Below are 230,686 nucleotides of genomic sequence, written 5' to 3'. Positions count from 1 at the left end.
CTACAAGATGAGGAATAGGCATAATTGTTTCGTAACCACTTTGAAAGGCATGTGCTTCTTTTTCAGTAAGTACATATTCTAGTCCGATAAAATCAAACTCTCGCGGGGCAACCGCGTAAGCTTCAGTATCTACTAAACCCGTAATAGTTGTACCGTCATATAAAAATTGGGTAGGGTCCATATCAAGTAAGACGAGTGTAGCTTCTTTTGGTACGGACAGGGAAGAAAGCTGTGATTCAAAGGTAGGAAATGCATCTTGTATGCTTTCATCATCGGAATAAAACATATTCACAAGCTCTTTACTCACGTTTAAAATATGTGATTGGAATTCATTTAGTGGAATTTTGAACGTGCCTGACGGATTTCCTATAAAATCGGCTTTAAACTTATGTATTTCTGCAAGTCCTTTTCCTAGGCTAAATAAAATAGAATCTGGTTGCTCGATAAAAGATTGAACTGTGTTACCTACTAACTTTTCGACCACCACAAATTCACGGCCATTTAAAACATGTTTTTCTAATATTGTTGGGATAGGAAGATTCGTATGTTCTTGCAGCAATGTATGTACAGTTTCTAAATGATGGACGTTCCTTGGATCAATTCCAAATAGATTTTTACATCCCCACCAAAAATCATTATTTGGTTCTTCATTCATTTTAGAGGTACGAACGATAACTTCTGTATCTTCTGTTTGAACGAGAAAAACATCACTTGCATGATCTTCATAACCTGGGTGCAAGGCCTGAACGGATAGAATAGGTGAATTGAATAGTTGTTGTAGCATGAAAAGACTCCTTTTTTCTGTAAATTCTATAAATTCATTATATAACAGATGATGTGTTATGAGGATAAAGATAAAAAGATTGAAAGCATACTTACATTTATAGTGAAAGCTCATTAAAAATATTATATTTCTCTATTTTTGTATGAATTGTCTAAAAATAATAGTGGTAATACTTGAATGTAAGACTCGTATCTTTAAATCTATGAAGAGTAAAAGTAAGCATTTATTTATAAGATTGTGAATCACAATAATGTAGACTATAGAAAATATTTCTCAATAATAAAATGAAGAGAAAAGCATGAAGAAGTAGAATGCATTCATTTATAATAGACTTAAATTAATTAATATAATTAATTGTTAATTTTGTTATATTAATTGGATAGGAGAGAATGTTATGGCAAATGTACTCGTAATAAATTTCCCTGGGGAAGGTCATATTAATCCGACTTTAGCTATTGTAAGTGAGTTAATTCAGCGAGGGGAAACAGTTGTTTCTTATTGTATTGAAGATTATAGAAAGAAGGTTGAAGCAACAGGTGCGGAATTCCGAGTGTTTGAGAATTTTCTCTCTCAAATTAATATTATGGAACGAGTAAATGAAGGTGGGAGCCCTTTGATGATGCTATCTCATATGATTGAAGCATCAGAGCGTATTGTTACTCAAATTGTAGAAGAAACAAAAGAGGAAAAATATGATTATTTAATATATGATAATCATTTTCCAGTAGGACGTATTATAGCGAATATTTTACAATTACCAAGCGTTTCATCTTGTACAACGTTTGCTGTTAATCAGTACATTAATTTTCATGATGGGCAAGAATCGAGACAAGTAGACGAAATAAATCCATTATATCAATCTTGTTTAGCGGGAATGGAAAGATGGAATAAGCACTATGGAATGAAATGTAATAGTATGTATGATATTATGAACCATCCTGGTGATATTACGATTGTATATACTTCAAAAGAATATCAGCCGCGTTCAGATTTATTTGATGAATCGTATAAATTTGTAGGTCCATCAATTGCTACTCGAAAAGAAGTGGGGAGTTTTCCTACCGAAGATTTAAAAAATGAAAAAGTGATTTTCATTTCTATGGGAACAGTTTTTAATGAACAACCTGCTTTGTATGAAAAATGTTTTGAAGCGTTTAAAGATGTAGATGCGACAGTCGTATTAGTCGTTGGTAAGAAGATAAATACAAGTCAATTTGAAAATATCCCGAAAAACTTTAAGTTGTATAATTATGTCCCGCAATTAGAAGTTTTACAGCATGCTGATGTATTCGTGACACATGGTGGTATGAATAGTTCGAGTGAAGCGTTATATTACGGTGTTCCATTAGTTGTAATTCCGGTAACAGGAGATCAGCCATTCGTTGCAAAACGATTGACTGAAGTAGGGGCAGGCATAACACTTAATCGTAACGAGTTAACTTCTGAATTGTTACGTGAGACTGTAAAGAAAGTAATGGATGATGTGACGTTTAAGGAAAATAGTCGTAAAGTGGGAGAGTCGCTTAGAAATGCTGGTGGATATCAAAGGGCAGTTGAGGAAATATTTGAATTAAAAATGAAGCCGTACGTAAAGATTAAATAGATGTTAGAAACACACTTACTTTTAATTTGTAAGTGTGTTTCTAGTATTACGTGTTACATAAAAATAGCGATAAAGGTGAAACTTTTTTGTATATAAATCGATACCTTTGAATTAGTAGTAAAATTACGTTAAAATAATACTAAGAAAATATATAAGTTTTGGGGGTAATGAATGAAGAAAGTATTTGAATACGTATTATTAACAATGGGCTCAATTATAGTAGCAGGTTCATTAGAGCTTATTTTAGCACCTAATGGATTAGTAGATGGCGGGGTAACGGCTATTGCTATTATGGCAAATAAAGTCGCAGGATTGCCGCTTTATGGTGTGTTCTTAGGAATTAATATCCCAATTTTATTATTTACTGCAAAAGTAATGGGAAAGAAATTTTTTATCCGTACATCTTATGCGAATGTAGTTACAACACTCGGATTAATTTATTTAAAACCATTTCCAGCAATTACGACTTCTGAGTTATTAATTGTACTTTATGGTGGAGTGCTGTTCGGAATTGGTGTTGGGATTGTTGTTAAAATGGGTGGAGCAATTGACGGTTCGGAAATGTTAGCAGTTTGGATGAATAAACACTTTAATGTACCGATTAGTACATTTTTACTTGCAGTAAATGCAGTTATTTTCATCTTTGTTGCCATTTTATTTTCAATCGAACAAGCGATGTTCTCATTAGCCATTTTCTATATTGTTACGAAAATGATTGATTTTATATTAGATGGTATAAATCAAGGTAAGAGCGTTATGATTATTTCTGGTAAGAATAAAGAAATAGGCGATTTACTTATGAAAGAATTGCAACTATCTGTTACGTATCTACATGGAGAAGGTGGTTTTTTAGGGGAGCATAAGAGAATCATTTATTGCATTACAAACCGATTCATTTATCCGAAAATGAAAGATCTCGTTCTCTCTGTAGATCCAACCGCTATAATTGAAGCTTCTTATTCAACAGAAACGACTGGTGTGAAACGTCCGGGAAGGAAAGCTAGGTCAGGTGAATAACTAGCAGAAGGCTGTCCAAAAAGTTATTTTGGAACAGCCTTCTTTTTTATTTTGTTGAATTGTTAGTATGTTACAAGTTAAACCCACTGTTAACAAGTTTCCTTGCAACTAGGGAACCAAGCGTTTTTCAATAATATAGCCAACGTTTCAATTTTATTTTCTGGAATGCTACCAAAACCGAGTAATACGTATGATTCCTTACGTAAATCATTCACGAAATCATATGGAGAAAGCGGGTATAATTTAACGCTTTGTTTTTTAGCGGATTCAATCAGTTCGTTTTCATTCATACTGTTATTTACACATAAAACAATATGAAGTCCAGACTGTTCGCCAAGAATTTGAACATTAGCCCCCATTTCTTTCATAATGGATTTTACTAACGTATGATGTTTTCTTTTATATAGTGTACGACTCCGGTTAAGATGACGTTCCCAATTCCCGCTTTGTATAAAGTTAGCAAAAGCAAGTTGTTGTATTGTAGCGACTGTTTGTTTAAAAATTCCATGCAGTTCTTGATATATTTTTAAAAGATGTGGTGGTAAAACAACATATCCCATTCGTAAAGAAGGTAAAAAAGATTTTGAGAAAGTCCCCATATAAATAACGCGTTCATTTGAATCAAGACTTTGCAAAGAAGGAATCGGCTTACCAGCGTAGCGAAACTCACCGTCATAGTCATCTTCAATAATGTATCCGCTGCAATCATTAGCCCACTTTAACAATTCTGTTCTTCTAGATAAAGGCATAATAATCCCGAGTGGAAATTGGTGTGATGGTGTAACGTATGCGACATTGGCATTTGTATTATATAAGCTAGAAATATCAATACCTTTTTCATCCAATGGTATGGGATGAATTTGTCTATCACAGCTTTTAATGATTGCGTGTATACGGTGAAATCCAGGGTTTTCAATGCCGTATTCTTTTGTAGGGCCAAGCAGTTGAAGTAGTAGCCAGAGAAGTGGCTGCGTTCCGGCACCGATCACAATTTGATCAGGTGAAGAATGTACACCGCGAGAATGATATAAATATGTTGATATATGCTCTCGAAGAGCGAATTCACCTTGAGGGTCTTCTTTGGCAAATAGTGCATTTTCGTATGTAAGAATGGATTCTTGTAATGCTCGTTTCCAATTTGTAATCGGAAATGTATTTTGATCAATAAGCCCTTGGCTACAATCATATTCGAATTTTTCGTCTATTAAATTGCTCGTCTTCATTGCTGCATTTCGTTTTTTGTTTGGGATAACGTCAATATCGAAATTTGCTACAAAAATACCACGTTTCGGTTTACTTTCTACATAACCTTCAGCTAATAATTGTTGATAAGCTGATTCAACAGTGATGCGGCTAATATTAAGTTGTGATGCTAAATTTCTGTGTGAGGGTAGACGTGTGCCAACAGAAATACTCCCTTGTATAATTTCAGCTTTTATATAGTCGTAAATTTGCAAGTAAATAGGTGTGTTACTTTGTAATTGCAATGGGATAGTAAAATCCATATAAAACTCTCCTTTAAAACTGGCCTTATAAAAAATACTTAAACTGTCACTTAAGTAAAGGGCAGTTACTTTCTATAATAATGATACAACATTTAGAAAATTAAATAAATAGTTAGAGGAGAGTTAAAAATGAATGTTAAAGAAGTAGTAACAGAAGAGCAATTATATGAAGTATTACCTGTTTTACAGCAATTAAGAACGAAACTTTCAAAAGAGGAAACAAGCTCTTTATTTCGAAATATGAAAGAAGAAAATTATAAACTATTTTCGCTGCGTAATGAGGAGGATGAAGTTGTTAGCCTTGCAGGTGTAGCGATTTGTACGAACTTTTATAATAAGAAGCACGTTTTCGTATATGACCTTGTAACGGCAGACGCACATCGTTCAAAAGGACATGGAAATGTATTACTTTCGTATATAGAGAACTGGGGAAAGGAAAACGGATGTGAATCTATCGTCCTCACATCAGCATTTGCAAGAATTGATGCGCATCGTTTTTATGAAAGAGAAGGGTATGATAAAGTGAGTTATTCTTTTCATAAAGAATTATAAAAAATAAGAAGAAGTTGTCCCGCAAAAGTTGGGAACAGCTTCTTCTTATTTTTTAAGTTATTATTAAACCGTAAATAGGTTGTAAGTTATGGTATATGTATTTGAAAAGGTTATATAGTGTATTTTGTCGAATTATTTTAATTTAATAAAGAGAATGATTGGAGCGCTTATACTTGAAGAAAATAAAGAAACTATCAATCCCTAATGATGCTAGAGTTATCGTCATATCTGATATTCATGGAGAATTAAATCTTTTAAAAGAAGCACTACATAAAGTTAACTTTAAAGATGAAGATTATTTAATTATTAATGGAGATCTTTGCGAGAAAGGACGAGATAGCGTAGGCGTAGTAAACTATGTTATGAATCTTGTAAAGAACAATTCAAAGGTTCACGTTGTTGAAGGAAATTGTGAAGTTTTAGTTGATGCTCTTCTAAATGAAAATCCTCGTCTTATTAATTATTTATGTACGAGAAAGCATTCGATTTTTAATGAATGGCTAGAGCAATTGGATTTTTCAGTTCATGAAGGCACTTCAATTCGTGAAGTGAGAGAAGCATTGCAAAGTGAATTTTCACAAGAAATACATTGGCTAACGGAGTTACCGACAGCGATTGAAACAGAAGATTATATTTTTGTGCATGCCGGGCTAGAAGATAGAGTAGATTGGAAAGAAACAGAGCGCAAAAATGCGATAGCAATGCCAGAGTTTTTTTATAAATCACATAAAGCAAATAAGTATGTAATAGTTGGTCATTGGCCTGTCGTGAACTATTCTGAAGAAGCACCGTCTAACAATCCAGTTATTGATGAGGAGAAAAAAATTATTGCAATAGATGGAGGAAATGCAATTAAAGAAGCAGGACAATTAAATGCATTTATCATTCAGAGGAAACAAACGGGCGATACGTTTTCTTATACATATGTAGACTATTTTCCAGGGTACGAAGTAATAGCGGATTTTAATGCGAATTCAGAAATGCAGGGCGGAGTGACATATCCGTATTATTACATAGAGCCTATCGAGAAGATGCAAGATTACACAATATGTAAGCAAAAGGAAACAAATAAATTACTCACTGTAAAAAATGAATACATGAAACAACTTGAGTCAGGTGAATATACAGTGAAAACTGATATTTCTTGTGCGCAAATAAGCGTTAGAAAAGGAGATATCGTTTCTCTCATTGATGGTAGTTGTTCAGGATATGATTTAATTAAAAAAGATGGTGTAGAGGGGTGGATAGAGAAAGGCATTTTGCTTGAGCTGAAATAGGAGGGATGTAACCTCCTATTTTTTATTGCCTATTTTGCGCCTTCGTACTTCAATTAACCTTTTAAATTAGTGGACTGTCTGCTGTCTTTAATAAGTAAATAAATCGTACTCGGTAGAATGATAAGCGTCATTCCTAAAAGAATTGCTAGTATGCCATAACCTCTATAGGGAGCAGAAACGCTAAAAGGAAGTATCGCTAAAAAAATCCCTGCTATCATCATTGAAATACTACTGATATTTGAAGCTCTTTTTTCGAGGTGCTTATCATTCCATTCTAATGAAACGGTTGATTTAGTCGTATCAATTTTGGAACTGAAATAACCTATTAATATAAATAAAAGCCCTAATGCTAAAAATATGAAATGATCAAGAGGAAGTGAAAAGCCAAGAGCGATGAGGGCAATGACAATATCGACAAAAAATAAGAATAGTAACATTGTGTTGCCGATCCAATGGAGAAATTTCTGGTTACTCGCTGCTTTAGATAAAGCTAAAAATACAAAGAATAAGAAGGAACATATAATTATATTTACGATTACAAAAGTGCTTTTATCCATTGTTGATGTAGGCGTTCCATTGAAGTCCCATTTCGTAACAATATTTGATGGTAAGAAGAAATATAGAATAATATTTGTCGTAATAATAGTGAGAAATAAAGCAATACTAAATTGATTATTCATTGAATCACCAGCTTTCTAAATCAATAATTGGTATCTTATAACAAAATTATACAATATAATATATGATATTAGTTTTGATTTTTCTGAAAAAATATTATAATTATATATGAAATAAAGGTGAATGCAGGAGGGAATTATGCAAAACGTTGTATTAAAGGGGAAGAAAGTTACAATTCGTACAATAGAAGAATCGGATATAGAAACATTATGGAATATCATATTTAAAGAAGAAAGCCCAGAATGGAAGAAATGGGATGCGCCATATTTCCCGTTCTCAATGCAAGAATACTCTTCCTATAAAGAGAAGATGCAAACTCGTTTGAAAGAAGAACCACTGTCAAATTTAATTATAGAAAATAACGGTCAAATCATTGGGACAGTCGGGTTTTATTGGGAATATAAACCGACGCGTTGGTTAGAGATGGGGCTTGTGATTTATGACCCAACATACTGGAATGGTGGATACGGTACAGAAACATTGACATTATATAGAGATTTGCTATTTGAAAAAATGGAGATTGGTAGAGTAGGAATCACGACTTGGTCTGGCAATGAACGAATGATGAAAGTAGCGGAGAAAATAGGAATGAGCTTAGAAGGTAGAATGCGAAAGTGTCGTTATTATAAAGGAACATACTATGATTCTATTCGAATGGGAATGATTCGTGAAGAATGGGAAGCACTATGTGTAACGAAGGGGTGAGAAAGACTGTACGCTATTATTGCTACATTTGATCGTGTATTTACTAATAAAATTACAGAACTGCAAAATGAATTAACGAATATAATGGGAACAAATCAATTAGCTGGAGTAGAACCTCATATCACGATTGCGGATTATAATGAGTTAGATGTTCATTTGTATACGGAGAAACTAGGGGAGTTTGTAGCTATTCAAGAAAATATGGACGCAGTAACTTTTCCTTCTGTTGGAATTTTTCCTACTAATGGAACGGTCTTTCTAGCACCGATTGTTACCGATGAATTGTTAAAACTTCATCATTCTTATCATGATTATTTTTAAAATTTTCATGACAATCCAAATTCATATTACGTACCGGGAAAATGGGTTCCGCATTGTACGATTGCAAATAGATTACATACAAAGCAGTTTTTAAGTGTAATGGAATATATTTATGAAAAATTTGATTTTGCAACAGCTTCAATTGAGAAATTAAAATTAATTAAGGTGAATTATAAAAATGGTTCTGCCATTTCTTCTAGTATATTAGCAGAATATAATTTAAAGAGAATGGAGACATCGAGATGACATATGTAATTAGAGAAATGAAGCAAGAAGACATTCACGCTGTACAATCAGTAGCAAAAATAGCTTGGCATGATACATATGAAGGCATTATTCCAAGAGAAATTCAAGACAGTTTTTTAGACGAGGCATATTCTGATGAAAAAATGAAATATCGTCTTAAAAATACACATTTATTCGTTGCGGAAGAAGAGGGAGAAGTAATAGGATTTGCTAACTTTTCACCTGTTAGACTACAAAATGAAGCGGAATTAGGTGCGATTTATTTGTTACCAGATCAGCAAGGAAAAGGGATCGGAAGTGCTTTATTACAAAGAGGGATTAAGGAATTAAATGGGATACGTAAATTGTACATACATGTAGAAGCAGCAAATAAAAAAGGAAAACGCTTTTATGAAGCGAAAGGTTTTGCTGAATTAGAGCAATTTGAAGAAGACTTTGAAGGACATATGATGCAGACAGTAAGGATGGTTTTATACGTATAAGGAGGACTAGCAATGAAAATTTTTGATTTTAGTGAAAAGTAGGAAAGCACATATCAGTATTTCAATCTAATTTCATAATGTCGAAAATAGTAAACCATCAAGGAAATGTACATATCGGTGCTATGCATTTACACGAGAATGGAATCATCGGTAATCATGAAGCAGTTGTATCTCAACTGCTTCTTATTGTGGACGGAGCAGGATATGTATGTGGGGCAAATAAAGAAAAGATAAAGGTAGAGGCGGGACAAGCTGTGTTTTGGGAGAAGGGAGAGCTCCATGAAACAAGTACAGAACAAGGATTAACGGCAATTGTTATGGAAGCGGAGAATCTTGAACAAGGGATAGTAATGCCTATTATTCAAGGGGAGTTGTAAAAAATGATAATTAAGGCGAATCAAGAAGATACCAATGAAATATTAAAATATGCGGCTCAATCGCTTTTTGAAGGGACGAGAGGGAATTGTCAATTAAGTACCGAGAAAGCGATTGAAATTACAAAGCCGATTGTAGAAAAAGGAGCATATTATTTAATCATTAAAGAAGAAAATAAAGTAATGGGATGGATATTAATAGGGGAAAATACAGACTATTTTTCTCGTGAAAAACTTGGATTTATATATGAATTGTACGTTTTCCCAGAATATCGCGGGAGAGGATTATCGCGAGAACTGATGGAAGCTGGTATTAAGGAATTAAAGGAGAAATATTCAGAAATTAGGTTGAATGTATTTGCTGGGAATTTTGCAAAAGAGATGTACGAAGAGTTTGGGTTTGTTGAAAGACAGGTAATTATGACTTTGAAGTGAGTATAATAGTCTGAATGAGGGAAGCGAAAGCATGAGAAAAGAAAATGAGTATGTATAAAAGCCGATTTTAAATCGGCTTTTAATTATCGATACATCGTCTATTCTTATATTTTCTATGTTATTGCCATATAGCCTACCTAAAAAGATTGCTCTTATTACTTTTGTTTTAATTATAGGAGCTATTTCATTGGGGGCGAATAAAGTGGTAGGACGAATACATAACAAATTTAAACAATAATAAAGTTTGAAAAAGGATAGGGATAATCCACTATTAATTAGGAAAAGAAACGGGATTATACGTTAGAGATGGTTATAGGATAGGTGATACTAATAAATTGAAGGATTAAGAGAGGGGCATATTAATATGCAATCATTTAAGGCCGGAAAATATATTACATATGTTGCAGTTGCGATACTTCTTATATTTGCTATGTTATTGCCATATAGCCTACTTAAAAAGATGGCTCTTATTATTTTTGTTTTAATTTTAGGAGCTATTTCCTTAGGGGCGAATAAAGTGGTAGGACGAATACATAACAAATTTAAACAATAATAAAGTTTGAAAAAGGATAGGGATAATCCACTATTAATTAGGAAAAGAAACGGGATTATACGTTAGAGATGGTTATAGGATAGGTGATACTAATAAATTGAAGGATTAAGAGAGGGGCATATTAATATGCAATCATTTAAGGCCGGAAAATATATTACATATGTTGCAATTGCTATATTACTTGTAGTCGCTATTATGTCTCCTTATGAATTACCTAAAAAGATTGGCTTTATTATAGGTGTTCTTATTTTAGGGGTATGTGCACTTGGTACTAATAAACTTTACGAACGGATATTCCTTATATGGAAGATATAACTGTAACTCAAAAAATGCACGATTTTAGTAGTATTGTAGGTTATGATGAGTATACAGCCAAGGTAGGTGCGGAATATAGTTCGCGCAAGTATGAATTGCTTTTAGAGAAAATTGATGTTCCGGATATTATTCCGTATTTCAGTGATCACGATATAACAATCCGCTTAGAATTGGGAGTAGGGACTTATGGGTATAAGCTTCACATGGGTCAAGAGAAAGGTTTTTATGCATCATACGAAGGTTTTGGAGGAGGTTTTTTCTTGAAACCTGAAAAAAAGGAGTAATCACACATGTTTAAACAAGGACGTATTTTGATGTATATTTTTACCGCGGTTTTATTTTTTTCTTCATTCTTTTTTCCGCAGCCAATGGAAAAAAGGTTTTTAACAGCTATTGCAGCATTGATTATTGGTGGAATAGGTATTGGAATTTCCTATCTATTAGAAATTTTGAGTAACAAGTCGAATATATCTAAAAAGAACGGAGAATGACGATGGAGCTTTTCCCGATTGGTTCAGTTGTGAAGCTAAAAGATCTAAACCAACCTGTTATGATTATTGGAAGAATGGTCATTTCAGCAGATAAACTTGATTTTGATTACGTAGGGGTTCTTTATCCGGTTGGTTATTTAGGCGATGAAAAAGTGTTATGCTTTAATCATGATAAGATTGTAGAGGAAATACATAGAGGGTATTTGAATGAGAGTGAATTAATTTTACGTGAGAGATTAGTGGAATTGTAAAAATATTGAAAAATACATATTGATTTTAAAAATACGATAGGGGAAACAAAATGGGAAAGATAATGAGAACTATAGTAATCATTGGCATACTTGTTCCTCCAGTGCTGCTGTGGAGTGCACCTGGTATTCCTTTAAATGATAAACTGCTGTTTACAGGTTTACAACTAACTGTAGGATTCACCACAGTAGTAGCGTTAGAGATTATATTTAAAAATCGAAAAAAGAAGAGGGCAAAATAGAGATAGATTGTATGGAATAACAGCTGAAAATATGTAACATGTATTATTAATCGTTTTACTTGGGAGGTGACCTACTGGTTGCCTCTTTTAACGTTATGCTTATAGTTTTATCTGAAAAAGAAAAAAGGAGCAATCAAGCAGGTTTAAACAAGGGCATATTTTAATGTGTACTTTTACCGCAGTGCTATTTTTTCTTCCTTCTTCTTTCCACAGCCAATGGGAAAAAAGGTTTTAACAGCTATTGTTGCTCTAATTATTGGTGGAGTAGGTATTGGAATTTCCTATTTATTAGAAAATTTCAGTAGCAAGTCGAAAAATATATCTAAATAAGAAAAGAGAATAACGATAAAGCGTTCCTAATTGGTTTAGTTGAAAAGATAAAAGATTTAAATTGTTTTTTTATGTTATAGAAATTAACAAGCGTTAACAAGTAAATACGTAGTATATCATATAGTAACGGCAAGCGGAGTACATGTGAATAGATATTAGTTAAGAAGAGGCTACTTATAATAGGCAGCCTCTCCTGCGTGTATTATGCATTATTATCGATACATCGTCCACATCCCAATGTCTTTAAACCCTAGTCGTTTATAAATACGTCCAGCAGCTGGATTGTTATAAAACAAACAAAGCGTTCGGCCTTCATTCGTAAAGTCTTGAATCATTTTTGGTAATATGAGCGAAGCGTATCCGCTTCCGCGATAATTCGGATGTGTACATACGCCAACTACCATAGCGGATAATGAATTTTCAGCGGAAGTAGAGGCGGATGCAATAATAGCACCGTCTTTTTCAATATAATATGTGCGTCCTGTATTTGTTTTGAGAGCTTGTCTTAATATTTTCTCTGATTCATTAGCAACTGGAAATTCAGCAATGTTACCTCGCAATTGCATAATTCGCTCTACATCATCTAGTGTGGCAAGTTTAATTGTTTCTTGGATAGGCGTGCTAGGTAAGTTGTTGTCATTTAGACATTCGCAAAAATACATTTCATTTTTGGCGCCTAATTGTAGACTTGGAGAAGTTTCAAACCTTTCTACAATAGTTGACTTGCCAGAGAGTTTAAGCGGTTTATATGCGGAAAGAAGTGCCTCATAATCAAGGGTAACAAAGTCTTCTTTACTATATGGTATAAATGAATCGTGGAATCGGAGTAGAATTGATTTTAATGTCCCATTCTCTTTAAATACTCCCCATAATTCTTGGAAATCTGTGTCATAACCGAAAGCTTCAATATCTCCAATAATAAACAAGTTAATGGCTGCTTCTTCTTTTAGGTAAGCGAATACTTGTTCATGATCTTTCTTTGTTAATTTTCGCATCATAAAGAATCGACCTCTTTTTTTATTTTTCTAAATATTACAACTTAAGTTTTTTGAAATCAATATAAAATTTTATGTTTAGTTCACAAACTTTCGGAAAAACTAGGAAAGATATGACAAAGGAGGTTATGAACGGTGGATCATCCAATTCAAGGGTTAATGAAAGCAGCAATGGAAAATTTAAAAGAAATGGTTGATGTAAATACGATTGTTGGAGAGCCTGTTCAAACGGCTGACGGTGGTGTGGTGTTAACGGTTTCTAAAGTAGCGTTCGGTTTTGGAGCAGGAGGTTCTGATTTCCAAACGAATGATGGACAAAGAGCGAACGGTAACCCTGCATTTGGTGGCGGTAGCGCGGGTGGTGTTTCGATTACACCAGTAGCATTTCTTGTGGTGAATAAAGATGGAGTAAATATTCTTCATTTACAAAATGCGACACATTTAGCAGAAAAAATGATTGAATTAGCTCCACAAACAATTGATAAAATTCAATCGATGTTCCAAAAAGAAGAAAAGAAAGAGGGAAATCATCATCCTCAAAACCCTGATGAAATCCTTTAAAAACGCCTGCTTATGAGCAGGCGTTTTTTCTTGTAATCACTATGTAATAAAACACATGAAATTGTAAATAGTTTTTGAAGTTTTTTCTATGTTTCTAAAATTTTTCATGTTAAAATATGCTATAGAATTGAAACATATAAAACGAAGGTGGCTAGGTGCTTTGTCTGGAGGATCTGACCAAGTAAAGAATATGATATATATTAATGGTAATCGTCGAGGTCATTGTTTTATTACATCAGGAATTACGTTTAAAGAGTTTGCGAGTAACATCCCTTCACCGCTTCATCAAGTGTTGCTTTTGAAGCACAACTTTGAATGGACGGATTTTCATTATCATACTTTATTTGAATATGTTGAGGAAGAAAATATACATAAGTTAATTCAAGCAGAGATTGATGAATTTGATGAATTTTGTTGGGTAGATTTTGATGATGCAAGCGATTTAGATGAATTAGAGCCGAAAGAAATTGCAGAATTATTATATTTGGCTCACAAAAAAGAACCACTTGCAAGAACATTCTTTCCGTTACTGAAAAATAGATTTGTTTATTTTTCACATGATGACGGATGGTACAACAAAGTGTATTATCGTAGAATTGCCGATTTTGTAGGAATGTTAAGTAAAGTCATTCCGTATAAACTCGGTGCTTTCGGTAAGAAACGTTTTTCTTTCTTCCAAAAATCAAAAATTTTCCCAGCAATTTCAAAAGAATTGATTATGGGACTTATTCCACTAATGGAAGATGGTCTTTACATAGATCTAGCAGGGAAGATTGAGTCAAGAAGAGGTCTTGAAATTCCGGTATATGTAGTTGGTTCGTATGAAAGTACGGATGAGGTGCTAGATAATATCGATGAATTGAAAGAGGAAGCAACAGAAACAGGTTGGCTCATTTTTGATAAGAAAGAACAAGAGTGGCAATGGGTTGTTGACTAAGAAAACTTGGCGCATGAAGTCAAGTTTTCTTGTCATTTGAAAGGAGTACAAATGAAGAAATATTATACAATTGTGGGTATTGTAAGTATTATTCTCGTGGCAATATTACTTATAACTTGTCCGAAAGAATCAGATTTTAAAGTGTATGTAGAGGATAAGTATGCGTTGAATTGTAATGAGAGTAGTTTTGAATGCACGCAAAATGTAGATGGTAAAAAAGAAAAACTACAATTTGAAAGTACAGATGCACGAAATGGTGTATTCTTTATGACTGTAAAGCAAACATTTAAAACAGAAGCTGGTGTTTCAAAAGAATATAGCGGAGTAGGAATGTTTGGTACATTTCTTTTTGTTTCAGAGAAGACTTTCTAGTAATAGAAGGTCTTTTTTTTATGCTTATGTTCATATAGATGAAGTAAGACAAGCATAGGAGGGATAGCGATGAAGAACACATGTATCGTTTGCGGTGGTGAGGAGTTTTTTTCCTCAACATTATATGCACGTACGAAACAAGATTGGGCATATGCACCAAACATGTATCGGTTTGAAAAAGTATTTATTGAGCATAGGGATGAAGAAAATTATCCAGTGTTTCAAGAAATTACAGCGAAACATTGTTGTGGATGCGGTCATATTATGTTGTATCATGAATGAACACACCAAGTATAACTTGGTGTGTTTTTTTAAAACGCTGACAAAGCAAGCGGATAAAGTAAAGTAAATAAAACAGAAAAACTACCAAAACCAATTGCTGTATATCCAAGTGTTCTTGCTCCGAAATTGACAGCTAATAGGCCAACTAAAATTGCTAGGGAGCCGAGCGTAACTGGATAAAAAGCAATGGAGAATAACGAAAGAAATAAAGCGACATAGCCTACCATTGCGCCGGTATTTGTACCTTCTATCTCATTTGCAATTTCTTTACGCTTATGTCTAATTGGAATGCCAGCTGGTGATATTTCAGCAGCATACTCTTCGTTTTTTTCACCACTTTTAAAATGATGATTTCTCTTTCTTCGCATGTACATCCCTCTCTTTCAATTGGGTGTACCTATAGTATCTTTCATAAAGAGAAGAACATGAGTATGAGTTAAACCCAAGTAAAGCAAAAATTGGAGAATACGTATTCCATCGTTAACATATCCATTTCCTATTGAAGATAAAGTGCGGGATTTTTTCCATCACGACTGATTATCAGCCAGCAACAATTGGATTTTTATAAGCAGTTCTCTTCCATTAACTGGTCCGCATCCATTGAATTCTGAGGTAGGTGTCTTACTGCAAGCGGGATAAAACAGGAATTTTGGAAAATGATGTAGAATGAAATGAATGATAATACGTGAAGGTAGGGGAATGTATGACAACATTTAATTGGCATGAATCAGCAGAGAAGAAATGGGATAGTAGTGCGGAGTTTTGGAATAAAAATAGTCAGGAAATGTGGGATAGCGGGAGTAGGAGCACAATTATTCCGTTTTTTGAACAATACGTAAAGAAAGAAGCACAAGTGCTCGATGTTGGTTGTGGTGATGGGTACGGTACATATAAATTAAGTAGCGCAGGCTATAAAGCAGTGGGAGTAGATTTATCGGAAGTGATGATTCAAAAAGGTAAGGAGCGCGGAGAAGGACCAAATTTATCTTTTATAAAAGGAGATTTTTCTGCATTACCATTTGAAAATGAGCAATTTGAATCAATTATGGCAATTAATTCTTTAGAATGGACGGAAGAGCCATTACGAGCGTTAAATGAAATAAAGCGTGTGTTAAAGAAAGATGGATATGCATGTATTGCAATTTTAGGACCGACAGCAAAGCCACGAGAGAATAGTTATCCTCGCTTGTATGGAAAAGACGTTGTTTGTAATACGATGATGCCTTGGGAATTTGAACAGTTAGCGAAAGAACAAGGTTTTAAAGTTATAGATGGCATCGGCGTATATAAGCGCGGAGTAAATGAGAAGATGTTAGGTCAACTACCTACAGAGTTACAACAATCGTTAGCATTCTTATGGGTATTTATGTTAAAAAACGTATAAAGAAATGAAAGAATTTTTAGGAGGTAAATAAGTGCAGAAAATACAAAAAACTGATACAATATCATCAGAACCAATTAAAGGGGGACTAGGGTATATGACAACTACTACAACAGTGAAATCCGATATTGAAATCGCACAAGAAGCGAGTATGAAGAAGATTCAAGAAATTGCAGCTGATTTAAATATTTTAGAAGATGAATTAGAGCCATACGGGCATTATAAAGGTAAGTTATCTCTTGATATTTTTAAGCGCTTACAAGATGAGAAAGACGGTAAAGTTGTTTTAGTAACAGCAATTAACCCAACTCCAGCTGGAGAAGGTAAATCAACAGTAACAGTTGGTTTAGGTCAAGCTTTTAACAAAATTGGTAAGAAAACAGTAATTGCACTTCGTGAACCATCTCTTGGACCGACGATGGGATTAAAGGGTGGAGCAGCAGGTGGCGGTTTTTCACAAGTCGTACCAATGGAAGACATTAACCTTCACTTTACTGGAGATATCCATGCGATCACAACTGCCAATAACGCATTAGCAGCGTTTATTGATAATCATATCCAACAAGGAAACACACTTGGAATTGATACGCGTAAAATTGTTTGGAAACGCTGTGTTGACTTAAATGATCGTGCCCTTCGTAACGTAGTAATTGGTCTTGGTGGACCTGTACAAGGTGTACCACGTGAAGACGGTTTTGACATTACAGTCGCATCTGAAATTATGGCCGTATTCTGCCTTGCAACAGATATTCAAGACTTAAAAGCGCGTCTATCTCGCATCGTAGTTGCTTATAACTTTGCAAATCAACCTGTAACGGTTAAAGATTTAGGTGTAGAAGGTGCGTTAACGCTATTATTAAAAGACGCATTAAAACCAAACTTAGTACAAACATTAGAAAATACACCAGCTATTATTCATGGCGGACCATTTGCGAATATTGCTCACGGTTGTAACAGTGTTATCGCTACGACAATGGCAGCAAAATTAGGTGATTATGTTATTACAGAAGCTGGATTTGGTGCTGATTTAGGCGCTGAGAAGTTTTTAGATATTAAAGCTCGTGCAGCTGGCATTAAACCAGAAGCAGTTGTTATTGTTGCGACGATTCGTGCGCTTAAAATGCATGGTGGCGTAGCAAAAGATCAATTAAAAGAAGAAAATGTAGATGCATTAGCAAAAGGTATGGAAAACTTACAGAAGCATGTTGAAACAATTCAAAGCTTTGGTGTGCCTTTCGTAATTGCAATTAATAAATTCATTACAGATACAGATGCAGAAGTTACATACTTACAAGAGTGGTGTAATGAGCGTGGCTATGCAGTATCCTTAACAGAAGTTTGGGAGAAGGGTGGCCAAGGCGGAGTTGACCTTGCTGAAAAAGTACTAAAAGAAATCGAAAAAGGTGAAAACAACTACGCACCACTTTATGAATTAGAATTACCATTAGAAGAAAAAATTCGTACAATTGCTCAAAAAGTGTATGGCGCAAAAGATATTGAATTTGCTCCGAAAGCACGTAAGCAATTAGCTCAATATGAAGGAGAAGGTTGGAGTAACCTACCAGTTTGTATGGCGAAAACACAATACTCTCTTTCTGACGATGCAACAAAATTAGGTCGTCCATCTGACTTTATCGTTACAATTCGTGAGTTAAAACCATCTATCGGTGCAGGCTTTATCGTTGCGTTAACAGGTACAATGTTAACAATGCCAGGTCTTCCAAAACAACCAGCAGCACTTCAAATGGATGTAAATGAAGATGGAAAAGCAGTAGGTTTATTCTAAAAGGTTGTAATTCATCTCGTTTATCTGTAAACTATATATACATCAAGTGGCGCCTTTCCATCGAAAGGCGCCTGTTTTTTGGAGGAAATTATGTTTGATCCAACTGCTTTTGACAATTTAAAAGTAATCGTAGAAGGTGCTGTGTATGATTTTGATCTACATGGAGATATTCTTGTAACAGATCGAAAAGATATGATGGACCTTGCCTCATTAAGTCGTATATATCATATCTCATTTCAATTAACAGAACCGTTCGAACCATTAGTAGAAGCAACATTTTCATTATCTGTGGATGCAAAGAACTTGTCTGGTGAAATACTAGAAGTGCCTCAGTTTACACCAGGTTGTGAAATGAAGCTAGCATTTTCATTCCCGTTAGAACAACCAGAAGTAGGATGCGAAGAAATTGAAACTTTAATGCGTTCTATATGGGGAAAAGAAAGAATGATTATGCAGAAAGTTTCATACGAATATAATAAGCAAGCGATTTCATATCATAATAAGGTAGAGGTTCTATTTCAAAAAGCGATTACAGAAGACCATGTTGATGATTTAATAGCTGTTATTTCACACATGATAGAAACGGTGCGAACAATACAGCATTTTCTTCAAAAATAGAGATAAAGGAGAAAAACAAATGATAAAAGATATGCAACCATTTTTACAAGAAGCTTGGGAGAAGGCTGGTTTTAAAGAATTAACTGAAATTCAAAAACAAGCGATTCCAACTATTTTAGAAGGACAAGACGTTATAGCTGAATCTCCAACTGGAACAGGAAAAACATTAGCGTACTTATTACCCCTTTTACATAAAATTAATCCTGAAGTAAAACAGCCACAAGTTGTTATTTTAGCTCCAACGCGTGAACTTGTAATGCAAATTCATGAAGAGGTTCAAAAATTTACAGCAGGAACTGAAATTTCAGGTGCATCTTTAATTGGTGGTGCAGATATTAAGCGCCAAGTTGAAAAATTAAAGAAACACCCAAGAGTAATTGTCGGTTCACCAGGCCGTATTTTAGAATTAATTCGTATGAAAAAGCTAAAAATGCATGAAGTAAAAACAATTGTATTTGATGAGTTTGATCAAATTGTAAAGCAAAAAATGATGGGTGCAGTGCAAGATGTAATTAAATCAACGATGCGCGATCGTCAATTAGTATTCTTCTCGGCGACAATGACAAAAGCGGCAGAAGATGCAGCACGTGATTTAGCAGTTGAACCACAATTAGTACGTGTAACACGTGCAGAATCAAAAAGCTTAGTTGAGCATACGTATATCATTTGTGAGCGACGCGAAAAAAATGATTACGTAAGAAGAATTATGCATATGGGCGATGTAAAAGCAGTTGCTTTCTTAAACGATCCATTCCGTTTAGATGAAATTACTCAGAAATTGAAATTCCGTAAAATGAAAGCAGCGGCTCTTCATGCAGAAGCAAGTAAACAAGAGCGTGAAGCAACGATGCGTGCTTTCCGCGGTGGAAAATTAGAAATCCTACTTGCTACTGATATTGCAGCACGCGGTATTGATATTGATGATTTAACACATGTAATTCACTTAGAATTACCAGACACAGTAGACCAATACATTCACCGCTCAGGACGTACTGGACGTATGGGTAAAGAAGGAACTGTCGTATCTCTTGTAACTCCACAAGAAGAGCGCAAATTACTACAATTTGCAAAAAAACTAGGCATCGTATTTACGAAGCAAGAAATGTTCAAAGGAACATTTGTAGAATCGAAGCCACCAGCACCTAAGAAAAAGAAACCAGCATTTACTGGGAAGAAAAAGCCTAGATAAATAATGGGGAAGGCGTAACTATTTGTAGTTACGTCTTTTTTATTTGCAATTGAATAATACAAGGAGTTTTATTAATGATTATTGAAATGTATCTATTATCACTTTTTTAATCAACATATGTACAAGGAAGTAATATAAAAAAAGTCGAATATTAAACTGATGCGAAATGATAAAAAGAAGGTTCATATATGGATAGGAAATTAGGAATGTTTTTGAATACGAAACATATTGAAGTAAACGAAGGAATACAAAAAGCAAGGGAATGGGATTTAGAATATATTCAATTATATGCTATGAATAAAAACTTCAACTTAGCTAATATTCCAGTGGTAGAATGGACTGCTTTAAAGAAAAGCTTATCTTTTAATGGAATAAAGATTCCATCATTAGCAATTAGTTTTGGAGAAAATGGAATTACAGGAACAGAAGTTGACAGTACAATAAATCAGATTAAATATATTACTGACAGAGGTTTGGAGCTGGGAGCAAAGATCATAACAGCTCATATTGGGAAAGTTCCAGATGATGAAAAAAGTGAGTGCTATGATAAAATGATACGGGTTTGTTATGAGATAGGGGAATTAGCATTCAAATTTGGGGGAGTCTTTGCTATTGAGACAGGATCTGAAAAAGCAATAGTATTAAAACGATTTTTAGAAAATGCAAACTCGAAAGGACTAGCTGTTAACTTTGACCCAGCAAATTTAATAAGTGATGTAAATGAAAATCCGTTAGAAGGTTTATTACTATTAAAAGATTATATAATACAAACTCATATTAAAGATTGTAAAGAAGTGAAAAGTAATAGTTCAAGTAAGTATATAGAAGTAGCAGTAGGAAATGGTGAAGTGGATTTCGATATATTCTTCAAAGTATTAGATGAAATTGGATTCGACGGATATAACATGATTGAAAGAAACAATTATTTTGACGAACTGGATGGGATGAGTCAGTCGATAAATTTTGCAAAGAAGTACATACCAACTCAAAAGGAATAACGATACCAGCTGTAGAAAGCTACATAGAATGTAAAAAAACAATAGGAGGAATACAAATGATTCATAAAGTAGGACAAATTATGTTATATGTAAATAATCAAGATGAGGCAGTAAATTTTTGGACGGAAAAGGTAGGGTTTCATGTAGTTGCAGAGGAAGATAACAAGCAAGGAATGAGATGGATTGAAATTGCTCCAACTAACGGTGCTGAAACGAGCATTATATTACATAATAAAGAAGTTATTTCGAAAATGAGCCCAGAATTAAATCTTGGTACACCGTCCTTAATGTTCTTCTCAGAAAATCTGGATCAATTATATGCAGGTTTAAAAAATAAAAATGTTACTGTTGGAGAAATGGTAACTATACCTTCTGGTAAAGTGTTTAACTTTGCTGATAGTGAAGGGAATTATTTTGCGGTTATGGAGAAGAACCAATAATAATATTGCTATGTGAAAATCCCCCTCAAATATATTGAGGGGGATTAAATCTTTGAAGTGGATTTTTCATGAGAGAGTTGTGTAATAAAAAATACACCTTTTTCAATAGCGGTTTCAATGTAACCGACAATTTGATTAAACGTAAACACCTGTAAGTCTTCATGCAAATGTTGCTCAGGATACAACATATCTTCAAAAAGATACTTTCGAAAAGCTAAAACGTTTTCTTTAGAAACCTCTTCAATATCCACAATGTGAGCCTCTTGATTGAGAAGAGAGAAGAGCTGTTGTTCTTGATCGTAATGATGAAGCAACTTTGCATTTAACAGTTTAAAATCGTTATAGTACAGGGGTGCGATGGTTTCGTCATTCTCTATTCTATTTTTTAGCCATGGTAGAAAAAAGCCACTTAGCCAATTATCATCGGCAATGAGGTGGGTATAATAGCCTAAAATAAAGGGGGAATCTATATGTGCTTCGTATTTATGAAAGAATGAATCATAATCTATTCTTCTCGTATAGTTCTTCGTTGTACCAGCGTAAAAGTGTGAAGTTCCTTTTTCTTCTGCTGAATGAACCGCATCAGGGGCTACCCCTCCAAGTAAGAAAGAAGTTTTATCTTGAATACATAGTTTCTCAGCAATACCGTTAGCGATAATAACATGCATAATTCGTGATCCCATGAATGCCACCTCTGTTTCAAGTATTCATTTCAGGAAGAAGACTGAACAGTTAGTATTACTTTCCCTGTACTTTTTCTACTTTCGACCCATTCATGTGCTTTCCCTGCATCTTGAAGGGGAAAAGATTTTGTAGCTTTCATTTGCAAACTTCCGTCACGCAAATAACGGAAAACTTCATTTGCCGTTTCTTGGAGTAGTTCAGGACGTTTTTTCCGTGTAGTGCCAAAGCTAAAGCCTAGTATAGAGCGGCAACTTGCGTGTAAATCTTTCGTTTTGAAATTGCCAATTTTACCGCTTGCATTACCGAAATGAACGAGGTGACCGTAATAAGCTAGGCAGTTTAAACTTCTTTCAGAGACAGTTCCAGAAATAGAGTCCAAAATTATATTCACTCCTTCTCCGTTTGTCAGCTCATTGACTTTCTCTACAAAATCTTCATCTTGATGACAAATAACATAATCAGCTCCAGCATCTAAAGCGATTTCTTTTTTCGTTTCACTTCCGACAGTACCGATAACTGTTCCAGCCCCTAATCGTTTTGCAAGTTGAATCGCGGTAGTACCAATTCCGCCAGCAGCTGCATGAATCAGCACGGATTCATTTTGTTGAAGCCTTGCAACATTCACGAGTAAATTATAGCTTGTGAAAGATACGATCGGACAAGCAGCTGCGGTTTGAAAGTCGACTTCATGGGGTAAAACGAAAGTGAGATTTTCATTTGAAACAACGTACTCTGCGTAAGATCCATTTTGAGGAAAAGCAATGACACGCTGTCCAGGTTGAATATTTTTCACATGAGAACCGACGCGTTCTACAATACCAGTGGCATCTATACCTGGAATAAAAGGTAGTGCTTTATTTCCTTTTTTGCCATAACGTGATTTAATATCAGCGAAATTTACACTAGTAGCAACAACGCGAATTAAAACTTGATCTTCTGAAATAGCCGGTATATCCAAATCTGTATATTTCATCACTTCAGGACCACCGAACGACGTTACAACGATAGCTTTCATCATATATCCTCCTAAATTTGACTATATAAATCATTTTAAATCTTTATCAGAAATTGGAAAATTATATAATAGTTATGTGTGGTTATAAGTGAAGCTTATGAACTCATTGGATCATAATATTAATTTATATAAAAAATTTTTTCGGAAAAATCGAACGAAATATGAATTACTTGCCAATATATAGTGTAAGACAAAGGAGGGCTGGAATATGAAGGCTGAAATAGATTACGCACATTTAATTCGATTAACTTTATCAGGAAATAAAGAAGCGTATAGCGAATTGTATGATGTAACGATTCAAGAAGTATATAAAACAGCACATTTTTTAATTGAAGATAAAACGGATGTAGATGATGTCGTTCAAGAAGTATACATACAGCTATATGAATCGCTTCGTAAATATGATAGCAAGAAGCCATTTCGCCCTTGGCTAATTGGGCTTGCGATTAAACAAATTCATTCTTATAGAAGAAAGAGGTGGATGCGACTACGAATTATGAAAAAAGCAGAAGAGCAAAGAAAGCCAGTGCAAATTGATTTTTCTAACGATGTTGTAAGTAAAATATCAAACCAAAAACTAATCGAACTCATTCATAAATTACCGTATAAATTGAAACAAGTTATTATCTTAAGATACTTATACGAATATTCACAAGAAGAAGTAGCACAAATATTACATATTCCAATTGGTACAGTGAAGTCTAGAATTCATGCGGCATTAAAGAAACTACGTCAAAAAGAGCAAGTAGAAGAAATCTTTTTAGGAGAGGTAGGGAATGTGAAATGAGTTTAGATTGTAGAGTTAGAGAATCTATACGAGAAGAAGCGAAGGGGATTGTTGCCCCGCCGGAGTTAAAAGAAAAAGTAATTGTTCAAATCAAAATGAATCGCGGGGGAAGTAAGGTGAAGAAACGTCTTATCGCCGGAGTGCTTGCAGCAGCATTTTTAATCCCTACGACCGGTTTTGCATATCAATCTATTATGGCGGATGGTATATACGGATCTTTTGAGAATTTAAAAAAACACGCCGGAGCGATGACATTAGAAACGTATATGCGTTTTAATGCAAAATTATCAGAAGCGAAAGATGAAATGAGTTCGAAGGAATATGAAGAGTTTACAAAAGAACTGAAAAAATTAACTAATGCAAAGCTTGCGTACGGGGATTCGAATGGTAATATAGATTATGATCAATTATCACCAGCTAAAAAAGAGGAATTGAAAAAGGTAGTAATGGAGCTTCATCCGTATTTTGATAAATTAAATGGCCATAAATCTAGTAAAGAAGTACTAACTCCTGAAGAGTATGAACAATATATGGAGGCATTAATGTCACATCAAACTGTGTTAGTAAAAACGAAATCGAGTGGCGGGATAACAGTAGAAGAAGTGCCTGAGGCGTACAAAGAAAGATTTATTAAAGCGGAGCAGTTTATGGAGTATGTAGATGAAAAGGTGAGATAAGTAAAAAAGCTCAAAGCTTTAGCTTTGAGCTTTCTTTATTAAAAGAAAATAGAGCATTCAATTATATTTTTTCATCGTTGCATTGTCCTTTTGTATAAAACAATCTAATAGTGAATAACCAGCTATTAAACTAATAATCGTAACAAAAGTTGTATTTATTAGAATAATATTAACTAAATAAGGTAGGTATTCGGCAAGTGGTGAAAAGAGTAGTGCTGGGGAAAAGGAAATGAATAGTGTAGGCACTGTAATAGCAATAAATTTATCCGGTTGAAAGCTCCAGTTTTGTTTACTCGTTTCGCGATTAATAGATTGAAGGAAGCGTAATAAAATGCCAACTATAAGAGGGAAGAGTGTAAAGTAGAATAATCTTGGATAAACGTTAAAGTTCACTTGTGCATCTGTATCTAAATAAAATTGAATTTTTACTCCTACAAATAATAATAAGACGATAAATAATGTGAAGCAGAGGTATAGCATCACTTTTTGCATTATATTCCACCATCCTTTACTCAAAATATATTCAAAAAAAGAAGAGATATACAATAACTACTGTTGTATATCTCTTCTTTTACTGTTAGTTAATAGTGGAGTTTGATTTTTCTTGCTTCGTGAAATAATCAATAATGCCCATTGCGCTAATTTCTATATCTAAATGTAAAATATTATAAACGGAATGATCTGATGGAACGTTTAACTTTGTAAGATGAGAAGAGATTTTATCCATTAACAAAGTTTGTAAAGCTTTAGTTGCTTCATCGAAATCATTATACTTTTCAAAGACTTCCTTACCAGTATGAACGAAAATAGGTAGCCAATATTCCAGTTGATTATATACTTCTGTAACATGAGAGGATGCGCCGTAATGACCGAAATAAATAGTATCTACATTCATACTTTGAATGTGATTTTTAGAAGTAATCATCGCATCTGGTTGGAATTGTGAAGGGGACGTTGATGGTAGATATAACTCTACATCAACGTCTGCGAGTTCTTTATAATAAATTCCAATTGTATCGCCAGTAAAAATCCCGTTTGTTAATGAATCGTGAATGCTAATATGGTGCTTCGCATGTCCTGGTGTATCATAAAATGTAAGGGTGCGATCTTTTGCAATTTTTAACGTATCACCATGTTGTACAATATGAACACGTTCTTCTTCAATTGGAAGAATTGGATCAAAGAGTTTATCGAAATCTTCTTTGTAGACAGCTTTTGCACCTAAAATAAGTTTTGTTGGATCAATCATATGACGAGCACCACGAGAATGCACATATAACGTAGCATTTGGGCACTTTTCCATCATTAAACCAGCTGCTCCAGCGTGATCTAAATGCACATGTGTAACGATAATGTTTTTAACATCGTTTAAATCAATATGTAATTGTTGTAAGCCGTCTAAAATATACGGAAGAGAAGGGGCTGCACAAGTTTCAATTAAAGTAATATCGTCACCTAATAAAACGTACGTACCTGTTCGTTCATTATGCTGTAAATCGAAATCATCAATAAGATATAGGTGAGAAGATAATTGCTCTACTTTTTTCATAGTTACCACTCCTTATATACTGCATGTTTTTATTATACGCTAAAATAGAAAAAAGGCAGAAAACGAAGCTCGTCTTCTGCCTTTTTGTAATATTATTATTTCGTTTGTTGTTTATTAATAGACATAATGAATAGTCCAACAATCCCGCCTACTAATGGAAGCATAATCTCTCCTGCTAAATTAAAGTAGGAGCTTAAGAATAAACCATTAACATCGATTACCCAGCCAGTAACATACAATAACATCATATATAGTACGAAATAAAACTCGCGATTTGAAATCGTTTCATGTTGTGCAGTTTTCATAATGAACACCATCCTTTTCTTTTATAATGGAATATAAACTGTCACATTTTGTTCACATTTCAATTGTAAAACTTTCCATCATAAAAGTCTAGTAGTTTGTGTCGAATTTTCGAACAGAAATAAAGCGCTATCATTACAACTTATAAGTACGTAATAAGAGCTGTATATTCACGAATGTAGTATAGTATAAACATAGAATGATAGTGAAGAGAGGGGCAAAGACAATGACAGTTTATGATTTTTCAGCTAAAACAATTACAGGTGAAGAAAAATCGTTAAAAGATTACAAAGGAAAAGCACTTCTTATTGTCAATGTAGCTAGCAAATGTGGTTTCACACCACAATATAAAGGATTACAAGAGGTATATGATAAATATAAAGACCAAGGACTCGAAATACTCGGATTTCCTTGTAACCAATTCGGGGGACAAGAACCAGGTACAGAAGCGGACATTACTAGTTTTTGTGAATTAAACTACGGTGTAAACTTCCCGATGTTTGCAAAGGTTGATGTGAAAGGTGATAAGGCTCACCCTCTATATACATACATGACAGAACAAGCACTAGGTTTACTTGGTATGAAAGCAGTGAAATGGAATTTTACGAAGTTTTTAATCGGAAAAGACGGGAAAGTAGTAGGGCGTTTTGCTCCGCAGACGAAGCCGGTAGATTTAGAGGTTGAGATTGAGAAGGTGCTTGGGGAATAAGTAGGAGTTTCACTTTATTAAAAAACGTCTCAAAGAACAATGTAGTTCTTTGAGACGTTTTCTTTAAACTCAAATTTTCAAGATTAAATAACTGTATCAAAGCCATCTGATTTAGGTGGAGAAGCTGCTTTTTTCATAAGCACTTCCCATAAGTGTACGGATTTCTTCCATTCTACCGTAGCCTGCCCCTGTTGATACATAGCGTTCTCATAACTGGCAGTAAGTTGTTGCATACCGGCCGAGTTGTAAAGTGTATCGATATGGAGAGCGTATTCTCGGAATGTTTGACTTTCACCCCGTGGTATGCCAATTCTCGCAAATTGTTTTAAAAGTGCACCGTAAGCTTTTTGATAAACAGCATCCTCTTTTCGGTATTTATAGAAATGAATAATAAGAAATGTCATCCATTTCATTCTAGTGGTGAAGAGAATGTATCCTATAATACTAATTAGTATCGTAGAGAGGAATACGTACCACCAAGAAAAACTAGTTTTAGAATTTGTGACCTTTTTAGTAGAAGCTTCTTCTGTATTTTCAATTAAACTTTTAAGTTTTGCTTCATTATTTCGTTGTTGTATTTGCTCGTTATTAGAATTATTTGCTTTGCTATTTTGTGAAATAGGAGCAGGCGTATTATTTATAAAATTATAGGGATTAGTAAATCCTTTTGTCGGTTCGAATGGAATCCATCCGTATTCTGGGAAATATACTTCGACCCAAGAGTGTGCGTTATCGTTCGTGATTGTATAAACATCCTCACCTTCTGCAGAGGCAAGTGTATTGTCAAGAGTTCCTTCTGTATAGCCTTTCACCCAGCGAGCTGGAATCCCGGCAGAACGAAGTAGTACAATCATAGACGTCGAAAAATTATTACAGTAGCCGCTTTTTGTATCGAAAAGGAATTGATCTACATAATCTTGGCTTTTGGCAGGGAATGAGACATTCGTTGATTCGTATGTAAAAGAGTTGTCTGTGAAGTAATTTTCAATAGCTAATACTTTATCATATCGGTTGTCTTTATCATTTGTAAGATTGATAGCCAAGTCTTTTACGCGCTGTGGTAATGACTCGGGAAGTTGTGTGTACTTTGTCATAAAATAAGGATTTGTTTCTTGACCTTCATTTGTTTTTACAGCTTTCAAGTTTTTTATGGAAAACTCAGGGATCTCATATGTTACTTTATACGAATGTAAAGTAGTAGAAGAGTCTCCATTCATTGTATAAATTTTTTCTGAAAACGGGTCAACACTGTATGATACATCAGAAGAAGCCTCAACTGATACTAATCCTGCTGGATAGGTAAGGTGAGGGGAACTTTTTTGCATGGTAATTGTTGCCTCAGTAGTTTCCGTTTTTGTATTTTGTTCGTACCAGCTTACGACGTCGTTTTTATTTTTAAAAGAAACCTTTTTCGGATTTTCAGAAACCTCCCAGCCTTTTCCGGTATAAAAATCTTTCGTTTCGACTCTCCAATATTGTTTGTTTTGCGTTCGTGCTGTGAAAACAATTGTAGGATCCGCCTTAAAAGGACCACCTAATCGTGAGTCATCTAAACCATACCCAATTGTAGAAACTTTTTTTTCTTTACTTGCTTCAGATGTGTTGAATTTTAAAAAATCCATTGGGTTTGGCCATTGAGGGCCAAATTTTGGAGCAAAGTATGCGATGGTTGCTAATAATACAATAAATATTGTAAGTGGTCTAAGTAATTTTGAGATTTCCCTAGCATAATTTTGTAAGTGTTCACGTTCTTTTATTCGTTCTACTTGAAGAAGACTAAGCATAAAAAAGCCGATGACAACAGTACGAATAATAGCGTAGTTTGCATTGTATAAATGTAAGTTATGAAAAGTTGCGATATAAATAATAGTCAATACAAGAAATAGAAACCCACGTTTTTTATGAATAATCCAAAATGAAGTAAAAGAACTCAAAAACCAAAATGAGAGAAAAAATAAAACCGTCGGAAAAACTGGAGAAATATCTAGTAAATTCCCTTGGAAAAACAGGGAGGAATTTCGAAACATATCAGAAAAGAATGCTGTTAGCCAAGATGGATTTATAAAAGCATTTTTATAATATAGGGAATGAATGATAAATAGGACTGTGAAAATTTTTATTGGAATCTGCCACCTCGTTTGAAAAAAAGAGAGAGCGAAGCAAATTCCTATAAATGTTACGAAAATATCTAATCTACCTACATTTGTAATACCTATAAGAGGTCTTAGCCATTCTAGTAAAAGAAGAAATACACATGCATGCATAAAGAATCTGTTCGTATCCCACTTGTATTTTGTTTGTAATGTTATCATTTGCTCACCTCAAAAAACACGTTTGTATACCGGTTTTCATAAACCGTGTTTACAAATATTTGTCGTTTTTTTAGAGTTTCTATTATACTGATTTCTCGGTGTGAAAGTTGATTCGCTTTTTCTTTCACGACAAAAACCATACATTTTCTATTTCTTATAGCAGCACAATCAGCCGCCTTTTGAATATCGGGAGAAAGATTACTGGTCACGAGTATAACCGTGACGGGCTCATAAATTTTTCTTAGTTCCATGTCTACACTCTGGGAGAGCGGGAATACACTGTCTGCTTGCACTTTTGCTAAATGACAAAGGATTTGTTGTAACTGCGTATCTCCATTGTCTAAAGGGAAAATAGTTTGTTCTTTTCCGATAGACACGAATGATGCTGGTGAATTTTGTTTCAAGACAGTCCTTACGATAGAGGCAGTAAATGTGACGACTGATTCGAATAGAGGAGACTCGGTTCTGTCTATGAATATCATGACATTATGGCTGCGCTGTTGTTCAAACTCTTTTGTCATAATAGTGTTTGTTCGTGCAGTTGCTTTCCAATCAATCCATGAAAAGCGATCACCAGGTTTATAGTCTCTGACACCGACAGAGATTGTAGAGTCTTTTGCTGAATTTATATTTGCTGAAAGCGCTCCTTGTTCGAAATGATTTTCCAATTGTCGATATGCTATATCTACATACTGGGGATAGACTAAAAATGTATCTGGAACTGAAAAAGTTACTTCTTTCTCTATCATGCCGAATAAATCGCCAGTTTTTACACGAACGCTTGAAAAAGTGTGCTCGCCTCTAGAGATTGTGTCAATAACATATTGAAACGAAATATTTCGTTTCAATCCTGGGAAGAGTACTACCTTATTCATCTTTGTTTGTTTACAACTTATAAATTGTGGTGGCAGTTCATCTTCTATAACTAAATAAAGTAAGGGAAAAGGAAATTTTCTTTTTATTGTAATCGTGCTTATAAATTGTTCTCCTACTACATATCCATTTTGGTTTGTTATTCGTCTTACTTCAGCGTCCCGTAAAGCGTAAAAGGGGAGTAGTAGTGAATAAAGAGCAATGGGAATTGTGCTGTAAAACAAAAACCAACTTACAAACCCTCCTTGAAACATAGCGTACACAAATGTTAAGACTAGACATAAAGGGAGTAGCAATAACTTCGTAACGTGATATAGCGCTCGCAGTATTCGTTTCATCAAGGGTTCATCGTCCTTTGAGTCGGCACAGTAGTTCGTGCAACGATTTTTGCGATAACTTGTTCTCCAGTTATTCCTTCAAATTTTGCTTCCATTTTTAAAATGAGTCTATGTGCTAAAACGTAAGGAGCTAAAAATTTAACATCGTCTGGAATAATATAATTTCTGCCATGGATAAATGCATAAGCTTGTGAAGCTTTCATTAAAGCAATTGAGCCACGTGGACTTGCACCTAGCTGTATAGAACTGTACGTACGAGTCTGATTAACAAGTTTTACAATGTAATGCTTAATTGCTTTGTCCATACTTACTACCCGTACGCTTTGTTGTAAATAAATTAATTCTTCTATTGTAGTAATGGTCTGTAATTGAGAGAGTGGATTTGTTTTTTCCATCCGGTTTAAAATTTCAAATTCTTCTTCTGGTGTAGGATATCCCATTTTTAGTTTCAATAAGAAACGATCGAGCTGAGCTTCTGGTAGAGAATATGTTCCTTCATATTCGACCGGATTTTGTGTAGCCATGACAAAGAACGGCTTTGGTAAAGGCCTTGTAATGCCATCGATTGTAATATTGCCTTCTTCCATACATTCAAGTAAAGCAGATTGTGTCTTTGGAGATGTACGATTAATTTCATCAGCAAGTACAAAATTCCCCATAATTGGTCCAGGCTTGAACTCAAATTGGAGCTCTTTCGGATTATAAATAGAAACTCCTGTTACATCTGACGGCAATAAATCAGGTGTAAATTGAATTCGCTTATAATCAGCATCAATGGATTTAGAAAGAGCACGTACTAGCATTGTTTTCCCGACACCAGGAACATCTTCTAATAGCACATGACCGTCAGCTAAGAGAGCTGTCAAAGCTAAGATCGTTTCTTTTCGTTTTCCGACCATTATTTTTTCAATATTATTGATTATTTTTTCTACAGTGGGATGTAATGAATCAAGCTGGGGCATCGTAATCCTCCTAATGTTATTATCGTTTTCTAATCTATTTAGTGGACATATTTCTAATTCTATTTGTAGATAGTAAAACTTTTACCTTAAATTCTGAGAATATTCAGATTATTTATTTCGATTATATCTAGTATAATTGTTTCCGTAACTAAGGGCAATACAGTAAATAATGATTTGTAGTTTTATGTAAAATCAGACTCGATATAAAATAATAACATTGGGAAAAAATTTTTTACATACAATTTATACTCTTTTCCTTATGGCAGTTTTGAAATAATATCAAAACTCTTTTTCTTTTGCGAAATAGTCGATACCTCAAAATACCATTCTCCTAATAATTAAGATTAACCATAATCTTCACAACGGAACACAAGATTTTCTCACAAACTTATTTTCTACTGAATTTTTGACAATCTCTTGAACTGTGCGAAATGTCACATCTGTATTTTACAACCTCTCTTATAGTAAGGGTATGTAAGAGAGACGTATTAAAGGAGTGAACAGTATGAAGAAAAAAACTTCAGCACTAATGAGACGTTTAAAATATTTTTCACCAATAGATCGTTATAACGATAATCATACACAAGAAACATATGAAGATCGCGAATGGGAAAATGTGTACAGAAAGCGTTGGCAGCATGATAAAGTAATTCGTTCTACACACGGCGTGAACTGTACTGGTTCATGTAGCTGGAATATATATGTGAAAGATGGAATTGTGACGTGGGAAGGGCAGGAGCTTAACTATCCAACGACAGGTCCTGATATGCCAGATTTTGAACCGCGAGGATGCCCACGTGGAGCAAGTTTTTCTTGGTACATTTATAGTCCACTTCGTGTGAAATATCCGTATGTACGTGGTGTTCTTTGGAGTATGTGGCAAGAGGAACTACAAAATAACGAGTCACCACTAGATGCTTGGAAAAGTATTGTGGAAAACCCTGAAAAAGCACGTAAGTATAAGCAGGCGCGTGGTAAAGGTGGATTTATTCGTGCGAATTGGGATGAAGTATTACAACTCGTTTCAGCTTCTCTACTTTATACAGTAATTAAATACGGGCCAGATCGAAATGTTGGCTTTTCACCAATTCCAGCTATGTCGATGTTAAGTCATGCTGCTGGTAGTCGTTTTATGCAACTTATGGGTGGGCCGATGCTTAGTTTCTATGATTGGTACGCAGATTTACCACCAGCTTCTCCGCAAATTTGGGGCGATCAAACAGATGTACCAGAAAGTAGTGACTGGTATAACTCTGGTTACATTATGACATGGGGTTCAAATGTACCGATGACGAGAACACCCGATGCTCACTTTTTAGCAGAGGTTCGATATAAAGGAACGAAAGTCGTTTCTGTCAGTCCTGACTTCGCTGAATCTACAAAGTTTGCGGATGATTGGATTAGTGTGAAACAAGGTACAGATGGTGCACTTGCGATGGCAATGGGGCATGTGATCTTACAAGAATTTTACGTAGATAATCAAGTGGAATATTTCACAAAGTATGCGAAGCAATATACTGATTTTCCTTTCTTTGTCACATTGAAACAAAAAGGAGATCAATTCGTTGCTGATCGTTTCTTAAACGCTGCTGATATTGGACGCGAAACGAAGTTAGGAGAATGGAAACCTGTTCTTTGGAACGAGAACACGAATGATTTTGCAACACCTCAAGGCACAATGGGCTCACGTTGGGATAACGAAAAGAAATGGAACTTGCGTTTAGAAGATGAAGAAACAGGTGAAAAGATTGATCCACGTCTTTCTTTACTTGGAATGGAAGAAACGATTGGAACGGTACAAATTCCGTACTTCTCTGATGATGGAAACAAAGTATTAGAACGTACAATTCCAGTGAAAAAGGTTATGACAGAAGAAGGCGAAGTGTTCGTTACAACTGTATACGACTTAACGTTAGCAAATTACGGGGTGAACCGAGGGTTTGGCGGACAAGAGCCGAAAGACTTCAATGATGATGTACCGTTTACACCTGCATGGCAAGAGAAAATGACAGGAGTGAAACGAGAACTAATTATTCAAATCGCTCGTGAGTTCGCACAAAATGCCGCTGATACAAATGGTCGCTCGATGATTATTGTTGGAGCTGGTATTAACCATTGGTTTAATTCTGATACGATTTATCGCGCAGTTTTAAATCTTGTTCTTCTAGTTGGGGCACAAGGAGTAAACGGCGGGGGATGGGCGCATTATGTTGGTCAAGAAAAGTTACGACCTGCAGAAGGATGGCAAACAATCGCGATGGCAAAAGATTGGCAAGGGCCACCAAAATTACAAAATGGTACGTCTTTCTTCTATTTCGTAACAGATCAATGGCGCTATGAAGATACACCTGTTGGACATTTAGCATCACCAATTGAAGGTAACTCACGTTATCAACATCACGGTGATTACAATGTATTAGCAGCACGACTCGGCTGGTTACCTTCTTATCCAACATTCGAGAAAAATGGAATTGAATTATATAAAGAAGCTGTTGCTGCTGGTGCAACAACGCAAGAAGAAATCGGAAAATATGTTGCACAAAAATTAAAAGAAAAAGAACTGAAATTTGCGATTGAAGATCCTGATAATAAAAACAACTTCCCGCGCAACTTATTCGTTTGGCGTGCGAATTTAATTTCAAGTTCTGGTAAAGGGCATGAATATTTCTTAAAACATTTATTAGGTACAACAAACGGATTAATGAATGACGATAGTGATTCATTACGACCAGAAGAAATTAAGTGGCATGAAGAAGCACCAGAAGGGAAGCTTGATTTACTCATTAATTTAGATTTCCGTATGGCTGGAACAGCGCTGTATTCTGATATCGTCTTACCTGCTTCAACTTGGTACGAAAAACATGATTTAAGTAGTACAGATATGCATCCATTTGTGCATCCATTTAATCCAGCAATCGGTTCACCGTGGGAAGCACGCTCTGACTGGGATATTTTCACTTCACTTTCTAAAGCTGTGTCAGATTTAGCGAAGAAAATAGATCTTGAACCAATGAAAGAAGTTGTTGCAACACCACTTCTTCATGATACACCGCAAGAATTAGCGCAACCACTTGGCAAGATTAAAGATTGGAGTAAAGGTGAATGTGAAACAATCCCGGGTAAAACGATGCCACAAATTCATGTTGTTGAAAGGGATTATAAAACGATTTATGACAAAATGACAGCACTTGGACCAAATGCCGGAAAACAACCGATTGGTACGAAAGGGATCTCTTGGTCAGCAGAAAAAGAGTATGAGCAATTAAAGAGCAAATTAGGAGTTGTTCGAACGGATACTATTGCGAAAGGTTGCCCAGACATAAAAGAAGCAATCAATGCTGCTGAAGCGGTATTAACGCTTTCTTCTACAACAAACGGTCATATGGCAGTAAAAGCATGGGAAGCACTTGAAAAACAAACAGATCTAAAATTACGTGATTTAGCAGAAGAACGTGAAGAAGAATGCTTTACATTCGAACAAATTACAGCACAACCGAAAACAGTAATTACTTCTCCGGCCTTTACAGGTTCAGAAAAAGGTGGACGACGTTACTCACCGTTTACAACAAATGTGGAACGTCTTATTCCTTGGAGAACGATAACTGGTCGACAATCTTTCTACTTAGACCATGACATGATGAAAGAATTTGGTGAAACGATGGCAACATTTAAACCAATTCTGCAACATAAACCGTTCCGTAAGTCACGCCCTGAAGTAGAAGGGAAAGAGATTACACTAAACTATTTAACACCGCATAATAAGTGGTCGATTCATAGTATGTATTTCGATTCATTACCGATGTTAACGCTGTTTAGAGGTGGTCCAACTGTTTGGATGAATAAAGAGGACGCTGCAGAAGCTGGCGTTGCTGATAATGATTGGATCGAGTGCTTTAACCGTAACGGTGTTGTCGTAGCGCGTGCTGTTGTAACGCACCGTATACCGAGGGGAATGGCATTTATGCACCATGCGCAAGATCGCCACATTAACGTGCCTGGTACGAAATTAACAAGCACCCGTGGGGGAACGCATAATAGTCCAACCCGTATTCATGTTAAACCAACACATATGATTGGTGGATATGGCCAATTAAGCTATGGATTTAACTATTATGGTCCGACTGGGAACCAGCGTGATTTAAATGTTGTAATCCGTAAACTGAAGGAGGTAGATTGGCTTGAAGATTAAAGCGCAAGTCGGAATGGTAATGAACCTAGATAAATGCATCGGCTGTCATACTTGTAGCGTAACGTGCAAAAACACCTGGACAAATCGTCCAGGTGCGGAATATATGTACTTCAATAACGTAGAAACGAAGCCTGGAATTGGTTATCCGAAACAATGGGAAGATCAGGAGAAATATAAAGGCGGATGGGAATTGAAAAATGGTGAAATTCAGCTGAAATCTGGTTCGAAAATGAAACGTCTTATGAACATTTTCCACAATCCAGATCAACCAACAATTGATGATTACTTTGAACCTTGGAATTATGATTATGAAACATTAACAAATAGCCCGCAGCGTAAGCATCAACCAGTTGCTCGTCCGAAATCAGCAATTACAGGCGAATTTATCGACAAAATTGAATGGGGTCCGAACTGGGAAGATGATTTAGCTGGTGGACATATAACAGGATTACAAGATCCGAACGTAAAGAAAATGGAAGAAGAAATTAAAACAGATTTTGAAAACGTCTTTATGATGTATTTACCACGCATATGTGAACATTGTATGAATCCGTCTTGCGTATCATCTTGTCCATCTGGTGCGATGTATAAACGTGAAGAAGACGGCATTGTTCTTGTAGATCAAAATGCATGTCGTGCTTGGAGGTTCTGCGTATCATCTTGTCCATATAAAAAAGTGTATTTTAACTGGCAAACGAATAAAGCTGAAAAATGTACAATGTGTTTCCCACGTATTGAGGCTGGTATGCCAACAATTTGTTCAGAAACATGTGTGGGACGTATCAGGTATATTGGGGTAATGCTATATGACGCTGACAAAGTAAAAGAAGCAGCTTCTGTTGAAGACGAAAAAGATTTATATGAATCTCAGCTTACTGTTTTCCTAGATCCAAATGATCCAGAAGTAGCAGCTGAAGCGAAAAAACAAGGCATTCCTGAAGAATGGATTAAAGCAGCACAAGAGTCACCAATCTATAAAATGATTATCGATTGGAAAATTGCTCTGCCTCTTCATCCAGAGTACCGTACAATGCCGATGGTTTGGTATATTCCGCCGCTTAGCCCAATTATGAATATGGTGGAAGGGAAAGGCAGTAACTGGCAAGCAGAAGAGATTTTCCCTGCTATCGATAATATGCGTATTCCAATTCAATATTTAGCGAATTTACTCACTGCAGGAGATGAATCACACATTCGTCTTACATTGAAGAAAATGGCTGTTATGCGAACGCATATGAGAGCGCTGCAAATTAATAAAGAGCCAAATGAAGCTGTATTAAAAGAACTTAGTTTAACAAAACAGGATGTAGAAGATATGTATCGTCTTCTTGCTATTGCGAAATATAAAGATCGCTTCGTCATTCCGGGCACTCACCGTGAACAAGTGGCAGATTTATATAGCGAACAAGGAAGCTGTGGTTTAGCATTCGCAGGTGGTCCAGGCTCTTGTATGACAATTTCTTAAATAAAGGGGGCAGAAAATGATGAAACAAAGTTTACAAACTGCTTTTTCTTGTTCTTCTTTTCTTCTCTCCTATCCTGAACTAGGGTGGAGAGAAGCTGTAACTGAATTGCAAGAAGAGATTGAAACGATAGAAAAGGAAGAAGTTAAAACATCACTTACAGCCTTTATAAAGCAAGCGCTAGATAAAACGAATGATCAACTTATTGATGGTTACGTATATACATTTGATTTTGGTAAAAAGACGAATATGTATTTAACGTATATGAACACTGGTGAACAAAGAGAAAGAGGGATTGAATTACTAGAGTTAAAGCAGCATTATAAAAAATCGGGTTTTGAAGTAACAGATAAAGAACTACCTGATTATTTACCGCTATTACTCGAGTTTTTTGCAAATGCAAATGAGCAAGACAGTGAACCAATTATGAGTAAATACAAGGAGAATATACAAGCATTACACGTTCAGTTAAAAGAAGCAGGTAGTATGTATGAACCAATTCTTGCGGCTGTTCTACTCGCTATCGAAGCATGGGATGTACAGACAAATTAGAAAGGAGAGTTGTTAAAATGATGAATCAATTTCTATGGGTATTGTTTCCCTATATCATTTTTGCAATCTTTATCGGTGGACATATTTTTAGATACAACTATGATCAATTTGGATGGACATCAAAATCTAGTGAACTATTAGAAAAGAAAATGCTCCGAATCGGAAGTCTATTATTCCACTTTGGGATTATGTTCGTAATTGGCGGTCATGTTATGGGGATATTAATTCCAGAAGCTGTATACCGTTCGATAGGTATTTCTGAGCATACGTATCACATAATGGCAATTAGTTTCGGGCTTCCGGCAGGTGTTGCTTCTATCATCGGTTTAATTATATTAACGTACCGCCGCGTAACTGTAAAACGTATCATTGCAACGAGCACAAAGGGAGATTATATTGCGCTTATTTTATTACTTATCGTAATGTTAGCAGGACTTTCTTCAACATTTTTAAATATCGATTCAAAAGGATTTGATTATCGTACAACAATTGGCCCTTGGTTCCGAAGTCTCTTTATTTTCCAACCGAAAGTTGAATATATGACGGAAGTACCAGTATGGTTTAAAATTCATATTCTTGCAGGGATGGGTTTATTCGCAGTGTGGCCATTTACAAGACTAGTACATGTATTTAGTGCCCCAATTAAATATGTAAGCCGTAGTTATGTAATTTACAGAAGACGTATTCCTAATGAGTTGAAAAAATAATACTGCTGTAAACGGATAGGAGTTAGCAGCTAAAACGAAACGAGGTCTCATATGGCAGGCCTCGTTTTTGTTTACATAGGAAATAATCGTTAATAAGTAGTTTAAATTGAAAAAAGATTAGCATCTAAATAAGATGCTAATCAATGCTACAAACAGAAGCAGAGCAATCTTCACAAGCAATTTCACATTTTAAAAATTGTAAATCGTGGATTGTAATCTTTCCTTTATGAATCGAAATTGTACCTTGCTTTTTTAATTCATTTAACATTCGATTTACACTTTCACGTGAAGTTGCACAGAAATTAGCAAGTTCTTGATTTGTTAATGGTAAATCGATGAGAATCCCATTTTCTTTTAATACACCGTAACTATTTGTCATTCGTATAAGAGTAGAGTACAGGGCACCTTTTTTGCCGTGTAATACTAAATCTCGGAACTTCGTTTGCATTCTTCTTAAATGTTCACTAATCCATTTCATAAATTCAAATACAAGTGCTGGTTTTTGGAGTAATGCTTTTTCTAACGCTTCACGCTTTATAACTCCTACTTCAACATCTTCAAGGCATTTTGAATTTAATAAGTATTTCGCATTGTCCGTGAATAATGTTAGTTCTCCAATAATGTCATATTCCGAACAAATTCGAAGTGTCAATTCTTGTCCGTCAGCACTTAATTTACTAATTTGTACTTTTCCTGAGTGGATGATATAGAGCTCTGTTGCCTCCATACCTTCTTGAAAAATAAAACTACCTTTTTTAATTTGCATTTTATATTCAACAGATGCAAGTAATTCTTTTAAATCTTGAGATAATGTCATACTGTTTGCCACAGTGATCACCTTTCTTCTTATAAGCAATACATTTCCTATTTTGAGTGTAAGTATGATGAAAATGCAAGAGCTATTTTAAAAATAAATTGAAATTTCAATGACCGTAAGGGGAAGAAATCTTCAGTTTTTAGTTTGAAAAATTCAATAGACAAAGTGGATGAGATTAAAGATGTGAACAAAATTCGAACGGATTTGTGAAGAATTTTTGAATGGGGAAAGTAATGTGAGAAAAGTCACATTGAATATGTAGCTTCTTTTTTATAATGAAGGCAAATAAAAAAATTGAAAGCTTACTAAGGATTGCAGCAGAAAAGAAGGGATATAGATGCATGAGAACATGAAAGATTCTTTAGAACGGCCACTTCAAGATTTACGTATTTCAGTTATTGATCGTTGTAATTTTAGGTGTACATACTGTATGCCTGCTGAAGTGTTCGGACCTGATTACGCTTTTTTAAAGGAAGAGCTTTTATTAACGTTCGATGAAATAGAAAGATTAGCGAGATTATTTATAAGTATGGGAGTCAATAAAATTAGGCTTACTGGCGGTGAACCTTTATTGCGTAAAGACTTACCGACGTTAATTGCAAGACTTGCAAAGCTAGAAGGCTTAAAAGATATTGGACTCACAACAAACGGTATTCATTTAGCAAAACAAGCAAAGGCGTTAAAAGAAGCGGGATTAAAACGTGTAAATATTAGTTTAGATGCGATAGAGGATTATGTCTTCAAAAAAATTAATGGACGAAATGTAAGCACAAAACCTGTATTAAAAGCAATTGAAGAAGCGAAGAACGCAGGGTTAGAAGTAAAGGTAAATATGGTCGTAAAAAAAGGAATGAATGATAGTCAAATTCTTCATATGGCTCGTTACTTTAAAGAACAAGAAATTCAGCTCCGTTTTATAGAGTTTATGGATGTGGGCAGTACAAACGGCTGGAACTTTGAACAAGTTATTACGAAGGAACAATTAATAGAGAAGATTAATCGTGTATATCCGATTGAGCCTGTTAAACCTCGTTACTTTGGAGAGGTTGCGAAAATGTATCGATATGTAGGGAGCGATGCAGAAGTTGGATTTATTACTTCTGTTTCTGAGTCATTTTGTTCTTCTTGTACGAGAGCCCGTATTTCGGCAGACGGTAAGTTTTTTACATGTTTATTTGGAACAAAAGGAACGGATTTGCGAACGCTTCTTCGAGAAAATATTTCTGACGCCTCATTATTAAAAATTTTACAACATACATGGCGATATAGAACAGATCGATATTCAGATGAAAGAACAGTTGAAAGTACAAGTAAACGTCCAAAAGTTGAAATGTCTTACATTGGTGGATAGTGAAAGGCGGAGTTCTTATGCAAGAGCGTTATGCAAGACAAGTATTGTTTTCTAGAATTGGTGAAATGGGACTAAGAAAAATAAGAGAAAAGCATGTGCTCCTAATCGGTGCGGGTGCACTAGGAGCTGCAAATGCAGAAGCTCTTGTTAGAATGGGAATTGGGAAATTGACAATTGCTGACCGTGACTACGTCGAATGGAGTAATTTACAACGGCAACAGTTATATACAGAAGAAGATGCACAGCAGTGCAAACCGAAAGCAATTGCAGCGGCAGAGCATTTAAGAAAGATTAATTCTGAAGTGGAAATTGTACCAGTAGTATCGGATGTCACACTGCAAGAAATAAAAGAGTTAACAAAAGAAGTGGATCTCATATTAGATGCGACTGACAATTTTGATACGCGCCTACTTATAAATGACATTTCACAAAAAGAAAATATACCTTGGATATACGGTGGATGTATTGGAAGTTACGGTGTAACGTATACAATTCTTCCAGGGAAAACACCATGTTTTCGCTGCTTAATGGATCATCCTATGGGCGGTGCAACATGCGATACAGCAGGAATCATTCAACCAGCTGTACAAATGGTCGTTGCTCATCAAGTAACAGAGGCGATGAAAATATTGGTGGATGATTTTGAGGCGCTAAGAGGAACAATGTTATCATTTGATATTTGGAACAATCAATATCTCTCATTAAAAGTAAATAGACAGAAGAAAAATACATGTCCCTCTTGTGGAAATACACGCACGTACCCAAGTTTAACATTTGAAGCACAGATGAAAACGGAAGTGCTATGCGGACGGAATACGGTTCAAATCCGTTCAGGGGTAAAACGTGTTCTTCATTTAGAGGAAGTTCAAAAACGATTACAAAAAAGTGTACTTGTCCAAAAAACGCCTTACTTACTATCATTTCTAATTGATGAATATCGTTTCGTTTTATTTACAGACGGTAGGGCATTTATTCATGGAACAAATGATGTGAAAATAGCAAAACGATTATACGCAAAATATATAGGATGAACAGAAAGAGAGTTGTCCCTTATTAAAACGAGGTGAAAAAGAATGTTAGAAAAACGTATACCAATTCCAGTGGCAGAAGCAGTTGCACGTGTAATGGAATATGCTTACCAAGGTGAAATAGAAAAGGTTTCTCTTATAGAAAGCTACGGTAGAACACTTGGAGAAGATGTTATTGCAGATCATGATGTCCCGCATTTCAATCGTTCTCCATATGACGGATTTGCGATTCGAGCAGAAGACACAAAAGAAGCAAGTAGCAGTAATCCCATTCTGTTTGAAGTGATTGGTGAAATTGGAGCAGGTTTTGTTTTTACAGAAGATGTGAAAGCATTTCAAGCTGTCCGTATTATGACAGGTGCGGCAATTCCTGCGGGGTGTAATACAGTAGTTATGTTAGAGCTAACGGAAGGATTTGAAGAAAACGAAAAGACTTATATGAAATTGAAACGCTCCTTTGTTGCTGGGGATAACATTTCTTTTAAAGGAGAAGATGTAAAACAAAATAGCATTCTGGTGAAAAAAGGGACTGTTATTAATCCTGGAGTTGCAGCACTTCTTGCTACGTTTGGTTATAGTACGGTATATGTTGTAAAACAGCCAGTCATTGGAATTGTAACGACAGGAAGTGAACTGCTCGAAGTACATGAACAATTAAAGCCAGGGAAGATTCGAAATAGTAACTCCTATATGATAGCTGCTCAAATTGAACGAGCAGGGGGGATTGTACAGTATTATGGGCAATTCGCTGACGATTTTGAGACGTGTTATAACACTGTAAAAAAAGCGATAAAAGAAGTTGATATATTAATTACAACTGGTGGCGTTTCAGTAGGAGACTATGATTATTTACCGGATATTTATGAGAGATTACAAGCTAATGTACTTTTTAACAAAATAGCGATGCGACCAGGAAGTGTGACAACTGTAGCTGAGTTAGAGGGAAAACTATTATTTGGTCTATCTGGTAATCCTTCTGCTTGTTATGTCGGATGTGAATTGTATGTTCGACCTGTCATTGGAACATACTTGCATAGGAAAGATCCGCACATATATCGTGCAGAGGCAATTTTACAGAAAGACATTTCGAAAGCAAATCCGTTTACTCGTTTTGTAAGAGGGAGAGTAGAAATTGTAGATGGGCAATTGCAAGTTACACCAGTCGGTTTAGATAAATCTAGCGCAATTTCTTCACTTGCAGAAGCGAATGCATTTATCGTTCTGCCGGGAGGAACGAGAGGATTTGAAACAGGAATAACCGTTTCGGTACTGTTATTAGAATCGAACGTCGGAAGTGAGTGGCCGTGGGAAGAGCCGCTTCGATCATACAAGTAATAGAGAAAGAGATTGCTAACTTATATAAGGGTCAGAGGTGCAAGATGACACATACGTATTATGAAGTAATTGATACACCTATTTCAATTGAAGAAGTTACAAACAAAGTAATTCGTCGTGAGTGTGGTGCGGTTACTACTTTTATTGGTACTGTTAGAGAATTTACGAAAGGTCGACGTACACTTTGTTTAGAGTATGTAGCTTATAAGACAATGGCGGAGAACCAGCTTGAGAGAATTGGCACTGAAGTAGGAGAGAAGTGGCCAGGGACATATGTCGCTATTACACATCGCATTGGTACATTACAAATTTCTGATCTTGCTGTTGTTGTCGCTGTTTCTACACCACACCGGAAAGCTGCATATGAGGCGAACGAATATATTATGGAGCGTATTAAACAAATTGTTCCAATTTGGAAGAAAGAGTTTTGGGAAGATGGTGAGTCATGGATAGGTGATCAGTTAGAGAAGGTAACATATGCAAATGGTGAGCCTGGAAAGGGGATGAGTATATGATTGAAGTACTATTATTTGCACATTTACAAGAAGAAGTAAGTAAGCCAGCATTACACATAGATTGTGAAAATATTACAGTTGCGAAGCTGAAGGAAGTTCTGATTAAGGAATATAATGTAGAAATTTTAAACGAGATTATGGTCGCGATAAATGAAGAATACGCAAATGAGGATGACATCATTCAAACTGGCGATATCGTAGCAATGATTCCGCCAGTAAGTGGTGGTTGATTCTTTTCAGCCTAATCATGTAAGAACGTGATTAGGCTGGAGGGAATGAATATAACTACGTATACATAGGAGGGAACAGGATGAAAAGTCCTAATTTTCAATTAAGTTTACAAACTTCTAATCTAATTATCGGTTTTATGGTGTGGGTTATTTTATCATCATTAATGCCCTATATTAAAGTGGATATCCCATTAACTGCGGGACAAATTTCTATAGTAACAGCAGTACCGGTTATTTTAGGTTCTGTTCTTCGCATTCCAATTGGTTATTGGACAAATCGTTTCGGAGCAAGAAAATTATTCTTTATTAGTTTTATTTTATTATTATTTCCTGTCTTTTATATTAGTGTTGCCAATTCTATGATGGATTTAATTATTGGTGGATTATTTGTCGGAATCGGTGGTGCTGTATTCTCTGTAGGGGTAACTTCTTTACCAAAATACTTTCCGAAAGAGAGTCACGGTTTTGTAAATGGTATTTACGGTGTAGGTAATGCCGGAACAGCCATTACTTCATTTTTAGCGCCTGTTATCGCAACTTCAGTTGGCTGGAGAGCGACAGTACAATGTTATTTGGTTTTACTTGCAGCATTTGCACTTATGAATTTTTTATTAGGCGATCGTAAAGAGAAAAAGGTGAATACACCATTAATGGAACAAATAAAAGGTGTATATAAAAATGAAAAACTTTGGTTTTTATGTATCTTTTACTTTTTAACATTCGGATCATTTGTCGCATTTACCGTATACTTACCAAACTTTTTAGTATCTCACTTCGGATTAGAGAAAGTAGATGCAGGTATGCGGACAGCTGGATTCATCGTACTCGCAACAATTATGCGCCCAATTGGTGGTTGGCTCGGTGATAAGTTTAATCCATTTAAAATATTAATCTTTGTATTTATCGGTTTAACACTTTCAGGTATTATTTTATCATTTATGCCTAGCATGAACGTGTATACATTTGGTTGCCTACTAGTCGCATTTTGTGCAGGTATAGGTAATGGTACAATCTTTAAACTCGTTCCAATGTATTTCTCAGAACAAGCTGGTATTGTAAATGGTCTCGTATCAGCTTTAGGTGGACTAGGAGGATTCTTCCCACCGCTAATTTTAACATTACTATTCCAATTAACAGGTCATTATGCTATTGGATTTATGGCGTTATCAGAAGTCGCACTTGCTTGTTTAATCATTACAGTATGGATGTATAGCCAAGAGAAATTGTTAGTGATGTTAAAGAATCATTAATAAGGAAAAAGAACTGTCCCAAAGTATTTTGGGATGGTTCTTTTTGTAATAGGCTTCAACATGTTTTTATTGCTATCTCAACAAACGCTCGTTTTCTAAAAGAGTGTGTTTTTAAAATGAAAAACAGAAGGTTTATGGAATTTTATTTTAAAATATAGAAGTCAAAAGTTATTCAATTAAAGGGTAGATTAGTGAAGGAAATCTTAAATCTATTCTAAAGATCGAACTCATTTTTAGAATGCAAATATTTAATTGAATCGGGATGTTTAGATGAAAAAAATATAAGTCCACTCAAGATAAACAAGTATCAAGTATGTTAGGTGTTTTAAGCGACAAGTATGGAATTGATGTAAGTATTCTTCGCATAGTAACTGCAGTATCAGATTTTTCTAGGGCCAGATTTTTTGGTAAGGCTAATGGATATTGTGAAAAAGAATACTTAAAATAAAAAATACCGTTTAGGTTGATAAGATAAAATTATGAATTTGTATAAACAATCCATAATTTTCTTTATGAGTTATATTTGATATGTTAAAGAAAAGAGAGGGGAGGGAAATGAAATAAGAATTTTTGATGAGCATTTTCGTATTATTGATTTCAGTTTTCTGATTATTAAGAACTGAGGGTGTTTTCCGATGAATAAAACGTGGTCCATATTTAGTAAAGAGTTTAATCCAACTATAATATATTTGGAATGAGGTTTTACATGTTTGTTTTTATTATATTAGACGTGATATTACCAATATTAATATTGATGCTAATTGGTGCAATCTTACAAAGAAAGTTTCAATTTAACTTAAAGCAGCTATCTACACTTATTACTTATTGCTTGATGCCAGCGGCTGTATTTGTGAATATATATGATATTCGTATAGAAACAGGTTTGTTGCTCCAGATAATATACTATTTAATGCTTTATAGTCTGAGTCTGATCATAGTAAGTCATTTCATTTCAAAAATATTAAAGTTAGAAAAAGGAGAAAGTGCAGCTCTAAAAAATAGCATTTCGTTAATGAATTCCGGTAATTATGGGTTACCAGTAAGTCAATTGATTTTCAGTCACAATCCAGTGGGGGTTTCCATTCAAATTTTTATTGTTATTTTCCAGAATCTTTTAACTTATTCATATGGGATATATAACTTACTATCAGCAACAAAAACAATCGGAGGTATTATTCAATCATTTCTAAGACTGCCTGTATTTCATGCACTCGTATTAGGGGTTTTCTTTCAATCTTTTACAATTCAAATACCTAATTCTATCTTTATTCCTCTTAATCAGCTTGCGAATGGTTTTGTTGCAATAGCACTCATATTGCTAGGGGCACAATTATCCAACATTAAGCTTAATTTTTTCCATCGAGTCATAACATGGGCTTTAATTGGAAGGTTACTGATGGGACCATTATTAGCACTTGCTATGATATATCTACTAAACATGGATGGTATTGTTGCACAATCATTATTTATTGCAAGTTCTTTTCCTACTTCAAGAAATACATCAACCATTGCTATGGAGTATCAAATAGAACCTGAATTACATGCACAAATCGTTTTATTTTCAACACTTTTCAGCATTATTACAGTAACTGTCGTTATTTATTTGTCATATATTTTGTTTTGAATGTACGTGCAAAAATGAATAGATTTGAGGCGGTAAATGATGGACGGAAATCCCATCGATATGAGAAGAAAACAGTCTTAAATATATTGAGTGTCGTTTACAATTGTACTATGTCTGATAATCAAGTGGCTTAATTCAAAAAAAGGAAACTCGTTACGGGTTATTTCGTATGTAAATCTTTAAAGCATCTACATATAGATTTGCGAAAAAAGACACAATCTCGCTTATAATTGACGTTACATGAGCTTAGGTTGATAGTGATGGGGGAGCGTCAAGTAAGAATTTTATCTTTATTGATTCCATGTAGTTTTTCCGTATTATTGTAAATAAGGGGGATGATTCCAAGTTGAGTAAACAAATTATTAGCACAACAGTTTCAGGAGATATAATTGTTACCCATCTAGTTGGTAATATAAAAACAGATGATGTGTATGAATGGTTTAATGGTTTCGAGCAGGTTTGTCAGCAATTCATTTCCGAAGGGCGGAAATACAAATTGTTGGTGGATAGAAAAGGATACACGCCAAATCATTTTTCTGTTCAAAAAGTATGGAAAGAGAAGTTTTTCAATGAAACCATTTTGAATCACAGTAAGGCAATTGCATTTCTCCTTGAAGAGGGGGAGATAATGGATTATTTACAACAATCTAATACGAAAGAATCTGTGAGATTTTTTGATGAGTATGAATATGCGCTAATTTGGTTGAATGAATATCCAATATAAAACCTGTATTGAAGCAGTTGCTCTCAAGCAACTGTTTTTTATGTCCGTAATTGTTGTCGTTATTTTTCTTCACAGATTCTTGTCCAATTGCTTGTCTGAGCCTAAAAAACGAAACTAAAGCAAAAAGAACAAACGCCTCTAAAAACGTTTGTTCAAAGTTAATTACTATTTTAGCTGAGTGATAGATTACAATTTGCGAGTATGAGAAAGTTTTTTTATAAGTTTAGGAAGTATAGATGTTAATTCTTGCTTCATGCGCTTCGTAAACGATGGGTCCTTACCTGAAGTTGAAATAGTGACAACATATTCATCATTTCGAATGACACCAGGTGTGTGAAAAGATGATGCTGTACTACCACTTACAACGTTAACCCACTGGAAATCATGAGCGGCCTGTTTGACTATCATATTTACAGCATGTTGATTTGTAGCTGCATAAATAAGATGAGCATCTTTAATATCATCATTACTAAAAGTTTTTTGCTTCCAAGTAATATAAGAAAGTTCCTTCATTTCCTCGCAAATTTCTGGGCTGACAACAGTGACGAAAGCACCTGTATTTTTTAATCCAGACGCTTTTCGATATGCAATTTTACCTCCACCAATGATAACGACCACTTTATTTTGTAGATTAAACATAAGAGGGTACATGTTATACATATATGCATTCCTCCATTCGTTCTAATAATGTTAACTTCATGTATGTATCAAACTGAAGACAGTTACAAGTCGTAACGTGATCATATTTTTTTGTATGCAATTTAATTTTTTGAAGTAATAATCCGGTAAAGAGAAGGTACGGCATGACATATACATGGGACGCAGTCGATGTTATAGCCTTGAGCTCAGCAGCAAAAGAGGGAGTTCCTTTCGTTAAAAAGGAACAGGATACTGGCATACCAAGTTTTCGTTCGACAGCTGCTCTGATTTGTTGTAATTCATGTATCGGTTGTGGATCACTACTGCCTCGTCCTACGAGTAAAATACTACTATTTTGCATTGACATAGCTTCACGTATTCTTTTCACTACAAGTTCCACCATATGTGGATGTGTACTAAAAGGAGGTACAACTGAAAATGTTATTTGTGGATATTTCTTTTGTAGTTGCTCTATTTCAAAAGGAATATCACGTTTATAGTGAGCTGCTGCAAATAATAAAACAGGTACAATCATTATTTCAGTTACTCCCTCTATTATCGTTTCTGTAACTGCATCCGAAATAGTAGGTGTCGTTAGTTCTAGAAAAGCTATTTTTTGAATTCTTTCGTTTCGCTCTTTCATAACAGATTGAATAAATTGAATGAATTGTTCATTACCTTCTTGTAGCCGGCTCCCATGTCCAACATATACAATTCCTTTCATTGTCTCACCATGTCTTTCTTCATAAGAGTTTCTTGTAATTGATGATCTACGTTATGAAACCCAACTTTATTTGCATAGTGTAAAGTTGGAACGTCGGTATACGAGAATGGGAGAGTAAGAATATTGATAAAGCCAAGGCGTTTTATTTCTGCTAGAAACGTATCAATAGAAGCACGACCTTCAAATACAATGCTATCCCATGAGAATTCAGAAAGCATACGTGAATGAATTTCATCGAAGCGATGATCAATTGTGTATTCATGAGTCATCATATAGGAACCAGCACCAATTTTTTCTTGAATAACAGCAATTCGGTTAATGTTTCGTCCTAAATAAATCGTTGAATTCGAAGAAAATTGCGCAGGTTTACTGAACAATCCATATTGCATGAGCTTTTCTTGAATAGAAAGGTTCATATACTGAAGTTCTGCCTGTAAGGAACGAATATCTTTATGATATTTACTGCATGATTGCATTAAGATGTCTACACTGTCAGCGGAACAAAATACAAGACGATCAACGTTAAAAATCTTATTGATTTGTTCAGAGGTTAATGTGTATTCTTTCTTTTTGAAAGTTGGAATTTGATATATTTCTGCACCGGACTCTTGTAACATTTGCTTTATTGCGCTTTTTTTATTTGTTGCAGATGCAAATAAAACTTTCTTGCTGTGCAATGGCTTGCGTTCTTTCCAAGAGATTTGATTACATAAGGAAACGACATCACCAACAATTGTCATAGAAGGATTAGAAATATTTTCGTTTTTGACAATAGAAACAATGGTAGACAGTGTCCCTGTGACAACGCGCTGTTTACCAGTTGTACCCCATTCAATGACTGCTAATGGCGTATCTTCTTTTTTTCCTGCTTGTAGTAAGTTTTCACAAATTGTAGGTAAGTTTTTTATACCCATGTAGTAGGCAATCGTGTCGCTATTGTAAGATGAATTATATTTTCCATGATCGCTTAAAGGACCTTTTGCATGTCCAGTTAATAAAGTGACACTATTACTGTAGTCACGGTGGGTGAGGGGAATACCTGCATAGATACTAGCGGCGATGCTAGATGTAATACCTGGTACAATTTCATATGGAATATTTGCTGATGCTAAAGTTTCTGCTTCTTCACCAACACGGCCAAAAATAGATGGATCTCCGCCTTTTAAGCGGACTACGATTTTTCCTTCTTTCGCAAATTGAAGGAGGTGTGAGTTAATCATTTCTTGACGCATAGTATGATTCTTTGGCATTTTTCCGCAATAAATAAGTTCACATGTTTCTTTTGTATAATTAAGAAAGGAAGGGTTTAATAAGCGGTCATATAAGACGATATCTGCACGATTTAAGCACTCTATCGCTTTTTTTGTAATAAGCCCTTCATCACCTGGTCCTGCACCAACTAAATATACATATCCGTTCATATTCGCACCTCGTCTATTTTTATTTAAAAGGAAGCCAGGGGAGGCTTCCTTTTGTAAATTACATGTATATATAAATATCTCCGTCAATAACTTCTACTTCATACGTTTGAATACAACCGTCATCAGGTTTTTGAACTTCACCTGTTAGTAGTGAAATTTTCCAATCATGTAGTGGACAAAAGACGAATTCTCCAGATACAATACCTTCCGCTAATGGCCCGTTTTTATGAGGACAACGATTTTCTACAGCTCGAATATCGCCATTTGAAAGGCGGAATAGGGCGAAAGACATACCTTTCATTTGCACCTCTTTACCGATTTGAATAGGAAGGTCTTCTGCACGCATAACTTTTATTTTTTCTTTCGTTTGTATCATATAGGTCACAGCTCCTTATTTCACAGTTTCTACTTCATACATCGCTTTTAATGATTTCGTTTCTAGTGCTTGTCCCCATGCTTCTTTATATGTGCCACGAGCTTTTTGGAAACGTTCATTTAACGTAGTAACCATATTTGCATCTTGCAGTATTTCTTTTATGTGATCGAAGCCTAAACGTTCTGTCCAGTAGGCAGTACGCTCTCCGTAAATACCAGTTTCACGATAATATTGCATGTAAGCTGTAGCGATGCGAAGGACATCATCTTCAGTAGGGACAATCATTACAAAATCAGCTTCACGTACTTCTGTACCACCATTTCCGCCAATATAAAGTTGATATCCATTTTCGACACAAACAACGCCAAAATCTTTCGTCAGTACTTCCGCACAGTTACGCGGACAACCAGTTACACCCATTTTCATTTTATGAGGTGTATCTACCATTTCTAATGATTGTTCAAGCAACATACCAAGTCCTAATGAATCTTTCGTACCGAAACGGCAAAAACGAGAGCCAACACATGATTTTACATTACGAAGAGATTTTGAATACGCATATCCAGAAGTCATATTTAAGTCAGCCCATACGTTAGGTAAATCTTGTTTCTTGACACCGTATAAGCCAATTCGGCTTGCACCGGTAATTTTCACAAGTGGAACATCATACTTCTTCGCAACTTCAGCAATTTTCATTAAATCATCTGCTGTTGTAACGCCTCCGTACATACGTGGAATAACAGAGAATGTACCATCGTGCTGGATGTTACCATTCATTCTTTCATTAACGAAACGGGACGATTTATCATCTTCATATTCTTCTGGAATCGCCATACGTAAATAGTAGTTTAAAGCAGGGCGGCATTTCGAACAGCCGTCTTCATGTGCAAAACCAAGAACATTTCGTACTTCTTTTGGAGATTTTAAGCCTTTCTCGTGAATGGCCGCTACGACTTCATCACGGGATAAAGGTGTACATCCACACATACCGGCAGATTGCGCTGAGGCATCAAAAGCATCTCCAAGTGTATGAGATAAAACTTGTTCCACAAGCGGACGACATTTACCACAAGACCCTGCGGCTTTCGTACAGCCTTTAACTTCTTCAAAAGTCGTTAACTCTTGTTCTAAAATGGCGTGAACGATTGTACCTTTCGTAACACCATTACATCCGCAAATCGTGTCATCAGCACTCATAGTAGCAACGTCAAGTTCACTCTCTTCACCAGCTTTGTGAAGAATGGAAGCTGGTGTATATTCTTGTATATCTTCTTCTTTCTTTAACATGCTAAAGAGGCGTGTACCGTCAGCTGTGTCACCATATAAAACGATACCGACGACTTTATTATCACGAATTAATACTTTTTTATAGGAACGTTTACATTCATCAAAGATGGATATTGCTTTCGTTTGATCATCTTCATAAATTTGACCAGCAGAGAATAAATCACAACCAGCAACTTTTAATTGCGTACCGACGATACTGCCCGAATATCCATCAGTTTGTAAATTTGTTATATGTTTTGCTAATATCGCACCTTGTTCATAAAGAGGAGCAACAAGTCCATATGCGATACCGTCATGCTCTGCACATTCTCCAACTGCATAAATGGACTCATCATTTGTTAGCATATAGTCATTGACTACAATACCGCGATTTACAATTAAACCAGCATCTTTTGCTATTTGCGTATTTGGGCGTATTCCGACAGCCATTACGACTAAATCACAATCTACAACTTCACCATCTTCAAATTGAATGCCCTCAACATGGTCTGTACCAAGAATTTTTACAGTTTTCTTTTCCATTAGAAATTTCATGCCTTGCGCTTCCAAATCTTCGCGTAATAGAGAAGCTGCTTTCGTATCTAGTTGCTGCTCCATTAAGTTTGGCATTAAATGAACAACATGTACGTCCATCCCTAAGTCAATAAGACCTCTTGCGGCTTCTAAACCAAGTAACCCACCACCAATAACAACGGCCTTTTTCTTTTCTTTAGCGGTGTCTATCATAAATTGTGTATCTTCAATTGTTCGAAATCCTGTTACACCAGGAAGAGTAGAACCTTCAACAGGTAAAATAAAAGCACTAGAACCTGTTGCGATAATGAGTTTGTCATATGTAAGAGTACGATTTTTTTCTGTGATAATGATTTTTGCTTCTCGGTTAATACTTTGAACTCTTTCGTTTGTATATAAAGTTATCTCATTCTCTTCGTACCAACTATATTCATTCATAATGATATCTTGCATATTTGTTTTGCCTTGTAAAACGTGAGAGAGCATAATACGGTTGTAGTTTGGATGCGGTTCATCTCCCAAAATAGTAATCTCATATGAATCACTATTATGTTTTAATATTTCTTCCATACAGCGTATGCCAGCCATACCATTTCCGATCATAACTAAACGTTTTTTCATTTTCGTTTCCCCTTTTTCTGTGAAATGTTGAACAAAGGATTATATTTCTATTATAGAAAATCCAAAAAAGGGGAGATGTGATATTTGTCACATTTTTATAATGATTCACAAATTGTTAAAATTCGGATTTATTCGAGAGGGATGTGTATATTTTTTACCAAATGAAAAAACAGGACATAAGTATGTATACTCATGTCCCGCAATTTATTTATGCTCTCGTAATGGCACGTGGAAATAAAATATTATTTTCTAAATGAATGTGTTCAACTAAGTCAGACTCTAATGCTTCAAGACGTTGGTAAACAAGTCGATAAGTACCGCAAGCTCTTTCTGGAGGAGTAAAGTCATTTGTAACTTTACGAAGCTCTTTAATAATGTTGCCTGCGTGGTTATGTTCATTTTCCAACTCATCTACTACTTTACGTAATTTCACATAGTTTTCTTCAATTGGATTTTGTTCAAATTCTAAAATTAATGGAAAATCTTCTGTTTCTTCTTTAATTAAATGTTGTTCTAATTCCATCTTTAATTCGTGAAATAGCTTATGAATTTGAGCTAAGTGAGGCTGACTTGCTCCGTGGACGCGTAATACTTTCGTCACATACGGACTTAATTGTGGTAATTCTTCATTTAAATAGCGATGATGCTTATTTATAACATAATCAATCAATTCACGATAAGAAGCATTTTTCCAATCAATTTCAGATTCATTTAATCGTTTCGTATTATTATAAAGTGTATTTAATTCTGTAAGTACTTCTGTTGCTGATAAATTTCTTTCATGAATTGCATCAATAAGTGGTTTATTACCACCACAACAAAAGTCTATTCTATATGATTTAAAAAGATCGCTAGCTTTCGGAAATTGTGTAACGATCTCACCGACAATAGAAGTTTCAGTAAATGCATGTTTCATATGAACGCCTCCATAAAGTTTGAATGTAATAACTAAATTAAGAATAGCGATAAATTAACATCTATGTAGTGATTGAAATCACTTATTCTGTGTCGTTTTTGAGAATAATAAGAAGAATGTTATTAAAATAAGGGGGAAAGTAATAAGTGGTAATATTTTTTATTGCTATTTTTCACATGCAATTCCATCGCCATCACGATCAAGATGAGAGCTATAACCTGGTTGCCCTTTATGTAAAGGAGCTTTCCCAGCTGCTCTAACTGCAGCACAATTTTTGTAGTATGCACTACTAGTATTTTCTGAAGCGGGTTGTGTTTGAGTTTGCTGTGCTTTTTGCTCTTCTTGTTGTTTACGAGCCTGTTCGTCAGCCTTACGTTTTTGTTCTTCTTGTTGTTTACGAGCTTGTTCCTCGGCTTGACGCTTCTCATCTTCTTGCTTTTGAGTTTTTTCGTCCGCCTCTTTCTTTTCTAGCTCTTTTTTCTGTTCACTATCTTTTTGTTCTTCATTGTTATATGCCACTTTTGTACTAGTTGCTGTCGTTTTTTCAGAAGAAGGAGCTGAAATACCTAATAGCGCAACAAAAATGACAAATAATACGGCTGTAATAATAAATTGTTTTTTCGCTACACCTGTTTTCTTAATTACAGATAAGATTGCTATAACAAGGAAGAATATAAATAGAATGAAACTTAAAGTAGAAAAAAACTCGACGACGGGGTGTTCCGATTTTGTTGTATCGGTCGTTATTAATATAATAGAAATCATAAAAAGAATAACGGTAGGACGTCCATATTGTTTTGCTTTTCCATTTTTCTTAAAGAATGAAATGATACATAAGATTAAAAGAATAAAAGCAATAGAAAATAAAGCTGCACCAATATTACTCAAAATCGCCATTTTCATACCTGCATTTGTAAGATTTTTCTTATTGATTATATAGGAACTTATTGGATATTACACGTTTTATATAAATTTAGAAAATTAATATTTTTACTAGACTTATAAACGATTATTTTATATATAGAGAAAAATAGATATATTTCCTATTACTTTTTGAAAGATATTTCATAAATTATAGTATATCGATTGAAAGGAGGAGATTTGAATGGAATTTCAATTGTTAGTAACTTGTATATTACAAGAAGGTAATGCTTACTTTTTAGTAACGAAGGTAGACGATGTTATTACGTTAAAAGTACCGATTACTGCGGGAGTAGCAGGTTTATTTTTAGCTTTAGGTGTACCAAGATGTTCTTAATTTAAATCTCTATAGTAGAAGGGGGAGGGACATGCCTTCCTTTTCTGCTATTACATAATATAATTATGTAAACTTAAATATCATATTTGTGATAGCACGTTTGAAATGGACATGCATATACTATAATGTTTCATTGGATGTTAGCGGTGAAAGGTAGTTTTAATAAGTGCATCCAGTGATGTTTTTAAGCTATGAAAATAAAAGAGGTGCTATTATATATGAAAAGAAAAACATTGGATATTCCAGTTACATTGCGAAGAGAGTGGTTTTTAATAGAGTTAGCTCATTTAACGAAAAAATATGGAATTGAAATTGCAACTAGCAAAATGGATGCTGCACCGTTTTTAAGAGATCAAGTTACAGAATCAAAGATAGGGAAAGGGTTACAATACGATAAATATGATGATGAATATATAATTGAAAATTAAAGGGTAACAACAAAATTAAATTAATTTATAACAAAATATAAAATAAAGCAGATTCTAAATATAGAATCTGCTTTATTATGAAATACTTGTAGTCAACTAACCTCTTTCTAGTGTTTTTCCTACATATTTCTCTTGCGTTATTCCAAAAGATTCACGAAGAATGCGAGCGTAATCTTTAGATTCTATTGGTCGTTTATTTTTAGTGCCTTTAAAGGTTTCTGTATAATTTTTATTTGTTAATGATATGTGACCATAAGTAGTTAATTTACAAGTGATAGCCCCTTTATTAAAAGGAGATTCTTTATGCTCTACAATCACTTTTTGAATGTTATTCACTTTTTTCTCATCTATTGGATCTACAGTGAAAGCATAGCCTATTTTCCATTCATTTGAAGGTTCAGATTGTAAGAAACTTGTAGATTCTCCGTTAGCTCCTTTTCTCATTTCTAAAATATGCGTACCTTTTCGAGTATTTCGCTTACGAATTCGATATTCTCCTGTTTGAGAGGAGATGACATCTCCGTTAAAAGGGACTGGATGTAAAGGGAGATGAGATGCAAAACCTGCATCCACAACATAATCTTTATCCTCAAGACTTAATATGATAATGACATGACCATCATCGGGTTTCCATTTATTATCGTACAGATCATAAACAGTACCGGCTACTTTGTATACTTGAAACCCACAATCAATTAAAAAATAATACAATAAGGAGTTTAATTCATAACAAAGTCCACCTCGTTTTTGAATAAGTAACTTTTCTATTAAGTTATCTTTTGAGATATTTTTAATAGTGCCAGCCATAATATCAAGATTTTCATAGGGGAGAATCATTCCCATTTTTAAGAGAATTTCATCTAAATCATCAAATGTTATTTCTTTTGCAGGAATTTTTAAGCGTTTAAAAAACTCCTTTTGTAAATTGGTCATCATAAAGTATTCTCCTTTCTTTTTACAGAATTTTCTTCTGCTCACCGATAGGTTAGTACTTCTAAAAAGTTAATTCAAGTGCGCGGAAATTATCATAATATATGTTTCTGGAAATGTGATTTTCTATTCTGAAATTTCAGTTTAATTTTTAATCGTAGGAAAGTCTTATAATATAAGCTCCTTTAAAATTAGTTTGTATTTAATGAAAAGAAAGTACATATCTTTATTATATTTTTAAATAACTAACTAGTAATAAAATGTTTTTTCACTAAAATTTTTTCAAGATTTGTATGCTTTATATAAACAATAATAATTTAAAAAATATCTGGATGTAGCGAAGTTAACAATTATTGAGAAACTTTTTTGTCGTATTCTATCAAAAGGAAGAGGTAGAAACAAAGAGAATAACGAGAGTTAAGGAAGAGGGTACACAACTAGTAACCTTCTAAAAATAGGGCTAACATCTTTTTAAAATAAAAGATTAGCTATTATTAAGGAAGGGAAAATATAAAATATTATAAAGAACACCTTCTTTCAAAAAAATAGGGGGAGTAATATGCGACTGATGAGAAGATTTGTGGTCTTACTAATTGTATTTTTTATCATGGCTCCAACGATTAGCACAAATGTACAGGCAGAAGTTGTAAAAGAGCTTGGAAAGGGGTTTCCTGATACAGAAGTATTCACACCTGGAGAATGGTTTTTAGGCCAAAAACCTGCTAATTATGATGAGAATAAACCACCAATTCTCTTTGTACAAGGAAGAAATGGTAATGCAGATAGTTGGTATGGAAAGACAGTATATCATGATATAAATGATATGTATGATTATGCTTTGAAAGCAGGCTATCAAACAGTGTTTATACAATTATATGATGCTGCTGGGAAAGGTTCGGCTAGTCAGTGGGATAACGGAAAATTGTTAGCACAAAAACTTGAAGAAATATATAATCATTTCGGTAAAAAAGTTAATATTGTAGCACATAGTAAAGGTGGTATTGATACACAAGCTGCATTAGTTGAATATGGTGCGAATCGATTTGTTGGAAATGTTATTACACTTGCTACACCGCATCACGGCTCAAATTTAGCAGATTTATCATATAGTTGGTGGGCAGGGTGGCTTGCTTCTATATTAGGTCAAAAAGATGATGGTACGTATTCGTTACAAATAGGTGAAATGGCAAAGTTTCGTTCAACAATAGATAACAACCCAGCAGCTAAATTAAACCGTTACTATACGGCTACTGGGACTAGCTGGGGGCCAACATTTTCTGCATTATCTATGGGCGGGTTATATTTATCGTCGTACGGTTCAAATGATGGACTAGTAAATGAATGGAGTGCGAAGCTATCGTACGGTACACATTTATTTACAGATTCAAGATTTGATCATGACAATATAAGAAAAGGATCAGCTGTTTTTGCACGAATTGAACCATATTTACGTACGACAAATGTGGGGTTACCAGCTTTAGTAGCATCCAGCACTAGTTCAAATGAAAATCTAGAACAATTAAATACAACTTCAAATCAAAATATTTTAGGAGGCGAATTACCACAAAATCAGTGGATAGAGCAAAGTATTTCTGTTGATAAAAAGGCTGAAGGAATAGTTTCTGTACTAACTGCTTCTTCTGATGTAGAAGTACAAATGGTATCTCCAAAAGGAAAAATCTATGCAAACAAAGATAGCGCTATAACTACTGGTGAAGGCGAATCTTTCTTTAATGGGGCGACAATTAGAACATTCAAGTTTGATAAATTGGAAGTAGGCGAATGGAAAATCAAAATGATGGCGAAGCAGTCGAAAGATGCATATTTAGTTGTAAGCGATTACAAGAATGACGCGCCATTTGTTCTTCAAATGCCTACAAAGGTTAAAGTAAATAAACCTGAGTATAAACTGAAAAAATCACCAGTGGCACCTGAAATGAAAGGGGATCTTTCCATAACAGTAAGAGTCGTTAATAAAGAAGGTAAGTTAGTCTCTGAATTTAATGAATTACAAAATGTTAATACGAATACATTTACAGGTGCTTTGAAAGATATAAAACAACCGGGAGTATATAACGTTACGATGGATATAAAAGGGATGAATAAAGAAGGAAAACCATATAATCGTACGATTGTTAAGTCGGTTTATGTAGAGAAATAAGGAAGAATAAATAAGCATAATATAAAAGTGCAGAAATCTTGAGTTAGAAAGAATTCTGCACTTTTTTTGCGTGATGAGAGATAATAAAAGTCGAAGAAAACTGTTATTCAATAAAAAAAGATGCTGAAATAGTATCTGAATGTGAAGAAATAATATTAACTTAGTTTTGTAACTGTTAATTCAACTGAATTTATACCATTGTCACAAGTTACAATACTTTGACGATTAAAGCCACTATTATTTCTAAGTTGAAGAGTTGAATTAGCTGGCACTGTAACAATCGTTTCGCCAACGAGTTGAAGACATTCGTTATTTGATGAAGTATTCATTTGAATAGCGAAGTCACCTTGACTATTAGCAAGTGGATTGTTATTTAAAAATATAGTTATGACTGGGATATGTGGAAATACAGGATTTAAAGTAGTATTAATACTGGAAATGAACGAAACTCTATAATCACCAGCTTGTCTAAATTGTATAGTAGTAGGGTTTAGTAAGGAAACGCCTCCTGCTAAAGGTCCAACGTGATTAAATGGAAAAGGGTTGCCAAAAGGAACAGTTATAAATTCAGTTTGCCAAAAAGTTCCGTATGCAGGACAGCTTCGTTTATGTGAATGGTCACATGAACATTTTTTATTTGAACTGGAAGAAGATTTGCATGAGCATTTTTTATACGAGTTTGAAGAATGATAGTATGAACCCAATATATTACCTCCTATTCTTAATAAATGTAAAACACATAATAGTTTATGAAAATGAATCACAATTGGCGTGTATGCTTGTACTATAAAAGGAGATAGATTTGGAATATAAAGTGCTCAAATGATGAAATATAGTATTGGGGTATTACCTGTAACACTTTTTGAAGATGATAAGGTTCATAATTTGATAGAAAAATGAATGGGATTTCTAAATGGATTAAAGTAACGAGGAAACGTTTATCCCGCTATTTTCCGAGCAGTAAGACCCCACCTCAAAATTCAGTGAAAGCAAAGAAGTTAGTTGGGGGATGAACAAAACCCCCACTCATTAAAGTTTCACTTTACTATATTAATTTCGTCTGACAAACAGTAATATTATCTTTTGCTGTATGGATGTTATCGTTTGGTGAAGTTAGGATATTTAATCGTATGTATATTAGATTATTTAGTTTATTTTTTTATTTTATTTGTGTAGCTGGGCAGGAAGAAGTCAGAAAATATAGAATAAATGTACATATGAAGCATCGTTTGTTTTTGGTGTGAATAGTAATTAAAGATACGCTAAAATATTTAAAATTGTAACGAAAGAGAGATTAAATAATAGAGGGAGCAACTTACATGGAAAATATATTAAAGGTATCTTCAAAATCAAGCCCAAATTCAGTCGCGGGTGCAATAGCGGGTGTACTAAGAACAAGTGGTAATGTGGAAATTCAAGCGATTGGGGCTGGAGCTATAAATCAAGCGATTAAAGCAATTGCGATTGCAAGAGGGTTCGTCGCTCCAAGTGGTATTGACTTAGCTTTTGTTCCAGCGTTTCAAGAGATTTCTATCAATAATGAAGAAAGAACAGCGATTAAATTAATTGTAGGCCCTAGAAAGAAAAGGTCTTAAAAGTAATTGTGAATGGTTCGTATCAATACAAAGTTCACAACAGTAAAAGCAAAGCATACTATGTAACTGCTAATCCTGCTTATGTGTATGCAAAATGAAAATTATAAAAGCAGAACTCTCATAAGGTTCTGCTTTTATTTGTTGTAATTAATTATCGCTATCTAGTGTAAATCCCTATATAGTTTTTTTTTTCTTCAATTAACTTAACATTTTTTTAAGTTTACAGACATTTCATATTTTGATTTGTTAACATTTTCATACATTGTATTTTTTATCCTTTTTTTAATAAATCAACGGTGTGTTCTAACCATTCTAAAGGTGTTACTTTTAATCCCTCAAAATATATTCCATCTGCAGCTTCTTTTATATATCTATTTTTTTCTTCCTTACTGTAATCACTTTGAATAAATTTAGTTAAGAAAATAATAGCATCTTGTATATATTCTTTATTTTCCTCTTCTATTAGTTCTTGAATTACCTCTTCATAGAAAGAATCTTGATGAAAGTTTCCTGCTAGGAATTGATAAATTTCATCTTCTGGATTGTGTTTTAATAACATATTTATCCTCCTATTTATTAATTTGGATAGCCAGTTAAAATAAATTTTCCGTTTGCATCTTTCTTTAAAATAATTTTAGCATTGGTCATTTCCTCAATTGTCGTAGAACCTCTTTGAATTCCTCTACCAATTATTTCATTACCACTATAGGGTAAGGCTAAGGGCCGATTATTACGTGAATTATTTAACCAGTTTTGAATAAGTTCTTGGTTTCTAGGGTTATTTAAAACGTTGTTAGCTATATTTTCAGCTGTCGCTCTATCTGTAAAGGTGGATGCACCTGTTATTCTAGTATCACTTTCTAATCTTTGCAATAGTTCTTCATCCGTTTTTCCTACATGCCTTTCTAGTAAATGTCCACCTCTAGCCTCGTGTGCAGCTAGGCCTCCTCCGGGGACAAGTGAACTGCTATCACCAGGTTTCACAGTAGTAGTATTTTCACCTTTAGCAAACTGATAGGTTGATAGTTCCTCCTTAGCTTGTTTAAATAAAGCATTGTCAAATGTGGAGTTTATACCATTACTACCACCTGAGAAAGCCAAATTATCGCCTTTGCTCAATATTTGTCCAGCTTTTGAGATACCTTGAGAGAATTTAGCACCTTGCGCTAGCTTTGCAGCTTTACTGACTCCTTTATCCCCAATAAGACCTAATCCAATTTGTGTTAAAGCATACGATCCCTATCTTGCGCGGGTTTCTGCATCTCCATTTATCACATCTTTCTTAAAAGAATCTGATAACGCATCCCACATAGCAGGTAAAGCTTCATCTAAATGGGTAACAGTGTAGCCCATACCTTTCCAAGTTTCCCAGTCACCTAATGCCTTTATACCGTCGATTGTATCTCCTACAGCATCTCCCGCACCATCTACTATACCAGCCCAAACTTTTCCTAAGAAAGATTTTTCAGGTACTTTACTAGGTGTAGTTTCTTTTGAAAACACATGTAATCAATTTGATTGCACAAATTATTATGTATGGATTCTAATGCATGCTTAGTATCATTAGCCCGTTTTGCAACTTGTTCTAGTTCTTCAGGTGTAATTTTTATTTGAACCATTTTCTTCCTCACTCTCCCGATTAAAATTATGAGACAAGAAGAAAAAAATGTAAATATAGAAAATTCGTATTACTGTATTAAGGGACTTTAAGAGGATAATTTTAATCATATGAATAAATTCAAAGCCCACTCTACTGAGTCATCTTTTTTGCTACGATATTTTAAATTATCTTTTAGATAATGCCTTTGATATAGGAAAGAACAGATGGAAAAATAAAACAGGCCTAATTCATTTAGTTTTATATTTTGTGGGGGCACCCACAACCCCACCCGCAATTTACCCACAAAATATAAAAAGTGATGAATCACTATGAAATATCATTTTTATAAAAGCTTGATAAATCAACGTTTTTAGCGCACTTTAAAACTTGATGAATTAAGAGGATATATTTAGAACAAAAGTTCAACAAATGGAAGGGGAATGTTTATTTATCAAGGGGATCTAATACAGTTTAATTAAAAGGTTATTATTTGCTCATAAATAATATAAAAACATGTGAAAAAATATGAAATACCCTTTTGAAGTAGAATATAATATAACAAATAAAAAGCGTCGCAAATGCTTGTATAACAGGCATTTGCGACGCTTTTATAGTTTTTCTGAACATAAAATAAACAACCCTAAAACTGTTCATTCTTCTCCCAAGATTCTACGATATAATGAGCAATCGTCGGATTGAAGCCTTTACCAACTAAAAACATAATCGCAGCAACTTCTGTTAATGCGTGTTCGTGTGATGTATGTTTTGCTTCATTTAAACCGTAATCTACCCATGGTTTTACGAAATCTAGTACGGGTTTCTTGAAAGGTAAAAACTGTGTACCGACAACTTGTTGAATTTGTTGTTGTGTTGGTTCAGTAATTGGTCCAGGTGGTAAGATTTGTGGTTGTGTAATGTCTAATGTTGGTCCTGGCGGTAAAATTTGTGGCTGCGTTGGATCTATTGTTGGTGGTTTAGGTGGTGAGACACGTGCGTCGTAGTTTGGTTGATACATTTGTTGTTGGTATTGCGGTTGTTGTGGTTGAGTTGTGTATGGGTTTTGTGGTGCTGCATATGGATTTTGTTGATATGGTTGTTCTTGGTTTTGTGGTGCTACATATGGATTTTGTTGATATGGTTGTTCTTGGTTTTGTGGTGCTGCATATGGATTTTGTTGATATGGTTGTTCTTGGTTTTGTGGTGCTGCATATGGATTTTGCTGATATGGTTGTTCTTGGTTTTGTGGTACCGCATATGGATTTTGAGGATATTCATAATTTGGACGTGTTTCATATGGATTTTGTTGAAATTCAGTTTCTTGATTTTGCGTTGTTGCATATGGGTTTTCGTCATATTGTTGTTCTTGCTGTTGTAACTCTTGTTCTTCGTATTGTTCTGTGTATCTTTGTTCTTGTTGTTGAGGGTAAAATGGTTGCCTTGGATAAGGCGGTTGATTATTATAGAACATATTTATTCCTCCTTCATGATGATGCTTACCACTCAGTGTATGGGCGGACAAGAAAATATGTGATGAAAAAATGCGGGCGTGTTACAATAAGTAACTGGGTGAAGATAAAATGACAAAACAAGAAAAGATTCAAAAAACAATTACTTTTGTAAAACATATTTTAGAAAAAGATGCGAGTGGGCATGATTGGTATCATATTGAACGCGTACATAAACTGGCGATTTCTTTATCCGAGCAAGAAGGGGGAAATCGTTTTATAATTGAAATGGCAGCATTACTTCACGATGTGGCAGATGAGAAGTTAAATGAAAGTGAAGAAGAAGGAATGAAAAAAGTTTCTGATTGGTTAGAAGAGTTACATGTGGAAGAAGAGGAAAGTAAACATGTTCTTCATATTATCGCCAATATGTCTTATAAAGGTGGTCATGGCGGTAAAGTGGATTCACTTGAAGGGAAGCTTGTTCAAGATGCGGATCGCTTAGACGCCCTTGGAGCAATTGGAATAGCTCGCACATTTGCGTATGGTGGAGCGAAAGGGAGATTAATGTATGATCCAACTATTCCTCCGCGTGAAGTGATGACGAAAGATGAATATAGAAAAAATAACGATCCATCTTTAAATCATTTTTATGAAAAACTTTTGAAATTAAAAGACTTAATGAACACGAACGCAGCAAAACAAGAGGCGGAAGTTCGTCATCGTTATATGGAACAGTTTATTGAACAATTTATGAAAGAGTGGAATGCACAAATATGAAAATGTTAACTGTGGAAAACTTATCAAAATCATATGGAGAAAAACCGTTATTTGATGGATTATCATTTAGTATTGCAGAAGGACACCGTGCCGGAATTATCGGTGTAAACGGAACTGGTAAATCGACGTTATTAAAAATTATTGCAGGGGCAGAAATTCCTGATACAGGTGATATGACTCATTCTCGTGGGTATACAATTAGTTATTTATCACAGCAACCAGAGTTTGATGAACAACTAACAGTGCTAGAGCAAGTCTTCCATGGTGATACTCCTTTAATTCGTCTTCTTCGTGAGTATGAAAAGGCGCTATTACATATCGAAAAAGATCCAAGTAATGAAAAAGTACAGGAACAATTATTTGCAGTGCAGCAACGTATGGATGCAATGAGTGCATGGGAAGCAAATGCAAATGCGAAATCTCTTTTAACGAAATTAGGAATTACGGACTTCACTGCAACTGTTGGAAATTTATCTGGTGGACAGAAAAAACGTATTGCGATGGCGCAATGTTTTATTGAAACACCGGATCTATTAATTTTAGATGAGCCTACGAACCATCTTGATCATGAGACAGTGGAATGGTTAGAGGAATATTTAGCTCGATATAATGGCGCAGTATTACTTGTAACCCATGATCGTTATTTCTTAGATCGTGTGACGAATCGTATTTTCGAATTAGATAATGGAAAACTGTATAGTTATGAAGGGAATTACAGTACGTTTTTAGAAGCGAAAGCACTTCGTGAAGAACAAGAAATTGCGCAAGAATCAAAACGTCAAAACTTATATCGCCGCGAACTAGCATGGATCCGCCGCGGTGCAAAAGCCCGTTCAACAAAGCAAAAGGCACGTATTCAACGATTTGATGAGCTAAAGGGCCAAGAAGGGCCAGCTGCAAAACAGTCAGTTGATATTGCACTTAGCGGTAGCCGTCTTGGGAAAAAAGTACTTGAGTTAAAAGATGTGACGAAAAAATTTGGTGATAAAACGGTATTAAACAACTTTAATCATATCGTGAAACCAGGCGATCGCATCGGAATTATTGGAGCGAATGGAAGCGGGAAATCTTCGCTATTAAATATGCTTGCAGGTAAGTTATCTCCTGATAGTGGTGAAATTGAAGTTGGGCAAACTGTAAAAGTTGCTTATTATACGCAAGAAAATGAAGAGATGAATTTAAATCAGCGTATGATTGAATACATTAAAGAGATTGCAGAAGTTATTCATACAACAGATGGAAAAGTAATTGGTGCATCTCAAATGTTAGAACGTTTCTTATTCCCGACTCATTCACATGGTACACCGCTTGGTAAACTATCTGGTGGTGAAAGAAGACGTTTATATTTATTACGTATTTTAATGGGAGAACCAAACGTACTTTTACTTGATGAACCTACGAATGATCTAGATACACAAACATTAACAGTACTAGAAGATTATTTAGAAGATTTCCCAGGTGTCGTTTTAACTGTATCGCATGACCGTTACTTCTTAGATAAAGTAGTAGATGAACTGTTCATCTTTACTGGCGGAGGCGAAGTGCGTGAGTTCCTAGGTAGTTATACAGATTATTTAGAAATGGAAAAAACGAGAGAACTTATGGAGAAAGCGGAAGTTCAAAAAGAGAAAAAAGTAGTAGAAGAAGCTCCAAAACAACAACGTAAACGTAAACTTTCATACAATGAGCAGCGTGAATGGGAAACGATTGAAGATACAATTGCCGAACTTGAAGAAAAAATTGAGTCAATTGGAGAAGAACTTGCGAAAGTTGGATCTGACTTCACAAAGGCACAAGAATTATCTGAAGCACAGCAGAAAACAGAAGAAGAGCTAGAAAAAAAGATGGAAAGATGGAGTGAACTATCAGACATCGTTGAAGGATTAAAATAAAAACAAGCTGCATATATTGAAAAGTAAAGAGAAAAACTTTACACTATTGGTAGAACCTATTTTAGGAGGGAAAAAATGAGAACATCTAATCCAATGTTGAAAAAAGAGGCATTCCGTAAAGAGGGAGCAAGTGCTTCTGCGATGACGATTGGCGGAACAGTAGGCAAAACGTTCATTATGCTTATCTTGCTACTTGCAACGTCTGTCTATTCATACATACAGATGATGCAGGGGACGATGAAGATGCCAGTATTAATTGGTGCTTTAATCGTTGCGGCAATCATCGCATTTGCGTCTATGTTCTTCCCGCGTATTTCACCTTTTGGTGCACCAATCTATGCAGCGGTAGAAGGGGTTGTGTTAGGAAGTATTTCAGCAGTTTATACAATGAAATTTGGCGATTCTATCGTTTTAAATGCTGTATTACTAACAATCTCAATTCTATTTGCAATGTTAGTGTTATATGCAACACGCGTAGTAAAAGTAACGGATAAATTCCGTACAGGCGTTATGGCAGCAACACTCGGAATTCTGGTTATGTATTTAGTCGTATTCCTACTAAATATGTTTGGTGTAACTGTTCCATACATTCACCAAGGTGGTACAATCGGTATTATTATTAGTGCAGTTGTTATTGTAGTTGCTGCATTAAACTTATTACTAGATTTCGATTTAATCGAAAATGGTGTACGTAGTCAAGCTCCGAAATATATGGAGTGGTACACTGCAATGGGACTAATGCTTACATTAGTTTGGTTATACTTAGAAATTCTTCGTTTCGTTTCTTACTTTACGAAAAATGACTAATAAAAAAATCCTGCATGAAAAATGCAGGTTTTTTTTATTTTCAAAGATATATTGAACGTATGGTATAATATGGATGTTATCAACTTGAATTGAAGGAGATGGAATATGATGAAAGGGAAGAAGGGGATTATGAAAAAACTATTTTCTAAAAGTTTTTTCATAGAACTAGATGAAGCTTTAACGTATCCATCATCTGAAGTTATTACTTCAGCGATTGAAGGATATGCAACTGAATGCAATGAAAGACTAAAATTTGAGAGTAAAGTTAAACCGATTACTTTTTACTTAGAAAATGTAATGTACCGTGCTGAAATAAAGATGGCTCGCGGAGGATATTACATATCTTGTACTGAAGTGTAATGAATTTTGAAACCATACATGTTTGAACTATGTATGGTTTCTTTTTTTGTTTTGTAAGGTCTAAATTAATACTTTTTACTTACGGATACATCATTTTGTGCTTTTTACCATTCATCCATTTCTCCTTACAATGGAGAAAAATATGTGAGGTGGTATAACTTATGATGAATAGAGTTGTATTAATCGGTAGATTGACAAAGGAGCCAGAATTATACTACACAAAACAAGGCGTTGCTTATGCAAGAATATGTATTGCGGTGAATAGAGGATTTCGAAATAGTTTAGGTGAACAACAAGTCGATTTTATTAATTGTGTGATATGGCGAAAATCGGCTGAGAATGTAACTGAATATTGTAAGAAGGGATCACTTGTTGGGATTACAGGGCGTATTCAGACGAGTAATTACGATGATGAACAAGGCAAGAGAATATATAGAACTGAAGTTGTGATTGAGAGTATTACCTTTTTGGAGAGAAGGCGGGAAGGGGCATCGTAATAAAAGGTGATTTTAAGTAATAGCTACGGAAAAAATTGTGGAAAGTATTTTAATAAACTTAAAGAAGGAGTACCGCCAGCTTTTTTTGGAAAACAAGTAAAGAGTATACAAAATTTTATTACGTTTTTCGGCTAATCCAGTAACAATCGAGAACCGTAAAACCCATGCGAGGATAGGAATGTATAAAAAGAAGAATCGAGTGATAGAAAATAAAAAAGGGGATCCTTTCTGAGAGTAAGGAATCCCCCTTTTTATTGTTTCTTGCAAGTGAATTATTTAAATTCTTGTCTATATAATTTAAACGAATAAATAGCTCCAACGAAGAATACAAAGGCTTCAAATAATATAAAGATTTGACGGGAATTCTCAATATCTTTACCAACTAAAGAAATAAATATGCAATTCATTAGAATTTGAGTAGTAAACATACAAGAAATAATTTTAAAATGAATAGGAGTTGTTCTTTCATCTGGTTTACCAATTTTTTTGTAAATAATAATAAGTGTAATTACTGAACCCAAAAATAGAAGTGCTGTAAGTCCTACAACGATATTGAAATTTCCTGTACTTTCTAACATCCATTTATTTAATAAATCAATCATTATTATCTTCCTTTCCTACATAAGAGAATATTTCGTTCTTCTTTTTCACTATAATAAAAAAAGAAAAAGGAAAACATCGAACTTTCTTACAAATACTCGTGTATTCTTACAGTTTTGTCATTTTGCAAATGTATTCATCGCCTTGTCTTTCACTATTTTCTTTGGAAAACATAGTGAATTACGAGAAAGAGCGCTACAAGATCAACTTCCGAGAACGAAAAATATGTAAATAAGCTGTCTATATGGACAGCTTATTATATTTTTTTGCTTAGCGTGTGTTTTTTTTTAATACTGGCGGTACCTCAAGAAATGGATAAAAAATAAAAAGCATCGGAAACGAAAGCTTTTAAAACCTCATTCCTAATTTGAAATGTAAAAAGAATGAAATAGTATGGTAGCGGGAAGAAAGTAGTAAAATTAAGCATCCGAGTAGGAGTATAGAGTGATAACATGTTACAATACAGCTAAGAACACGCAATAAAGGAGAGTTTTTTACGTGAAGATTAAAGCAATTGAACCGACGCCAAGTCCAAATACAATGAAAGTTATTTTGAATGAAGTATTACCATCAGGAGCGCGTAATAATTATACAAATGAAAATAAAGAACAAGCACCAATGCAAGTGCAAGAAATTTTGAAAATTGAAGGCATTAAAGGTGTGTATCATGTAGCTGACTTTTTAGCAGTCGAGCGAAATGCAAAGTATGACTGGAAAGTATTATTACAACAAGTTCGTGCTGTTTTTGGCGAAGAAGTAGTGGAAGAAAGTGAAGAACAACAACTGTCTCATTTTGGAGAAGTGAAAGTGTTTGTTCAAATGTTCTTTACAATTCCAATGCAAGTAAAGTTAACAGATGGAACATCGGAAGAACGCGTTGGCTTACCAGATCGTTTCAAAGAATCAATTATGAAAGTACAAATGTCTGCACCAAACGTTGTAAAAGAGCGTAAATGGGTAGAACAAAGTACACGTTACGGTAATTTTGAAGAAATCGGGAAAGAAGTAGTAGAAGAGATTGTTGCTGCTTATTCAGAAGAACGTGTAAATGAAACGGTTAAAGAATTATTAAATCAAGCAGGTGCTGTTGAAGTAACGATTCAAAAGCGTGAGCCATATAAAGTAACAGAAGAGATGATGAAAGATTCTGACTGGAAAAACCGTTTTGCAGCATTAGAACAAATGGATCCTACTGAAGAAGATATTCCAGTGTTGAAGATGGCGTTAGATGATGAAAAAGTTTCAATACGCCGTTTAGCAACAGCGTATTTAGGTATGGTAAAAGGTGATGAAGTATTACCGTTATTATATAAAGCGTTGTTAGATCGCTCTGTAAGTGTTCGTCGTACTGCAGGAGATTGTTTATCAGATGTAGGTGATCCGGCAGCGATGTTCGTTATGATTAAATCTCTGAAAGATCCAAGTAAATTAGTACGCTGGCGTGCAGCGATGTTCTTATTTGAACTTGGAGATGAAAGTGCGATTCCAGCATTAAAAGTAGCGCAAGATGATTCAGAGTTTGAAGTAGCGATGCAAGCACGTCTAGCATTAGAGCGTATTGAAGGCGGAGAAGAAGCAAAAGGTTCTGTATGGAAACAAATGACGGAGTCTCGTAAAGGGGAATAATGTATGATTGTTTTCTATGATAGTTGGTGTCCGATGTGTACGGCCGTTGCAGAACGTACGAAAAAATTAGATAAAAAGGGTAAGATGAAATTTGTTTCATTTCGAAATGAAGATGTAGTTGAGAAATATAAGCTTTCTCAAGAACTACAAAGTAAAATGGAACAAAGACTGTATATTTTTAAAAATAATAAGTGGTATGACGGCATTCAGAGCATAGATGTATTAGCAAAGGCCGTTCCATCTTATTGGTTTGCAGTTCCTTTTATAAAGCTATCTATCGTACTTGGTTTTGGAAGTAAAGTATACGATTATATCGCTAATAATAGAAAACTTGTTCCAGTGGGACATTGCCGCGGTGGGGTTTGTGAAATCCCTACAAAAAAATGAAATCATCGTTATCTTTCTTTTGCACCTATTAATAGAGCGTGATATGATGAATTTGGAATGAAAGTTGAAGGAGAGATTACAAGATGTCAAATGCTTATGAAGAATACATGCGCCAAATGGTAATCCCAATGCGCCAAGAGTTAGTGCGTTCTGGGTTTGAAGAGTTAACTACAGAAGAAGCTGTAACAGAATTTATGGAAAATACATCAGGTACAACTTTAGTAGTTGTAAACTCTGTTTGTGGTTGTGCAGCTGGTTTAGCACGTCCATCAGCAGGTCAAGCGGTTGTTCGTGCTGAAAAACAACCTGATCATCTTGTAACTGTATTCGCAGGTCAAGATAAAGATGCTACTGCAAAAATGCGTGAATATTTCGGAGAAATTCCTCCATCTTCACCATCTATGGCATTATTAAAAGGAAAAGAAGTTGTTCACTTCATTCACCGTCATGAAATTGAAGGTGCAACTATGGACGAAATTATTACGAACTTAGAGCAAGCTTTCGAAAAGAATTGCTAAAGAAGGGGGAGAGTAAATCTCCCTCTTTTCTTTATATAGAGGTGAAACAATGATAGTAACAACAGCAGGAAGAACAAACAAAGAAATGACAGCATATGCAAAAAAGGTAGCAGAAGAATTAAATCGTTCTTTCATTTTACGTAATGATATACCAGTGCATAAATTACATGAGCAGTATGAACAAGATATACTTGTCGTAGGAAAGAACCGATTAGCTATTTATCCGAAAGGTACGGAAGAATCATTTTTCTTTCATCCGAACTCAGCGATGTTTCGTGTGAAAAGGTTAATGCGTGGAGAACACGATCCGTTTGTACAAGCTGCTAAATTAGAGAGCGGAATGACAGTGTTAGATTGTACGCTCGGGATGGCATCAGATAGTATTGTAGCTAGTTATGTTGTTGGTGAAAGTGGAAAAGTAACAGGACTTGAAGGCAATGAATATATGGCTTATATCATGAGAAATGGTTTGAAAACATGGTCTTCATCTGTTTCTGAAATTGATGAAGCAATGCAAAGAATCCAAGTAAAGCAAACGGAGCATTTTTCATTTTTAGCGCAATGTGAAGACAATAGTTATGATGTCGTTTACCTTGATCCGATGTTTGAAGAAACTGTCATAGAATCTGACGGAATTAAAGGATTAAAACACTTCGCTTTGTATCATGATATTACTGACGAAACAATTGCGGAGGCAAAACGAGTGGCGAGAAAACGTGTCGTTTTAAAAGATCATTTTCGTAGTTCTAGATTTGAAAAACACAATTTTCATGTATACAAAAGAAAAAGTGCTAAGTTTCACTTTGGTGTAATTGACCCTTGCTAATTGTTTGAAAAGATGTATAATAAGCAATAATTAATTAAATATACTGTCTGTGATGAAGAGAGTAGTCTTTTTTAGAAGGAAAGCGAGCTAGGGATGGTGTGAGCCTAGTACGGAAGAAAAAGATGAAGCGCACTTCGGAGATGCTTCTTGAACGAATAGTAGAGAAAGCCGAGGCCCCCTGTCCTCGTTATAAACGGGAAAGTGGTTCGTAACGAACAACAAGGGTGGTACCACGGGTTCAAACTCGTCTCTTTTTTAGAGACGAGTTTTTTGTGTTTTAAAAAATAAGGAGGTTGTATCATGGATTATAAAATGCAGTTTGCGGAAAGTTTATCTAATATTTTCACGAATGAATTAACGCAAAAACAAATTTTAGATTTAATTGAAACACCGAAACAAGATGAATTTGGAGATGCAGCGTTCCCATGTTTTTCATTAGCGAAGCAATATAAAAAAGCACCAGCTCTTATCGCAAAGGAAGTTGCTGAGAAATTAAATGATCCGTTTTTTACGAAAGTAGAAGCCGTTGGTCCTTATGTAAATGTATTTTTCAATCGTGAAACTGTAAGTGATGCAGTATTAAAAACAGTTTTAGCGGAGAAAGAAGAGTTCGGTCAAAACCACTTTGGCTGTGAAAAAACAGTAGTAATTGATTATTCCTCTCCTAATATCGCGAAACCTTTTTCGATGGGGCATTTACGTTCTACAATGATAGGAAATTCGCTGAAACATATCGCTGAAAAATGTGGCTATGAAGTTGTAGGGATTAATTATATAGGAGATTGGGGAACACAGTTTGGAAAGTTAATTACGGCTTATAAAAAATGGGGAAATGAAGCAGTGGTGAAAGAGGATCCAATACGTGAGCTATTTAAGTTATATGTTCAGTTTCATGTAGAAGTAAAAGAGAATGATGAATTAGAAGAAGAAGGACGTGCTTGGTTTAAAAAGCTAGAAGAAGGCGATGAAGAAGCAGTTGAACTTTGGAATTGGTTCCGTCACGAATCATTAAAAGAATTTTCTCGTATTTATGAACTTCTCGGTGTGGAATTTACTAATTTTCAAGGCGAAGCTTTCTATAATGATAAAATGGAAGACTTTATTGGGATTTTAGAAGAGCACGACTTACTGGAAGAATCAGAAGGCGCATTAGTCGTTAATTTAGAAGAAGAAGGAATGCCGCCTTGCTTAATTAGAAAATCAGATGGTGCGACGATTTATGCAACGCGTGACTTAACGGCAGCTTTATATCGTCAAAACACTTATGGGTTTGATAAAGCGCTATATGTTGTTGGTCCAGAACAAAGCTTACATTTCAATCAATTTTTCACCGTATTAAAAAAACTTGGCTATACTTGGGTTGATGGTATGGAACACGTACCGTTTGGCTTCATTTTAAAAGATGGTAAGAAAATGTCAACACGTAAAGGAAGAGTTATTTTACTTGAAGAAGTACTCGAAGAAGCAATCGAACTTGCAAAACAAAATATTGAAGAGAAAAATCCAAACTTAAAACAAAAAGAAGTAGTAGCAAAGCAAGTCGGTGTTGGTGCAATCATCTTCCACGATTTAAAAAATGAGCGTATGCACAATATTGAATTCTCATTAGAAAACATGCTGAAATTTGAAGGAGAAACAGGCCCGTACGTACAGTACACACATGCACGTGCTTGCTCTATTTTAAGAAAAGAAAGTGTAGAATTTGAAACATGTACGTTTGCTTTAAAAGACGATCATAGCTGGAGTGTCGTAAAATTACTAAACAAATTCCCACAAGTAATTGAAGCAGCTTTCAATAAAAATGAGCCATCGATTATTTCGAAATATGTATTAGATGTAGCACAATCGTTCAATAAATATTACGGTAATGTTCGTATATTAGAAGAGAGTGAAGAAAAAGACAGCAGACTCGCATTGGTTTATGCTGTGACGGTTGTATTAAAAGAAGGATTACGTTTACTTGGGGTGGAGACTCCTGAGGAGATGTAGCATAAAAGGTGTATGTATCATTACAGATATGTATGCCTTTTTATTTGGTATAGGAGTCATGTAAGCAGTAATCTCACCTTATTAAAACCAATTTCTTGGGTAATTGTTAAAAATGTAGGAATGTTTTGTTAAATGGAGAATTGTAAGGGGTGTATATAAAAGGAGGCGTTAGAGGTTGGAAACATACGATTGGAACAGTAAACTAGCGTATTTAAAAAATACGAGAGATTTATATTACAATAGCGATTATGTAAGTTTTCTAGTGAATTCAGTTTGGAAGATTTCTGAGCCAGTCCATGTTGTTGATTATGGTTGTGGATATGGTTATTTAGGCTTATTATTAATGCCTTTACTTCCAGAAGGATCAAAGTATACAGGCATTGATAGTGGAGAAACATTATTAGCTGAAGCGAGAGAGTTGTTTCGTTCACTTCCGTACGAGTCAGAATTTCTGGAGGGAGATGCTATAGAAATTGAATTGAACGATACATACGATATAGCAATTTGTCATGCCTTCTTATTACATATGAGTTCACCAAAAACGATGCTACAAAAAATGATTCATTCAGTTAAAAGTGGCGGGAAAATAATCTGTTTTGAACCACATTGGATATCAAATATGTCTTCATACACTTTGGATGGAGAGAACCAATCGGAAATTATCCAGCTAGGCATTTTGCAGAATTTATTTGAAAGTGACACGCAGAGGAGTGGAAAAGATGGAAATATTGGTATGAAAATACCGATGTATTTAAGTGAATTAGGTGTGAAAAATATTGAGTGTAGAGTAAGTGATAAAGTGAACTTTTTAGATTCTAATATCCACCATAATGATAAACAAAGTTTGTATCATTCATTAAAAGAAGAGGGGATTGCAGGTAATCCGGGTGATAAGCAGCAATTTATAAAACGTTTAATAGACAGAGGATTAACATATGATAATGCGCTAGCTCAATATGAAGCTGAACTACGATTTTTTAAAATATTTCATGTGCATTCTTCTTTAGTGTACGCTCCGAATATGAAAATTACATTTGGTGATATAGTATGTTAAAAGATATGATATATAAGGATTGTCGTTTAATGTCGATAAGTCGATATTCGACATATAATCGCTGATAAATGTTAAGAATCGGTCGATATAATTTGAAAATCGCCGATAAAATGAAAGAATCGCTGATATATTTGAATTATCGCCGATATAATTTTATGTACTAATTTCAGCTTCTACAAGATTAAAACTGCATGTTACGTTATTCTATATAATTAAACAACATATGGAGAAAAACAATCATTTTTACTATATTTTGTTATGAATTTGAATAATATTAATTAATATCATCCATTATAAGAGATTTTAGTTGAATACATACTATATGGTGTGTAAAATCTAAGCAAGTAGCAGTTTAAATATAAATTCGAGGTGAATGCATGCTAGATTTTAAGCAGTTAGAAGCGTGTTTGAAAGATAAGAGATTTGTAGACGGATTACAGGAAATAAATAATGAAATTGCATATATAAAAGAAACGAATACTTTATCCTATGTGAAGAATTGGCTTGCTAATATTCCTTCGCATAAGGAGTTTGACATATTAATTCGCCTTACTGATGAAGGGCTTATGCACCAATACAGTTCATTCCTCATTCGCTACGCTTATAAAAAATTCCCAAATATGAGAACGCTCTCTTTATATTGTGATGAGCTAATTGATGAGCGAAAAATTCTTGAAGCAGAGCAGCTGTTAAAAGAAACTTTAGAAGAGAGTAATAAAGAAGAAATAGATGCAGATTTTTTAGCGAAAACATATTTTACGTTAGTACGATGTCTTTTAGAAATGAAAAGAAATGAAGAAGCGCTAATGTATATGCAAAAAGCAGAGGAGTACAGTACGCGCGTAGTGTTTGATAAATGGGGCTACGTTTATATGCACACAGGCGAATGGGAGAAAGCGGAAGAACAATTTATTGCTGGCATGCAGCATGAAGATTGTGAAGAGTTATCTACCTATTTATTATCACAATTGTATGCGAATAAAGGAGAACAAAAACGTGCGATACAGTTAATTGATGATGCGATTGTAAAGTTCCCACAAGTACCATATTTTCATTTTGAGAAGGTAAAGTATTTATTAGATTTAGAGCAATATGAAGAGATGTTAGCGGTAATAGATAACATAAATACTCAGCTGCCATATCATGCTTATAACACTTACTTTGTACATTTACGTGCAGAAGCGCTGTACAAAATGAATAAATTTGCAGATTTACAAAAGCTATTAAAAAAAGAAAAGAGTTTAAAAGAATCTTTATATCATAATTTAGAAAAAAATCCGGATGGAAAAAAGGTTCACTTGCCGATAGTTCCTATTGTACAAAAGGATAATTATTGTGTTCCGACAAGTTTAGAGATGATGTTGCGTATATGGGGAGAGACACGTACACAAGATGAAATAGCAGAGTTTATTTTTGATATGACAGGATCGAAGTTTTCAGATACTGTTTCTTATTTAGAAGAATTAGGTTATGAATATCGTTATTTTAAAGGGAATGAAGAGAATTATAAGAGACTGATTGACGAAGGAATTCCTGTTTTATTAAGTATAGATATTGAGCATGCTTCACACGTACAAGTCCTATCTGGATATGATGATACATTGCAAGCTTTCTATGTTCAAGATCCAAACTTTATAGAACCAGTTCTTGTAGAATATAGTAAATTACAAGAAAAATATCGTTATACAGGCTGTTTAGCAATCACGTTTGTTCCGAAAGAAAAGAAGGCGCAACTAGCGTTTCTAAGTGAGGAAGAAAATCGTTATTTTAAATCTATTTTTTCTCTTACGGATCATTTAGATGAACATGACAAAGAGGGAATTAGTGACTTAGTACAATTTTTAAAAGAAACGAGTGATAATCCAAATACGTGGTTATATACGATAAAGCACTTAGATGTTGAAGTAGATAAAGAATTTATTTTATATTGTATCGATAAGTTAATGGAAGAGTTTCCGAACTCGGACTTTGTTAAATTGCATGGTGCACAGTGTTTTATTCGTCTTCAAGAAGTAGAGAAAGCGGAGCAAATGCTGACAAGCGTTGAGAGGAAAAATAATCGTGCTTTATATCATTTAATAAACGGAAGATATGCTTTTGAGCAGGAAAGTTATATAGAAGCGATTTCAAGCTTTCGTTCATCGTTACAATTAGACGCAGATCAGCCTATTGCTTGGAGTTTTCTCGCTTTATCCTATATGTATATTGATCAATCTGAAAAAGCATTGCAATACTCTCAAGTTGCGTTAGAGCGCAGTCCTGAAAGGTTCACTTTAACGAATCACGGTTTAATATTAATAGATTTAGAAAGATATGAAGAAGCATATGAAATCTTTAATGACTTGTTAAAAGAGTATAAATATGAAGCACATGTATGGTATGAACGAGCGAGATGTGCACATCAACTAGGAAAATTATATTTAGCAATAAAAGGGCTTAAAGTAGCGATTCATTTGGATAGTAATGCACCTTACATTTATACGAAACTTTCGGAAATATACGAATCTGATTTGAAGGATGAGGAAAGTACGAAAGAAATTTTATTAAACGGTATTGAGAATTGTGATGATAAAGCACCTCTTTACGTAAAATTAGGTGACTATCATTTTCAAAATGATAGCTTGGAAGAAGCAGAAGTATTGTATAAGCGTGCTTTAGAAGAAAACGATGAGGATGTTTATTCTCACTTCGGACTTACACAAGTGTATATGGCAAGAGAACAATACAAGGAAGCAAAAGAATACATTCTTGGTCTTGAGAAGCAAATTGAAAAGAGCCAAGATTTCCTCATGAATGCAGGAATGGTTTTATGGGATGCTGAACTTGAACTTGGTGGAAATGAAGAAGGGTTTAAAGTAGCGCTATCTAAGTTAGAAAATGGTATAAAGAAAAGCGATTATAATGTAGCAAGTGCGTTAGATGAATATGTGAATCGAATTAAAGGAACGGAATTTGTACAACGAGGTATAGCGTTTTTAAGAACGTTACACAAAGAAAGTAATGAAGTAAGTGAGTACGGTTGTTATGCAGGTATTTTATATGAATCTATTGGACAGTACGGCCAAGCGATGAAAAGATATAATAAGGCGATAGAACAAAAGGAAACGGCATTACCGTATTACCGAATTGGTGAAACACTTATGGCATTAGGGCAATTGACGGAAGCAAAACAAGCGTATGAAACATGTTTAGAGCTTGATGGGAATTTCGTAGGTGTACATTTACAGCTTGCGGAAATATACGAAAAAGAAGAAAACCGTTCTAAAGAACAAAGTCATATGGTTCAGGCGATGAAGGAAGAGCCGTTGCATATTAATATGGAATATTTGGCACAGCTTTCAGTAGATATGAATCTTCAGGAAGAATTGCTGACGGAACTAGAACAATTAGAGGAAGAAGTACCTGAAATATGGCGTTTAGATGCGATTGCATATGTGTACGGAGCGATGAATGAAATAGATAAAGAACAAGAACAGATTGAATACGCGCTACAATTAGATGGTGAGCATATAGAAGTTCTATATCATTATGCAAAAGTATTAGTGAAAAAAAGAAATGTAAAAGCAATTGAAGTTGCAATGAAAGTAATACAAAAAGATTTTGATAATGAACGTATATTTGATGTTTATGTAAAAGCAGTAGAGCAGCATAAAAAATTGTCTAATATACGAGATTTTCTTCATACGTTAAAGGTGAAAAAAGCAGAAAGAAGTGCAGCATTCATGTATGCTGCAGCTGCGGTTACGGAAATATGGATTGAACGCCAGCTGCATGAACAACCAAAACGATCTATCATTACGAGAGCTTTTTATCGTATGAAAAATCGTGCCAAAGAAATTTCAATGGTTACTATGATAATTGATTTATATGAAATCTCTTTAAAGTTAAATCCGAAAAATAGTATGGCAGCACAGCGATTTGCGCTATTTTATGAGAATGTAGAGATGAATAAAGAAGCAATAGAGATTCTGCACACGTCACTAGAAAATAGATGGGATTATGAAGTAGCGAAGCAACTTGTAAATCTTTTCGTTGAGTGCGAGGAAGAAGATATGTTAAGAGATGCTTTGGAATTAACGAAGCAAATGGTTCGAGAACTACCAGATGATTATGATACTCTTCTTCTGCAAGCACAAGTATTCTTTAAAGCAGGGGAAGAAAGAAAAGCAGAAAAGATTACCTTACAATTAACGGAGCAAACACCGTTCGTAAGTAGAGCATTTCTTGCTTTAGGAGAAATGTATCAAAGTCAAGAAAGGTTTGAAGAGGCAATTCATGTATTAGAAAATGCTTCTATACATCATCCAAATGAAACAGCAATTCTCCTTTCTTTAGCGTCTTCATATCATGGTGCCGGCCAAACACTAAAGGCAGAAAAAATAGCAAATGAAGTATTAACAATGGATGCAAGTGATTTGTTAGCAAGATATGATCGTGCTTGTTATTTAGCACAGTTAAATAGAAATGAAGAGGCGAAGGAAGAGCTTGAAATTGTCCTTCGTGAGGATGAATCGGGATTCTTTGCTGAACTTATTGAGGATGATGAAAATTTAGCAGCATTGCGAGAATTTGAAAAGTAATTGTATAAGAATAGGGGATAAGGATAAGCATATATTTTGAATTAGTTGACAATTAGTTGTCAAATGGCATAAAATAACTTTTAATAAAGTATACAAATCTGAAGACGAGAAAGAGTAAAATAGTGAACTGTTCTCCAGAGAGCCGGTATATTGCTGAAAGCCGGTGGGCAGACGTTATTTGAAAATCATCTCCGAGGAGCCGAGGCTGAAAGTAAGTAAGCCCGGACGGATGTCTACCGTTACAAAGAACACGTATGATAGTACGTTGCTAAGCGCTATTAGTGAAAAAGCTAATAGAATTAGGGTGGTAACGCGGGTAAACCCGTCCCTACTTCATAGGGACGGGTTTTTTGTGTGCTTTTAAAACATTCAAAGGAGTGATTGTAGATGAAGAAAGTAGATGTAAAAGAGTCAGCTGTAGGGAGAGAAACACGTATTCGTAAGCAGTGGAACGAACAAAGCATTTTTGAACAATCAATTCAGAATCGAGAAGGCGCGCAATCGTTTGTGTTTTATGAAGGACCACCAACGGCGAACGGTTTACCACACGTCGGCCATGCACTTGGTCGGGCAATTAAAGATTTAGTAGCAAGATATAAAACGATGGCTGGTTATAAAGTAGTAAGAAAAGCAGGATGGGATACACACGGTTTACCTGTAGAACTAGGTGTTGAGAAGCAACTTGGTATTTCTGGTAAACATGAGATCGAAGAATATGGTATTGAACCATTTATTCAAAAGTGTAAAGAGAGTGTTTTCACATATGAAAAGCAGTGGCGTGAATTCACTGAAAGTATTGGTTATTGGGTAGATATGGATGATCCATATGTAACTTTAGAGAATCCATATATCGAAAGTGTATGGCATATTTTGGGGACGATCCATGAAAAAGGATTGTTATATAAAGGACATAGAGTTTCACCATACTGCCCAAGCTGCCAAACCTCATTGAGCTCACATGAGGTTGCACAAGGGTATAAAACAGTAAAAGATTTAAGTGTAACTGTGAAGTTTAAAGTGAAAGATAGTGAAAATGAGTATTTCTTAGGTTGGACAACAACGCCTTGGACACTTCCAGCAAACGTAGCGCTTGCTGTCCATCCAAATATGGAATACGTTAAAGCAAAACAAGAAAGTCATGTATACATTGTTGCGAAAGAACGTGTACAAGAAGTATTAAAAGAAAACTATGAAGTATTATCTGTTCATAAAGGCGAAGAATTATTAAACACATCTTATACAGCGCCATTTCCGATGAAAGAAGTTACAAATGGTTACCGTGTTATCGCAGCAGATTTTGTAACAGCGGATAGTGGTACAGGACTTGTTCATATTGCTCCAGCATATGGAGAAGACGATTATAGAGTCGTTCAAAGTGAAGGATTGTCATTCTTGCACGTTGTAGATGAAAAAGGTGAGTATACAGAAGCAGTACCATTTTTGAAAGGGAAATTTGTAAAAGATTGTGACGTGGATATCGTTCGTTATTTAGCTAAGGAAGGTTTACTGTATCATAAAGAAAAATATGAACATAGCTATCCGCATTGCTGGCGTTGTGATTCACCACTACTTTATTATGCAGGAGAAAGTTGGTTAATTCGAACAACTGCAATTAAAGATACCTTTTTACAAAATAATGATTCTGTTACTTGGTATCCGGATCATATGAAACATGGACGTTTTGGTAAGTTTTTAGAAAATATGGTGGACTGGAATATTAGCCGAAATAGATATTGGGGAACGCCATTAAACGTATGGGAATGTGAAAGTTGTAATCATCAGTTCGCACCGAAGAGCATTGCTGAATTAAGAAAGCATAGTACGAACGAAACACCAGAAGATTTGGAATTGCATAAGCCGTATGTAGATGAAGTGCAAGTCTGCTGCGAAAAATGCGGAGGCACAATGAATCGTACACCAGAAGTAATTGATGTTTGGTTTGATAGTGGTTCCATGCCATTTGCACAATATCATTACCCATTTGAAAATAAAGAGTTATTTGAAGAGCAGTTTCCAGCTGATGTTATTGCAGAAGGAATTGATCAAACACGCGGCTGGTTTTATAGTTTATTAGCAGTATCAGCACTATATACAGGAAAAGTACCGTATAAACGAGTGTTATCACTAGGGCATGTTTTAGATGAAGAAGGGCAGAAAATGTCTAAAAGCAAAGGAAATGCACTAGATCCAGTTGATTTAGTAGATAAGTTTGGTGCAGATGCGCTAAGATGGGCTTTACTTGTTGATAGTGCTCCGTGGAATGCGAAGCGTTTTTCTGAAAGAACCGTACTGGAAGCGAAATCTAAATTTGTAGATACATTAGTCAATGTGTATAGCTTCTACGTTTTATATGCAAATTTAGATGAGTATAACCCGAAAGAAACGTATGATGTAAAGCGTACGAAATTAGACGAATGGGTATTATCAAGATTGCATAGTACAACGAAAAAAGTGAGAACAGCACTTGATGATTATCAATTTACGAATGCAGCTCGTGAAATTGCAGTACTTGTAGATGAAGTGAGTAACTGGTATGTAAGACGCTCACGTAATCGTTTCTGGGAATCTGGTATGAACGCTGAAAAAGCTGCTGCGTATGAGACACTTCATGAAGTACTTGTAACAATTAGTAAATTAATTGCACCATTCACACCGTTTGTCGCGGAAGACATTCATCTTAATTTAGAAGGAAGTAGCGTTCATTTAGCTGATTATCCAGTTGTAAATGAATCACTACTTCAGCCGAAATTAGAAGCGGAAATGGATGCTGTTTTACAAGTTGTTGAACTTGGAAGAAGTAACCGTAATCAGCATTCTTTAAAAGTAAAACAGCCGCTAGCAGAACTTGTATTACTTGAGCATAACGAGAATGATATGGATTGGGAATCTTATCGTGATATCGTTATGGATGAGTTAAATGTAAAAGCGTTCCATGTTGAACTCGATGAAACAAAATACACATCATATCAATTGAAGCTCAATTTTAAAACAGCGGGGCCGAAATTCGGTAAAAATGTGAATGCAGTGAATGGTTGGCTAAAACAATTATCACAAGAAGAAGTACAAAACTTTGTATCAACAGAAAGAGCAGTTTACGAAGCAACACCAGGAGAAGAAGTAGTTGTAACTGCTGAAGATGTGTTAGTTGAGAAAGTTGCAAAATCAGGATTCTCTAACACGACTAACGGACAATATACGGTTATGTTAGATACGAATGTAACGGAAGAATTGTTACAAGAAGGAGTAGCGCGTGAATTCATTCGTGCGGTTCAAGAATATCGTAAACAGTTGAATTTACCAGTTAATTTACGAGTCGATGTTATTCTCGATACAGAAGAAGAACTACAACGAACGTTAACGAACCATAAAGATTTATTGGAAGAAAACTTACTCGTTAAACAATTTACATTTGGTCACTTAACGAACGAAGACGATGAACTTTCTTTAGGTGAAACAAAACTTAGAATTAAATTAAGTGCAGCTAATTAAAGAAAAAAGGAAGTTGGAATGATTCCAACTTCCTTTTTCGTATGGAGGTAAATTAACTAGCTAATTTCCTCATAATCCATTCAATAGGCCCTCTAGAAAATTTCTTTCTCCATAATACGCTAAACAAAATACTGAAAATGAAAAATATAGTAGCAAATAATAAAACGAAAAGTAGTGTTTGATGTTCCATTCTATCGAATAGAATTAATGCTCCAATACCGATAAATACATGACTTACATAATGAGTTAATGTTAATTGACCTGTTTGTATAATGGAAGTAACAAACCAATTATTTTCATATTTTTCAGCGGAATAGAGACAAAGTATTAATATAGCAATAGCGGATCCTGTAGCAGATAAAATATATAATATATTTGGTAAAATGGGTCCTGTATTAAACAAAAATGTAGCAGCTTCTTTGCCAATGTGTGGAATGAAGTAGTATGTGAGCCCTTTTGATAAAAGTTCTATCAGTATGGTGAATGTAATACCGAGCAAGAGCAACCTATCTCTAATCTTTTTATTATGAAGATCTAATCTTCCAATTATCATACCGATTAAGAAGAACGAAAACCATGGGAAAAAAGGGTGATAACCATTAAAGAATAAATTGCGAAGAAAACCGTTTATTGTCCAGAAGTCTACATAGTTTATAAATGGAGTAGGGCCTCCCCAACCTTCGAAAGTATTGAAAGTAAGCTGAAGAGATTGTGCCAAGAGTAGGATAATAATAGATAACAAGAGTAATGCTTTTTTTCGGACTGTAATGAGTAATGCAGCAACGAAAAGGTAAACACCGTAGTAGTGTAATATATCCCCAGTCCACTCCATTACGTATAAAAATAATCCTAAAATAAATAAGAATAGTGCCCGTTTCCAGATGATTTTTCGGCTATTAGAAATTTTTATTTTTTCATTTCTAGCAACAGATGATCTAGTCATTAAAGATATGCCAATTCCAGCAAGTATAACAAACAAGGCAGAAGCTCTACCTTCAAAAAGTGACATGAAAGTTATTAAAAATGGGGGACCATTTCCTTCTGCACCTGTTATCACCATAAAATTAACAAGCAGCATACCAAACATCGCCAAAGCTCTAGCAAAGTCTAAGCCGATAATTCGTTTTTTAGTATTCAATTCAATCCCTTCTTTCAAAAATACTGTTTACAGCTTCCATCCATATTTGTCTATAATCTATATCCACATGTAACATCATAAAATTCCCGACATTATCAAGCACTAATGCTAACATATGAGCTTTTGAAACTAGATTTTTATTTTCAATCAATTGAAGCTCATTTGCTTTTGTAAGGAGGGATTCAAATCCTTGTAAATATTCTGTTTGCACAGTTAGTAATCGATCTTTGTACATATCATTTCTTGAAGATAGTAATACATATTCTTGCAACACACGATTAAAATAAGGATCGTTCTGCTGTTCATCAATTATTTTGAATCCAATTTCAATGCATTTGTCAATAAAATTTTCTTTCGTAAACTCTTCTGTATGGAAGAAGGAAGAAAACTGCATCGCAGCACATAATTCTGTGAAAATACATTCGATTAATGCATCTTTAGATTTAAAGTAATAATAAATGGACGGTTTAGCAATTCCGACTTCTTCAGCAATCATTGAATAAGTCGTTTTGGTAATACCATGTCCGGCAAACAGTCGATAGCTTGCTTCCATAATTGAAGAGAGTGTTTCTTCACTTTTGCTCATAATAAAGCCTCCTAAAAAAAGGTTATATAAATCGTATCATTCATTAATATTTTTTTCAACCTACCGTTAGGTAAAAAGTAGCCTATTTTTTACAAAGTCATTTAAAAAGCTTAAGAGTTAAGGAATTGCTTTAGAAATATATTTCTAAAGTATTGTGTTCACTTTACACATAAATATTGAGAAAATTTCACTTACCCTAAATGAAAAGGTAATAGAAGTGTTTATAGAGAATTACTCGTAGATTCAATTTTTATCCCTCCATTTTGTGGGGAATGATTGCCTAGTGGTAATGGGATAAGGTTGAGCTACTTTATTAGGGGGAGTGGTTCTATGTTTAATAAAAAAATGGTGGCAATGGCAATGACTGTACCGTTAGTAATGGGGACGATTTCTACGGTTTCGGCATTGGAAAAACAACAGCAAGTAAAGTTAGAAGCTTATTCGCCACAGAAAAAAGCAACTGAATATTTAAAAGAAAATGCTGCGCAGTATGGATTGAAAACAGACCTTTCAGACTTGCAATATATTTCTACAACAGAAACGTCAGTAGCTTCATATGTTAGGTTCCAACAAGTTGTTAACGGTGCGCCTGTATTTTCAAAACAAATTACAGTTACTCTTAATGGAGAGGGAAAGGGAGTACTCGCTGTTTCTGATTATCAGCCTGTTACAGGTGTGAAGGAAGTAACGACAAAAATTAGTGAAAAAGATGCAATACAAAAATCAATGGCGTATGTTGGAGAAGCAAGTGAGCAAAATTTATGGGCTCCTACAGATAAAGAGTTCGGATATATTGTTGAAGAAGGAATTGCTCGTCCAGTATATAAAGTTGTAGTCCATTCTAATAATCCATTTGGTGCATGGGAAACATTTATTGATGCAGAAAATGGAAAGTTAATTAAAAAGGTTGATATAAACCGAAAAGCTGAAGGGTCAGGAAAAGTATTTTTACCTAACCCAGTCGTATCTAGCGGTAGTAAAGTAGGCTTAAAAGATAATAACGATGCAGATTCAACAGCTCTAACGAACCAACTGAAAACTGTTACGTTAAAAGGTTTAGATGGAACAGGATTTTTAATTGGAGAATATGTAACGATTTCTTCAAAAGCGAAAACAAAATCTACGAATTTACAATTTAACTATACACGCGCAAATGATAGCTTTGAAGATGTTATGTCGTACTATCATATCGATACATTGCAACGTTACATTCAAAGTCTAGGTTTTAAAAATATTAATAACCGTTCGATAAAAGTGAATGTTAATGGTACAACTGATGATAACTCATTCTATTCTCCATCAACAAAAGCTTTAACTTTCGGTACTGGCGGTGTTGATGATGCAGAAGATGCTGGTATTATCGCACATGAATATGGGCATTCGATTCAAGATAACCAAGTTCCTGGCTTTGGTAGTTCAGCAGAAGGTGGAGCGATGGGAGAAGGATTTGGCGACTTCTTAGGTGCTACATATGAAGATGCAGTATCGACTACTGGATATGGTAAAGCATGTGTTGGAGAATGGGATGCGACAGCTTATTCTAGTTCAGATCCAACATGCTTACGCCGATTAGATACGAATAAAGTATATCCGAAAGATATAACGAATGAAGTGCATGATGATGGTGAAATTTGGGCTCAAGGTCAATACGAAATGGCACAAGCTTTTGGCCGTGATGTAGCAACGAAAATCATTTTACAATCACACTGGTCATTAACACCAAACTCTAAATTCAGTGATGGAGCGAAAGCGATTAAGCAAGCGGATGCTCTTTTATATGGCGGACAACATGCTGCTGATATCGATCGCATTTGGGCAGCGAGAGGCATTAGTACGAATTAATATAAAAAGTCGTGGCATTAAGCCACGACTTTTTAATTTGCTTACGAACTGGTACTAGTAAATAAAGCTATATCAATGTTAGTGTGAATATATCCGGATCCCATTTACTTTTTAGCTTCTTTAAAAACAAAATGCTCTTTAAATTTTCTAGATTCAACTTTTTGACCATTTCGCATCGATCGGAATGGGTGTTCTTGCCATGTAATAATAACATCAACCTCATCCGCTTTTGTAGCAACAGGTAAATTAGCGTGTTCAAATCCAGTTTTTCCACTTGCTAAACGACTTTCCTTTAGGGAAAAGAGTTCATATTTCGTTTTCTTATTTGGTTCGTTGCGGAATACTTCGACGTTTACGTTATATACCTCACTATTCCCAACATTCTTTACTGAAAAATGATATGTTTGAAATTCATCTTTTTTAGCTTGAAGCATATTCTTGTTTGTTTTTTTCGGTTTATCAATATTCACTTGCCATTGATCAGAGTTTTGAGAGATTGGTAAAGATTTTGGTGAATAGGCGTATGTTTCGTTTACTACAATTAGGCAAAACAATAGGAGAAAGAAACTAATTGCTTTTTGCATATACACACCTCGCTATAAAATTTTTTATTAATATGCGTAAATAAATTGGGTTTTATGTAAAAATTGGAAAAAGGTGACGATTTGATTCAACTACAATTGAATAAATTGGAAGAGATAGTAAATGGTGAAGGATTACAAGAATCATTTCATTATATAGAGATGCAAGGCGTCTGTATTGACTCTAAAAAAATTACGAAAGGGAATTTGTTTGTTCCGATTATTAGGGTGAAAGATGGACATGATTATGTAAAAGAAGCGATGGAAAAAGGTGCGGCTGCTTCTTTATGGAAAAAGTCTTACGGTGATCCTCCAAAAGGAATACCGATTATTTTTGTAGATGACACATTACTTGCACTGCAAAAAATAGCGCGATATTACCGAAAGACAAGTAATGTGAAAGTTATCGGAATTACTGGTAGTAATGGAAAGACAATGGTAAAAGATATAATAAGCACGATATTAAGTACAACTTATCGTGTGCATAAAACGAAGGGGAATTTAAATAGTCAAATTGGTTTACCACTAACGATTTTAGAAATGAAACAGGATACAGAGTTTTTAATACTTGAAATGGGAATGAGCGAAACGGGACAAATTCGAAACTTAGCACAAATAGCACAGCCAGATGTAGCGATCATTACAATGATTGGACAGTCACACTTAGAAACGCTTGGATCAAGAGAAGAGATTGCGAAGGCTAAATTTGAAATTGTAGACGGATTAAATGACGGTGGACTGTTCTTATATAATGGTGATGAGCCATTACTTTCTCAAAATATTAATATGCTAGGTATAGAAAGTAAGTCGTTTGGTGGAAAGTATACAAATGATTTGTTTCCAACGAACGTACAATTAGATGAATATGGTGTTCATTTTAAATTAAATCATTCAAAAATACAGTACGATGTTCCCTTACATGGAAAACATAATATTTTTAATACGATTGTCGGAATCGCTGTAGGTCAATTTTACAAAGTCCCTATAGAAAAAATACAAGAAGCATTGCAGCAAATAAACATTACACAAATGCGCTTTCAGTTTGTAACCGCTAAAACAGGTTTTACAATTATTAACGATGCATGGAATGCCAGTCCTTCCTCCATGAAGGCTGCAATTGAAACGTTGCAGAAATTAAATGCCTATAAGAAAAAAATTATAGTGATTGGGGATATGTTGGAGTTAGGCAAGAAAGCTGAAACATATCATAGAGAAATTGGTGAAATGTTAAATGAGGAGAGCATTCAATATGTATTTACGTATGGAGAGTTAGCCAAAATTGTAGCGGAAGAAGCAAGAAAGAACTATCATACAGGAAAAATAAAGTCATTTGATAATAAAGCCAAAATAGCAGAGGAAGTATTGAAAGTTATAACGAAAAAAGATGTTGTTTTACTGAAAGGTTCACGTGGAATGGCTTTAGAGGAGATTGTACAAAACTGGATGTGAAAAATCAAAATATATTTAAAAGTGCTTGCATTTTATAGGGTGAAGAGTTAGAATACTCTGTAAATATAAAAAGTGATGATCAGGAAAAGTACATGGTGCAAAGGTCTACAGAGAGCAGCCGGTTGCTGGGAAGGTTGCGATACCGCATGATGGAAAGACACCTGTGAGTGTTGCTTTGAACGTGATTATTAGTAAAAGCAAACGGTACCTACCGTTATCAGGGCTAAGATGGTCAGTATGACAATTTGGGTGGTACCGCGGAAAAAAATCCGTCCCTATTTATAGGGGCGGATTTTTGTATTCTTTGAAAGGGGGTGAGTGACCGTGGATGATGACGATGACAACAATAACGTAAATAAATATAAAATTACTGGAGGGAAAAATAATGGATTCAATAATGAAGCGTTCACTCACAAAAGAATGTACAAAGCAAAGTGGAAAGGTTGTATTACTTCAAGGATGGGTAAAAAAAATTCGGCACCTTGGAAATGTTAGTTTTTTATTATTACGGGACAGAACAGGAGTAATTCAATGTGTATTAGAAAATGAATTGGCCGGATATAAAGTTGATGTAGAAAGTGTTGTCCATGTAATCGGTGAGATAGTCGAGACGTCGAAAACGGAATTGGGTATTGAAGTACTTGCTCATGAAGTGAAAGTAATAAACGGTGCAGAGCCACTTCCATTTGAAATAAATAAAAAGAAGTTACAAGTTGGCTTAGATCAAATACTTAATGAGCGGGTAATATCATTAAGGCATGAGCGAACTGCAGCGATTTTTATAGTGAAATCTACACTCGTTCAGAGCTTTAGTGAATTTCTAATAGAGAACGATTTCACACGTATATTTACTCCGAAAATTGTTTCACAAGGGGCAGAAGGAGGAGCAAATGTTTTTAAGCTTCCATACTTCCAAAAAGAAGCTTATTTAGCACAATCACCACAGTTCTATAAGCAAATGATGGTAGCGGGTGGCTTAGAACGAGTTTTTGAAATTGCACCTGTATATAGAGCGGAACATCATAATTCTTCCCGTCATTTGAATGAATATATATCGTTAGACGTAGAGCTTGGTTTTATTCATGATTTTTATGAAGTGATGCAACTAGAAACGGATGTTTTACGATATATGTTTCAACAAGTAGCGAAAAAATGTGAAATAGAACTACAACTATTACAAATAGAAGTACCTGTTATTACTGAAATACCTAAAATTACATTGTTAGAAGCACAAGAAATTTTGAAAAGTAAGTATCGTAAAGAATCTCCTGTAGGGGATTTAGATACAGAAGGTGAAAAGTTACTAGGGAAATATGTAAAGGAAACATATAATAGTGAATTTGTTTTCATTACACATTATCCGAAAGAAGCGAGACCGATGTATACGATGCAAAATAAAGAGAATCCAGCTATTACTGATTCATTCGACTTATTATATAAAGGGCTAGAAATAACGTCAGGGGCACAGCGAATTCATAATTATGAAATGTTACTCGCTTCGTTTAAAGAAAAAGGATTACACCCAGAGAAATTTCAATCTTATTTAAATACATTCCGATACGGTTGTCCCCCGCATGGAGGTTTCGGGATTGGGTTAGAAAGGATTGTATATAAAATATTAGAATTAACAAATGTACGAGAGGCTAGTGCTTTTCCGAGAGATTGTACTCGTCTTATACCATAATATTAAAACCCTTCTATGAATATAGAAGGGTTTTGTATATTTAAACATAAGTTAAAGAGAAGAAAAATATCTTTTTGTGTGAAAATATGTAAATTATATCGAGAACATTTTATAATAAATTGAGAAAAAGAAAATTCATAAGTTATAATGAAATGTGAATATAAAAAAAGTTCATATAATAATGTATGGAAGGGTATGAAACATGTTATATCAAACTCAAGCAACACAACAAACACCAGCTTATATAATCTATCTTCTTGATGTAAGCGCATCAATGAATCAAATGATGGATGTAGAGGGAGAAGAAAAAAGGAGAATTGACATTGTAACGGATGCTCTTTCTTTAGCAATTCGCCAAATGGTATTTCGTTCGACAAAAGGTAGTCGATTGCTTCCAAGATATAAGTTATCTATTTTAGCTTATAGCGATCAAGTTTTTGATCTTTTGGGTGGGGTGAAAACAATAGATGAAGTAGCAAGACTACGTCCACTAGAAAAAATTCAAACGCATCGTTTAACTGATACAGCAAAGGCTTTCTCTGTAGTGGAGAAGTTATTGCAAAAGGAATTACCGAATTTACAAGATGGGCCAGCTCCTGTTGTTTGTCATATGACAGATGGTGCTTCAACTGGCGAAGATCCAGAATTAATTGTGCGAAGAATTATGAATATGTCTGTACCTGATGGAAATGTACTAATTGAAAATATCTTTATTTCGGATGAAATTATGCAAGAACAAATTACTAGTATAAAGAAGTGGGAAGGGATTATGCCACATACAGAAATTACGGATGAATATGGTGCAAAGTTGCAACGACTTTCCTCTCCTATCCCTCAAAGTTATCGTGAGATGATGACTGAGTATGGTTTTCATATTGGGGATGGTGCAGTGATGATGTTTCCAGGTACAAATGCAGATTTAGTATCACTTGGATTTCAAATGTCTGCTGCAACGCCGGTTCGATAGGAGGGAGAAAAATAGTGAAGTATATCCTGTCGCAAGAAAAAGAAACAGTATTACAAGAGAAGAAAGGTGAAAATTTTACATATCGATATAGTTACGTAAGAGCTAAAGAAACGCAAGACTTAAATGAGAGTGGACAAGATTTTCTTATATTTCAAGATAATGGGACTAGTGTTACCTTTGCATTATGTGATGGTGTAGGAATGTCTTTTCATGGTGAAATCGCTGCGAAATTTCTTGGTATGAAGTTAGTAAACTTGTTTGATACATGTCAAGAAAGTGGACTGGATATTGCTACATTATTAAATGAACAGTTAAATAATTGGATAGAAGAAGCTTCAGAGGAAGTGAGTGCATTTCGCTTGCCAGAAGAAACACCGTGGTTACTACTTGATGTTTTGGAAGAAAAGCGAACAAAAGGTAGTGAAACGATGTTTATTGGCGGGAAAATAGAACTCATTCCAAATCAAGATAAAGTACAAATAACGATAGTTACACATGGTGATTCATTTGTACAATTGTTTCAAGATAAGGAGAATTGTTCGAATATAATGAAGTTTAATAGAAATATAGAGAAAAGATGGTCTACACAGCGAGGCATTATTGGTGGGGAATTGGCGGTTTTTTCAAAGGCATTATCTAGGCAAGAAGCTAATCGGATAGTTATTCACTCAGACGGACTTGTGCCGCTTATGCAGTATAATTTTGAGGAAGTGTTAAAAGAAATTGAGAGGGCACAGAACTCTCCGACAAGCGATGATATTTCATTTTTAGATGTTTCTTGGTAACAAACATGATGGAGAAAAAGGTGAATAAATGTGGAAGAGATTATTGTGACATACATAAAACAGTCAAATGAAGAAATTGATATTGCAATTCCAAATGACGTAAAAGTGGTGCAAATTATTGAAGCGATTTTACATCATGAAAAAATAGATGAAGCATTAAGCGAGATCTATGAAATTAGAGTGGCAAAAGATAAAGAAGAGTGGCATTCTATTCGAAATGATGAAACGTTACGCGATAATGATGTGTGGGACGGACAATATGTAATGCTACATAAAAAAGGAGCAATTATCCCTTCTTTTGAAATGATGCCAGCAGAAGAAGTTTATAATGAACCTGTTAAACAAGATATGTCTTCTAGTGAAGAAGATTATGTATGGAAAATCATTGAGTAATAGTTTTTGGATGGGGAAGGAGAAATGTTTTGTGCAAAAATCACCGTATTTTCAACGCTCTCCGCGTGTGAAAGTAGATATACCAACAGGGAATGTTATTATTCATGATCCACCGAATATACCGGAGGAGCCGAAATTTTCAATTGAAACGATGATATTGCCAGCGGCGATGACAATTTTGACGCTAGTATTATACTTTGTGATGATGAAGGTTATGAAAATGAATTCAAGCTATATGCCTCTTATGATGGTTTCTAGTATTCCTATGTTAGGGTCATATATATTTACATCGATGGGGCATTTACGTAGAAAGAAAGAACATCGTCAAATGGTTGAACAATTACAAACAAGATACTTAGAGCAAATTCAAAAGCGTCGAGTGGAATTAGATACGTTAAAGGTTGAACAAGCAAAGTATTTAATTACACAAAATCCAAGTCCATTAAAAAGTGTGCAAAGAATTGAAAATCAAGAAAGTAACTTATGGGAGCGAACACCCGAAAGCCCAGATTTTTTAGATATTCGTATTGGAACGGGGGAAAGGCCATTCCTTGTAGAGTTGAAAGTGCCTGAGCAGAAAGGCTACGAAGAAAATCCATTAGTTACAGAAGCACAAAATGTCAAAAGGGATTTTACTACAATTCCTAATGGACATATTTCAATATCTTTGAAAAAAAATGATGTAATTGGTGTAGTTGGAAATAAAGAGGATAGGTTGAACTTTATTCGAATTGTAACGACGCAAATTATGACACATCATGCGCCAAATGAAGTGAAAATAGCAGCCTTTTATCATGAGAAGGAGAAAAAACAATGGGATTGGATGAGATGGCTTCCTCATGTATGGGATGAGCAGAGGAGTATGCGTTTTCTATCTGAAAATCAACAAGACGCTCAGAAATTAGCTGAAGCGTTGTTCACACCACTTAATATGCGTAGAATTTATAATTCCTCTGCACAGGCGGATGCGAAAATACCTTTAATCCCAATGTATGTATTTTTCTTATCTGCGAGAGAGTTTTTAGAGGATGATCCTCTAATTCCAATGTTACTTAGAGAAGGAGAAAGTGTCGGAGCATCTACGTTTATATTTGCAGAACAGAGAGAACGATTGCCGATGGAATGTGATCTTGTTATTAGCTTAAACGGAGAAAATGGTGAGTTAGTAGAAACATTTTCAAGCTCAGCTGAAAATAGCGGGACAACGCGTGCTAGTTTTAAAGTAGACCGACTTTCATTCGAACGATGTGAATCAGGTGCGCGAAGTATTGCTCCTATTCGAATGAAAAGTTCTACAGCGGCTAACATACCGAAAGTATTAACTTTTTTAGATTTGTTTCAAGTGAAAAAAATGGAAGAGTTACAAGTGCTAGAGAGATGGGATAAAAATCGATATCCGACTTCATTGCCGGTTCCAATCGGTGTAAGAGAAGGAAGTAAACCTGTGTTTCTAAATATTCACGATAAAATTGAGAAGAAAGGACATGGTCCGCATGGTTTAATGGCTGGTACAACAGGTTCAGGGAAAAGTGAAGTGATTCAGTCTATTATAGCCGCATTAGCGGCTACCTATCACCCTCATGAGATGGCATTTATGCTTATCGATTATAAGGGTGGCGGAATGTCAAACACATTTGCAGGATTACCACATATTATCGCATCTATTACAAACTTAGAAGATCCGAACTTAATTGAGCGTGCAAGAATATCATTAAAGGCGGAATTAGAGAGAAGACAAAAATTGTTTATTCAGGCTGGGAATGTTCAACATTTAGATGAATATTATGAAACAAGCTGGCGTGAAAAAGAACCTTTGCCACATTTATTTATTGTCATTGATGAGTTTGCTCAAATGAAAAAGGAACAACCAGAATTTATGGACGAGCTAATTAGTGTCGCTGCAATAGGAAGGACATTAGGAGTTCACTTATTATTAGCAACCCAAAAACCTTCGGGGGTTGTAAATGACAAGATTTGGAGTAACTCGCGTTTTCGAATTTGTTTACGTGTCCAAGATGATGCGGATAGTCGTGAAATGTTAAAGATTCCAGATGCATCAAAAATCAATGTACCAGGACGAGGGTATCTCCAAGTTGGTAGCAATGAAGTATTGGAATTATTCCAATCAGCATGGAGCGGAGCACCTTATAATCCAGATGAAGAGAAAGTTCTTGATATTGTTGATTTTACAGAAGTTAAGCTCTCGGGTGAAAGAATAAAAGTGAAAAAGCGTCCAAAACCAATGACAAATAGTCCAAAGCAATTACAAGCTTTTATTCAATATGTACAGAACGTATCCGAAAAAGAAAATATTACAGCGTTGCCAGGACCTTGGTTAGCACCTTTACCAGAGAAACTATTATTAAATCAATTCTATGAAATAGAGAATTGGAATGCGGATGTATGGAAGCAAAGAGAAGATAAATTGCAGTTAACGGTAGGACTAATCGACGATGTGGCAAATCAAGCGCAGTATCCTTTGAAATTAGATGTTCAAGAGGGGCATTTAAATATTTACGGTATGCCAGGTACAGGAAAAACGACTCTATTACAAACAATTATTATGTCTCTGGCATTGTCTCATACACCAGAGGAAGTAAACTTCTATGTAGTTGATTTTGGTCGCATGTTTTTAGACTTTAGAGATTTACCACATGTGGGTGGAATTGTACAAGAAGACGAAGTTGAAAAAATGAAACGGTTGTTTAGCTTTTTGAAGAAGGAAGTCACATATCGAAAAGAATGTTTTTCTGATAGGGGAGCAAAATCTTTCGCGATGTATAACCGAATGGTAGAAACAAAGATTCCAGCTATTGTCGTAATGATAGATGGTTATATTAGGTTCCGTAGTGAGTATGAGAAGGAAAATGAAATTTTAGAGCAATTATTACGTGAATCAAGTACGTACGGTATTTCTTTTCATTTATCACTCAACCAAACAACTGATATGTTTGACCGTGTTCGTAACAATATTCCGATGGCAATTTCGTTTGAATTACAAGATAGAACAGAATATTATAGTTTAGTTGGAAGACCAAACTTCCCATTAATTGATGTACCATCTGGACGTGGTTTAGCGAAAGGGCAGCCCCCAGAACTATTCCAAGCAGCATTGCCTTTCATTGGAGAAAATGAATTGGAATATTCTAAGCAATTAAAAACAATTATTCAAAAAATGAATGGAGCATGGACTGGAGAGAAAGCAAAATCAATTCCAATGGTTCCGAAACAGTTGTTTATTGAAGACATGCTAGAGCAATCAGAATCGTCACAAATTTGTGTAGGTATCGAAACAGAAGATATTCGCTTGCAAAACTTTTCATTGGAGGAAATGACAAATATTTTCATTGGAGGAAGAATTGAAGGTGGTAAGACATCTTTATTACAAACACTAATTTTTTCTCTTACCTATCAACATGCACCTGAAGAAATTGAATTATTCATGATTGATTTAAGTGAAAAAACAACGGGTATTTTGGCTCTTGGAGAATTACCACATGTTAAAAAGCGAATTACAGATGGAATGCAATTAAAAGAAATGTTAGATGAGCTGCTAGAAGTAATAAATAACAGAGAAGTGGTCATGCCGTCTTTAAATCCAAATGAAAAAATGAAATTTCCATATTCAAGGATTATTATTGTTATTGATGATATTGATCAAATGCTGGCGTTATTATCTACTGATTTTGATGCGAAAAATAAAATAGAGCAAATTGTTCAAAATGGAAGAAATAAAGGGATCCATTTTGTTGCAGCTGCTACAACTTCAAGTGTAACTAATTATTCACATGAAAAATGGTTTGCGGAAATCAGAAAACGAAGCTGTAGTTATTTATTAGGCACTACGCAAAATAATGATGTGTATTTCTTTAATATAAAGCTCAAGCATACGGAAATGGATCAAGAATTCCAGAGTGGGGAAGGATATTTTGTACGCAGGAAACCTATGAAAGTAAAATGTGCTTTTACACCACTACATTTACTACATGATTTAACAAAAAAGATTGCTAGAAAATGGTTAGAATCGACAGAAAAAATATAAAACTGGGGTAATTTGCAAAAAAATACTATTTTTTTGTAAACTAACCCTTTAAAAATAGTGTGAATATAGTTTATAATCTAATTGTTATGATATTAATAGATTGAAAGGGGAAAAGCAGAATGGCAGAAATTAAAATTACACCTGAACAACTTGATCAAATCGCTGGACGCTTTACAAACGCAGCAGCTGAAGCTCAACAACAAATCAATAACCTAGGAAATGAAATTCAGAGTTTAGAGGGACAATGGTCTGGGGCAACACAAGATAAGTTCAGAGCGAACTTTGAAAGTGCTAGACAAGAAATGCAAAAATACATTCCGATTCTAGAACATATTTCTACTGATTTGAAAAACATTGCTACTAACTTCCGTAACGCGGATAGCTCATATTAATAGCAGAACAATTGCAAAAGACCAGGAGCTATTGTTCCTGGTCTTTTCTTTAAAAATCGTCATATGAGAGCAAGGGGATAAAATGGGATTCAGGCCAGAAGTAGGAGAAAAAATTATTTTAAATAAAGATGCGTATCATTTTTCAAAGCATCCAGCAGTTATGGGAATTGATATGCCATATGGGCAAGAAGGTAGACAAGGAACGGTATATCAGCTACAACATGAAAATAGTGTAGAACGAATAGCATTAAAAGTTTTTAAGGAACGCTATCGTGATGAAAAACATCAATTAGTATTTTTGAAACCACTTTCTTCCTTAGCGGGTCTTAAAGTATGTTCACGCTACATTGTTACAAAAGAAGAACATACATCTGTAATTGAAAAGTCAGAAGATCTTGCGAATAGTATTGTGATGCCTTGGATTGAAGGGCCAACTTGGGCTGATATTTTACAAGAGCAACGAATGCTATCAAAGCAACAATGTTTTTTTATTGCAGAGGCATTTCTAACAACACTTAAGATAATGGAAGAAAATGAGATTGCTCATAATGACTTGTCATCTAGTAACGTACTAATACCTTTTCTAAGTGAAAATCCTATTGAAGGTCAACACCGTATTGAGCTTGTTGATGTTGAGCAAATGTATGGCCCAAAAACGAAAAGACCTTCATTATTGCCAGCAGGTTCAGCGGGTTACGCACCAAAGTATTTGACAAGTGGAGTATGGCAAAAAGAAGCCGATCGATTTGCTGGTGCTATATTATTAGGAGAAATATTAAGTTGGTGTAGTGAAGAAGTTCGAAATAAAAAATGGACTGATGCAAGTTACTTTAAAACGGAAGAAATGCAGACAGAATGTGAAAGATATGCATTACTTCAGCAAGTATTACATAATCAATGGAATGGGGAAATTGCACAGTTATTTAAGCAGGCATGGAATAGTAAAACTTTTGCAGAATGTCCAAGCTTTGCACAATGGCACGATGCATTTAATAGTGCAAGAGAGATAATAAAAATTGATACAGAAAAGCAGTCAGAACAAGAACAGTCTCTTTTTGTATCGAAATGTTTGGAAATTGCAAGATTATTAGAAGAGAGAGGATTTAAGCAAGCGGCATTATATGAATATAAAACAATTTTCAATTCACTTAATCCATCAACTGCTCTAAAACAAGAACTCGCATATATCATTCAAACAATAGAGAGTCAAGAGCCTGGAATAAACTCAAAAAAGGTGCTACAAAGTTATTTGGAACTAGCTACTGAATTGGAGAGAGAAAACAATGCAGAATTTGCTTGTTTCGTCTATTCACGAATCGTACAATTTCCAAACATTGATCATGCGTTAAAAAAGGAAATTGAAAGCATTATTGAGGAGATAAAAGAAGAACAAGAAACATCATTTACGGAAGCAGCAGCTACAATTACAGTTCCAAATAGCATTCTACAGAGCCGAAAACAAACAAAAAAACAAGTTGAATATGATATAGATGATGAAATTTTAAATGCAAAAGCATCGAATCAACCTCTTACATTAACGCATGAACAAAAAGAACCGTCTGCCTTTTCAAAATGGTGGAGCAAAAATAAAAAACGTATTTTGATCATTGGTTCAATTACAATTGTCGTTATAGGTGGTGCTACGGCGTATTACTTCTATACAACGAATGCTAAATATCAACACTTTATGGAACAAGCAAGGCAAGCCTATCATGATAAAAAATATAAACTTGCAGAAGAGGCTGTTGGTCATGCAATTGCAGTGAAAGGAAAAGACGAAGCGCATCTTCAATTAGCAACAATTTACGTTGCTGAAGGAAAGAATAAAATTGCAATCGACTATATTACCAAATTAATAAAGGATAGAGAAATTGATAAAGAAAATAATGAAGCTGCCTATTTATTAGCTTCAGCAAATTTCCGCATTGGAAAATATCAAGAAGCAGTTCCGAATTTCGAACAAGCATTAGCGAATAATGCAAAAGGAATTGAACCGTATAAAAAAGATGCAATGAGAGATTTAGCTGTAAGTCATATGAAGATGAAAGAATTTGAAAAGGCGGAAGACGTTATCGTCAAAATGAGCACGAAAACAAATGAAGATAAGGCGATTGTTTCGTATTTAAAAGGACAACTAGCTACGGCAACTGTGCAGTTAGACAAAGCTGAATCGTTCTTTAAAGAAGCTATTACACAAGATTCAAAGAACGCTATATATACAATTGAACTTTCAAACTTATATGTGCTTTGGAATAAAACAAATTTAATTGATAGTGCGAAAAAAGAGGCGAATTATCAACAAGCATCTCAAGTATTACAAGCTGCAATCCAAAAGGATATGAAAAATATAGAGTTACTAAATCAACTAGGAATTGTATATTATGAAGCTGGTCAATTTTACGAATCGCGAGATGGTGGAAAAAGTAATGCTGCGTATCAACAAGCATTAGAAGCTTATAATCGAGTTGTCAACAGTGGGACCCGAGATACAAATACACTTGTGAATATAGGGATTTTATACGATAAAGTGGGACAAGGAAATGAAGCCGAGAAATTTTTCGCAGAAGCATATTCGCAAAATGATGAAGATCCACATGTGAATTTTGCATTTGGGATGTTCAAAATTAAACAAAAAAAATATGAAGAAGCGAACCGCTTCTTAAGAAAAACAGTACAAGCAAATGAAAATGAAGCTGAAGTAAGAGCAGCACAAGAAAAACTAACAGAAATGAAAACAAACGGCTGGATTCAATAAAGATGGGAAAAGGGGAAAATGCATGGAAGAGAACAATAATAATTTAGGGAAAAAAGTTGCTATATCAGTAATGTCAGCAGCTTTACTTGGAACATCAGGATATCTTGTGTATGACAAAGGATTTAGCACAGCAGGAAGAGAAACCGTAAAACTAGCAAGTAATACAGAAGAGAAAAAAGATGATCGTATTACAGGAAGCAATTTACAATCTATGTTCCCAAATTTAGTTGCTGATCCTGCAAAAAAAGATGACAAACCTGGCGAAAAACCAAACGTTAATTTAGCAGACCTAATCGGAAATAATAAATCACCAATTACACCAGTGACGTATAAGCCAGATGATGTGTCGGTGGAAAAGAAAGATCCACTAATCAAATTATCAGATGCACCAGCGCCACAAAAGCCGGAACTGCCAACTAATATGGGTGGTCCTATGGTGGAGCCGAGTAAAAATTTGCCGGATAGTTTGGTGGATACGGGTAAAACACCGGGTGATGGAAAGACGCCAGGTGGCGATAAAGAACCAGAGAAACCAAAACCAGGTGATGATAAAGAACCAGAGAAGCCAAAACCAGGTGATGATAAAGAACCAGAGAAGCCAAAACCAGGTGATGATAAAGAACCAGAGAAACCAAAACCGGGTGATGATAAAGAACCAGAGAAACCAAAACCGGGTGATGATAAAGAACCAGAGAAACCAAAACCAGGTGATGATAAAGAACCAGAGAAACCAAAACCAGGTGATGATAAAGAACCAGAGAAGCCAAAACCAGGTGATGACAAAGAACCAGAAAAACCAAAACCACCAGTTCCACACGATCAAATTACTGTATCCCCAATAACTGGAGATATTTTGGTGGAGTGGTATGCTGGGAATGGAGAAAGGTACTCGTCGGTATTTTTCAATGATTATTATGATAAAGGACAAAGTTCTGATACATTGAATAATAGGGCTGAATATTCCAAGGAAAATAAAGAGTTAACACTTATATCTCAATTGAATACATCTTCAAATGCAAAGACAATTGCTGATGATAGATTAACATTGGACAATTTGGGAGAAATTTTAGCTAATAAGGAGAATTATTCGAATCAAAGTGAATTATTTTATTTACGTAACCAAATGAATACACTTAAGAAAAAGGATAAAACACAACAAGAGTTACAAGCATATTTAAATGAAAATAAGAAAGAGTATATTCAATCTGTCGCAAAGTTAGTATACGATAAGGCTGTACAAGAGGAGAATGTTTGGTTAAATAACCCAAATGATATAGTTTCTTTAGAACAATCTTTAAGTAAATATTACTTAGTTACTTCGGTGCTTGAAAGTGTGGATCCTAAATTAGTAGAGGCTGTAAATCAACGTGTAGAAAAGATTTTCTACAAACTATTACAAGAAGAATTAAAAAATATTAACATTGAAACACCAGTAGTGACATCTAAAAATGATACAAAAGAAAACGTAAATCCAGAGAAAGCAACTGCAACTAGCAGTAATGGAGGACAAGCGGTTAAAGAAGATAATACGAATAAAACTGGGGCGTCAAAAATAGCTAGTGAGAAAGAGCAAAAAGATCAATTAATTGAAGCTAATAAAAACAACAAAGAAAATATGAAAGAAGTAAATCATAAAGACACAAATAGCAATGATACAGATGGTCAAATGAAACCAGAAAAACCAGAAAAACCAGAAAAACCGGAAAAACCGGAAAAACCAAATCCGATCAATCAAGCGATTGAGCAAATTGAAACATATTTAAATCCTGAAAGTCTAAACTATGAAAATGCTTTACTATTAGCAAATCAATGGATTGATGTCGCAAAAGATCAACCAAAAGAAAAATTAAATCAGCAATTTAGTATAGCTGTAGATGGACTTAGAGGACAGATGAAAGACCCTGAACTTTCAGTGGAAGATGCCTTAAAGAAAGCAAACCTATTAGCAAGTACGGCAAGGGTAGAACAATCTGTTCGAGATGAAGCAAATAAAATGTTAATGCCACTTATGTTTGAAAGAAAAGCAAATGAGGCTGCAAATAAAGGAGAATATTATACAGCTGTATTGAATATTGCCAATGCAATTCGCACAAACCATCCATTGGAGCGCTCCAGAGAAGAAATGGTGAATTATGCAAATAAACTATGGGAAAAAACAGAAGTCGAATGGGAGCAAATCAATGGAACACCAGATTGGCAAGAAAAGGCTGAGAAAACTGTACTTCCATCGTATACATTATTGGCACAGTTGAAAGATATCGATAAAACAATTGAAAAAATCGTTGGTATGAGTGTTATTGACAATGCGTCGAAAAAGATGGAGGGAATCCAACTAATAGAAGTAGCAAATACAAAAGCGAATCAGAACGGAAAGCTTTACGAAGCTTTACACTATTATGGACAAGCTTCCTATCGTGGGGTTAATGATAAAAAAGGATTTTCGGATGTCGCAAATCGCGTATTAAAAGAAGGGGGGAAAATTGAAAAGAGTAATTACCTATCAGCTTTAGAAATCTATCAAATTCTTTATAAAACACCGGGGATTGAAATGACTGGAGTGAAAGATAAAGCAAAAGTTGCCATTGAATATTTAAGTACATTTGATGCTGCTAATAAAAAGGCTACTCGTATAAACACTATTGAAGATTTAGCATCAGTAGTTGAGCTAACTCATCAAGCGATGAACTTAGGATATCAGCAGGCACCTGCAAAAGAATTTATGAAAGTTGTCTCTGAAAAAATGTTACAAACAGGTAAAGGGTATTTAGACAAAAATGACAACAATAATGCATATAAATGTTTTGAGTTTTTAACTCGACCACAATATGCAACAACGATTGATGGAGAATTGCGCCAAAAAGCAATGGAGAATTTAGAAAAAGTAAAAGCTATGGATGCTCAAAAATAAGTAGATAATAAGTTCGCCATCTTATTTCAAGTAAGATGGCGAATTTTATTCCAAATAAGGAGTGAAAGTTAATGAGTTTACTAGAAATTTGTCCATTAGATGAGGCGTTAGTGGAAGCTTTACAGAATGAAGAAAAAAGAGTTCGTTTCTATGAGATATTACAGAAATCAAATTTGTACGTTGTTGCTTCTGTAGAAGGAGATACAACTGTAGATGAAGAAGGGAATTTGATTTCAACTGATAATACACAATTGCAAATTCATTATTTTGAAATGGAAGAAGGATTAATGTTACCACTGTATTCTGATTTGAAACATTTAGAAATGGTTATTCCAGAAGAATGTCCGTATGTCTCTATGAATGCCATTGAATTATTAAAGACGATAGATTTAGAGGCAAATGTAATATTAAACCCAGGAACAAAATTTCAAAAATTATTTGTAAAGGAAGAAATTGAAGCGATTTGTGATAACAGTATTTTTGATGTTTTTTCTAAAGGGAATAAGTAAAAATTGATGCAGTTCTATTTCTTTTTGGTATAAAATAGAGGAAGGTGGGAGAAGGTTTGGAAATTAAGGTCAAACCTGAACAACTCGAACAAATTGCCAAAAACATATCAGAGATGCAAACACACAGCCAGACCATACAATAAAATCTCAATCAATCTATGTTTAGTATTCAAATGCAATGGCAAGGAGCAACGAGTCAGCATTTTTATGGGGAATATATGAGATCAATGAGACTCATGGAATCTTACATACGTAACTTACAAGTTACAGAAAAAGAATTACGGCGTATCGCTCAAAAGTTTCGTCAAGCAGATGAAGAATATCAAAAGAAACAAAATGAAAAATTGAAAGAAACCCATAAAAAAGAAAAGAAACATGAAAAATCATGGTGGGAAAAGGGAATAGAAGGAGCAGCTGAATTCATTGGAGTAAATGATGCAATTCGTGCAGTTACCGGTAAAGACCCTATTACAGGAAAAGAATTATCATCAAAAGAAAGACTCATCGCCGCAGGATGGACGCTCCTAAACTTTGTTCCTGTTGGAAAAGTGGCAAGTCTTGCTGGAAAAGGAATAAAGTATGTCGCTTCTAGCTTTGGGAAGACGATTGTAAAAGCAGGAAAAGGGCTAGGCGAAGGAATATCAATGGTGGCTGGAAAAGCTGGAAAAGCAGCTGTCGATGGCATAAAAACAGCCAGCCACAAAGTAAAAGAGGGTGTAAACTTTGTAGCCTCCACAGCAAAAGGATTTGCCGACAAAATCGGCAATCTATGGAACAAAGGTGCCACAACCGTAAAAACAACTTTCTTGCAGGGGAATGAAAAGATCCAGCACGCAGTAAAAAAATTACTGGAATACAAATGGATCCCAGGCGAGGGAAAAGGCTTCGCCATGGCTGGAGTAGGAAATGTCTCAGGAGGACAGTATTCTCTGAAAGAGGCTTATCAGTATATGGAGAGTAAGGTTGTTAAGGGTACGGGTGAAGGTAGTAAGATAGAGAATATATCTAAATTAACTACAGAAGATATCCCGACTGCAAAAAGTGGCAAATTTAATGATTTCTTTAATTCTCTTTCTAGTGCAGAATTGGATGGATTATGGAAAGATAAAAAGATTAGAAAGAAAATTGAACGTCAGCTTAGAGAACCTGGTGGTTTACATGAATGGCATTTAGTATCGAGGGCTCCACAATTCAAGTTTTGGGATATAAGTGCTGAAAAAATTAAAGATTTAAGAACAGCAATATCTGATGTTAAATTTGTAAATCCTAAAGGCGTTCATGGGGGATTAGGTTCTACAAAAGCACATAATGAATTATTGGCAATTATTGATACATCAAATGACTATAACACATTTATTAGAAGACTTAATAATTGGGCTTACTATAGATTAGAGGGTGGAATTTCATCATTGCCAGAAGGATTAAGATTAAAATAGGGGTGTGTTATTTATGGAAAAGCAAGGAATGGTTTCAATATGGTTAGGTAATATTAAAACACAAAACCAGTTAGAGAAATACGTCAATTTAACATACGATGAAGACGGAGAGTCTGTACCTTCTAAATTTTTTGTAGATTTCAATATTGATATGGATGAAACAGATGAGGATTTTATTGAAAAAGCGGTATTAGAAGAAAAGAGTGATAATATCTCTGCTTTATTAGAGGGGTGTTCATATGAGGAAATTATACTACCTAAAATTAGAGGATATGTTAACGTAAATAAGTTATATAACGCTGTTATTTTAATTTACAATTTTGAGTACGAGAACCTAGTTAACTCTTTTGAGGATTTTGATTATATTACTTCTACTAGTTACTTACAATAGTAATTTTTTGATTGAAATTTGAATAAACTGTTGAATAGTGAAGAGCGTTAATCTTATATTAATTTGAAACCTTGATGGGCTATATGCCTCTCAAGGTTTTTATAATTTTATGTTAAAATCAAAAGCTTATAGTAAAAAGAAAAGTGCATGGGATTGGTTACAATGACTTTATAAGTATTGCAACTACACTTACTACTTGATATATACTTTACATAAGAAAATAAAAAAGCTCGTGGTGTTAAAGTTTAAATATACATTAGCACATATACGAATGGAAAATAAAGTACATGTGAAGTGGATAGAAAAAATAATAGGGTGTTTGAGAATACGTACTCCATGATGGTTGTACCATCATGGAGTACTATGTGCAATGATAGAATAGAAAAGGAAGTATGAGCTTAGGCGAGATGACATTTTACATGGCGATGAATATAGACATATGGAATGTATATTAAACTAATGAACTCGTACAAACTCGTAAGTTTTAACGTAACACTTGTTGCGACATGTAAAAGGTGTCATACTTGTACTACAAAACTTACAAATTTATGCTACTTAAAAACATATGAATTTAAAGCACTTGATTGTCAATTAAAGGCAATAAGTGCTTTTTTGCGTTTTAGCATAGAAATTTAAAAGAGCATTATAATTTTATAAGTGCATTAAGTGTTAAATTTTTATTGTTGTTTTATAGATTGTAATGGCTATGTACAGTGTACGACGATAGTAGAGGAAAAAATAAAGGGTTGTGTTATTTTTTGAAGTCATCGTAAAGTACGTTTTAACGGATGGACGTTATGCATACGTTATCCGCAAAAAACGGGTAAACGTTACAGGGACTTTAATTGCTGTAACGGGAAGGGGCTCAATATGGGAGAGAAAGTAGTTGGTTATGTACGAGTTTCAACGGAAGGACAAGTGCGTGAAGGGTATAGCCTAACGTATCAAGTAGAAGAAATTGAAGGGTACTGCATCGAAAATAAACTACAACTGCTTCACATATACGAAGATTAAGGAATCAGCGGAGCGAAAGTAGATGAAGATGGATTAACAGTTGAACGTGAGGGATTAGAAGAGCTATTGTCGGATATGGCGTAGCAACAAGTGAGTCAAGTTGTTGTACTAAATACATCTCGTTTATGGCGCTCAGACATGGCAAAAGTGTTAATACAACGAGAGCTAAAGAAATATGAGGTAGATGTGAAAGCAATTGAACAACCAAATTATAGTATATACACGCATGACCCAAATGACTTTTTAGTAAATGGTATGTTAGAGCTATTAGATCAATATCAACGTCTTGAGATTGCATTAAAGCTAAGTCGAGGTAGAAAGAAGAAAGCAGAAAGCAGAACAAGGTGGATATGCGGGGGGCGGTGTGATGTTTGGTTATAGAGTAAAGAAAGGACAAAAAGTGTTAGAAGTAGATACGGAGAAAGCAGTGGTTGTACGTAGACTATTTGAGTTAAGACACTTTTTTAAACATTGGTCGCTGACTCAATTGGCAGAACGACTAAATAGGGAAGGGTATTGTACTGAGAAAGGAAAGTTGTTTACGAAAGTGCAAGTGAAACGTATGTTAGACCGAGAGAACTTTTATCGAGGGGTATATACATACGGGCAAATACAAACAATTGGGAAACATCCAGCAATTATTTTATAAATTCACTTAAAAAATTAGCTCATTTTACTATACATACTACTAGAGTTATGAAAAATGGATAGGCTTGCGTACCTATGCGCATCGGAAGATGAACGCTCGAACTAAGGTTGCCGACATTTTTATATATGACTAAATCATTGAATAGAGGGATGAGTTATGCATAATAGACAGAACTATTTGTATGTAGGAGTAGAGTTACATAAGGAGCATCATACGGCTGTTATTATTAATTGTTGGCAAGAGAAACTAGGAGAAATACAATTTGAGAATAAACCATCTGCATTTTCGAAGTTTTTATTAGAAGTAGAGACATATGTGAGTGCTGGGGTATCAGTTGTATTTGGTTTAAAAGATGTTGGTGGTTACGGAAGAGCGTTAGCGAAATATTTAGTAGATCATGAACAAGTAGTGAAAGAAGTAAATCCAGCTTTATCATTTTTAGAGCGAAAAAGCCATGTGACGACACAAAAAAGTGATAGTTGGGATGCGGAATGTGTAGCACGCATATTGGTAAACAAATTTAATCAATTGCCAGATGCAAAGCCAAAAGATTTATTTTGGTCGATACAACAATTGGTTTCAAGAAGGAATGCATTAGTAAAAGCACAAAGTGCATTAAAGAACCAATTACATATTCAATTAAACCACCATTATCCAAGTTATAAAAAGTTTTTCTCAGAGTTAGATGGAAAAACAGCATTAGCGTTTTGGCAGCAATATCCGTCACCCTCTTGTTTAGAGGGGGCAAATATAAAGCAATTAACAGCTTTTTTATTAGATGTTAGCAACAATACATGTTCAGTAAAGAAAGCAAGCGAAATATTAAAACTTGTAAAAGAAGATGGACATACAATGAAGGAATATCAAGAAACACGAGACTTTTTAGTAAGAAGTATTGTACGGGATATTGAGTTTAAAAAGACAGAAATTAAATACATCGAAAGAGAATTAAAACAGCTAGTAAAACTACTAGCTTATCAATTAGAAACGATGCCGGGAATAGAACTTGTGACGGCATCAGCATTAATTGCAGAAATTGGGGATGTAAGGCGATTTCCAAATGCCAACAAATTAGCACGATTTGCGGGGATTGCGCCTGTTTACTTTGGTTCTGGTGGGAAAGGTAAGACACACAAAAGCAAACAAGGAAACAGGGCGCTACACGCTTTATTTTATAATTTAGCAGTACAGCAAGTGCAAGTAGCAAAAGGCAGTAAGAAGCCACGGAATCCAGTGTTTCATGCATACTACCAAAAGAAATTAAAAGAAGGAAAAACAAAAGGACAAGCATTGGTATGTATTATGAGAAGGCTTGTAAACATTGTATATGGCATGATGAAATATAAAATAGCTTATGAGTTGCCGGTAGTGGAAGAAAAAGAAGTAGTTTAATAAGGTTTACATGGTTTGTTTTTTTGTTGTGAGGGTTTAAGATTACAACATAGGGTACGGGTGAAGTCAAGCATTTAGATGATATACCTAGGATAAAAGAAATTGAAGTGAAATTTAACTACAAAACAAAATTCGATTCAGAAGAATTTGCAAGACAGTTAAAGGATCAAGAAAAAGGTATGAATGAATTAACCGTACATGAATACCGGGAAAATCGAAATCGATTTATTGATAAAGGTAGGGCAATAGAAGGAAATGCATACCAGCAGGCAGCAAGAGAAAGAGCATTAAGAGATAAAATTGATGAGTTATTTGAACAAGGATTAACACTTAAAGAAGCAAAGACGCAAGCGAATGAATGGATGAAAACTCAAGCAGCACTTCATAATCCAGATCAGGTTGCGGGTGGAAGACCTGAAATAATAGGAGGGATGGGAGATAAGAGGGTTAATTTCTCTATAGGTAGTCAATGGCGGACTAGAATCAAAATTGTTGATAAACAAATCGAGGAAATAGCAAAAAACATGACATCAGAACAACTAAAAAATACTTATTTGAATGTCAAGTTAACACATTAAAGGAGGAAAAAAATTGCATAAATTAAAAATAATGAAGGAATTTAAACTGGAACAAAAAGTCCCTGAAAGTATAATTGAAAAATATTCTAATACACTTCCTGAATCATTAACTGATATTTGGAAAGAGTATGGATTTGGAACGACCTTGAATGGATTTCTTAGGTTAATTAATCCTGAAGATTATTTTGAAATTGTCAAAGAAACATATATTAGACACCAAAATACAATACCATTATTTACAACAAGTATGGGGGATATCCTTTTGCTTGAGAAATATGGTGATAAATCATATATTATTCAATTAAATTATCGTAAAGGGAAATCAAAAGTCATTGCTTCTAAATTTGAGCTATTTTTAAGGTTTCTTGAGGAAGAAGAATATTTAGAAGAAGACATGGAATGGAATCCTTATTCAGTAGCTATCCAAAATTACGGAATACCAACTTATAATGAGTGTTTTGGTTATGTTCCTCTTCTTGGATTAGGAGGGGCAGAAAAAGTAGAGAATCTGCAAAAAGTTAAATTGATTGAGCATATTTATTTAATTACTCAGTTTATGGGACCGATTGAATAAATAGAAAGAATAAATCATTGTAGACCAAGAGATTACTTAAAGGTAGTCTCTTTTATTTTAGATAATACCTATTGTAACACTATGGAGAAGAATTGGCAGAATCTATGATTCTTTTATTAGATTATATGATTTTGAGTACGATGGAGATATAGATGAAGTGAAATTTAATTTTAATTTATAAAGGATCAGTTGTATATGAGGAGTGGGATGAATAGTTTATAATAAATAATTTAAGAGGTTAAGCATATATGTAGATGAGTAAAAAATAAAGTATATTTGCAGTGAAAAGAAAAAGAATAGGCTGTTAGAAAGTACGTACTTCATGATGGTTGTACCATTATGGAGTACTGTGTGCAATGAGAGAATATAAAACGAAGTACGAGCTTAGGTGAGATGACATTTTACTAGGCGATGAATATAAACACATGGATTGTATATGAAACTAATGAACTCGTATAAATTCGTAAGTTTTAAAGTAGTAGTTTTTATGACATACAAAAGGTATCACATTTTTTACTGCAAAACTTACAAATTCATGCTACTTAAAAACATATGAACTTAAAGCACTTGATTGTCTATGAGAGGCAACAAGTGCTTTTTGCATTTTAAGATAGAAGAGAGGATAGTATAATAAATAATAAGTACATATGTTGTTTCAGCAAATAGTATAAGAAAATAGATTAGAAGGAGCAGCTGAATTCATCGGAATTAATGATGCAATTCGAGCGGTTACTGGTAAAGACCCTATCACAGGCGAAGAATTATCAACAAAAGAAAGACTCATCGCCGCAGGGTGGACCCTTTTAAACTTTATTCCCGTCAGGAAAGTTGCGAGCCTTGCTGGAAAAGGAATAAAGTATGTCGCTTCTAGCTTCGGAAAGACAATTGTAAAAACAGGAAAAGGGCTAGGCGAAGGAATATCAATGGTGGCTGGAAAAGCTGGAAAAGCAGCTGTCGATGGTATAAAAACAGCCAGCCACAAAGTAAAAGAAGGCGTAAACTTTGTAGCCTCCACAGCAAAAGGATTTGCCGACAAAATCGGCAATCTATGGAACAAAGGTGCCACAACCGTAAAAACAACTTTCTTGCAGGGGAATGAAAAGATCCAGCACGCAGTAAAAAAATTACTGGAATACAAATGGATCCCAGGCGAGGGAAAAGGCTTCGCCATAGCTGGAGTAGGAAAGGTCTCAGGAGGAGGACAGTATTCTCTGAAAGAGGCTTATCAGTATATGGAGAGTAAGGTTGTTAAGGGTACGGTTGGAGCTAATAACTTTAAATTTGGAGATAATGCTAAAAATCATTTGAAAAATGTTGAGAATATAAGCACTAAGAAAGGAGTTAGTGGTGGGCATAACATGGATGAATTTTACAATGCTTTGAAAAATCAGGGTGTTGATGTAGAAGACTTAATTATATCTAAAAAATCACATTCTTCAATTGAAGGGATTTATGAGATAGAATACAAAATACCTAGAAAAGATATGGCTGGAAATATTGCAGAACCTGTTTCGTATAAAAATATTAAGGAGCCTAAAACAATATACGATCCAGCAATGATTAGTGATGATAAGATATATCAGTGGGGAAAAGAAGCAATGCAAAAGGGAACAATAAATGGTAGGCTTGTTGAAGGTACTGCTTCAAATGGATTGAAGTTCAGAGGTTATTTAAATGATACTGGAGAGATAACTAACTTTTTCCCAATTCTAGACTGATATTATAAGATACAATGTTTATAGGAGGATAAAATGAATAGTAATTTTGAATTTATTGAAGATAAAGAGAAAAACGATGAATTAATGTCAATATATTTTAACTTTATAAACGGTAAGTACTTGGAAAGAGCTTTGAGTTTTTTTGTGAAAAAAGAGGGGTTTGGACAAGAAATAGTATTTGTTCATTTTCAGTCGGATTTAGATGAATTTGATATGTCACAGCTACCTATACCTTTAGATGATAAGCATGTGTTGGTTGAATTAGATTCTCCAGCTGTTGAGTCTGAACAACAAGTGTATTTGGACTTTGAAACTTTTTATAATTATTTGGAAGAACATGTGAAAAAAGAAGTGGAAAAAAATCCAGAAAGAAATGGATTAATGGATTTATTAGTGCAAGTTAAGCGTAGCTTAAATTTGTAATATCTTATAGCCATTTTACTAGATTCGAAGGGCAGAAAAAGAACTTTTTGAAGAACGCGTTTTTATTAGGATTTTATTATATTTCAATAAGGGAGATTGTCTGATATTGAATAAGTAAAGAGGAAGTTATAGATGAAGAAGACTTAACAAAAGAGACCTCATATTTGAGGTCTCTTTTGTTAAGTGTATTGAAAAAATCCCTAATTAAAAATTAGCGTGAGATCACAACTAAAAGGGTACGGGGAAAGTTGGAAAAGGGAATTCTGATCTACTTGATAATACCGGTAGGTTTAAAAATGCTGAGTTGCCAACGAAGTATGATGTATATTGTGAAAGGAAATACAACAATGGTGAAGCGCCTAAAGAGCCACTGGAGTGGAAAGAAGCAAGTGAAAAGTGGGCATCACTTAAAGAGCAGAGGCAAGAATTTTCTGATGAAAGTTTTAATCTATTTTCACAGCAGTATGAAAATGCTCAACGAGAAATAACCATTGTTACGCATGAAGGGACCAAGGTGAGAGTTGACGCAATTGCATCTGATGAATATGGGAATGTTATTATACAAGAATATAAAAGTTCCGCTACTGCTCCATATACTACTAATCAAGAAAAGGGATTCCCTGAATTGAAGAATTCTGGTGGGGCAGTCGTAGGTGAAGGAAAGGGAGATTTTTCAGGGGGATACGAAGTGCCTAGTGGAACACGACTGCAAATTGTTCGTCCTGAGGGGACAACTTATTTTGATGAATAAATGAGGTGAGAGACAAGTGTCGATATTAAACAAAAATAAGATAGATGGAATTGGCAAGAGTATGGGTGAAAATAAGTTAGCATTAATGATTGCAGATCATTTAGACTGGGAAAATGAACTTCAGCACTTAGCATTGTTACAAGATAAAATTAATGCCTATGTATCTTTTATTGAAAGTGGGCAAATCTATAGTGTATATCCGGATGCTAAGTTAGTAGATGGCTTTATATTTGATTTAAGATTTAAATATAAACCGACTGAAAATTGTAATAAATTATTAGAGGTTTTTAGGAAGAATACTCAAGATTTGAGGATTGAGTTTAAAACATATGAATCTTAGGTAGTTTGAATTGGAGATGTAAAATGAAAGCGAATAAAGTATTTGAGCGCGTATGTAATCTAATATCTGAAAAGTATTTAGATAATGGTTGGAAATATTCTAAGTCGGGTCATTGGATGAGTAAAAAAGATAAAAATTTCATTTATAAGGTATTCTTTTATACAAGTTGGAATAATATATCTGATAAAAATGTAGTATTTTATGGTGAATGCGCAATTCTTCCTTTAAAATCTAAAGATAAAATATTTCATATTAATACACGTCAGTGCAATGTACCAAGCAATCAGTTATATTGGAACATAGCAAATGAGGAAGAGTGGGAGCGGACAGTTAACGAATTCACCAATTGGTTAAATAGTGTATTTATGCCAATTGTAGAAAGGTGCACGAATGATTTGAACAACTTTGTAAAAGAGGTTGTTGAAAGGGGTTTTTATCCTCAAAAGGGTTATATGGTAGATATTAATTTTATATTAAAGCACGGGTCACGTGAATTGGCAGAGGAAGCTATCAAAAGATACTATGACAGTTTGGAAGAGTCAATAAAAAAAGAATTTAAAGATAACTATGAAAGTATGGTGTATGGTAATGAAGCAGTTAGTGCATATGGTAATAACATGATGAGAAATTACACCAATTTTAGAACTATCATAGATAATAAAATACGTGTTACTTTATAGTACATCAAATGGTTTGACTTAGTAAGCGATAATTGGTAATCCAATTATCGCTTTTGGTTTTAAATAAGGGTACGGGTAATAATTCTTCGAGTAAGGATGTTTATGGACCTTATTATGATGAGGCAAAAAAATTACACGAAACTAACCCTGATTGGTATCCTAATCCTGATGAATCTACCCTAGTAAAGGGTAAAGGGTAAAGAACTAAAGGAAACAAGAGCAGACTATCAAGCGTTGGTTAGAAGAGGGGAACTTGAAAAAGGTCACCATGTACAAGGTTTATCTTTTGGGGAAGAGAATGTAAGTTCAAATATAAAGAATACAGGAGAATCGACTATTCGTCGAGAGCAAATTGATGATTTGAATTTGAATTTTTATCATGAAATGGGTTATGGTAAAGAAAATGCTAAGGTACTAAAAATACATGAGAATGAAAAGGGGATTATTGTATTTGGTAATAATCCACAACATACTGAGGTTACTGTTTTTCAAAATAAAGTTCTGAAATGGCAACGAGAAAATGGAAAGAGATAATTTAATGAAAGTAGGTGCATTTATGGGAGAAACGAGAAATCTTATGAATAGTATATGGTTTGGAGAAAAAACAATTTTAGCTAAATCGGAAATAAAAGAAAAAATTTTAAAATCTTTAACAGAAACGGAAGTTTTATTTAACTTAATAGAATTATTTAAAACGGGGGATTTTACTCAAAAACCACTATTAGTTCAATTAATGAATCAGACTAAAGATGAAGCAGTTCTGAATTTATGTATTAGAGTATTTTTATCTGTCGCAACACATGAAGACTTAAGGGATTCAAATAATCTCCGTTTTCTTAGTGAGGTAACTGAAGAAACAGTAGACACTTTTGCATCAGCAGCCACAACCTCACTTTCTCTTGAGGTAATTCCATATTTATTGGCTTTACTTGAAGAGTGGGAGGAATTCAGTGATACACCTACTATTATAAGAGATTCAATTGATTCCTTTATTAATTTTGAAGATCAAATTGGTGAAGATGCAACTATAGATGAAATTGGAAATTTTTATTTTAAGTATTGTCAGGAGAAGGATACAAATAGTTATTATTTTCAACAGAATTTAGCTTTTCCTGAAGACTTAGCTAAAAAATTGATTCAGCGGGTTATGATTGCTGCTGATAATGAGGAGCAATTAAAAATGGAATTAATACCATCTTTATTATCAATTTGGACTGGTGAAAGAGTACCTGCGGATTACAACACTATTATTAGTGCAAGTAATTATAAAGATTTTATTGACTATATAAACGAACTTTCAAGTGAAAACTGGGAAAAGGGACAAAAATATTTTTATGGATATAAGCTTTAACTATAATAACCTATGAAAAACAAAGTATATGTGAAGTGGATAGGAAAAAATAATAGGGTGTTTGAAAATACATACTCTATGATGGTTGTACCATCATAGAGTATTATGTGCAATGATAGAATAGAAAACGAAGTACGAGCTTAGGTGAGATGATATTTTACTGGGCAATGAATATAAACACACGGTATGTATACTAAACTAACAAAATCGTACAAACTCGTAAGTTTTTACATAGTAGTTGTCACGGCATATAAAAGGTGCCATACTGTTTACTGCAAAACTTACAAATACATGTTACTTAAAAACATTTGAACTTAAAGCACTTGATTGTCAACTAAAGGAAACAAGTGCTTTTTTGCGTTTTAGGATAGAAATAGGTAGACACATTATAATTTTATAAGTGCACGAAGTATTAAATTTTTATAGATTGTAGTGGCGTTGTACAGTGTATAACGAGAGTGGAAGAAAAAATAAAGGGTTGTATTATTTTTTGAAGTCATCGTAAAGTACGTTTTAACGGAAGGACAAGTACGTGATGGACTACGAGCGCTATTGTCCGATATGGCGAAAGTATTAATACAACGAGAACTAAAGAAATATGAAGTAGATGTGAAGGCGATTGAACAATCTATAGTATTTACACATGATCCAAATGACTTTTTGGTGAATGGCATGTTAGAGCTATTAGACCAATATTAACGTCTTGAGAAATCTTTTTCGACAAAAAAATAATATATCCCTTGACAGTTACAAATATAACCGATATACTTCATATTAATTTCAAAAGAAAATATATTCTAAATATTAAAATGTGTTGAATAGGAGTAGTAAGGTCATGTATTTGTACAGAGAGCTATGGGTTGGTGCGACATAGTCAAATGACATCCTGAACTCGCCTAGGAGCAGTAAGGTGGAACGGAATCACATTCTTAGTAAATCTTAACGGTTAACCTTCGATATTAGGTTTGTAATCAAACGATTACTACTAAGGTGGATTCATAATGGAATCAATAAGGGTGGTACCGCGTTAAGTAAATGGCTTAGCGTCTCTTTAAATAGAGATGCTAGGCCATTTTTTTATTATATGGAAGAAGAAATGGAGGGTTTATTTGGATAGGTCTATAAAATTTATTTATTTATATAAAAAGATTTAATTAGGAGGAAAATGAGATGAAACAGACGGAGCAATGGACTTCGAAATTAGGTTTTATAATGGCAGCAGCCGGATCAGCAATTGGACTTGGTGCGATATGGAAGTTTCCTTATATCGCTGGGAAGAGTGGGGGAGGAGCGTTCTTTTTAATCTTTATATTATTTACTGTTTTAATTGGACTACCGCTACTTATAGCTGAATTTATGATTGGACGCAGTACGCAGAAACAAGCAGTTGGAGCATTTAAAAGCATCGCACCAAATACAGGATGGCACTGGATCGGACGCCTTGGCGTTGGAACGTGTTTTATACTACTTTCGTTTTATAGTGTTGTAGGTGGATGGGTATTAATTTATTTATTCAGAGGAATAACTGGACAACTGATTACTCCAGGACAAAATTACGGTGCGTTATTTACTGAAACAATTGGGAATCCCACTTGGGCTATTATGGGACATTTCGCTTTTATGTTCATTACGATATGGGTTGTATCAAAGGGTGTACAAAACGGAATTGAAAAAGCAAGTAAATATATGTTGCCAGCATTGTTCGTTTTATTTGTCGCTCTTATTATTCGTTCGTTAACACTTGATGATGCAATGAAAGGTGTGAAGTTTTTCTTACAACCAGATTTCTCAAAGATTACTTCGGAAAGTATTTTGTTCGCAATGGGGCAATCATTCTTTGCAATTAGTATCGGGATTTCAATTATGGTTACGTATAGTTCCTATTTAAATAAAAAAGAAAGTTTACCAAAATCAGCAATAACAATTGTTGGATTGAATTTATTTGTTTCTTTATTTGCGGGTCTTGCCATTTTTCCGGCCGTATTTTCATTAGGAATGGAGCCGACAGAAGGACCTGGATTACTATTTATCGTATTACCATCTGTATTTAGTCAAATCCCATTCGGTGGATTTTTCTTAACAGTATTCCTTGCACTATTTACATTTGCGACATTAACATCGGCATTTTCTCTACTAGAAACTGTTGTTTCAGCATTAGCAAATGGTGAACAAGAAAGAAGAACGAAACTATCATGGATCATTGGTTTCTGTATTTTCTTAGTAGGTATACCATCTGCGTTATCATTTGGAGTATGGAGTGATATTACGATTTTTGGAAAGAATATTTTTGATGCAGTAGATTTCTTATCTAGTAATATATTAATGCCACTTGGAGCACTATTTATTAGTATTTTCGTATCATTCAAGATGGAAAAGAAAGTACTAGAAGCAGAGTTTTTTGTAGGTGGAAATTATGGAAAAAAAGTATTTACTTGTTGGGCATTTTTACTTCGATTTGTAGCACCACTTGCAATAATTATCGTCTTCTTAAATGTAATAGGGATTATTTAACATTGAATGTTATAATATTCAGTAAAAAAAGAAGATGGTGATGTTTATGGCGAATTTGATAGAAACAGGAGAGTATATGAATATTAGAGGGAAAAAGCTATACGTTGAAACACATGGAAATCCTAAAAATAAGCCAGTCTTATACTTGCATGGTGGTCCAGGAGAGAGTTGTTATGATTTTTCATTTCACCAAGCGGAACGTTTAAAAGATTCTTTATATGTAATTATGATAGATCAAAGAGGTGTTTGTCGTTCAGAAAAAATTACTGAAGGCGAAGCTTTTGGATTAAATGATTTGATTGAAGACTGTGAGGAATTAAAAAAAGTATTACAAATTGAGAAGTGGTCTATAATTGGACATTCTTTCGGTGGATATGTAGCATTGCTTTATGCGTCGATATATCCAAGTTCAATAGAGAAAATAATATTTGAAGGACCAACTTTTGATTTTGCATTAACAAGTAGAGCTTTGTTGCAAAAGACAGGGCATTTATTAAAAAAGTATGGAAAAGAAGAAGTAGCAGAAGAGTCTCTTGCTTATTCATCTAGCTATGCTAGTTCAGAAGAGTTGTTAGAAGCTTATATAAGATTAAGCGCTGAATTAGAAGAAAAAAGAATGGAGATTTACAATTATAAGGAAGATGAAACAGACTATAGTTTATATAGCGATGAAGAGTGGGAAGTATTTTCAAATCGCTCTCAAATTCATTTTGATAGATTAAAATTAGAGGGTGCATGTCATAAATCATTATTATATAAAATAAAAGAAGTACAGAATCAAATGTTATTAATTGTAGGAAAACATGATGTAGTAACGTGTGAAGAACAAATTAAAACATTTAATAAAGATGCCCGAAACGGCAAGTATATCGTATTTGAAGAGAGCGGTCATTCACCTCATTATGAGGAAGCAGATAGGTTTGCAGAAACAGTCATACATTTTTTGAAATGAAGAAAAGGGTGCTTCTATAAATGAGAGGCACCCTTTCTATATTTCTGGATATGTGATTGTGATGTTAGGCCACTTACTTTGCCAATTCTTTTTTATAACTCTGTTTTTGTACATATGTAATCGTTCTTTCGATTCAAGAAAATGAGCTGTTGGTCTCACTTGTAAGGAAAGGACATCTTCAATACCACATGGGGCTGTTAATATGACGTTGTTTAGTTTATCAAGTGTAACTCCTAAAGCCGTTGCTGTTTCAGGAAATTTAGAAATAGCATCAACAGAAGAAGAATATGGTGGCATATTATTCACTACATGCATACGAGCTTGATTTTTTACAGACCAAGGGATAGTAGCATCAATATTCATTAATTTCGTTTCTAATGATTGTTCGTATATCTCATCTTGATGTAGACTATCATAATAAATTACATCAACATCAGGCATAGCCGTTTTAGCTTCATAGTCATGTAAAGTATCCCACATTTTAGAACGAACAAAGCCGGCACAAACCCACCAATCAGGTAACTCTAGTGATTTTGCCATTTGTAATACATTCATCATCCATTCGTCGTTTTCTATTAAGCGGATGATATCTTGTTCTGTTTGTATAGTCATTTGTTATCTCACCTGCTTTTTTTTAGAGAGTAAATTTAATTCATAAGCTTTATAATCCATGTAATCCAGTAAGCACCTGGTATGAATAACAGTTGAGCTAGTAATGTACCAAAAAGTCTAGAAATCATTAGCCAAGCATACATTTTACTCATTGCTTCAGCACCTTCTTCTGATTGAAGAGCTCGCTCTGTTAAAAGAGCAATACGTGGATCTAGTAGCACTGTTAATAAAATAGTAGCAAAACCATTAATAAGACCAGAAGCTGTAGTGGCTTTTGTTGCGAAAGCTGGAATTAAAAAAGAAGCATATAGTGCGGAAAGAACCCCCGCTGTATAAATTGCAGTAGCGAACATGTTAATAAGCATTATACGCTTTGGAATACCGCCGATACGCAATCTATGAATCATTTCTAACTTTGGAAAGCGGACATATTTTTTTGTGTACTTTAATTTTTGAATGTTATTCGTTTTCATCATTCGAATGAAAGAACCGTCTGTTTCAAAGTTTTGAATGACATATCCAAATAGTTTTGTCAAAGTTGGATACAGTATAATCGCAAGCAATGTACCGATAGAAGCAGATAATAGTACAAGACGTATAATATGCTCTAAATCAATAGAAGGATCTAGTTTTGCTTCGTCAACAATCCCGCCAAGTAAAAAGGCTTGTAGTAAGTTTGATGTTCTTGAAATGAGTAATACGATTCCTACGACGGATAATGCGACAGCAATCTTCTTTAAACGAACCCCGGCTAATCGAATACTATAAGAGCTTGTTTCAACTGCGTGGATCACAATTGTGAAAGCCATTATAAAAATTAACGTAATTGACATTTGTTTCACCAGTTTCTATTAAAATAATTGTAACTTTTTTACTGTATCATATCTATCGTATTTTGTAACTGAAAGTATGTGACATATGGAAATTGATTTTTCGAAAAAATAGATAATGATAGTATAATAGGGAGAAGTGGAAGAGATGTTAGCAGTTATTTATACAGCAAATTAAGTGGAGGAATGAAACATGTATAAAACATTTCTATTTGATTTAGATGGAACTTTAACGGATCCGAAAGAAGGGATTGTAAACTCGGTTTTATATGCATTAAAAAAAGTAGGAATTGAAGAAGTACATGTAAGTGAGTTAGATTCATTTATAGGTCCTCCTATTCAGCAATCATTCATAGAGAGATATAATATGAGTGAAGGAGAGCTTGAACGTGCTGTTTTTTACTTCCGTGAGTATTTAAAGCAGCGTGGATTGTTTGAAAATAATGTATATGAGGGGATTCTGAAGCTCTTGCAACAATTAAAAAGTTCAGGGAATCGCATATTTGTAGCAACTTCAAAGCCCACTGTATTTGCGAAACAAGTTATAGAGCATTTTCAATTGACGAATTATTTCGAAGATATCATTGGAAGTAATTTAGATGGTACAAGAATAAAAAAAGATGAAATAATTGCTCATATTTTACAAACAAATGAAGAACTAAATAAAGAAGAAATGATAATGATCGGTGATAGAAAGCACGATATAATAGGTGCGAATCAAAATGGAATTGCTTCAATTGGTGTTTTATATGGCTATGGCTGTGAGAAAGAACTGACTGAAGTTAGTGCGACTTACATAGTGAAAGATGTTGAAGAACTGTATCATTTTTGTGTAGAAAAAAGTTTAATAAATTAGTAAATATAGATACTAGCAATCCCTTTATAACGTATGATGAGGAATTCGTTTCTGTTTAAAGGGATTTTTCATATGTAATCGAATATTTATAATTAGACATTTTTAGCATGAAAAAATTGTATGAATAAGAGGAGGGATGTCAGAATTAAAAGATTAGTAGAAGTTTATCAATAAATTTTAGAATATTCTGTTTAATGGAGGGGTAAAATTGGAGTTAGTTATTATATTATTAGCACTAAGTTTACTTATGTTCGTAGCATACAGAGGCTTTTCTGTTATTTTATTCGCACCGATATTTGCATTATTTGCAGTATTTTTGACAGAACCTAGTTATGTATTACCTTTCTTTTCTAATATCTTTATGGAGAAAATGGTTGGTTTTATAAAGCTATATTTTCCTGTGTTTTTATTAGGAGCAATATTTGGAAAAGTAGTGGAAATGTCAGGAATTGCGGATTCTATTGCAAAAACGATTATTGAGTTAGTCGGTGAAAAACGTACTATATTAGCGATTGTATTAATGGGGGCTATTTTAACGTATAGTGGTGTTAGTGTGTATGTAGTAGTGTTTGCTGTTTATCCGTTCGCAGCTAAGTTGTTTCGACAAGCTAATATTCCAAAACGTTTAATCCCTGGAACGATTGTTCTTGGAGCAGTAACGTTTACAATGGATGCACTACCTGGATCACCACAAATTCAAAATGTAATACCTACAACATTTTTTAAAACGGATATTTATGCTGCACCGATACTTGGGATTGTAGGAGCAATTTTTGTTCTTACATTAGGTTTACTATATTTAGAGAGTAGACGTAAGAAGGCAAAAGCGGCAGGTGAAGGATATTTTGGTTTTAATGACGGAAATACTGAAATGGCAGCATCTTTGCAATTAGAACAAAAAAATATGCCATTAATTAATAACATTGAAATCACAAGAGCACAACAACTTATTGCATTTATACCACTTATTTTAGTAGGTGTAATGAATAAAGTGTTTACTATTATGATACCGAAGTGGTATCCAAGCGGTTTTGATTTTTCTGCAATTGGTATGAAAGCATTTGGAAAAGTAGAATTAAGTGCAGTAGTAGGAATTTGGTCTGTAGAATTGGCACTTATTATAGGGATCTTAACAACGTTATTATTATATTGGAAGCGAGTAGTAACAGGTTTCCAAGCTGGATTGAATACAAGTATTGGTGGAGCACTACTTGCAACGATGAATACAGGAGCTGAGTTTGGATTCGGTGGTGTCATTGCAGCACTTCCAGGCTTCGCAATTATGAGAGATGGTATCTCTGCTACTTTCACAAATCCGTTAGTGAATGGTGCAGTAACGACGAATATTTTAGCTGGAATTACAGGCTCTGCATCAGGAGGTATGGGAATAGTATTAAGCGCAATGGGAGATAAATTTATTGCAGCGGCCAATCAATTTGATATTCCATTAGAAGTTATGCACCGTATCGTATCAATGGCATCAGGAGGAATGGATACACTACCGCATAACGGGGCTATTATTACTATTCTTACAGTAACAGGATTAACACATAAACAGTCCTATAAAGATATATTTGCTATCACAATTTTGAAAACGGTTGCTGTATTTTTAGTTATCGCGTTCTATACTTTAACAGGACTCTATTAAAAATTCGAATCGTAAAGATTCATCAAATCGATAATTTATATCATAAAATATTAATTAGGATAAGAAGGGGTGGAGTACTTGCAAGAAGTTTCTGAGTTTCGTATGCCAAAGTCGGTATTATATGGAAGGAATTCGCTTGAAAAACTGGGGGAACAATCAAAAAAGTTAGGGAAAAGAGCTTTTATAGTTACTGATACAATTATGGAGAAATTAGGATATGTTGAAAAGTGTATACAACAACTAAATAAGAAAAGTATTACTGTTAGTACATATAATAAAGTAGATGCTGAGCCTACAAATATACACGTGTTAGAAGCGTTATCTCTTTGTAAAGAGGAAAAGTGTGATTTTATTATCGGTATTGGTGGTGGAAGTTGTATTGATGCTGCGAAAGCAGTAGCGGTTTTATATACAAATGGTGGAGAAGTTGAGGATTATGTCCAAAAGGATATTGAAATAGAAAACAATCCACTACCACTTATTGCAATTCCAACAACTTCTGGTACTGGATCGGAAGTTACAAGTGTAGCAGTAATAACGAATAAAAAAACAGATGTAAAAATGATGATGAAGCATCCTAGTTTTATACCGAAAGTAGCAATTATAGATCCAGTTTTGACAAGTTCATTACCAACACAAATTACGGCAGCAACAGGAATAGATGCATTATGTCATGCGATTGAAGCGTATATTTCTAAAGTTTCACAACCACTTACAGATGTACTTGCTCTTTCAGCTATTGAAAGTATTATGAAATATTTACGTATAGCATATGAAGATGGACGTAATATGGAGGCAAGAGAAGCGATGATGATTGCTTCCTTACAAGCTGGAATTGCATTTTCTAATGCATCAGTTACATTAGTTCATGGAATGTCAAGGCCAGTGGGAGCATTATTTCATGTACCGCATGGAATATCAAATGCCATACTATTACCTACAGTGTTAGAGTTTACAAAAACAAGTGCAATGAAAAGGTTAGCAAAAATTGGACGTAGTTTAAATAAGGATTTGTATTCGAATTCTGATGAGGAAGTAGCAGACTACACGCTTGGTGAAATAAAAAAACTTTGCTTTGATCTTCGTATTCCAAATTTAAAAGAATACGGAATCGATGAAATTGAATTTGAAAATGCTATTTCTAAAATGGCATCAGATGCAATTGAAAGTGGTAGCCCAGCTAATAACCCACGTGTTCCATCATATGATGAAATCAAAGAGCTGTATCGAGAGTGTTTTAATTATAAGTATAAAGAATTCATAAAAAAATCAGATTATTAATTTCAGAATATTCTATAAAAATTTCCTTGGAAATGAAAGTAGAATTATTCTTTATTATTTCCGTATTTTCCGTTAAAACAAGACTTTATATTCCAAACTTAAAGTCTTGTTTTATTATGTATAATATACATAATAAAACATTGTTATTAGTTTTATAAAAATAGTTTAGGTAGGTGTTTGTATGAAAACGATAGGTCTTATAGGTGGTATGAGTTGGGAATCAACTTCTGAATATTATCGAATTATTAATGAAGAAATAAAAGAGAGATTAGGAGGGCTACATTCAGCAAAATGTTTGATTAATAGTGTGGACTTTGAAGAGATTGAAAGATTCCAGTCTAGAGGAGATTGGAATGGAGCAGGTGAAGTTTTAGCGAATGCGGCGTATTCATTACAGAAGGGAGGAGCAGACTTTATAATCATTTGTACAAATACAATGCATAAGGTAGTTGGAAAAATAAAGGAGAAAATTGATATTCCAGTCTTACATATTGCCGATGCAACTGCAAAAGAAATTAAAAGAAAAGACATTCAAAAGGTTGGTCTGCTTGGAACTAAATATACAATGGAGCAAGATTTCTATAAGTCACGTATTGAAGAGCATGATATAAAAGTAATAGTACCATCAGAAAAAAATAGAAAAGAAATAAATAAAGTAATATATACAGAATTATGTTTAGGAAAAATAGTATCTCAATCTAGAGAATATTATAAAAGAGTCATCGAAGAGTTAGTGCAAAAAGGAGCACAGGGAATCATATTAGGTTGTACAGAAATAGGGTTATTAATAAAGCAAGAAAACGTATCTGTCCCGATATTTGATACGACTCATATACATGCAATTGAAGCAGTCAAGATAGCTCTAGATAAATAGATTATAATTATATTATGTAAACTTAATTCATATATCTGGAAAACATTCAGAAAATATTTTATAATGTAAGTGGTTACATTTAAGGGGGAATGCGTATGTTTTCAGTTCAACCAATCGCATTTGTACATAATGAAAGAAAGGAAATAAAAGATGATGAGTGGGGAGAAGTAAGATCCCGTATAACTTTAACTGAAATGTATGCAGAAGAAAGTATACAAGGGATTGAAGATTTTTCCCATATTGAAGTTGTTTTTTATTTTCATAAAGTAACTGACGAGCAAATTCAGTATTTTGCTAGACATCCTAGAAATAATAAAGATTATCCTGAAGTAGGTATTTTTGCACAGCGCGGAAAAAATCGCCCGAATCGCATAGGTGTAACAATTGTAAAGGTGATCAAAAGAGAAGGTAAATCAATTATTGTTGAGGGATTAGATGCTATTAATGGTACTCCTATATTGGATATAAAACCAATAATGAAAGAGTTTATGCCGAAAGAAGAAATACACCAGCCTAAATGGGCAACGGATATAATGAGACAGTATTGGAAGGGGAATGGAGTAAAATGAGAATATATGAGGCAACAATTGCAGATTTAGATGGACTAGCATCAGTTTTTAATAACTATCGCATGTTTTATAGGCAGGATTCTGATTTAGAAGGTGCAAAAGTATTTTTACGAAATCGAATTGAGAGAAAAGAGTCCGTTATTTTCGTAGCAGTTGAAGACGGCGAATATATTGGGTTCACACAACTATATCCATCATTTTCTTCCATTTCAATGAAAGAATTATGGATTTTAAATGATTTATTTGTACAAGCGGCGAAGCGTGGAGCCGGAACAGGTAAAAAATTATTAGAAGCTGCTAAAGAATACGCATTAGAGAATGGAGCAAAAGGTGTAAAATTGCAAACAGAGATTGATAATTTATCAGCACAACGATTATATGCTGAAAATGGTTATTTGAGAGATAATCGTTATTTCCATTACGAATTAACGTTTTAAAAAATTAAGTTGAAAGAGACATTTTCAAGAAAAAGAATTTCTTTGTAATGAGAAATTCTTTTTTATTTTTGCCTAAATTAAACATGACGAAAACGATATTTATTTATTGTTAAACGATAAACAATATGATAAAATTATGTTATCATTAAAAAAATGAGGTATTGTAAATGAATCTTAAACGAAGTTCAACAACGTTCTTAAAAGTAATTATTTTTCTTGTTGGAATTGCAGTACTTGCTTTATGCATATTTTTAGTGCCGGAAATGGCGAATTTCGCAGCAAATTTGTATCCTAATATTGCTCCGATGAAATATCTTGTTTTCATTGTGATGTATGGAGCAGCTGTGCCTTTTTACGTTGCTCTTTATCAGGCTTTCAATCTTTTACAGTACATTGATGAGAACACAGCGTTCTCGGAATTATCTGTAAAGGCGTTAAAGAATATAAAGCGCTGTGCAATTACAATCAGTGGTTTGTATGTATTAAGTTTGCCACTTTTTCATTTTATAGCGAAAAAAATGGACCCTCCTATTGGGTTAGTGGGACTTATTATCGTTTTTGCTTCGCTCGTTATCGCTGTTTTTGCTGCTATTCTTCAACGCCTTCTACAAGAAGCAATTAACATAAAATCAGAAAATGATTTGACGGTCTGAGGTGGCGGATATGACAATTATTATTAATATTGACGTCATGTTAGCAAAACGAAAGATGAGTGTAACGGAACTTTCGGAGAAGGTTGGAATTACGATGGCGAATCTTTCTATTTTGAAAAATGGGAAAGCAAAAGCGGTTCGTTTTTCAACATTAGAAGCGATATGTAAAGCTTTGGAGTGTCAGCCAGGGGATATTTTGGAGTATAAAAACGATGAGAATACTCAATAAAAAAAGATAACAAATGTAAATAATAGAAGTCAATAAAGAAGGGATAGCCACTAAGCTATTCCTTCTTTACGTTAATTGCTGTTACTAATAAAAAATAAAATTTGAATTGCAATGTTTGCTTATCAAAAGGGAACTTGCTACCTTTTGAGGTAATCCGTTTTGTGGAAGACAATTATTTGCCAAAAAGGCTATTTTAACTATGTTTTAAATTATTTTGAGTGCATCAAAATCTTCATTTGTATTATAGTTGATTTAAAACCCAGTTTGTTGCATCTTCAAAGTTATCTGCAATGTAGTTTGGTTCAATATGTGCCCATTTGTCTCGGTACGTATGCAAAGCATCATACCCAGCGCCTGTTCGGACTAGAATCGTAGTTGCATTTACTTTTGCTCCTGCAACAATATCAGTCCAGCGATCACCAACTACAGCACATTGTGTTAAATCAAGCCCATGTTTTTTTGCTGCTTTAAGCAGCATGCCTGTACTTGGTTTACGGCATTCACAACCATCACCGTGTTTATGAGGACATACATAAATATCATCAAAACCGAAGCCTTCTAATTCTTGTACAAAATCGGCTACAGTTGCTATTCCATCTGCGATACCAGGTTGATTTGTGAAAGAGAAAATTTTTATATTTTTAGCTTTTAGTTTTTGCAAGAATGTTTTTGTGAATGGAAATAATGTAAAAGATCCTGGATAATGTATTGTAGTGTCACCACCAATTGTACCGTCACGATCAATGAAAATTGCTTTAATGTTTGTCATAGTTATAGTCCCTTCAATTATAAGTAGTTTAAAAATGTTTTACAAATCGGTAGCCATTTACTGCATATCCTAATTTTTTGTAAAAAGGATGAGCTTCTACTCTTTTTGTTCCACTAACTAGCCATGTGCCAATGCAATTATGTTTCTTTGCTAATTGCTCTGCATAATCCATCAATACTTGTCCAATGCCTTTCCGTCGTATGTTAGAATCGACGCTAATAATTGAAATCTCTCCATAACGTGTTACATCTTCTAAATTTTCACGTATACGAAATCCAAGTAATCCAAATATAGCTTCTTCTTCCTCGTAAACATATAAAAAATCAAACGGACTCATTTGTACGAATTGTAATCGATTGTTCATATCTTCATAGGAAATAGAGGAACCTTTTAATTCTTTCGTTAAAGAACAAAGTGCGTCTATATCATCTATCGTTGCTTCACGAATTTGAAAAGACATATTATCCACCCCAATAAAATGTAATCAAACATTTAATATTCTGTTAAAAAATGTTTTTTCCTGCTATGAAAATAAATATTTTATAATGATATATAGATAGTTATATGTTATTCTTTTCCTTGATTGTATTGGAAATGGAAAGAGGGGAAATGCATGTTAGAAGTAAATATCCGCTCAGCCGGATATGAAATAGGCGAAAAAACAATTCATGATATAGCTTTTTCTATCGAAAAAGGTGAACTAGTTGCTCTTATTGGAGCAAATGGTGCTGGGAAGAGTACGACGATAAAAACGATGCTCGGATTACTTGTAAATATGGACGGTGAAATATCATTCGGTGAAAAGAAAAATCCGTATGCATACGTGCCAGAACATCCAACATACTATGATTACTTGACGCTCTGGGAACATATTGAATTATTAATGGCTGCTCGTGGAAGTGAAATGGGAAGCTGGGAAGAACGAGCGGAACAATTATTACATACTTTTCGAATGGATAAGCATAAACATGAGTATTTATCAAAGTTTTCAAAAGGTATGAAACAAAAATCGATGCTAATATTGGCGTTTTTAACTGAGCCAGATTTTTATATCATTGATGAACCCTTTATCGGTTTAGATCCAGTAGCTACGAAAGAGTTTTTAAGTTATTTATATAAAGAAAAAGAGCGCGGAGCAGGAATTTTACTTTGTACGCACGTATTGGATACTGCTGAAAAAATTTGTGAAAGATTTTTACTCATTTCACAAGGTACATTAGTCGCAGATGGACATTTAGAATCTATTCAAATGTTAGCGGAAATGCCGGGTAGCTCATTACTAGACTGCTTTGATGTAATCGTAAGGCGTGAACAACATGATTAAACAACAATTTTATAAAAGATTACGCCATGAGCTTCAGCGGAAGTGGAAGTCTATACGTTCGGTAACAGATTGGACAGTCGCATTATATATTATTATACCAGCACTTATATTTATGGGAATCTATTATAGGTCACTATGGATAAATGAATTATCAACGGAAGAGACGATTTATTTCGGATTAGGATTACTCGCATTTTATCTAGTAACATATCCGAGAGGAGTTCGTTCATTTTTTGAGCAAGCGGATAGTTTATTTTTAATTTCGTATGCAACACATATGCAAAAATTAGTCCAGTATGGCATGATGTACACATTTGTTCGAATAGCGATAACGAATATAATATTAGTCGTTATTATGTTACCGGTGTTGATGAAAAGTATCGGAGTAACAGAGATACAAGTCCTATTATTTTGGGTATTCTTTACTATATTTCGATTTATGATGTCGTTGTTAACGAGATTTATTCATGTACATGCGGAGAAACGATGGGTTTTATGGATTGTAAAAAATGTAGTATTTTCTATGAGTGTGTCCTTTTTTGGAATTAGTTTATTTTTTATTTATAAAAATCCATTTTATTCAATTCTATTTATCGGTTTAGTAATTTTCTTAAGTAGTGTATTAGTAAAAGCGAAAATGAATTATAAAAAGTTCTTTTTTAAAGAAATTGAGAAAGAAAAGGAGGAAAGCATGCGCTGGACGAGCGGAATTATGCAAGTTGGTGGTCATGCGGCTAAACCGAGTAGTTCGAATAAAAAACCGTGGATGTTTCCGTACTCTAAAAGACTTTTAGGAAAAAAAGCTGATTCTCGTATTGTCGAATCTTTTTTGAAAGAATTTTTCCGTACAAGTACTGCACGAATATTTTATATTCAAATTGTATGTATCAGTACTGCAAGTATAATTATGACTCCTAGGTGGATTGCAGCTATTGTTCTCGTATTTGCTGTAGTTGCAATTTCTCGCTATGCACGTGATTATTGGAATGAATTTACGAATAAGATGTTTCTTCATTTATATTGTGATGAAGGGAACTTACTTTTGTTAAGATGGAAGGCAAATCGTTATTTACTACTACCAGCAATACTTTTGTATGGAATAGTTATACTTGCCCAGTTTTATTTATTGCCAGCTGTGATTGGTGGCATTATTTTTATTTTATTAATTGTATGGATTGTATTTTTACCATTAAAAAAGAGCCATTGACGGCTCTTTTTCTAGTCTGTAACACATTGATAAATAAAATATACTAAAACGAGTATGCTTACGGCGGAATACATGACATCTAAAGTCATCTGATCGCCTCCTTATTATTGTTGTATTTTTATTGTATGAAACCTTACAATTTCATATTCAAGTGAAAAATATGTGAACGTTAACAAAATTGTAAAGTGCAAAAATTACAATCATTTTGTATAATAGAAGAAACCACCGTTATATAAAAAAATAATGAGTGAAAGGGGAGGGAACATAAATGCCAAATTGGTTTAGAAAAACCTTAGTCGCATTAATTACCGTATTTACATTTGGTTTAGTGACGCCTCCTTCCATATTACTTGATAATGCCAAAGCTGCGGACAAGCCTACGAGCACAGCTGGGCAACAAAGTTTGGAGAGCACGTCCTATACATATGAAGAAACGAATGACAGGTTAACCACCGATACTTTTATTACTTATGCAATGCAAGAAGCAGAAAAGCAGTCGATGCAAAAGTTTGGTACTAAAATTGGTCCAGTAATTGAAGATGAGTTTAAAGATGTAATATTACCGAAAATTGAAGAGGCAATTGCTGAGCTTGCTAGTGATGTACCAGAAGATTCACTACAATCATTAGCGATTTCTCAAAAACCAGCTGGTGGAAATAATGAAAAGATTTTTCACGTCTACGATACGAAATCAGGAAATGATTTATTGCGTTTCCATGTAAGAAGAGATCATCCGCCGCAAGATGGTTATTATTTTAATTTCCATTATCACCGTTTTGATGATGGATACTCTGGACATCATGAGTTAGGAAATATTTATTGGAATACGAATGTACCGCCGAAATGGTTGTCTTAAAAAGAACAAGAGAAAATCTTGTTCTTTTTTATTTTTATAGAAGGGACAGACAACTATGTTGTTGAATAACATAGGTTTAGAAAAAAGAAGCAAAAGGAGTATGGAGATGCAAAAATATATTGTTTTTGACTTTGATGGCACATTAGTAGATTCACAAAATATATTTGTACCGATTTATAATCAACTTGCTGAAAAACATGGGTATAAAGCAGTAAAGGAAGACGAAATTGAACATTTACGTAAATTAACGATGACAGAGAGATGTAAACAACTCGATGTACCACTGTATAAATTACCGATATTAGCTTTGGAATTTTATAAATTGTATCAGCCTGCTATAAAAAATCTTGTTTTATTTCATGGGATGAAGGATGTATTAGATGAACTACATAAAACAGGATACGGTATTGCGGTCATATCATCTAACTCAGAAGAGCATATTCGGGCGTTTTTGCACAATAATGGTATCGAAAATATTCAAGAAGTGTATTGTTCTAAAAATTTGTTTGGTAAAGATAAAATGATAAAAAGATTTTTAAAATCGAAAAAGATAACAGAGCAAGATATGTTATACATTGGTGATGAACAGCGAGATGTAGCAGCTTGTAAAAAGGCTGGGGTGAATGTAATTTGGGTATCTTGGGGATATGATGTTATTGAAACAGTGAAAAAAGACGCACCCGATTATATGGTTCATAAGCCGATGGAAATTGTGCAAGTAGTACAAGGAGTGTATTCATCATATTGAATTTTGAGTAGCAAATTTAGAGGAATCCATTTCTTTTTATAGTAAGCTGTTTTCAATAATTGGATGGAGAAGATTAAATGAAGTAGCATATAGCACGGGAGAAAGTGAAATATAATTTAAAGAAGTAGATGAGGAAATCGTAAGGACGTTAGGTCCTAGACATATTTGTTATCAAGCTATTCATAGAGAAGTAGTTGATGAAGTAGTAGATTTTCTTTCTAGTACGAAAGTGAAGGTAATACGTAGTCTAATTGAAATGAATCATTATTCAGAAGGGTACTATACGATTGATTTTTACGATCCGAATGGATTTATTGTAGAAGTAGCCTATACACCAAATGCAGAAATATAAGGGGAATAGATATGAAGATAATTACAGCACGGCAAAACAATATACAAATTGTAAAAGATGCAGCGAATATTGAAGAAATTTCTAAAGGTTTCTCTCCAGATAAGAAATATGTAATTACGAATGCAAATAATGAAAAATATTTATTTCGGACAGGAGATATAAAAGAGTATGAAAGAAAGAAAATAGAGTTTCAAATTTTAAATGAAATGGTAAAACGTAACGTACAGGTACAAAGGCCAATTGAAATAGGTATATTGGAAGAAGGTGTATGCTATAGTATTTTTTCATATTTAGAAGGGGAAGATGCGAAGAAGCTATTGCCTACGTATTCACCAAAAGAACAATATGATATTGGCATAGAGGCAGGAAAAGATTTAGCAAAAATGCATACATATGAAGCTCCTAATGATATACTTCCATGGCATGAAAGAGCAATGAAAAAACATAGTAAATATGTAGAAGCATACAAAACATGCGGAATAAAAATAAAAAATGATGATAAGATTATTAAGTTTATAGATGAAAATGAAATGTATGTAAAGGATCGCCCAAATCGATTTCAACACGATGATTTTCATTTAGAAAATATAATTGTACGGGATGGGAAATATGTAGGTGTAGTTGATTTTAATGGTTATGACTGGGGCGATCCACTGCATGATTTCGTGAAAATTGCACTATTTGCAAGGGACATTAGTATTCCGTATTCAATCGGACAAATAGAAGGATACTTTAATAGGAGAATACCAGAGGAGTTCTGGAAATTATATGCGGTGTACGTTGGCATGACAGTTTTCTCATCAGTTGTCTGGACATTAAGAGCAGCACCACATATGTTGGATGATATGTTAGAGCGTCTTCATATTGTATTGGAAGATCATAAAAACTTTGAGTTATCAAAACCAAGTTGGTTTCAACCAGATAAGATTGATATGAAATAGAAAAGGTAGGTGTGATTCGCACCTACCTTTATTTTTTACCATCAAAATACTTATTTAATTTTCTTAAATGTAAGTGGCTGAGTACTTAATGTGGCTGGTACATGTAACTGAAGGGATGGGAATTCACCTCTTATATTCATTTCATAAGCGAATAATAAACTCATTTTCATTTGGAATAAGTCAACTTTTGCAGAGAAGATGTCGTAATGATGATGCCCTAATTGAATATCCATTTCCATAAATTGTACATATAACGAATCATCGCGTTTGTATACTTGTAATGTTCCATATGCAGGATGTTCAAAAGTACCAGTATAGTCCTCTAACTTGTGCGAAGGTGTAGTCCCTTTAATTTGTTCAGGGAGGGATTCAGTTGCTTCTTTCATCATTTCCTTCATTTTTTCAGTATCTTCTACAGCACGTTTATGCCAATCAATGGATTCAAATTCAAGTAATTCATCATAAATTTGATTAGCCAGATAAGTAGGAAGTAATGTTCCTCCAGCATTCGTTAAAATGACAAGGCCTATGTTTTCTGTTGGTATGAATGAAACAAGCGCTGAAAATCCATCGATATTACCGCCATGATGAATCACTTTTTTATCACGATAAGCGCTAATAAACCAACCAAGGCCGTAACTATTTAATGGAGATTCAGGGAGTGATAAAACCGGTTGGTCTGGAATTGAATTGTGTGGTGTATACATTTGTTGTAATAATTCAGAGGAGATTAATTCATGATCTCCAAATTTTCCTTCATTTAAGTGGAGAAGTACCCAATTTGCCATATCTTCAATTGTAGAATTAATACACCCAGCAGCGCCGACTGTATCGATGTTGCGGAATGGAACTGCTTTTATTTCACCGTCATTTTCAATGTAAGGTAAAGCATAATCATCTGTAGTTTGTGAATCGTTAACAGAGAAGTTTGTATGTCTCATATTTAAAGGTTCTAAAATATGTTCTGTAGTGTATTGCTCCCACGTTTGATTTGTAATGTTTTCAACAATGTAGCTAATTGTTGCATACATTAAGTTGTTATATAGAAATGCAGTCCGGAACGGTGCATCAAGTGGTAAATGTTTTATTTTTTCAACGAGATCTTTTCGAGATAACGAAGAACTGTACCAAAGAGCCTCATGACGACTCACTCCAGTTCGATGAGAAGCTAAATCTCGTCCTGTAACTTGTGAGCTAGCAAGTAGTTCAGATAAAGTAAAGTTAGGTATATAAGACTGGATAGGGGTATCCCAATTAAACTTTTTTTGCTGTGCTAACAAGCTTAATGAAAGTGTGCCAAACGCTTTCGTTGAGGAACCGATTGCGAATCGAGTATTCGGTGTAACAGCCTCTTTTGTTTCTATATTACGATAGCCGAAACCTTCTGAAATAATAACTTCACCGTCTTTTATAACAGCTACAGCAGCACCAGGAACATTTAAATCCTTCATCATTTTTTCAACCGCTGTTTGTAAAGAAGTCATAACAGGCGTTTCAATTTTAGACATACTTCTAACCTCCAAATATAAATTTTGTTCTACCGCACTATACTTTCGGTAATAGAAAATGAAAACCTTTTTAAATTTGGAAAGTTAATAATTTTGTAAGAATTAGCGGAAGAAATTTTATTAATTAGGATTATTAAATTTACCATTTTTCATGTTATGATAAATTGCATATACGATTGAAAGAAGGTTTTCCTACATATGAAACATGCTGAAAATGAATACTTAAATTTATGCCGCCATGTAATGGAACATGGTACGAAGAAAGAAGATCGTACAGGGACAGGAACTGTATCTGTATTTGGATATCAAATGCGTTTTGATTTGAGTAAAGGATTTCCTTTATTAACGACAAAAAGAGTACCATTTCGCCTTGTAGCAAGTGAACTACTTTGGTTTATGAAAGGTGATACAAATATTCGCTATTTATTGCAGCATAATAATAATATTTGGAATGAATGGGCGTTTAAGAGCTGGGTAGAAAGTGATGAGTATACTGGTCCTGACATGACGGATTTTGGTCTTCGCTCACAACAAGATGAAGAATTTAAAGTACAGTACGATGAGCAGATGGAATTGTTTAAAAAGAACGTTTTAGAAGATGATGATTTCTCAAATAAATATGGTTATTTAGGAGACGTTTACGGTAAACAGTGGCGAGCTTGGAAAACGACAGCTGGTGAGACACTTGATCAATTAAAAGATGTAATTGAAATGATTAAAAAAACACCAGACTCACGTCGTTTAATCGTTTCTGCTTGGAATCCTGAAGACGTACCAAGTATGGCATTACCCCCTTGTCATACATTATTCCAGTTTTATGTAGCGGACGGAAAGCTTTCTTGTCAGCTATATCAAAGAAGTGGTGACATATTCCTTGGAATACCATTTAACATCGCAAGTTATTCACTACTAACACATTTAATTGCACACGAATGTGGTCTTGAAGTAGGGGAATTTGTTCATACAATTGGTGATGCACACATTTATACAAATCATTTTGAACAAGTAGAAAAGCAATTGGCACGTGAACCACGTCCGTTCCCGAAACTTACATTAAATCCAGATGTGAAATCTGTTTTCGATTTTGAAATGGAAGATTTAACGATTGAAGGATACGATCCGCATCCAGCAATTAAAGCACCGGTTGCAGTATAATTGTAGAGGAGATGAAAAAATGATTGTTTCATTTATGGTCGCAATGGACGAAAATAGAGTAATTGGTAAAGATAATAATTTACCTTGGCGTTTACCGAGTGAATTACAATACGTGAAGAAAACAACGATGGGTCACCCGCTTATTATGGGAAGAAAGAACTATGAAGCGATTGGTAGACCGCTGCCTGGAAGACGTAATATTATTGTAACACGTAATGAAGGATATCACGTTGAAGGATGTGAAGTTGTTCATTCTGTAGAAGAAGTATTCGAACTATGTAAAAATGAAGAAGAGATTTTTATTTTTGGCGGAGCGCAAATTTACGATCTCTTTTTACCATACGTAGACAAGTTGTATATAACAAAAATTCATTATGCATTTGAAGGAGATACATTCTTCCCAGAAATGGATATGACAAATTGGAAAGAGATTTTTGTAGAAAAAGGTTTAACAGATGAAAAAAACCCGTATACGTATTATTACCACGTATATGAGAAACAACAATAATAAAGAAGATTGATGTGAGAATTCGCATCAATCTTTTTATTTATATTCACCAATATAAGTTTATAGATGAGATTCGATAGTGCTATAATGATAGGTAGCATGTAAAAATGCTAAAATTTTCAAAAGTACTAATATAGAAAGAGGAGGAGAATCGATTGAGAAAGATATGGGGGATTCTTTTTCTTTGCTTAACATTCATGTTAGTTGGATGTGGTAAAGAAGAAAAACCACAAGAAGCGTTTGATACATATGTAAAAGCGTGGAATAAACAAAAATTTGCAGATATGTATGATCAACTATCAAAAAATGCAAAAAAAGATATTTCAAAGAAAGAATTTACTGAGAAATATGAAAAAATTTATTCTGGTATCGAAGTGAAAGACTTAAAGGTAGAAACAGGGGAAGTAAAAGAAGATAAAAAAGATGAAGGCCCTGTTCCTTTTAAAGTAAGCATGGATACAGTTGGTGGTAAAATTACTTTTGGCCATGAAGCAAAAATGGTGAAAGAAAAAGATGGAGATAAAGAATCTTGGAAAATAGATTGGACTCCTGATTTTATTTTCCCTGGCATGACGAAAGATAGTAAAGTGCGTATGCAGACAACACAGCCAAAACGTGGTGAAATATACGATCGTAATGGAAAAGGTCTTGCAACAAATGGGAAAGCTTCTGAAATCGGATTGATTCCTGAAAAGTTAGGCGATACTGCTCCGCAAACGAAAGAAACAGTAGCGAAGTTATTAAATATGTCTGTAGAAGAAATTGATCAAAAATTAGCTGCTAAATGGGTAAAACCAGGGTATCTCGTACCAATTGGAATTTTGCCTGAAGGGGCAACGCAAAATACGTACATTGATTTACCAGGTGTTTCAACAAAACCTGTAAATGTTCGTACATATCCGTTAGGGGAAGCGGCAGCTCATCTGACTGGTTATATTGGAAAGGTAAATGCTGAAGATTTAAAAACGCTACAAAAGAAAGGCTATCAAGCTGATGACCCAGTTGGTAAAGCTGGTTTAGAGCAAGTATTAGAGGAAAAGCTACGCGGTAAAAAAGGTGGCCGTGTCTTTGTAGAAGATGCGCAAGGAAAAGAAATTAAAAACTTGGCAAAAACAGATGCTGTTGATGGAGAAAATGTAACTTTAACTATTGATAGTGCTGTTCAAGAAAAAACGTATAATGAAATGAAGGGCGAAGCTGGTTCAAGTGCAGCAATCAATCCGAAAAGTGGAGAAACAATTGCACTAGTAAGTAGTCCAGCATATGATCCTAATTTAATTGCACGAGGAACATCGAAAGCGCAACGCGAAGCTTGGAATAATGATCCGAAAAAACCGATGACGAATCGCTTTACACAATTATCGGTACCAGGTTCTGTATTTAAACCAATTACAGCTGCAATTGGTCTTGAAACGAAAACAATCGATCCAAAAGAAGAGTTGAAAATTGAAGGATTAAAATGGACAAAAGATTCTTCTTGGGGTAATTATTATGTAACGCGTGTGAAAGATGCAAATCCGATTGATTTTGATAAGGCGATGAAATACTCGGATAATATTTACTTCGCACAAGAAGCTTTGAAAATCGGAAAAGACAAGTTTATGAGTGAAGCGAAAAAATTCGGATTCGATGAGAAACTACCAATTGAATATGGATTCCCTGCTTCTAAAATTGCAAATGACGGTATTAAAAATGATATTCAAATGGCAGATACAGGATATGGACAAGGACAAGTATTAATGACTCCTCTTCATTTAGCTTTAACGTATGCGCCAATTGTAAATGATGGAACGATTCCATCACCGTATATTATTAAAACAGATAAACAACCAAAAGCTTGGAAAGAAAATGTAATTTCTAAAGGAAATCAGGATATATTAAAAACTGCTATGACGAAAGTAATTAATGATCCGGATGGTACAGGGAAAATTGCTAAGATTGATGGAATGACTCTTGCTGGAAAAACAGGTACAGCGGAATTAAAAGTATCTAAAGAAGCCGAAGGAAAAGAACTAGGCTGGTTCGCTGTATTTGATTTGAATTCGCCAGATATGGTCATTACAATGATGATTGAAGATGTAAAAGGTAGAGGTGGAAGTAACATTCCAGCTGAAAAAGTAAAACATGTTTTTCAAAAATAATATGTAATAAAAGGCTATCTCTATAATTTATAGAGGTAGCCTTTTTGTATGAGAAGTCTTAATATCTGTATACTAAATTTTAGAGAAACAAAATAAATCATTAACTTACGAAAAAAAAGTAGCTATTTTTTATTGACATTGAATAAAACTTTTTGTATTATACTTACATAAGGTAAGTTATTAACTTTTAAAAAACAAATCTTGAATTGAAGATAAAAAGAAAAAAGGGAGAGAATACAATGACAAAAGTACTATTTATCACAGCAAATCCAAATTCAGCAGAAGGTTCTTTCGGAATGGCAGTAGGGGAAGCTTTCATCGAGGCTTATAAAAACGAGCATCCACAAGACGAAGTTGTAACAATTGATCTATTCAATACTACTGTACCAGCAATCGATGCAGATGTATTTGCTGCTTGGGGTAAATTTGCAGCAGGTGAAGGCTTTGAAACTTTAACGGAAGCTCAACAACAAAAAGTAGCAGCAATGAACACAAACTTAGAAACATTTATGCATGCAGATCGTTATGTATTCGTAACTCCAATGTGGAACTTTAGCTATCCACCAGTAGTAAAAGCATACTTAGATAACGTAGCAATCGCAGGTAAAACATTCAAATATACTGAAAATGGTCCAGTCGGCTTATTAGAAGGTAAAAAAGCACTTCACATTCAAGCAACAGGTGGCGTATATTCTGAAGGAGCATACGCAGCTGTAGACTTCGGACGCAATCATTTAAAAACTGTATTAGGATTTGTCGGTGTAAATGATACTGATTATATTGCAGTTGAGGGTATGAATGCAAACCCTGAAAAAGCACAAGAAATTAAAGAAGCGGCAATTGCTAATGCTCGTGAATTAGCAAAACGTTTCTAATATAGAATGCTTAAAAAGTCCAAACACTTGCTGTTTGGACTTTTTTTCTTCTTTTTCCTTCGTTTGTCTAGTATAATGAAGGTCGGAATGATAATAGGTGGGGGTTCTGTATGATTCAAACGTTTTTTAAAATCTTTTATTTAATTTTAATTGTAATTGCGATTACACCGAGAATGTGGCGTCTTAAAAGACAAGTAAATACGATGGCGCCAAAAGAAAAAGATAATGCTGTGTATAAAACGACAAATTGGTTTGGTAAGAAAATGGTACGTGTAGCTGGAGGGACAGTAGAAGTGAAAGGGCTTGAAAATGTTCCGAAAGACAAGCCGGTACTAGTTGTAAGTAATCACCAAAGTAATATGGATATCCCTGTTTTACTAGGTTACTTAAATAAACCAATTGGATTCGTGTCAAAGGCAGAGATTAAAAAGTTCCCAGTTGTACCAACTTGGATGGAACTTATGAATTGTGTATTTATGGATCGTAGCGATCGTCGTCAATCTCTTAAAGCAATTAAAGATGGAATCGAACTATTAAAGAATGGACATTCTATCGTAATTTTCCCAGAAGGAACGAGAAGTAAAGGTGGCGAAGTTGGAGAGTTTAAGGCTGGTAGTTTCCATCTTGCAGTAAAATCAGGTGTAGCAATTTTACCTGTAACGTTAGATGGTACATATAAGATGTTTGAAGCGAATGGAAATCGTATGAAGTCAGCTCATGCAACAGTAACAATTTCTAAGCCGATTACACCTGAAGAGTATGCGAATATGGATATTAAAGAATTAACGAAGCATACACAGGAAGTTATCGCATCACAATTACATAAGTAATAAAAAAGGTTTCAGCTTATAGTAAGCTGAAACCTTTTTTATTATGCTGTAGGTAAGACATAAAAGAGTACACAGAAGAACATCATCGTACTACCACCTAAAACGAACAGGTGCCATATGGCATGGTTGAAAGGTAGCTTTTCCCAAAGGAAGAATATAGCTCCGACAGAATATAAAATTCCACCTGCTAAAAGTAGTGAAAAACCATGTCCAGTTAGATTTTCATAAAGTGGTTTAATAGCAACGATTATGAGCCAGCCCATAATGATGTAACATAAAGTTGATGCCTTTATAAAGCGACGTACAAAGAAGATTTTGAAGACGATACCTCCGATTGCAAGTGTCCAAATTATAGCAAGCAACGTCCATCCTAATGGGCCACGAAGTGTAATAAGTAGAAAAGGAGTATACGTGCCAGCAATCAATAAGTAAATGGCTGAATGATCTAAAATAGTAAATATTTTTTCTACTTTAGGATGATGAATGCTATGTAGCAATGTTGAAAACAAGTACAGTAAGAACATGCTTACACCATAAACAGTAAATGCGACTACAGCTGATGCGGTACCGTGCTTAGAAGCATGAATAATCAATATGATTAAGGCAGGGATGCTTAAAATGGCACCGATACCATGTGTAATTGCATTTGCAATTTCTTCTTTTACAAATTGGGTCATTCGTGTCATTTTTTCAGTCATAATGCAAATCCTTTCTACTATCATAAAATAATATGTCATTTCCCTTACCATATCATACACAAGAGCAATAGAAAATGAAATTTGTATAATTGATTATATTTTTGAATTTTTTTGACAAAAGGCAATGGATTTGTTGACGTTTTCAAACTTTTTTGACAAAATAAAATTATGTAATAGTAGGACAAGGAAACTACTAATAAAGGGGATGGGGAAATGTTTTCAAATATTGGCTTTCCAGGGTTAATTTTAATTTTAGTAGCAGTACTCATTTTATTTGGACCTAAAAAATTGCCGGAAATCGGGAAGGCTTTAGGGGAAACGTTAAAAGAGTTTAAAAAATCAACGAAAGAATTGACAGATGACGCATTTCAAGAAAAGGAAAAGAAAGAAAAACTGTAATGTATTTTCCTTGTAATGGATAAATAAAGTGTGGTGAACGAGATGGAAGATCGGGAAATGAGCGTAGTAGAACATATTGTTGAGCTTCGAAAAAGAGTAATATATACGGTGTTATCCTTTGTACTATTTTTAATTATTGGATTTACTTTTACAAAGGATATTTATTTTTGGCTTGTAAAAGATTTACCAATGAAATTAACTGTTCTCGGTCCAAGTGATGTATTGTGGATTTTTTTCTCGATTGCTACAGTATTTGCTATCGTTTGTACAATTCCTTTTGCTGCTATACAAATTTGGTTATTTGTAAAACCGGGTTTACATCCAAATGAACAAAAGATGACAATAATGTATATACCGGTATTGTCTATATTATTTATCGCAGGTTTATGTTTTGGATACTTTATTGTAATGCCGTTTCTATTTCACTTTTTAACTACTATAGGTAATGAAATGTTTAATACGATGTTTACGACAGAAAAGTATTTTCATTTTGTACTTAATTTAACAGTTCCATTTGCTGTGATTTTTGAATTGCCAGTCGTTGTAATGTTTTTAACTAGTATTGGAATACTTACGGCGGAATTTTTAATAACAATAAGAAGGTATGCTTACGTAGCGTTGATTATCATTGCATCTTGCATATCACCGCCTGACTTTTTATCTCATAGTTTAGTTGCGGTGCCGCTTATTTGTATTTATGAAGTAAGTATTGCTTTATCAAAGGTTGTTAGTAAGAGAAAAAAGAAAAGAGAAGAAATGCAGTCGAAAAGTGCCTCGTTATAAAGGCACTTTTTTATTTATTTGTTATACTATAGCTATAAACGTATACAATATATAGAAGAAAAAAATTATAGAATCTCCAAAATTTAGACAAACTTTGCGCTTTTATAAGCTTATACTAAATGTATTAAACAATTGATGGGTAATGAGGTTCCCGTCTCAGGGATATTTAGGACGGGAAGATGGATTAGGTGGAGATGAATAGAGTATAAATCTTCTAGCCATAAGGACTACAGAAATCATATAAGTCTGATTTTACTCCACTTTAAACAACGTCTTACAGCGCAAAGTAGAGGAAGTTCAAAAATCCAATGAAAAAGAGGATTGATATTGTGATTACGAAAAGTTTTTATTTCACTCATTCAACAGGGGATTGTATTAAAATATTTGAAATCCCTGTCCTACAGGCACAGCATCCATTATCGTTTCTAATTCAGTCTCGTCTTCAATTATTTATTGCAAAAATTCAAAAACAAAAACATCCAAGATTTTCATATTCTTTCCGTGAATATTTACAAAATTGTTTGAAGTGGAATGATTATTTAAATGTATATAAAACAAATACTCTTGAAAAAAATGCATGATATAGAGTAGAGACAGGGTTAGGAGCTCTGTCTTTTTCATTTTAGATATAAAAATATAATTAATTTGATGAAATTTCGTTCCAAATTGTTGAAAGCAATGGGAATACTAGTATAATAACAAGGAGAGCGTATTGGAAAGGGAAGAATATAATATGCAAAAAATTAAAATTGTAACAGATTCAACAGCAGATTTATCACAAGAGGTAATCGAGAAGTATGACATTCATGTTCTACCATTATCAATCTCTGTAAATGGACAAACATATTTAGATCGCGTTGATCTACAACCAGATGAATTTATTGAAGAAATGCTTAAATCAGAGGAACTACCAAAAACATCACAACCAGCAATGGGTACATTTGTAGAAATGTATGACAAGTTAGGTGAAGATGGAAGCGAAGTACTTTCCATTCATATGACAAGTGGAATGAGTGGTACTGTAGCAACTGCAAATAGTGCTGCATCAATGACCGATACAAAAGTAACAGTTGTTGATTCTCAATTTATTACACATGCTTTAGCATATCAAGTAATTGAAGCTGCAAAAATGGCAAATGAAGGACGCTCACTAGAAGAAATTTTAAAACGTGTAGATGAAGTAAGAAAGAATACTCGTTTATATGTAGTAGTAGATACATTAGAAAACTTAGTGAAGGGTGGACGTATCGGTAAAGGAAAAGCGTTTATCGGTTCGCTACTTAATATAAAGCCAATTGCTAGTCTTGAAGACGGTGTTTATAATCCTGTAACGAAAGTTCGTAGCCAAGGCCAAATTGTAAAAACATTAGCTAAGTTATTTGAGCAAGATACAGCTGGAAAAGTTGTAAAGGCTGTTGCAATTCCGCATGCGAAAGCAATTCCTTTAGCTGAAAGTATGAAAGCGGCGGTTGAAAAAGTGAGTGGGTTTGCTCAATCAGAAATTTTCTATACTACGCCTATAATTAGTACTCATACAGGTCCAGGTGCAATCGGATTTATGTATTTAGCAGAGTAATAAAAAAGCTACTTGAAAATATATTTCAAGTAGCTTTTTTATGTAAATAGAAAGTAAGAAATAAGAAGAGCTATACAGGCACTACCGCTAATGATATAGCGAGTCTGTAAATATTCATTCATAGATAACACCCTTTATCCTGCTATTTGCGGACAGTAAAACTCCCACCTCAAAATTTAGCTGGAGCAAAGAGGTTAGGTGGCGGGCTGTCCGTAAAAGCCCGATTGGTGAAGGTTAATAATCAGTGGGGATAAAGAAACTCCCACTGATTAAAGTTTCATTATAGGATTTTCTATATTATATGTTGGATATAGAAAATCAGTCGTTACGTTACACATGTAAAGTTTCAATTTTTTCATTTACTTGCTTATCATTTGTTGCGTTACTATAAATAAAAGTTTGGCCTAAAAAGAGTACATGCAGTTGTTCCCATGGTAACATGCGCAAATTCCAATTATTTCGAAGTCTAGTTATTGCTTCACGAGGTGTTTCATCGGCGAGTGCAAAAGCTCCGTAATGCATCGGTATAAAATGCGTAGCGTTTAAATCTAAATAAGCTTGCACAGCTTCTTCGGGTGAAACATGAGATACTTTCATAAACCATTCTGGTTCATAAGCGCCAATGGGCATAAGAGCAATATCAATTAAAAAGCGTTCACCGATTTCTTTGAAACCTTGGAAATAGCCACTGTCGCCACAAAAATATATGGTTTCCATAGTCGTTTCATTATCAATAATCCATCCGCCCCAGTGAGACGTATTCATATCAAATAAGAATCTTCTCGTCCAGTGCTGAGCAGGTACGAAGTGAAAAGAAACTTCGTTAATTATCGTACTTTCCCACCATTTATACTCTTCTACATGTTTAAATTTCTTACGAGTAAATAATTTTTTTAATCCGATAGGTACAAGATATAGAACATCATCATTCAACTGACGAAGAGTTGAAAAATCTAAATGATCATAATGACCATGTGAAATAAGGACAATATCAATTTTAGGCAGTGCTTCTATAGAGAGTCCAGGTTCTGTAAGTCTTGTAACTAGCTTTAATTTATTGGCCCATACTGGATCTGTTAATATATTAAGTCCATTCGTTTGGATAAGAAAAGTAGAATGCCCAATCCATGTGACAGTCGTTTTTTTTACATTACTTTGCAAAAATGCACTTTGTTTAACGGGTGATTGTTCTACTAAGAAAGAAAAATCTTTTTTGTTTTGCTTTCGTTCTTTACGCCAGCGTAAAAAAGAGCGAATTGATTTTTTTGTACTAACATTATCCATATTTTCATAGCGCTTTGCCATGAACATCACCTCATTTACAATCGTTGTATTTGTATTGTACCGAAATGTTGTTAAGGAATACAGTGTAAAACATGGATTAATGTTTAAGGAATTGTTAAAAAATAGGGAGAGGTATTTACAAAAGTAACAATAAAATTAGTTTTATCAATTCTATTTATAGAAATAATAGTAAAAAATATATTTTGTCTAGTAATTCGCTTGAAATAAAGAAGTAACATACGTAAATTCGTACGATTTCGTGAACAAATGTAGTAAACAATTTTCTCGTAGTGTTAACTTTTGTTATTATAAACATAACCTATTTAAATTTAGGATAGAGAAAAGAGGTTTATAAATGAAGTGTTATCAAAAAATAATTGGTCTTATGGTTGTATTTTGTCTCTTTGTACTTGCTGGATGTAGTGAATCAGGTTCAAAGCTTCGTAAACCATTAAATTGGGATTTAGAAACTTTCCAATTTACAAATCAAGATGGAAAGCAATTTGGTACAAAAGATTTAAAAGGGAAAGTTTGGGTTGCAGATTTTATGTTCACAAATTGTCAAACAGTTTGTCCACCAATGACTGCAAATATGGCCAAGCTGCAAAAGATGGCAAAAGAAGAGAAGATAGACGTTCAGTTTGTTTCATTTAGTGTAGATCCAGACCTTGATAAGCCGGAAAATCTGAAAGCTTTTATTCAAAAGTTTACAGAGGATACTAGTAACTGGAATTTATTAACGGGATATTCGTTAGAAGATATTACGAAGTTTTCAAAAGATAATTTCCAATCACTTGTAGATAAGCCGGAGAATGGTCAGGTCATGCATGGTACATCATTTTATTTAATTGATCAAAACGGAAAAGTAATGAAAAAGTATAGTGGAATTAGTAATACGCCATATGAAGACATTATACGTGATATGAAGCGATTAGTGGATTAAAAATAAGGGTGCTATGCACCCTTATTTTTTTTTGCATTAGTCTATGGATAAAATGTCATGTTGTTGGGGAAGTTTCGGCGCCCGAATTTCTAATACGCCGTTTTGATAAGAAGCTTTTGCTGCTTTTTTATTAATTGAATACGGCAACTTAATCAATCTTGATGCTTCTGAAATGGAACGTTCCCGGCGATAATAGTTATGGGATGTTTCTTCTTCTTCGAGTATCTCTTCTTTTACAGAGACTTTTAAGTATTCACTTTGTATTTCAATTTGAATTTGCTCTTTTTGTATACCTGGTAGTTCAGCTGTAACAACGAGTTCTTCACCAACTTCATATAAATCTACAGGGAATGTTAATAAACGGTTTCCTTTTTGGAAAAAATGATTTAAATCAGCGATTACATTGCGAAGAGGTGTTTGCTCGAAGAAATCATCAATTTGCTTTAAGTAATTACGAACCGGTGGGCGAGAAGAATCTTTTTTTTCTTCACTCATGGTATTCCCTCCTAGAAATCAATTTGCAATATCATATGACAAAAGCGGAGAAAGGTGAGTGCCTAGTTTTCATGTTTTCATAAAAAATTGTTAAAAATGTGAAATGGAGTGATTTTTTTATAGTTTTTGGTCGCCATATTCAGTTGATTATGCTAGTATAAATAGGGTTGATATAGTAGTATAGAAACAGAATGAAAACCGAAAGAGGGTAAGAAGTATGTGTGGTTTTGTAGGATGTTTATGTGAAAACCCTAGAGAGTTTTCAGAAACAGAAAAACATCAATTTGAAAATATGAACACGATGATTTTCCACCGTGGTCCAGATGACGAAGGATATTTTCGTGATGAACATGTACAATTTGGCTTCCGCCGTTTAAGTATCATTGACTTAGAGGCAGGACATCAGCCGCTAACTTATGAAAATGATCGATATGTAATTATTTTTAATGGTGAAATTTACAACTATGTAGAATTACGTGAAATGTTACTTGAAAAAGGTGCAACGTTTGCAACACAATCTGATACAGAAGTTATCATTGCATTGTATGCACATATGAAAGAAAAATGTGTAGACTATCTTCGTGGTATGTTTGCATTTATGATTTGGGATCGTGAAGAGAAGAAACTTTTCGGTGCACGTGACCACTTCGGTATTAAACCTTTATACGTCGCACAACAAGGTGATACTACATTCTTCGCATCTGAGAAGAAAAGTATTATGCATGTGATGGAAGATAAAGGAGTTAATCCAACGTCACTACAACATTACTTTACGTACCAATATGGTCCAGAGCCAGAAACATTAACAATTGATGTTAATAAAATTGAGCCTGGTCATTATTTCGTAAAAGAAATCGGTAAAGAGATGGAGATCCATCGCTACTGGAAACCTTATTTCAATGCTTCAAGCGCAACGAAAGAGGAGCATATCCAAGCAATTCGTGATGTGTTATACGATTCAGTAAAAGTGCATATGCGCAGTGATGTACCAGTAGGTTCATTCTTATCTGGTGGTATCGATTCATCTATTATCGCTTCTATCGCAAGAGAAATGAATCCAAATCTTTTAACATTCTCTATTGGTTTTGAACAACGTGGTTTCAGTGAAGTTGATGTTGCCAAAGAAACTGCTGAGAAATTAGGCGTTAAAAACCATAACGTATTCATTTCAGCGAAAGAGTTTATGGATGAGTTCCCAAAAATCATTTGGCATATGGATGATCCTTTAGCAGATCCAGCAGCTGTACCATTGTACTTCGTTGCAAAAGAAGCACGTAAGCATGTAACAGTTGTTCTTTCAGGTGAAGGTGCAGACGAGCTATTTGGTGGTTATAACATTTATCGTGAGCCAAACTCACTAAAAATGTTCTCTTACATTCCTAGCCCAGGTAAGAGCGTTCTAAAAGCATTAAGTGGTGCTCTTAAAGAAGGATTTAAAGGTAAGAGCTTCCTAGAGCGTGGATGTACGCCAATTGAAGAGCGTTACTATGGAAACGCGAAAATCTTCCGTGAAGAAGAGAAAGTTGAATTAATGAAGTATTACAATGAAAGTGTTAACTATATGGATATCACGAAACCATTGTATAACGAGATTAAAGATTATGATGATGTAAGCAAAATGCAGTACATTGACATGTTCACATGGTTACGTGGTGACATTTTATTAAAAGCTGATAAAATGACAATGGCAAACTCATTAGAACTTCGTGTACCGTTCTTAGATAAAGAAGTATTCGATGTTGCATCTAAAATTCCAACTGAATTTAAGATTGCTAACGGAACTACGAAAGCTATTTTACGTGAAGCAGCACGCGGAATCGTTCCAGATCACGTATTAGATCGTAAAAAACTTGGATTCCCAGTACCAATTCGTCACTGGTTAAAAGACGAAATGCATGATTGGGCTATCAATATTATAAACGAGAGTAAAACAGAGCATTTAATCGACAAACAGTATGTATTAAACTTACTGGAAGCACATTGTGCAGATAAAGGCGATTATAGCCGTAAAATTTGGACTGTCCTTGCGTTTATGGTATGGCACCAAATTTATGTTGAGCATAAATACGATACGAATAAGTTCCATGAAGAAACAAAACGTGCGTATAGCTTAGTTTAATTAGAAAAACCTTAAGATCGCATACGGTCTTAAGGTTTTTTTCATAAATAGGAAGTATTATTGATACAATAATAGTAAAAGGATGGACGACATATGATTACGTTTGAGAAAGTTACTGTAGAAAATGAAAGCGTTGTTAAAGAAATGTTTAAATCGCATAGTTTAGGTGAGAAAAAGGTACAGTACTGTGTGAAAGTTGATGATACATATATTGGTGTAATAGATTATAGTGTTCAAGAGGAACGAGCTGTTTTATCACAGCTAATTATTCATTTTGATTACCAAGGTTACGGTTATGGTGCAAATACGTATTTTACATTTGAAGAAATGATGAAACAAAGAAATGTGAAAGAAATAAAAGTGCTACAAGAGGAATTAACAGAAAAGGCGAAGTCTTTCATAGAGAGTTTTGGTTTTACTTCAGAAGATGAAGAGTATGTAAAAAAAATATAACGATGATTACTTATGCGATAAAATAAATATAAGGCAGGTGGATGTATGACGATGACTTCTGGTCTTGTATTAATTGGAGGGTGCTTTATAGTAGCAGAATTATGTCATATACTCATTCGGAAAAGAATGAGTAAGAAAAAAAAGCCGTATGAATTACAATACGTCCCTGTCTTTTTCATTATGTTTTGTATGCTTAGTACATTACAAAATCTAATGAACTTTCCACCACTTGTGAATGTTTTTTTAAAGTTCGGTTTACTTTATAGTGGTGCTGGAATAATACTTTTATTTATTTTATTTTGCATACGTTATGCTCACTATCAATCGTATATATTTATTTTAAATTGGTTAAAGCAAGATGATAGAAAACGCCTTACATAAGGCGTTTTTTTATTTGTAATTGTAACAGAACTTGTACATTTCACATAAAATAGGACGAGTAGCAATGCAAACATATTACAAGAAAGGGGCGGGGCAATAAAATGAAACTTGTTATAGACGCAGGGCACGGTGGATATGATTCTGGTGCTGTTGGTAATGGTTTAGTAGAAAAAAACTTAACACTTCAAATTGCTAGACGCGTTCGAGACATTTTAACGGTAAATTACCCAATTACAATTAAAATGACACGTGATAGTGATGTGTTTATTTCTTTATCGGAACGTGCTAATATTGCCAATGCTTTTGGTGCGGATTATTTTATTTCATTTCATATTAATAGCGGCGGGGGTACAGGTTTTGAAAGCTATATTTATAATGCGTTATCCAACAGCAGCACTGCATATGCAAAGCAACAAAAGATGCATACAGCAGTAAATCCTGTATTAACAAAATACGGTCTTCGTGATCGAGGAGCAAAAAAAGAAAATTATGCGGTATTAAGAGAAACCGCAATGGATGCAATTTTAACTGAGACTGCCTTTATTGATACAACGTTTGATGCAAATTTATTAAAAAATCCACAATTTATTGAAGATCTAAGTCAAGCGTATGCGAATGGAATAGCGGCTATTTTTGGAGTAGCTCCAAATCCACAACCTCCTAACCCACAACCGACACCTCAAACGAAGGGAATCGCTTATATCCTTGGGAAAAATGTAAATTTAAGAAATGGTCCATCAACTTCTTCCTCAGTTATTCGTCAATTAAATTCTCCAGAATCTTACGTTGTATATCAGGAAAGTAACGGATGGTTAGATTTGGGGAATGAACAATGGGTGTATAATGATCCTTCTTACATTAATTTTGTAAAGACAAGTAATAGTGATGGAAGTCCGATTGGGGTTGCATATATACAAGGGATGAATGTAAATTTAAGAAGTGGTCCATCAACTACATCTGCAGTTATCCGCCAATTAAATTCTCCAGAATCTTATTTAGTATATATAAATGAAAATGGTTGGTTAAACCTTGGTGGAAATCAGTGGGTATATAATGATCCATCGTATATTAAGTATACTCAATATTAGCAATTAAAATGATAATGCAATATGGATGCGTATCTTTGTTATGTATAACAAAGATACGCATTTTAATAACAACATTTATTTTCATACTTATGCACTATGTTTTAAAAAGAAACATTAGAAAAGCGGATAGAATCTAAACAGTATATATTAAAAAAGTTTTCTGATATACATTGACAATGTATGTAGGATACATTAATCTTTAATTGTTAATGATAATCGATTTCATCTAGGGAGGACATATGATACATACTAAAAAACTAATTATGTTCTGCATTATGATACTCATCGTTGTAATTGCAGGATGTAGTAAAGAAGAGAAAAAGGAAAATGATATATCAGCGAAAGCAAAAGATTCATATACGGTAAAGCATGCAATGGGCGAAACGACAGTAAATGGTACACCTAAAAAAGTTGTTGTTTTAACAAATGAAGGTGCAGAGGCTCTTCTAGCTGTGGGCGTAACGCCAGTGGGGACTACGAAACCACGTGCTGGTGATGAATGGTATCCTCATGTAGCGAAAGAGTTAAAAAATACGGAAGTTGTAGGAACTGAACGTGATATTAATTTAGAAGCAGTAATGAAGCTTAAGCCAGATTTAATTATCGGAAATAAAATGCGTCACGAAAAAATATATAATCAGCTAAAAGAAATCGCACCAACTGTTTATGCAGAAACATTACGCGGTGATTGGAAAGAAAACTTTACGCTTTATACAAAAGCTGTAAATAAAGAAAAAGAAGGGCAAAAAGCTCTTGATGATTATAAAAAACGTATTGAAGGAATGAAAGAGAAGTTAGGCGATAAATTGAATTCTAAAGTTTCTATTATTCGTTTCGTGCCAGGTGATGTTCGTATTTATCAAAAAAACTCATTCTCGGGAGTTGTTTTAAATGATATTGGATTTAAACGACCACCATTACAAGATAAAGATGATTTTGCGATAAAAGGAATTACAAAAGAGCAAATTCCAAATATGGACGGAGACTACTTATTCTATTTCACGTCTGATAAAGATGCAGATAAGAATAATGAAGGAAATTCGTTAGCAAAGGAATGGACAGAAGATCCACTCTTTAAGCAACTACAGGCTTCTAAAAATAATAAAGTATTCCAAGTAGATGAGGTAATCTGGAATACAGCAGGCGGTATTAAAGCTGCGAACCTTATGTTAGATGATATTGAAAAATATTTCCTTAAATAAATGATAAAATACATCACTTTTACGAAGTGATGTATTTTTTTGTGAAAATACAGAAAATTCCTTCTTTCGAGGTGACATAAGTTGTACAATAAAATCAATCATGTGATAAAGGAGTGGGGAAGAATGAAAGCTACTCATAAAGATTGGATCTTGTTTAATGGGAGAATGATTAATACGAAGGAAGAACAGCCGATGGTCGCATTAGAAGAGCGCGGTTTCCAATTTGGTGATGGTATTTATGAAGTATTTAGACTATACGATGGCAAGCCTCATTTATTAGATTTACATTTAGAACGATTCTTTAACTCTATGGCAGAAATAAAACTAATTCCACCATTTACGAAGGAAGAATTAGTAGAAGAGTTATATCAAATGATTGAAAAAAATCAATTTCAAGAAGATGGGAATGTATATTTACAAATATCAAGAGGTGCACAACCGCGCAATCATGTATATGAATCAGATTTACAACCGACATATTTTGCAAATCTTGTTTCGTTCCCAAGACCAGTTGCTTCAATGGAGGCAGGGATTAAGGTAACAGTAGAAGAGGACATCAGGTGGAAGTTTTGCCATATAAAATCTTTAAATTTGCTTCCTAATATTATGATCAAAAACAAAATAAATGAACAAGGATATCAAGAAGCAATATTAGTACGGGATGGCATTGTGACTGAAGGGTGTCATTCCAATTTCTTTATTGTGAAAAATAATAAGTTAATTACACATCCAGCGGATCATTTCATTTTACATGGTATTACACGTCACTACGTGATTACATTAGCGACAGAGTTACATATCGAAGTAGAAGAACGAGAGTTTTCATTACAAGAAGTATATGAAGCTGATGAGTGCTTCTTTACAGCGACGCCACTTGAAATATTCCCAGTCGTTCAAATTGGTGATGAACAGTTTGGAGCTGGTGAAAGAGGACCAATTACGAAAAAATTACAAGCTGCATATGAAGAGAGTATTCGTTTGTTTAAAGTGACAAATTAATCATGAAGAAAAAAGCTGGTATTCTTCCGGCTTTTTTTCATGATATAATTCAAGCATAGGACAAGTTTTGAAAACGCTGTAAAAAGGGGATTTAATATATGAATTATGAAGATTTTAAAGAAGTAATTCACGGAAGACGAAGTGTTAGAAAGTTTAAAGATCAAGAAGTATCTACTAATGATATAAAAGAAATAATTGATTGTGCGCGTTACGCACCGAGTGATACGAATTCACAAACGTGGGAATTCTTAGTTATCATGAATCGAGAGAAGATTAAAGAAATTGAACAAATGACATGGGATGCATTACATAAACTTGCGGCAAAAGCAGCAGAAAATGGAGAAGAGAAAGCAGGGAAATTACTTACACGTTCTTTCGGACCATATGCAACAGCTTTCTCGGAGGCACCAGTATTAATCGTATGTTTGGCAACACCATATGAATCAAAGTTCCGTGAAAAGATATTTGATCCAATTGCTTTTGTTCCAGATTCAGTTTGGGAAGAAGAAGGGATTAAGAGTAGCTGTTTAGCGGCACAAAACTTAATGTTAGCTGCACATGCAAAGGGACTTGGTACTTGTCCAATGACAGGGCCAGTATTGCTAGCTCAAGATGAACTGCGCCAATATTTACAAATTGAGCCTGAAAAACAAATAAATATGGTTATTTCACTAGGATTTCCGAAAGATAAGCCAAAAAAACTTCCAAGAAAAGAAGTAGAAGAAATCACAACATTTGTTTTTTAAAGTGCTACATAGAAAAGACATTGGACATATCAATGTCTTTTTATTTTTGAGGGGGTATTATATCGATTTGTTGGGCTAAAATGATAAATAAGAAGGAATTACTATTTATTTCATAAAAAAAATTAATGTTCTATTAAGGAAAGTATGATACATTAATCGTGAGCAAGCTTCTATATGTTCATAAAAGTTTTAAAAGTTGTCTTAAAATTTAAAAGTTATTTTTGTATAATAAATTATAATCAAATGACAGGGGGGATGAATTTTGAAAAAATTCATAATCACTGGATTGTCTGTATTGTTATTAGTAGGTTGCGGTGCTCCACAGGAAAAAGAGGACGCGCAATCAAAACAGGAAGAACAAGTTGTAAACGCAAGTGATGAGAATATGGTTGTATTTCCTGAAGGTGCAATGTCAATTGGAGAAGGGAAAGTAAAAGTCATTACTCCAGATGGTACTTCTGAAAATGGCAATATACCGACTGTATTCATTAAAAAGGATACTTTAATTCAGCAAGTTGAATTAGAACTTTCTAATTTTCAAAGTGATAAAGAAACCTTCATATTTGTAGATCAAATGTATACAGATAGACATCAAGTAACTAGTACAACGCAGACAACAGTACAATTAAAAGAAAAGACGCTTGAAACAGGTAGTCATACGATTACTGCAGTTCAGTATGAAAACAATGACCCGAAAGGAAAGGTTATTAGTTTTAATCAAGCAACATTTGAGACAAAGCCTGCGTCTTAATAAGAATAAAAAGTACATTACTCAAAAAAGTAGTGTGCTTTTTTATTTGGACTAGAGTGTGCAAGAGTGAATAACTTGTTTCGTTTTCTAATACGATTAAATAGGAAGAAATCACTTGCTACTACTATGACAGAGAAAGAGGTTGAAGATGTGAATCGGTGTATTCGTATCGTCTTGATTAGTATAATGATGGCAGTAATTTGGTTTACGATACAAGAGGTGATTCAAATTACGTTTAATTACCAAATTCATGACTTAGTAATAGGAGCTAGTTGTTTTACCATTGTGTATCTATTATATCCCGCATTAATGGGCAGTAAGACCTCGCCTTAAAAATCGGTATATGTGAGGAGATTAGGTGGGAGATCAACTGTCCGATTGGTTTAACTAATAATCATTGGAGATGAACAAACTCTCCAATGATTAAAGTTTCACTTTATGATAAACTCGAATTAAGGTGAGTTTTACAAGAAAAATGTAGGTATTTCATTTGAAATGTCGAATAGTACATACGATGTCGTAATAACAAATTTTCTATTGTTTACTGTGAAACAGAAGAAGGAGAGATAGTAGTTATGAAACGAGCTCTTATTAATATTGATTATACATATGATTTTGTAGCGGAAAAAGGTGCTTTAACTTGCGGAAAACCAGGTCAAGAAATTGAGAAGGAAATTGTACATATAACGACGCAATATATTGAAAATGGAGATTACGTTGTCTTTGCGATTGATAAACATGAAAAAAATGATGTATATCATCCAGAATCAAAATTATTCCCACCCCATAATATAGCTGGTACAAGTGGAAGAGATTTGTTTGGGGAATTACAAGATGTATACGAAACATATAAAAATGCTGAAAATGTATATTACATGGATAAAACACGATATAGTGCATTTGCAGGAACCGACTTAGAAATGAAGTTAAGAGAAAGAGGAATAGAAGAAGTTCATCTTGTAGGTGTTTGTACTGATATTTGTGTTCTTCACACAGCAGTAGACGCTTATAATAAAGGATTTAAAATTGTTGTTTATGAAAAGGCAGTTGCATCTTTTAATGCGCAAGGGCATGAATTTGCACTTGGACATTTTAAATCTTGTTTACATGCAGAAGTGAAATAAAAGAGGCCTTTAAAAAGGTCTCTTTTTTGCGTTTAAACTGAGACGACATTTTGTTCAATTAATTTTTTTATGAATGGGCTAATATTTTGTGGTAGCTCATTTAAATTAAAAAATTGTACATGTAATGATTCGACTCCATCAGCTTTTAGCAAGCCACCTGTAATATCTTTGCAAAGGTAAGCAATTGTTATAGGGTAAAATTCATCTCCGTTCGTTAATTTCACAAAAAATTATTTACCTGAAAATACAGTTGCTAGCTGAAGTGTACCAATTTCGATTCCGGTTTCTTCAAGTACTTCTCGTTTTCCAGCTGCTTCTATAGATTCACCAAGTTCTACAAAACCTCCTGGAACGCCCCACATGCCATTTCGCCTTTGTTGTAGTAGTATTTGTCCTTGTTCATTGAAAACAGCTACCGCAACGCCTGCTAAATTAAGCGGTCTTGATCCAACAACGTCTCTTAGTTCTTCAATATATCCCATTGCTTGCAACCTCCGTGAGTAATAATATTTTCAAATGAACTATTCGATATTATGTAAATGTTTTCCTTTTATTTGGATGGGTAGTGTAGTCTTAAAGTAAAGTCATAAAAAAATTCAATTGTCAGCTCCCTTTAGGTTATGAAAAAGGGTATATTTATAGAAGAATGTCTAATGAATTTTAAAAATATAGCAGCTTTGTATAGAATTTTTATTAGTTAAGGAAGTGGATGAATGAGCTTATTAACGTATACTGAAGAATTTTTTAATTATGTAAGGGAGTTTTTACTTTTAAGATTTTTACTATTTGCTTTAGTTTTAATCATTATTTCATTTGTAATAAATCGTATTATTGATTGGTTTTTTAGGAAATCAAGCTTTTTTGATGAAGAGGTAGAGCAGACGATTCAAAGTGTAATTCGATCTATTTTTAGATATATCATTATCATCAGTCTTATCATATATTTAATTAGCCAATTTGTAGATATAAAAAGTATTATTGCAGGTGCAGGGATAGCTGGAGTTGTCATCGGTTTTGCAGCACAACAGATGCTAAAAGATGTTATATTAGGCTTTGCAAGATTAGCGGACAAAGAGTTCCGAGTTGGTGATTTTGTAACTTTTAACGGAACAAATTCAGGAACTATTGAAGAGATTAGTATTCGTTTTATGCAAATACGTGAATGGTCAGGAAAACTACTTACCATCCCGCACGGAGAGATTAGAACGATACAAAATTTTAATAAAGGATGGATGCGTGTAATTGAACGCATCACGGTAAGTTATCAGGAAGATCCAACAAGAGTGAAGGAATTGTTAGAAGAAGTATGTGTTATATGCAATGAAAAATTGAATCAAACTCTTTATAGAGTAGAGGATGACGCTGTTGAACCATTTAAATACGTCGGTGTTACAGACTTAAATCCTAACTTGAAATATGTTGGCTATGAATTTTGTATTACAGGTTTAATAAAGCCAGAAGATTATTTTGAAACTTCTAGACAAGTAAGATTTGAATTAATGTCTATGTTTCATAAGAATCAAGTGCAAATGCCAGCAGCGAATATGGTTGTTACTACTGAAGGTTTACAGCATATCCATGGTGGACAATCTTTATCGGAAAGCTAAAGTGGAATCGTTTGTTAACAAAAATTCTGATTCCAACATTGGATAGAATAACAATAATAAAATGATTGATATAAAGAAAGGGCTGAAGGGATTCGGTTCTTTTTTTATTTATAGAATTTAGAAATTTCTTAATGTTATAATTGTAGTTGGTGATGAGAATGAACTTTGAAGAAAAAGAGATGCATCGTTTAGAAGCATTAAAAGAAATTGCTGAATTATTAAATGAAGCAACAAACTTACAGGATATGTTAGAAAAAGTGTTGCATACATTGTTACAAGTAATGAATTTACAAACAGGGTGGATATTCTTTATTGATGAAAGTGGAAAGCATAGCATGCTTGTAGACGAAAATTTACCAGAGGCTCTTACGTGGCAAGAGAAGAAGCCGATGTGTGAAGGAAACTGTTGGTGTGTAGAACGTTTTGTGAATGGGAGATTAGAAAAAGCGACTAATATTATTGAATGTAAGCGAATAGAAGATGCAATTGAATGTAATTGGGGAGAGACAGAAGATGTTACACATCATGCGACAATTCCGCTTAGGTCTGGATCAGAAAAATTTGGTCTACTAAATGTGGCTGCGCCTCATAAGACTCATTTTTCAGAGGAAGAGTTAGCATTATTAGAATCAATTGCATTTCAAATTGGAACAACAATACAACGTATTCAGTTAGTTGAGAAAGAACGTAAATATGTAGTGGTAGCGGAAAGAAATCGACTTGCACGTGATTTACATGATTCAGTAAAACAATTGTTATTTTCTATTATGCTAACAGCGAAAGGTACTTTGAATATGACGCAAGATAGAGAATTGCAAGAGATGTTAAGTTATATTGGAGAATTATCACAAGAAGCATTACAAGAGATGACTCTATTAATTTGGCAATTAAGACCTGAAGGATTAGAGAAAGGGTTAGCAGAAGCAATTCAAAATTACGGGAAGTTATTAGGAGTTCAAGTGGAAGTTCGAATTGATGGGATGGTTTCAATTGGGGATGAAATAGAAGAAGTTTTATGGCGTATTAGCCAAGAGGCGCTACATAATTGTAAAAAGCATGCTTCGTGTGAAAAGGTACATGTTCTTTTGAAAATAGAAAATAACCAGTTACATTTTTACATAGAAGATAATGGAATAGGATTTATACAAGAGCAAGTAAGGGAGTCAGCACTTGGCCTGAAAAGTATGAAGGAACGTATTCAGTTAATGAAGGGGTCGTTTCAAATTATAACAGAGCTGAGAAAGGGTACAAAAATAGAAATTCAATTGCCGATTTGAAGGGGAGAATAAGATTGAAGATTAAATTGCTACTAGTTGAGGATCATCATATCGTTCGGAGAGGACTTGTATTCTTTTTGAAAACGAGAGAAGAATTTGAAATTATTGGGGAAGCGGATAATGGCGAAGAGGCATTACATTTCGTGCAAAAAGAAAGACCGGATGTCGTACTAATGGATGTATCGATGCCGAAAATGGATGGAATTGAGGCAACAAAACGTCTAAAGCAATACGATGAGACGATAAAGGTACTTATATTAAGTAGTTTTTCAGAGCAAGATTATGTTATACCAGCACTTGAAGCTGGAGCAGATGGTTATCAATTAAAAGAAGTACAACCTGAGCAACTTGTCGCTTCTATTATTGCAGTACATCAAGGAAATGCGAATTTTCACCCGAAAGTAACACCTGCATTAATGGGGCGTACCGCAGTAAAGAAGGAAATAGAAAATCCTTTTTCAATGTTAACGAAAAGAGAGCAAGAGGTACTTCGCGAAATTGCGAAAGGAAGAAGCAACAAGGAGATTGCAGCAGAACTTCATATTACAGAACAAACTGTGAAAACACACGTTTCAAACGTTTTAGCTAAATTGGAAGTGGATGATCGTACGCAAGCCGCATTATACGCAGTGAAACATGGGGAGGATTATTCATAAGCATGAATAATTCTGTTATATCGTATGACAGAATACATAGGAGCAATTAAAATTTATAGTAATCCCTAATATAGGTTTTTCTTCTTTCAATAATTAGGTACAATAAAGTTAAACTAATCGGTTTTTACAGGATAAAGCTACGATAGAAGAGGAGGATATGCTATGCCTGGTACAAGGAGTGGGATTGGAAAGATTCAGGCTTCGTTAAATGGTTTATCACCGAAATTGCGAAGTATTGCCGAACATATTTTGAAACATCCACAAGATGTTGTACATAAATCTATTACAGAATTAGCTGAAGTTACGAGTAGTTCCGAAGCGACGATATTCCGCTTATGTAAACACCTTGGTTTGCAAGGTTTTCAAGATTTAAAGATTACATTAGCTCGTGAAATTGTACATACACCGATGCAAAATATTCATGAAGAGGTATCAGCAGAAGATAGTATGGTAACTGTTGCTAAAAAAGTTTTTCATTCGCATATTACAGGACTGCAAGATACTTTACATTTGCTAAATGAAACAGCACTTGAGCAGGCTGTACGAGCTTTGCAAGAAGCAAGTCGAATTGAGTTTTATGGAAATGGTGGCTCTGGTATTATTGCGATGGATGCGTATCATAAGTTTATGAGAACGGGTATTTCTTGTATCGCTCATACTGATTCGCATTTTCAAATTATGGGAGCAGGTTTACTCTCGGAAAATTCAGTTGTTATTGGCATTTCTCATTCTGGTAGCAATAAAGGATTACTTGAAGCGTTAGAAGTAGCGAAAGCAAGAGGGGCCAAAATTATTGCGATTACGAGCTATAAGAAATCAGCATTAAGTCAACTTGCTGATATTACGTTATATACATCAACACGTGAGACTGAGTTCCGCACAGAAGCAAGTTCATCACGATTAGCACAGTTAAGCTTATTAGATACTTTGTATGTAGGGTTGTCGTTGCAGCGACAAGAGGAAACGCTAAAAAATTTACAAAGTATACGTGAAACGATTTCGATGAAGCGAATATAAAAAAAGCTCTTCAAATGAAGTGCTTTCAGACTGTAGACAAACTATTTTTGGAGAGTTCAAATGCTAAAAAAAATAGTTTGTCTCTTGTTTTATTGATAATTCATCCAATTATATTTATATATAGTGATTATTATATTGAAATTTACTATAGGCGAGGAAGGTGTCTTATGAAAATATCTGTTTATGTTGCAAGTGCATTTAGCAAGGATCATAAAGGCGGAAATAAAGCGGGAGTGGTATTTATTGAGAATACATTGACCACTACTCAAAAAATGGAAATAGCCAAACAACTGGGCTATGCGGAAACCGCATTTATATCAGAATCTGAAATTGCTGATTATAAATTTGAGTATTTTACACCAAAAGAAGAAGTTGATTTATGTGGTCATGCCACAATCGGATCTTTCACGATACTGATGCATTTAAATGAAAATTTCAAGAATCGCTATACGATTGAAACGAACAGCGGTGTTCTTACTATTACTATAAAAGAAGACATCATATTCATGGAACAAAACAAACCGATATTCTATGATGTTGTATCTCCAAACGAGTTCATCGACTGTTTTGACATTAAAGATATAGACAATAATTACCCAATTCAAATTGTCTCCACGGGCTTAAAAGATATTTTAATTCCTATAAAAAGCGAAACACAATTACATGCGCTACAACCTAATTTTGAAAAAATTAAAGAAATCAGCAAGTATTATAATGTTGTCGGGATGCATCTATATACTTTTAATGACAATCGAATTATATGCAGAAATTTTGCTCCACTATACGACATTAATGAAGAAGCAGCGACTGGAACTTCAAACGGTGCATTAGCTTGCTACCTTTATGAACAGCACTACTTGCAAAAAGAAGTCTATGTATTTGAACAAGGTTATTCATTACACTTGCCTTCTGAAATATTAGTTAAATTAGCAACCAATAGCAAAAATAAAATAGAAAAAGTTTATGTTGGCGGTAAAGGCTATTACTGTGAAACTAAGTGTTTAAATATAGAAAATATTGAGTGAAGAGCTTTTTTATCGATGAGAAGTTTGTTACTTTATTTTCTTTTAGAAATGTATGACTTACTTATAGTCAGTGATAAACTCTCATTTTTAAAAATTTAAAATAAAGACCGATTTGTGTAATAATTCAAATATTGTTCATAATTTCACAAGCTGTTTATGAAGTGTCATGTTATGATGAAGATGTAATGATGATTGAACACTTAAATTTGGTACAATAACTAGCCAAAGTAGTGAGGAAAGTAGTTGTGAGATAAACTCATTAAAACGCTAAAACACTAAAGGGGAGATCACATATGAAAGCAGTAGTGGTTAATAAAAACAGCAAAGCAAACATCGAAGTGATTGAAAAAGAATTACGTCCGTTACGCTCAGGCGAAGCGTTAGTAGATGTAGAGTATTGTGGAGTTTGCCACACTGATTTACACGTTGCGAATCATGATTTTGGTAACACTGATGGCCGTATTCTTGGTCATGAGGGTGTAGGTATTGTTACGAAAATAGCTGATGATGTTAATTCGCTAAAGATAGGTGACCGTGTAAGTATTGCATGGATGTTCCAATCTTGTGGACGTTGTGAATATTGCGTAACTGGTAGAGAAACATTTTGCCGTGAAGTTAAAAACGCAGGTTATTCAGTAGATGGTGGTATGGCTGAACAATGTATCGTTACTGCTGATTATGCGGTAAAAGTACCAGAAGGATTAGATCCTGCTCAAGCATCATCAATTACATGTGCTGGTGTAACTACATATAAAGCTATTAAAGTATCAGATATTAAACCTGGTCAACCTATTGTAATCTATGGCTGCGGTGGATTAGGTAACTTAGCTATCCAATATGCTAAAAATGTATTTGGTGCAAAGGTAATCGCAGTAGACATTAATGACGACAAATTAGCCTTAGCGAAAGAAGTTGGTGCTGATATGACTATCAATCCAATTTCTCAAGGTCCTGCTGATAAAATTGTTCAAGAGGAGCTTGGTGGCGCTTATGCTGCGGTAGTAACAGCAGTCTCTAAAGTAGCCTTTAACTCAGCAGTTGATGCAGTACGTGCTTGCGGTAAAGTAGTTGCAGTAGGGCTACCAGTAGAAACAATGGACTTAAACATCCCGCGACTTGTACTGGATGGAATTGAAGTAGTTGGTTCTCTAGTGGGTACTCGTAAAGATTTGGAAGAGGCGTTTATGTTTGGGGCAGAAGGAAAAGTAGTGCCGGTTGTTCAAACTTGTTCGCTAGATAAAGTACAAAATGTATTCGAAGAAATGGAACAAGGTAGAATTCAAGGGCGTATGGTAATTGATTTTAAAAAACATAATTGTGATTGCAAATAATTCACTTTAAATATAAAAAGCATGAGTCTAGCAAAGGACATGTAAAAAAGTTAGACAGCATAAGAAGATGATCCCTGTATTTAATAGGGATCATCTTCTTTATTTTCTACTAATATCGATGCCAATTAATACTTGATTAATGAGAAATGATTAAAGGTTTACTTTATTTGCAAACGAAAAGGAATCTTTATGTTTAACAAATTTTTTATGATCTGGAACGTTTTGAATTGCTACAATTTGCGAATCTCTTGCTTTCAGTGCATCTTGAATCCCGATGGTCATAAGCTTAATAAATAGAATCGTAATAAAGAATGAAGCGAGAGTATAAAAAATAATCCACCATGAAAGATTCATTTCATTACGATTTAATCCAATAAGACCTGCCCAATCATTAGATAGAGAAACAGGTTTGAGCACTCCGTCATAGAGTTCACGCATTTGTATGCCGCCAATTACAATGTTAAGCAACGCTAAATGGATAACGAGTATGAGTGTTTGGACGATATGTTCCATAAATAATACAAATAAGCGGTCAAGTAATAAGACTCGTAAGTGTTTTTTAATAATATGAAAACGACTAGCCCCCAGTAATTGTGAACTTAAGATGTAATCTTGTTTCATAAATTCATCAACCTCTGAGGATATGTATAAAGAAAGTGTAGGCAGAGCGACGAAAATAAGTACGAGTACTTGATAAAACGTAAATGAAATATTTGGATCTACCCCATCAGCATTTGATGTGATTATAATATTAACGGGCGTGATGAGTATGAATGCGATAAATAGAGTTGGAATATAATAAAAAACTTCTGAGCATGACTGGAAAAATCTCTTGAGTTTTGGAGCATATAAACTTAAGAGGATTCCTATACATGTTCCGCATAAAATTCGAAAGAAGCTAATTGCTACGGCTAATAAAATAGTGAATTTTGCTCCTTCTACAATTTGTAAGAAAACAGACTCTCCAAAACGATCAGATCCAAAAGGTGGAATTAACGATGGCGGAAAGGGGGCCTTTCCAAGTAATTCGTTATTGTCATTGTAAAGTAACTGAGGAGGTTTTGGGATGTTATCTTTAAAGAACCAACTATAAATAAAACTAGCTGAAATAAGTATGAATAGATAAGTAAAGCCGATTAAAAAGCGTTTTGATTTCCAAATAGATTTCATAATGATACTCCTTTCAATTGCTTTTTCCATCTATTCATCATGAATGAGACTATTTGGAAAATGGCATAAAACGGTAAAATAATCATAACAAGTATGATAAATGCAGCGGGAGGTGAAACAAACGCCTTATTAAATAGAAATTGAATAATGCCTTCCATATTAAAAACAAATTCTAAAATGAATAAATTAGAAAGTAAGAAAACAAAAATCGTTTTTAAATGGTGAAAGAAGTGGATAGATATATTTTTGAATAAATGAATGCAGAGTATATAACTTGATGAAAGGCCTTTTCCATATGCAACCTCTACGTAATGTTTTCCTTCTTCTTCTTTTATGTATAACACCATCATCCGAAACATTTGTAATGTAGGTAAGACAGCTAATGATAAAATAGGGAGTAAATAAGCTCGATTTTCATTAAAAGAAATAATAGTGACAGGAGATTCCCCGAATTTTTGAAGTACCCATATGAAGAATATTTGCAAACAAATCATCAGCATCATATCAGGGACAGCTTCTAATATGAAAACAATTCGGTTTATCCATTTTTTTATATAATCTTTCGCTAAAAAATAAAAAAATGCCATGCTAGATGATAGAAAGAGAGCAAGAAAAAAGGCTAAAAATAATATAGTAAATGAATATAGGTAAGGTTCTAAAACAGTTGGAAATAATGGTGTTTTTTTGAAATGGCCAAACTTCGGGTCTGATCCTATAATCACTAATGATTCAGGGGAGAAGACCTGTTTTAACATGGTAACGATCTGATTAAAAAAATAAATTGGTTGAAAGGTAAACCCTTGTTGAGTGATAAATAAATAAGGTAAATTTAATAATAGTAAGAGTGATAAAAGAATTGATGAAAGCTTAATTGTGAATTGAGATATTTTATTTAACATTAAATCCCTCCGACATCTTTTTACAACATTATACAATAAATTCTATATTATTGTTTTATTTTTCTGAAAAATAAAAATACTATTAAATTTTATAGTATGTAAGATATATTTACAAGATAAAAAAGTGATAGCAGGGGGGCCGCGCTCTATGTTTATCAAGATAAAAGGACTAGTGAATCTAAAACAATAAACAAGAGCAAAATGCACAGAATTCTCATTCTGCGGGTAGTTACTTTTCTTGGCTTGATGGTTATGTAACGTGATCCCTAAAAATGAATATTGCTTTTCAACGCTTTTTCATGCAAATGAGTAAAACGTATGGAGGACTATGTATGTGTTGTTAATGAGAGGAAAGAGTGTATTGCGTAAAGAATATAACGTAATTTTACCGCACGGAAAAGCTAAATTTAGTATATAAGTGAAATGGAATGAGGGGATTTACTTTTTGTTGTGAAAAAAATTTTCTTTTTATAACTTGATAAATGAAAAAATATTTTATATACTAATTCATGTAAACGGTTTACTAAATCGTATTTTGCTAGAAATGAAGGGAAGATTCGCATGGAAACAAGGGGGAGAGTAATCGGGATTGATATCGGTACCACAAGTACAAAAACGGTTGTGTTCACAGAAAAAGGAAAAGTCATTGCATCACATGCAATCGATTACCCAATTATTCAACCGAATGTAGGATGGGCTGAGCAAGATCCTGATGTAATATGTGCCGCTGTATACAAAAGTGTAAGCGTTGCCATTGAAAAAGGTAATGTATTACCAGAAGATATTTCTTCAATCGGTATTAGTACAGCTATGCACGCATTAATTGCAGTAGATGAAAATGGTGCGCCATTAACGCGTTCTATCATTTGGGCAGATAATCGAAGTACGAAGCAATCAGAAAAATTATTACAACAAATGAATGGGCATGAAATTTATAGACGTACAGGTACACCGATTCATCCGATGTCACCACTTTCTAAATTGTTATGGATGAAAGAAGAGGAACCAGAGTTATATACAAGTGCCTATAAATTCATTTCCATTAAAGAGTATGTGATTTACCAATTATTTTCACGCTACGTAGTTGATTATTCGATTGCTTCTGCTACAGGGTTATTTAATTTAGAAACATTAAACTGGGATGAAGATGTTTTGACTATGTTACATATGTCACCAGAACAATTATCAACCCCTGTACCCACTACATATATTTTATCAGGTATGAAGCCAGAATTAGCACAGAAGATGGGGATAAGTGCAGAAACACCAATTGTCATCGGAGCAAGTGATGGGGTTCTTGCAAATGTAGGAGTTGGTGCGATATCACCGGGTGCGGCTGCAATTACGATTGGAACGAGTGGTGCGGTTCGAACAATCTCATCAAATATAAATACAGATGAGAAAGGGAGAACGTTTTGTTACGCATTAACAGATGAGCACTGGGTAATCGGTGGTCCAACGAATAACGGCGGAATATTACTGAGATGGTTACGTGATGAATTTGGTAGTCCAGAGCAAGAAGTAGCAAGAAAGCTCGGCATTGATCCTTATGATTTATTAATTAAATATGCAGAAAGCGTACCAGCTGGAGCGGATGGGCTATTGTTCTTACCTTTCTTATCTGGAGAACGCGCACCTTACTGGAATGCAAACGCTCGTGGTACATTCTTTGGAATCAATCTTCAACATAAACGAGAACATTTTATACGTGCAGTGATGGAAGGTGTTTGTATGAGTGTATATTCAGTAGCACTCGCAATCAGGGATTGTACAGGGCCACTTACTGAAATACGAGTTTCAGGAGGGTTTGCAAAATCTGCATTTTGGAGACAAATGTTGTCCGATATGATGGGAAAAGAATTGTTTGTACCTGAAAGTCATGAAGCATCTGCGCTTGGGGCAGCGGCAGTTGCTTTATATGCTGTAGGAAAAATTGATTCTCTTGAAGAGGTAAAGGATTGGATTGATATTGTCCATCACCATGTACCGAATAAAGAAAATACGGCTATATATTTAGAAATGTTTTATATGTATGAACGACTTTACAATCGCTTGAAAGAAGAATTTGATTGTATAGCTGCTTTCCAACGTAAACAATAGGGGGATTGGGAGAAATGGTAGTTGGGATCGTACTAGCGGCAGTTGTCATACTACTTTTACTTATTACGGTAGTAAAATGGCATCCATTTGTCGCATTAATTTTAACAGCAATTGGTGTAGGTTTAGCAATGGGAATGCCTTTAATTGGAACTTCACCAAAAGATCCAGGGATTATTGATTCTATTAAACTAGGGCTTGGTAATACGTTAGGCTTTTTAGCGATAGTTTTAGCACTAGGAACGATGCTTGGAAAAATGATGGCCGAATCTGGCGGTGCTGAACGTATCGCTAACACATTAATTAATCGTTTTGGGAAGAAACGAGTTCACTGGGCGATGATGTTCGTTGCATTTTTAGTAGGGATTCCGGTATTTTTCCAAGTTGGATTCGTCCTATTAATTCCGTTAGTATTTACAATTGCGTTAGAAACTGGGGTATCACTTATTACAATCGGTATTCCGCTAGTAGCAGGACTGTCAGTCGTACACGGACTTGTCCCACCGCATCCAGCGGCAATGGCGGCAGTGGGTATTTTTAAAGCAGATGTAGGGAAGACAATTTTATATGCGTTAATTGTCGGACTTCCAACTGCAATTATTTCAGGTCCACTTTACGGGAAATGGATTGGTGCTCGTATACATAAGGAAGTACCATTAGATATAGCGGAGCAATTTATTGAAAGAGATAAGAAGAAAGAACTTCCTAGCTTCGGAAATACATTGTTTACTATTTTACTTCCAGTATTTCTTATGCTTGGTGCATCCATTGCTGAAGTAGCGTTACATAAAACGAGTCAACTTGCACAAGTGTTACACTTTATTGGAGATCCAATAGTCGCTTTATTAATTGCAACGATTTATTCTTTCTTTAGCCTTGGTTATGCAAAAGGATTTTCTAAAGATAAAGTATTACAATTTACAAATGATTGCCTTGGGCCAATTGCAAACATACTGTTAGTAATTGGTGCTGGTGGTGCATTTAATAAGGTATTATTAGATTCTGGAATTGGTACTACAATTGCTGAAATGGCGAAAGAATCACATATTTCACCAATATTACTTGGATGGGGAATTGCTGCACTTATCCGAGTTGCGACAGGATCGGCAACTGTTTCTATGATGACAGCAGCTGGTATTGTTGCGCCGATTGCAGCAAGTACACCAGGTGTAAATGTTGAATTATTAGCACTTGCAACAGGTGCAGGGTCATTAATTTTATCACACGTGAATGATTCAGGATTTTGGATGATTAAAGAGTATTTCGGAATGACTGTGAAAGAAACGTTATTAACATGGACTGCAATGGAGACTATATTATCTGTAGTAGCACTTGGGCTAATTTCGATATTAAATATATTTGTATAGAATAGGAGATTGATTAATATGAAACTAGGATTAATTGGATTAGGAAAAATGGGATTCCCATTAGCTGAACACTTACATGAAGACAAGCATGAAGTAGTTGTATACGATGTAAATAAAGAGCTTGTAGAAAAGGCAGGAAAACTAGGAATTACTGCACGTCATACATTAAAAGAAATGATCGCTGAATTAGAAGCTCCTCGTACGATCTGGGTAATGGTGCCTGCAGGAGAAGTTGTAGAGTCAGTATTAAAAGATGTGTATCCGTTATTAGATGAAGGTGATATCGTTATTGAAGGTGGAAATTCATTCTATAAAGATACGTTACGCCGTGCTGAAGAAGCAAAAAGCTTCGGATTACATTATGTAGATATCGGTACATCTGGCGGTGTAGAAGGAGCTAGATACGGTGCTTGTTTAATGGTTGGTGGAGAAAAAGAAATTTACGACCAATTAGAACCTTTATTTAAAGATTTAGCAGTAGAAAATGGCTATTCTTATGCTGGCCGCGTTGGTAGTGGTCATTTCTTAAAAATGGTTCATAACGGTATTGAATACGGCATGATGCAAGCAATTGCTGAAGGATTTGAAGTACTAGATAAGAGTGACTTTGATTTCAATTATGAAGATGTTGCAAAAGTATGGGCGAACGGATCAGTAATCCGCGGTTGGTTAATGGACTTAACTGAAAAAGCATTTGCAGATGATCCTAAACTTGATGGCATTAAAGGTGTAATGAACTCTTCAGGAGAAGGGAAATGGACTGTTGAAACTGCGCTTGAGTTACAAGCAGCGGCACCAGTAATCGCGATGTCATTATTTATGCGCTATCGTTCTCAGGAAGATGATACATTCCATGGAAAAGTAGTTTCAGCACTACGTAATCAGTTCGGTGGACATGAAGTTGTAAAAAAATAAGGATGTTTTTGAAAAGAAACTTGTGCATAAGCGCAAGTTTCTTTTTTATAGTTTAAGAAATTACTAATTTAAAAATACCAATCAATCATCGTTTTTTTGTCACAAATGACAGCTTCAACATTCATTGATTGAACAATATATTCTATATTTTCTTCTTTAGCTAATAATAAGGTTGTAAAGGAATCGTATATACTCATAAACGCATACTCATTGTCTTCTCCAGTAATAATTAACTCATTATTGCTAATGTCCCAAATATCTAATGGAGTAGTATTATTTACCTGTAATAATCCGTTTGTATCAAGAAGTGGTTCAGAGAAATATAGATTTTTTGCACCTTTAGAACCGAGGAGTTTAAGTAATTTGTGTAATAAAAATATAGACGTATAATCTTCTGTTGGATAATAAAGATTTTTTTTAAAGTTTGAATGTAGCTTTTCAGCTAAATCCTCTCTTTTATATTCTTCTGAAAAGGCACTAATGGAAGTCAAAATGGCCATTGCTAGGTCTGCGTATGAATGTAATCCACTACAAGACATCATTTCCTTCCAAGAAACGGATTTCCCATTGTGAATGATTTCTTCAGCGCTAGGATAGATGTGCTCATATGGTCTTTTTCTCACAGACTTTTCCCATCCTAAAGGCATTTGGACAAATGGATGTAGCAATATAGCTGCAGATTTAAAATTACTTGGTAGTTGTTCTAAAATTGGTGATTTGTCATCTAGCCAAATGTAATCCAACAAAATATAACCTCCTCTTAGACTTTGAAATGTACGGATTCCCGTATTATGTTTTTTTGTATTGATTGTATCAAATATAAAGCGAAGTATGAAATATGTCCCAACATAAAAGTAAGAATAAATAAAATGAAGTTTTCATAAATAGTAAAAGGGTGCTTATGTCATCAGTATAGCTAAAAAATGTTGTTACATATGAGAAGAGCGTGTTAATAAAATATGAGGTGGTTAAATGGGAAATGAGCAAGTGAAGTCTGTAAAGGAAGAAAAAAAGTTATGTCTTTGTATGATTGTCAAAAATGAGTCTAGAATTATGGAAAGATGTTTAAATGCAACAAAATCAATTGTAGATTATGTTTCTATTTGTGATACTGGATCGACGGATAATACGCCTGAAATTATTGAAAATTGGTGTAAGGAAAATGAGATACCTGGGACGGTTCATCATGAGCCGTTTAAAAACTTTGGTTATAACAGAAGTTTAGCTGTTTCATTAGCGCAAAAAACATATCCAGAAGCAGATTATTTATTAATATTAGATGCGGATATGATTTTAGAGGTTGATCCGAATTTCGATAAAACGAGCTTAACGGAAGATCATTATCTTACATTGCAATATGATGTTCATATTAAATATTGGCTTACACGTCTTTTGAAAGCTTCTTTACCATGGAAATCTGTCGGTGTTACTCATGAGTATTGGGATATAGATCGCTCAAAAGTTGGAGCGAATTACAATACGAAGGTAGATCGGTTAGAGACTCTTGTCGTGAATGATCCCGGAGATGGCGGGAGTAAAGCTGATAAATTTGAAAGAGATGAGAGGTTGTTGTTACAAGGAATAAACGACCCAGAAACAACGCCAGATTTGCATATAAGATATTTATTTTATTTAGCTCAGACTTATTTTCATTTAAGTCAATTTGAAGATTCGATTAAATGGTATAAAAAACGAGTGGAAGCAGGGGGTTGGGTTGAAGAGGTATTCTATTCGTTATTGCGAATAGGATTTTGTTATGAGCAGTTAGCAAATCGTTCAGCAAATAAACAAAATGAAGTGACAGATGCTGATGAAATAGAAAATGTTAAAGGGCAAGAAGAGAAATATTTAGCATTAGCTGTTTTTTATTTTCAAAAAGCGTGGGAATATAGACCAACTCGGGCTGAACCATTATACCAACTTGCAAGGTTGTATCGATTACGATCTCAAAACAATATTGCTTTGATGTATGCTCGGCAAGGAAAGGAAATTCCTTTTCCAAAGGATGATCTTTTATTTGTAGATTATCATGTGTATGATTACTTATTTGACTATGAAATTTCTATTAGTGCTTTCTATATACCGCATAAAAAACATTTAGGGGCCGTGTCGCAAAAGTATTTGGAATCGATTAAAGAAAAGATTCCATTTCATATAGCAAATGTAGTAGAGAATAATGCGAAATTTTATTAAATACATTTTCGGTTAAAGGAGTAGTGGAGTAATCATGAAATTAATGCGATGGGCGATTGAACTAGGAGAATCGGTGCATGGAAATACGTATGAAGAATTGATGCCACTACTAGACTATTATTATGATCGTGATCATTTAAAAGCGTATTGTATCGCAAATCTTCTTTTAAACATGGATGTATTAGATGAACATCGTGAAAGAATCGAATTAAGAAGATGCATCGCTGCTTATTATGCTGGATTATATAAAGTAGCAAGAAAACATGCAAATGAGTTAGTACTTAAACATCCGGATGTAGATTTATATAAAAATAATTTAAAATTAATGGAAGCTTATTTGAATAAAGAATATGATTATTGTCTTTTTATATGCCCAAAGACATATGGTAGTTTCATAGATGTTGCGCGAGCTTTAAAGTGGCGGTTGGAGCAGGAGGGAAATACAGTAATTATATCAGAAACAATACTGGAAAATGTAAAGAATACAGTTGTTTTTGGAGCACATACATACGCATATAACCCGAACCTTCTTCCGAAAGATGCAATTGTTTATAATTTAGAACAGCTATACGAAGGAAGTCCATATGCGCACCCCCTTTATTTAATATTATTAAAAGATAGAGTGATTTGGGATTATAGTAAACAAAATATAGAATGGCTTAAACAAAAAGGGGTAGGAAAAGAAATAAAACATGTAGAAATGAACTACGCTCCAACTTTGGAAATAAAAAAAGATGCGTTTGAAGATGAGATTATTGAAGATATTGATATTCTGTTTATAGGTGCCCTTAATCCGAGGCGACAAGCTATTTTTGATCATCTAAAAGCGATTGCCCCGAATTTAAATATAGTTTTTAAAAATAATGCGTGGGGAATTGTTAGAAATGAATTGATTGCTAGAGCTAAAATTATATTAAATATTCATTTTTATTTATCAGGAATTCTTGAAACACCTCGCGTGTCTTATGCAGTCGCAAATAAGAAATTTATTATTTCCGAAAATAGTAATCCAGAAGATGAGGTAGAGTGGCCAGGAATTGTGTTTACTCCGTACGAAAAAATAATTGAAAACGTAATGAAATATATAGAATTACCAGAAGAACGGAAAAGATTAGCGGAAAAAGCATATAATCATTTTGAAGCAAATGAAAGTTTAGGTACATTGAGCATGAGAGATGAAACGAAGTAATTGTGCGAAACTCATACGAAAGTATGAGTTCTTTTTTGTTTATCATACTATTTTATGAAACAAGTTAACTCTTTATATTGTGTTTTGTATAGAAATTTCTGATAATATATAAGTAGAACTTGAAAACAAAGGGGAGAAAGAATCATGAAACTAGTCGTTATTAACGGTACACCAAGAAAATTTGGTAGAACTCGCGTGGTGGCAAAATATATTGCGGATCAATTTGAAGGGGAATTATATGATTTAGCAATTGAGGAGTTACCTTTATACAATGGAGAAGAGTCACAACGTGATTTAGAGGCAGTAAAAAAATTGAAAACGTTAGTGAAAGCTGCGGATGGGGTTGTATTATGTACACCAGAATATCATAATGCGATGAGCGGTGCGCTGAAAAACTCTTTAGATTACTTAAGTAGTAGTGAATTTATTCATAAACCAGTTGCGTTGTTAGCGGTTGCTGGTGGCGGTAAAGGTGGAATAAATGCATTAAACAGCATGCGAACGGTCGCTAGAGGTGTTTATGCAAATGCCATTCCAAAACAAGTTGTGCTTGATGGATTACATGTGCAAGATGGTGAACTTGGGGAAGATGCCAAACCATTAATTCATGATGTAGTTAAAGAATTAAAAGCATATATGAGCGTATATAAAGAGGTGAAAAAGCAACTAGGAGTGGAGTGATATGTCCTCACTTTATCATGATTCTCGCTTGTATTACATTCTAGGGGCCAATAGTCTATCTGCTATTGGTTCCGGAATTGTTATGATAACGATTCCGTGGCTGTTAATTAAAGAGAGTGGAGGAGAGACAACATTTGGTTATGTTTCTATCATTGCAACCCTCATTATGTTTTTATTAACACCATTCATTGGGCAAAGTATTGATCGTTTTTCAAGAAAATCTTTATTGCTATGTAACGAAGGAATCGGAATTGCCGTAATTGGAATAATGGTTATATGGGGATTTGCGGGGCAACCTTATCATTCTATTCACTATATTCTTATTTATATAGCCGGATCATTCTACTATTTATTATTTTATCCTACAATATTTGCGTTCAACCAAGAGATATTTCAAGCGGAACATTATAAAAGTTTAAGTGGAACGATGGAAATACAAGGACAGTTAACACAAGTTATTTCTGGAGCGGCCGCGAGCTTCTTAATTGAAATTGTATCTTTGAAGTGGATTTTGTTAGTAGACATGTTAACTTTTGCTGGAGCATTTTTTCTTTTCTTATGTATACCGTACGTAAAGAAAAAAGAAGTGAAAAGAAAAATAACATTTAAGAAGCAATTGTTTGAAGGAATTCACTTTATGAAAAAACGTCCTAAGCTCTTTTGGTTCTTACTGGCCACTTATATGCCGTTTATAGGTGTTATGATGGCAAATTATTTAATACCAGTTTATATTTCGGATATACTTAAAGCCAATGCCTCTGTATACGCAATAGAGGGGATGATGTACGGTGTTGGAGCGGTTGTTGCAGGAATCTGTATTCCACTCATAATGAAATATGTAAAAACAGAAGTTTCAATCGTTATAACGATGTTCATTTATGTAATTTCAATTACCGCAATGAGTATTGAACCTTCCGTAATTTTCTTATATGGACTTGCAATTTTTCATGCAGTTGGAAATGCGGGTACAAGAGTGGCGAGAAATGTATTGATGATGGAGGAAATTCCAAACGAAGTAATGGGAAGAGTGGATAGCTTATTTCGATTAATTGGTACAGGAATACGAATTGTATTATTAATGCTGTTTACAGTTGGTGTATCTAAAGTCGGAGTCATGCTGCAGTTTTACGTATTAAGCTGCATATTGATCTTCTCATTAGGAATCGCTATTTATTATGTACTATCACAACGTAAAGTAGCGGCGCATGTTTCTAATAAATCAATCGTTTGAAAAAACACTTCTGCCTCCCTTTCTTTTTCTATATAATAACAAGAAAGGGAGTGAATACTTATTTATGAACAAATGGATCTTTCTTATGATTTTATTATTACCGCCACTATACATCATTTATATGACGTTTCGAATGAACAAAGTTGCTCGTGAAAAGTTGAGCTATCACTCTCCGTACGTTCTTATACTGGGTGCAAAGTTATTTGGAGATAGACCGTCTTTATCTCTTCAAAATCGTTTGGATGTAGCGTTGGAGTATTTATTTTCCCATCCTGAAGCGAAAGTAATTGTTTCAGGTGGTCAAGGAGAAGATGAAGATATACCGGAAGCTCATAGCATGAGAAATTATTTAATGGTACACGGTATAGATGAGAGTCGTATTTTAATAGAAGATCAATCTACAAATACGTATGAAAACTTAAAATTTAGTATGGATTTATATAATGTGAAACATGCGGTAGTTGTAAGTAATACATATCATTTATATCGAACGAAAATAATTGCAAAGCGTTTAGGTATGAAGATGGAGGCGCTAGCTGCTGAAACACCAATTCGTTCTAAGAGAAAAATGTATGTTCGCGAATATGCTGCTATTATGAAAACAATATTGTTCGACCGTTAGAGCTCAAATGCGAGCTCTTTTTTAATTTAAAAGCGTATCATTTGAAATGAATGCCATATTCCATCAAAATAAAGGAAACAACAGTAAAGGAGTTGTGTTTGTGATTCAATTTAATCATGTGTCAAAATCGTATGAAGATGGCACGAAAGCAGTGGATTCATTGCATTTAGAAATTAAAAAGGGAGAATTTTTCGTTCTCATCGGTCCGAGTGGTTGCGGGAAAACAACGACAATGAAGATGATTAATCGTTTAATCGAAACGACTGAAGGATCGATTTTAATCGATGGAAAAGATATTCAACAATATAATATAAACGAATTACGTTGGGATATAGGATATGTGTTGCAACAGATTGCATTGTTTCCTCATATGACAATCGCTGAAAATATTGCAGTTGTTCCTGAAATGAGGCAATGGAGCAAAAAGGAAATAAAAGCACGCGTCGATGACTTGTTACATATGGTTGGATTAGATCCGGATATATATCGAGATCGTATGCCTGATGAATTGTCAGGAGGACAAAAACAACGTGTCGGTGTCGTGCGAGCATTAGCCGCAAACCCGAAAATCGTTCTTATGGATGAACCATTTAGTGCGTTAGATCCATTAAGTAGGGAACAGCTTCAGAAGGATATTGTACAGTTGCAAAAAAAGATTCAAAAAACAATCGTGTTCGTAACACATGATATGCAAGAAGCATTATCACTTGGAGATCGCATTTGTATTATGAAAGATGGAAAAGTTGTTCAACTAGATACACCAGAAGGAATTATACATAATCCGAAAAATGAATTTGTAGAGGAGTTCATTGGAAATCGTGGACGAACTTGGTATGAGGAGAAAAGTGTAGCAGATGTATTGCCGCTTGATCAAAGTGTGCAATTAGAAGGGCAGGCACTATCATTACATTCTTCTTTACAAGAAGCGTTAGTTCGTGTGCGTGATGAGGAGATCGTTCCAGTTGAAGAAAACGGTCAATATATTGGAGCGTTAACAAGTCGTCATATCGTCAATTACATTGTTGAACAAATGAAGGAGAGAGGCTAAACAGTGACTAATTTTATACAAACGTTCCAAGAACGAAAAATAGAATTACTAACTGCATTAAGTGAGCACTTACAAATATCGCTTATTTCATTATTTTTTGCAGTAATTATAGCGGTGCCACTTGGCATTTTATTAACAAGAAAAGAACGAATGGCTGAATTTATAATAGGAACTTCTGCAGTAATGCAGACAGTGCCGTCACTTGCATTACTCGGACTATTAATTCCGTTAGTAGGAATCGGAAAACTTCCAGCGATTATTGCATTAGTTGTGTATGCACTATTACCTATTTTACGAAATACATATACAGGAATAAGGGAATTAGATGAATCACTAATAGAAGCCGCGAGAGCTATGGGGATGAATAGTTGGAGAAGGCTGTGGAAGGTAGAGCTTCCGCTTGCATTGCCTATCATTATGGCCGGTATTCGTACAGCGATGGTATTAATTGTTGGAACGGCTACATTAGCAGCTCTCATTGGTGCTGGTGGGCTCGGTAAGCTTATATTATTAGGCATAGATCGAAATGATCATGCACTTATCATTTTAGGGGCCGTACCAGCCGCGTTACTCGCTTTATTCTTTGATATAGTACTTCGCATACTTGAACGACCGAAACGCTCTTCTAAGCATGTTATATTGACGATATGTATAGTTGTAGTAATGATTGCTTCTCCATTTCTTTGGAGTACAGAAAAGAAAGATATTGTTATTGCGGGCAAACTTGGATCAGAACCTGAAATTTTAATTCAAATGTATAAGCAGCTTATTGAACAAGATACCGATTTAAACGTACAATTAAAACCAGGTCTTGGAAAAACAGCATTTGTATTTGAAGCGTTGAAATCCGGGGAAGTAGATATATACCCAGAATTTTCAGGAACAGCTTTATCTACTTTCGTGAAAGAAGAACCAAAGAGCACAAATCGTGATGAAGTATATGATCAGGCTCGCATTGGAATGGAAAAGAAATATAATATGGTTATGTTGAAGCCAATGGAGTATAACAATACATATGCACTAGCCATGCCGAAAAAAATAGCAGATCAAAAGAATATAAATACAATTTCTGATTTAGGGAATGTTGCGCAGGAAGCCAAAGTAGGGTTTACATTGGAATTTGCTGATCGTGAAGATGGTTATAAAGGAATGCAAAAATTATATAACTATAAGTTCTCGAATGTTAAAACGATGGAGCCGAAGCTGCGTTATAGCGCAATTCAATCTGGAGATGTTAACGTAATTGATGCATATTCAACAGATAGTGAATTGGAGCAATACGGACTGAAAGTGCTAAAAGATGATAAAGGGTTATTCCCACCTTATCAAGGAGCACCATTATTAAGAAAAGAAACGTTACAGAAATATCCTGAACTTGAAAAGGTATTAAATAAATTATCTGGAAAGATTACAGATGGAGAAATGCGAAAAATGAATTTTGAAGTTAACGTAAATGGTAAAAGTAGTGAAGAAGTCGCAAAACAATTTTTAGAAAAAGAGAATTTACTTCGTTAAATTTACAAGAAATATACAAATTTATATGTTTGAAATGACCGTTCATTACAAAATGAGCGGTTTTTTTGTGCATACTTATACATTTTTTCAAAAAAGTATTCCATTTTTGTTCATTTTCTTTTAGAATAAGTAATGTTTTCCTGAAAAAATATAAGAGAAACGTCTATTAGAGAAAAAGGTGACTTTAATAGTTGAACGAACATAACACCTAGAATGACAGATGGGGTGGTACAAATAGAAAAGAAGTTAGGATTTTTTCCATTAATCGCATTAGTAGTTGGAACAATGGTTGGTGGCGGTGTTTTTAGTTTACCGCATGATTTAGCAGTAGGAGCAAACAGTGGTGCAATAATAATTGGCTGGTGTATTACAGCGATGGGAATGATTCCACTTGCGCTCGTATATCAAACGTTAGCAAGACAAAAACCGGAACTTGAAGGTGGAATTTATAGTTATGCACGTGCTGGTTTCGGTGAATATATTGGATTTAATAGTGCTTGGGGATATTGGCTAGCAGGAATCTTAGGTAATGTCGCAACAATTATGTTACTGTTTAGTACATTAGGTTATTTCTTTCCAATTTTCAAAGGAGGAAATAATGTTGCATCTATCGTTGGGGCATCACTTTTATTATGGACACTTCATTTTCTAATTTTATTTGGAATCCGTGAAGCTTCTATTATGAATGTTATCGCAACAATAGGGAAGTTAGTTCCAATCGTTTTATTTATTGTTGTAATGGTAACAGCCTTTCGCTGGGACACATTTACACATGATTTTTGGGGAGAAGGAACCTTCTCACTTTCCGCTATACTTGGTCAAGTGAAAAATACAATGCTTGTAACACTTTGGGTTTTCATTGGAGTAGAAGGAGCGGTTGTATTATCCGGAAGAGCGAAGAATAGCCGAGATGTTGGTAAGGCAACAGTAATGGGACTTATTTTAGTAATGTCCATATATATTTTAATTTCTGTTCTGTCAATGGGAGCGATGACAAGAAGCGAACTTTCTGTGCTAGAAACTCCGTCAATGGGACATGTATTAGAGCATGTTGTTGGTCCATGGGGTGCAGTTGCGATTAACATTGGGTTAGTTGCTTCACTTGTCGGTACATTAATTGGCTGGTTTTTACTTGTTTCTGAAATTTCTCATGTAGCCGGAAAAGATGGCGTATTTCCGAAAGTCTTTACGAAAACAAATAAAAAGCAAACACCGCACATGGCATTATGGATTTCAAATGGTGTTGCCCAAATTATATTTATCATCGTTCTGTTTTCAGAATCAACATATCAAATTATGTATTTCATTGCATCAACATCAATTTTATTACCATATTTATTATCAGCGTTATTCCAATTTAAATTAGTCATTACAAACGAGCTAAAAGACGCTAAATTAAAAAATGGAGCGTTAGCTTTAATTGCTTCTATTTACTCTGTATGGCTTCTTTATGCAGCTGGTTTAAAGAATTTACTACTCGTTTCAATTGTGTATGGAATTGGAATTATTGTTTACACGTTTGCAAGAAAAGAACAAGGGAACCGTTGCTTTGCAGGTGCAGAGAAATATGTGATGTGGGCAATTATTATTGCGGCTATCACATCACTGTATATGTTATTAACTGGAAATATAAAAATGTAAAAAGTCCTTTTCATTTAAAGGGCTTTTTTCTTTGTTTAGAGAATATTTACTACATAAGATATTCAGGAGGGATGAGAATGGAAGAAAAAGAACAGCTGTCTAGAATAATTGATTTAGCTAGTGAGTTAAGGAAAGTATTAGTGCAAGAATCTTTTTTTAATCATCATCCTGAGCTGAGAGGAGTCATTGAGAATTTAGCAAGTTCTGTTGAAAATTTGGCGGAATTGCAAAAAAGTAAAGATGAAAATGCTGAAGATCGATTACGTTACGTACTTGCTAAAATGAAAATTGCTCATAATGCAATTTTACAAGAGAAAAAAGCATTTCCTTCTCATTAATATACGTTTTAATTTTGAACCTGGCGGATAACGTCAGGTTTTTTATTTCTAGTTTTTCGTTTCTTTCATACACTAAGAATAGTATGAAAAAAGAAGGTGACTAAGGTGAAATTACATAAAGCTCTTCAGCCAAGTTTTATAAAACGAATGTACTATATGAGATTTTTAGGGAAATTTACAAAAGCTGAAAAAGAGAAGAGTGGAGAGAATTTCTTTGTACAATGCTTATCGCCAATACCATTCACTTTACAGGAACAATTTGCAAATGAACCCTATGTATTTGAAGGATTATGTAGTAATAAAAAGAATGAAAAAATCTTTTTGGAATTAAAGAAGAGGAAATTAGAAAAGCAATTAGTGATGTTTCGTCTTTATTATGAAAGAGGAAATGTATACGTGGAGTTAATATGTACAGAAGAACCGAAAGAAATAGCAAGCAGCTATAAAATGATTCCGGCACCTAAAGTTACAAATAATAAAAAAAGAGAATCTTTAGAACGAAAACTTAGCAACGGTTATTTATCATTTCTTATGCCAAAATTTCCGAAAGACTTTGAGCCTCCCGAATTATTGTGGCACGATGGAAGACTGTATGGAAACATATCCTTAAAGTCATCAATTAGCTCAATCGCATATTTTGAACAGAAACGTGAATGTAAATATATAAACTGCAGTGACTGGACGAAGTATGTAGAAATAGCGGTAGAAGATCAATTATATTTTGTAAGTGATCATGTGTATGAGCAATTAAAAAAACGAATGCATGAAGAAGGTAAGCTAGTTGAAGTAGAGGATATAAAAGTGCAAAAAGATGAATGGGAATGGGATGAGCGTGAATCGTCCTTTTTACAGTATGTACAAAGTATGGTGCATAATAAAGGGCTATATTTGGATGCAACGGATATATATAATTTCCATATAAGTGTAAAAACAAATATGTTAACGATTCTTGGTGGTATACCGGGCGTTGGGAAATCACGTTTTGTGCAAACTTATGCAGAAGCATTAGGATTACAGTATGGGGAAGAATTGGTTTGGATTCCAATTTCACCATCGTATCAAGAACCACATGATTTACTTGGTTACCTTCATCCAAATGGTACTTTTATTGAAAGTGAAACGAAGTTAGTTAGGACGTTAATGAAGGCGAAAGAAAATCCCAATCAACTGTATATAATCGTTTTTGATGAAATGAACATGTCACATATTGAGCATTGGTTTACTCCATTTTTATCTGTTCTTCAACTTGAAACAAAAAATCGTATTTTAAACTTGTATGAGGGTGTTCAGGACATTGAGAATTCAATTCCATCAACAATTGAAATTGGAGAAAATATTATATTTGTAGGTACTGTGAATTTTGATGAAACAACGAAAGAGCTCTCCGATCGATTATTAGACCGAACGAACTTAATAACGTTACAAAAAATTCCGTTTTGTGAGATGGGCATGGAACTGGGGAAAGTCGTATTACACCCACCTTTGAAAGTAACAGCGGGAGAATTTCGGATAAATTGGATGAGAAATAAAGCGATGATTGAAGTGTTTTCTGAAGAAGAATTAGAGCTATTAGATAAGTTGCATGTCGTATTGTCATCACATGATGCGTCTAAGGGAATTTCTTTCCGATGTGCAAACGCAATTGCGACTTATTTGCAAAATATACCGTTCCAAAATAACCATACCTATATGATCAGTAGAGAAGAAGGGTTTGATTTACAAATAAAGCAGCGTGTATTGACGAAAATCAGAGGGACCGAAATGATGGTTGGTTCTTTACTTTCTGAAGAAGCAAAAAGGGGAGCGACCTTAGTACCTCTTTTGCAATCTGCACTTGCAAACAGAGTATCTACATTTGAACACTCTTTAGCATATATACGAGAAAAACGTAGGGAACTGGAGTTGTATGGATATGCAAAATGAAGGGCGTTACGAAACAAAAATCGTTGATACGAATGAAACGCTCCCTTTTGTATTAAAGTTAATCATTGGAAATGAGGGGAAAGGAGATTATATTTTATTAAATCGTCTTTGTACATCTACTACAGCATTAGTTCAATGCATTTATAAAGTACAAGAATTAAAACCGATTAGATTGCAGTACAATTATGAAATCCCAATGAATATTACTTTTATATGGAATAAAGTATATGAGGGACAGAAAAATATAAAAGAGGCTCAATATGAAATAAATGAAAAAAAACAAAGAGTATTAATATATGAACATGGGAAAACAGAATTCTTTTATCCATGGCGCTGTGGTTTATACCATTTTGAAGTGCGTATAGAAGATACAACGTATTATGGTGCTTTTCAAATCGTACCGAAAAATTTTTTTGATGATCAATTTGAAATGATTCAAGACTATGTGAAGTCAATTTTAAATGAGTTGATTTTGGATAGAGGTTATTATAAAAAGACTTTCTCTGCACTTAGCGATATTGAGGATTCTTCTTATTTAGTTTTGCTTAGAAAGTTACCCCAAAAAATGAAGATGATAAAGCAAATCTTTAAGAAAATAGAATCAAGCTCAAAATTTATAAATGCATATAAATGGGAAGGAAAAGAGAGAAAGCCAACAAGAAAAGGAACCATAGTGGCAGAAAGAAAACCTTATGCAAAACATTATAATCGTAAGTTTATGGAACAAAAAAATAGTAAGGAAAATGCATTTCTTAAATATAAATCGATGCAATTTTATCATTATTTAATTGAAGCTAAAAGTTTTTTACGTCAAACAATTGAAATATTAGAAAGAGAAAAAAAGAAAAAATCAGAAGAGTTTCAAGCCGTAAAAACGATTATACAAACAATTGAGCGTAATGGATCAGTAACCGATAGAGAGAAGCAAAAATATAAAAATATACATTTACTAAAAGAAGCCGATTTACGAAAGAGCTCAATGAAAATACAAGAATATAAAATATTGGCGCACATTGTTCATGAAAATGTACAATACTTTCAAATGTTAATGCACTCCTCGTTTTGGAGGGAAGTTACTGAAACAAGTAACATGAACTTACATGATTTACCGATACCACATCAACAATTACTACATCATTTAGAAGTACTCCCGCAATATACGGATCAATCTCCATCGTTATTATTTGTTTATAAGCCAACGTTTTTAGTGTATGAATATTACGCTTTTTTTATCGTTATTTCAATTTTAGAGCAAATTGGTTTTGAGGCTAGAAATTCCATTCGTGAACAAATACAAGAACATTTTTATGTAGATGGATTACAAGATGGAACGACAGTAGTTTTACAACGAGATGATTTAAAGGTACATGTCGCATTTAATGACTTAATTGAAACACATCCTCTTATTGCATTAAGTAAAGGGAGTAATTTTTACAATGGTGAGGATACGAAGAAGCCAGATATTCGCTTAGACTGTTATGTAAAAGAAGATGGGAAATACGTATATAAATCTTCTATTATTATTGAAGTGAAGTATAGTCCAATGTACAATATTTTTCAGCACGTCGGAAATACGAAAGCAACTGAGCAAATGTATAAGTATTGGTCTATAAAGTATGTAGAAGAACAGGATGGAAAGCGAGTCTATTATCGAAGGTCAATTTATGAAGTCATTTGTGTATATCCAGGAAGCCATATGCATAGTAAAAAAATTGAGTCTGGATGCGGTGTTTTCTTGCAGTTATATCCATATAAGACGAAACAAGGGGAAGAGAAATTAGCTGGAAAACATGGGATGGTACAAATTTTTGAAAAGTGGTTAAAAAGCATTGAGAAGTAAAAGAAATCCTTTTTCATAAAGGATTTTTTTAGATTAAGAAGAATTATATGCTGTATGGAAAGAAACATATTGTAAGTTAGATTTGAAAAGTGATACAAATGTGTTATTAAAAGGAATGTGAGCGCGGGATAAAAGTCGATTAAATTGGAATCTAATTCATTTTGCAGAATATAATAAGTAATAAATATTTTTAGTTGCATACGAAGATTTGTTCTTATATGATAGATAGTGAAAGCGTTATCAAAAACAGAGCGACGATGGGAAAGGCGGTTAAATATGTTCCAGCGTGTTCAAACAAAGGAAGAACATTTTGGGTTCGAGCAACTATGGGGAGATTTTTGTGAAGAAAGAAACTTAATGTTCGTAGAACGTAATTTAAATCCATCACGATTTTTATTAATAGAAGATGAACATCCTATTGGTACAGTAGAATGTATTAAGTATACGGTACCTGAACAATCAAATTCTGAGTTTTTCTATCCGTTTTCTAAAAATGATTTAGTAAAAGATTTGAAGAATGTGTATGAAATAGGCAAGTTAAGTATTTCGAAAACGTCTCGTGGGAGAGGACATTTCAAAAGGCTAACAGCTATTTTATTTATACATGCGTTAGAAACAAAAGCTGAATGGTACATTGCAGCAGTAACAAAAAGAATGTATATGTATTTACTTACACTCGGTTTTCCAATTGAACCGATAGATAATCCATTTCAGTTTCATGATACTTTACAAGGTGTACCAGTAAGAATTCATGCTCGAAAAGGGGTTACGCATTTGTATTCTTTAAAAGAATTTCGCGATGTGATTCAAGGGAATGCTCATGCACAGGCATTAATTGCAGAATACAGTAAAAATATTATGTTAACGAAATAAAACGAAGTGAATATGTATAATAAAGAGAATAATATTTTTATAAGATATAACTCTTCATTAAAAAAGACCCTTATTATTTTAATAAGGGTCTAAAAATTATAATCCAAATATACTAAAAATCATTTTGCGGCGCTTTGGTTTCTTTTCTCGTTCGTATGTTGGTTTTGAATCAGGAGTAATATAAATGGGTTCTTCTTTCGTTAGGGCAGCTTCTAATTTTTGAATTCGTTCTAACATTTCCTCCATTTCACGACGGTGTTGTAAAAGTTGGTACGTGACGACATCATTTGCCTTATCTTGCATTTGTTCTTCCATTCGATCGAGTCTTCTCGTCATAGTGTTTAATTGATCAGCTAATTGTTCAAAATCATTCGATGATATGTTTTGAACAATTGTATTGACTTGAGTTTTTAATTCTTCAACCTCATTTGAGGAAGTCTTTTGAGTAGGTTGAGGATTTTGAGACTGCTCTATTTGAAATAGATGGTGTTCTAACATTTGATCGACATCATCTTGTGTGAAAATAAAGTGGCCATATTTGTTTTTTTCTATCGTAAGATTTAATTGTTGCGCGATCCGGACAACAGCCTTTGGGCTAACACCTAATTTTTTTGCGATAAATGGTGTTTTATATTCCAAAATAATCCCTCCTATATATATCCTGTTGAATGATTTCGAGCTATGAAGTAAGTTCCCTTCTAGTGCGACAAAAGAAGTGTGGAATCGGCAAAGAAAGTGTTTTTTCACGAAATTGAGTTGAGAAGAATAGTTCGTTTAAATAAAAATGTTTTATCGTAACATTTAGAATAATTTGACGAGTGTAAATGAATTAGATTATCATAATGATAAATATCTTTTTTATGTATGCATATAATATATAAAAAGGTGGTTGCTAATGTAGAATTTTGTTAGAGTATTAGAATGCTTACTTCACTTGAATAAAATTAAGTAGGAGGTGGCTTCCTTGCTTACAATGTAAGTAAGGAAAAGTATTTGGACATATATAGTATAAGTATAGTGATTGTTTTAATTGCCTTAACGGCATTTTTCGTTGCAGCAGAATTTGCAATTGTTAAAGTGAGAAGTTCACGAATTGACTATTTAATTGCAGAAGGAAATAATCGTGCAACATCGGTCAAAACAGTCATTACAAACTTAGACGAATATTTATCTGCTTGTCAGTTAGGAATTACTGTTACAGCTTTAGGAATTGGGTGGTTTGGTAAACCTGCGTTAAAGCAAATGTTTGATACGCTTTTTGCAAATTGGAATATCTCTACTCAACTAGCAGACATTTTTGCTGTAACTTTAGTATTTTTGTTAATTACTTTTTTACATGTTGTAATAGGGGAATTGGCCCCAAAAACATTTGCAATTCAAAAATCTGAACAAGTGAGTTTGCTTGTTTCTAAGCCGTTAATTTTCTTTTATCGTATTGCATTCCCATTCATTTGGCTATTAAATGGTTCAGCTCGAATCATTACGAAGCTGCTAGGGCTGAAACCGCCGAAGGGGCATGATGAGGTTCATTCAGAAGAAGAATTACGGTTGTTAGTTTCAGAAAGTTATAAAAATGGTGAGATTAATCAATCTGAATATAAATATGTAAATAAAATTTTTGAATTTGATGATCGGATTGCAAAAGAAATAATGGTACCTCGAACTGAAATGAATATTATAAGTAAAGAAATGCCCGCTGAAGAAGCTTTGCAAAAAATGTCTCGCGAAAAATATACAAGGTATCCAGTTGTTGATGGCGACAAAGACCACGTAATAGGTTTTGTGAATTTTAAAGATATTTTTACTGAGTTTGTACAACATAAAGCTGTTAATAAGAAGACAGTAGAGCAATATATGAGACCAATTATTTTAGTTATCGATTCTATTCCAATTCATGATTTGTTTTTAAAAATGCAAAAAGAAAGAACACATATTGCTATATTGATAGATGAATATGGTGGGACATCTGGACTTGTTACTGTTGAAGATATTTTGGAAGAAATTGTTGGAGATATTCAGGATGAGTTTGATACGGATGAGCAGCCAGAAATTCAAAAGGTTAGTGAAACGAAGACGATACTAGAGGGAAAAGTACTTGTTAGTGAAGTGAATACGTTATTTGGTTTAGGGATTGATGATGATGGTGTTGATACAATCGGTGGTTGGATTTTAACGAAGAATATAGAGATTGCTGAAGAGGATTCCATTGAAATTGAAAATTATAAGTTTTGTGTGAAAGAATTAGATGGACATTATATAAAAAGATTAGAAGTTACAAAGATAGTAGAATCGATTGTTATTTTAGAAGATGAAAAACAAATTCCGTTACAAGAGCAAATTAGCTCGTAAACTCTGCTATATAGCAGAGTTTTTTTGAGCATAATGTTTTTTGAGGGATAAGGGCTATGATACAATGACATAAGTTGAACCTTTCACTAGGTGAAGTATTGTTGTATACATATATTTGGAAGGAGAAGAAGTATGAAAAAGCATTTATATATAAACGGAAATTGGAAATCTGTAAACACGTATAAACCATTATACGCACCATATTCTGAAGAAACATTAGCGGAAATTGCACAAGGAACGGAAGAAGATGTAAAAGAGGCTGTTACTGCTGCAAAAAATGCAATGATAAAAATGAATAAATTATCTGCATATGATCGTGCGACTATTTTAGAGAAAGTTGCACAAAAAATGGATGAAAGAAGAGAAGAATTTGCAGAGATTATTGCAAAAGAAGCTGCAAAACCAATACGTGCTGCAAGGGGAGAAGTAGATCGTACTGTTCAAACGTACAAATTTGCAGCTGAAGAAGCGAAGCGTATATATGGTGAGACATTGCCATTAGACGCCGCACCTGGTGCGGATGGGCGTATTGCATATACAATCCGAAAGCCGATTGGGGTTATAGGGGCTATTACACCATTTAATTTCCCGTTAAATTTAGTAGCGCATAAAGTTGGACCAGCAATTGCTGCTGGAAATACAGTTGTATTAAAGCCAGCTGATCAAACGCCATTATCATCTTATGCATTAGTTGAGTTATTTGAAGAGGCAGGATTGCCAAATGGAGCTTTAAATATCATTTCTGGCCCTGGCGCCACGGTTGGTGAGGCAATCGTCAAAAATGATTACGTTGCTTCTATTACTTTTACCGGAAGTCCAAAAGTTGGAATCGGAATAAAACAAAAGGCTGGGCTAAAACGAGTTACGTTAGAACTAGGTTCAAATGCTGCTGTTATTATTGATGAAGATGTAGAGTTAACAGATGAAATAATTGAACGTGTAAAATGGGGAGCATTTGTTAATAATGGGCAAGTTTGTATTTCCGTACAACGTGTTTTTGTACATGAAACGAAAATGCATGAATTTCTCTCGAAGCTAAAGAAAGCGATGGAATCAGTTGTTGTTGGTGATCCACTGCTTGAGGAAACGGATGTATCAGCTTTAATTTCAAAAAAAGATGTAGAGCGAATTGATATGTGGGTTCAAGAAGCAATCAAGGAAGGAGCAACTGTTTTATGCGGTGGTAAGAAGCGGGATGCAAGAATTTTTGAACCGACTGTATTAACAAATGTTCCAGATCATGTATCTGTGCAGTGCCAAGAAGTATTCGGTCCACTCATGACAGTAAATACATTTAAAGAATTTGATGAAGCGATTGAGCAAGTAAATAATTCGCGTTACGGCTTACAGGCAGGAGTATTTACAAATAATTTATTTAAAGCAATGCGTGCAATTGATGAGCTAGAGGTTGGTGGTGTCATGATTAATGATATTCCAACGTTCAGAGTAGATCATATGCCTTATGGTGGTGTGAAAGAAAGTGGCACGGGGCGCGAAGGAATTAAATATGCAATAGAAGAAATGACAGAAATGAAATTAGTATGTATTAAAAAATAAAATAGAAAACTTAAAATTTGCGCTAAAAAACGAGTAGGGAATGTTTACGATTCCATACTCGTTTTTTTACGCTTTTAGTAACTATTTAATTAAGTGTAACTTTTACTTCATTTCTTGTTTGAAAATAGTATCTTCTACATAAATTTGTTCTTTATCTACAGCAGTAGCATGAGTTAATACTAAACCGATTGGTGTTTCTGTATCTTTATTTTGAACAATTGTAAAAGGAACATTTTTTTCGTTTGCTAATTTAATGTATTTTGATAAATGTGGGTAAGCAATGCTACCATTTAGGAGGAGTTGTAATGATTGAGAAGAGCGCATGCTACCTGCCACTTCAGAGTATACATTACTTTGCATTACTTGACCGATCGTTAAAGCGATTTCTACACGCTCACGTAATGTAGTTAAATACATATTACGTTCTTCTGGTTTGTTTTGCTTTTGGCCGTAAATGCCTTCTTGGAGATAATCTTCCACATTTTTATTTACCATATTTTTCACACCTTTCATTTTCTATTGTACGCAAGAATTAAAAATGATGCAAAAAAAAGTCGTTTTGACTACGGAAATAATGAAAATATGTGAAGGAAAAAGGGAATTTGCATACAATTAGTTAAATAAGAAAGAAAAAATAATTTTATCAACAGAAATTAACAAAATGTGACAAAAATCTATTAACGAATCGTATTTTTTGTGTTAATATTCAAAATATAAAGGGTATTCGTCGTATGGAAATGGAGGGAATGGAGGTTTTTCCAATCGATAAGGATATTAAAGAAATATTTTGTTCACACTTGAAAAACAATAGGCACCAATTCGTAGAGAACTGGAAAAACAAAATGATAATTTCCGAAAAAGATCCATTTAAACTAGAAGTAGTTCAAAATGGAGAGGATTTACTAGAGTTAATTATCGAACTTACTATGGAAGATAAAGATATAAATTATCTTCAACCGTTATGCGAGAAAATTGCTATTGAACGTGCTGGAGCAGATGCGAATATTGGAGATTTTGTTTATAACGCAAACGTGGGAAGAAATGAACTTTTCGAAGCGATGTGTGAATTAGATGTTAGCGCTCGTGAATTGAAACCAATTATGGCAAAAATACATACTTGTTTTGACAAATTAATTTATTATACTGTTTTAAAATACTCGGAAATTATATCGAAGAATTTAGAGGAAAAACAGCAATATATTAACGAAACACATAAAGAAAGACTGACGATTTTAGGACAAATGTCAGCTAGTTTTGTACATGAATTTCGTAATCCGCTTACTTCCATTATGGGGTTTGTCAAATTATTAAAGGCAGATCATCCGAGTTTATCGTATTTAGATATTATTTCGCATGAATTAGATCAATTAAATTTTCGTATTTCGCAATTTTTACTCGTATCGAAAAAAGAAATGTGGAATGAATCGGAACGGTTTTGGCTTAATGACTTGTTTCAAGACATTATACAATTCTTATATCCGAGTTTGGTCAATGCGAATGTTTTGATTGAAAAGAATTTACCGTATCCAATTCCGCTTGTTGGTTATCGAAGTGAAGTGAGACAAGTATTTTTAAACATATTAATGAATTCAATTGATGCTCTTGAATCAATGAAAGAAGAACGAAAAATTATCATTGATGTATTTGAAGAAGATCAAGCTATTCGAATTGTGATAAAAAATAATGGACCAATGATTCCAGCTGAAAATGTAGAAACGATTTTTGAACCATTTGTAACTACTAAAAAGTTAGGAACTGGTATTGGATTATTTGTATGTAAACAAATTGTGGAAAAACATAATGGATCCATTATGTGTCGATCAGATAACGATTGGACAGAATTTCAAATTGCATTTCAAAAATAAACAGTCTACACCAAATGAATGGTGTAGACTGTTTTAATTTGTAAGTATAACGGCTTCTAATTTAGGATCTTTAGTTGAATAACCTACTATTGAAATTGTATAAATAACATTTGGTTCAACATTGAATTTCGGTATAGTCAATAAAACGTTTTTATTATCTGCGAGTGAAATTTCAATATCTGCTGTACCAGGGCTAACTTGTAAAAAATCTGTTATTTGTTTAAAGAGTACATTTTCAAATAAATGATCTCCATCTTTTAAATCTACATTTACAACAGGGGTATCTGGAGAGAAATGTGCAAAGCGTATTTTAGCTTGACCAGCTGGTAAATGTGTATTATCAAGTATAGGTTGTAATTGTAGGTGATTATCACTATTTATTGCAGCAAGAGTATAAGTATGATTTCCCATTATTGGTACCAATGCTGAAAAGATTGGAGTTTCATTTCCGACAGGGACAATATCTATACGGTATTTACCTTGCACTAATGATAAATAAGGGCTGAATTGCTTAAATGAAATACTTTTAATAACCTTTTGTCCGTTTACTAAAATATCAACCGCTGATATATTTGGATCGGCATGAAAAATTCTTATATGTGACGGTAAAGCAGCTTCTTGTGAATCCCTTTTCTCATGCGCCTGTACAAGTTTTGAAAGTGCATCGCAATATTTCATATATAATTCTATATATTTTTTAGGATTACGAAACTGATAGTAACGTGCGAGCTGTTCGTATTGCGTAACTTCTTGTCCATATTTTTCAATTTCAGATTGAGACATGAACATTCCTCCTTTGTCATCATTAAAACTATATGCGAAGCAAGAAAGCGGTTATGCGAAAAAAATAATTTTATAAAGGGAATATTAAAAATTGACAACTAATATGTCGTCATAAAGAGCTGCTGGTGCTTACGAGTATTTGGCAGAGTAAAGCAGTACATATGACTGCACGAAAGTAAAATAAATGCCAAATTGAAACTGCATTTCAATTAACATATTGAGTACATGTCCAGCAATCGCTAGAAAACTAGAGTTTTTTTTAATTATAGGCAAATACACATACAAAGTGATAATTGTCCTACATAAATTATAAAGGAAAGGTAGTTTGAATCTGAGGAAAGGGGTGCCACTTCGGGATAGGGATATCCCGATAGTAATTGTGAATGAAGTTATGAAAAGGTTTTGTCTTATAGGCTGTAGGATGAATTTGTAAACATGATTTTTCTATTTATTTTAGCAATTGACAGTATTAACCCATAAGAGAGCGTCATGACGAACTGATTAGTGTGGTTAATCGGTTCTTTTTTTATAGTTTAAAAATGAAAAGTTTACATATTAAATATGAATCTGAATTGGTTAGTAAGGTGGGGTGTCGAAATTTGTTTTAAAATATGCAATTTAAAGTAGGATATTAGGAAGGAGTTTAACGGGAGTTCCGTCGAAGTGTACAGAATGTCGGCATTTAAGGGCAGCTGGCATTATGCTATAAAAACATTTGGTGATGTAGTCATTTCATATAAAAGGGAGGGTTATTTGGGCGTATAGAAAAGGATTGGTCTTCGCTTTGAGTTCTGAATTTTCTGTTTTATAAATATTTTTAAGCACTCATTTGTATATTTTATAATAGTTTTTTGATAAATTCACTGCTTTTGCAGAGGATTCTTTTTTATGAAAGAAACGTCAATTTTCTTCATATATATATACAAATTGGAGAAATGGGGGAGCGCTATGCGCGATTACTTAATTAAACCACTTGTTGGTCAGCCGTATCCAATGATTTCACATGGAAAAGGTGTTTATTTGTATGATCAAAATGGTAATAAATATTTTGATGGTTCGTCAGGAGCAATTACGGCAGGTATTGGGCATGGCGTAAAGGAGATTGCAGACGTTATTAAAAAGCAAGCTGAGGAGATTGCTTTTGTTTATAGATCACAGTTTACGAGTGAACCAGCTGAAAAATTAGCAAAGAAGTTAAGTGATTTAAGTATAGGAGATTTGAACTGGAGTTTCTTTGTAAATAGTGGTACGGAAGCAAATGAAACAGCTATGAAAATTGCAATTCAGCATTTTCAAGAGCGAGGTATTCAAGGGAAACATAAAATATTATCAAGATGGATGAGTTATCACGGTATTACGATGGGTGCGTTATCGATGTCTGGTCACCCACTACGTAGACAACGTTTCGTATCTATTTTGGAAGATTATCCGACTATACCAGCTCCATATTGTTTCAGATGCCCTGTTCAAAAGGTATATCCAACTTGTCAGCTGGCATGTGCGACTGAACTAGAAAGATCAATTGAAAGAATTGGTGCAGAGCATATTGCTGCTTTTATTGCTGAGCCGATTATCGGAGCAGCTGGAGGTGCGGTTGTTCCGCCGAAAGACTATTATAAAGTCATTAAAGATATTTGCGACCATTACGATATTTTATTTATTGCGGATGAAGTGATGACTGGGCTTGGTCGTACTGGAGCATGGTTTGCAATGGAGCATTGGGGTGTAGAACCGGATATCATGACACTTGGTAAAGGGTTAGGAGCGGGATATACACCGATGGCAGCGACAGTTGTAAGTGATCGTGTTATGGAACCAATATTACGTGGGTCACGTTCAGTAATGAGCGGTCATACGTTAAGTGCCAATCCATTGTCTGCAGCAACGGCTTTAGCTGTTATTGAATATATGGAGAAACATAATCTCCCTGAAAAAACAGCAGAAAAGGGAGAGTATTTAATAAAAGGCTTACAGAAAGTTCAGCAACAATCGACAATCATTGCTGATGTGCGCGGAAAAGGGTTGCTAATCGGAGTAGAATTGCAACCGTTTACAAAAGCGTCGGAGCTTATTTCAGTTGCAGCTAAAAATGGCCTACTTTTATACCAAGCAGTTTCAGGGCAAGCAGGAAAAGAAGATAGTGCACTGCTTGTAGCACCGCCAATGACAACTACATATTCCGAGTTAGATGAATTACTTTCAATTTTCTCTAAAAGTGTGGAAGAGATGATGCAAAAAGGAGGGCATAGTATCGCATGACAACTATTACAAATACATTCGGTAAATTAAAAGAAATTGAGGAAGTAATTTCTTTGTTCCATGATGATATGACATTAATGTTTGGGGGATTTGGAGGGATTGGATCCCCTCCATCTTTAATACAGGCAATTTTAGAAAAAGGCGTTACAAATTTAAATTTGATTGGAAATGACACTGGATTCCCTGATGTAGGTATCGGTCGTCTTGTTACAAATGAAAGAGTTAAATCACTAATTACTTCTCATATTGGCTCCAACCCAAATGCAGGAAGGCAACTAAACGAGGGAAGATTACAAATTGAGTTTTCTCCGCAGGGAACATTAGCAGAGCGCATTCGCGCTGGTGGCGTTGGTCTTGGTGGTGTTTTAGTTGATGTTGGTGTTGATACGATTGTGGAAGAGGGAAAACGAACAGTTGAAATGAATGGTAAGACCTACTTAGTTGAAACAGCATTAACTGCTGAAGTTTCAATTGTATATGCGAAAAAGGCAGATCCGTTTGGGAACCTTGTATTTGACAAAAGTGCACGAAATATGAATCCTCACGTAGCGATGGCTGGGGATATAACAATTGTAGAAGCAGAAGAAATAGTCCCGCTTGGAAGTTTAGATCCAGAGGAAATTGTCGTTCCAGGTGTTTTCGTAAATTATATTGTACCGTCGGAAGGAGTGAACTGGAAATGGGTATGGGCGTAGAAGTGAGGGATAAGATTGCTAGGCGAGCGGCGAAAGAAATACAAAATGGCATGATTGTAAATTTAGGTATTGGCATACCATCGCTTGTACCAAATCATTTGCCTAACGATATAAATGTTATGTTTCATGCGGAAAATGGAATCGTCGGTATGGGACCAACGCCAAGTAAAGGGAATGAAGACGAAAATTTGTGTAACGCGGCAGGTTTACCAACTTCTCTTATAACAGGAGCGAGTTATTTCGATAGTTGTACAGCGTTTGGTATGATTCGAAAAGGTTTGCTAGACATAACGATTCTTGGTTCATTACAAGTAAGTGAAAACGGTGATTTAGCAAACTGGATTGTACCTGGAAAACGTGTTCCAGGTATTGGTGGAGCAATGGATTTAGCACAAAAAGCGAAGCGGGTCGTTGTTGTGATGAATCATGTTGATAAGTACGGAAGTGCAAAAATTATTTCAGAGTGTACATTGCCATTAACTTCAAAGAAATGTGTAGATTTAATTATTACTGATATGGCGGTCATGGAGGTAACTCCGAGTGGACTTATATTACAAGAATTAATGAGCCCATACACAGTAGAAGATATAAAACGACATACAGAAGCTGATTTTCAAATTAGTTCTAACTTACTAGTAATTGAATGAAGGGAGATGTAATATATGGAGCAATTAAAAAAGCAAGTTTGTGATTATATTGAGAGCCATGAAGAGGAAAGTGTGAAATTTTTAAAACGATTAATTCAAGAAAAGAGCGTATCTGGTGATGAAAGCGGTGCGCAGGCGATTGTGATTGAAAAATTACGTGAATTAGGTTTAGACCTCGATATATGGGAGCCTTCTTTTTCTAAAATGAAAGATCATCCTTATTTTGTATCACCCCGTACAAGTTTTTCAGATAGCCCAAATATTGTAGCAACTTTAAAAGGAAGTGGCGACGGGAAATCTATGATATTAAATGGGCATATTGATGTAGTTCCAGAAGGGGATGTGAATCAGTGGGAACATCATCCTTATAGCGGTGAGAAAATAGGAAATCGTATATATGGCCGTGGAACGACGGATATGAAAGGTGGAAATGTCGCACTCATGCTTGCAATGGAAGCGATTATTGAATCTAGCATTGAATTAAAAGGAGACATCTATTTTCAAAGTGTAATAGAAGAGGAAAGTGGCGGAGCAGGGACATTAGCAACTATATTACGAGGATATAAGGCAGATGGTGTCATTATTCCAGAGCCTACTAATATGAAGTTTTTCCCGAAACAACAAGGTTCCATGTGGTTTCGTTTACGTGTAAAAGGGAAAGCTGCACACGGTGGAACACGTTATGAAGGGGTTAGTGCAATTGAAAAAAGTATGTTTGTTATAGAACATGTAAGAAAGCTAGAGGAGAAAAGAAATAGTCGAATTACAGATCCGTTATTTAAAGGGATTCCGATTCCAATTCCAATTAACATTGGGAAAATTGAAGGAGGGAGTTGGCCAAGTTCTGTTCCAGATGAATTAATTTTAGAAGGAAGATGCGGTGTTGCGCCGAATGAGACTATAGAGGCGGCAAAAGAAGAGTTTGAGAATTGGATTGTTGAATTAAATGATGTGGACAATTGGTTTGTTGAAAATCCAGTAGAAGTAGAGTGGTTTGGAGCGAGATGGGTTCCTGGTGAATTAGAAGAGAATCATGAACTCATTACAACACTTCATCACAACTTTGTTGAAATCGAAGGGAACGAACCAATTATTGAAGCATCTCCGTGGGGGACTGATGGAGGTTTATTTACACAAATTGCAAACGTACCAACAATAGTATTTGGTCCAGGAGAGACGAAAGTAGCACACTATCCAAACGAATATATAGAAGTTGATAAAATGATAGCTGCCGCAAAAATTATTGCATGTACATTACTAGATTGGTGTGAGGTGAGAAAATGAAATACTATGAATCTTTTAGAGAACAGACGAATTGTTATACAGTAGAAGGCGTTTTAGATTATTTTAATAAGCGTATTCGGGTAGATCACTATACAGGAAATGTTGAAAGTATTATACAGACAATTGACGAACTAGCAGAGGAACATTCTTTCACTAAATGTATTATTAAAGGAAAGGGAGAGCATGTTTCAACATGGCTCTCTTTCGGTTTTTTGTTGGAAGCAACGATACCTCATTATTTTCAAGGACACGATGCATACTTTTTTGTGAAATATAATAATGATGAAAGACGAAATAGTATGCATTGGACTGAGGAAGATACTATATTAAGCGGTGTAAAAGGAAAAGAAATAAAAGAAAAAGTAGTTCCAGAGAAATTTTTGCTGAGAAAAGCGACTGAAGAAGATGCAGAAGAATTAGCAACTGTATTCGGAAAAGTATTTGAAGTGTATCCGACACCTTTAAATGAAGCGAGTTATGTATTACAGACGATGAAAGAAGACGATACAATTTACTACGTATATGAATATGAGGGGAAAATTATTAGTACAGCATCTGCAGAAATGAATATAAAAGAAGGGAATGCAGAATTAACGAATTGTGCTACTTTACCTGAATATCGTAAACATGGATTTATGAAAAGTTTACTAATTAAATTAGAGGAAGAGCTTCGAGAAAGATCTATTTTCTGCTCCTATACAATTGCTCGATCGCTTTCTTTCGGAATGAATGCTGCATTTCATCAATTAGGTTATACGTATACAGGAAGACTGGCGAATAATTGCTACATTTTCGATAAGTTGGAAGATATGAATATTTGGGTGAAAGATCTATCTAGCTATTCGAAAGCAGTAAAACTTCCGCCTCAAAATTCGGCTGTAAAGCAAAACAGTTAGGTGGAGCTGGGTGTTCGAAAAGCTGTACTAATTAGAGTTTCGAGTTATCTAATGAAAAAATAAAATTGGTCAAAATTATAGAACGGAATCGTCATGCTTACAATCGCACATAGGTGTGCCTAAAATTCGGCATGTAATTGCTGGATTTTCGGCAAGAGGGGGGATGACATTGCTAGCAGTTTCGACACAAGAAGTCATTGAAGCGATTTTGGGCAGTATTGATGAGGCTATACACGCTGTAGATGAGAATGGAATTACAATATTTTACAATTCTGTAGCTGCAAAACACGATGGATCGAAGATTGAAAAAGTGTTAGGGAAACATCTGTTAGAAGCGTTCCCGTCTTTATCAAGGGAAACGAGTACATTGATGAAAGTACTAGATACAAAAAAACCTATCGTACATCAAGCACAGCATTATCAAAATTTAAATGGTGAAGATGTTTGTACAGTAAATACGACGTTACCTATTTTTATAGATGGGAATATTGCTGGGGCTGTTGAAATTGCAAAGGATTACTCTACAATTCAAAAACTTACTGACACAATTGTTGACTTACAGTCGAAAATAAAGCGATCATCTAGAAAAAAAGTGATTAAAAAGCATGCTGCATTTGAGACGATAGTGACAAATGATACGCGGTTTAAACAGACGAAAGAGTTAGCACAAAAAGTAGCACCAACAGACGCAAATGTTTTAATATATGGTGAAACAGGAACAGGAAAAGAACTGTTCGTACAAGCAATTCATGAAGCTTCTAAAAGAAAAAACAAGCCATTTATTGCACAAAACTGTGCAGCTTTACCAGAGTCGCTATTAGAAAGTTTATTGTTTGGAACGACAAAAGGAAGCTATACAGGAGCGATTGAAAGAGCTGGGCTATTTGAACTTGTTGATGGTGGTACATTATTTTTAGATGAACTGAATTCAATGCCTCTTGATTTGCAGGCAAAAATGTTACGAGTGTTAGAAGATGGAGTCATTAGAAGAATTGGTGATAATAAGACGAGAAAAGTAGATGTTCGTGTTATTACCGCAATGAACCAGCCTCCAGAAATATGTTTACGAGAGAATAAAATTCGCACTGATTTATATTATCGCTTAAACGTATTTTCATTATATATCCCACCGCTTCGTGAAAGAACTGAGGATGTACTATTATTAGCATCTTATTTTTTGAAAGAATATAATAAAAGTTATAAAAAAGGTGTACTTCAAATTGATGAGGAAGCGAAAGATAGACTGCAAGCTTATCAGTGGCCTGGAAATGTCCGAGAGTTAAAACATACGATTGAACATGCTGTTATTATTGCAGAAGGGAATACATTAACAGCCAATTGTTTACCACGTACATTTCGGAAAGAGAATTTTTCGAAGAAGAAGGGTATAATGCCACTTAGAGAAGCACTTCATCAAACAGAAAAAGAATTAATAGATCAAGCGTTGATTGAAACGGAAGGGAATATATTACAAGCCGCAAAAATGTTAGGTATCCCTCGTCAAACGCTTCAATATAAACTGAGCAAGTACGACAAAACCGCCGAATAATCGGCGGTTTTTGTGTGTTTGCACGAATAAAAGAGCGTTTACATATATAAAAAGTAATGAATATGATGTTAAGTATTGATTTCATACAACGCTTAAAAATATTTTTTCGCTTATGTAATAGGATTCTCCGCACATTTACTTATCAACAATGTAAAGTTGGCATAACTATTGCTTATATAAAGGATGAGCGTATAAAAAGGGGGAATAGCAATGTTACATGATGTATACAAACCAAATCGTCACTGGAAGGATATCGAATTATGGAAAGATGTTACTGAAGAGCAATGGAATGATTGGGTTTGGCAATTAACGAATACGATCAAAACGTTAGATGACTTAAGAAAAGTAATTAACTTAACACCTGAAGAAGAAGAGGGCGTTAAAATTTCAACGAAAACGATCCCGTTAAACATTACACCGTACTATGCTTGGCTAATGAATCCTGATGATTCACGCTGTCCGATTCGGATGCAATCAGTACCGATTTCGGAAGAGTTATATAAAACAAAATATGATTTAGAAGATCCGCTTCACGAAGATGAAGATTCACCAGTTCCAGGGCTAACACATCGTTATCCGGACCGTGTACTATTCTTAGTAACAAATCAATGTTCTATGTATTGTCGTTACTGTACACGCCGTCGTTTTAGTGGACAAATTGGAATGGGTGTACCGAAGAAACAATTAGATGATGCGATTGCTTATATTAGTGAAACACCACAAGTACGAGATGTATTAATCTCCGGTGGTGATGGACTTCTAATTAACGATAAAATTTTAGAATATGTATTAAAAAATTTACGAGAGATTCCGCATGTTGAGATTATTCGTATCGGAACGAGAGCACCAGTAGTATTCCCACAACGTATTACAGAAAATTTATGTAACATTATTAAAAAATACCATCCAGTATGGTTAAATACACATTTCAATACATCTATTGAAATTACTGAAGAATCGAAAAAGGCATGTGAAATGTTAGCGAATGCTGGTGTTCCAGTCGGAAACCAAGCAGTAATTTTAGCTGGTATTAACGACAGCGTTCCAATTATGAAAAAACTTATGCATGACTTAGTAAAAATCCGTGTACGTCCATATTACATTTATCAATGTGATTTATCTGAAGGTATCGGTCACTTCCGTGCACCAGTATCTAAAGGTCTTGAAATTATTGAAGGTTTACGTGGACACACATCTGGTTATGCTGTTCCGACATTCGTTGTTGATGCGCCAGGTGGAGGCGGTAAAATTGCACTTCAACCAAACTATTTAATCTCACAAAGTGCAGATAAAGTTGTACTTCGTAACTTTGAAGGTGTTATTACGACGTATCCAGAGCCAGAGAGCTATATTCCAGGAAGAGCGGAAGGATACTTTAAAGAGATTTATCCGAACTACGAAGAAAAACGTTCAGATGTTGGTATCGCAGGTCTTATGAGCGATAAGAAATTTAACCTCGTTCCAGACGACTTACAGCGTATGAACCGTCGTAAAGACTATGAAGATAATGATACTCATGCATCTTTAAAAGATAAACGTGATAAACGTGATCAATTAAAAGATAAAAAATATCAAGCACAAATGGCTAAATTAGAAGAAAACGACAAAAAAACTGAGGGTGATGCAGTATGAATTGTATGTGGTGTGACAGTACAGAAGCGAAAGAAAGCTTGAATACTGTATATTGGGAATTACCAGATGGTACGAAAGCCATTGAAATCCAAAAGACACCATGTATTTCTTGTTCCTCGTGCGGGATGGACTATCAATCAGACCATACAGTAAAAGAAATTGAAGATCAATTATTTTTAATTTACACGAAAGATTTACCAAAACAACTAACGTATGAAGAATTAATGGGAAGACCGCGTCTATTAAAAAGAAATTATTTCGACTTTTAACCAGCTTTTATGCTGGTTTTTTTCTTTTTTGCCTTGTATAATGTACCCAAGTTAGAAAGGTAGGGAATATTTTTGAAAAAGACATTTTACCATTATATGATGAAGCATCGTGCAGCTTTATTTAGAAATGAAATTTCAGATTTAGCAGAGGCGATGTATGATGATTTAAGTTTTCCGAAGCAATCTGAAGACTATGATGAAATTAGTTCATACTTAGAGTTGAGCGGAATGCTAGAAAGTATGTCTATATTTGATGAAGCCTGGGATTTATACATACAAGATAGATAAAAACTATTTGAAAACATACAGAATACATTACTTTGTTTAAAGTGAAGTATTCTGTATGTTTTTTATTATGAAATTTGTTGATTTAAAGCTAGTCTAGTTACTAGCTTTCTTTTGAGTGTAACGTAAATTTTATAAGATTATAATTTTTATTGAAAAAATTTATGAATATAAGCTTCTGTGATAAGCGTTTTTATGTAGGTTGCATATACTGATATCAAAATCACGACGTCAAAAAAAGGAGAGATAGAGATGGCAAGAAAAAAACAACCTAAATACAACGTAGGGGACATAGTCGTGATTACGCTATATGGAACCGTTGGGAAAATCACAAATATGAAGGTTTTAGATGGAGTTTATGTATACGAAGTCAATAATCACGATGGATTTTACGTAGAGCAAACATTGCAGCACGTTACAGAGCAAGATATGAAAAAGGGCGATACGGAGTGGATTGAATTAAATTATAATTTCACGTTTGGTGATCTTGTGCAAGTAACTGGATATGATAAAGATGTTTTCCGTATTGTTGGTTTTCGTACAGAAGTATGGAGATATAAGAATGACGCATGGGAAGATACAATTTATGAATTGTCACGGATTACGGATGGTGAATGGTTAGAAGCGGATGAGTCAGATTTAACGTTACTTGCGAATGCTCAAACGGCAAATGCAATTTTGAAGAAACTGAAACAAGATAAAGCAGGTATGAATAAATTAGATTTAGGTAAGTTAAAGTCAATTAACAACTCGAAAAAAGTGAGTGTTAAGACGAATCGTCAAGAAATCATTGATGGGTTACTTGATATTTATAACGATTATCAATTATTGTTCGATACATTTAAAGATGAAGAATATAAAATTGTAATGGATGTTGTTCATAATTATTTAGTTAAATTGACAGAGAAAAAATAGTTAACTAGAAAGAGAGAATAAATTGAACAACAACATATGCAGTATAAGGTATGCCTACAACTATTAAAAAAATAAAAAGCCACTTTATAAGAGAGTCTGCCCATTGATCTTCATGCATGAACTCTTCTTTTGTTTGTCCTACTTCATATTGATTTTCCATTATTGTTTCCCCCTTTGAATAGCTTGTACTACAATCGTATGCATCTCGTCCAAAGCTTATGACCTATAAAAAAATAAAATCTATTTTTCTAATCTCATATACATAATTTTGAGATTTTTTCATAAAACAGAAATAAAGGAGTGATGCTCATGAAGGAAATTGAAGTCGTGATTGATACGGAAGAGATTGCGGAGTTTTTTTATGAGCAACTAATTGAAAGAGGGTACGTCCCAAAACGAGAAGAAATTGAAGATCTCGCAGATATTACATTTGAGTATTTATTAGAGAAATGTATGATTGATGAAGTTTTTGATGAAGAGGATGAATGAAAGTAACGACGGGCATAACTCGTCGTTTTTTACTCTTTACAAACCTGTCACAAATATAGTCAATAATTATTGGTATAATGAAAAGGAAATTTTACTCAAGAGGTGAAGGAATGTTCAAAAAAATTATTGATTCTTTATTAGGAAAGAAAAAATATCGTTCGTATTCAAGTAGTGATTATCGTCGTAGAGGGCGCTCGTATTCAAGTAGCGATTATAAACGACGTTCATCTGGTTATGGACATCAACATTATAAAAGAAAACGTAAAAGCCGTAGCTTCTTTTCAAGTAGCTGATGAAATGGCGTCGTGTACTAGCTTTATTTGATAGACCACTGCGAAAAAATACAATTGTTGCAGAACGTTATAAAATTGAATCAGTAATTGGAATGGGCAGTTATGGGGTTACATATGTCGTTAATGATTTACAAATAAATAGATATAAAGTCTTAAAACAATTAAGACAAAGTAAACAAAGATATGAGTCTGGTAGAAAATCATTTGAACAAGAGAAAATGATTTTACAAACATTGAATCATCATGCAATTCCTAGTCTATATGATCATTTCATATGGGAGAAAAAGAGCTTCTTTGTAATGGAGTACATGCCTGGTAAAAATTTTGAAGATTATATTTTCATAGATGGGTATGTATATACAGAACGTGAAGTTTTTGAGATTTTATATAAAATATTAGAAATTGTATCGGTGTTTCATAGTGAAGGCATTATTCATCGAGATTTACGCATTCCAAACATACTAATGAAAGAAAATCAAATTAGTATTATTGATTTTGGATTGGCTAAATGGAAAGGTGAGGATGATGAGCGAGCTACAACTTACGAAGGTGAACAAGCTTTGATGCGAGAAGTTCACTTTCGTAGTGACTTTTATGCGCTCGGTCATTTCTCATTATTTTTATTATATGCAGGATATGAATCTAATGAAAAAAAGGAAAAACCATGGTACGAAGAATTAACTTTGGAAAATTATAATCGCGAAATGCTTATGCGAATGTTACAAATAAAAACGCCGTACTATGAGAATGTACAAGATTTAAAACAAGATGTAGCTTCTGCTTTAGAGAGGATGGAGACTCCATGTTTCAAAAGTTTTTAGCAAGCGTTGGTATTGGAAGTGCAAAGGTAGATACTGTTCTTGAAAAAGATGAGTATATTGTTGGGGAAGAAATAGTTGGAAAGGTTCATATAACTGGAGGTTCAGTTAGCCAACAAATTGAAAGCATTTACTTAACATTATCGACGTCGTATGTACGAGAAGTAGATGATAAAAAAGTAACAGCAACATATGATTTAGAGCGAGTACGCTTAACAGAACCTTTTTCTGTAGAACCGAATGAAAAAGTTGAAATTCCATTTTCTTTTCCAATGCCAATTGAAGCACCACTTACACTTGGTATGAAAACGGTTTGGATTCATACAGGTCTTGATATTAAACGTAGTATAGACCCAAGTGACCGCGACTACGTTCAAGTGTTACCCAATGCATTATTAAGTAGTGTTTTAAATAGTGTAAATGAATTAGGGTTTAAAGCACGTCATATAGAATGTGAAGAATTACCGCATCGATTACGTAAGCAAGTTCCATTCGCACAAGAATTTGAGTTTATTCCGGTTTCTGGAGAGCATTATGGGAAATTAGATGAATTAGAATTATTAATCTTGCCACGTGCATACGACCGACTAGAAATTATTATGGAAGTAGATAGAAAATCCCGTGGTTTAGCTGGATTATTCGCTGAGGCGCTTGATCTTGATGAGAAGGTGATTCGTTTTACCGTAACAAGAGAAGATATCCCTGAAATGAAGCAAAAAATTAATAATTATATTTTTTAATAAACTATGCATAAAAAAGAAATGGAGAGGAAAACTAAAACAACCGCTCCATTTTTTTGCATAGTGAGGTTATGTATGTGAAACGATATCGACATTTATACTTGCTAAGTTTTACGTTACTCATTTGTTTTGTCGTATTATCACTTTCGTATCATACCGCTTGTATTGAGAATTTTGACAATATAGTCGCACATTTTATTCAAAGCTTTCGAAACGATTATTTGACGACCTATTTTACTTGGGTGTCTTTTATCGGTTCCAAAAGAATATATTTTCCATTACTCATTATTCTTGTAATGTATTTTCTCGTTAGAAAAAAGTTGCTTAGTGCGTTACTTCTAACAATTAATTACTACGGATCTCGTTATTTAAACAGTATGCTTAAACTATGGTACGAACGAGCAAGACCTGATGTCACGCAGCTTGTTACTGCAACTGGATATAGTTTTCCGAGCGGTCATACGATGAATGCTACTGCTTTTTTAGGATTTATTGCATACGTCACAATTACTGAAGATCGTATTTCATTGCATAAAAAATTATTAATTATTCTTATAGCAAGCTTTGTTGTATTATCTATTTCAGTTAGCCGAATATATCTTGGCGTGCACTATCCATCTGATGTATTAGCAGGATGGGCAGCTGGCGGTAGCTGGCTCGTTTTATGTGTTATATTTCATAAAACGTTCATAAAAAAAGAACCTATGTCATAATAGGTTCTTTTTTCATTGGCTCAACATGAATGTGTGCATGGTAAATTCCGAACTTTTTGCGAAGCATAGCCTCGATATTGTCAGTAATACAGTGACTTTCTCCAACATCCATACGAGCATCTACCTCAATTGTAATATCAACGTACGTTTGATTCCCGTACATACGTGCTCGAATATCTACAATGTTTTCCACACCGCCAATATGTTCAATAGCATCAGTGTATTCCTCCATTTTATCAGGATCAATTCCATCTGTTAGCATATGAGAAGATTCTACGAAAATCTCCCATGCAGTTTTACAAATAATAAGACCAACAATTAAAGCGGCAATAGGGTCTAAAATAGGCATTTGGAACTGAGAACCGACAATACCTACTACAGTACCAATACTTACGAGTGCATCTGATAAATTATCCTTTGCAGCGGCTTCTAATGATTTACTTTTTGTTCGTGCTGCAATTTTTTTCGTATACAAATACACGCAGTACATAACGACAGCAGAAAATAGAGCAACCCATGCAGCGAGTACATTAGGTGCTGCTTGTTTCGGATTTAAGAAAGATTGAATGGCACTAATAACAACTTCTAATCCGACTGTTGCCATAATGAAGGACGCAACAAGTGATGCGATTTGTTCGGCCCGCGAATGCCCATACGGATGATCTGGGTCACGAGGTTTACGAGATATTTTTAGACCAATTAATATTGCTAAAGAAGCACCGATATCCGTTAAGTTATTTAAACCGTCAGCACGTAATGCACTAGAGAGGGTAATATAACTGATGATGATTTTCATAGAGGATAAAAATATGTAGGCCATAATGCTGACAATAGCACCTTTATCAGCTTCTTTATGAGAAAGAGTATCCATTGTAATCACTCACCTTTCTTTAAAGGAATTCTTTCTATAAATAGAGTATCAAACGAAAGTCGTGTGGGTCTATACAAACATTGTTGACGTTTTATAGCTTTTTAAGAAGGGGATAACAAAGTTTCGTGAAGGAAAAATATGTTGAAAAGTACAAAGTCAGGGTGTAAACCGAATTGGAGTTTATTTACTAAAGAGATAGGAGGGTAGATGGATGAAGAAACGAATACTTTTCTTACTATGTATTATTCTTATAATGACAAGGTGTAATTCATTAAACGATGAAAAACGTCAAAAGATAAGTATGAAAATAGATGAAAGCCCTCTGAAAAATATTTTCCAGAGGGCTTTTATTTTAGTATGCTTCTAAAAACTCAGTAACTTGCTCTTCTGTTTTTGCATTAGCACTATGTAAGTGGCCTAGCTTCTCACCGTTTTGGTATACAAGTAAACTTGGAATACCCATTACTTGATACTCTTCAGCGATACTTGGAAACTCATCTTTATTGATAGAATACCATTCAAATTTATTGAACTCTTCCATTACATCTCCGATAAAGTTGTCCATACGTACGCAATCTGGGCACCATGTAGTAAAGAACTTAACAACTACAGGCTCCTCGCTTGCGATGATGTCTTTGAATTCCTTGTCAGATTTGATTTCTCTCATGTTTTTGACTCCTCTCAATGTTACACGGATAAGCTAGTATTTTTATGCAAAATCCGTAATTGCAAACATTTTGCAAACATTAGTGTTTTTGAAATAGATTGTTTGCAAAATCTTTGACTGCTTTTTCTTTTAGGCCTGGTACGACATGTGAGTAGGTGTCCAATGTGATGTCTACTCTTTTATGTCCTAGTCGTTTACTAACAATCTTCGGATGAATTCCTTGATTTAACATTAATGTTGCATGGGTATGCCTTAAATCATGGAAACGAATATCAGGAACCTCACTTTTCTTTATAAGCTTTTTTCAGAGCTGTGTCAAACTTCTGAAATTGCAGGGGTTATCGTTATAAGTTGAGCATACCAAATCGTAATCATTATAGTCCTTACAATATCTCTCTTTTTCTGTGAGATTTCTATTCGTTTTGTTTGATGTGACAGTAGAAAAGTATAACTGTCACTCTTATTGGAAAATTACTTAATACGATGATAGGAGAAATGTAGTTCCGAGCTACAAGAAGGGGAGTATACAATATAAATAAAAAAGGACTAGCAGTCGTATATGCTGTCCTTTAATAGAAGAAAAAAGTATTCTTTTTTAGAACTACGCATAAAAAGAAAATCTGTTTGTAATTAGTTTTATCCTAAATATACGTATCTATACAAAAAGGGATAAGTAAAAGATACTTATCCTCAGAAGAGAAATCCCAAGCACTAAAATGGCTCGTATTGGTCTGCAGGTTCAACAGTAATATATGTAAAATGAAAAATATCATACAAAAGCAGACAACGATTTTGGTTGTCCGCCAGTGAGTCGAATGAATTAGCAAATATTGAACGATTACATTCTCATTACGAGAAGAGTGAAGTTGCTAGGCGAGCTGAAAAAAGCTGTATAAGGTTAGAAATTATATAAATGTAAAGGAATTTAATTAATAAAAAATTATTAGGGATTTGCCTTAATCATTTATAACAGTCAAGAATATTTATAAAATATGATTGTAGAAACAGGTCCGATTTTTGTAATGATGGAGGGAATTAATGTGGACATAACTCAAAGTATGGCCAGAATAGTGGTTAATGGGAAAGATCTTCTATTTAATTCAGTTAGAACTTCAGTATGGAATCAAGGACCTGTAAATGATTTAATTGTTTCCACAAATCAGAGAGCCGAGGAACTTTATCAATTTATGTGGTCACAAGTGCCAGTTATGCTCGCAATGTATTTCCTTCAGGGAGCAGACTTGATGAGGCTTTCTAGAATTGTTGGAATCAATCAAAGTGTAACGGGAGAATATATATATCATTTCTTTTGGGGATAAATTGAATTCAAAGCAGCTTAATAGCTGCTTTTTTATTTTGTAGAGACATGATTGGGAGGCGAAAAAATATGTATGGATAGGAAAATTAGTTTAGATTGTAATATAGATAATTTATAATCACTTCTGAGTTTAAAGTGTTTTTCAAGGAAATGGGGATGTTCTTATGGGACATATATCAATTGTTGGTTATTAATGAGGGGTTTAATGAAGTTTAAAAAATGTAATGGAAATGTATTTATTTTTTTGAATCATAAAATGAGCAATTTATGTGAAGAGAATTATGACTAGTGAGTGGTTTAATACATTTAAAGATAGGACATTAAAAAAGTGTGGTTAGTAATATGTATTATACAAAACAATGAAGAGGAGCAAACAATATATATTGGTGTTATTTTTATAAGACAATATAATAAAAGAGGAACAAGGTAAGGGACAGTGTGACTTTTTAACAGATAGCTGTGTAATTGAATAGGATAAAAGTAATTATTTAATGTTAGGATAGGTTATAAATGGAGAACCAATTAAAAGAAATATTTGGTGCATTGATAGCAGCTATAGGTACAATAACTTCCGCTATTGGAAGTACACCGTTCTATTTTATAAGTAGTAATGTACGGGAGGATCTGAATATATATGGAAACACATTACAAGCAGTTGGTAACGCTTTAGAAGCTGATGGTCAAGGAGAAATATCTCTTGAAAAAATTGGGAACGAAATTCAATCAACTGGTAATGTAACTGTAATATCAGGATTGGTTATTGATTTTAAAGATGAAACTAAAATTAAATTAGTGATTGCTGGAAATTGGATACAGGCTTTAGGAGGACTTACAGCATTAGCAGATGAATTTGAAGATGCTTCAGATAAAGATGAAACTTTTAATATTGTAGGAAATTTATTGCAAGCTATAGGGAATTCCTTGCAGGCAATTGGAGGAGTTTACGAGTTAAAAAGTATTAGAGGAGAGCGGCATGATAGTAAAGAAGACCTAGTAAGTGATACAGTGGGAAATTTAGACAATCAAGTAAATAGTGACCCGGATAAAAAGAAAGAAGGTCAGTCAATAGATATCATAGGAAGTTGGATCCAAGCTGTAGGTTCTGTATTTTCATTAATTGGACAAATACGTGAAGAAAGTGAGGAGTTAGAAGGGGATGATAAATAGACTAGTTTTAAAAGAACCTCATATAGTGCGCATATTTAATGGTAAGAAACTTTTTTATTGAATTCTAAGTTTAAAATTATATGATGCAGTAGGTAAAATGGGTTTAAGGAGTATTATTAGTTTAATAAAAAAGAGCTGTTAGTAAAAACTAAAAGATTTCATAAAAACTGGTAATAGAAACTGCTTTTTAGAAAAATAACTTATACTTATTAATAATGGAATAGTAAATTTAAATTGAGAGAATGAAAGAGAGCTCCTATGGAAAGAGGCTCTTTAATTAATAAATTATTGTAATGGAACCAACGCTAAAATCAAATTAATTCCGCTATTTGCGGGCAGTAAGATCCCTACCTCAAAATTAAGCGCAAGCAAAGAAGTTAGGTGGGGATCAGGTTGCCCGTAAAAGCCCGATTGATGAGGGCTGATTAAAGTTTCACTTTATTAATACACTTTAGTGTTATCACTATATTTTTGAAAAGACATATGAATAACCTTGCTTTTTGAAAAATGATTTCTATATAAAAACCATATGCTATTTTGTAAGAAAAGCAAATAGCTTATAATCTATTAAATGCTCATTAAGAGTGCTTTTTGTATATGTTTGCAACCTCAGATGTGACTGCTTTTTTATTGAAAATAATGACCGTTTAAATAGAAGGTTAATAGTGCGGAAGACATTAGAAGAATTAGAAAAATGTTATTAAATGAAGGAGTAGAATATGTAGCTGTTCAGATTAGAATGGATAGATTTTCTAGTGATGAAGTAATTGTTAACGACAAATATAACATATATTCTAAACTAGCATATTACAAGAAAACGTACAATGAAGATTTAGAACATAGATGGGATCCAGGAGTTCGTATTGTAGGTTTTGCATGTGGTTATTCGTTCTCAGGAATTATACGTGAATTAGGATTATTAGTTTAGTGGTGATGAAACTTATGGCGAATATTTCAATAGATACCATTATCCAACTGGTGTCTTTTTTAATGTTAAGGAATAAATAAAAAAGAGAGCTTAAGCCCTCTTTTTTATAACTATCTAAATATTATGCACAAATTGGAATTCCTAATGCTATTAAAGTCAATGCTACTTGAAGAGAAAGCTCTAATCTAGCAATTTCGATTCCAGCAACTGAAACCACTAAAAGAGGTTGTCCATTAACGAACAAAACACAACTTTCCATGCTTAGACCTCCTTTCTAGTAATCTAATATAGTATATGAACTAAACTTTAAAATGTAATAGTTAAATGTATGGATTAAATATAATTAATAAATTAATCTATTATATTTAATAAATTAAAATTGAACTAACAGCTGCTTTTTTGTCACTTTATAAGAAAGATCAGAATATATTAGAAGTATAAAAAGTATAGGAGTGATAGATATGTTCTTTGCAAAGTTGCGTGGTAGAAACGAAGTTCCACCAGTAGAAACAGATGCTCGAGGAGAGGGTTTCTTTAAATTAAGTTGGGACGAGCTTAGCCTAAACTTCAAGTTAGATTTATTCAATATAGAAGATGTAGTAGCTGCCCATCTGCATCTTGGATTAAAAGGCACGAACGGTCCTGTTGTAGCCTTTTTATTTGGACCGATAACAAATCCAGTTTCAATAGAGTGTGCAACTCTTACGGGAATGATTACTCAAGAAGATTTGGTTGGACCGCTAGCGGGTCAAACATTAGGCACTCTTGTAAATGAGATTATATCTGGAAACATATATATTAATGTTCATACAGTACAACATCCTAAAGGTGAAATTCGTGGACAACTAAATTATTGCTAATGAATAATGGTAGTAGGAACATTTAGCGAGAAACAAAAAGCATCCGTTGAGGGTGCTTTTATTTGGAGAATGATATTTATATTAAAAATGTTTAAACTTAATAAAAGCTAGTGAATTAGCTTTCAGCACTCACTGAAATATAGAATCATAACATACTTTGTAATAAATTATACGGAAGTGAGTTGAAAATCATGTTTTATTCATATTTTAATTCTGAAACTGGTATGCGACCAGCGTATGGTACATCTATAACGTATAGTGGAGCACAAAGTACAGTCCAAGCTATTCAACAAGCATTGCAAATGCAACAACAATTGCAAATGCAGCAGCAAGGTGTACAACCGTATTATTCATCCGTAGAGTATTTTTACCCAGTACATCATGTTACACCGTACGGAAGTTCTTTTCTTACTATTCCATATGGAACTGTATACAACTTATAACTAGTAAGGAATTAAGTGGTGTATATAAATAAGGGTGCAGGTTAATAGCGCCCTTATGAATAATAAAAATAGCTAGTCCAAACCTTATAAATCAATCTTACATAATATGTAGTAATAAGTTTGAAAGGGGAATTAGTATGTCTTGTTATTACTACTGTAAGTATTGTAAGGAGTATAAAAAGAAGCATCATGATTGTTGTAAGAACACTAGTAAGTGCCATGATAACAAGGACAATCTTGTTAGAGCATCCGCATTTAGAGCTAGAAATACAGTAAATCAAAATGTTCCTGCTAATACTTTTGTGAAAGTGTTATTTCAAAATGAACAATTTGATTTAGCGAATGAGTATAATCCAGCAACATCTATTTTTATGCCGAAGACTAAAGGAGTATATTCTATTATTGGAACGATTGGTTTCTTTCCAAACGATCCAACTTTAAATTATAGAGCGCGTGTAGAAATTCGTGTGAATGGAAACGCAGCGATAGCTATAGATAATGACTTTTTTGGTCCAATAAGTTTTGGAAATGTAGTAAGTGTTTCGACGATTGTTCAATTGAATGCAGGGGATGAAGTTGAGATTTATGCACAAAGTAGTATAGATGGAGTTTTAAGTCCTTTAGAAGATGGTGCACATTTTGAAGCAGCTAGATTTCCTTCTCCAATTAAATAAAGTCATTAAACAATGAGTTTACAGAAGCTTAAAGGTAAACCCTCACCGAAATGGTGAGGGTTTTTTACTCTATTAAAAATAGTAACAGGTCGTCCAAGCTATTCTAATCTATATAGCATACTATGTAAAAATAAGTGTAAAGGGGGACTAACTATGTCTTATTATTACTGTAAGTATTGTAAAGATTACAAAAAGGAAAGTCATGATTGTTATAGGAAAAGTAGTAAATGTGATAGGAAGTATGTAAAGGTGAAGTGTTGTGATGATAAGAAAGAGGAGCTTGTAAGGGCATCGGCATTTAGAGCTGTGAATACAGTTAATCAACCTGTTCTAGCAAATACTCCTGTTAAAGTATTATTTCAAAATGAACAATTTGATCTAGCGAATGAATATAATCCAGTAACGTCGATTTTTACTCCGAAAACTAGAGGGGTATATAGTGTATTAGGAAATATAACATTTTCTCCAAATGATTTTAATGTAAATTACAGAGCTAGAGTAGAAATTCGTGTAAATGGCAATCCAGCAATAGCGATAGATAATGATTTCTTTGGAACAGGAGTATTTTTTAATAATGATGTTTCCGTAATTACTATTCTTCAATTAGAAGCAGGAGATTTAGTTGAAATTTTTGCAGAAAGTAGTATTGCTGGCGTAATTGTACAAAATGTTAATGGTGTAAATACGGTTCACTTTGAAGCGGCAAGATTTCCTTCTCCAATTAAATAAAACAGATCATTAAATGTTTTGTAGTAGGTTTAGTTAATCCCCTTACCAAATGGTGGGGGATTATTATTGTTTTTCTAAAATATATAAGTAAATAGGTAAAGTGCAGTTTAATTTGTAAGGGTTTCAATCTTCTTCAGATAATAAACAGAATAATAAGTAACATGCTTGTACAAACTCATTGTTAGTAAGTTTACTAGTTTTCTTATAGAACAAGAAAGATGGAATATATAAAAGATCGTATCATTACGTTTTTTCTTTACTATATAGAAATTACATATTGAACATAGATTTGTGTAGCGAATGCTAATACACTGAAAAGAATAACATAAAGACGATTACACTATATAAAAACAAAATCAATCCTAAGATGAGTAGTATCGGATGCAGCTTGAACATATTTGACCTCCTTGAGTATATAAAGAATTTTAATATATTGTAGGTCAATTTAGAAGGAGGACGGTTACATAAAAAAAGAGCATACATAAAAAGTACGCTCCAAAGAAAGATAGGTTTTATGAGTGGATAATCTCCATACGATAATATATGTTCTTTTAATAAAAACGTGTAAAAAATCAATGAATTATCAATGGAATATCATAAAATGAGTAATTTTAGTTTAGGAATGCATTTATTTTCTTTCTCAGTTATTTTAGGTAACAAATTTGTGAAAATCGTACATTATGCGGACTAACAACGGGATAGCGATCGTACTTCAGTTACATATTTCTTAAAGTCTGGATATTGCGTGATAGTTTGACATTTAGGGGTGCATAGTTGATTAATTATAGACACATTTGTAATTACTTCGTTACAAGGACCGAAAAATGTAACTTTTAGTTTTGAATTTGGTGGGATTTTGAATACGATAGGTTTTTTTTCCATGAAATCAGCTCCTAATATTGAGTATTATAAGTTAAAGGATATAGAGTCGTATTAGTATAATATGAAACTTCAGTGGATTTGCTTATAATAAAGAATTTCATAGTAGTAAAATTGCTTAAAGATGTAAAGGGGAAATTGAGAATGCGAAATAAAATGTTTAATTAATATAATCAATAAATACGCAAATGGTTAATATAACTAATGTATTTTTTGATTTTCTATATATTATGTTAGTAAGAATTGTATAAGGAGGTAGTATAAAATAGTGGAAGAAAATGTACAAGCTCAGCTTTCGCCACCGTGGATCACATATTTTAATGAATTAAAAAATTCAATAGGTGCTGATCCAACTGTTACAGTTGGGCCGCTTATTCCTGTTGGTGGTAATTATATTATTTTAGTGCATGCGTTAAGTAATGAAAAAGCGAGAGCATTAGCAACGCTTTTAAAATCTTTTGTACAATTTGGGAATGTAAGTGTGACAGTTATTGTAACGAATAATGAGAATGAAATTGTAAATCCATTTCCTTGTCCACTAGATGCATTTGAAATAGCTCATTTATTTCAAGTAGCACTAGAAAATAATCCTTATTTTGAACAAGTTGTGGTACAGCCTCAGTTCCCTGGCGGACCGAATGTTGTCTTTCCGGTTTTCGCCGCGGAAGTCATTCAGTTTTTCAATGACGATATTTCTAACTTATGTCAAACGTTTACAGGTGTTGCTGCCAATGTATTTCGTGATGTAATGAATGATGAGGTTTGTGATAGCCCAATATTATTTTGAACAAGTTGTGTTATGAACAGTGAAAATACACAATTACAAAATAAAGATTTAACACCAAAATTGTTTTATTAGACTATAAAAAGACATTTTCATGAATAGAAAATGTCTTTTTTATGCACCAATAGTGTGCAGATTGGACAATTGTAGGTTAGCAGGAATAATCTTCAATTAATTAAAAATTTTCTAAATCTCAAATTTCATGGAAAGATAGTGATTTTGACTTAAGAATATATAGAAAATGAGGAATGATTTATATTAGCTGAAAGGGAATTGATATTGGAAGTTTTAATTTAATAATGTAGGGGGATTTTTTCTAATATCCGTAAAAATGATTGATACCTTGATTGATAGGACGAGATTACATAACAAATGAATAGTAGGGTATATTTCAAATATGAGAATGTTTTATATGGTATATATGTTAAAGTTAATAGAAATATTTCTGAAAGAGAATATATTTTTTAAAACAGTAACGATTCTTTTTATTTATATTATAGATAGCTAGTTTTAGAGAGATAAGGCTTACAATAAAACAAGCTATGAATAAGACATTAAAAAGGAGCTGGAATGTATGGGTTATATTGTAGATATTTCAAAATGGAATGGAACTATCAATTGGGATATTGCAGCATCTCAGCTAGATTTAGTGATTGCTAGAGTTCAAGATGGCTCTAATACGGTAGATTTTATGTATCAAAATTATGTTAGTGAAATGAAAAAGTATAGTATCCCATTTGGTAATTATGCTTTTTGCCGTTTTATATCTATTACTGATGCAAAGAAAGAGGCACAAGATTTTTGGAATCGTGGTGATCAATCAGCTAAGTTTTGGGTGGCGGACGTAGAAGTTCAAACGATGGCAGATATGCAAGGCGGGACACAGGCATTTATTGATGAATTACGCCGTTTAGGTGCGGAAAAAGTAGGATTATATGTAGGGCATCACATGTATTTATCATTTGGAGCACGTAATATTGAAGCTGATTTCGTATGGATCCCTCGTTATGGAGGGAATAAGCCAGCATATCCATGTGATATTTGGCAATATACGGATTCAGGGAATGTTCCTGGGATTGGGAAATGTGATCTGAATCGATTAGTAGGAAATAAGTCACTTTCTTGGTTTATAGATTCGAACAAAGCAAATCAATCTAACATAGTGTATAAACAGCAACTGAATGGCATTGGTATTGCAGTTTCGAAATATCCTGATGGATACGGAATAAATTTATATGAAAACCCCATGGATCCTCAATTTACAGGTGCACTCACTCAGAAAATTCCATATTTAATCTTAACAGGTTATTGGGGAGGCGGTGAGCAAGATATGATTTGTTTAGGGAACGATAAGCAGTGGACATATTTAAAACATTTTAAGGTGAAATGGTTTTATGCAACTTCGAAATATCCTGTCGGCTACAGAGTAAATTATTATGAGGAGCCTGAATGTATGAATTATAAAGGAAATATAGATGGATCGACATCTTTTCGAGTGTGGGGTAGAGTGGGAAATGCGGTAGATATCGGGCAGAATAGTTGGATACCTGAAAAACATGTAAGTATTAAGTAACTATAGCAGCTGTGTTGTTTTTGAGGTGTATGTAAAGAGTCTTCTTACTATAATAGTAAGAAGACTCTTGATTTTTAAAAATGGAAATGCATGATACATAGTCAACTCATATGAAATGAATTACATGCAGAAAACACACTGTTTTCACAATGCCTGTGTATAGTTAATTTGCATAATGATAAAAGTGAGGTATTTGAATTGAAAAAGAAAAAAATATTTATTGGAACAATTATTTCATGCGTGATGCTAGCATTATCTGCATGTGGTTCTTCAGACAACGTAGTAACATCAAAAGTAGGAAATGTTACAGAGAAAGAATTAAGTAAAGAATTAAGACAACAATATGGAGAAAGTACTTTATATCAAATGATGTTAAGTAAGGCATTGTTAGATAAATATAAAGTTTCGGATGAGGAAGCAAAAAAGAAAGTAGAAGAAGCAAAAGATAAAATGGGTGAGAACTTTAAATCAACTTTAGAACAACTTGGATTGAAAAATGAAGATGAATTAAAAGAAAAAATGAAGCCAGAAATTGCATTTGAGAAAGCGATTAAAGCAACAGTCACAGAAAAAGATGTGAAAGATAACTATAAACCAGAAATGAAAGTAAGTCACATTTTAGTGAAAGATGAAAAGACAGCTAAAGAAGTAAAGGAGAAAGTAAATGATGGTGAAGATTTTGCTGCCTTAGCAAAACAGTATTCAGAAGATACTGGTTCAAAGGAACAGGGCGGGGAAATATCTGGTTTTGCTCCTGGACAAACAGTGAAAGAATTTGAAGAAGCTGCGTATAAATTAGATGCAGGCCAAGTAAGTGATCCAGTTAAAACAACTTACGGTTACCATATTATTAAAGTGACGGATAAAAAAGAATTGAAGCCATTTGATGAAGTAAAGGAAAAAATTCGTAAAGATTTAGAACAACAAAGACTACAAGATACGACAGGTAAATGGAAACAACAAGTAGTCAATGATTTATTGAAAGATGCTGATATTAAAGTGAATAATAAAGAATTTAAAGATACATTTAAATTTCTAGAAAAGAAATAATGATTGTAATCATAATTAGAAAAGGGAACTCATATAGAGTTCCCTTTTCTAATTAGTGTGTGAGTTATAAATAGATAGTAAGACAATACAATATTACATTTAAATATTAAGAATTACAATGGAAAATAATGGATGGTAATTAAAGGTGCTATAATTATTTCAACGAAAGTGGATATTATACGGTTTTCATTATGCAAGTTTGTTACATATATTTATTCTTTAATAATGGATATCGAACATAATTTAAAAAATAATACATATAATGTTTTTGAATAAATATTTAATATGGATAATTAGTAAAAAGCTGAGCATTCGAATGGAAAGGATGTTCTTTTTGGTGTGAAAATTTTAGGATAAATAATGAATCGTATTAAACGCGTCATTTACCACATCAATAAATTAAGGTGGGGAGAATATATGAAAGTAATCTTTCAAGGAGAGGGCGGCGCGAAAATTTTTGAGTCATATGATGAAAATGTAAGTGATTTATTAGCTATATTAAAAGAAACGAAAGGGATTAAAATCGGGATTGTTGAGTATAAAGTGTTAAAGTACGAACTTTAATTATTTTCGTCATCCGAAAAAAGCGGATACAGAGAGAGAGTTACATATAATAGTACAACCTAAGTATATGTAATGAAATATAATAATAAAAATCACTGATTCAGTTTTGTAAAGTTTCATAGAGTATGTAAGAAAAGAGAGTGTTGTAAATGCTCTCTTTTCTTATGCTTTGTGAGTTCGTTCATCATAGTATATGTTTTCAGTTATAGATGGTTAATAAACAAAAAAATTTAAAACTTTTTTGTTTAGGCAGGGATTTTATATTTGAGTAAATAAATATACTATGAAGTATTTTTTATACGAATATTGGAGGAGTATAAAATGAGTTTAGCAAGTTACATAGGCTGTAATGTAGAAATTCCGTTAACGGAGCCCGATTCTAATGATGTAATTGTTTTTGGACCATGTTTTGCAGATGAAAGTATGCTTGAAATTGTACAAGAGTATCAATTCCAAAAAAATTACATATATGAGGTTTCAACTAGTTGGGGAATTGAACTTGTCGAGTAGCAAAACGTAAAGGAAAAAAAAGAAGCGAAAGAAAAACTTTTAACTTTATGCAAGATTATGGAAGGTTATTTGGAAGATGGAGACTATTTCGAATTATTCAGTTGTTGGGTTGGTGATGAAGATAAGGAACGAGTAGGGGAATTGAAATTAAAAATAAATCATTTTAATATAGATGAATTATGTATTCCAGAAAGAACATTAGTTAGGATAGAAAAATAAACATTGAAATATTTTTTAAGAAAAGGCGATTTCACTTTGTGTGAAGTCGCCTTTTAGTTGTTATATGCATTTTACATAAGAAATGAGAAGTTTATTTGATAAAGGAAAAAAGTATGGAGATAAATAAAATTATGTTTTTTGTTAAAAAATAATAAGTATGGCTCTTCTCAAAAGAACGTAAGTTCGTGTATAATAAGAACGAATGTTCTTTTGAGAGGTAACCTAATTATAGTTTAGAAGTAAATCCGAGTTTAGTGAGTATTAAAAATAACTAAGGGATAGTATGGCTAAATAAATGTATAAATGATCAAGGAGATAAAAAATGAACGATGTAAAGATACAAAAAGAAGAAAGAGAGTGGGTTCCGTTTACAGTAATGTCCGAACAACTTTTAAATATGAGAAAGATTATTGGAGAGAAATTAAAAGTACAAAAACCGCTTTTAACAAATGAAGTAAAAGAGAGAATTTCTGATAAATTATTGACGTCATTACTGTCTGAGAAAGAAATATTGGTAACATATTTTGAAGATGGTTACATACTAACAAGCTACATGACTGTTGTACATATCAATCCGGTAAAACAAATTGTAATTTGTACAGACGCCTTTTATAAAAGTTACGTATTTAACGCTATGGATATTATTGAAATAACGTAAAAGAAGCTGAATATTAAATGGCAGCTTCTTTTATTTCTGATTTATGAGACAAATAATATAAGAAAAAGCAGCTAGCTTTGTGCTAGCTGCTGAGCCCCAGGGAAAGGGAGAAAAAGATAGGGTACTCCAAAATCGATAAGAGCTGTCAAACAGCCTGATTATAGTATAGACAAATTAAAATTTTCTATACAAAAAGTTGAACATAAGATTAGGCTGTACCCACTTGGTTTTGATCTGCAAGGTCAGAATCAAATGTATTGGTCGCGCTAACACCGCTAAAAGTATTAACAACAAAACCAACGTTTGATGCGCCGGAACCATTATAAGCTTTCGTATTTTCTTTCGGAGAAACGTTGTAGAAATCACCTAAGTTAAATGATCCATTACTATTTTGTACGACTAAATTTCCTACAACTGATGGCATAATTTTCACCTGCTTTATAATAAGTTGTTAACATTACTATATGGAGTTATAGTCCAGATGGTTCATATAATAAAAATTGTGGAATAGTAAAACGTTTGGAGCATGGATTTCAATAAAAGTGTGTTAAAATTAATATAATAAAGTTGAGTAATTTTTAAAAAAAATTTGTATAATTGATATATATGAAAATAAAGGAGGCAAAATGTAATGAAAGATATTATGAAAAAAGTTGATTTAACAGATGCCAAATCAAGTAATCTTGTTGCACTAATTTATAGTAATGAAGTTATATTAGTTGAAGACGCATTTTGTCCAAATGAAATAAAATTAAAGTTTAATGAAATTGCAATTTTATCTGCAATTAAAACAGCTCATATTGCGAAAGTGTCTATTAGGAAAGAACTTGAAGCGCTTTTTCATGATACGGGTGTTATATTAGTGAAACAAAATGTTGATTATGGTAGTAGCCAATCTATTACCATGCATTTTGAGCAATTTAAAAAGTTGCAAGATGAGATTGAATATTTAAATAAAAGTATGTAATAAGGCAGCTAAATAAAGGTTCTATCATAAAGGTGGAATGTGTTTTGTTGAAAAAGTGGTTTGAAAATTATTTGGGTGAATCGCATTGTAAACATAAATATATTTTTATTAAGATGCAGGATAATGAGGATTTTAAAAAAGGTACATTAGGTGTAGTTTATATTTACCAGTGTGAGAAATGTGGAAAAGAGAAGTTGAAATGTAAAAACGATAATGAAATAAACAATGAATTTTTAGATATATAGCAAAAAGTAACCATGATGGTTACTTTTTTTATTTATGTATGCAATATCAAAACCATTACTATAGTATGAGTTGATACTATAGTAAATGGCTGAATAAAAATGAAGAGAGTAAGATATAGGGAAGGAGGATGAGAGAAATGCAGAGAAAAGAAATTGGTAAATCTGTAATTATTACAGGTGTGACACAAGGGTTAGGACGTGCGATGGTTGATCGATTTCATGAATTAGGGTGGAACATATATGGTTGTGGACGTTCAAAAGATAAAATTGAGGAACTAAAAAAACAGTACAGTAAAATACATGATTTTCAAGTAATTGATGTTTCAGATTCTCAGCAAGTTAACAACTGGGCAAATTATATACTTAATAGACATACGGCTCCCGATATGATAATAAATAATGCATCGATTGTAAATCAAAATGCACAACTTTGGAAAATTACGGCTCAAGAATTTGAAAATGTAATGAATGTAAACGTGAATGGTGTAGTAAATGTAATAAGAGCGTTTGTTCCAGCAATGGTAGCTAGGAAAGAAGGAATTATCATCAATATGAGTTCTAGTTGGGGTAGAGCAGGTGAGGCTGAGCTTGCGCCATATTGTGCCTCGAAATTTGCTATTGAAGGTATCACTAAATCTATGGCCCTGGAATTACCCCATGGCATGGCTGTAGTTGCTTTAGATCCTGGAGGGAGTATTAGTACTCCAATGCTGAAGTCATGTGCGCCACAATATATAAATGAATCGCCTACACCTGAAACTTGGTCACATAAAGCAACTCAATATATATTGAATCTAACAATAGATAAAAATGGAGATTTGTTGACATGCCCAGCATGCATATAAAAAGCACATTACATCATTCACAAAATTACATCTGAAAAATAAAATGAAAGATTAAGGGTGGAATTTATTTATCCCGCTATTTGCCAATCAGTAAGACCCCCACCTCAAAATTCAGCGAAAGCAAAGAAGTTAGGTGGGTGATGAAGAAAACCCCACTGATCAAAGTTTCACTTTGTTTTGTAAGGTTTAGAAAATATTTAAATAGGTGATAAAAATGAATCCAAGCGGTTTAAAAGTGACAGGGGCATGGTTTCAAGTAGGGGGCAACCTTACAGCTGCTATTGGAACGACAAGAGGATTTATTGGAGAAGAGAAAGTTGAATCGGATCTTGTTATTGTAGGAAGCTCATTACAAGCCCTCGGGTATATATTACAAATCATTGCGAGCAATTATGATGATGGGGAAGAAAAAAGAGAAAATCAAAATATAGGCTTAGAGAATCAAAGTAAATTACTTGATCAAATAGGAATTGAGCTATTAGCATTAGGGAATATATCAAATGTAATAGGAACATATTTTAATATAAATGAACAATCGAAAGAAAATGATTATCTTATTATTACAGGGAACAGTTTACAATCGATCGGTGCTTTTTTAGGAGTAGAAGCAGCTTTGATGGATATAAATGTACTACAGAAAATTATTATATTAGGTAACTCCATGCAAAGTTTAGGTGCTGGATTACAAGCGTATCAAGGTGTTTCAAATGTATTGAAAGATGAGAGAGAAAATGAAGATAGTATTTTTGATAAGAAGGATGAGAGAATAATTGCACTCATTGGTATTTGGATACAAGCGATAGGAACGTTAATTTCTGCAATTGGAGTAACTGCAATAGAGGAAGAAAATAGGCTAGAAAACAATGAAAAGGTTGAAATACTTATATAAATAGAAGGAGATACATGAATTTCATAGGTACGTTAAGATTAAAATAGTAGTAGGTTTTTTTGCCTATAGATAGAATATATAAAGTAAGAGATGTTATATATACTTAATGAAAATTTATGTAACAACAACATCATAAGGTTTCTTTACGTATGTTTTGAAAAGGGATATATAAAATACAAAATAAGGAGTTTTCAAGGGATGATGTATTTATTAGCAATTTTTCTTCCACCTGTTGCTGTACTATTTTGTGGAAAACCAATTCAGGCAATAATAAATTTCATATTAACATTAATATTTTGGGTTCCAGGAGTTATACATGCAATTCTTGTAGTGCATGATAAAAAAGCTGATCGGCGTTTGAAAAAACAAATTCAAGCATATGATGAAATTAATAAGAGGAATCGAAGATAATTCATCTGTGAAATGTTTTTAAAAGAAAGGAGGATTAACCTCCTTTTTTTAGTGGGTGTTAAGTTTAAATTTTTGTGTGGCGGAAAGAATTTTTAATATAAGTTTTATGATAATAACTTTTAGATTGTGCATGTAATAGGCCAGTATAAATACTTTCTGGTACATTAAAGAAATCGTACATACCGTTCTTTAATTGGATTCGCAAAATCATAGAAAAAGGATTATAGCCAACAGCAACTATATTTTTTGAAATCACGGGAGATAGCTTCATCATTACGCAACTCCTCACTTTTCATTTTTAATAATTTCTTGTATATGTTGAGGTTGTGATGTTGAAATCCTTATAATTTAAGAGGTATTATACTTATATGCAATATATTAAATGTTTGTTATACGTAATTATAAGGAAGTTCACACGAAGTACATATCGTTGTGCTATTTTTATTTCACCTTTGATTTATAAATAAGAAAATATTGACCATTTGAAAAAAAGGTATATTATTTATACGAGGTATTAAAAATTCACTTTTTACATTCTATGCTTAAAGGGGCAGCGTTATTAGGAAAAATAGAAGTGAAAATAGTTTGTATAAGAAGTATTCTAAAATTTATAATCTGTGAATTGGGAAAATATTGAATGCTCCAGGTCAATATACTTTCTTAATCAAATGCATTTTAGAAAGTGACCTCAATATTTTTAAGTAAATCAACGGGAGAATTGAAAGGCAGGAGAAAGTAACATGTCAGAAAATTATCGTTCTCGAGAGGAACGACGACAAGTTAAAAAGAAAAAACAACCAGCTTCTAAAACACAAAAACCAAAAGGTAAAACATCATTCTTTCGCAAGTTTTTAATTACTTGTTTATTACTTGGTATTGTTGGTTTAGTGGCGGGGGTTGCTACCTTTTTCGTAATGATTAAGGATGCACCAAAACTTGAGAAAGCAAAACTTGTTAATCCGTTATCCTCAAAAATTTATGATAAAAACGGGGATTTGGTATATGAATATGGAAAAGAAAAAAGGACGAATGTTACGTATGAGCAAATACCTAAATTAGTAGAAAATGCATTTTTAGCGACAGAAGATTCACGTTTTTATGAGCATAGCGGAGTAGATTTTAAAGGTACTGCGCGTGCTGTTCTAGTAAGTCTTAAAGGAGATTACGGTTCTCAAGGTGGAAGTACGATAACACAGCAAGTTATTAAAAACTACTTCTTATCAATGGACAAAACACCAAAGCGTAAGGCACAAGAAATATATTTAGCTTATAAGCTAGAACAACAGTATTCAAAACATGAAATATTAGAGATGTACTTAAATAAAATTAACTTAGGAAACCGTTCATATGGGATCGCAACAGCAGCACAAAACTACTATGGTAAAGAATTGAAGGACTTAACATTACCAGAAGTTGCGATGCTGGCAGGTTTACCGAAAGCACCGAATAACTATGATCCAACGAAAAAAGAAAATGTTCAAAAAGCAACAGAAAGAAGAAATGTTGTTCTAAACTTAATGAATCGACATGGATATATAACAAAACAGGAAATGGAAGAAGCATCAAAAGTTGACGTAGAAAAGGGACTCAAGCCTGCAACTCAACTACAAACAATGCCATACCCTGCATTTATGGATGCAGTTGTGAAAGAAGTAGAAAAAGAATTGCCAGATGCTAATATTGGTTCTGATGGTTTAGAAATTTATACAACGTTAGATCCGAAAGCGCAGAAACTTGCTGATAATATTTTAAATAATAATATCATTGATTATCCGAACGATAAATTCCAAGGTGCATTTACATTTATGGATACGAAAACAGGAGAAGTTCGTGCTATAGGTAGTGGCCGTGGAGAAAATAAAGCTGTATTTAAAGGGCATAATATGGCAATTGAATTAGATCGTGCAGCTGGTTCAACGATGAAGCCGATTTTCGACTACGCTCCTGCAATTGAATATTTAAAATGGGCTACGTACCATCAAATTGATGACTCTCCATTTAAGTATTCAACGGGACAAGAAGTACGAAATTCAGATAGAAGTCATATGGGCCCTATTACAATGCGTGTAGCATTAGAAAAGTCACGAAATATCCCAGCAATTAAGACTGCGAAAGAAGTTGGAATTAATAAATCAAAAGACTTCTCTGAGAAATTAGGCATTACATTTAATACGGCACCGACTGAATCAACAGCGATTGGTACAAATGAAGTATCACCAACTGAAATAGCGGGCGCTTATGCGGCATTTGGTAATGATGGTAAATATACGAAACCGCATTTTGTTAAGAAAGTCGTTTATCCAGATGGTAAGTCACAAAGTTTTGGACAAAAACCAAAACAAGTTATGACAGATTCTACAGCATATATGATTACAGATATGCTTCGTTCTGTAGTTACATCAGGTACTGGTACATCTGCAAATATAGCATCTTTAGATGTAGCTGGTAAAACGGGTACGACAAACTACTCATCAAAACAATTAGCTCAATATAAAATTCCAGAAAGTGCAACTCGTGATAGTTGGTTTGCTGGATATACACCGCAATATACGATGGCAGTATGGACAGGGTATATGAAAGATGGTAAAGACGAGTATATTAGTAGTAAAAATACGAAAATTGCACAGTTGATCTTTAAAGAAATGATGAGTGAAATGGCTACAGATAAATCACGCTTTAAAATGCCAAGTAGCGTTATTCAAGAAGGTAGTGAGCTACGTATAAAAGGTGAAAAACGTGATTCATCGCCAAATACTAGCGTACCGGATACAACGGAGCAACCAAAACAAGATCAACAGCAAAAAACTGAAGAAGAGAAAAAGCAAGAAGAATTAAAGAAACAAGAAGAACTGAAAAAACAAGAAGAGCAAAAGAAACAAGAGGAACTTAAGAAGCAAGAAGAACAAAAGAAACTAGAAGAGCAAAAGAAACAAGAAGAAGAAAAGAAACAAAATGAACAAAATAACGGAAATGGTCAAGGAACGACACCTCCAGCGAATAACGGAGGAGGCCAAGGAACGACACCTCCAGCAAATAACGGAGGAGGTCAAGGAACGACACCTCCAGCGAATAACGGAGGAGGCCAAGGAACGACACCTCCAGCAAATAACGGAGGAGGCCAAGGAACGACACCTCCAGCGAATAATAATGGAGGTCAAGGAACTCCAACCCCACCTGCAACAGTACAACCAAATAATGGTGGAAATGCAGGAGAGGTTCCTGCCAATAATGGACAATAAGAAAAATTTATAGAAAAGTTTTCAAAAGAGCACTTAAGATTTGTAGGAATTTACAATCTTAAGTGCTTTTTTTATTTTGCTACAGAAAATGTAATGTTAAGGGCTGGATAGAAGAAAAAGAGTGAATTAACGTAAAGAGAGGAAAGTCTATTTGCAAAAGATGGTATGTGTTGGTTATCCCGCAAAGTGACTAACTGTGATGAATCATATAAAGTATTAAATAAGTAAAAATTATATTCAAATCTTTAATAAATATCTTTCTTTAATGGTTACTTTAGTTGGGGGAATAATTTAAAAAGTCGAATTTCTTATTTAGGAAATTCGACTTTTTATGTTGAAACTGGAGTGAGGTTAATCTTTATTGCAATGTAGGGGGAATACAGTGATGGCTATTAAATGTTAAACGTGCCATAAAAATTTTGAAAATAAATTGATGGGAAATGATAAAAGACTTGAGCCTGAGGTGGTGGAGCGTAGCTAGGGTGATAAAAGGTAGTGCTACTTGGATGGGCACCATGATGCCAAAATGAAGGGGTAGCTTGACCTGGTGATTGGTATTGTTGCCAAATTGCTGGAAGTTCAATGCCGACATCGGAACTTGCTGTATGAACGGCGGGGGCATGTATTTCGGGTATCGAAGGAACCGCGACAGTTACTCTTGATGATAATACCCACATAAAATAATCACTCCTAAGTTGTGATAATAAATTAGTATATTCTTTTCACACGTATAAAGGTACATATATAGGACTTTCGTTTAAAACATGCGTACAAAGTCTTAAGACTAATGTAAGCTGATGGTGGACTATTTAATATGAAAAGATACGTCTATTTGCGGAGGGAAAAGAGATCAATAAAATGTACAATGAGGGTGTTAATCGTAATATTTTACGAGTGTATGGAGGTATTTTTATGGAACGATTATGGACGAAATCATTTATTCAAATGACTTTCGCAATGTTATTTTTATTTACAGGATTTTATTTACTTGTTCCAACGCTCCCGCTCTTTATTAAAGAGATAGGTGGCAATGAATCGCAAGTTGGACTCATGATGGGAATGTTTACAATAGCTGCTGTTGTAATACGACCGATTATTGGAGGAATGTTAGATCAATATGGTAGAAGATCCTTTATTATTTTCGGACTCATCTTTTTTGGATTAACGATGTATTCCTATAATATAGCATCGACTATTGTCCTTTTAGCTGTTTTACGTGTTATTCACGGAGTAACATGGGCTGTTTCTACAACAGCTGTTGGAACAGCAATAACGGATATTATTCCAGATTCACGCCGCGGTGAAGGTATGGGTTGGTACGGGATGGCGATGACAATTGCAATGGCGATCGGACCTATGATTGGATTATGGGTTGTGCAAAATTATTCATTTCATGGTCTGTTTTTATTAGCGACGTTGTTATCTTTTATGGCAGTCGTATTATCACTAATAACGAAGATGCCATTTACGCCACAAAAAGAAAAAGGGAAAATTCAGCTATTTGAGAAATCCGTATTAACAATCACGATTGTAGTATTCTTTTTATCGTTTGCATATGGAGGAATAACAACCTTTTTACCGTTATTTGCATCATCAATTCATGTAAACCCGGGAACTTTCTTTCTTGTATATGCAATTGCATTAACAATTGTAAGACCAATTTCAGGGAAACTATTAGATAAGTATGGAGAAGTATTCATCATACTCCCAGCATTATGTATTACTATTTTAGCTATAGTTGTTTTAACTATTTCAAATGGTTTGTTAGGTGTAATTATCGCAGCAACATTATACGGTATTGGATTTGGATCAGCGCAGCCAGCTTTGCAAGCGGCAATGCTTACAATTGTTGATCCGAGTAAAAGAGGAGTTGCAAATGCTTCATTTTTTACAGCGTTTGATTTAGGAATCGGGTTAGGTGCTATTTTACTTGGAGTTGTTTCACAAATGTTTGGTTATCGTATTTTATTTTCAGGGAGTGCAATTTCGGCATTAATAGCCTTAATTATTTTCGTCTTCTTTGTAAAACAACGATTAGGAAAAAAAGAGTTTGCGTAAACTGGAGGAATAAAGATGAAAATTTCAATTGATCGTAAAGCTCTGCAATGGTTCCAGGAAGAATTACGTATAAAGCACGGTGAATCTGTACGTTTTACTGTAAGGTACGGAGGGGATAGTTCAATTCAGCCCGGATATTCTTTAGGGGTTGTTGCTGAGAAACCAGAGGGGGAAATAGTGTCAGTTGAGAAGGAAGGTATTATATTTTTTGTAGATTCTGATGATCTTTGGTATTTTCAAAACTATGATTTATTTGTAAGTTATCATGAGGAGATGGAAGAAATTCAATTTAATTATGTAAAATAATAACTTTATTAAAAATGAATAAGTTTTATATAAAAATTATATTTAAGAGATAGTGAAATAAATATCATATAGTAACGAGCTGTATTTATGTACAGCTCGTTTTTTTTATTTCTCAAATAAAATTAGAATAATTGTATATTTGGCGGTGTTATATGAAAAATCTTTATATCTTGTTTTTGAAAATACGCAAAGAAGTCTATTCTTTCTTTATAAAATATAAGAATTATTTTCAAAAAATTGTATTGTTACAGTAAGAAAAGTGTAGGAAACTTATCATTATAAAATAAATTGAAATCTTCTAAAAACTCTGATACATTGAAATAGAAATGTAGTTTCACAATATTGTAAAGGCTTACAGTTATGTGCACGAAGATCTATTAGGATTGGAGGAAATAATGATGAAAGCTGAAGAAAAATTTTCCCCGGGATTAGATGGTATAGTGGCAGCGGAGACGAAAATCTCGTTTCTTGACACAGTAAAAGGTGAAATTGTAATTCAAGGGTATGACTTAATCGAACTCTCAAAAACAAAAGAGTATTTAGACATTGTGCACCTTTTATTGGAGGAACACCTACCGAATGAAGATGAAAAAGCAACACTTGAAAAGAAATTAAAAGAAGAATATGCAGTACCAGAAGGTGTATTCAACGTACTAAAGGCATTGCCTAAAGAGACGCATCCCATGGATGGATTACGTACAGGTGTGTCAGCGTTAGCTGGTTACGATAATGATATCGAAAACCGCTCGTTAGAAGTGAATAAAAGCCGAGGCTACAAGCTGTTAAGTAAAGTGCCAAACATTGTAGCGAATAGCTATCATATTTTAAATAATGAGGAGCCAATTGAACCTCTTAAAGAATTATCTTATAGTGCGAATTTCTTCTATATGTTAACTGGTAAAAAACCAACTGAACTTGAGGAAAAGATCTTTGATCGTTCCCTTGTTTTATATAGTGAGCATGAAATGCCAAACTCTACATTTACAGCTCGCGTTATTGCATCAACACAATCAGATTTATACGGTGCTTTAACAGGTGCAGTTGCATCTTTAAAAGGAAGTTTACATGGCGGTGCAAATGAAGCGGTTATGTACATGCTTTTAGAAGCTGGTAATGTTGAGAAATTTGAAGAGTTATTACAGAAGAAATTATATAACAAAGAAAAAATTATGGGCTTTGGACACCGTGTTTATATGAAGAAGATGGATCCAAGAGCACTTATGATGAAGGAAGCTTTAAAACAGTTATGTGATGTAAAAGGTGATTATACACTATATGAAATGTGTGAAGCTGGAGAAAAGATTATGGAAAAAGAAAAAGGAATTTATCCAAATCTTGATTATTATGCAGCTCCAGTATATTGGATGCTAGGTATTCCAATTCAACTTTACACACCTATCTTCTTTAGCTCTAGAACAGTGGGATTATGTGCGCACGTTATTGAGCAACATGCAAATAATCGTTTGTTCCGTCCGCGTGTAAATTATATTGGCGAGCGACATGTACTTAGTAAATAAGAACAACTGGGGAGTTGTTAGCACCGCCCGCCAGATGGGTGTTTGACCGACACCCATCATTAATAATAACGAATTTTCGACAGAAAGGGAAGGATAGCATGATTAAAACAAATGAAATTAAGCAAAAAGATGCATTATTAGAAGAGATTACGGATTATGTATTAAATAAAGAGGTTACTAGTGCAGAAGCATTCAGTACAGCTCGTTACGTATTACTTGATACACTTGGATGTGGAATTTTAGCATTACAATATCCAGAATGTACGAAATTACTAGGACCAGTTGTGCCAGGAACAGTCGTGCCAAATGGTACACGTGTACCAGGTACGTCTTATGTACTAGATCCAGTAAAAGGTGCATTTAATATCGGATGTATGATCCGTTGGTTAGACTATAACGATACTTGGCTTGCAGCAGAGTGGGGACATCCATCTGATAACCTAGGCGGAATTTTAGCCGTCGCAGATTATATTAGCCGTGTTCGTATTTCAGAAGGAAAAGAAGCTTTAAAAGTACGTGAAGTATTAGAAATGATGATTAAAGCACATGAAATTCAAGGCGTGCTTGCTTTAGAAAACAGCTTAAACAGAGTTGGTCTTGACCATGTATTATATGTAAAAGTAGCAACAACTGCAGTAGTTGCGAAAATGCTTGGCGGAACACGTGAAGAAATCTTTAATGCATTATCACATGCGTGGATTGATAATTCTAGTCTTCGTACATATCGTCATGCTCCAAATACGGGCTCACGTAAATCATGGGCTGCAGGTGACGCAACGAGCCGCGGTGTTCATCTTGCAATGACTGCTCTAAAAGGTGAAATGGGTTATCCAACAGCATTATCTGCGCCAGGATGGGGATTCCAAGATGTATTATTCAATAAACAAGAATTAAAATTAGCAAGACCACTAGAGTCATATGTAATGGAAAATGTATTATTTAAAGTGTCATATCCAGCAGAATTCCATGCACAAACAGCTGCAGAATGTGCAGTGAAGTTGCATCCGGAAATTAAAGAGAGATTGGATGAAATTGACCGCATTACAATTACAACTCATGAATCAGCAATTCGTATTATTGATAAAGAAGGTCCATTAAATAACCCAGCTGATCGTGATCATTGCTTACAATACATTACGGCAATTGGTTTATTAAAAGGAGATATCGTTGCAGACGATTATGAAGATGCAGTAGCAAACGATCCACGTGTAGACGAATTACGTAATAAGATGGTTGTTGTTGAAAACAAACAGTACAGTTTAGATTACCTTGACCCGAACAAGCGCTCAATCGCCAACGCTGTTCAAGTTCACTTTAAAGATGGCACAGTAACAGAAAATGTGGAATGTGAATATCCACTTGGTCACCGTTTCCGTAGAGACGAAGCAATTCCAAAAGTTGTTCAAAAATTCACTGCAAATATGGCAGGTCATTATTCTAGTAAGCAACAAGAACAAATTCATGAAGTTTGTTTAAATGAAGAAAAGCTAGAAAATATGAATGTAAATGAATTTGTAGATCTATTCTTAATTTAATAATAGGGGGAATTTAGAATGGCTTGGGTTGTGAAAAAGCAGTCAACACAAGAGGAGCTTGCGAATCGATTCCGAGCTTTAGTAGAAGCAAATGAAATTTTGCAAATTCCAGGTGCTCATGATGCAATGGCGGCTTTAGTTGCAAAAAATACAGGTTTTTCAGCTCTTTATTTATCAGGAGCTGCTTATACTGCAAGTAAAGGCTTACCAGATTTAGGTATCGTGACGTCTACTGAAGTGGCTGAGAGAGCAAGAGATTTAGTAAGAGCTACAGACTTACCTGTTCTTGTTGACATTGATACAGGATTTGGTGGTGTACTAAATGTAGCGAGAACAGCTGTAGAAATGGTGGAAGCGAAAGTAGCAGCTGTCCAAATTGAAGATCAGCAATTACCAAAAAAATGTGGACATTTAAATGGTAAGAAACTTGTTACTACAGAAGAATTGGTTCAAAAAATTAAAGCGATTAAAGAAGTTGCACCGAGCTTATACATTGTAGCACGTACTGATGCTCGTGGCGTTGAAGGATTAGATGAAGCAATTGAAAGAGCAAATGCATATGTAAAAGCAGGTGCAGATGCAATTTTCCCTGAAGCGCTTCAATCAGAGGAAGAATTCCGTCTATTTAATAGCAAGGTAAATGCACCTTTACTTGCGAATATGACTGAATTCGGAAAAACTCCATATTATAGTGCAGAGGAATTTGCGAATATGGGCTTCCAAATGGTTATTTATCCTGTAACTTCACTTCGCGTTGCAGCGAAAGCGTATGAAAATGTGTTTACTTTAATTAAAGAAACAGGTTCTCAAAAAGATGCACTTTCTAATATGCAAACGAGAAGTGAATTATACGAAACAATTTCGTATCATGACTTTGAAGAGTTAGATACTGGTATTGCAAAAACAGTATTATCAGAAGATCAATAGATAAAGCAGCGAAGGCGATGAAAATACATCTTTGGCAAAATAAAATGCTTGATGTGAAAAATCATCGCCTTCTATTTTCAAAAAAGATATTCCACTCATCGTAGACGAGCATAAGCAAAAAGCTATGAAAGCCGAATGATAGGGGGATACATATGGAGAAAACGAAGTTACCATGGGATGAATTTTTTTCACTCAATAAAGATATAAATCATACTTACTTTACACCAGAAGATTTTTCAGGTGATGAAGATTTAATCGCAAAAACGACAGAACAATTCGTTAAACAAGAAATTGTTCCACAAATGGAGAATATTGAACAACATAACTATAAAGTTTCTCGTCAATTATTTGAGAAAGCTGGGGAACTTGGGTTATTAGGCATTGAGGTACCAGAAGATTATGGCGGGTTCGAGTTAGGAAAGGCTGTCTCAGGTCTTGTAGCAGAGAAAATGGGTTACGCTGGTGCGTTTAGCGTTTCTTTTAATATACACGCTGGTGTCGGTACATTGCCTTACATATATTATGGAACGAAAGAACAGAAAGAAAAATATTTACCGAAAATCGCATCGGGAGAATGGATTGGTGCTTATGCTTTAACTGAGCCAAATGCTGGTTCGGATGCATTAAGTGCAAAAACAAGCGCCGTATTGAATGAAGAGGGAACAGCTTGGAAGTTAAATGGTGAGAAGCAATGGATTACAAATGCTCATATGGCAGATGTATACGTTGTTTTTGCGAAGACAAATAAAGGAATGACAGCGTTTATTGTCGAAAGAACATGTGAAGGTGTATCTATTGGATTAGAAGAAAAGAAAATGGGGATTAAAGGTTCTTCAACAGCGACTCTTATTTTAGAAGATGTTGTCATCCCTGCTGAAAATGTTTTAGGGGAAGTTGGGAAAGGGCATCACGTAGCCCTTAATATTCTTAACTTTGCTAGACTTAAACTTGCTTTTGGAAATATTGGAACAGCAAAACAAGCAATTGGTTTGTCGGTTCAATATGGAAAAGAGCGAAAACAGTTCCAAACGGAATTAGTAGACTTTACGATGATTCAAGAAAAAATTGCAAATATGATCATTGCTACATATGGAGCAGAAAGTGCAGCTTATCGTACAGCAGGTGTAATCGATGAGGCAATTCATGAGAGCGATGAAGATCTTATGAAGAAAATGTCCCAATTTGCAATTGAATGTGCACTTAATAAAGTGAACGCTTCTGAAACACTTGCTTATATCGTAGATGAAGCTGTACAAATTCATGGTGGTTACGGTTATATGCAAGAGTATGAGGTA

The 230,686-nt window shown here is 34.2% G+C and carries 226 protein-coding genes, 15 pseudogenes and 4 other annotated features (2 of these 245 only partly in view); of the genes and pseudogenes, 186 read left to right on the top strand and 55 right to left on the bottom strand.

The window, feature by feature from the left end:
* Positions 1 to 784, bottom strand: partial view of a hypothetical protein gene (locus tag ACS2FK_RS20060; RefSeq protein WP_063547111.1) — the 5' portion only. It extends 95 nt beyond the left edge of the window; 784 of the gene's 879 nt are visible here — the first part of the coding sequence; the start codon lies at positions 782 to 784; the stop codon falls past the left edge of the window.
* 394 nt (positions 785 to 1,178) lie between these two features.
* Between ACS2FK_RS20060 and ACS2FK_RS20055 the strand changes: the two genes are divergently transcribed.
* Together ACS2FK_RS20055 and ACS2FK_RS20050 are read left to right on the top strand one after the other, a co-directional pair.
* Positions 1,179 to 2,387 carry a macrolide family glycosyltransferase gene (locus ACS2FK_RS20055; RefSeq protein WP_023521761.1) on the top strand — a complete coding sequence of 403 codons (1,209 nt, stop codon included), beginning with the start codon at positions 1,179 to 1,181 and terminating at the stop codon, positions 2,385 to 2,387.
* Positions 2,388 to 2,558: 171 nt separating this feature from the next.
* Positions 2,559 to 3,404 (top strand): YitT family protein, encoded by an 846-nt coding sequence (locus ACS2FK_RS20050; RefSeq protein ID WP_023521762.1) that lies wholly within the window; start codon positions 2,559 to 2,561, stop codon positions 3,402 to 3,404.
* A gap of 89 nt (positions 3,405 to 3,493) precedes the next feature.
* Here ACS2FK_RS20050 and ACS2FK_RS20045 read toward each other — a convergent pair whose 3' ends face one another.
* Positions 3,494 to 4,909, bottom strand: a complete 1,416-nt coding sequence (locus ACS2FK_RS20045; RefSeq protein ID WP_023521763.1) for a PLP-dependent aminotransferase family protein — start codon at positions 4,907 to 4,909, stop codon at positions 3,494 to 3,496.
* A 129-nt stretch (positions 4,910 to 5,038) separates the two neighbouring features.
* Between ACS2FK_RS20045 and ACS2FK_RS20040 the strand changes: the two genes are divergently transcribed.
* Positions 5,039 to 5,461, top strand: a complete 423-nt coding sequence (locus tag ACS2FK_RS20040) for a GNAT family N-acetyltransferase (RefSeq protein ID WP_023521764.1) — start codon at positions 5,039 to 5,041, stop codon at positions 5,459 to 5,461.
* Between the two features lie 173 nt (positions 5,462 to 5,634).
* On the top strand, positions 5,635 to 6,738 hold the full coding sequence (locus ACS2FK_RS20035; protein WP_063547112.1) for a metallophosphoesterase: 1,104 nt from the start codon (positions 5,635 to 5,637) through the stop codon (positions 6,736 to 6,738).
* Positions 6,739 to 6,791: 53 nt separating this feature from the next.
* Here the strand turns inward: ACS2FK_RS20035 and ACS2FK_RS20030 are convergent, their stop codons facing one another.
* Complete coding sequence (locus ACS2FK_RS20030) at positions 6,792 to 7,418, bottom strand: DUF1648 domain-containing protein (RefSeq protein ID WP_053564673.1); 627 nt, start codon at positions 7,416 to 7,418, stop codon at positions 6,792 to 6,794.
* A 136-nt stretch (positions 7,419 to 7,554) separates the two neighbouring features.
* Between ACS2FK_RS20030 and ACS2FK_RS20025 the strand changes: the two genes are divergently transcribed.
* From ACS2FK_RS20025 to ACS2FK_RS19975, 11 genes and pseudogenes are all read left to right on the top strand, one after another.
* Positions 7,555 to 8,121, top strand: a complete 567-nt coding sequence (locus tag ACS2FK_RS20025; protein ID WP_001181849.1) for a GNAT family N-acetyltransferase — start codon at positions 7,555 to 7,557, stop codon at positions 8,119 to 8,121.
* Between the two features lie 6 nt (positions 8,122 to 8,127).
* A pseudogene (locus tag ACS2FK_RS20020) lies at positions 8,128 to 8,688 on the top strand (2'-5' RNA ligase family protein).
* Positions 8,685 to 9,170 carry a GNAT family N-acetyltransferase gene (locus ACS2FK_RS20015; protein WP_063547113.1) on the top strand — a complete coding sequence of 162 codons (486 nt, stop codon included), beginning with the start codon at positions 8,685 to 8,687 and terminating at the stop codon, positions 9,168 to 9,170. The pseudogene ACS2FK_RS20020 and the gene ACS2FK_RS20015 overlap by 4 nt, the downstream one beginning before the upstream one ends.
* A gap of 12 nt (positions 9,171 to 9,182) precedes the next feature.
* Positions 9,183 to 9,547 (top strand): annotated as a pseudogene (locus ACS2FK_RS20010) (cupin).
* Positions 9,548 to 9,550: 3 nt separating this feature from the next.
* Entirely contained in the window at positions 9,551 to 9,979 is a 429-nt protein-coding gene (locus ACS2FK_RS20005) for a GNAT family N-acetyltransferase (protein ID WP_000584237.1), read from the top strand.
* Between the two features lie 364 nt (positions 9,980 to 10,343).
* A complete protein-coding gene (locus tag ACS2FK_RS20000) occupies positions 10,344 to 10,532 on the top strand; it encodes a hypothetical protein (RefSeq protein ID WP_001190441.1) in 189 nt (62 codons plus the stop codon).
* Between the two features lie 126 nt (positions 10,533 to 10,658).
* Entirely contained in the window at positions 10,659 to 10,847 is a 189-nt protein-coding gene (locus tag ACS2FK_RS19995; protein ID WP_003270359.1) for a hypothetical protein, read from the top strand.
* Positions 10,835 to 11,131 carry a hypothetical protein gene (locus tag ACS2FK_RS19990; protein WP_002093967.1) on the top strand — a complete coding sequence of 99 codons (297 nt, stop codon included), beginning with the start codon at positions 10,835 to 10,837 and terminating at the stop codon, positions 11,129 to 11,131. The genes ACS2FK_RS19995 and ACS2FK_RS19990 overlap by 13 nt, the downstream gene beginning before the upstream one ends.
* A gap of 6 nt (positions 11,132 to 11,137) precedes the next feature.
* Complete coding sequence (locus ACS2FK_RS19985) at positions 11,138 to 11,338, top strand: hypothetical protein (RefSeq protein WP_000476183.1); 201 nt, start codon at positions 11,138 to 11,140, stop codon at positions 11,336 to 11,338.
* A 2-nt stretch (positions 11,339 to 11,340) separates the two neighbouring features.
* Positions 11,341 to 11,589, top strand: a complete 249-nt coding sequence (locus ACS2FK_RS19980) for a DUF4176 domain-containing protein (protein ID WP_000418713.1) — start codon at positions 11,341 to 11,343, stop codon at positions 11,587 to 11,589.
* 50 nt (positions 11,590 to 11,639) lie between these two features.
* The gene (locus tag ACS2FK_RS19975) at positions 11,640 to 11,828 is read left to right on the top strand and encodes a hypothetical protein (protein WP_000516417.1); all 189 of its coding nucleotides are present in this window, start codon (positions 11,640 to 11,642) and stop codon (positions 11,826 to 11,828) included.
* 542 nt (positions 11,829 to 12,370) lie between these two features.
* Here the strand turns inward: ACS2FK_RS19975 and ACS2FK_RS19970 are convergent.
* Entirely contained in the window at positions 12,371 to 13,156 is a 786-nt protein-coding gene (locus ACS2FK_RS19970; protein WP_063547114.1) for a GNAT family N-acetyltransferase, read from the bottom strand.
* 132 nt (positions 13,157 to 13,288) lie between these two features.
* Between ACS2FK_RS19970 and ytfJ the strand changes: the two genes are divergently transcribed.
* The 4 genes from ytfJ (at position 13,289) to ACS2FK_RS19950 (ending at position 15,305) form a co-directional block, all read left to right on the top strand.
* The gene (gene ytfJ, locus ACS2FK_RS19965) at positions 13,289 to 13,714 is read left to right on the top strand and encodes a GerW family sporulation protein (RefSeq protein ID WP_000349991.1); all 426 of its coding nucleotides are present in this window, start codon (positions 13,289 to 13,291) and stop codon (positions 13,712 to 13,714) included.
* Between the two features lie 160 nt (positions 13,715 to 13,874).
* A complete protein-coding gene (locus ACS2FK_RS19960) occupies positions 13,875 to 14,651 on the top strand; it encodes an oxalate:formate antiporter (protein WP_000014087.1) in 777 nt (258 codons plus the stop codon).
* Between the two features lie 51 nt (positions 14,652 to 14,702).
* A complete protein-coding gene (locus ACS2FK_RS19955) occupies positions 14,703 to 15,023 on the top strand; it encodes a hypothetical protein (RefSeq protein WP_000761184.1) in 321 nt (106 codons plus the stop codon).
* 69 nt (positions 15,024 to 15,092) lie between these two features.
* The gene (locus ACS2FK_RS19950; RefSeq protein WP_000798747.1) at positions 15,093 to 15,305 is read left to right on the top strand and encodes a hypothetical protein; all 213 of its coding nucleotides are present in this window, start codon (positions 15,093 to 15,095) and stop codon (positions 15,303 to 15,305) included.
* A gap of 29 nt (positions 15,306 to 15,334) precedes the next feature.
* Here the strand turns inward: ACS2FK_RS19950 and ACS2FK_RS19945 are convergent, their stop codons facing one another.
* Positions 15,335 to 15,673: a hypothetical protein gene (locus ACS2FK_RS19945; protein WP_001253201.1), complete on the bottom strand. Its 339-nt coding sequence runs from the start codon at positions 15,671 to 15,673 to the stop codon at positions 15,335 to 15,337.
* Between the two features lie 335 nt (positions 15,674 to 16,008).
* On the opposite strand from ACS2FK_RS19945, the gene ACS2FK_RS19940 reads away from it, so the two are divergent.
* The 6 genes from ACS2FK_RS19940 (at position 16,009) to ACS2FK_RS19915 (ending at position 21,717) form a co-directional block, all read left to right on the top strand.
* Entirely contained in the window at positions 16,009 to 16,689 is a 681-nt protein-coding gene (locus ACS2FK_RS19940) for a class I SAM-dependent methyltransferase (protein ID WP_063547115.1), read from the top strand.
* A 94-nt stretch (positions 16,690 to 16,783) separates the two neighbouring features.
* Positions 16,784 to 18,472 (top strand): formate--tetrahydrofolate ligase, encoded by a 1,689-nt coding sequence (locus tag ACS2FK_RS19935; protein WP_014482011.1) that lies wholly within the window; start codon positions 16,784 to 16,786, stop codon positions 18,470 to 18,472.
* 90 nt (positions 18,473 to 18,562) lie between these two features.
* Positions 18,563 to 19,090 carry a hypothetical protein gene (locus ACS2FK_RS19930; RefSeq protein WP_000460216.1) on the top strand — a complete coding sequence of 176 codons (528 nt, stop codon included), beginning with the start codon at positions 18,563 to 18,565 and terminating at the stop codon, positions 19,088 to 19,090.
* 19 nt (positions 19,091 to 19,109) lie between these two features.
* A complete protein-coding gene (locus ACS2FK_RS19925; protein ID WP_000588597.1) occupies positions 19,110 to 20,279 on the top strand; it encodes a DEAD/DEAH box helicase in 1,170 nt (389 codons plus the stop codon).
* 188 nt (positions 20,280 to 20,467) lie between these two features.
* Entirely contained in the window at positions 20,468 to 21,277 is an 810-nt protein-coding gene (locus tag ACS2FK_RS19920) for a sugar phosphate isomerase/epimerase family protein (RefSeq protein WP_063547116.1), read from the top strand.
* A 56-nt stretch (positions 21,278 to 21,333) separates the two neighbouring features.
* Entirely contained in the window at positions 21,334 to 21,717 is a 384-nt protein-coding gene (locus tag ACS2FK_RS19915) for a VOC family protein (RefSeq protein WP_063547117.1), read from the top strand.
* A 44-nt stretch (positions 21,718 to 21,761) separates the two neighbouring features.
* On the opposite strand, the gene ACS2FK_RS19910 is transcribed toward ACS2FK_RS19915, so the two are convergent.
* Both ACS2FK_RS19910 and ACS2FK_RS19905 read right to left on the bottom strand, forming a co-directional pair.
* The gene (locus tag ACS2FK_RS19910; protein WP_053564665.1) at positions 21,762 to 22,400 is read right to left on the bottom strand and encodes a hypothetical protein; all 639 of its coding nucleotides are present in this window, start codon (positions 22,398 to 22,400) and stop codon (positions 21,762 to 21,764) included.
* Between the two features lie 29 nt (positions 22,401 to 22,429).
* Positions 22,430 to 23,416, bottom strand: coding sequence for a quinone oxidoreductase family protein (locus ACS2FK_RS19905; protein ID WP_063547118.1), 987 nt, complete (start codon positions 23,414 to 23,416; stop codon positions 22,430 to 22,432).
* 208 nt (positions 23,417 to 23,624) lie between these two features.
* On the opposite strand from ACS2FK_RS19905, the gene ACS2FK_RS19900 reads away from it, so the two are divergent.
* Together ACS2FK_RS19900 and ACS2FK_RS19895 are read left to right on the top strand one after the other, a co-directional pair.
* Positions 23,625 to 24,203 carry a sigma-70 family RNA polymerase sigma factor gene (locus ACS2FK_RS19900; protein WP_063547119.1) on the top strand — a complete coding sequence of 193 codons (579 nt, stop codon included), beginning with the start codon at positions 23,625 to 23,627 and terminating at the stop codon, positions 24,201 to 24,203.
* Entirely contained in the window at positions 24,200 to 24,880 is a 681-nt protein-coding gene (locus ACS2FK_RS19895; RefSeq protein WP_000050703.1) for a DUF3600 domain-containing protein, read from the top strand. Before ACS2FK_RS19900 ends, ACS2FK_RS19895 begins: the two co-directional genes overlap by 4 nt.
* Before the next feature lie 57 nt (positions 24,881 to 24,937).
* Here ACS2FK_RS19895 and ACS2FK_RS19890 read toward each other — a convergent pair whose 3' ends face one another.
* From ACS2FK_RS19890 to ACS2FK_RS19880, 3 genes are all read right to left on the bottom strand, one after another.
* A complete protein-coding gene (locus ACS2FK_RS19890; protein WP_001174535.1) occupies positions 24,938 to 25,372 on the bottom strand; it encodes a hypothetical protein in 435 nt (144 codons plus the stop codon).
* Between the two features lie 85 nt (positions 25,373 to 25,457).
* Positions 25,458 to 26,429, bottom strand: coding sequence for an MBL fold metallo-hydrolase (locus ACS2FK_RS19885; protein WP_063547120.1), 972 nt, complete (start codon positions 26,427 to 26,429; stop codon positions 25,458 to 25,460).
* A 95-nt stretch (positions 26,430 to 26,524) separates the two neighbouring features.
* Positions 26,525 to 26,734 carry a DUF3925 domain-containing protein gene (locus tag ACS2FK_RS19880; protein ID WP_000844984.1) on the bottom strand — a complete coding sequence of 70 codons (210 nt, stop codon included), beginning with the start codon at positions 26,732 to 26,734 and terminating at the stop codon, positions 26,525 to 26,527.
* A 224-nt stretch (positions 26,735 to 26,958) separates the two neighbouring features.
* On the opposite strand from ACS2FK_RS19880, the gene bsaA reads away from it, so the two are divergent.
* Positions 26,959 to 27,441 (top strand): glutathione peroxidase, encoded by a 483-nt coding sequence (bsaA, locus tag ACS2FK_RS19875; protein WP_063547121.1) that lies wholly within the window; start codon positions 26,959 to 26,961, stop codon positions 27,439 to 27,441.
* Between the two features lie 83 nt (positions 27,442 to 27,524).
* Here the strand turns inward: bsaA and ACS2FK_RS19870 are convergent, their stop codons facing one another.
* From ACS2FK_RS19870 to ACS2FK_RS19860, 3 genes are read right to left on the bottom strand one after another with little or no spacing between them, the layout of a single operon-like run.
* The gene (locus ACS2FK_RS19870; RefSeq protein ID WP_063547122.1) at positions 27,525 to 29,753 is read right to left on the bottom strand and encodes a transglutaminase TgpA family protein; all 2,229 of its coding nucleotides are present in this window, start codon (positions 29,751 to 29,753) and stop codon (positions 27,525 to 27,527) included.
* The gene (locus tag ACS2FK_RS19865; protein ID WP_063547123.1) at positions 29,750 to 30,964 is read right to left on the bottom strand and encodes a DUF58 domain-containing protein; all 1,215 of its coding nucleotides are present in this window, start codon (positions 30,962 to 30,964) and stop codon (positions 29,750 to 29,752) included. Before ACS2FK_RS19865 ends, ACS2FK_RS19870 begins: the two co-directional genes overlap by 4 nt.
* Positions 30,964 to 31,926: an AAA family ATPase gene (locus tag ACS2FK_RS19860; protein ID WP_063547124.1), complete on the bottom strand. Its 963-nt coding sequence runs from the start codon at positions 31,924 to 31,926 to the stop codon at positions 30,964 to 30,966. The genes ACS2FK_RS19865 and ACS2FK_RS19860 overlap by 1 nt, the downstream gene beginning before the upstream one ends.
* 505 nt (positions 31,927 to 32,431) lie before the next feature.
* Here ACS2FK_RS19860 and ACS2FK_RS19855 point away from each other — a divergent pair.
* Genes ACS2FK_RS19855 through narI form a run of 4 tightly spaced genes read left to right on the top strand, consistent with a single transcriptional unit; the run spans position 32,432 to position 38,837 of the window.
* Positions 32,432 to 36,115, top strand: coding sequence for a nitrate reductase subunit alpha (locus tag ACS2FK_RS19855; protein WP_000730788.1), 3,684 nt, complete (start codon positions 32,432 to 32,434; stop codon positions 36,113 to 36,115).
* Complete coding sequence (gene narH, locus ACS2FK_RS19850; protein ID WP_063547125.1) at positions 36,105 to 37,580, top strand: nitrate reductase subunit beta; 1,476 nt, start codon at positions 36,105 to 36,107, stop codon at positions 37,578 to 37,580. The genes ACS2FK_RS19855 and narH overlap by 11 nt, the downstream gene beginning before the upstream one ends.
* Positions 37,581 to 37,599: 19 nt before the next feature.
* The gene (narJ, locus tag ACS2FK_RS19845) at positions 37,600 to 38,130 is read left to right on the top strand and encodes a nitrate reductase molybdenum cofactor assembly chaperone (RefSeq protein WP_015055116.1); all 531 of its coding nucleotides are present in this window, start codon (positions 37,600 to 37,602) and stop codon (positions 38,128 to 38,130) included.
* Between the two features lie 17 nt (positions 38,131 to 38,147).
* Positions 38,148 to 38,837 (top strand): respiratory nitrate reductase subunit gamma, encoded by a 690-nt coding sequence (narI, locus tag ACS2FK_RS19840; protein WP_000981851.1) that lies wholly within the window; start codon positions 38,148 to 38,150, stop codon positions 38,835 to 38,837.
* 136 nt (positions 38,838 to 38,973) lie between these two features.
* Here narI and ACS2FK_RS19835 read toward each other — a convergent pair whose 3' ends face one another.
* Entirely contained in the window at positions 38,974 to 39,666 is a 693-nt protein-coding gene (locus ACS2FK_RS19835) for a Crp/Fnr family transcriptional regulator (RefSeq protein WP_000013866.1), read from the bottom strand.
* A 325-nt stretch (positions 39,667 to 39,991) separates the two neighbouring features.
* Between ACS2FK_RS19835 and moaA the strand changes: the two genes are divergently transcribed.
* The 8 genes from moaA (at position 39,992) to ACS2FK_RS19795 (ending at position 47,711) form a co-directional block, all read left to right on the top strand.
* The gene (gene moaA, locus ACS2FK_RS19830; RefSeq protein ID WP_063547126.1) at positions 39,992 to 41,005 is read left to right on the top strand and encodes a GTP 3',8-cyclase MoaA; all 1,014 of its coding nucleotides are present in this window, start codon (positions 39,992 to 39,994) and stop codon (positions 41,003 to 41,005) included.
* A 17-nt stretch (positions 41,006 to 41,022) separates the two neighbouring features.
* Positions 41,023 to 42,036 (top strand): molybdopterin-synthase adenylyltransferase MoeB, encoded by a 1,014-nt coding sequence (locus ACS2FK_RS19825; protein WP_063547127.1) that lies wholly within the window; start codon positions 41,023 to 41,025, stop codon positions 42,034 to 42,036.
* A 42-nt stretch (positions 42,037 to 42,078) separates the two neighbouring features.
* Positions 42,079 to 43,368: a molybdopterin molybdotransferase MoeA gene (locus ACS2FK_RS19820; RefSeq protein ID WP_063547128.1), complete on the top strand. Its 1,290-nt coding sequence runs from the start codon at positions 42,079 to 42,081 to the stop codon at positions 43,366 to 43,368.
* A gap of 44 nt (positions 43,369 to 43,412) precedes the next feature.
* Positions 43,413 to 43,883: a molybdenum cofactor biosynthesis protein MoaE gene (locus tag ACS2FK_RS19815; RefSeq protein ID WP_063547129.1), complete on the top strand. Its 471-nt coding sequence runs from the start codon at positions 43,413 to 43,415 to the stop codon at positions 43,881 to 43,883.
* Positions 43,880 to 44,113, top strand: a complete 234-nt coding sequence (gene moaD / locus ACS2FK_RS19810; protein ID WP_063547130.1) for a molybdopterin converting factor subunit 1 — start codon at positions 43,880 to 43,882, stop codon at positions 44,111 to 44,113. The genes ACS2FK_RS19815 and moaD overlap by 4 nt, the downstream gene beginning before the upstream one ends.
* 80 nt (positions 44,114 to 44,193) lie before the next feature.
* Positions 44,194 to 45,363, top strand: a complete 1,170-nt coding sequence (gene narK, locus ACS2FK_RS19805) for a nitrate transporter NarK (RefSeq protein ID WP_063547131.1) — start codon at positions 44,194 to 44,196, stop codon at positions 45,361 to 45,363.
* A gap of 706 nt (positions 45,364 to 46,069) precedes the next feature.
* A complete protein-coding gene (locus tag ACS2FK_RS19800) occupies positions 46,070 to 46,987 on the top strand; it encodes an AEC family transporter (protein ID WP_000497496.1) in 918 nt (305 codons plus the stop codon).
* A gap of 316 nt (positions 46,988 to 47,303) precedes the next feature.
* A complete protein-coding gene (locus ACS2FK_RS19795; protein WP_230387349.1) occupies positions 47,304 to 47,711 on the top strand; it encodes an STAS/SEC14 domain-containing protein in 408 nt (135 codons plus the stop codon).
* A gap of 186 nt (positions 47,712 to 47,897) precedes the next feature.
* On the opposite strand, the gene ACS2FK_RS19790 is transcribed toward ACS2FK_RS19795, so the two are convergent.
* The 7 genes from ACS2FK_RS19790 to ACS2FK_RS19760 form a co-directional block, all read right to left on the bottom strand.
* Positions 47,898 to 48,371, bottom strand: coding sequence for a precorrin-2 dehydrogenase (locus ACS2FK_RS19790; RefSeq protein ID WP_063547133.1), 474 nt, complete (start codon positions 48,369 to 48,371; stop codon positions 47,898 to 47,900).
* Positions 48,364 to 49,074: a sirohydrochlorin chelatase gene (locus tag ACS2FK_RS19785; RefSeq protein ID WP_000676477.1), complete on the bottom strand. Its 711-nt coding sequence runs from the start codon at positions 49,072 to 49,074 to the stop codon at positions 48,364 to 48,366. Before ACS2FK_RS19785 ends, ACS2FK_RS19790 begins: the two co-directional genes overlap by 8 nt.
* Entirely contained in the window at positions 49,071 to 50,495 is a 1,425-nt protein-coding gene (locus tag ACS2FK_RS19780) for a uroporphyrin-III C-methyltransferase (protein ID WP_063547134.1), read from the bottom strand. Before ACS2FK_RS19780 ends, ACS2FK_RS19785 begins: the two co-directional genes overlap by 4 nt.
* A gap of 58 nt (positions 50,496 to 50,553) precedes the next feature.
* Positions 50,554 to 50,871: a nitrite reductase small subunit NirD gene (gene nirD / locus ACS2FK_RS19775; RefSeq protein ID WP_000616683.1), complete on the bottom strand. Its 318-nt coding sequence runs from the start codon at positions 50,869 to 50,871 to the stop codon at positions 50,554 to 50,556.
* A gap of 15 nt (positions 50,872 to 50,886) precedes the next feature.
* Entirely contained in the window at positions 50,887 to 53,292 is a 2,406-nt protein-coding gene (gene nirB / locus ACS2FK_RS19770; protein ID WP_053564652.1) for an NADPH-nitrite reductase large subunit, read from the bottom strand.
* Between the two features lie 208 nt (positions 53,293 to 53,500).
* A complete protein-coding gene (ric, locus tag ACS2FK_RS19765) occupies positions 53,501 to 54,208 on the bottom strand; it encodes an iron-sulfur cluster repair di-iron protein (protein WP_063547135.1) in 708 nt (235 codons plus the stop codon).
* Between the two features lie 165 nt (positions 54,209 to 54,373).
* Positions 54,374 to 55,105, bottom strand: a complete 732-nt coding sequence (locus ACS2FK_RS19760; protein WP_063547136.1) for an excalibur calcium-binding domain-containing protein — start codon at positions 55,103 to 55,105, stop codon at positions 54,374 to 54,376.
* 208 nt (positions 55,106 to 55,313) lie between these two features.
* On the opposite strand from ACS2FK_RS19760, the gene exsG reads away from it, so the two are divergent.
* Positions 55,314 to 55,466, top strand: a complete 153-nt coding sequence (gene exsG, locus ACS2FK_RS19755; protein WP_000395679.1) for an exosporium protein ExsG — start codon at positions 55,314 to 55,316, stop codon at positions 55,464 to 55,466.
* A gap of 218 nt (positions 55,467 to 55,684) precedes the next feature.
* Positions 55,685 to 55,894, top strand: a complete 210-nt coding sequence (locus ACS2FK_RS19750) for a hypothetical protein (protein ID WP_000824207.1) — start codon at positions 55,685 to 55,687, stop codon at positions 55,892 to 55,894.
* A 96-nt stretch (positions 55,895 to 55,990) separates the two neighbouring features.
* Here the strand turns inward: ACS2FK_RS19750 and ACS2FK_RS19745 are convergent, their stop codons facing one another.
* Entirely contained in the window at positions 55,991 to 56,830 is an 840-nt protein-coding gene (locus ACS2FK_RS19745) for an arylamine N-acetyltransferase family protein (protein WP_063547137.1), read from the bottom strand.
* Positions 56,831 to 57,383: 553 nt separating this feature from the next.
* Between ACS2FK_RS19745 and ACS2FK_RS19740 the strand changes: the two genes are divergently transcribed.
* On the top strand, positions 57,384 to 58,985 hold the full coding sequence (locus ACS2FK_RS19740) for an esterase/lipase family protein (protein ID WP_001238730.1): 1,602 nt from the start codon (positions 57,384 to 57,386) through the stop codon (positions 58,983 to 58,985).
* Between the two features lie 155 nt (positions 58,986 to 59,140).
* On the opposite strand, the gene ACS2FK_RS19735 is transcribed toward ACS2FK_RS19740, so the two are convergent.
* Positions 59,141 to 59,689, bottom strand: a complete 549-nt coding sequence (locus ACS2FK_RS19735) for a hypothetical protein (protein ID WP_000536156.1) — start codon at positions 59,687 to 59,689, stop codon at positions 59,141 to 59,143.
* Between the two features lie 615 nt (positions 59,690 to 60,304).
* Between ACS2FK_RS19735 and ACS2FK_RS19730 the strand changes: the two genes are divergently transcribed.
* Positions 60,305 to 60,580 carry a stage V sporulation protein S gene (locus ACS2FK_RS19730; protein ID WP_000427801.1) on the top strand — a complete coding sequence of 92 codons (276 nt, stop codon included), beginning with the start codon at positions 60,305 to 60,307 and terminating at the stop codon, positions 60,578 to 60,580.
* Positions 60,577 to 60,678 (top strand): annotated as a pseudogene (locus tag ACS2FK_RS19725) (N-acetylmuramoyl-L-alanine amidase); the annotation flags it as partial. The gene ACS2FK_RS19730 and the pseudogene ACS2FK_RS19725, both read left to right, overlap by 4 nt.
* Positions 60,679 to 60,851: 173 nt before the next feature.
* Here the strand turns inward: ACS2FK_RS19725 and ACS2FK_RS19720 are convergent.
* From ACS2FK_RS19720 to ACS2FK_RS19705, 4 genes and pseudogenes are all read right to left on the bottom strand, one after another.
* On the bottom strand, positions 60,852 to 61,139 hold the full coding sequence (locus ACS2FK_RS19720) for a contact-dependent growth inhibition system immunity protein (RefSeq protein WP_000924765.1): 288 nt from the start codon (positions 61,137 to 61,139) through the stop codon (positions 60,852 to 60,854).
* A gap of 17 nt (positions 61,140 to 61,156) precedes the next feature.
* The gene (locus ACS2FK_RS19715) at positions 61,157 to 61,564 is read right to left on the bottom strand and encodes an RNase A-like domain-containing protein (RefSeq protein ID WP_230387350.1); all 408 of its coding nucleotides are present in this window, start codon (positions 61,562 to 61,564) and stop codon (positions 61,157 to 61,159) included.
* Positions 61,562 to 62,199, bottom strand: a pseudogene (locus tag ACS2FK_RS19710) (WXG100 family type VII secretion target); the annotation flags it as partial. The pseudogene ACS2FK_RS19710 and the gene ACS2FK_RS19715, both read right to left, overlap by 3 nt.
* 621 nt (positions 62,200 to 62,820) lie before the next feature.
* Positions 62,821 to 63,648, bottom strand: a complete 828-nt coding sequence (locus ACS2FK_RS19705; RefSeq protein ID WP_000499697.1) for a hypothetical protein — start codon at positions 63,646 to 63,648, stop codon at positions 62,821 to 62,823.
* 109 nt (positions 63,649 to 63,757) lie between these two features.
* Here ACS2FK_RS19705 and ACS2FK_RS19700 point away from each other — a divergent pair, with 109 nt between their 5' ends.
* From ACS2FK_RS19700 to ACS2FK_RS19680, 5 genes are all read left to right on the top strand, one after another.
* Positions 63,758 to 64,405 (top strand): HD domain-containing protein, encoded by a 648-nt coding sequence (locus tag ACS2FK_RS19700; RefSeq protein ID WP_000165961.1) that lies wholly within the window; start codon positions 63,758 to 63,760, stop codon positions 64,403 to 64,405.
* Positions 64,402 to 66,297: an ABC-F family ATP-binding cassette domain-containing protein gene (locus ACS2FK_RS19695; RefSeq protein ID WP_000783191.1), complete on the top strand. Its 1,896-nt coding sequence runs from the start codon at positions 64,402 to 64,404 to the stop codon at positions 66,295 to 66,297. Before ACS2FK_RS19700 ends, ACS2FK_RS19695 begins: the two co-directional genes overlap by 4 nt.
* 75 nt (positions 66,298 to 66,372) lie before the next feature.
* Complete coding sequence (locus tag ACS2FK_RS19690) at positions 66,373 to 67,104, top strand: Bax inhibitor-1/YccA family protein (protein ID WP_023521797.1); 732 nt, start codon at positions 66,373 to 66,375, stop codon at positions 67,102 to 67,104.
* Positions 67,105 to 67,209: 105 nt separating this feature from the next.
* On the top strand, positions 67,210 to 67,464 hold the full coding sequence (locus ACS2FK_RS19685) for a DUF4318 domain-containing protein (RefSeq protein ID WP_053564643.1): 255 nt from the start codon (positions 67,210 to 67,212) through the stop codon (positions 67,462 to 67,464).
* A 161-nt stretch (positions 67,465 to 67,625) separates the two neighbouring features.
* A complete protein-coding gene (locus tag ACS2FK_RS19680) occupies positions 67,626 to 67,961 on the top strand; it encodes a single-stranded DNA-binding protein (RefSeq protein ID WP_063547138.1) in 336 nt (111 codons plus the stop codon).
* Between the two features lie 272 nt (positions 67,962 to 68,233).
* Here ACS2FK_RS19680 and ACS2FK_RS19675 read toward each other — a convergent pair whose 3' ends face one another.
* A complete protein-coding gene (locus ACS2FK_RS19675) occupies positions 68,234 to 68,563 on the bottom strand; it encodes a hypothetical protein (protein ID WP_000566293.1) in 330 nt (109 codons plus the stop codon).
* A 139-nt stretch (positions 68,564 to 68,702) separates the two neighbouring features.
* On the opposite strand from ACS2FK_RS19675, the pseudogene ACS2FK_RS19670 reads away from it, so the two are divergent.
* From ACS2FK_RS19670 to ileS, 9 genes and pseudogenes are all read left to right on the top strand, one after another.
* Positions 68,703 to 68,777 (top strand): annotated as a pseudogene (locus ACS2FK_RS19670) (transposase); the annotation flags it as partial.
* A gap of 282 nt (positions 68,778 to 69,059) precedes the next feature.
* Complete coding sequence (locus ACS2FK_RS19665) at positions 69,060 to 70,187, top strand: conserved virulence factor C family protein (protein ID WP_063547139.1); 1,128 nt, start codon at positions 69,060 to 69,062, stop codon at positions 70,185 to 70,187.
* Positions 70,188 to 70,190: 3 nt separating this feature from the next.
* On the top strand, positions 70,191 to 70,574 hold the full coding sequence (locus tag ACS2FK_RS19660) for a thiol-disulfide oxidoreductase DCC family protein (RefSeq protein ID WP_000634891.1): 384 nt from the start codon (positions 70,191 to 70,193) through the stop codon (positions 70,572 to 70,574).
* Between the two features lie 83 nt (positions 70,575 to 70,657).
* Positions 70,658 to 71,092 (top strand): BrxA/BrxB family bacilliredoxin, encoded by a 435-nt coding sequence (locus ACS2FK_RS19655; RefSeq protein ID WP_000063706.1) that lies wholly within the window; start codon positions 70,658 to 70,660, stop codon positions 71,090 to 71,092.
* A 49-nt stretch (positions 71,093 to 71,141) separates the two neighbouring features.
* On the top strand, positions 71,142 to 71,918 hold the full coding sequence (locus tag ACS2FK_RS19650) for a class I SAM-dependent methyltransferase (RefSeq protein WP_063547140.1): 777 nt from the start codon (positions 71,142 to 71,144) through the stop codon (positions 71,916 to 71,918).
* A gap of 40 nt (positions 71,919 to 71,958) precedes the next feature.
* Positions 71,959 to 72,173 (top strand) — a binding site (T-box leader).
* A gap of 45 nt (positions 72,174 to 72,218) precedes the next feature.
* Positions 72,219 to 73,907, top strand: a complete 1,689-nt coding sequence (gene argS / locus ACS2FK_RS19645) for an arginine--tRNA ligase (protein WP_063547141.1) — start codon at positions 72,219 to 72,221, stop codon at positions 73,905 to 73,907.
* A gap of 175 nt (positions 73,908 to 74,082) precedes the next feature.
* Positions 74,083 to 74,961 carry a class I SAM-dependent methyltransferase gene (locus ACS2FK_RS19640; RefSeq protein ID WP_000451279.1) on the top strand — a complete coding sequence of 293 codons (879 nt, stop codon included), beginning with the start codon at positions 74,083 to 74,085 and terminating at the stop codon, positions 74,959 to 74,961.
* A gap of 377 nt (positions 74,962 to 75,338) precedes the next feature.
* Entirely contained in the window at positions 75,339 to 79,541 is a 4,203-nt protein-coding gene (locus tag ACS2FK_RS19635; RefSeq protein WP_063547142.1) for a bacteriocin-processing peptidase family protein, read from the top strand.
* A gap of 92 nt (positions 79,542 to 79,633) precedes the next feature.
* Positions 79,634 to 79,874: a binding site (T-box leader), on the top strand.
* A gap of 54 nt (positions 79,875 to 79,928) precedes the next feature.
* Entirely contained in the window at positions 79,929 to 83,030 is a 3,102-nt protein-coding gene (ileS, locus tag ACS2FK_RS19630) for an isoleucine--tRNA ligase (RefSeq protein WP_063547143.1), read from the top strand.
* Between the two features lie 52 nt (positions 83,031 to 83,082).
* Here the strand turns inward: ileS and ACS2FK_RS19625 are convergent, their stop codons facing one another.
* Both ACS2FK_RS19625 and ACS2FK_RS19620 read right to left on the bottom strand, forming a co-directional pair.
* Positions 83,083 to 84,168 (bottom strand): DUF418 domain-containing protein, encoded by a 1,086-nt coding sequence (locus ACS2FK_RS19625; RefSeq protein WP_001093112.1) that lies wholly within the window; start codon positions 84,166 to 84,168, stop codon positions 83,083 to 83,085.
* Between the two features lies 1 nt (position 84,169).
* The gene (locus tag ACS2FK_RS19620) at positions 84,170 to 84,754 is read right to left on the bottom strand and encodes a TetR/AcrR family transcriptional regulator (protein ID WP_000045217.1); all 585 of its coding nucleotides are present in this window, start codon (positions 84,752 to 84,754) and stop codon (positions 84,170 to 84,172) included.
* Between the two features lie 330 nt (positions 84,755 to 85,084).
* Between ACS2FK_RS19620 and ACS2FK_RS19615 the strand changes: the two genes are divergently transcribed.
* Positions 85,085 to 86,596 carry a M36 family metallopeptidase gene (locus tag ACS2FK_RS19615; protein ID WP_000482274.1) on the top strand — a complete coding sequence of 504 codons (1,512 nt, stop codon included), beginning with the start codon at positions 85,085 to 85,087 and terminating at the stop codon, positions 86,594 to 86,596.
* A 104-nt stretch (positions 86,597 to 86,700) separates the two neighbouring features.
* Here the strand turns inward: ACS2FK_RS19615 and ACS2FK_RS19610 are convergent, their stop codons facing one another.
* A complete protein-coding gene (locus ACS2FK_RS19610; protein ID WP_001167912.1) occupies positions 86,701 to 87,180 on the bottom strand; it encodes a hypothetical protein in 480 nt (159 codons plus the stop codon).
* A gap of 81 nt (positions 87,181 to 87,261) precedes the next feature.
* On the opposite strand from ACS2FK_RS19610, the gene ACS2FK_RS19605 reads away from it, so the two are divergent.
* From ACS2FK_RS19605 to ACS2FK_RS19475, 27 genes and pseudogenes are all read left to right on the top strand, one after another.
* The gene (locus ACS2FK_RS19605) at positions 87,262 to 88,626 is read left to right on the top strand and encodes a UDP-N-acetylmuramoyl-tripeptide--D-alanyl-D-alanine ligase (RefSeq protein ID WP_063547144.1); all 1,365 of its coding nucleotides are present in this window, start codon (positions 87,262 to 87,264) and stop codon (positions 88,624 to 88,626) included.
* 66 nt (positions 88,627 to 88,692) lie between these two features.
* Positions 88,693 to 88,906, top strand: a binding site (T-box leader).
* 105 nt (positions 88,907 to 89,011) lie between these two features.
* On the top strand, positions 89,012 to 90,310 hold the full coding sequence (gene aspS, locus ACS2FK_RS19600) for an aspartate--tRNA(Asn) ligase (RefSeq protein WP_063547145.1): 1,299 nt from the start codon (positions 89,012 to 89,014) through the stop codon (positions 90,308 to 90,310).
* 202 nt (positions 90,311 to 90,512) lie between these two features.
* Positions 90,513 to 91,277: a vWA domain-containing protein gene (locus ACS2FK_RS19595; protein ID WP_000966848.1), complete on the top strand. Its 765-nt coding sequence runs from the start codon at positions 90,513 to 90,515 to the stop codon at positions 91,275 to 91,277.
* An 11-nt stretch (positions 91,278 to 91,288) separates the two neighbouring features.
* Positions 91,289 to 92,062 (top strand): hypothetical protein, encoded by a 774-nt coding sequence (locus ACS2FK_RS19590; protein ID WP_024927870.1) that lies wholly within the window; start codon positions 91,289 to 91,291, stop codon positions 92,060 to 92,062.
* Positions 92,063 to 92,092: 30 nt separating this feature from the next.
* Complete coding sequence (locus ACS2FK_RS19585) at positions 92,093 to 92,455, top strand: EsaB/YukD family protein (RefSeq protein ID WP_000391139.1); 363 nt, start codon at positions 92,093 to 92,095, stop codon at positions 92,453 to 92,455.
* Between the two features lie 31 nt (positions 92,456 to 92,486).
* Positions 92,487 to 96,497 (top strand): type VII secretion protein EssC, encoded by a 4,011-nt coding sequence (gene essC, locus ACS2FK_RS19580; protein WP_063547146.1) that lies wholly within the window; start codon positions 92,487 to 92,489, stop codon positions 96,495 to 96,497.
* A gap of 119 nt (positions 96,498 to 96,616) precedes the next feature.
* Positions 96,617 to 96,889 (top strand): WXG100 family type VII secretion target, encoded by a 273-nt coding sequence (locus ACS2FK_RS19575; protein ID WP_000807833.1) that lies wholly within the window; start codon positions 96,617 to 96,619, stop codon positions 96,887 to 96,889.
* Positions 96,890 to 96,971: 82 nt separating this feature from the next.
* Entirely contained in the window at positions 96,972 to 99,644 is a 2,673-nt protein-coding gene (locus ACS2FK_RS19570) for a tetratricopeptide repeat protein (protein ID WP_000506911.1), read from the top strand.
* A 22-nt stretch (positions 99,645 to 99,666) separates the two neighbouring features.
* A complete protein-coding gene (locus ACS2FK_RS19565) occupies positions 99,667 to 102,552 on the top strand; it encodes a hypothetical protein (RefSeq protein ID WP_063547147.1) in 2,886 nt (961 codons plus the stop codon).
* 71 nt (positions 102,553 to 102,623) lie between these two features.
* Positions 102,624 to 103,061: an SseB family protein gene (locus ACS2FK_RS19560; RefSeq protein ID WP_029438092.1), complete on the top strand. Its 438-nt coding sequence runs from the start codon at positions 102,624 to 102,626 to the stop codon at positions 103,059 to 103,061.
* A 56-nt stretch (positions 103,062 to 103,117) separates the two neighbouring features.
* Positions 103,118 to 104,497 (top strand): annotated as a pseudogene (locus ACS2FK_RS19555) (WXG100 family type VII secretion target).
* A gap of 13 nt (positions 104,498 to 104,510) precedes the next feature.
* Positions 104,511 to 104,888, top strand: coding sequence for an immunity 22 family protein (locus ACS2FK_RS19550; protein WP_000414798.1), 378 nt, complete (start codon positions 104,511 to 104,513; stop codon positions 104,886 to 104,888).
* Positions 104,889 to 105,758: 870 nt separating this feature from the next.
* A pseudogene (locus ACS2FK_RS19545) lies at positions 105,759 to 106,551 on the top strand (recombinase family protein).
* 156 nt (positions 106,552 to 106,707) lie between these two features.
* Entirely contained in the window at positions 106,708 to 107,943 is a 1,236-nt protein-coding gene (locus ACS2FK_RS19540; RefSeq protein ID WP_063547148.1) for an IS110 family transposase, read from the top strand.
* A 107-nt stretch (positions 107,944 to 108,050) separates the two neighbouring features.
* Positions 108,051 to 108,521 (top strand): polymorphic toxin type 15 domain-containing protein, encoded by a 471-nt coding sequence (locus ACS2FK_RS19535; RefSeq protein WP_000671527.1) that lies wholly within the window; start codon positions 108,051 to 108,053, stop codon positions 108,519 to 108,521.
* A gap of 31 nt (positions 108,522 to 108,552) precedes the next feature.
* A complete protein-coding gene (locus ACS2FK_RS19530) occupies positions 108,553 to 109,095 on the top strand; it encodes a T6SS immunity protein Tdi1 domain-containing protein (protein ID WP_029948785.1) in 543 nt (180 codons plus the stop codon).
* A gap of 701 nt (positions 109,096 to 109,796) precedes the next feature.
* Positions 109,797 to 109,892: pseudogene (locus tag ACS2FK_RS19525) on the top strand (pre-toxin TG domain-containing protein); the annotation flags it as partial.
* Positions 109,893 to 110,222: 330 nt separating this feature from the next.
* A complete protein-coding gene (locus tag ACS2FK_RS19520; RefSeq protein ID WP_043924782.1) occupies positions 110,223 to 110,813 on the top strand; it encodes a CdiA family toxin C-terminal domain-containing protein in 591 nt (196 codons plus the stop codon).
* Positions 110,814 to 110,846: 33 nt separating this feature from the next.
* The gene (locus ACS2FK_RS19515) at positions 110,847 to 111,236 is read left to right on the top strand and encodes a hypothetical protein (RefSeq protein ID WP_001087573.1); all 390 of its coding nucleotides are present in this window, start codon (positions 110,847 to 110,849) and stop codon (positions 111,234 to 111,236) included.
* 304 nt (positions 111,237 to 111,540) lie between these two features.
* A complete protein-coding gene (locus ACS2FK_RS19510; RefSeq protein WP_023521818.1) occupies positions 111,541 to 111,987 on the top strand; it encodes a hypothetical protein in 447 nt (148 codons plus the stop codon).
* Between the two features lie 16 nt (positions 111,988 to 112,003).
* Positions 112,004 to 112,327, top strand: coding sequence for a DUF6572 domain-containing protein (locus ACS2FK_RS19505; protein ID WP_063547149.1), 324 nt, complete (start codon positions 112,004 to 112,006; stop codon positions 112,325 to 112,327).
* Between the two features lie 23 nt (positions 112,328 to 112,350).
* Positions 112,351 to 113,007, top strand: a complete 657-nt coding sequence (locus ACS2FK_RS19500) for a hypothetical protein (RefSeq protein WP_023521819.1) — start codon at positions 112,351 to 112,353, stop codon at positions 113,005 to 113,007.
* A gap of 234 nt (positions 113,008 to 113,241) precedes the next feature.
* On the top strand, positions 113,242 to 113,541 hold the full coding sequence (locus ACS2FK_RS19495) for a hypothetical protein (RefSeq protein ID WP_043924650.1): 300 nt from the start codon (positions 113,242 to 113,244) through the stop codon (positions 113,539 to 113,541).
* 4 nt (positions 113,542 to 113,545) lie between these two features.
* On the top strand, positions 113,546 to 114,358 hold the full coding sequence (gene imm47, locus ACS2FK_RS19490) for an Imm47 family immunity protein (protein ID WP_043924651.1): 813 nt from the start codon (positions 113,546 to 113,548) through the stop codon (positions 114,356 to 114,358).
* Positions 114,359 to 114,913: 555 nt separating this feature from the next.
* Positions 114,914 to 115,054, top strand: a pseudogene (locus tag ACS2FK_RS19485) (recombinase family protein); the annotation flags it as partial.
* Between the two features lie 109 nt (positions 115,055 to 115,163).
* Positions 115,164 to 115,412, top strand: a binding site (T-box leader).
* Between the two features lie 116 nt (positions 115,413 to 115,528).
* Positions 115,529 to 116,869, top strand: coding sequence for a sodium-dependent transporter (locus ACS2FK_RS19480; protein WP_023521821.1), 1,341 nt, complete (start codon positions 115,529 to 115,531; stop codon positions 116,867 to 116,869).
* Positions 116,870 to 116,915: 46 nt separating this feature from the next.
* Positions 116,916 to 117,821, top strand: coding sequence for an alpha/beta fold hydrolase (locus tag ACS2FK_RS19475; RefSeq protein WP_078993358.1), 906 nt, complete (start codon positions 116,916 to 116,918; stop codon positions 117,819 to 117,821).
* A 36-nt stretch (positions 117,822 to 117,857) separates the two neighbouring features.
* On the opposite strand, the gene ACS2FK_RS19470 is transcribed toward ACS2FK_RS19475, so the two are convergent.
* Together ACS2FK_RS19470 and ACS2FK_RS19465 are read right to left on the bottom strand one after the other, a co-directional pair.
* Positions 117,858 to 118,433, bottom strand: a complete 576-nt coding sequence (locus tag ACS2FK_RS19470) for a nucleotidyltransferase family protein (protein ID WP_063547150.1) — start codon at positions 118,431 to 118,433, stop codon at positions 117,858 to 117,860.
* Between the two features lie 35 nt (positions 118,434 to 118,468).
* Positions 118,469 to 119,266 carry a lipid II flippase Amj family protein gene (locus ACS2FK_RS19465; RefSeq protein ID WP_000028911.1) on the bottom strand — a complete coding sequence of 266 codons (798 nt, stop codon included), beginning with the start codon at positions 119,264 to 119,266 and terminating at the stop codon, positions 118,469 to 118,471.
* 190 nt (positions 119,267 to 119,456) lie between these two features.
* Here ACS2FK_RS19465 and ACS2FK_RS19460 point away from each other — a divergent pair, with 190 nt between their 5' ends.
* From ACS2FK_RS19460 to ACS2FK_RS19425, 8 genes are all read left to right on the top strand, one after another.
* A complete protein-coding gene (locus tag ACS2FK_RS19460; RefSeq protein ID WP_000278491.1) occupies positions 119,457 to 120,119 on the top strand; it encodes an HAD family hydrolase in 663 nt (220 codons plus the stop codon).
* A 208-nt stretch (positions 120,120 to 120,327) separates the two neighbouring features.
* Positions 120,328 to 121,767, top strand: a complete 1,440-nt coding sequence (locus ACS2FK_RS19455) for a GntP family permease (RefSeq protein WP_000424326.1) — start codon at positions 120,328 to 120,330, stop codon at positions 121,765 to 121,767.
* Positions 121,768 to 121,845: 78 nt separating this feature from the next.
* Entirely contained in the window at positions 121,846 to 123,048 is a 1,203-nt protein-coding gene (locus ACS2FK_RS19450) for an iron-containing alcohol dehydrogenase (protein ID WP_001158667.1), read from the top strand.
* A 181-nt stretch (positions 123,049 to 123,229) separates the two neighbouring features.
* Entirely contained in the window at positions 123,230 to 123,922 is a 693-nt protein-coding gene (locus ACS2FK_RS19445; RefSeq protein WP_000848576.1) for an aspartate/glutamate racemase family protein, read from the top strand.
* 95 nt (positions 123,923 to 124,017) lie between these two features.
* Positions 124,018 to 124,491, top strand: coding sequence for an SAM-dependent methyltransferase (locus tag ACS2FK_RS19440; RefSeq protein ID WP_000493252.1), 474 nt, complete (start codon positions 124,018 to 124,020; stop codon positions 124,489 to 124,491).
* Positions 124,488 to 124,928, top strand: a complete 441-nt coding sequence (locus tag ACS2FK_RS19435) for a GNAT family N-acetyltransferase (protein WP_023521824.1) — start codon at positions 124,488 to 124,490, stop codon at positions 124,926 to 124,928. The genes ACS2FK_RS19440 and ACS2FK_RS19435 overlap by 4 nt, the downstream gene beginning before the upstream one ends.
* Positions 124,929 to 125,095: 167 nt before the next feature.
* Positions 125,096 to 125,581, top strand: a complete 486-nt coding sequence (locus ACS2FK_RS19430) for a DUF2975 domain-containing protein (protein ID WP_023521825.1) — start codon at positions 125,096 to 125,098, stop codon at positions 125,579 to 125,581.
* A 10-nt stretch (positions 125,582 to 125,591) separates the two neighbouring features.
* A complete protein-coding gene (locus tag ACS2FK_RS19425; protein ID WP_000152534.1) occupies positions 125,592 to 125,810 on the top strand; it encodes a helix-turn-helix domain-containing protein in 219 nt (72 codons plus the stop codon).
* A gap of 241 nt (positions 125,811 to 126,051) precedes the next feature.
* Here ACS2FK_RS19425 and ACS2FK_RS19420 read toward each other — a convergent pair whose 3' ends face one another.
* Both ACS2FK_RS19420 and ACS2FK_RS19415 read right to left on the bottom strand, forming a co-directional pair.
* Complete coding sequence (locus ACS2FK_RS19420; protein WP_063547151.1) at positions 126,052 to 126,579, bottom strand: HAD-IIIA family hydrolase; 528 nt, start codon at positions 126,577 to 126,579, stop codon at positions 126,052 to 126,054.
* Positions 126,580 to 126,607: 28 nt separating this feature from the next.
* Positions 126,608 to 127,039 (bottom strand): GNAT family N-acetyltransferase, encoded by a 432-nt coding sequence (locus tag ACS2FK_RS19415; protein WP_000009775.1) that lies wholly within the window; start codon positions 127,037 to 127,039, stop codon positions 126,608 to 126,610.
* Positions 127,040 to 127,192: 153 nt separating this feature from the next.
* Here ACS2FK_RS19415 and ACS2FK_RS19410 point away from each other — a divergent pair, with 153 nt between their 5' ends.
* The 6 genes and pseudogenes from ACS2FK_RS19410 to ACS2FK_RS19385 all read left to right on the top strand — a co-directional run bounded on the left by ACS2FK_RS19410 (position 127,193) and on the right by ACS2FK_RS19385 (position 132,007).
* The gene (locus ACS2FK_RS19410; RefSeq protein ID WP_000895234.1) at positions 127,193 to 127,903 is read left to right on the top strand and encodes an ABC transporter ATP-binding protein; all 711 of its coding nucleotides are present in this window, start codon (positions 127,193 to 127,195) and stop codon (positions 127,901 to 127,903) included.
* On the top strand, positions 127,896 to 129,110 hold the full coding sequence (locus ACS2FK_RS19405; RefSeq protein WP_000595455.1) for an ABC transporter permease: 1,215 nt from the start codon (positions 127,896 to 127,898) through the stop codon (positions 129,108 to 129,110). Before ACS2FK_RS19410 ends, ACS2FK_RS19405 begins: the two co-directional genes overlap by 8 nt.
* Before the next feature lie 268 nt (positions 129,111 to 129,378).
* Positions 129,379 to 129,966, top strand: coding sequence for a YpjP family protein (locus tag ACS2FK_RS19400; protein ID WP_001134421.1), 588 nt, complete (start codon positions 129,379 to 129,381; stop codon positions 129,964 to 129,966).
* A gap of 106 nt (positions 129,967 to 130,072) precedes the next feature.
* Positions 130,073 to 130,714 (top strand): HAD family hydrolase, encoded by a 642-nt coding sequence (locus ACS2FK_RS19395; protein ID WP_001174995.1) that lies wholly within the window; start codon positions 130,073 to 130,075, stop codon positions 130,712 to 130,714.
* 28 nt (positions 130,715 to 130,742) lie between these two features.
* A pseudogene (locus tag ACS2FK_RS19390) lies at positions 130,743 to 131,066 on the top strand (topoisomerase IV).
* 11 nt (positions 131,067 to 131,077) lie between these two features.
* Positions 131,078 to 132,007, top strand: coding sequence for an aminoglycoside phosphotransferase family protein (locus tag ACS2FK_RS19385; RefSeq protein ID WP_000692075.1), 930 nt, complete (start codon positions 131,078 to 131,080; stop codon positions 132,005 to 132,007).
* Positions 132,008 to 132,057: 50 nt separating this feature from the next.
* On the opposite strand, the gene ACS2FK_RS19380 is transcribed toward ACS2FK_RS19385, so the two are convergent.
* On the bottom strand, positions 132,058 to 133,515 hold the full coding sequence (locus ACS2FK_RS19380) for a serine hydrolase (RefSeq protein ID WP_063547152.1): 1,458 nt from the start codon (positions 133,513 to 133,515) through the stop codon (positions 132,058 to 132,060).
* 198 nt (positions 133,516 to 133,713) lie between these two features.
* On the opposite strand from ACS2FK_RS19380, the gene ACS2FK_RS19375 reads away from it, so the two are divergent.
* The 5 genes from ACS2FK_RS19375 (at position 133,714) to ACS2FK_RS19355 (ending at position 139,024) form a co-directional block, all read left to right on the top strand.
* Positions 133,714 to 134,670, top strand: a complete 957-nt coding sequence (locus ACS2FK_RS19375) for a thymidylate synthase (RefSeq protein WP_000679600.1) — start codon at positions 133,714 to 133,716, stop codon at positions 134,668 to 134,670.
* 19 nt (positions 134,671 to 134,689) lie between these two features.
* Complete coding sequence (locus tag ACS2FK_RS19370) at positions 134,690 to 135,178, top strand: dihydrofolate reductase (protein WP_000637207.1); 489 nt, start codon at positions 134,690 to 134,692, stop codon at positions 135,176 to 135,178.
* 155 nt (positions 135,179 to 135,333) lie between these two features.
* The gene (gene pbpC / locus ACS2FK_RS19365; RefSeq protein ID WP_063547153.1) at positions 135,334 to 137,319 is read left to right on the top strand and encodes a penicillin-binding protein 3; all 1,986 of its coding nucleotides are present in this window, start codon (positions 135,334 to 135,336) and stop codon (positions 137,317 to 137,319) included.
* Between the two features lie 239 nt (positions 137,320 to 137,558).
* On the top strand, positions 137,559 to 138,194 hold the full coding sequence (locus ACS2FK_RS19360; RefSeq protein ID WP_000170028.1) for an FMN-dependent NADH-azoreductase: 636 nt from the start codon (positions 137,559 to 137,561) through the stop codon (positions 138,192 to 138,194).
* Between the two features lie 110 nt (positions 138,195 to 138,304).
* Positions 138,305 to 139,024, top strand: a complete 720-nt coding sequence (locus ACS2FK_RS19355; protein ID WP_000616582.1) for a lysophospholipid acyltransferase family protein — start codon at positions 138,305 to 138,307, stop codon at positions 139,022 to 139,024.
* A gap of 41 nt (positions 139,025 to 139,065) precedes the next feature.
* Here the strand turns inward: ACS2FK_RS19355 and trhA are convergent, their stop codons facing one another.
* On the bottom strand, positions 139,066 to 139,722 hold the full coding sequence (gene trhA / locus ACS2FK_RS19350; protein WP_000136890.1) for a PAQR family membrane homeostasis protein TrhA: 657 nt from the start codon (positions 139,720 to 139,722) through the stop codon (positions 139,066 to 139,068).
* Positions 139,723 to 139,935: 213 nt separating this feature from the next.
* Here trhA and ACS2FK_RS19345 point away from each other — a divergent pair, with 213 nt between their 5' ends.
* From ACS2FK_RS19345 to ACS2FK_RS19330, 4 genes are all read left to right on the top strand, one after another.
* Complete coding sequence (locus tag ACS2FK_RS19345) at positions 139,936 to 140,121, top strand: twin-arginine translocase TatA/TatE family subunit (RefSeq protein ID WP_000492442.1); 186 nt, start codon at positions 139,936 to 139,938, stop codon at positions 140,119 to 140,121.
* A 42-nt stretch (positions 140,122 to 140,163) separates the two neighbouring features.
* The gene (gene tatC / locus ACS2FK_RS19340) at positions 140,164 to 140,904 is read left to right on the top strand and encodes a twin-arginine translocase subunit TatC (RefSeq protein WP_023521829.1); all 741 of its coding nucleotides are present in this window, start codon (positions 140,164 to 140,166) and stop codon (positions 140,902 to 140,904) included.
* A gap of 329 nt (positions 140,905 to 141,233) precedes the next feature.
* The gene (locus tag ACS2FK_RS19335) at positions 141,234 to 141,485 is read left to right on the top strand and encodes a DUF2535 family protein (protein WP_000629012.1); all 252 of its coding nucleotides are present in this window, start codon (positions 141,234 to 141,236) and stop codon (positions 141,483 to 141,485) included.
* 152 nt (positions 141,486 to 141,637) lie between these two features.
* A complete protein-coding gene (locus ACS2FK_RS19330) occupies positions 141,638 to 142,480 on the top strand; it encodes a DegV family protein (protein ID WP_021036079.1) in 843 nt (280 codons plus the stop codon).
* A 330-nt stretch (positions 142,481 to 142,810) separates the two neighbouring features.
* Here ACS2FK_RS19330 and ACS2FK_RS19325 read toward each other — a convergent pair whose 3' ends face one another.
* The gene (locus ACS2FK_RS19325) at positions 142,811 to 143,785 is read right to left on the bottom strand and encodes an MBL fold metallo-hydrolase (RefSeq protein ID WP_001129640.1); all 975 of its coding nucleotides are present in this window, start codon (positions 143,783 to 143,785) and stop codon (positions 142,811 to 142,813) included.
* 334 nt (positions 143,786 to 144,119) lie between these two features.
* On the opposite strand from ACS2FK_RS19325, the gene ACS2FK_RS19320 reads away from it, so the two are divergent.
* Complete coding sequence (locus ACS2FK_RS19320) at positions 144,120 to 144,707, top strand: SCO family protein (RefSeq protein WP_063547154.1); 588 nt, start codon at positions 144,120 to 144,122, stop codon at positions 144,705 to 144,707.
* Positions 144,708 to 144,743: 36 nt separating this feature from the next.
* Here ACS2FK_RS19320 and ACS2FK_RS19315 read toward each other — a convergent pair whose 3' ends face one another.
* A complete protein-coding gene (locus tag ACS2FK_RS19315; RefSeq protein WP_023521831.1) occupies positions 144,744 to 145,202 on the bottom strand; it encodes an Hsp20/alpha crystallin family protein in 459 nt (152 codons plus the stop codon).
* A gap of 217 nt (positions 145,203 to 145,419) precedes the next feature.
* Here ACS2FK_RS19315 and asnB point away from each other — a divergent pair, with 217 nt between their 5' ends.
* The 10 genes from asnB (at position 145,420) to ACS2FK_RS19265 (ending at position 154,065) form a co-directional block, all read left to right on the top strand.
* Positions 145,420 to 147,321 (top strand): asparagine synthase (glutamine-hydrolyzing), encoded by a 1,902-nt coding sequence (gene asnB / locus ACS2FK_RS19310; protein ID WP_000333826.1) that lies wholly within the window; start codon positions 145,420 to 145,422, stop codon positions 147,319 to 147,321.
* Between the two features lie 93 nt (positions 147,322 to 147,414).
* Positions 147,415 to 147,774, top strand: a complete 360-nt coding sequence (locus ACS2FK_RS19305; protein ID WP_000627519.1) for a GNAT family N-acetyltransferase — start codon at positions 147,415 to 147,417, stop codon at positions 147,772 to 147,774.
* A gap of 51 nt (positions 147,775 to 147,825) precedes the next feature.
* A complete protein-coding gene (locus tag ACS2FK_RS19300; RefSeq protein WP_043924652.1) occupies positions 147,826 to 148,155 on the top strand; it encodes a hypothetical protein in 330 nt (109 codons plus the stop codon).
* Positions 148,156 to 148,256: 101 nt separating this feature from the next.
* Positions 148,257 to 149,243: an N-acetylmuramoyl-L-alanine amidase gene (locus tag ACS2FK_RS19295; RefSeq protein WP_063547155.1), complete on the top strand. Its 987-nt coding sequence runs from the start codon at positions 148,257 to 148,259 to the stop codon at positions 149,241 to 149,243.
* A gap of 239 nt (positions 149,244 to 149,482) precedes the next feature.
* The gene (locus ACS2FK_RS19290) at positions 149,483 to 150,445 is read left to right on the top strand and encodes an ABC transporter substrate-binding protein (RefSeq protein ID WP_063547156.1); all 963 of its coding nucleotides are present in this window, start codon (positions 149,483 to 149,485) and stop codon (positions 150,443 to 150,445) included.
* Positions 150,446 to 150,568: 123 nt separating this feature from the next.
* Positions 150,569 to 151,444, top strand: a complete 876-nt coding sequence (dat, locus tag ACS2FK_RS19285; RefSeq protein WP_023521836.1) for a D-amino-acid transaminase — start codon at positions 150,569 to 150,571, stop codon at positions 151,442 to 151,444.
* A 98-nt stretch (positions 151,445 to 151,542) separates the two neighbouring features.
* Complete coding sequence (locus ACS2FK_RS19280) at positions 151,543 to 152,190, top strand: nitroreductase family protein (RefSeq protein ID WP_001105280.1); 648 nt, start codon at positions 151,543 to 151,545, stop codon at positions 152,188 to 152,190.
* A gap of 262 nt (positions 152,191 to 152,452) precedes the next feature.
* The gene (locus tag ACS2FK_RS19275) at positions 152,453 to 152,941 is read left to right on the top strand and encodes a hypothetical protein (protein ID WP_000713495.1); all 489 of its coding nucleotides are present in this window, start codon (positions 152,453 to 152,455) and stop codon (positions 152,939 to 152,941) included.
* Positions 152,942 to 153,067: 126 nt separating this feature from the next.
* Positions 153,068 to 153,274 (top strand): hypothetical protein, encoded by a 207-nt coding sequence (locus ACS2FK_RS19270; protein WP_015406474.1) that lies wholly within the window; start codon positions 153,068 to 153,070, stop codon positions 153,272 to 153,274.
* Positions 153,275 to 153,516: 242 nt separating this feature from the next.
* Positions 153,517 to 154,065: a cysteine hydrolase family protein gene (locus ACS2FK_RS19265; RefSeq protein ID WP_000816771.1), complete on the top strand. Its 549-nt coding sequence runs from the start codon at positions 153,517 to 153,519 to the stop codon at positions 154,063 to 154,065.
* Between the two features lie 32 nt (positions 154,066 to 154,097).
* On the opposite strand, the pseudogene ACS2FK_RS19260 reads toward ACS2FK_RS19265, so the two are convergent.
* A pseudogene (locus tag ACS2FK_RS19260) lies at positions 154,098 to 154,547 on the bottom strand (NUDIX hydrolase).
* Positions 154,548 to 154,778: 231 nt separating this feature from the next.
* On the opposite strand from ACS2FK_RS19260, the gene ACS2FK_RS19255 reads away from it, so the two are divergent.
* The 6 genes from ACS2FK_RS19255 to adhP all read left to right on the top strand — a co-directional run bounded on the left by ACS2FK_RS19255 (position 154,779) and on the right by adhP (position 160,978).
* Positions 154,779 to 155,672: a mechanosensitive ion channel family protein gene (locus ACS2FK_RS19255; RefSeq protein ID WP_000055430.1), complete on the top strand. Its 894-nt coding sequence runs from the start codon at positions 154,779 to 154,781 to the stop codon at positions 155,670 to 155,672.
* 179 nt (positions 155,673 to 155,851) lie between these two features.
* Complete coding sequence (gene casK / locus ACS2FK_RS19250) at positions 155,852 to 156,949, top strand: two-component system sensor histidine kinase CasK (protein ID WP_170925745.1); 1,098 nt, start codon at positions 155,852 to 155,854, stop codon at positions 156,947 to 156,949.
* Positions 156,950 to 156,963: 14 nt separating this feature from the next.
* The gene (gene casR, locus ACS2FK_RS19245) at positions 156,964 to 157,605 is read left to right on the top strand and encodes a two-component system response regulator CasR (protein ID WP_063547157.1); all 642 of its coding nucleotides are present in this window, start codon (positions 156,964 to 156,966) and stop codon (positions 157,603 to 157,605) included.
* 162 nt (positions 157,606 to 157,767) lie between these two features.
* Entirely contained in the window at positions 157,768 to 158,622 is an 855-nt protein-coding gene (locus tag ACS2FK_RS19240) for a MurR/RpiR family transcriptional regulator (RefSeq protein ID WP_001119652.1), read from the top strand.
* A 167-nt stretch (positions 158,623 to 158,789) separates the two neighbouring features.
* A complete protein-coding gene (locus ACS2FK_RS19235) occupies positions 158,790 to 159,647 on the top strand; it encodes a PhzF family phenazine biosynthesis protein (protein WP_063547158.1) in 858 nt (285 codons plus the stop codon).
* 293 nt (positions 159,648 to 159,940) lie between these two features.
* Complete coding sequence (adhP, locus tag ACS2FK_RS19230; protein WP_000649129.1) at positions 159,941 to 160,978, top strand: alcohol dehydrogenase AdhP; 1,038 nt, start codon at positions 159,941 to 159,943, stop codon at positions 160,976 to 160,978.
* A gap of 150 nt (positions 160,979 to 161,128) precedes the next feature.
* Here adhP and ACS2FK_RS19225 read toward each other — a convergent pair whose 3' ends face one another.
* Entirely contained in the window at positions 161,129 to 162,148 is a 1,020-nt protein-coding gene (locus ACS2FK_RS19225; protein ID WP_000836572.1) for an ABC transporter permease, read from the bottom strand.
* Complete coding sequence (locus ACS2FK_RS19220; RefSeq protein ID WP_063547159.1) at positions 162,145 to 163,047, bottom strand: ABC transporter permease subunit; 903 nt, start codon at positions 163,045 to 163,047, stop codon at positions 162,145 to 162,147. The genes ACS2FK_RS19225 and ACS2FK_RS19220 overlap by 4 nt, the downstream gene beginning before the upstream one ends.
* Positions 163,048 to 163,608: 561 nt before the next feature.
* On the opposite strand from ACS2FK_RS19220, the gene gntK reads away from it, so the two are divergent.
* Genes gntK through gnd form a run of 3 tightly spaced genes read left to right on the top strand, consistent with a single transcriptional unit; the run spans position 163,609 to position 167,426 of the window.
* A complete protein-coding gene (gene gntK, locus ACS2FK_RS19215; RefSeq protein ID WP_000449997.1) occupies positions 163,609 to 165,147 on the top strand; it encodes a gluconokinase in 1,539 nt (512 codons plus the stop codon).
* 14 nt (positions 165,148 to 165,161) lie between these two features.
* On the top strand, positions 165,162 to 166,511 hold the full coding sequence (locus tag ACS2FK_RS19210; RefSeq protein WP_000260205.1) for a GntP family permease: 1,350 nt from the start codon (positions 165,162 to 165,164) through the stop codon (positions 166,509 to 166,511).
* 18 nt (positions 166,512 to 166,529) lie between these two features.
* The gene (gnd, locus tag ACS2FK_RS19205) at positions 166,530 to 167,426 is read left to right on the top strand and encodes a phosphogluconate dehydrogenase (NAD(+)-dependent, decarboxylating) (RefSeq protein ID WP_000765981.1); all 897 of its coding nucleotides are present in this window, start codon (positions 166,530 to 166,532) and stop codon (positions 167,424 to 167,426) included.
* Between the two features lie 68 nt (positions 167,427 to 167,494).
* Here the strand turns inward: gnd and ACS2FK_RS19200 are convergent, their stop codons facing one another.
* On the bottom strand, positions 167,495 to 168,259 hold the full coding sequence (locus ACS2FK_RS19200) for a DUF2711 family protein (RefSeq protein ID WP_043924654.1): 765 nt from the start codon (positions 168,257 to 168,259) through the stop codon (positions 167,495 to 167,497).
* Positions 168,260 to 168,398: 139 nt separating this feature from the next.
* Between ACS2FK_RS19200 and ACS2FK_RS19195 the strand changes: the two genes are divergently transcribed.
* The 12 genes from ACS2FK_RS19195 (at position 168,399) to ACS2FK_RS19140 (ending at position 182,520) form a co-directional block, all read left to right on the top strand.
* A complete protein-coding gene (locus ACS2FK_RS19195; protein ID WP_023521843.1) occupies positions 168,399 to 169,619 on the top strand; it encodes a tetratricopeptide repeat-containing glycosyltransferase in 1,221 nt (406 codons plus the stop codon).
* A 34-nt stretch (positions 169,620 to 169,653) separates the two neighbouring features.
* Positions 169,654 to 170,808, top strand: a complete 1,155-nt coding sequence (locus ACS2FK_RS19190) for a hypothetical protein (protein ID WP_023521844.1) — start codon at positions 169,654 to 169,656, stop codon at positions 170,806 to 170,808.
* A gap of 144 nt (positions 170,809 to 170,952) precedes the next feature.
* Positions 170,953 to 171,489, top strand: a complete 537-nt coding sequence (locus ACS2FK_RS19185) for an NADPH-dependent FMN reductase (RefSeq protein WP_000780355.1) — start codon at positions 170,953 to 170,955, stop codon at positions 171,487 to 171,489.
* 1 nt (position 171,490) lies between these two features.
* Positions 171,491 to 172,720 (top strand): MFS transporter, encoded by a 1,230-nt coding sequence (locus tag ACS2FK_RS19180; RefSeq protein WP_063547160.1) that lies wholly within the window; start codon positions 171,491 to 171,493, stop codon positions 172,718 to 172,720.
* Between the two features lie 64 nt (positions 172,721 to 172,784).
* On the top strand, positions 172,785 to 173,342 hold the full coding sequence (locus ACS2FK_RS19175) for a YdcF family protein (protein WP_001045718.1): 558 nt from the start codon (positions 172,785 to 172,787) through the stop codon (positions 173,340 to 173,342).
* A 100-nt stretch (positions 173,343 to 173,442) separates the two neighbouring features.
* Positions 173,443 to 174,390, top strand: a complete 948-nt coding sequence (locus tag ACS2FK_RS19170) for an ABC transporter ATP-binding protein (protein ID WP_000614073.1) — start codon at positions 173,443 to 173,445, stop codon at positions 174,388 to 174,390.
* A gap of 3 nt (positions 174,391 to 174,393) precedes the next feature.
* The gene (locus ACS2FK_RS19165) at positions 174,394 to 175,905 is read left to right on the top strand and encodes an ABC transporter permease/substrate-binding protein (RefSeq protein ID WP_063547161.1); all 1,512 of its coding nucleotides are present in this window, start codon (positions 174,394 to 174,396) and stop codon (positions 175,903 to 175,905) included.
* 213 nt (positions 175,906 to 176,118) lie between these two features.
* Positions 176,119 to 177,546, top strand: coding sequence for a basic amino acid/polyamine antiporter (locus ACS2FK_RS19160; protein WP_000129441.1), 1,428 nt, complete (start codon positions 176,119 to 176,121; stop codon positions 177,544 to 177,546).
* A gap of 77 nt (positions 177,547 to 177,623) precedes the next feature.
* Positions 177,624 to 177,884, top strand: coding sequence for a hypothetical protein (locus tag ACS2FK_RS19155; protein WP_000391447.1), 261 nt, complete (start codon positions 177,624 to 177,626; stop codon positions 177,882 to 177,884).
* Between the two features lie 105 nt (positions 177,885 to 177,989).
* Positions 177,990 to 179,807: an AAA family ATPase gene (locus ACS2FK_RS19150; protein WP_000766193.1), complete on the top strand. Its 1,818-nt coding sequence runs from the start codon at positions 177,990 to 177,992 to the stop codon at positions 179,805 to 179,807.
* Entirely contained in the window at positions 179,797 to 181,647 is a 1,851-nt protein-coding gene (locus ACS2FK_RS19145) for a hypothetical protein (RefSeq protein ID WP_001178725.1), read from the top strand. Before ACS2FK_RS19150 ends, ACS2FK_RS19145 begins: the two co-directional genes overlap by 11 nt.
* A 276-nt stretch (positions 181,648 to 181,923) precedes the next feature.
* A complete protein-coding gene (locus ACS2FK_RS19140) occupies positions 181,924 to 182,520 on the top strand; it encodes a hypothetical protein (protein WP_000487795.1) in 597 nt (198 codons plus the stop codon).
* Positions 182,521 to 182,616: 96 nt separating this feature from the next.
* Here the strand turns inward: ACS2FK_RS19140 and racA are convergent, their stop codons facing one another.
* On the bottom strand, positions 182,617 to 183,159 hold the full coding sequence (gene racA / locus ACS2FK_RS19135) for a chromosome-anchoring protein RacA (protein WP_000456014.1): 543 nt from the start codon (positions 183,157 to 183,159) through the stop codon (positions 182,617 to 182,619).
* A gap of 354 nt (positions 183,160 to 183,513) precedes the next feature.
* Between racA and ACS2FK_RS19130 the strand changes: the two genes are divergently transcribed.
* Positions 183,514 to 184,869, top strand: coding sequence for a hemolysin family protein (locus ACS2FK_RS19130; RefSeq protein ID WP_015055122.1), 1,356 nt, complete (start codon positions 183,514 to 183,516; stop codon positions 184,867 to 184,869).
* Between the two features lie 132 nt (positions 184,870 to 185,001).
* Positions 185,002 to 186,426: an aldehyde dehydrogenase family protein gene (locus ACS2FK_RS19125; protein WP_000716480.1), complete on the top strand. Its 1,425-nt coding sequence runs from the start codon at positions 185,002 to 185,004 to the stop codon at positions 186,424 to 186,426.
* Between the two features lie 102 nt (positions 186,427 to 186,528).
* Here the strand turns inward: ACS2FK_RS19125 and ACS2FK_RS19120 are convergent, their stop codons facing one another.
* A complete protein-coding gene (locus ACS2FK_RS19120) occupies positions 186,529 to 186,921 on the bottom strand; it encodes a YueI family protein (protein ID WP_000247562.1) in 393 nt (130 codons plus the stop codon).
* Between the two features lie 236 nt (positions 186,922 to 187,157).
* Between ACS2FK_RS19120 and ACS2FK_RS19115 the strand changes: the two genes are divergently transcribed.
* A complete protein-coding gene (locus ACS2FK_RS19115) occupies positions 187,158 to 188,291 on the top strand; it encodes a BA2291 family sporulation histidine kinase (RefSeq protein WP_000425086.1) in 1,134 nt (377 codons plus the stop codon).
* 33 nt (positions 188,292 to 188,324) lie between these two features.
* Here the strand turns inward: ACS2FK_RS19115 and ACS2FK_RS19110 are convergent, their stop codons facing one another.
* On the bottom strand, positions 188,325 to 189,074 hold the full coding sequence (locus tag ACS2FK_RS19110) for a DUF4397 domain-containing protein (RefSeq protein ID WP_000083276.1): 750 nt from the start codon (positions 189,072 to 189,074) through the stop codon (positions 188,325 to 188,327).
* 948 nt (positions 189,075 to 190,022) lie between these two features.
* Here ACS2FK_RS19110 and ACS2FK_RS19105 point away from each other — a divergent pair.
* The 10 genes from ACS2FK_RS19105 (at position 190,023) to ACS2FK_RS19060 (ending at position 199,505) form a co-directional block, all read left to right on the top strand.
* Positions 190,023 to 191,333: an aspartate aminotransferase family protein gene (locus ACS2FK_RS19105; RefSeq protein ID WP_023521850.1), complete on the top strand. Its 1,311-nt coding sequence runs from the start codon at positions 190,023 to 190,025 to the stop codon at positions 191,331 to 191,333.
* Positions 191,330 to 192,028 carry an acetate CoA-transferase subunit alpha gene (atoD, locus tag ACS2FK_RS19100; RefSeq protein WP_000208107.1) on the top strand — a complete coding sequence of 233 codons (699 nt, stop codon included), beginning with the start codon at positions 191,330 to 191,332 and terminating at the stop codon, positions 192,026 to 192,028. Before ACS2FK_RS19105 ends, atoD begins: the two co-directional genes overlap by 4 nt.
* Positions 192,013 to 192,675 (top strand): CoA transferase subunit B, encoded by a 663-nt coding sequence (locus ACS2FK_RS19095; RefSeq protein ID WP_000525294.1) that lies wholly within the window; start codon positions 192,013 to 192,015, stop codon positions 192,673 to 192,675. Before atoD ends, ACS2FK_RS19095 begins: the two co-directional genes overlap by 16 nt.
* 15 nt (positions 192,676 to 192,690) lie before the next feature.
* A complete protein-coding gene (locus ACS2FK_RS19090) occupies positions 192,691 to 193,959 on the top strand; it encodes a peptidase (RefSeq protein ID WP_000436692.1) in 1,269 nt (422 codons plus the stop codon).
* A complete protein-coding gene (gene ablB, locus ACS2FK_RS19085) occupies positions 193,956 to 194,855 on the top strand; it encodes a putative beta-lysine N-acetyltransferase (RefSeq protein ID WP_000878589.1) in 900 nt (299 codons plus the stop codon). The genes ACS2FK_RS19090 and ablB overlap by 4 nt, the downstream gene beginning before the upstream one ends.
* Positions 194,856 to 195,018: 163 nt before the next feature.
* Positions 195,019 to 196,404, top strand: coding sequence for an arginine utilization transcriptional regulator RocR (gene rocR / locus ACS2FK_RS19080; RefSeq protein ID WP_023521852.1), 1,386 nt, complete (start codon positions 195,019 to 195,021; stop codon positions 196,402 to 196,404).
* 210 nt (positions 196,405 to 196,614) lie between these two features.
* A complete protein-coding gene (gene ablA / locus ACS2FK_RS19075; protein ID WP_063547162.1) occupies positions 196,615 to 198,036 on the top strand; it encodes a lysine 2,3-aminomutase in 1,422 nt (473 codons plus the stop codon).
* Positions 198,033 to 198,305 (top strand): YokU family protein, encoded by a 273-nt coding sequence (locus ACS2FK_RS19070; protein ID WP_000995766.1) that lies wholly within the window; start codon positions 198,033 to 198,035, stop codon positions 198,303 to 198,305. Before ablA ends, ACS2FK_RS19070 begins: the two co-directional genes overlap by 4 nt.
* Before the next feature lie 72 nt (positions 198,306 to 198,377).
* Entirely contained in the window at positions 198,378 to 198,593 is a 216-nt protein-coding gene (locus tag ACS2FK_RS19065) for a YozE family protein (RefSeq protein WP_000750717.1), read from the top strand.
* Positions 198,594 to 198,842: 249 nt separating this feature from the next.
* Positions 198,843 to 199,505 carry a hypothetical protein gene (locus ACS2FK_RS19060; RefSeq protein ID WP_000101498.1) on the top strand — a complete coding sequence of 221 codons (663 nt, stop codon included), beginning with the start codon at positions 198,843 to 198,845 and terminating at the stop codon, positions 199,503 to 199,505.
* 4 nt (positions 199,506 to 199,509) lie between these two features.
* On the opposite strand, the gene ACS2FK_RS19055 is transcribed toward ACS2FK_RS19060, so the two are convergent.
* Positions 199,510 to 199,665, bottom strand: coding sequence for a DUF3930 family protein (locus tag ACS2FK_RS19055; RefSeq protein ID WP_000431486.1), 156 nt, complete (start codon positions 199,663 to 199,665; stop codon positions 199,510 to 199,512).
* Positions 199,666 to 199,814: 149 nt separating this feature from the next.
* Between ACS2FK_RS19055 and ACS2FK_RS19050 the strand changes: the two genes are divergently transcribed.
* From ACS2FK_RS19050 to ACS2FK_RS19030, 5 genes are all read left to right on the top strand, one after another.
* Positions 199,815 to 199,994 carry a YozD family protein gene (locus ACS2FK_RS19050; RefSeq protein WP_000658451.1) on the top strand — a complete coding sequence of 60 codons (180 nt, stop codon included), beginning with the start codon at positions 199,815 to 199,817 and terminating at the stop codon, positions 199,992 to 199,994.
* Positions 199,995 to 200,104: 110 nt separating this feature from the next.
* The gene (locus ACS2FK_RS19045; RefSeq protein WP_000473371.1) at positions 200,105 to 200,287 is read left to right on the top strand and encodes a hypothetical protein; all 183 of its coding nucleotides are present in this window, start codon (positions 200,105 to 200,107) and stop codon (positions 200,285 to 200,287) included.
* Positions 200,287 to 201,108, top strand: coding sequence for a serine/threonine protein kinase (locus ACS2FK_RS19040; RefSeq protein WP_000872060.1), 822 nt, complete (start codon positions 200,287 to 200,289; stop codon positions 201,106 to 201,108). The genes ACS2FK_RS19045 and ACS2FK_RS19040 overlap by 1 nt, the downstream gene beginning before the upstream one ends.
* Positions 201,090 to 201,845 (top strand): sporulation protein, encoded by a 756-nt coding sequence (locus tag ACS2FK_RS19035; protein WP_000486630.1) that lies wholly within the window; start codon positions 201,090 to 201,092, stop codon positions 201,843 to 201,845. Before ACS2FK_RS19040 ends, ACS2FK_RS19035 begins: the two co-directional genes overlap by 19 nt.
* Positions 201,846 to 201,922: 77 nt before the next feature.
* Positions 201,923 to 202,558: a phosphatase PAP2 family protein gene (locus ACS2FK_RS19030; RefSeq protein ID WP_000833369.1), complete on the top strand. Its 636-nt coding sequence runs from the start codon at positions 201,923 to 201,925 to the stop codon at positions 202,556 to 202,558.
* Here the strand turns inward: ACS2FK_RS19030 and ACS2FK_RS19025 are convergent.
* The 3 genes and pseudogenes from ACS2FK_RS19025 to ACS2FK_RS19015 all read right to left on the bottom strand — a co-directional run.
* Entirely contained in the window at positions 202,548 to 203,429 is an 882-nt protein-coding gene (locus ACS2FK_RS19025; RefSeq protein WP_063547163.1) for a cation diffusion facilitator family transporter, read from the bottom strand. The two genes, ACS2FK_RS19030 and ACS2FK_RS19025, sit on opposite strands and share 11 nt — an antisense overlap.
* 352 nt (positions 203,430 to 203,781) lie before the next feature.
* Positions 203,782 to 204,096, bottom strand: coding sequence for a thioredoxin family protein (locus tag ACS2FK_RS19020; protein ID WP_001206934.1), 315 nt, complete (start codon positions 204,094 to 204,096; stop codon positions 203,782 to 203,784).
* 79 nt (positions 204,097 to 204,175) lie between these two features.
* A pseudogene (locus tag ACS2FK_RS19015) lies at positions 204,176 to 204,499 on the bottom strand (tyrosine-type recombinase/integrase); the annotation flags it as partial.
* Positions 204,500 to 205,118: 619 nt separating this feature from the next.
* On the opposite strand from ACS2FK_RS19015, the gene ACS2FK_RS19010 reads away from it, so the two are divergent.
* The 3 genes and pseudogenes from ACS2FK_RS19010 (at position 205,119) to ACS2FK_RS19000 (ending at position 207,509) form a co-directional block, all read left to right on the top strand.
* Complete coding sequence (locus ACS2FK_RS19010) at positions 205,119 to 205,415, top strand: hypothetical protein (protein ID WP_063549296.1); 297 nt, start codon at positions 205,119 to 205,121, stop codon at positions 205,413 to 205,415.
* Positions 205,416 to 205,924: 509 nt separating this feature from the next.
* Entirely contained in the window at positions 205,925 to 206,581 is a 657-nt protein-coding gene (locus ACS2FK_RS19005) for a DUF6944 family repetitive protein (protein WP_063547164.1), read from the top strand.
* Positions 206,582 to 207,246: 665 nt separating this feature from the next.
* Positions 207,247 to 207,509 (top strand): annotated as a pseudogene (locus tag ACS2FK_RS19000) (hypothetical protein).
* Between the two features lie 121 nt (positions 207,510 to 207,630).
* Here ACS2FK_RS19000 and ACS2FK_RS18995 read toward each other — a convergent pair.
* Positions 207,631 to 207,768 carry a DUF3956 family protein gene (locus ACS2FK_RS18995; protein ID WP_000443219.1) on the bottom strand — a complete coding sequence of 46 codons (138 nt, stop codon included), beginning with the start codon at positions 207,766 to 207,768 and terminating at the stop codon, positions 207,631 to 207,633.
* A gap of 202 nt (positions 207,769 to 207,970) precedes the next feature.
* On the opposite strand from ACS2FK_RS18995, the gene ACS2FK_RS18990 reads away from it, so the two are divergent.
* The 4 genes from ACS2FK_RS18990 (at position 207,971) to ACS2FK_RS18975 (ending at position 210,215) form a co-directional block, all read left to right on the top strand.
* Complete coding sequence (locus ACS2FK_RS18990) at positions 207,971 to 208,369, top strand: CHRD domain-containing protein (protein WP_063547166.1); 399 nt, start codon at positions 207,971 to 207,973, stop codon at positions 208,367 to 208,369.
* Between the two features lie 191 nt (positions 208,370 to 208,560).
* Positions 208,561 to 208,812 (top strand): DUF3947 family protein, encoded by a 252-nt coding sequence (locus ACS2FK_RS18985; RefSeq protein WP_000500095.1) that lies wholly within the window; start codon positions 208,561 to 208,563, stop codon positions 208,810 to 208,812.
* Positions 208,813 to 208,949: 137 nt separating this feature from the next.
* Positions 208,950 to 209,486 carry a C1q-like domain-containing protein gene (locus ACS2FK_RS18980; RefSeq protein ID WP_001278088.1) on the top strand — a complete coding sequence of 179 codons (537 nt, stop codon included), beginning with the start codon at positions 208,950 to 208,952 and terminating at the stop codon, positions 209,484 to 209,486.
* Between the two features lie 153 nt (positions 209,487 to 209,639).
* Positions 209,640 to 210,215, top strand: a complete 576-nt coding sequence (locus ACS2FK_RS18975; protein WP_063547167.1) for a hypothetical protein — start codon at positions 209,640 to 209,642, stop codon at positions 210,213 to 210,215.
* Positions 210,216 to 210,902: 687 nt separating this feature from the next.
* Here the strand turns inward: ACS2FK_RS18975 and ACS2FK_RS18970 are convergent.
* Entirely contained in the window at positions 210,903 to 211,097 is a 195-nt protein-coding gene (locus ACS2FK_RS18970; protein WP_000412557.1) for a hypothetical protein, read from the bottom strand.
* A 265-nt stretch (positions 211,098 to 211,362) separates the two neighbouring features.
* On the opposite strand from ACS2FK_RS18970, the pseudogene ACS2FK_RS18965 reads away from it, so the two are divergent.
* The 7 genes and pseudogenes from ACS2FK_RS18965 to ACS2FK_RS18935 all read left to right on the top strand — a co-directional run bounded on the left by ACS2FK_RS18965 (position 211,363) and on the right by ACS2FK_RS18935 (position 216,452).
* Positions 211,363 to 211,953 (top strand): annotated as a pseudogene (locus tag ACS2FK_RS18965) (hypothetical protein).
* Positions 211,954 to 212,452: 499 nt separating this feature from the next.
* The gene (locus ACS2FK_RS18960; RefSeq protein ID WP_063547168.1) at positions 212,453 to 213,451 is read left to right on the top strand and encodes a glycoside hydrolase family 25 protein; all 999 of its coding nucleotides are present in this window, start codon (positions 212,453 to 212,455) and stop codon (positions 213,449 to 213,451) included.
* 198 nt (positions 213,452 to 213,649) lie between these two features.
* Positions 213,650 to 214,501 (top strand): peptidylprolyl isomerase PrsA, encoded by an 852-nt coding sequence (locus ACS2FK_RS18955; RefSeq protein ID WP_063547169.1) that lies wholly within the window; start codon positions 213,650 to 213,652, stop codon positions 214,499 to 214,501.
* A 417-nt stretch (positions 214,502 to 214,918) separates the two neighbouring features.
* Positions 214,919 to 215,138, top strand: a pseudogene (locus ACS2FK_RS18950) (hypothetical protein).
* Positions 215,139 to 215,386: 248 nt separating this feature from the next.
* Positions 215,387 to 215,575, top strand: coding sequence for a hypothetical protein (locus ACS2FK_RS18945; protein ID WP_063547170.1), 189 nt, complete (start codon positions 215,387 to 215,389; stop codon positions 215,573 to 215,575).
* Positions 215,576 to 215,644: 69 nt separating this feature from the next.
* Complete coding sequence (locus tag ACS2FK_RS18940) at positions 215,645 to 215,794, top strand: hypothetical protein (RefSeq protein ID WP_015406475.1); 150 nt, start codon at positions 215,645 to 215,647, stop codon at positions 215,792 to 215,794.
* A gap of 322 nt (positions 215,795 to 216,116) precedes the next feature.
* Positions 216,117 to 216,452 carry a YolD-like family protein gene (locus tag ACS2FK_RS18935; RefSeq protein ID WP_063547171.1) on the top strand — a complete coding sequence of 112 codons (336 nt, stop codon included), beginning with the start codon at positions 216,117 to 216,119 and terminating at the stop codon, positions 216,450 to 216,452.
* 208 nt (positions 216,453 to 216,660) lie between these two features.
* Here the strand turns inward: ACS2FK_RS18935 and gerPF are convergent, their stop codons facing one another.
* Positions 216,661 to 216,876, bottom strand: coding sequence for a spore germination protein GerPF (gerPF, locus tag ACS2FK_RS18930; protein ID WP_001141569.1), 216 nt, complete (start codon positions 216,874 to 216,876; stop codon positions 216,661 to 216,663).
* A gap of 207 nt (positions 216,877 to 217,083) precedes the next feature.
* On the opposite strand from gerPF, the gene ACS2FK_RS18925 reads away from it, so the two are divergent.
* The 5 genes from ACS2FK_RS18925 to ACS2FK_RS18905 all read left to right on the top strand — a co-directional run bounded on the left by ACS2FK_RS18925 (position 217,084) and on the right by ACS2FK_RS18905 (position 219,809).
* The gene (locus ACS2FK_RS18925; protein WP_063547172.1) at positions 217,084 to 217,419 is read left to right on the top strand and encodes a hypothetical protein; all 336 of its coding nucleotides are present in this window, start codon (positions 217,084 to 217,086) and stop codon (positions 217,417 to 217,419) included.
* A gap of 44 nt (positions 217,420 to 217,463) precedes the next feature.
* On the top strand, positions 217,464 to 217,664 hold the full coding sequence (locus ACS2FK_RS18920; RefSeq protein ID WP_063547173.1) for a hypothetical protein: 201 nt from the start codon (positions 217,464 to 217,466) through the stop codon (positions 217,662 to 217,664).
* Between the two features lie 137 nt (positions 217,665 to 217,801).
* Positions 217,802 to 218,509, top strand: a complete 708-nt coding sequence (locus ACS2FK_RS18915) for an SDR family oxidoreductase (RefSeq protein WP_063547174.1) — start codon at positions 217,802 to 217,804, stop codon at positions 218,507 to 218,509.
* 214 nt (positions 218,510 to 218,723) lie between these two features.
* Positions 218,724 to 219,398 carry a DUF6944 family repetitive protein gene (locus tag ACS2FK_RS18910; RefSeq protein WP_001069869.1) on the top strand — a complete coding sequence of 225 codons (675 nt, stop codon included), beginning with the start codon at positions 218,724 to 218,726 and terminating at the stop codon, positions 219,396 to 219,398.
* A gap of 198 nt (positions 219,399 to 219,596) precedes the next feature.
* Positions 219,597 to 219,809 (top strand): YqaE/Pmp3 family membrane protein, encoded by a 213-nt coding sequence (locus tag ACS2FK_RS18905; protein ID WP_000990219.1) that lies wholly within the window; start codon positions 219,597 to 219,599, stop codon positions 219,807 to 219,809.
* A 64-nt stretch (positions 219,810 to 219,873) separates the two neighbouring features.
* Here the strand turns inward: ACS2FK_RS18905 and ACS2FK_RS18900 are convergent, their stop codons facing one another.
* Complete coding sequence (locus ACS2FK_RS18900) at positions 219,874 to 220,083, bottom strand: KTSC domain-containing protein (RefSeq protein WP_000977080.1); 210 nt, start codon at positions 220,081 to 220,083, stop codon at positions 219,874 to 219,876.
* A 466-nt stretch (positions 220,084 to 220,549) separates the two neighbouring features.
* On the opposite strand from ACS2FK_RS18900, the gene ACS2FK_RS18895 reads away from it, so the two are divergent.
* Positions 220,550 to 223,048: a transglycosylase domain-containing protein gene (locus ACS2FK_RS18895; RefSeq protein WP_001293956.1), complete on the top strand. Its 2,499-nt coding sequence runs from the start codon at positions 220,550 to 220,552 to the stop codon at positions 223,046 to 223,048.
* A gap of 392 nt (positions 223,049 to 223,440) precedes the next feature.
* On the opposite strand, the gene ACS2FK_RS18890 is transcribed toward ACS2FK_RS18895, so the two are convergent.
* The gene (locus ACS2FK_RS18890; protein WP_063547175.1) at positions 223,441 to 223,725 is read right to left on the bottom strand and encodes a hypothetical protein; all 285 of its coding nucleotides are present in this window, start codon (positions 223,723 to 223,725) and stop codon (positions 223,441 to 223,443) included.
* Positions 223,726 to 223,960: 235 nt separating this feature from the next.
* Between ACS2FK_RS18890 and ACS2FK_RS18885 the strand changes: the two genes are divergently transcribed.
* From ACS2FK_RS18885 to ACS2FK_RS18860, 6 genes are all read left to right on the top strand, one after another.
* A complete protein-coding gene (locus ACS2FK_RS18885) occupies positions 223,961 to 225,106 on the top strand; it encodes an MFS transporter (protein ID WP_014482022.1) in 1,146 nt (381 codons plus the stop codon).
* A 15-nt stretch (positions 225,107 to 225,121) separates the two neighbouring features.
* Positions 225,122 to 225,412, top strand: coding sequence for a HesB/YadR/YfhF family protein (locus ACS2FK_RS18880; protein WP_000703228.1), 291 nt, complete (start codon positions 225,122 to 225,124; stop codon positions 225,410 to 225,412).
* Positions 225,413 to 225,807: 395 nt separating this feature from the next.
* The gene (gene mmgD, locus ACS2FK_RS18875) at positions 225,808 to 226,929 is read left to right on the top strand and encodes a citrate synthase (protein WP_001987369.1); all 1,122 of its coding nucleotides are present in this window, start codon (positions 225,808 to 225,810) and stop codon (positions 226,927 to 226,929) included.
* A 98-nt stretch (positions 226,930 to 227,027) separates the two neighbouring features.
* Positions 227,028 to 228,464, top strand: coding sequence for a 2-methylcitrate dehydratase (gene prpD / locus ACS2FK_RS18870; protein ID WP_000598139.1), 1,437 nt, complete (start codon positions 227,028 to 227,030; stop codon positions 228,462 to 228,464).
* An 18-nt stretch (positions 228,465 to 228,482) separates the two neighbouring features.
* Positions 228,483 to 229,391 carry a methylisocitrate lyase gene (prpB, locus tag ACS2FK_RS18865; RefSeq protein ID WP_000312640.1) on the top strand — a complete coding sequence of 303 codons (909 nt, stop codon included), beginning with the start codon at positions 228,483 to 228,485 and terminating at the stop codon, positions 229,389 to 229,391.
* 152 nt (positions 229,392 to 229,543) lie between these two features.
* Positions 229,544 to 230,686: the 5' portion of an acyl-CoA dehydrogenase family protein gene (locus ACS2FK_RS18860; protein WP_000415995.1), read on the top strand. The gene runs 567 nt beyond the window's last position; the window shows 1,143 of its 1,710 coding nt (coding positions 1-1,143); the start codon lies at positions 229,544 to 229,546; its stop codon lies off the right edge, out of view.

It is taken from the genome of Bacillus cereus group sp. BceL220 (assembly GCF_051776965.1).
GTDB lineage: Bacteria > Bacillota > Bacilli > Bacillales > Bacillaceae_G > Bacillus_A > Bacillus_A cereus.
The sequence above is the reverse complement of the archived record's forward strand: the minus strand, read 5'-3'. Positions and strand labels throughout refer to the sequence as shown.

Excerpts from the sequence above, each read along its gene's own strand:
- ACS2FK_RS19125 (WP_000716480.1), top strand. The coding sequence starts at position 185,002 with ATGAAAAAGCATTTATATATAAACGGAAATTGGAAATCTGTAAACACG.
- ACS2FK_RS19400 (WP_001134421.1), top strand. The coding sequence starts at position 129,379 with ATGCCAAATTGGTTTAGAAAAACCTTAGTCGCATTAATTACCGTATTT.
- ACS2FK_RS19325 (WP_001129640.1), bottom strand. The coding sequence starts at position 143,785 with ATGGCAAAGCGCTATGAAAATATGGATAATGTTAGTACAAAAAAATCA.
- ACS2FK_RS19680 (WP_063547138.1), top strand. The coding sequence starts at position 67,626 with ATGATGAATAGAGTTGTATTAATCGGTAGATTGACAAAGGAGCCAGAA.
- moaD (WP_063547130.1), top strand. The coding sequence starts at position 43,880 with ATGATTGAAGTACTATTATTTGCACATTTACAAGAAGAAGTAAGTAAG.
- ACS2FK_RS19050 (WP_000658451.1), top strand. The coding sequence starts at position 199,815 with ATGAAGGAAATTGAAGTCGTGATTGATACGGAAGAGATTGCGGAGTTT.
- ileS (WP_063547143.1), top strand. The coding sequence starts at position 79,929 with ATGAAGAAAGTAGATGTAAAAGAGTCAGCTGTAGGGAGAGAAACACGT.
- narJ (WP_015055116.1), top strand. The coding sequence starts at position 37,600 with ATGAAACAAAGTTTACAAACTGCTTTTTCTTGTTCTTCTTTTCTTCTC.
- ACS2FK_RS19870 (WP_063547122.1), bottom strand. The coding sequence starts at position 29,753 with ATGATAACATTACAAACAAAATACAAGTGGGATACGAACAGATTCTTT.
- ACS2FK_RS19035 (WP_000486630.1), top strand. The coding sequence starts at position 201,090 with ATGTTTCAAAAGTTTTTAGCAAGCGTTGGTATTGGAAGTGCAAAGGTA.
- ACS2FK_RS19210 (WP_000260205.1), top strand. The coding sequence starts at position 165,162 with ATGGTAGTTGGGATCGTACTAGCGGCAGTTGTCATACTACTTTTACTT.
- ACS2FK_RS19345 (WP_000492442.1), top strand. The coding sequence starts at position 139,936 with ATGTTTTCAAATATTGGCTTTCCAGGGTTAATTTTAATTTTAGTAGCA.
- ACS2FK_RS19160 (WP_000129441.1), top strand. The coding sequence starts at position 176,119 with ATGACAGATGGGGTGGTACAAATAGAAAAGAAGTTAGGATTTTTTCCA.
- narI (WP_000981851.1), top strand. The coding sequence starts at position 38,148 with ATGATGAATCAATTTCTATGGGTATTGTTTCCCTATATCATTTTTGCA.
- ACS2FK_RS19935 (WP_014482011.1), top strand. The coding sequence starts at position 16,784 with ATGACAACTACTACAACAGTGAAATCCGATATTGAAATCGCACAAGAA.
- ACS2FK_RS19105 (WP_023521850.1), top strand. The coding sequence starts at position 190,023 with ATGCGCGATTACTTAATTAAACCACTTGTTGGTCAGCCGTATCCAATG.
- ACS2FK_RS19690 (WP_023521797.1), top strand. The coding sequence starts at position 66,373 with ATGAGAACATCTAATCCAATGTTGAAAAAAGAGGCATTCCGTAAAGAG.
- ACS2FK_RS19475 (WP_078993358.1), top strand. The coding sequence starts at position 116,916 with ATGGCGAATTTGATAGAAACAGGAGAGTATATGAATATTAGAGGGAAA.
- ACS2FK_RS19005 (WP_063547164.1), top strand. The coding sequence starts at position 205,925 with ATGGAGAACCAATTAAAAGAAATATTTGGTGCATTGATAGCAGCTATA.
- ablA (WP_063547162.1), top strand. The coding sequence starts at position 196,615 with ATGTTACATGATGTATACAAACCAAATCGTCACTGGAAGGATATCGAA.
- imm47 (WP_043924651.1), top strand. The coding sequence starts at position 113,546 with ATGAAAGTAGGTGCATTTATGGGAGAAACGAGAAATCTTATGAATAGT.
- ACS2FK_RS19380 (WP_063547152.1), bottom strand. The coding sequence starts at position 133,515 with ATGTCTAAAATTGAAACGCCTGTTATGACTTCTTTACAAACAGCGGTT.
- ACS2FK_RS20045 (WP_023521763.1), bottom strand. The coding sequence starts at position 4,909 with ATGGATTTTACTATCCCATTGCAATTACAAAGTAACACACCTATTTAC.
- ACS2FK_RS19705 (WP_000499697.1), bottom strand. The coding sequence starts at position 63,648 with ATGTTCTATAATAATCAACCGCCTTATCCAAGGCAACCATTTTACCCT.
- ACS2FK_RS19575 (WP_000807833.1), top strand. The coding sequence starts at position 96,617 with ATGGCAGAAATTAAAATTACACCTGAACAACTTGATCAAATCGCTGGA.
- ACS2FK_RS19120 (WP_000247562.1), bottom strand. The coding sequence starts at position 186,921 with ATGGTAAATAAAAATGTGGAAGATTATCTCCAAGAAGGCATTTACGGC.
- moaA (WP_063547126.1), top strand. The coding sequence starts at position 39,992 with ATGCATGAGAACATGAAAGATTCTTTAGAACGGCCACTTCAAGATTTA.
- ACS2FK_RS19655 (WP_000063706.1), top strand. The coding sequence starts at position 70,658 with ATGTCAAATGCTTATGAAGAATACATGCGCCAAATGGTAATCCCAATG.
- ACS2FK_RS19290 (WP_063547156.1), top strand. The coding sequence starts at position 149,483 with ATGATACATACTAAAAAACTAATTATGTTCTGCATTATGATACTCATC.
- ACS2FK_RS19300 (WP_043924652.1), top strand. The coding sequence starts at position 147,826 with ATGACTTCTGGTCTTGTATTAATTGGAGGGTGCTTTATAGTAGCAGAA.
- ACS2FK_RS19220 (WP_063547159.1), bottom strand. The coding sequence starts at position 163,047 with ATGTTAAATAAAATATCTCAATTCACAATTAAGCTTTCATCAATTCTT.
- ACS2FK_RS19115 (WP_000425086.1), top strand. The coding sequence starts at position 187,158 with ATGGAAATGGAGGGAATGGAGGTTTTTCCAATCGATAAGGATATTAAA.
- ACS2FK_RS20050 (WP_023521762.1), top strand. The coding sequence starts at position 2,559 with ATGAAGAAAGTATTTGAATACGTATTATTAACAATGGGCTCAATTATA.
- ACS2FK_RS19865 (WP_063547123.1), bottom strand. The coding sequence starts at position 30,964 with ATGAAACGAATACTGCGAGCGCTATATCACGTTACGAAGTTATTGCTA.
- ACS2FK_RS19730 (WP_000427801.1), top strand. The coding sequence starts at position 60,305 with ATGGAAAATATATTAAAGGTATCTTCAAAATCAAGCCCAAATTCAGTC.
- casK (WP_170925745.1), top strand. The coding sequence starts at position 155,852 with ATGCATCGTTTAGAAGCATTAAAAGAAATTGCTGAATTATTAAATGAA.
- ACS2FK_RS18925 (WP_063547172.1), top strand. The coding sequence starts at position 217,084 with ATGAAAGATATTATGAAAAAAGTTGATTTAACAGATGCCAAATCAAGT.
- ACS2FK_RS18890 (WP_063547175.1), bottom strand. The coding sequence starts at position 223,725 with ATGTGGGTATTATCATCAAGAGTAACTGTCGCGGTTCCTTCGATACCC.
- ACS2FK_RS20015 (WP_063547113.1), top strand. The coding sequence starts at position 8,685 with ATGACATATGTAATTAGAGAAATGAAGCAAGAAGACATTCACGCTGTA.
- ACS2FK_RS19595 (WP_000966848.1), top strand. The coding sequence starts at position 90,513 with ATGTTATATCAAACTCAAGCAACACAACAAACACCAGCTTATATAATC.
- ACS2FK_RS18975 (WP_063547167.1), top strand. The coding sequence starts at position 209,640 with ATGTCTTATTATTACTGTAAGTATTGTAAAGATTACAAAAAGGAAAGT.
- ACS2FK_RS19255 (WP_000055430.1), top strand. The coding sequence starts at position 154,779 with ATGAGCTTATTAACGTATACTGAAGAATTTTTTAATTATGTAAGGGAG.
- ACS2FK_RS19750 (WP_000824207.1), top strand. The coding sequence starts at position 55,685 with ATGAAAAGAAAAACATTGGATATTCCAGTTACATTGCGAAGAGAGTGG.
- ACS2FK_RS19530 (WP_029948785.1), top strand. The coding sequence starts at position 108,553 with ATGAAGGAATTTAAACTGGAACAAAAAGTCCCTGAAAGTATAATTGAA.
- ACS2FK_RS19920 (WP_063547116.1), top strand. The coding sequence starts at position 20,468 with ATGGATAGGAAATTAGGAATGTTTTTGAATACGAAACATATTGAAGTA.
- ablB (WP_000878589.1), top strand. The coding sequence starts at position 193,956 with ATGAAATACTATGAATCTTTTAGAGAACAGACGAATTGTTATACAGTA.
- nirB (WP_053564652.1), bottom strand. The coding sequence starts at position 53,292 with ATGAAAAAACGTTTAGTTATGATCGGAAATGGTATGGCTGGCATACGC.
- ACS2FK_RS19950 (WP_000798747.1), top strand. The coding sequence starts at position 15,093 with ATGAAGAACACATGTATCGTTTGCGGTGGTGAGGAGTTTTTTTCCTCA.
- ACS2FK_RS19900 (WP_063547119.1), top strand. The coding sequence starts at position 23,625 with ATGAAGGCTGAAATAGATTACGCACATTTAATTCGATTAACTTTATCA.
- ACS2FK_RS19890 (WP_001174535.1), bottom strand. The coding sequence starts at position 25,372 with ATGCAAAAAGTGATGCTATACCTCTGCTTCACATTATTTATCGTCTTA.
- ACS2FK_RS19095 (WP_000525294.1), top strand. The coding sequence starts at position 192,013 with ATGGGTATGGGCGTAGAAGTGAGGGATAAGATTGCTAGGCGAGCGGCG.
- ACS2FK_RS19980 (WP_000418713.1), top strand. The coding sequence starts at position 11,341 with ATGGAGCTTTTCCCGATTGGTTCAGTTGTGAAGCTAAAAGATCTAAAC.
- ACS2FK_RS19695 (WP_000783191.1), top strand. The coding sequence starts at position 64,402 with ATGAAAATGTTAACTGTGGAAAACTTATCAAAATCATATGGAGAAAAA.
- ACS2FK_RS19820 (WP_063547128.1), top strand. The coding sequence starts at position 42,079 with ATGTTAGAAAAACGTATACCAATTCCAGTGGCAGAAGCAGTTGCACGT.
- ACS2FK_RS18985 (WP_000500095.1), top strand. The coding sequence starts at position 208,561 with ATGTTTTATTCATATTTTAATTCTGAAACTGGTATGCGACCAGCGTAT.
- ACS2FK_RS19905 (WP_063547118.1), bottom strand. The coding sequence starts at position 23,416 with ATGAAAGCTATCGTTGTAACGTCGTTCGGTGGTCCTGAAGTGATGAAA.
- ACS2FK_RS19995 (WP_003270359.1), top strand. The coding sequence starts at position 10,659 with ATGCAATCATTTAAGGCCGGAAAATATATTACATATGTTGCAATTGCT.
- prpD (WP_000598139.1), top strand. The coding sequence starts at position 227,028 with ATGATTAAAACAAATGAAATTAAGCAAAAAGATGCATTATTAGAAGAG.
- ACS2FK_RS19295 (WP_063547155.1), top strand. The coding sequence starts at position 148,257 with ATGAAACTTGTTATAGACGCAGGGCACGGTGGATATGATTCTGGTGCT.
- ACS2FK_RS18915 (WP_063547174.1), top strand. The coding sequence starts at position 217,802 with ATGCAGAGAAAAGAAATTGGTAAATCTGTAATTATTACAGGTGTGACA.
- ACS2FK_RS19180 (WP_063547160.1), top strand. The coding sequence starts at position 171,491 with ATGTCCTCACTTTATCATGATTCTCGCTTGTATTACATTCTAGGGGCC.
- ACS2FK_RS18970 (WP_000412557.1), bottom strand. The coding sequence starts at position 211,097 with ATGGAAAAAAAACCTATCGTATTCAAAATCCCACCAAATTCAAAACTA.
- trhA (WP_000136890.1), bottom strand. The coding sequence starts at position 139,722 with ATGACTGAAAAAATGACACGAATGACCCAATTTGTAAAAGAAGAAATT.
- ACS2FK_RS19140 (WP_000487795.1), top strand. The coding sequence starts at position 181,924 with ATGTTCCAGCGTGTTCAAACAAAGGAAGAACATTTTGGGTTCGAGCAA.
- ACS2FK_RS19740 (WP_001238730.1), top strand. The coding sequence starts at position 57,384 with ATGCGACTGATGAGAAGATTTGTGGTCTTACTAATTGTATTTTTTATC.
- ACS2FK_RS19970 (WP_063547114.1), bottom strand. The coding sequence starts at position 13,156 with ATGATGCGAAAATTAACAAAGAAAGATCATGAACAAGTATTCGCTTAC.
- ACS2FK_RS19975 (WP_000516417.1), top strand. The coding sequence starts at position 11,640 with ATGGGAAAGATAATGAGAACTATAGTAATCATTGGCATACTTGTTCCT.
- ACS2FK_RS19025 (WP_063547163.1), bottom strand. The coding sequence starts at position 203,429 with ATGGATACTCTTTCTCATAAAGAAGCTGATAAAGGTGCTATTGTCAGC.
- ACS2FK_RS19460 (WP_000278491.1), top strand. The coding sequence starts at position 119,457 with ATGTATAAAACATTTCTATTTGATTTAGATGGAACTTTAACGGATCCG.
- ACS2FK_RS18945 (WP_063547170.1), top strand. The coding sequence starts at position 215,387 with ATGAGTTTAGCAAGTTACATAGGCTGTAATGTAGAAATTCCGTTAACG.
- ACS2FK_RS18960 (WP_063547168.1), top strand. The coding sequence starts at position 212,453 with ATGGGTTATATTGTAGATATTTCAAAATGGAATGGAACTATCAATTGG.
- ACS2FK_RS19910 (WP_053564665.1), bottom strand. The coding sequence starts at position 22,400 with ATGGGATCACGAATTATGCATGTTATTATCGCTAACGGTATTGCTGAG.
- ACS2FK_RS19825 (WP_063547127.1), top strand. The coding sequence starts at position 41,023 with ATGCAAGAGCGTTATGCAAGACAAGTATTGTTTTCTAGAATTGGTGAA.
- ACS2FK_RS19550 (WP_000414798.1), top strand. The coding sequence starts at position 104,511 with ATGGAAAAGCAAGGAATGGTTTCAATATGGTTAGGTAATATTAAAACA.
- ACS2FK_RS19565 (WP_063547147.1), top strand. The coding sequence starts at position 99,667 with ATGGAAGAGAACAATAATAATTTAGGGAAAAAAGTTGCTATATCAGTA.
- ACS2FK_RS19885 (WP_063547120.1), bottom strand. The coding sequence starts at position 26,429 with ATGAAAAAAGTAGAGCAATTATCTTCTCACCTATATCTTATTGATGAT.
- argS (WP_063547141.1), top strand. The coding sequence starts at position 72,219 with ATGGATTATAAAATGCAGTTTGCGGAAAGTTTATCTAATATTTTCACG.
- ACS2FK_RS18990 (WP_063547166.1), top strand. The coding sequence starts at position 207,971 with ATGTTCTTTGCAAAGTTGCGTGGTAGAAACGAAGTTCCACCAGTAGAA.
- ACS2FK_RS19570 (WP_000506911.1), top strand. The coding sequence starts at position 96,972 with ATGGGATTCAGGCCAGAAGTAGGAGAAAAAATTATTTTAAATAAAGAT.
- gerPF (WP_001141569.1), bottom strand. The coding sequence starts at position 216,876 with ATGCCATCAGTTGTAGGAAATTTAGTCGTACAAAATAGTAATGGATCA.
- ACS2FK_RS20030 (WP_053564673.1), bottom strand. The coding sequence starts at position 7,418 with ATGAATAATCAATTTAGTATTGCTTTATTTCTCACTATTATTACGACA.
- ACS2FK_RS19430 (WP_023521825.1), top strand. The coding sequence starts at position 125,096 with ATGAATCTTAAACGAAGTTCAACAACGTTCTTAAAAGTAATTATTTTT.
- ACS2FK_RS19440 (WP_000493252.1), top strand. The coding sequence starts at position 124,018 with ATGTTTTCAGTTCAACCAATCGCATTTGTACATAATGAAAGAAAGGAA.
- ACS2FK_RS19435 (WP_023521824.1), top strand. The coding sequence starts at position 124,488 with ATGAGAATATATGAGGCAACAATTGCAGATTTAGATGGACTAGCATCA.
- ACS2FK_RS19560 (WP_029438092.1), top strand. The coding sequence starts at position 102,624 with ATGAGTTTACTAGAAATTTGTCCATTAGATGAGGCGTTAGTGGAAGCT.
- ACS2FK_RS19745 (WP_063547137.1), bottom strand. The coding sequence starts at position 56,830 with ATGATGACCAATTTACAAAAGGAGTTTTTTAAACGCTTAAAAATTCCT.
- mmgD (WP_001987369.1), top strand. The coding sequence starts at position 225,808 with ATGATGAAAGCTGAAGAAAAATTTTCCCCGGGATTAGATGGTATAGTG.
- nirD (WP_000616683.1), bottom strand. The coding sequence starts at position 50,871 with ATGATACAAACGAAAGAAAAAATAAAAGTTATGCGTGCAGAAGACCTT.
- prpB (WP_000312640.1), top strand. The coding sequence starts at position 228,483 with ATGGCTTGGGTTGTGAAAAAGCAGTCAACACAAGAGGAGCTTGCGAAT.
- ACS2FK_RS19425 (WP_000152534.1), top strand. The coding sequence starts at position 125,592 with ATGACAATTATTATTAATATTGACGTCATGTTAGCAAAACGAAAGATG.
- ACS2FK_RS19635 (WP_063547142.1), top strand. The coding sequence starts at position 75,339 with ATGCTAGATTTTAAGCAGTTAGAAGCGTGTTTGAAAGATAAGAGATTT.
- ACS2FK_RS20000 (WP_001190441.1), top strand. The coding sequence starts at position 10,344 with ATGCAATCATTTAAGGCCGGAAAATATATTACATATGTTGCAGTTGCG.
- ACS2FK_RS18905 (WP_000990219.1), top strand. The coding sequence starts at position 219,597 with ATGATGTATTTATTAGCAATTTTTCTTCCACCTGTTGCTGTACTATTT.
- ACS2FK_RS19895 (WP_000050703.1), top strand. The coding sequence starts at position 24,200 with ATGAGTTTAGATTGTAGAGTTAGAGAATCTATACGAGAAGAAGCGAAG.
- ACS2FK_RS19265 (WP_000816771.1), top strand. The coding sequence starts at position 153,517 with ATGAAACGAGCTCTTATTAATATTGATTATACATATGATTTTGTAGCG.
- ACS2FK_RS19305 (WP_000627519.1), top strand. The coding sequence starts at position 147,415 with ATGATTACGTTTGAGAAAGTTACTGTAGAAAATGAAAGCGTTGTTAAA.
- aspS (WP_063547145.1), top strand. The coding sequence starts at position 89,012 with ATGGATTCAATAATGAAGCGTTCACTCACAAAAGAATGTACAAAGCAA.
- ACS2FK_RS19040 (WP_000872060.1), top strand. The coding sequence starts at position 200,287 with ATGAAATGGCGTCGTGTACTAGCTTTATTTGATAGACCACTGCGAAAA.
- ACS2FK_RS19720 (WP_000924765.1), bottom strand. The coding sequence starts at position 61,139 with ATGTTATTAAAACACAATCCAGAAGATGAAATTTATCAATTCCTAGCA.
- ACS2FK_RS19355 (WP_000616582.1), top strand. The coding sequence starts at position 138,305 with ATGATTCAAACGTTTTTTAAAATCTTTTATTTAATTTTAATTGTAATT.
- ACS2FK_RS18910 (WP_001069869.1), top strand. The coding sequence starts at position 218,724 with ATGAATCCAAGCGGTTTAAAAGTGACAGGGGCATGGTTTCAAGTAGGG.
- ACS2FK_RS19480 (WP_023521821.1), top strand. The coding sequence starts at position 115,529 with ATGAAACAGACGGAGCAATGGACTTCGAAATTAGGTTTTATAATGGCA.
- ACS2FK_RS19470 (WP_063547150.1), bottom strand. The coding sequence starts at position 118,433 with ATGACTATACAAACAGAACAAGATATCATCCGCTTAATAGAAAACGAC.
- ACS2FK_RS19225 (WP_000836572.1), bottom strand. The coding sequence starts at position 162,148 with ATGAAATCTATTTGGAAATCAAAACGCTTTTTAATCGGCTTTACTTAT.
- ric (WP_063547135.1), bottom strand. The coding sequence starts at position 54,208 with ATGAAACATGCATTTACTGAAACTTCTATTGTCGGTGAGATCGTTACA.
- ACS2FK_RS19175 (WP_001045718.1), top strand. The coding sequence starts at position 172,785 with ATGAACAAATGGATCTTTCTTATGATTTTATTATTACCGCCACTATAC.
- ACS2FK_RS19700 (WP_000165961.1), top strand. The coding sequence starts at position 63,758 with ATGACAAAACAAGAAAAGATTCAAAAAACAATTACTTTTGTAAAACAT.
- ACS2FK_RS19445 (WP_000848576.1), top strand. The coding sequence starts at position 123,230 with ATGAAAACGATAGGTCTTATAGGTGGTATGAGTTGGGAATCAACTTCT.
- ACS2FK_RS19955 (WP_000761184.1), top strand. The coding sequence starts at position 14,703 with ATGAAGAAATATTATACAATTGTGGGTATTGTAAGTATTATTCTCGTG.
- dat (WP_023521836.1), top strand. The coding sequence starts at position 150,569 with ATGAAAGCTACTCATAAAGATTGGATCTTGTTTAATGGGAGAATGATT.
- bsaA (WP_063547121.1), top strand. The coding sequence starts at position 26,959 with ATGACAGTTTATGATTTTTCAGCTAAAACAATTACAGGTGAAGAAAAA.
- ACS2FK_RS19940 (WP_063547115.1), top strand. The coding sequence starts at position 16,009 with ATGACAACATTTAATTGGCATGAATCAGCAGAGAAGAAATGGGATAGT.
- ACS2FK_RS19860 (WP_063547124.1), bottom strand. The coding sequence starts at position 31,926 with ATGCCCCAGCTTGATTCATTACATCCCACTGTAGAAAAAATAATCAAT.
- ACS2FK_RS19415 (WP_000009775.1), bottom strand. The coding sequence starts at position 127,039 with ATGTCTTTTCAAATTCGTGAAGCAACGATAGATGATATAGACGCACTT.
- ACS2FK_RS19110 (WP_000083276.1), bottom strand. The coding sequence starts at position 189,074 with ATGTCTCAATCTGAAATTGAAAAATATGGACAAGAAGTTACGCAATAC.
- atoD (WP_000208107.1), top strand. The coding sequence starts at position 191,330 with ATGACAACTATTACAAATACATTCGGTAAATTAAAAGAAATTGAGGAA.
- ACS2FK_RS18995 (WP_000443219.1), bottom strand. The coding sequence starts at position 207,768 with ATGGAAAGTTGTGTTTTGTTCGTTAATGGACAACCTCTTTTAGTGGTT.
- ACS2FK_RS19315 (WP_023521831.1), bottom strand. The coding sequence starts at position 145,202 with ATGAGTGAAGAAAAAAAAGATTCTTCTCGCCCACCGGTTCGTAATTAC.
- ACS2FK_RS19330 (WP_021036079.1), top strand. The coding sequence starts at position 141,638 with ATGCAAAAAATTAAAATTGTAACAGATTCAACAGCAGATTTATCACAA.
- ACS2FK_RS19320 (WP_063547154.1), top strand. The coding sequence starts at position 144,120 with ATGAAGTGTTATCAAAAAATAATTGGTCTTATGGTTGTATTTTGTCTC.
- ACS2FK_RS19800 (WP_000497496.1), top strand. The coding sequence starts at position 46,070 with ATGTTTGTTTTTATTATATTAGACGTGATATTACCAATATTAATATTG.
- ACS2FK_RS18980 (WP_001278088.1), top strand. The coding sequence starts at position 208,950 with ATGTCTTGTTATTACTACTGTAAGTATTGTAAGGAGTATAAAAAGAAG.
- ACS2FK_RS19925 (WP_000588597.1), top strand. The coding sequence starts at position 19,110 with ATGATAAAAGATATGCAACCATTTTTACAAGAAGCTTGGGAGAAGGCT.
- ACS2FK_RS19155 (WP_000391447.1), top strand. The coding sequence starts at position 177,624 with ATGGAAGAAAAAGAACAGCTGTCTAGAATAATTGATTTAGCTAGTGAG.
- asnB (WP_000333826.1), top strand. The coding sequence starts at position 145,420 with ATGTGTGGTTTTGTAGGATGTTTATGTGAAAACCCTAGAGAGTTTTCA.
- ACS2FK_RS18895 (WP_001293956.1), top strand. The coding sequence starts at position 220,550 with ATGTCAGAAAATTATCGTTCTCGAGAGGAACGACGACAAGTTAAAAAG.
- ACS2FK_RS19685 (WP_053564643.1), top strand. The coding sequence starts at position 67,210 with ATGATGAAAGGGAAGAAGGGGATTATGAAAAAACTATTTTCTAAAAGT.
- tatC (WP_023521829.1), top strand. The coding sequence starts at position 140,164 with ATGGAAGATCGGGAAATGAGCGTAGTAGAACATATTGTTGAGCTTCGA.
- ACS2FK_RS19780 (WP_063547134.1), bottom strand. The coding sequence starts at position 50,495 with ATGAACGGATATGTATATTTAGTTGGTGCAGGACCAGGTGATGAAGGG.
- ACS2FK_RS19945 (WP_001253201.1), bottom strand. The coding sequence starts at position 15,673 with ATGCGAAGAAAGAGAAATCATCATTTTAAAAGTGGTGAAAAAAACGAA.
- ACS2FK_RS19985 (WP_000476183.1), top strand. The coding sequence starts at position 11,138 with ATGTTTAAACAAGGACGTATTTTGATGTATATTTTTACCGCGGTTTTA.
- ACS2FK_RS19270 (WP_015406474.1), top strand. The coding sequence starts at position 153,068 with ATGACAGAGAAAGAGGTTGAAGATGTGAATCGGTGTATTCGTATCGTC.
- ACS2FK_RS19420 (WP_063547151.1), bottom strand. The coding sequence starts at position 126,579 with ATGACAAACATTAAAGCAATTTTCATTGATCGTGACGGTACAATTGGT.
- ACS2FK_RS18880 (WP_000703228.1), top strand. The coding sequence starts at position 225,122 with ATGAAAATTTCAATTGATCGTAAAGCTCTGCAATGGTTCCAGGAAGAA.
- ACS2FK_RS19855 (WP_000730788.1), top strand. The coding sequence starts at position 32,432 with ATGAAGAAAAAAACTTCAGCACTAATGAGACGTTTAAAATATTTTTCA.
- ACS2FK_RS20055 (WP_023521761.1), top strand. The coding sequence starts at position 1,179 with ATGGCAAATGTACTCGTAATAAATTTCCCTGGGGAAGGTCATATTAAT.
- ACS2FK_RS19370 (WP_000637207.1), top strand. The coding sequence starts at position 134,690 with ATGATTGTTTCATTTATGGTCGCAATGGACGAAAATAGAGTAATTGGT.
- ACS2FK_RS19385 (WP_000692075.1), top strand. The coding sequence starts at position 131,078 with ATGAAGATAATTACAGCACGGCAAAACAATATACAAATTGTAAAAGAT.
- ACS2FK_RS19190 (WP_023521844.1), top strand. The coding sequence starts at position 169,654 with ATGAAATTAATGCGATGGGCGATTGAACTAGGAGAATCGGTGCATGGA.
- ACS2FK_RS19045 (WP_000473371.1), top strand. The coding sequence starts at position 200,105 with ATGTTCAAAAAAATTATTGATTCTTTATTAGGAAAGAAAAAATATCGT.
- narK (WP_063547131.1), top strand. The coding sequence starts at position 44,194 with ATGAAAAGTCCTAATTTTCAATTAAGTTTACAAACTTCTAATCTAATT.
- ACS2FK_RS19815 (WP_063547129.1), top strand. The coding sequence starts at position 43,413 with ATGACACATACGTATTATGAAGTAATTGATACACCTATTTCAATTGAA.
- ACS2FK_RS19990 (WP_002093967.1), top strand. The coding sequence starts at position 10,835 with ATGGAAGATATAACTGTAACTCAAAAAATGCACGATTTTAGTAGTATT.
- ACS2FK_RS19790 (WP_063547133.1), bottom strand. The coding sequence starts at position 48,371 with ATGTATAACATGTACCCTCTTATGTTTAATCTACAAAATAAAGTGGTC.
- ACS2FK_RS19610 (WP_001167912.1), bottom strand. The coding sequence starts at position 87,180 with ATGCAAAAAGCAATTAGTTTCTTTCTCCTATTGTTTTGCCTAATTGTA.
- gntK (WP_000449997.1), top strand. The coding sequence starts at position 163,609 with ATGGAAACAAGGGGGAGAGTAATCGGGATTGATATCGGTACCACAAGT.
- ACS2FK_RS19500 (WP_023521819.1), top strand. The coding sequence starts at position 112,351 with ATGAAAGCGAATAAAGTATTTGAGCGCGTATGTAATCTAATATCTGAA.
- ACS2FK_RS19395 (WP_001174995.1), top strand. The coding sequence starts at position 130,073 with ATGCAAAAATATATTGTTTTTGACTTTGATGGCACATTAGTAGATTCA.
- ACS2FK_RS19785 (WP_000676477.1), bottom strand. The coding sequence starts at position 49,074 with ATGAAAGGAATTGTATATGTTGGACATGGGAGCCGGCTACAAGAAGGT.
- ACS2FK_RS18935 (WP_063547171.1), top strand. The coding sequence starts at position 216,117 with ATGAACGATGTAAAGATACAAAAAGAAGAAAGAGAGTGGGTTCCGTTT.
- ACS2FK_RS19650 (WP_063547140.1), top strand. The coding sequence starts at position 71,142 with ATGATAGTAACAACAGCAGGAAGAACAAACAAAGAAATGACAGCATAT.
- ACS2FK_RS19090 (WP_000436692.1), top strand. The coding sequence starts at position 192,691 with ATGGAGCAATTAAAAAAGCAAGTTTGTGATTATATTGAGAGCCATGAA.
- ACS2FK_RS19515 (WP_001087573.1), top strand. The coding sequence starts at position 110,847 with ATGAATAGTAATTTTGAATTTATTGAAGATAAAGAGAAAAACGATGAA.
- rocR (WP_023521852.1), top strand. The coding sequence starts at position 195,019 with ATGACATTGCTAGCAGTTTCGACACAAGAAGTCATTGAAGCGATTTTG.
- ACS2FK_RS18900 (WP_000977080.1), bottom strand. The coding sequence starts at position 220,083 with ATGATGAAGCTATCTCCCGTGATTTCAAAAAATATAGTTGCTGTTGGC.
- ACS2FK_RS19375 (WP_000679600.1), top strand. The coding sequence starts at position 133,714 with ATGAAACATGCTGAAAATGAATACTTAAATTTATGCCGCCATGTAATG.
- ACS2FK_RS19010 (WP_063549296.1), top strand. The coding sequence starts at position 205,119 with ATGATGGAGGGAATTAATGTGGACATAACTCAAAGTATGGCCAGAATA.
- ACS2FK_RS19760 (WP_063547136.1), bottom strand. The coding sequence starts at position 55,105 with ATGGCGATTTTGAGTAATATTGGTGCAGCTTTATTTTCTATTGCTTTT.
- ACS2FK_RS19055 (WP_000431486.1), bottom strand. The coding sequence starts at position 199,665 with ATGGAAAATCAATATGAAGTAGGACAAACAAAAGAAGAGTTCATGCAT.
- ACS2FK_RS19540 (WP_063547148.1), top strand. The coding sequence starts at position 106,708 with ATGCATAATAGACAGAACTATTTGTATGTAGGAGTAGAGTTACATAAG.
- ACS2FK_RS19880 (WP_000844984.1), bottom strand. The coding sequence starts at position 26,734 with ATGAAAACTGCACAACATGAAACGATTTCAAATCGCGAGTTTTATTTC.
- ACS2FK_RS19615 (WP_000482274.1), top strand. The coding sequence starts at position 85,085 with ATGTTTAATAAAAAAATGGTGGCAATGGCAATGACTGTACCGTTAGTA.
- ACS2FK_RS19930 (WP_000460216.1), top strand. The coding sequence starts at position 18,563 with ATGTTTGATCCAACTGCTTTTGACAATTTAAAAGTAATCGTAGAAGGT.
- ACS2FK_RS19185 (WP_000780355.1), top strand. The coding sequence starts at position 170,953 with ATGAAACTAGTCGTTATTAACGGTACACCAAGAAAATTTGGTAGAACT.
- ACS2FK_RS19675 (WP_000566293.1), bottom strand. The coding sequence starts at position 68,563 with ATGATTGATTTATTAAATAAATGGATGTTAGAAAGTACAGGAAATTTC.
- gnd (WP_000765981.1), top strand. The coding sequence starts at position 166,530 with ATGAAACTAGGATTAATTGGATTAGGAAAAATGGGATTCCCATTAGCT.
- ACS2FK_RS19620 (WP_000045217.1), bottom strand. The coding sequence starts at position 84,754 with ATGAGCAAAAGTGAAGAAACACTCTCTTCAATTATGGAAGCAAGCTAT.
- ACS2FK_RS19410 (WP_000895234.1), top strand. The coding sequence starts at position 127,193 with ATGTTAGAAGTAAATATCCGCTCAGCCGGATATGAAATAGGCGAAAAA.
- exsG (WP_000395679.1), top strand. The coding sequence starts at position 55,314 with ATGGAATTTCAATTGTTAGTAACTTGTATATTACAAGAAGGTAATGCT.
- ACS2FK_RS20040 (WP_023521764.1), top strand. The coding sequence starts at position 5,039 with ATGAATGTTAAAGAAGTAGTAACAGAAGAGCAATTATATGAAGTATTA.
- ACS2FK_RS20005 (WP_000584237.1), top strand. The coding sequence starts at position 9,551 with ATGATAATTAAGGCGAATCAAGAAGATACCAATGAAATATTAAAATAT.
- adhP (WP_000649129.1), top strand. The coding sequence starts at position 159,941 with ATGAAAGCAGTAGTGGTTAATAAAAACAGCAAAGCAAACATCGAAGTG.
- ACS2FK_RS19660 (WP_000634891.1), top strand. The coding sequence starts at position 70,191 with ATGATTGTTTTCTATGATAGTTGGTGTCCGATGTGTACGGCCGTTGCA.
- ACS2FK_RS19235 (WP_063547158.1), top strand. The coding sequence starts at position 158,790 with ATGAAAATATCTGTTTATGTTGCAAGTGCATTTAGCAAGGATCATAAA.
- ACS2FK_RS19060 (WP_000101498.1), top strand. The coding sequence starts at position 198,843 with ATGGCAAGAAAAAAACAACCTAAATACAACGTAGGGGACATAGTCGTG.
- ACS2FK_RS19915 (WP_063547117.1), top strand. The coding sequence starts at position 21,334 with ATGATTCATAAAGTAGGACAAATTATGTTATATGTAAATAATCAAGAT.
- ACS2FK_RS19280 (WP_001105280.1), top strand. The coding sequence starts at position 151,543 with ATGAATTATGAAGATTTTAAAGAAGTAATTCACGGAAGACGAAGTGTT.
- ACS2FK_RS19070 (WP_000995766.1), top strand. The coding sequence starts at position 198,033 with ATGAATTGTATGTGGTGTGACAGTACAGAAGCGAAAGAAAGCTTGAAT.
- ACS2FK_RS19405 (WP_000595455.1), top strand. The coding sequence starts at position 127,896 with ATGATTAAACAACAATTTTATAAAAGATTACGCCATGAGCTTCAGCGG.
- ACS2FK_RS19195 (WP_023521843.1), top strand. The coding sequence starts at position 168,399 with ATGGGAAATGAGCAAGTGAAGTCTGTAAAGGAAGAAAAAAAGTTATGT.
- ACS2FK_RS19020 (WP_001206934.1), bottom strand. The coding sequence starts at position 204,096 with ATGAGAGAAATCAAATCTGACAAGGAATTCAAAGACATCATCGCAAGC.
- ACS2FK_RS19240 (WP_001119652.1), top strand. The coding sequence starts at position 157,768 with ATGCCTGGTACAAGGAGTGGGATTGGAAAGATTCAGGCTTCGTTAAAT.
- ACS2FK_RS20025 (WP_001181849.1), top strand. The coding sequence starts at position 7,555 with ATGCAAAACGTTGTATTAAAGGGGAAGAAAGTTACAATTCGTACAATA.
- ACS2FK_RS18885 (WP_014482022.1), top strand. The coding sequence starts at position 223,961 with ATGGAACGATTATGGACGAAATCATTTATTCAAATGACTTTCGCAATG.
- ACS2FK_RS19360 (WP_000170028.1), top strand. The coding sequence starts at position 137,559 with ATGACAAAAGTACTATTTATCACAGCAAATCCAAATTCAGCAGAAGGT.
- ACS2FK_RS19145 (WP_001178725.1), top strand. The coding sequence starts at position 179,797 with ATGCAAAATGAAGGGCGTTACGAAACAAAAATCGTTGATACGAATGAA.
- ACS2FK_RS19465 (WP_000028911.1), bottom strand. The coding sequence starts at position 119,266 with ATGTCAATTACGTTAATTTTTATAATGGCTTTCACAATTGTGATCCAC.